The 230,686-nt window shown below is 51.8% G+C and carries 153 protein-coding genes, 5 tRNA genes, 4 rRNA genes, 87 pseudogenes, 1 riboswitch and 1 other annotated feature (2 of these 251 cut by a window edge); of the genes and pseudogenes, 138 read left to right on the plus strand and 111 right to left on the minus strand.

Going from position 1 to position 230,686, the window contains the following annotated elements; all coding sequences use genetic code 11:
• Together dnaG and rpsU are read right to left on the minus strand one after the other, a co-directional pair.
• On the minus strand, positions 1-1,447 hold the 5' portion of the coding sequence (gene dnaG / locus AACL06_RS02320; protein WP_339037669.1) for a DNA primase. 302 nt of this gene lie to the left of the window's left edge; 1,447 of the gene's 1,749 nt are visible here — the first part of the coding sequence; the start codon lies at positions 1,445-1,447; its stop codon lies beyond the left edge, outside the window.
• A gap of 141 nt (positions 1,448-1,588) precedes the next feature.
• Entirely contained in the window at positions 1,589-1,804 is a 216-nt protein-coding gene (rpsU, locus tag AACL06_RS02325; RefSeq protein WP_008103436.1) for a 30S ribosomal protein S21, read from the minus strand.
• Positions 1,805-2,135: 331 nt separating this feature from the next.
• Here rpsU and tsaD point away from each other — a divergent pair, with 331 nt between their 5' ends.
• On the plus strand, positions 2,136-3,149 hold the full coding sequence (tsaD, locus tag AACL06_RS02330; RefSeq protein WP_339037671.1) for a tRNA (adenosine(37)-N6)-threonylcarbamoyltransferase complex transferase subunit TsaD: 1,014 nt from the start codon (positions 2,136-2,138) through the stop codon (positions 3,147-3,149).
• Positions 3,150-3,179: 30 nt separating this feature from the next.
• Here tsaD and plsY read toward each other — a convergent pair whose 3' ends face one another.
• Positions 3,180-3,827: a glycerol-3-phosphate 1-O-acyltransferase PlsY gene (gene plsY, locus AACL06_RS02335; protein WP_339037673.1), complete on the minus strand. Its 648-nt coding sequence runs from the start codon at positions 3,825-3,827 to the stop codon at positions 3,180-3,182.
• Between the two features lie 107 nt (positions 3,828-3,934).
• Here plsY and folB point away from each other — a divergent pair, with 107 nt between their 5' ends.
• Positions 3,935-4,294 carry a bifunctional dihydroneopterin aldolase/7,8-dihydroneopterin epimerase gene (gene folB / locus AACL06_RS02340; RefSeq protein ID WP_339037675.1) on the plus strand — a complete coding sequence of 120 codons (360 nt, stop codon included), beginning with the start codon at positions 3,935-3,937 and terminating at the stop codon, positions 4,292-4,294.
• 416 nt (positions 4,295-4,710) lie between these two features.
• Here folB and AACL06_RS02345 read toward each other — a convergent pair whose 3' ends face one another.
• Entirely contained in the window at positions 4,711-5,955 is a 1,245-nt protein-coding gene (locus AACL06_RS02345; RefSeq protein WP_339037677.1) for a multifunctional CCA addition/repair protein, read from the minus strand.
• Positions 5,956-6,051: 96 nt separating this feature from the next.
• Positions 6,052-6,671: pseudogene (locus tag AACL06_RS02350) on the minus strand (TIGR04211 family SH3 domain-containing protein).
• 287 nt (positions 6,672-6,958) lie between these two features.
• Between AACL06_RS02350 and AACL06_RS02355 the strand changes: the two are divergent.
• The 3 genes and pseudogenes from AACL06_RS02355 (at position 6,959) to hldE (ending at position 12,688) form a co-directional block, all read left to right on the plus strand.
• Positions 6,959-8,263, plus strand: a pseudogene (locus tag AACL06_RS02355) (CYTH domain-containing protein).
• Positions 8,264-8,309: 46 nt separating this feature from the next.
• Positions 8,310-11,141, plus strand: a pseudogene (gene glnE, locus AACL06_RS02360) (bifunctional [glutamate--ammonia ligase]-adenylyl-L-tyrosine phosphorylase/[glutamate--ammonia-ligase] adenylyltransferase).
• A 92-nt stretch (positions 11,142-11,233) separates the two neighbouring features.
• On the plus strand, positions 11,234-12,688 hold the full coding sequence (hldE, locus tag AACL06_RS02365; RefSeq protein ID WP_339037679.1) for a bifunctional D-glycero-beta-D-manno-heptose-7-phosphate kinase/D-glycero-beta-D-manno-heptose 1-phosphate adenylyltransferase HldE: 1,455 nt from the start codon (positions 11,234-11,236) through the stop codon (positions 12,686-12,688).
• 115 nt (positions 12,689-12,803) lie between these two features.
• On the opposite strand, the gene ubiK is transcribed toward hldE, so the two are convergent.
• The gene (gene ubiK / locus AACL06_RS02370) at positions 12,804-13,076 is read right to left on the minus strand and encodes a ubiquinone biosynthesis accessory factor UbiK (protein WP_339037681.1); all 273 of its coding nucleotides are present in this window, start codon (positions 13,074-13,076) and stop codon (positions 12,804-12,806) included.
• A 144-nt stretch (positions 13,077-13,220) separates the two neighbouring features.
• Positions 13,221-13,382, plus strand: a riboswitch (FMN riboswitch).
• A 106-nt stretch (positions 13,383-13,488) separates the two neighbouring features.
• On the opposite strand from ubiK, the gene ribB reads away from it, so the two are divergent.
• On the plus strand, positions 13,489-14,142 hold the full coding sequence (gene ribB / locus AACL06_RS02375) for a 3,4-dihydroxy-2-butanone-4-phosphate synthase (protein ID WP_339037683.1): 654 nt from the start codon (positions 13,489-13,491) through the stop codon (positions 14,140-14,142).
• Between the two features lie 48 nt (positions 14,143-14,190).
• Here the strand turns inward: ribB and AACL06_RS02380 are convergent, their stop codons facing one another.
• From AACL06_RS02380 to tolC, 3 genes are all read right to left on the minus strand, one after another.
• The gene (locus tag AACL06_RS02380) at positions 14,191-15,351 is read right to left on the minus strand and encodes a glutathionylspermidine synthase family protein (protein ID WP_339037685.1); all 1,161 of its coding nucleotides are present in this window, start codon (positions 15,349-15,351) and stop codon (positions 14,191-14,193) included.
• 3 nt (positions 15,352-15,354) lie between these two features.
• Positions 15,355-16,011 carry a DUF1190 family protein gene (locus AACL06_RS02385; protein WP_339037687.1) on the minus strand — a complete coding sequence of 219 codons (657 nt, stop codon included), beginning with the start codon at positions 16,009-16,011 and terminating at the stop codon, positions 15,355-15,357.
• Positions 16,012-16,254: 243 nt separating this feature from the next.
• The gene (tolC, locus tag AACL06_RS02390; RefSeq protein ID WP_339037689.1) at positions 16,255-17,616 is read right to left on the minus strand and encodes an outer membrane channel protein TolC; all 1,362 of its coding nucleotides are present in this window, start codon (positions 17,614-17,616) and stop codon (positions 16,255-16,257) included.
• 267 nt (positions 17,617-17,883) lie between these two features.
• Between tolC and nudF the strand changes: the two genes are divergently transcribed.
• From nudF to AACL06_RS02425, 7 genes and pseudogenes are all read left to right on the plus strand, one after another.
• Positions 17,884-18,516, plus strand: coding sequence for an ADP-ribose diphosphatase (gene nudF, locus AACL06_RS02395; RefSeq protein ID WP_339037691.1), 633 nt, complete (start codon positions 17,884-17,886; stop codon positions 18,514-18,516).
• Between the two features lie 95 nt (positions 18,517-18,611).
• A complete protein-coding gene (locus AACL06_RS02400) occupies positions 18,612-18,812 on the plus strand; it encodes a hypothetical protein (protein ID WP_339037693.1) in 201 nt (66 codons plus the stop codon).
• Positions 18,724-19,523 (plus strand): annotated as a pseudogene (locus AACL06_RS02405) (IS5 family transposase). Before AACL06_RS02400 ends, AACL06_RS02405 begins: the two are co-directional and overlap by 89 nt.
• Before the next feature lie 155 nt (positions 19,524-19,678).
• Positions 19,679-20,779, plus strand: coding sequence for an AI-2E family transporter YdiK (gene ydiK / locus AACL06_RS02410; protein WP_339038242.1), 1,101 nt, complete (start codon positions 19,679-19,681; stop codon positions 20,777-20,779).
• Positions 20,780-20,953: 174 nt separating this feature from the next.
• Positions 20,954-21,226, plus strand: a pseudogene (gene tnpA / locus AACL06_RS02415) (IS200/IS605 family transposase); the annotation flags it as partial.
• Between the two features lie 370 nt (positions 21,227-21,596).
• The gene (gapA, locus tag AACL06_RS02420) at positions 21,597-22,592 is read left to right on the plus strand and encodes a glyceraldehyde-3-phosphate dehydrogenase (RefSeq protein ID WP_339037695.1); all 996 of its coding nucleotides are present in this window, start codon (positions 21,597-21,599) and stop codon (positions 22,590-22,592) included.
• Between the two features lie 82 nt (positions 22,593-22,674).
• Positions 22,675-23,539 (plus strand): annotated as a pseudogene (locus AACL06_RS02425) (D-hexose-6-phosphate mutarotase).
• A gap of 231 nt (positions 23,540-23,770) precedes the next feature.
• Here the strand turns inward: AACL06_RS02425 and AACL06_RS02430 are convergent.
• Positions 23,771-24,058 (minus strand): annotated as a pseudogene (locus AACL06_RS02430) (IS630 family transposase); the annotation flags it as partial.
• Positions 24,059-24,061: 3 nt separating this feature from the next.
• Here AACL06_RS02430 and AACL06_RS02435 point away from each other — a divergent pair.
• The 3 pseudogenes from AACL06_RS02435 to gstA form a co-directional block, all read left to right on the plus strand.
• A pseudogene (locus tag AACL06_RS02435) lies at positions 24,062-24,712 on the plus strand (conjugal transfer protein TraE); the annotation flags it as partial.
• 76 nt (positions 24,713-24,788) lie between these two features.
• Positions 24,789-25,712 (plus strand): annotated as a pseudogene (locus AACL06_RS02440) (IS5 family transposase).
• A gap of 257 nt (positions 25,713-25,969) precedes the next feature.
• A pseudogene (gstA, locus tag AACL06_RS02445) lies at positions 25,970-26,572 on the plus strand (glutathione transferase GstA); the annotation flags it as partial.
• A gap of 44 nt (positions 26,573-26,616) precedes the next feature.
• Here the strand turns inward: gstA and pdxY are convergent.
• From pdxY to AACL06_RS02470, 5 genes and pseudogenes are all read right to left on the minus strand, one after another.
• Positions 26,617-27,477 (minus strand): annotated as a pseudogene (gene pdxY / locus AACL06_RS02450) (pyridoxal kinase PdxY).
• 50 nt (positions 27,478-27,527) lie between these two features.
• A complete protein-coding gene (tyrS, locus tag AACL06_RS02455) occupies positions 27,528-28,802 on the minus strand; it encodes a tyrosine--tRNA ligase (RefSeq protein ID WP_339037697.1) in 1,275 nt (424 codons plus the stop codon).
• A gap of 138 nt (positions 28,803-28,940) precedes the next feature.
• On the minus strand, positions 28,941-29,594 hold the full coding sequence (gene pdxH, locus AACL06_RS02460; protein ID WP_339038244.1) for a pyridoxamine 5'-phosphate oxidase: 654 nt from the start codon (positions 29,592-29,594) through the stop codon (positions 28,941-28,943).
• A gap of 414 nt (positions 29,595-30,008) precedes the next feature.
• Positions 30,009-31,158 (minus strand): annotated as a pseudogene (locus AACL06_RS02465) (anhydro-N-acetylmuramic acid kinase).
• An 84-nt stretch (positions 31,159-31,242) separates the two neighbouring features.
• Positions 31,243-31,419: a hypothetical protein gene (locus AACL06_RS02470; protein ID WP_339037699.1), complete on the minus strand. Its 177-nt coding sequence runs from the start codon at positions 31,417-31,419 to the stop codon at positions 31,243-31,245.
• Between the two features lie 134 nt (positions 31,420-31,553).
• Between AACL06_RS02470 and AACL06_RS02475 the strand changes: the two genes are divergently transcribed.
• Entirely contained in the window at positions 31,554-32,018 is a 465-nt protein-coding gene (locus tag AACL06_RS02475; protein ID WP_339037701.1) for a glycine zipper 2TM domain-containing protein, read from the plus strand.
• Positions 32,019-32,232: 214 nt separating this feature from the next.
• Here AACL06_RS02475 and AACL06_RS02480 read toward each other — a convergent pair.
• Both AACL06_RS02480 and AACL06_RS02485 read right to left on the minus strand, forming a co-directional pair.
• Positions 32,233-33,134 (minus strand): annotated as a pseudogene (locus AACL06_RS02480) (IS5 family transposase).
• The gene (locus tag AACL06_RS02485; protein WP_339036736.1) at positions 33,067-33,228 is read right to left on the minus strand and encodes a hypothetical protein; all 162 of its coding nucleotides are present in this window, start codon (positions 33,226-33,228) and stop codon (positions 33,067-33,069) included. The pseudogene AACL06_RS02480 and the gene AACL06_RS02485 overlap by 68 nt, the downstream one beginning before the upstream one ends.
• Before the next feature lie 221 nt (positions 33,229-33,449).
• Between AACL06_RS02485 and ybeD the strand changes: the two genes are divergently transcribed.
• From ybeD to sixA, 3 genes are all read left to right on the plus strand, one after another.
• The gene (gene ybeD / locus AACL06_RS02490; RefSeq protein ID WP_339037703.1) at positions 33,450-33,716 is read left to right on the plus strand and encodes a DUF493 family protein YbeD; all 267 of its coding nucleotides are present in this window, start codon (positions 33,450-33,452) and stop codon (positions 33,714-33,716) included.
• A 132-nt stretch (positions 33,717-33,848) separates the two neighbouring features.
• Complete coding sequence (gene lipB / locus AACL06_RS02495; RefSeq protein WP_339037705.1) at positions 33,849-34,517, plus strand: lipoyl(octanoyl) transferase LipB; 669 nt, start codon at positions 33,849-33,851, stop codon at positions 34,515-34,517.
• Between the two features lie 978 nt (positions 34,518-35,495).
• Entirely contained in the window at positions 35,496-35,972 is a 477-nt protein-coding gene (gene sixA / locus AACL06_RS02500) for a phosphohistidine phosphatase SixA (RefSeq protein WP_339037707.1), read from the plus strand.
• A gap of 48 nt (positions 35,973-36,020) precedes the next feature.
• Here sixA and smrB read toward each other — a convergent pair whose 3' ends face one another.
• Positions 36,021-36,551 (minus strand): endonuclease SmrB, encoded by a 531-nt coding sequence (smrB, locus tag AACL06_RS02505; protein ID WP_339037709.1) that lies wholly within the window; start codon positions 36,549-36,551, stop codon positions 36,021-36,023.
• Positions 36,552-36,723: 172 nt separating this feature from the next.
• Between smrB and prmB the strand changes: the two genes are divergently transcribed.
• The 6 genes and pseudogenes from prmB to AACL06_RS02535 all read left to right on the plus strand — a co-directional run bounded on the left by prmB (position 36,724) and on the right by AACL06_RS02535 (position 41,291).
• Complete coding sequence (prmB, locus tag AACL06_RS02510) at positions 36,724-37,656, plus strand: 50S ribosomal protein L3 N(5)-glutamine methyltransferase (RefSeq protein ID WP_339038246.1); 933 nt, start codon at positions 36,724-36,726, stop codon at positions 37,654-37,656.
• Between the two features lie 43 nt (positions 37,657-37,699).
• Positions 37,700-38,785, plus strand: a complete 1,086-nt coding sequence (gene aroC / locus AACL06_RS02515) for a chorismate synthase (RefSeq protein WP_339037711.1) — start codon at positions 37,700-37,702, stop codon at positions 38,783-38,785.
• A 6-nt stretch (positions 38,786-38,791) separates the two neighbouring features.
• Positions 38,792-39,613, plus strand: a complete 822-nt coding sequence (mepA, locus tag AACL06_RS02520) for a penicillin-insensitive murein endopeptidase (RefSeq protein ID WP_339037713.1) — start codon at positions 38,792-38,794, stop codon at positions 39,611-39,613.
• Between the two features lie 24 nt (positions 39,614-39,637).
• Positions 39,638-40,125, plus strand: a pseudogene (locus AACL06_RS02525) (TSUP family transporter); the annotation flags it as partial.
• A gap of 100 nt (positions 40,126-40,225) precedes the next feature.
• On the plus strand, positions 40,226-40,786 hold the full coding sequence (locus AACL06_RS02530; protein WP_339037715.1) for an elongation factor P hydroxylase: 561 nt from the start codon (positions 40,226-40,228) through the stop codon (positions 40,784-40,786).
• A 225-nt stretch (positions 40,787-41,011) separates the two neighbouring features.
• Positions 41,012-41,291, plus strand: a pseudogene (locus AACL06_RS02535) (YfcL family protein).
• A gap of 41 nt (positions 41,292-41,332) precedes the next feature.
• Here the strand turns inward: AACL06_RS02535 and mnmC are convergent.
• The 4 genes and pseudogenes from mnmC to AACL06_RS02555 form a co-directional block, all read right to left on the minus strand.
• Positions 41,333-43,207, minus strand: a pseudogene (gene mnmC, locus AACL06_RS02540) (FAD-dependent 5-carboxymethylaminomethyl-2-thiouridine(34) oxidoreductase MnmC); the annotation flags it as partial.
• A 55-nt stretch (positions 43,208-43,262) separates the two neighbouring features.
• A pseudogene (locus AACL06_RS02545) lies at positions 43,263-44,174 on the minus strand (IS5 family transposase).
• Complete coding sequence (locus tag AACL06_RS02550) at positions 44,134-44,268, minus strand: hypothetical protein (RefSeq protein ID WP_339038495.1); 135 nt, start codon at positions 44,266-44,268, stop codon at positions 44,134-44,136. Before AACL06_RS02550 ends, AACL06_RS02545 begins: the two are co-directional and overlap by 41 nt.
• A 75-nt stretch (positions 44,269-44,343) precedes the next feature.
• A pseudogene (locus AACL06_RS02555) lies at positions 44,344-44,691 on the minus strand (TetR family transcriptional regulator); the annotation flags it as partial.
• 200 nt (positions 44,692-44,891) lie between these two features.
• Here AACL06_RS02555 and sdeX point away from each other — a divergent pair.
• Entirely contained in the window at positions 44,892-46,070 is a 1,179-nt protein-coding gene (gene sdeX / locus AACL06_RS02560) for a multidrug efflux RND transporter periplasmic adaptor subunit SdeX (protein ID WP_339037717.1), read from the plus strand.
• Positions 46,071-46,085: 15 nt separating this feature from the next.
• Positions 46,086-49,232, plus strand: coding sequence for an efflux RND transporter permease subunit (locus tag AACL06_RS02565; RefSeq protein ID WP_339037718.1), 3,147 nt, complete (start codon positions 46,086-46,088; stop codon positions 49,230-49,232).
• Between the two features lie 157 nt (positions 49,233-49,389).
• Here AACL06_RS02565 and AACL06_RS02570 read toward each other — a convergent pair.
• From AACL06_RS02570 to tnpB, 4 genes and pseudogenes are all read right to left on the minus strand, one after another.
• Positions 49,390-49,961: pseudogene (locus tag AACL06_RS02570) on the minus strand (IS66 family transposase); the annotation flags it as partial.
• A pseudogene (locus tag AACL06_RS10510) lies at positions 49,962-50,051 on the minus strand (hypothetical protein); the annotation flags it as partial. It abuts the pseudogene before it with no gap.
• Complete coding sequence (locus AACL06_RS02575) at positions 50,020-50,271, minus strand: transposase (protein ID WP_339036520.1); 252 nt, start codon at positions 50,269-50,271, stop codon at positions 50,020-50,022. The gene AACL06_RS02575 and the pseudogene AACL06_RS10510, both read right to left, overlap by 32 nt.
• Before the next feature lie 180 nt (positions 50,272-50,451).
• Positions 50,452-50,697, minus strand: a complete 246-nt coding sequence (gene tnpB / locus AACL06_RS02580) for an IS66 family insertion sequence element accessory protein TnpB (RefSeq protein ID WP_339038247.1) — start codon at positions 50,695-50,697, stop codon at positions 50,452-50,454.
• A 412-nt stretch (positions 50,698-51,109) separates the two neighbouring features.
• On the opposite strand from tnpB, the gene AACL06_RS02585 reads away from it, so the two are divergent.
• The 4 genes and pseudogenes from AACL06_RS02585 to nfo all read left to right on the plus strand — a co-directional run bounded on the left by AACL06_RS02585 (position 51,110) and on the right by nfo (position 54,200).
• Entirely contained in the window at positions 51,110-51,271 is a 162-nt protein-coding gene (locus tag AACL06_RS02585) for a hypothetical protein (RefSeq protein WP_339037719.1), read from the plus strand.
• Positions 51,204-52,105 (plus strand): annotated as a pseudogene (locus AACL06_RS02590) (IS5 family transposase). The gene AACL06_RS02585 and the pseudogene AACL06_RS02590 overlap by 68 nt, the downstream one beginning before the upstream one ends.
• A 138-nt stretch (positions 52,106-52,243) precedes the next feature.
• Positions 52,244-53,268 (plus strand): annotated as a pseudogene (locus tag AACL06_RS02595) (YeiH family putative sulfate export transporter).
• Positions 53,269-53,360: 92 nt separating this feature from the next.
• Positions 53,361-54,200: a deoxyribonuclease IV gene (gene nfo / locus AACL06_RS02600; RefSeq protein ID WP_339037720.1), complete on the plus strand. Its 840-nt coding sequence runs from the start codon at positions 53,361-53,363 to the stop codon at positions 54,198-54,200.
• A 127-nt stretch (positions 54,201-54,327) separates the two neighbouring features.
• On the opposite strand, the gene fruA is transcribed toward nfo, so the two are convergent.
• The 3 genes from fruA to fruB are packed head-to-tail and all read right to left on the minus strand — an operon-like array spanning position 54,328 to position 58,096.
• Positions 54,328-56,013: a PTS fructose transporter subunit IIBC gene (gene fruA / locus AACL06_RS02605; RefSeq protein WP_339037721.1), complete on the minus strand. Its 1,686-nt coding sequence runs from the start codon at positions 56,011-56,013 to the stop codon at positions 54,328-54,330.
• The gene (fruK, locus tag AACL06_RS02610) at positions 56,010-56,966 is read right to left on the minus strand and encodes a 1-phosphofructokinase (RefSeq protein ID WP_339037723.1); all 957 of its coding nucleotides are present in this window, start codon (positions 56,964-56,966) and stop codon (positions 56,010-56,012) included. The genes fruA and fruK overlap by 4 nt, the downstream gene beginning before the upstream one ends.
• Positions 56,963-58,096: a fused PTS fructose transporter subunit IIA/HPr protein gene (fruB, locus tag AACL06_RS02615; protein WP_339037725.1), complete on the minus strand. Its 1,134-nt coding sequence runs from the start codon at positions 58,094-58,096 to the stop codon at positions 56,963-56,965. Before fruB ends, fruK begins: the two co-directional genes overlap by 4 nt.
• Positions 58,097-58,290: 194 nt before the next feature.
• Between fruB and AACL06_RS02620 the strand changes: the two genes are divergently transcribed.
• The 7 genes and pseudogenes from AACL06_RS02620 (at position 58,291) to AACL06_RS02650 (ending at position 63,670) form a co-directional block, all read left to right on the plus strand.
• Positions 58,291-58,452, plus strand: coding sequence for a hypothetical protein (locus tag AACL06_RS02620; protein WP_339037727.1), 162 nt, complete (start codon positions 58,291-58,293; stop codon positions 58,450-58,452).
• Positions 58,385-59,224, plus strand: a pseudogene (locus AACL06_RS02625) (IS5 family transposase). Before AACL06_RS02620 ends, AACL06_RS02625 begins: the two are co-directional and overlap by 68 nt.
• Before the next feature lie 147 nt (positions 59,225-59,371).
• Positions 59,372-60,310: pseudogene (gene pstC, locus AACL06_RS02630) on the plus strand (phosphate ABC transporter permease PstC); the annotation flags it as partial.
• Positions 60,284-61,021 (plus strand): annotated as a pseudogene (gene pstA, locus AACL06_RS02635) (phosphate ABC transporter permease PstA); the annotation flags it as partial. The pseudogenes pstC and pstA, both read left to right, overlap by 27 nt.
• Positions 61,022-61,023: 2 nt before the next feature.
• Positions 61,024-61,441, plus strand: a pseudogene (locus AACL06_RS02640) (phosphate ABC transporter ATP-binding protein); the annotation flags it as partial.
• A gap of 11 nt (positions 61,442-61,452) precedes the next feature.
• Positions 61,453-62,191 (plus strand): annotated as a pseudogene (gene phoU, locus AACL06_RS02645) (phosphate signaling complex protein PhoU).
• Between the two features lie 232 nt (positions 62,192-62,423).
• Positions 62,424-63,670: pseudogene (locus AACL06_RS02650) on the plus strand (NCS2 family permease).
• A 98-nt stretch (positions 63,671-63,768) separates the two neighbouring features.
• Here AACL06_RS02650 and AACL06_RS02655 read toward each other — a convergent pair.
• From AACL06_RS02655 to AACL06_RS02685, 8 genes and pseudogenes are all read right to left on the minus strand, one after another.
• Positions 63,769-64,568, minus strand: a pseudogene (locus AACL06_RS02655) (hypothetical protein); the annotation flags it as partial.
• The gene (locus AACL06_RS02660; protein WP_339037729.1) at positions 64,526-64,654 is read right to left on the minus strand and encodes a hypothetical protein; all 129 of its coding nucleotides are present in this window, start codon (positions 64,652-64,654) and stop codon (positions 64,526-64,528) included. The gene AACL06_RS02660 and the pseudogene AACL06_RS02655, both read right to left, overlap by 43 nt.
• Positions 64,638-65,540, minus strand: a pseudogene (locus tag AACL06_RS02665) (IS5 family transposase). The gene AACL06_RS02660 and the pseudogene AACL06_RS02665 overlap by 17 nt, the downstream one beginning before the upstream one ends.
• On the minus strand, positions 65,473-65,634 hold the full coding sequence (locus AACL06_RS02670) for a hypothetical protein (protein ID WP_339037731.1): 162 nt from the start codon (positions 65,632-65,634) through the stop codon (positions 65,473-65,475). Before AACL06_RS02670 ends, AACL06_RS02665 begins: the two are co-directional and overlap by 68 nt.
• Positions 65,628-65,789, minus strand: a complete 162-nt coding sequence (locus AACL06_RS10515; protein WP_425336926.1) for a hypothetical protein — start codon at positions 65,787-65,789, stop codon at positions 65,628-65,630. The genes AACL06_RS02670 and AACL06_RS10515 overlap by 7 nt, the downstream gene beginning before the upstream one ends.
• Before the next feature lie 359 nt (positions 65,790-66,148).
• Positions 66,149-67,777, minus strand: a complete 1,629-nt coding sequence (groL, locus tag AACL06_RS02675) for a chaperonin GroEL (protein WP_339037733.1) — start codon at positions 67,775-67,777, stop codon at positions 66,149-66,151.
• A 44-nt stretch (positions 67,778-67,821) separates the two neighbouring features.
• Positions 67,822-68,115 carry a co-chaperone GroES gene (locus tag AACL06_RS02680; RefSeq protein ID WP_006708881.1) on the minus strand — a complete coding sequence of 98 codons (294 nt, stop codon included), beginning with the start codon at positions 68,113-68,115 and terminating at the stop codon, positions 67,822-67,824.
• A 193-nt stretch (positions 68,116-68,308) separates the two neighbouring features.
• Complete coding sequence (locus AACL06_RS02685; protein ID WP_339037738.1) at positions 68,309-68,800, minus strand: FxsA family protein; 492 nt, start codon at positions 68,798-68,800, stop codon at positions 68,309-68,311.
• Between the two features lie 262 nt (positions 68,801-69,062).
• Between AACL06_RS02685 and AACL06_RS02690 the strand changes: the two genes are divergently transcribed.
• Both AACL06_RS02690 and AACL06_RS02695 read left to right on the plus strand, forming a co-directional pair.
• Positions 69,063-69,224, plus strand: a complete 162-nt coding sequence (locus AACL06_RS02690) for a hypothetical protein (RefSeq protein ID WP_339037731.1) — start codon at positions 69,063-69,065, stop codon at positions 69,222-69,224.
• Positions 69,157-69,955, plus strand: a pseudogene (locus AACL06_RS02695) (IS5 family transposase). Before AACL06_RS02690 ends, AACL06_RS02695 begins: the two are co-directional and overlap by 68 nt.
• Positions 69,956-69,990: 35 nt before the next feature.
• Here the strand turns inward: AACL06_RS02695 and AACL06_RS10520 are convergent.
• The 3 genes and pseudogenes from AACL06_RS10520 to AACL06_RS02710 form a co-directional block, all read right to left on the minus strand.
• A pseudogene (locus AACL06_RS10520) lies at positions 69,991-70,113 on the minus strand (DUF4156 domain-containing protein); the annotation flags it as partial.
• A 326-nt stretch (positions 70,114-70,439) separates the two neighbouring features.
• Positions 70,440-72,068: a chaperonin GroEL gene (gene groL, locus AACL06_RS02705; protein WP_339037741.1), complete on the minus strand. Its 1,629-nt coding sequence runs from the start codon at positions 72,066-72,068 to the stop codon at positions 70,440-70,442.
• Positions 72,069-72,112: 44 nt separating this feature from the next.
• A complete protein-coding gene (locus tag AACL06_RS02710) occupies positions 72,113-72,406 on the minus strand; it encodes a co-chaperone GroES (RefSeq protein ID WP_006708881.1) in 294 nt (97 codons plus the stop codon).
• 204 nt (positions 72,407-72,610) lie between these two features.
• Here AACL06_RS02710 and AACL06_RS02715 point away from each other — a divergent pair.
• Positions 72,611-73,384: pseudogene (locus tag AACL06_RS02715) on the plus strand (IS5 family transposase); the annotation flags it as partial.
• A gap of 23 nt (positions 73,385-73,407) precedes the next feature.
• Here AACL06_RS02715 and AACL06_RS10525 read toward each other — a convergent pair.
• From AACL06_RS10525 to AACL06_RS02725, 3 genes and pseudogenes are all read right to left on the minus strand, one after another.
• Positions 73,408-73,605, minus strand: a pseudogene (locus AACL06_RS10525) (hypothetical protein); the annotation flags it as partial.
• Positions 73,606-73,702: 97 nt separating this feature from the next.
• Positions 73,703-74,341: pseudogene (locus tag AACL06_RS02720) on the minus strand (IS5 family transposase); the annotation flags it as partial.
• Complete coding sequence (locus AACL06_RS02725) at positions 74,274-74,435, minus strand: hypothetical protein (protein ID WP_339037176.1); 162 nt, start codon at positions 74,433-74,435, stop codon at positions 74,274-74,276. The gene AACL06_RS02725 and the pseudogene AACL06_RS02720, both read right to left, overlap by 68 nt.
• Positions 74,436-74,658: 223 nt before the next feature.
• Between AACL06_RS02725 and AACL06_RS02730 the strand changes: the two genes are divergently transcribed.
• Both AACL06_RS02730 and yigL read left to right on the plus strand, forming a co-directional pair.
• Complete coding sequence (locus AACL06_RS02730) at positions 74,659-74,934, plus strand: hypothetical protein (RefSeq protein WP_339037743.1); 276 nt, start codon at positions 74,659-74,661, stop codon at positions 74,932-74,934.
• Positions 74,935-75,016: 82 nt separating this feature from the next.
• Positions 75,017-75,817 (plus strand): annotated as a pseudogene (gene yigL, locus AACL06_RS02735) (sugar/pyridoxal phosphate phosphatase YigL).
• Between the two features lie 104 nt (positions 75,818-75,921).
• On the opposite strand, the pseudogene AACL06_RS02740 reads toward yigL, so the two are convergent.
• Positions 75,922-76,416 (minus strand): annotated as a pseudogene (locus AACL06_RS02740) (DcrB family lipoprotein).
• A 78-nt stretch (positions 76,417-76,494) separates the two neighbouring features.
• A pseudogene (locus AACL06_RS02745) lies at positions 76,495-77,175 on the minus strand (7-cyano-7-deazaguanine/7-aminomethyl-7-deazaguanine transporter).
• 221 nt (positions 77,176-77,396) lie between these two features.
• Here AACL06_RS02745 and tusA point away from each other — a divergent pair.
• Positions 77,397-77,642, plus strand: a complete 246-nt coding sequence (gene tusA, locus AACL06_RS02750) for a sulfurtransferase TusA (RefSeq protein ID WP_339037745.1) — start codon at positions 77,397-77,399, stop codon at positions 77,640-77,642.
• A gap of 16 nt (positions 77,643-77,658) precedes the next feature.
• On the opposite strand, the pseudogene AACL06_RS02755 reads toward tusA, so the two are convergent.
• From AACL06_RS02755 to rsmD, 3 genes and pseudogenes are all read right to left on the minus strand, one after another.
• Positions 77,659-79,851, minus strand: a pseudogene (locus AACL06_RS02755) (heavy metal translocating P-type ATPase); the annotation flags it as partial.
• Between the two features lie 174 nt (positions 79,852-80,025).
• Positions 80,026-80,286 carry a DUF1145 family protein gene (locus AACL06_RS02760; protein ID WP_339037747.1) on the minus strand — a complete coding sequence of 87 codons (261 nt, stop codon included), beginning with the start codon at positions 80,284-80,286 and terminating at the stop codon, positions 80,026-80,028.
• Entirely contained in the window at positions 80,276-80,896 is a 621-nt protein-coding gene (gene rsmD, locus AACL06_RS02765) for a 16S rRNA (guanine(966)-N(2))-methyltransferase (protein WP_339037749.1), read from the minus strand. Before rsmD ends, AACL06_RS02760 begins: the two co-directional genes overlap by 11 nt.
• Positions 80,897-81,314: 418 nt before the next feature.
• Between rsmD and ftsY the strand changes: the two genes are divergently transcribed.
• The 4 genes and pseudogenes from ftsY (at position 81,315) to rpoH (ending at position 84,685) form a co-directional block, all read left to right on the plus strand.
• Entirely contained in the window at positions 81,315-82,637 is a 1,323-nt protein-coding gene (ftsY, locus tag AACL06_RS02770; RefSeq protein ID WP_339037751.1) for a signal recognition particle-docking protein FtsY, read from the plus strand.
• Positions 82,638-82,642: 5 nt separating this feature from the next.
• A pseudogene (ftsE, locus tag AACL06_RS02775) lies at positions 82,643-83,293 on the plus strand (cell division ATP-binding protein FtsE); the annotation flags it as partial.
• Positions 83,270-83,507 (plus strand): annotated as a pseudogene (gene ftsX / locus AACL06_RS02780) (permease-like cell division protein FtsX); the annotation flags it as partial. The pseudogenes ftsE and ftsX, both read left to right, overlap by 24 nt.
• 320 nt (positions 83,508-83,827) lie before the next feature.
• Complete coding sequence (gene rpoH, locus AACL06_RS02785) at positions 83,828-84,685, plus strand: RNA polymerase sigma factor RpoH (RefSeq protein WP_339037753.1); 858 nt, start codon at positions 83,828-83,830, stop codon at positions 84,683-84,685.
• A 122-nt stretch (positions 84,686-84,807) separates the two neighbouring features.
• Here rpoH and panM read toward each other — a convergent pair whose 3' ends face one another.
• The gene (gene panM, locus AACL06_RS02790; RefSeq protein ID WP_339037755.1) at positions 84,808-85,218 is read right to left on the minus strand and encodes an aspartate 1-decarboxylase autocleavage activator PanM; all 411 of its coding nucleotides are present in this window, start codon (positions 85,216-85,218) and stop codon (positions 84,808-84,810) included.
• 582 nt (positions 85,219-85,800) lie between these two features.
• On the opposite strand from panM, the gene AACL06_RS02795 reads away from it, so the two are divergent.
• From AACL06_RS02795 to AACL06_RS02805, 3 genes and pseudogenes are all read left to right on the plus strand, one after another.
• Positions 85,801-86,661, plus strand: coding sequence for a carboxylate/amino acid/amine transporter (locus AACL06_RS02795; protein ID WP_339037757.1), 861 nt, complete (start codon positions 85,801-85,803; stop codon positions 86,659-86,661).
• Positions 86,662-86,675: 14 nt separating this feature from the next.
• Positions 86,676-86,837 (plus strand): hypothetical protein, encoded by a 162-nt coding sequence (locus tag AACL06_RS02800; protein ID WP_339037245.1) that lies wholly within the window; start codon positions 86,676-86,678, stop codon positions 86,835-86,837.
• Positions 86,770-87,668: pseudogene (locus AACL06_RS02805) on the plus strand (IS5 family transposase). The gene AACL06_RS02800 and the pseudogene AACL06_RS02805 overlap by 68 nt, the downstream one beginning before the upstream one ends.
• 340 nt (positions 87,669-88,008) lie before the next feature.
• Here AACL06_RS02805 and glmS read toward each other — a convergent pair.
• The 16 genes and pseudogenes from glmS to AACL06_RS02890 all read right to left on the minus strand — a co-directional run.
• Entirely contained in the window at positions 88,009-89,838 is a 1,830-nt protein-coding gene (gene glmS, locus AACL06_RS02810) for a glutamine--fructose-6-phosphate transaminase (isomerizing) (RefSeq protein ID WP_339037759.1), read from the minus strand.
• Positions 89,839-90,174: 336 nt separating this feature from the next.
• Entirely contained in the window at positions 90,175-91,554 is a 1,380-nt protein-coding gene (gene glmU / locus AACL06_RS02815) for a bifunctional UDP-N-acetylglucosamine diphosphorylase/glucosamine-1-phosphate N-acetyltransferase GlmU (RefSeq protein ID WP_339037761.1), read from the minus strand.
• 280 nt (positions 91,555-91,834) lie between these two features.
• Positions 91,835-91,924 (minus strand): annotated as a pseudogene (locus tag AACL06_RS02820) (ATP synthase delta/epsilon chain alpha-helix domain-containing protein); the annotation flags it as partial.
• 113 nt (positions 91,925-92,037) lie between these two features.
• Entirely contained in the window at positions 92,038-92,457 is a 420-nt protein-coding gene (locus tag AACL06_RS02825) for a F0F1 ATP synthase subunit epsilon (protein ID WP_339037763.1), read from the minus strand.
• A 20-nt stretch (positions 92,458-92,477) separates the two neighbouring features.
• Positions 92,478-93,860, minus strand: coding sequence for a F0F1 ATP synthase subunit beta (gene atpD / locus AACL06_RS02830; protein ID WP_339037765.1), 1,383 nt, complete (start codon positions 93,858-93,860; stop codon positions 92,478-92,480).
• A 98-nt stretch (positions 93,861-93,958) separates the two neighbouring features.
• Positions 93,959-94,822, minus strand: coding sequence for a F0F1 ATP synthase subunit gamma (atpG, locus tag AACL06_RS02835; protein WP_339037767.1), 864 nt, complete (start codon positions 94,820-94,822; stop codon positions 93,959-93,961).
• Between the two features lie 59 nt (positions 94,823-94,881).
• Entirely contained in the window at positions 94,882-96,423 is a 1,542-nt protein-coding gene (gene atpA, locus AACL06_RS02840) for a F0F1 ATP synthase subunit alpha (protein ID WP_339037769.1), read from the minus strand.
• A gap of 12 nt (positions 96,424-96,435) precedes the next feature.
• Positions 96,436-96,969, minus strand: coding sequence for a F0F1 ATP synthase subunit delta (gene atpH / locus AACL06_RS02845; protein ID WP_339037771.1), 534 nt, complete (start codon positions 96,967-96,969; stop codon positions 96,436-96,438).
• A 14-nt stretch (positions 96,970-96,983) separates the two neighbouring features.
• Positions 96,984-97,454 (minus strand): F0F1 ATP synthase subunit B, encoded by a 471-nt coding sequence (gene atpF / locus AACL06_RS02850; protein WP_339037773.1) that lies wholly within the window; start codon positions 97,452-97,454, stop codon positions 96,984-96,986.
• Positions 97,455-97,507: 53 nt separating this feature from the next.
• A complete protein-coding gene (atpE, locus tag AACL06_RS02855; RefSeq protein ID WP_339037775.1) occupies positions 97,508-97,750 on the minus strand; it encodes a F0F1 ATP synthase subunit C in 243 nt (80 codons plus the stop codon).
• Between the two features lie 49 nt (positions 97,751-97,799).
• The gene (gene atpB, locus AACL06_RS02860; protein ID WP_339037776.1) at positions 97,800-98,579 is read right to left on the minus strand and encodes a F0F1 ATP synthase subunit A; all 780 of its coding nucleotides are present in this window, start codon (positions 98,577-98,579) and stop codon (positions 97,800-97,802) included.
• Between the two features lie 22 nt (positions 98,580-98,601).
• Positions 98,602-98,984: pseudogene (gene atpI / locus AACL06_RS02865) on the minus strand (F0F1 ATP synthase subunit I).
• 605 nt (positions 98,985-99,589) lie between these two features.
• A pseudogene (rsmG, locus tag AACL06_RS10530) lies at positions 99,590-100,211 on the minus strand (16S rRNA (guanine(527)-N(7))-methyltransferase RsmG).
• Positions 100,212-100,350: 139 nt separating this feature from the next.
• Positions 100,351-102,240 (minus strand): tRNA uridine-5-carboxymethylaminomethyl(34) synthesis enzyme MnmG, encoded by a 1,890-nt coding sequence (gene mnmG, locus AACL06_RS02880; RefSeq protein ID WP_339037782.1) that lies wholly within the window; start codon positions 102,238-102,240, stop codon positions 100,351-100,353.
• A 378-nt stretch (positions 102,241-102,618) separates the two neighbouring features.
• Entirely contained in the window at positions 102,619-103,059 is a 441-nt protein-coding gene (gene mioC, locus AACL06_RS02885; protein WP_339037784.1) for an FMN-binding protein MioC, read from the minus strand.
• Between the two features lie 133 nt (positions 103,060-103,192).
• Positions 103,193-103,255: pseudogene (locus AACL06_RS02890) on the minus strand (transcriptional regulator AsnC); the annotation flags it as partial.
• 4 nt (positions 103,256-103,259) lie between these two features.
• On the opposite strand from AACL06_RS02890, the gene AACL06_RS02895 reads away from it, so the two are divergent.
• Both AACL06_RS02895 and AACL06_RS02900 read left to right on the plus strand, forming a co-directional pair.
• Positions 103,260-103,421: a hypothetical protein gene (locus tag AACL06_RS02895; protein WP_339037786.1), complete on the plus strand. Its 162-nt coding sequence runs from the start codon at positions 103,260-103,262 to the stop codon at positions 103,419-103,421.
• Positions 103,387-104,188: pseudogene (locus AACL06_RS02900) on the plus strand (IS5 family transposase). Before AACL06_RS02895 ends, AACL06_RS02900 begins: the two are co-directional and overlap by 35 nt.
• A gap of 150 nt (positions 104,189-104,338) precedes the next feature.
• Here AACL06_RS02900 and priA read toward each other — a convergent pair.
• Positions 104,339-106,534 (minus strand): primosomal protein N', encoded by a 2,196-nt coding sequence (gene priA / locus AACL06_RS02905; RefSeq protein ID WP_339037787.1) that lies wholly within the window; start codon positions 106,532-106,534, stop codon positions 104,339-104,341.
• A gap of 199 nt (positions 106,535-106,733) precedes the next feature.
• Between priA and rpmE the strand changes: the two genes are divergently transcribed.
• Positions 106,734-106,949: a 50S ribosomal protein L31 gene (gene rpmE, locus AACL06_RS02910; protein WP_006708713.1), complete on the plus strand. Its 216-nt coding sequence runs from the start codon at positions 106,734-106,736 to the stop codon at positions 106,947-106,949.
• A gap of 50 nt (positions 106,950-106,999) precedes the next feature.
• Here rpmE and metJ read toward each other — a convergent pair whose 3' ends face one another.
• Positions 107,000-107,317 (minus strand): met regulon transcriptional regulator MetJ, encoded by a 318-nt coding sequence (gene metJ / locus AACL06_RS02915; protein ID WP_339037790.1) that lies wholly within the window; start codon positions 107,315-107,317, stop codon positions 107,000-107,002.
• Positions 107,318-107,638: 321 nt separating this feature from the next.
• Here metJ and metB point away from each other — a divergent pair.
• From metB to oxyR, 4 pseudogenes are all read left to right on the plus strand, one after another.
• Positions 107,639-108,779, plus strand: a pseudogene (gene metB, locus AACL06_RS02920) (cystathionine gamma-synthase).
• A gap of 24 nt (positions 108,780-108,803) precedes the next feature.
• Positions 108,804-111,164 (plus strand): annotated as a pseudogene (locus tag AACL06_RS02925) (bifunctional aspartate kinase/homoserine dehydrogenase II).
• A gap of 238 nt (positions 111,165-111,402) precedes the next feature.
• Positions 111,403-111,645: pseudogene (locus AACL06_RS02930) on the plus strand (methylenetetrahydrofolate reductase); the annotation flags it as partial.
• 30 nt (positions 111,646-111,675) lie between these two features.
• A pseudogene (gene oxyR / locus AACL06_RS02935) lies at positions 111,676-112,438 on the plus strand (DNA-binding transcriptional regulator OxyR); the annotation flags it as partial.
• On the opposite strand, the pseudogene sthA reads toward oxyR, so the two are convergent.
• Positions 112,401-113,814, minus strand: a pseudogene (sthA, locus tag AACL06_RS02940) (Si-specific NAD(P)(+) transhydrogenase). The pseudogenes oxyR and sthA sit on opposite strands and share 38 nt — an antisense overlap.
• Before the next feature lie 223 nt (positions 113,815-114,037).
• Here sthA and fabR point away from each other — a divergent pair.
• Both fabR and AACL06_RS02950 read left to right on the plus strand, forming a co-directional pair.
• A pseudogene (gene fabR / locus AACL06_RS02945) lies at positions 114,038-114,672 on the plus strand (HTH-type transcriptional repressor FabR).
• A gap of 17 nt (positions 114,673-114,689) precedes the next feature.
• Positions 114,690-115,055: a YijD family membrane protein gene (locus AACL06_RS02950; RefSeq protein ID WP_339037792.1), complete on the plus strand. Its 366-nt coding sequence runs from the start codon at positions 114,690-114,692 to the stop codon at positions 115,053-115,055.
• A gap of 35 nt (positions 115,056-115,090) precedes the next feature.
• Here the strand turns inward: AACL06_RS02950 and trmA are convergent, their stop codons facing one another.
• The 3 genes and pseudogenes from trmA to AACL06_RS02965 form a co-directional block, all read right to left on the minus strand.
• Positions 115,091-116,194 (minus strand): tRNA (uridine(54)-C5)-methyltransferase TrmA, encoded by a 1,104-nt coding sequence (gene trmA, locus AACL06_RS02955; protein WP_339037794.1) that lies wholly within the window; start codon positions 116,192-116,194, stop codon positions 115,091-115,093.
• A gap of 292 nt (positions 116,195-116,486) precedes the next feature.
• A pseudogene (locus AACL06_RS02960) lies at positions 116,487-116,915 on the minus strand (IS5/IS1182 family transposase); the annotation flags it as partial.
• Positions 116,854-116,985 (minus strand): hypothetical protein, encoded by a 132-nt coding sequence (locus AACL06_RS02965; protein WP_339037796.1) that lies wholly within the window; start codon positions 116,983-116,985, stop codon positions 116,854-116,856. The pseudogene AACL06_RS02960 and the gene AACL06_RS02965, both read right to left, overlap by 62 nt.
• A 172-nt stretch (positions 116,986-117,157) precedes the next feature.
• On the opposite strand from AACL06_RS02965, the gene murI reads away from it, so the two are divergent.
• The 14 genes and pseudogenes from murI to fbaA all read left to right on the plus strand — a co-directional run bounded on the left by murI (position 117,158) and on the right by fbaA (position 130,407).
• Positions 117,158-117,976: a glutamate racemase gene (gene murI / locus AACL06_RS02970; RefSeq protein WP_425336935.1), complete on the plus strand. Its 819-nt coding sequence runs from the start codon at positions 117,158-117,160 to the stop codon at positions 117,974-117,976.
• A gap of 387 nt (positions 117,977-118,363) precedes the next feature.
• Positions 118,364-119,906: ribosomal RNA gene (locus tag AACL06_RS02975) — 16S ribosomal RNA — on the plus strand.
• 73 nt (positions 119,907-119,979) lie between these two features.
• Positions 119,980-120,056, plus strand: a tRNA-Ile gene (locus AACL06_RS02980).
• A 117-nt stretch (positions 120,057-120,173) separates the two neighbouring features.
• Positions 120,174-120,249, plus strand: a tRNA-Ala gene (locus tag AACL06_RS02985).
• 211 nt (positions 120,250-120,460) lie between these two features.
• A 23S ribosomal RNA gene (locus tag AACL06_RS02990) occupies positions 120,461-123,367 on the plus strand.
• A gap of 105 nt (positions 123,368-123,472) precedes the next feature.
• Positions 123,473-123,589: ribosomal RNA gene (gene rrf / locus AACL06_RS02995) — 5S ribosomal RNA — on the plus strand.
• Positions 123,590-123,613: 24 nt separating this feature from the next.
• Positions 123,614-123,689: transfer RNA gene (locus tag AACL06_RS03000), tRNA-Thr, on the plus strand.
• Positions 123,690-123,728: 39 nt separating this feature from the next.
• Positions 123,729-123,844 (plus strand): 5S ribosomal RNA (rrf, locus tag AACL06_RS03005).
• The 16S, 23S and 5S rRNA genes sit together here with 4 tRNA genes alongside, the layout of an rRNA operon.
• 99 nt (positions 123,845-123,943) lie before the next feature.
• Positions 123,944-124,017, plus strand: a tRNA-Asp gene (locus AACL06_RS03010).
• A gap of 255 nt (positions 124,018-124,272) precedes the next feature.
• Positions 124,273-124,425, plus strand: coding sequence for a hypothetical protein (locus AACL06_RS03015; RefSeq protein ID WP_339037800.1), 153 nt, complete (start codon positions 124,273-124,275; stop codon positions 124,423-124,425).
• A 56-nt stretch (positions 124,426-124,481) separates the two neighbouring features.
• Positions 124,482-124,994, plus strand: a pseudogene (locus AACL06_RS03020) (arginase family protein); the annotation flags it as partial.
• 61 nt (positions 124,995-125,055) lie between these two features.
• Positions 125,056-127,050 carry a transketolase gene (gene tkt / locus AACL06_RS03025; RefSeq protein ID WP_339037802.1) on the plus strand — a complete coding sequence of 665 codons (1,995 nt, stop codon included), beginning with the start codon at positions 125,056-125,058 and terminating at the stop codon, positions 127,048-127,050.
• Between the two features lie 969 nt (positions 127,051-128,019).
• On the plus strand, positions 128,020-129,183 hold the full coding sequence (gene pgk, locus AACL06_RS03035; RefSeq protein ID WP_339037804.1) for a phosphoglycerate kinase: 1,164 nt from the start codon (positions 128,020-128,022) through the stop codon (positions 129,181-129,183).
• Positions 129,184-129,327: 144 nt separating this feature from the next.
• Entirely contained in the window at positions 129,328-130,407 is a 1,080-nt protein-coding gene (gene fbaA / locus AACL06_RS03040; RefSeq protein WP_339037806.1) for a class II fructose-bisphosphate aldolase, read from the plus strand.
• 55 nt (positions 130,408-130,462) lie between these two features.
• Here the strand turns inward: fbaA and AACL06_RS03045 are convergent.
• Positions 130,463-131,052 (minus strand): annotated as a pseudogene (locus AACL06_RS03045) (DUF1345 domain-containing protein).
• A gap of 286 nt (positions 131,053-131,338) precedes the next feature.
• On the opposite strand from AACL06_RS03045, the pseudogene AACL06_RS03050 reads away from it, so the two are divergent.
• Both AACL06_RS03050 and AACL06_RS03055 read left to right on the plus strand, forming a co-directional pair.
• Positions 131,339-132,034 (plus strand): annotated as a pseudogene (locus AACL06_RS03050) (mechanosensitive ion channel family protein); the annotation flags it as partial.
• Between the two features lie 151 nt (positions 132,035-132,185).
• A pseudogene (locus AACL06_RS03055) lies at positions 132,186-132,867 on the plus strand (SIMPL domain-containing protein).
• 40 nt (positions 132,868-132,907) lie between these two features.
• Here AACL06_RS03055 and AACL06_RS03060 read toward each other — a convergent pair.
• The 4 genes and pseudogenes from AACL06_RS03060 to AACL06_RS03075 all read right to left on the minus strand — a co-directional run bounded on the left by AACL06_RS03060 (position 132,908) and on the right by AACL06_RS03075 (position 134,850).
• Positions 132,908-133,700 (minus strand): annotated as a pseudogene (locus AACL06_RS03060) (LysR family transcriptional regulator ArgP).
• Positions 133,701-133,720: 20 nt separating this feature from the next.
• Entirely contained in the window at positions 133,721-133,873 is a 153-nt protein-coding gene (locus AACL06_RS03065; RefSeq protein WP_339037808.1) for a hypothetical protein, read from the minus strand.
• Positions 133,857-134,756: pseudogene (locus AACL06_RS03070) on the minus strand (IS5 family transposase). The gene AACL06_RS03065 and the pseudogene AACL06_RS03070 overlap by 17 nt, the downstream one beginning before the upstream one ends.
• Positions 134,689-134,850 carry a hypothetical protein gene (locus AACL06_RS03075; protein WP_339037810.1) on the minus strand — a complete coding sequence of 54 codons (162 nt, stop codon included), beginning with the start codon at positions 134,848-134,850 and terminating at the stop codon, positions 134,689-134,691. The pseudogene AACL06_RS03070 and the gene AACL06_RS03075 overlap by 68 nt, the downstream one beginning before the upstream one ends.
• A 148-nt stretch (positions 134,851-134,998) precedes the next feature.
• Here AACL06_RS03075 and uvrA point away from each other — a divergent pair.
• A pseudogene (gene uvrA, locus AACL06_RS03080) lies at positions 134,999-137,530 on the plus strand (excinuclease ABC subunit UvrA); the annotation flags it as partial.
• Here uvrA and AACL06_RS03090 read toward each other — a convergent pair.
• A pseudogene (locus AACL06_RS03090) lies at positions 137,511-138,686 on the minus strand (amino acid aminotransferase). The pseudogenes uvrA and AACL06_RS03090 sit on opposite strands and share 20 nt — an antisense overlap.
• A 265-nt stretch (positions 138,687-138,951) precedes the next feature.
• Between AACL06_RS03090 and AACL06_RS03095 the strand changes: the two are divergent.
• From AACL06_RS03095 to tilS, 19 genes and pseudogenes are all read left to right on the plus strand, one after another.
• Positions 138,952-139,853: pseudogene (locus AACL06_RS03095) on the plus strand (IS5 family transposase).
• Between the two features lie 304 nt (positions 139,854-140,157).
• The gene (gene rpsB / locus AACL06_RS03100; RefSeq protein WP_339037816.1) at positions 140,158-140,883 is read left to right on the plus strand and encodes a 30S ribosomal protein S2; all 726 of its coding nucleotides are present in this window, start codon (positions 140,158-140,160) and stop codon (positions 140,881-140,883) included.
• A gap of 133 nt (positions 140,884-141,016) precedes the next feature.
• The gene (gene tsf / locus AACL06_RS03105) at positions 141,017-141,868 is read left to right on the plus strand and encodes a translation elongation factor Ts (protein ID WP_339037818.1); all 852 of its coding nucleotides are present in this window, start codon (positions 141,017-141,019) and stop codon (positions 141,866-141,868) included.
• A gap of 134 nt (positions 141,869-142,002) precedes the next feature.
• A complete protein-coding gene (gene pyrH / locus AACL06_RS03110) occupies positions 142,003-142,728 on the plus strand; it encodes a UMP kinase (RefSeq protein ID WP_339037820.1) in 726 nt (241 codons plus the stop codon).
• Positions 142,729-143,000: 272 nt separating this feature from the next.
• Positions 143,001-143,558, plus strand: a complete 558-nt coding sequence (gene frr / locus AACL06_RS03115) for a ribosome recycling factor (protein ID WP_339037822.1) — start codon at positions 143,001-143,003, stop codon at positions 143,556-143,558.
• A gap of 157 nt (positions 143,559-143,715) precedes the next feature.
• Entirely contained in the window at positions 143,716-144,912 is a 1,197-nt protein-coding gene (gene ispC, locus AACL06_RS03120) for a 1-deoxy-D-xylulose-5-phosphate reductoisomerase (protein WP_339037824.1), read from the plus strand.
• Between the two features lie 280 nt (positions 144,913-145,192).
• Complete coding sequence (gene ispU, locus AACL06_RS03125; RefSeq protein WP_339037826.1) at positions 145,193-145,972, plus strand: (2E,6E)-farnesyl-diphosphate-specific ditrans,polycis-undecaprenyl-diphosphate synthase; 780 nt, start codon at positions 145,193-145,195, stop codon at positions 145,970-145,972.
• Positions 145,966-146,814 carry a phosphatidate cytidylyltransferase gene (gene cdsA / locus AACL06_RS03130; protein ID WP_339037828.1) on the plus strand — a complete coding sequence of 283 codons (849 nt, stop codon included), beginning with the start codon at positions 145,966-145,968 and terminating at the stop codon, positions 146,812-146,814. Before ispU ends, cdsA begins: the two co-directional genes overlap by 7 nt.
• Before the next feature lie 28 nt (positions 146,815-146,842).
• Positions 146,843-148,198, plus strand: coding sequence for a sigma E protease regulator RseP (gene rseP / locus AACL06_RS03135; RefSeq protein WP_339037830.1), 1,356 nt, complete (start codon positions 146,843-146,845; stop codon positions 148,196-148,198).
• Positions 148,199-148,237: 39 nt separating this feature from the next.
• Entirely contained in the window at positions 148,238-150,643 is a 2,406-nt protein-coding gene (gene bamA / locus AACL06_RS03140; RefSeq protein ID WP_339037832.1) for an outer membrane protein assembly factor BamA, read from the plus strand.
• A 358-nt stretch (positions 150,644-151,001) separates the two neighbouring features.
• A complete protein-coding gene (gene skp, locus AACL06_RS03145) occupies positions 151,002-151,499 on the plus strand; it encodes a molecular chaperone Skp (RefSeq protein WP_339037834.1) in 498 nt (165 codons plus the stop codon).
• Positions 151,500-151,503: 4 nt separating this feature from the next.
• A complete protein-coding gene (lpxD, locus tag AACL06_RS03150) occupies positions 151,504-152,532 on the plus strand; it encodes a UDP-3-O-(3-hydroxymyristoyl)glucosamine N-acyltransferase (protein ID WP_339037836.1) in 1,029 nt (342 codons plus the stop codon).
• Between the two features lie 339 nt (positions 152,533-152,871).
• Positions 152,872-153,327, plus strand: a complete 456-nt coding sequence (fabZ, locus tag AACL06_RS03155; RefSeq protein ID WP_339037838.1) for a 3-hydroxyacyl-ACP dehydratase FabZ — start codon at positions 152,872-152,874, stop codon at positions 153,325-153,327.
• 3 nt (positions 153,328-153,330) lie between these two features.
• Positions 153,331-154,119, plus strand: a complete 789-nt coding sequence (lpxA, locus tag AACL06_RS03160; protein ID WP_339037841.1) for an acyl-ACP--UDP-N-acetylglucosamine O-acyltransferase — start codon at positions 153,331-153,333, stop codon at positions 154,117-154,119.
• A gap of 3 nt (positions 154,120-154,122) precedes the next feature.
• Positions 154,123-155,271, plus strand: coding sequence for a lipid-A-disaccharide synthase (gene lpxB, locus AACL06_RS03165; RefSeq protein ID WP_339037843.1), 1,149 nt, complete (start codon positions 154,123-154,125; stop codon positions 155,269-155,271).
• On the plus strand, positions 155,268-155,861 hold the full coding sequence (gene rnhB, locus AACL06_RS03170; RefSeq protein WP_339037845.1) for a ribonuclease HII: 594 nt from the start codon (positions 155,268-155,270) through the stop codon (positions 155,859-155,861). The genes lpxB and rnhB overlap by 4 nt, the downstream gene beginning before the upstream one ends.
• Before the next feature lie 64 nt (positions 155,862-155,925).
• Positions 155,926-159,414: a DNA polymerase III subunit alpha gene (gene dnaE, locus AACL06_RS03175; RefSeq protein WP_339037847.1), complete on the plus strand. Its 3,489-nt coding sequence runs from the start codon at positions 155,926-155,928 to the stop codon at positions 159,412-159,414.
• Positions 159,415-159,426: 12 nt separating this feature from the next.
• On the plus strand, positions 159,427-160,386 hold the full coding sequence (gene accA / locus AACL06_RS03180; protein ID WP_339037849.1) for an acetyl-CoA carboxylase carboxyl transferase subunit alpha: 960 nt from the start codon (positions 159,427-159,429) through the stop codon (positions 160,384-160,386).
• A gap of 491 nt (positions 160,387-160,877) precedes the next feature.
• Positions 160,878-162,206 carry a tRNA lysidine(34) synthetase TilS gene (gene tilS, locus AACL06_RS03185; protein WP_339037852.1) on the plus strand — a complete coding sequence of 443 codons (1,329 nt, stop codon included), beginning with the start codon at positions 160,878-160,880 and terminating at the stop codon, positions 162,204-162,206.
• A 22-nt stretch (positions 162,207-162,228) separates the two neighbouring features.
• Here tilS and rof read toward each other — a convergent pair whose 3' ends face one another.
• Together rof and AACL06_RS03195 are read right to left on the minus strand one after the other, a co-directional pair.
• Positions 162,229-162,492, minus strand: coding sequence for a Rho-binding antiterminator (gene rof / locus AACL06_RS03190; protein ID WP_339037853.1), 264 nt, complete (start codon positions 162,490-162,492; stop codon positions 162,229-162,231).
• Positions 162,479-162,677 (minus strand): annotated as a pseudogene (locus tag AACL06_RS03195) (YaeP family protein); the annotation flags it as partial. The pseudogene AACL06_RS03195 and the gene rof, both read right to left, overlap by 14 nt.
• A 180-nt stretch (positions 162,678-162,857) precedes the next feature.
• Here AACL06_RS03195 and AACL06_RS03200 point away from each other — a divergent pair.
• Both AACL06_RS03200 and arfB read left to right on the plus strand, forming a co-directional pair.
• A pseudogene (locus AACL06_RS03200) lies at positions 162,858-163,452 on the plus strand (YaeQ family protein).
• A complete protein-coding gene (arfB, locus tag AACL06_RS03205; RefSeq protein WP_339038249.1) occupies positions 163,453-163,815 on the plus strand; it encodes an alternative ribosome rescue aminoacyl-tRNA hydrolase ArfB in 363 nt (120 codons plus the stop codon).
• A 61-nt stretch (positions 163,816-163,876) separates the two neighbouring features.
• Here arfB and AACL06_RS03210 read toward each other — a convergent pair.
• From AACL06_RS03210 to AACL06_RS03220, 3 genes and pseudogenes are all read right to left on the minus strand, one after another.
• Positions 163,877-164,810 (minus strand): annotated as a pseudogene (locus AACL06_RS03210) (RNA-guided endonuclease InsQ/TnpB family protein); the annotation flags it as partial.
• 67 nt (positions 164,811-164,877) lie between these two features.
• A pseudogene (locus tag AACL06_RS03215) lies at positions 164,878-165,780 on the minus strand (IS5 family transposase).
• Positions 165,713-165,874 (minus strand): hypothetical protein, encoded by a 162-nt coding sequence (locus AACL06_RS03220; RefSeq protein WP_339037856.1) that lies wholly within the window; start codon positions 165,872-165,874, stop codon positions 165,713-165,715. Before AACL06_RS03220 ends, AACL06_RS03215 begins: the two are co-directional and overlap by 68 nt.
• Before the next feature lie 580 nt (positions 165,875-166,454).
• On the opposite strand from AACL06_RS03220, the pseudogene AACL06_RS03225 reads away from it, so the two are divergent.
• The 3 pseudogenes from AACL06_RS03225 to gpmA all read left to right on the plus strand — a co-directional run bounded on the left by AACL06_RS03225 (position 166,455) and on the right by gpmA (position 168,848).
• Positions 166,455-167,174, plus strand: a pseudogene (locus AACL06_RS03225) (CPBP family intramembrane glutamic endopeptidase).
• Between the two features lie 334 nt (positions 167,175-167,508).
• Positions 167,509-167,882, plus strand: a pseudogene (locus AACL06_RS03230) (PsiF family protein).
• Positions 167,883-168,094: 212 nt separating this feature from the next.
• Positions 168,095-168,848, plus strand: a pseudogene (gene gpmA / locus AACL06_RS03235) (2,3-diphosphoglycerate-dependent phosphoglycerate mutase).
• Between the two features lie 70 nt (positions 168,849-168,918).
• Here gpmA and AACL06_RS03240 read toward each other — a convergent pair.
• On the minus strand, positions 168,919-169,032 hold the full coding sequence (locus AACL06_RS03240; protein ID WP_425336927.1) for an IS3 family transposase: 114 nt from the start codon (positions 169,030-169,032) through the stop codon (positions 168,919-168,921).
• Positions 169,033-169,076: 44 nt separating this feature from the next.
• Here AACL06_RS03240 and AACL06_RS10535 point away from each other — a divergent pair.
• Positions 169,077-169,259, plus strand: a pseudogene (locus AACL06_RS10535) (IS1-like element transposase); the annotation flags it as partial.
• Between the two features lie 31 nt (positions 169,260-169,290).
• The gene (locus AACL06_RS10540; protein WP_425336928.1) at positions 169,291-169,380 is read left to right on the plus strand and encodes an IS1 family transposase; all 90 of its coding nucleotides are present in this window, start codon (positions 169,291-169,293) and stop codon (positions 169,378-169,380) included.
• 120 nt (positions 169,381-169,500) lie between these two features.
• Here the strand turns inward: AACL06_RS10540 and aroG are convergent.
• The 12 genes and pseudogenes from aroG to AACL06_RS03305 all read right to left on the minus strand — a co-directional run.
• Positions 169,501-170,529: pseudogene (gene aroG, locus AACL06_RS03250) on the minus strand (3-deoxy-7-phosphoheptulonate synthase AroG).
• A 216-nt stretch (positions 170,530-170,745) separates the two neighbouring features.
• A complete protein-coding gene (gene pnuC, locus AACL06_RS03255) occupies positions 170,746-171,471 on the minus strand; it encodes a nicotinamide riboside transporter PnuC (protein WP_339037860.1) in 726 nt (241 codons plus the stop codon).
• Positions 171,472-171,497: 26 nt separating this feature from the next.
• A pseudogene (gene nadA / locus AACL06_RS03260) lies at positions 171,498-172,562 on the minus strand (quinolinate synthase NadA).
• Positions 172,563-172,883: 321 nt separating this feature from the next.
• A tRNA-Lys gene (locus AACL06_RS03265) sits at positions 172,884-172,959 on the minus strand.
• A gap of 176 nt (positions 172,960-173,135) precedes the next feature.
• On the minus strand, positions 173,136-173,906 hold the full coding sequence (gene cpoB / locus AACL06_RS03270) for a cell division protein CpoB (RefSeq protein ID WP_339037862.1): 771 nt from the start codon (positions 173,904-173,906) through the stop codon (positions 173,136-173,138).
• A 9-nt stretch (positions 173,907-173,915) separates the two neighbouring features.
• On the minus strand, positions 173,916-174,425 hold the full coding sequence (pal, locus tag AACL06_RS03275) for a peptidoglycan-associated lipoprotein Pal (RefSeq protein ID WP_339038250.1): 510 nt from the start codon (positions 174,423-174,425) through the stop codon (positions 173,916-173,918).
• A 45-nt stretch (positions 174,426-174,470) separates the two neighbouring features.
• The gene (gene tolB, locus AACL06_RS03280; protein WP_339037865.1) at positions 174,471-175,763 is read right to left on the minus strand and encodes a Tol-Pal system beta propeller repeat protein TolB; all 1,293 of its coding nucleotides are present in this window, start codon (positions 175,761-175,763) and stop codon (positions 174,471-174,473) included.
• A gap of 404 nt (positions 175,764-176,167) precedes the next feature.
• Positions 176,168-177,124 carry a cell envelope integrity protein TolA gene (gene tolA / locus AACL06_RS03285; protein ID WP_339037867.1) on the minus strand — a complete coding sequence of 319 codons (957 nt, stop codon included), beginning with the start codon at positions 177,122-177,124 and terminating at the stop codon, positions 176,168-176,170.
• A gap of 77 nt (positions 177,125-177,201) precedes the next feature.
• Positions 177,202-177,630, minus strand: coding sequence for a colicin uptake protein TolR (tolR, locus tag AACL06_RS03290; protein ID WP_339037870.1), 429 nt, complete (start codon positions 177,628-177,630; stop codon positions 177,202-177,204).
• Between the two features lie 12 nt (positions 177,631-177,642).
• Positions 177,643-178,326, minus strand: coding sequence for a Tol-Pal system protein TolQ (gene tolQ / locus AACL06_RS03295; protein ID WP_339037872.1), 684 nt, complete (start codon positions 178,324-178,326; stop codon positions 177,643-177,645).
• The gene (gene ybgC, locus AACL06_RS03300) at positions 178,319-178,726 is read right to left on the minus strand and encodes a tol-pal system-associated acyl-CoA thioesterase (RefSeq protein ID WP_339037874.1); all 408 of its coding nucleotides are present in this window, start codon (positions 178,724-178,726) and stop codon (positions 178,319-178,321) included. The genes tolQ and ybgC overlap by 8 nt, the downstream gene beginning before the upstream one ends.
• Before the next feature lie 135 nt (positions 178,727-178,861).
• Positions 178,862-179,077 (minus strand): annotated as a pseudogene (locus AACL06_RS03305) (cyd operon YbgE family protein); the annotation flags it as partial.
• On the opposite strand from AACL06_RS03305, the pseudogene AACL06_RS03310 reads away from it, so the two are divergent.
• From AACL06_RS03310 to AACL06_RS03335, 6 genes and pseudogenes are all read left to right on the plus strand, one after another.
• Positions 179,051-179,535, plus strand: a pseudogene (locus tag AACL06_RS03310) (replication initiation negative regulator SeqA). The pseudogenes AACL06_RS03305 and AACL06_RS03310 overlap by 27 nt on opposite strands.
• A 32-nt stretch (positions 179,536-179,567) precedes the next feature.
• Positions 179,568-181,199, plus strand: a pseudogene (gene pgm / locus AACL06_RS03315) (phosphoglucomutase (alpha-D-glucose-1,6-bisphosphate-dependent)).
• 191 nt (positions 181,200-181,390) lie between these two features.
• Positions 181,391-182,330: pseudogene (locus AACL06_RS03320) on the plus strand (YbgA family protein).
• A pseudogene (locus AACL06_RS03325) lies at positions 182,331-182,852 on the plus strand (deoxyribodipyrimidine photo-lyase). It abuts the pseudogene before it with no gap.
• Positions 182,853-183,270: 418 nt separating this feature from the next.
• The gene (locus AACL06_RS03330; RefSeq protein WP_339038252.1) at positions 183,271-183,756 is read left to right on the plus strand and encodes an FAD-binding domain-containing protein; all 486 of its coding nucleotides are present in this window, start codon (positions 183,271-183,273) and stop codon (positions 183,754-183,756) included.
• Positions 183,757-183,935: 179 nt separating this feature from the next.
• Positions 183,936-184,679, plus strand: coding sequence for a type 2 GTP cyclohydrolase I (locus AACL06_RS03335; protein WP_339037876.1), 744 nt, complete (start codon positions 183,936-183,938; stop codon positions 184,677-184,679).
• Positions 184,680-184,955: 276 nt separating this feature from the next.
• Here the strand turns inward: AACL06_RS03335 and AACL06_RS03340 are convergent, their stop codons facing one another.
• Complete coding sequence (locus tag AACL06_RS03340; RefSeq protein ID WP_339037878.1) at positions 184,956-186,251, minus strand: citrate synthase; 1,296 nt, start codon at positions 186,249-186,251, stop codon at positions 184,956-184,958.
• 744 nt (positions 186,252-186,995) lie between these two features.
• Between AACL06_RS03340 and sdhC the strand changes: the two genes are divergently transcribed.
• From sdhC to crr, 12 genes are all read left to right on the plus strand, one after another.
• A complete protein-coding gene (gene sdhC / locus AACL06_RS03345) occupies positions 186,996-187,349 on the plus strand; it encodes a succinate dehydrogenase cytochrome b556 subunit (RefSeq protein ID WP_339038254.1) in 354 nt (117 codons plus the stop codon).
• The gene (gene sdhD, locus AACL06_RS03350; protein WP_339037880.1) at positions 187,343-187,690 is read left to right on the plus strand and encodes a succinate dehydrogenase membrane anchor subunit; all 348 of its coding nucleotides are present in this window, start codon (positions 187,343-187,345) and stop codon (positions 187,688-187,690) included. The genes sdhC and sdhD overlap by 7 nt, the downstream gene beginning before the upstream one ends.
• Positions 187,691-189,457, plus strand: coding sequence for a succinate dehydrogenase flavoprotein subunit (sdhA, locus tag AACL06_RS03355; protein WP_339037881.1), 1,767 nt, complete (start codon positions 187,691-187,693; stop codon positions 189,455-189,457).
• A gap of 16 nt (positions 189,458-189,473) precedes the next feature.
• Positions 189,474-190,190 carry a succinate dehydrogenase iron-sulfur subunit gene (locus AACL06_RS03360; RefSeq protein ID WP_339038256.1) on the plus strand — a complete coding sequence of 239 codons (717 nt, stop codon included), beginning with the start codon at positions 189,474-189,476 and terminating at the stop codon, positions 190,188-190,190.
• 278 nt (positions 190,191-190,468) lie between these two features.
• Positions 190,469-193,276: a 2-oxoglutarate dehydrogenase E1 component gene (gene sucA, locus AACL06_RS03365; protein WP_339038258.1), complete on the plus strand. Its 2,808-nt coding sequence runs from the start codon at positions 190,469-190,471 to the stop codon at positions 193,274-193,276.
• Positions 193,277-193,328: 52 nt separating this feature from the next.
• Positions 193,329-194,543 carry a 2-oxoglutarate dehydrogenase complex dihydrolipoyllysine-residue succinyltransferase gene (gene odhB / locus AACL06_RS03370; RefSeq protein ID WP_339037883.1) on the plus strand — a complete coding sequence of 405 codons (1,215 nt, stop codon included), beginning with the start codon at positions 193,329-193,331 and terminating at the stop codon, positions 194,541-194,543.
• Between the two features lie 244 nt (positions 194,544-194,787).
• On the plus strand, positions 194,788-195,954 hold the full coding sequence (gene sucC, locus AACL06_RS03375) for an ADP-forming succinate--CoA ligase subunit beta (RefSeq protein ID WP_339037886.1): 1,167 nt from the start codon (positions 194,788-194,790) through the stop codon (positions 195,952-195,954).
• On the plus strand, positions 195,954-196,826 hold the full coding sequence (gene sucD, locus AACL06_RS03380) for a succinate--CoA ligase subunit alpha (protein WP_339037888.1): 873 nt from the start codon (positions 195,954-195,956) through the stop codon (positions 196,824-196,826). Before sucC ends, sucD begins: the two co-directional genes overlap by 1 nt.
• 431 nt (positions 196,827-197,257) lie before the next feature.
• Positions 197,258-198,226 carry a cysteine synthase A gene (gene cysK / locus AACL06_RS03385; RefSeq protein WP_339037890.1) on the plus strand — a complete coding sequence of 323 codons (969 nt, stop codon included), beginning with the start codon at positions 197,258-197,260 and terminating at the stop codon, positions 198,224-198,226.
• Between the two features lie 353 nt (positions 198,227-198,579).
• A complete protein-coding gene (gene ptsH, locus AACL06_RS03390) occupies positions 198,580-198,837 on the plus strand; it encodes a phosphocarrier protein Hpr (RefSeq protein WP_339037892.1) in 258 nt (85 codons plus the stop codon).
• 47 nt (positions 198,838-198,884) lie between these two features.
• Positions 198,885-200,612: a phosphoenolpyruvate-protein phosphotransferase PtsI gene (gene ptsI, locus AACL06_RS03395; RefSeq protein WP_339037894.1), complete on the plus strand. Its 1,728-nt coding sequence runs from the start codon at positions 198,885-198,887 to the stop codon at positions 200,610-200,612.
• Between the two features lie 57 nt (positions 200,613-200,669).
• On the plus strand, positions 200,670-201,179 hold the full coding sequence (gene crr / locus AACL06_RS03400; RefSeq protein ID WP_339037896.1) for a PTS glucose transporter subunit IIA: 510 nt from the start codon (positions 200,670-200,672) through the stop codon (positions 201,177-201,179).
• Positions 201,180-201,320: 141 nt separating this feature from the next.
• Here the strand turns inward: crr and AACL06_RS03405 are convergent.
• Positions 201,321-201,920: pseudogene (locus AACL06_RS03405) on the minus strand (pyridoxal-phosphate dependent enzyme); the annotation flags it as partial.
• 63 nt (positions 201,921-201,983) lie between these two features.
• Positions 201,984-202,473, minus strand: a pseudogene (gene cysZ, locus AACL06_RS03410) (sulfate transporter CysZ); the annotation flags it as partial.
• Between the two features lie 220 nt (positions 202,474-202,693).
• On the opposite strand from cysZ, the gene zipA reads away from it, so the two are divergent.
• On the plus strand, positions 202,694-203,626 hold the full coding sequence (zipA, locus tag AACL06_RS03415; RefSeq protein ID WP_339038260.1) for a cell division protein ZipA: 933 nt from the start codon (positions 202,694-202,696) through the stop codon (positions 203,624-203,626).
• 79 nt (positions 203,627-203,705) lie between these two features.
• A pseudogene (ligA, locus tag AACL06_RS03420) lies at positions 203,706-205,718 on the plus strand (NAD-dependent DNA ligase LigA); the annotation flags it as partial.
• 458 nt (positions 205,719-206,176) lie between these two features.
• Here the strand turns inward: ligA and AACL06_RS03425 are convergent.
• The 3 genes and pseudogenes from AACL06_RS03425 to AACL06_RS03435 form a co-directional block, all read right to left on the minus strand.
• A pseudogene (locus AACL06_RS03425) lies at positions 206,177-206,980 on the minus strand (ABC transporter ATP-binding protein).
• 30 nt (positions 206,981-207,010) lie between these two features.
• Positions 207,011-207,706, minus strand: coding sequence for an iron chelate uptake ABC transporter family permease subunit (locus tag AACL06_RS03430; protein WP_339037898.1), 696 nt, complete (start codon positions 207,704-207,706; stop codon positions 207,011-207,013).
• 50 nt (positions 207,707-207,756) lie between these two features.
• Positions 207,757-208,092 (minus strand): annotated as a pseudogene (locus AACL06_RS03435) (Fe2+-enterobactin ABC transporter substrate-binding protein); the annotation flags it as partial.
• 2 nt (positions 208,093-208,094) lie between these two features.
• On the opposite strand from AACL06_RS03435, the gene AACL06_RS03440 reads away from it, so the two are divergent.
• From AACL06_RS03440 to AACL06_RS03455, 4 genes and pseudogenes are all read left to right on the plus strand, one after another.
• Complete coding sequence (locus tag AACL06_RS03440; protein ID WP_339037900.1) at positions 208,095-208,256, plus strand: hypothetical protein; 162 nt, start codon at positions 208,095-208,097, stop codon at positions 208,254-208,256.
• Positions 208,189-209,091: pseudogene (locus tag AACL06_RS03445) on the plus strand (IS5 family transposase). The gene AACL06_RS03440 and the pseudogene AACL06_RS03445 overlap by 68 nt, the downstream one beginning before the upstream one ends.
• A 249-nt stretch (positions 209,092-209,340) precedes the next feature.
• On the plus strand, positions 209,341-211,173 hold the full coding sequence (gene recQ / locus AACL06_RS03450; protein WP_339038262.1) for an ATP-dependent DNA helicase RecQ: 1,833 nt from the start codon (positions 209,341-209,343) through the stop codon (positions 211,171-211,173).
• Between the two features lie 365 nt (positions 211,174-211,538).
• Positions 211,539-213,131 (plus strand): ABC-F family ATPase, encoded by a 1,593-nt coding sequence (locus AACL06_RS03455; RefSeq protein ID WP_339037902.1) that lies wholly within the window; start codon positions 211,539-211,541, stop codon positions 213,129-213,131.
• Positions 213,132-213,181: 50 nt separating this feature from the next.
• Here AACL06_RS03455 and AACL06_RS03460 read toward each other — a convergent pair.
• The 5 genes and pseudogenes from AACL06_RS03460 to rfaQ all read right to left on the minus strand — a co-directional run bounded on the left by AACL06_RS03460 (position 213,182) and on the right by rfaQ (position 218,327).
• Positions 213,182-213,937, minus strand: a pseudogene (locus AACL06_RS03460) (molybdopterin-synthase adenylyltransferase MoeB).
• A 112-nt stretch (positions 213,938-214,049) separates the two neighbouring features.
• Positions 214,050-214,869 (minus strand): annotated as a pseudogene (locus AACL06_RS03465) (IS5 family transposase).
• A 151-nt stretch (positions 214,870-215,020) separates the two neighbouring features.
• Positions 215,021-216,118, minus strand: a complete 1,098-nt coding sequence (locus AACL06_RS03470) for a glycosyltransferase (RefSeq protein WP_339037904.1) — start codon at positions 216,116-216,118, stop codon at positions 215,021-215,023.
• A 2-nt stretch (positions 216,119-216,120) separates the two neighbouring features.
• The gene (locus tag AACL06_RS03475) at positions 216,121-217,248 is read right to left on the minus strand and encodes a glycosyltransferase family 4 protein (RefSeq protein ID WP_339037906.1); all 1,128 of its coding nucleotides are present in this window, start codon (positions 217,246-217,248) and stop codon (positions 216,121-216,123) included.
• Positions 217,245-218,327 (minus strand): putative lipopolysaccharide heptosyltransferase III, encoded by a 1,083-nt coding sequence (rfaQ, locus tag AACL06_RS03480; RefSeq protein WP_339038264.1) that lies wholly within the window; start codon positions 218,325-218,327, stop codon positions 217,245-217,247. Before rfaQ ends, AACL06_RS03475 begins: the two co-directional genes overlap by 4 nt.
• A 196-nt stretch (positions 218,328-218,523) precedes the next feature.
• On the opposite strand from rfaQ, the gene AACL06_RS03485 reads away from it, so the two are divergent.
• Positions 218,524-219,480 (plus strand): polysaccharide deacetylase family protein, encoded by a 957-nt coding sequence (locus AACL06_RS03485; RefSeq protein ID WP_339037908.1) that lies wholly within the window; start codon positions 218,524-218,526, stop codon positions 219,478-219,480.
• 176 nt (positions 219,481-219,656) lie between these two features.
• A complete protein-coding gene (locus tag AACL06_RS03490) occupies positions 219,657-220,106 on the plus strand; it encodes a hypothetical protein (RefSeq protein ID WP_339037910.1) in 450 nt (149 codons plus the stop codon).
• A 134-nt stretch (positions 220,107-220,240) separates the two neighbouring features.
• On the opposite strand, the gene AACL06_RS03495 is transcribed toward AACL06_RS03490, so the two are convergent.
• The 3 genes and pseudogenes from AACL06_RS03495 to AACL06_RS03505 form a co-directional block, all read right to left on the minus strand.
• Positions 220,241-220,672 (minus strand): DUF29 domain-containing protein, encoded by a 432-nt coding sequence (locus AACL06_RS03495; RefSeq protein ID WP_339037912.1) that lies wholly within the window; start codon positions 220,670-220,672, stop codon positions 220,241-220,243.
• A 180-nt stretch (positions 220,673-220,852) separates the two neighbouring features.
• The gene (locus tag AACL06_RS03500) at positions 220,853-221,086 is read right to left on the minus strand and encodes a DUF2442 domain-containing protein (RefSeq protein WP_339037915.1); all 234 of its coding nucleotides are present in this window, start codon (positions 221,084-221,086) and stop codon (positions 220,853-220,855) included.
• Positions 221,070-221,310, minus strand: a pseudogene (locus AACL06_RS03505) (DUF4160 domain-containing protein). The gene AACL06_RS03500 and the pseudogene AACL06_RS03505 overlap by 17 nt, the downstream one beginning before the upstream one ends.
• Positions 221,311-221,768: 458 nt before the next feature.
• Positions 221,769-221,891: a sequence feature (His leader region), on the plus strand.
• A gap of 71 nt (positions 221,892-221,962) precedes the next feature.
• Here AACL06_RS03505 and hisG point away from each other — a divergent pair.
• From hisG to hisIE, 8 genes are read left to right on the plus strand one after another with little or no spacing between them, the layout of a single operon-like run.
• Positions 221,963-222,862: an ATP phosphoribosyltransferase gene (hisG, locus tag AACL06_RS03510; protein ID WP_339037917.1), complete on the plus strand. Its 900-nt coding sequence runs from the start codon at positions 221,963-221,965 to the stop codon at positions 222,860-222,862.
• 4 nt (positions 222,863-222,866) lie between these two features.
• Positions 222,867-224,174 carry a histidinol dehydrogenase gene (gene hisD / locus AACL06_RS03515; RefSeq protein WP_339037918.1) on the plus strand — a complete coding sequence of 436 codons (1,308 nt, stop codon included), beginning with the start codon at positions 222,867-222,869 and terminating at the stop codon, positions 224,172-224,174.
• Positions 224,171-225,250, plus strand: coding sequence for a histidinol-phosphate transaminase (gene hisC / locus AACL06_RS03520; RefSeq protein ID WP_339037920.1), 1,080 nt, complete (start codon positions 224,171-224,173; stop codon positions 225,248-225,250). Before hisD ends, hisC begins: the two co-directional genes overlap by 4 nt.
• On the plus strand, positions 225,247-226,314 hold the full coding sequence (hisB, locus tag AACL06_RS03525; RefSeq protein WP_339037921.1) for a bifunctional histidinol-phosphatase/imidazoleglycerol-phosphate dehydratase HisB: 1,068 nt from the start codon (positions 225,247-225,249) through the stop codon (positions 226,312-226,314). The genes hisC and hisB overlap by 4 nt, the downstream gene beginning before the upstream one ends.
• The gene (gene hisH, locus AACL06_RS03530) at positions 226,314-226,904 is read left to right on the plus strand and encodes an imidazole glycerol phosphate synthase subunit HisH (protein ID WP_339037922.1); all 591 of its coding nucleotides are present in this window, start codon (positions 226,314-226,316) and stop codon (positions 226,902-226,904) included. Before hisB ends, hisH begins: the two co-directional genes overlap by 1 nt.
• Before the next feature lie 5 nt (positions 226,905-226,909).
• Positions 226,910-227,647: a 1-(5-phosphoribosyl)-5-[(5-phosphoribosylamino)methylideneamino]imidazole-4-carboxamide isomerase gene (hisA, locus tag AACL06_RS03535; RefSeq protein ID WP_339037924.1), complete on the plus strand. Its 738-nt coding sequence runs from the start codon at positions 226,910-226,912 to the stop codon at positions 227,645-227,647.
• The gene (hisF, locus tag AACL06_RS03540) at positions 227,629-228,405 is read left to right on the plus strand and encodes an imidazole glycerol phosphate synthase subunit HisF (protein WP_339037926.1); all 777 of its coding nucleotides are present in this window, start codon (positions 227,629-227,631) and stop codon (positions 228,403-228,405) included. Before hisA ends, hisF begins: the two co-directional genes overlap by 19 nt.
• Complete coding sequence (gene hisIE, locus AACL06_RS03545) at positions 228,399-229,013, plus strand: bifunctional phosphoribosyl-AMP cyclohydrolase/phosphoribosyl-ATP diphosphatase HisIE (protein ID WP_339037928.1); 615 nt, start codon at positions 228,399-228,401, stop codon at positions 229,011-229,013. Before hisF ends, hisIE begins: the two co-directional genes overlap by 7 nt.
• Before the next feature lie 82 nt (positions 229,014-229,095).
• Here the strand turns inward: hisIE and gndA are convergent, their stop codons facing one another.
• Both gndA and AACL06_RS03555 read right to left on the minus strand, forming a co-directional pair.
• On the minus strand, positions 229,096-230,502 hold the full coding sequence (gene gndA / locus AACL06_RS03550; RefSeq protein WP_339037930.1) for an NADP-dependent phosphogluconate dehydrogenase: 1,407 nt from the start codon (positions 230,500-230,502) through the stop codon (positions 229,096-229,098).
• Positions 230,503-230,669: 167 nt separating this feature from the next.
• Positions 230,670-230,686: the 3' end of a glycosyltransferase family 4 protein gene (locus AACL06_RS03555; RefSeq protein ID WP_339037931.1), read on the minus strand. 1,099 nt of this gene lie beyond the right edge of the window; only the last 17 of its 1,116 coding nucleotides appear in the window; its start codon lies beyond the right edge, outside the window — the gene reads right to left on this strand; the stop codon is at positions 230,670-230,672.

The following is a 230,686-nucleotide window of genomic DNA, read 5'->3' on the forward strand; positions in this document are numbered from 1 at the left end:
GCAACCCCGCCTGTTTAGTCTGCTCCAATCCTTCAAGCGAAGGGATAAGTGTAGCCAGCCGTGGGTTTTGCACCAGTAACCCTATCAGTATACGCATGGTTGTGCGTTTTAGTTGGGGTGCCTGGTAAGGGCTTGCATTTTCAACCTGCTTACTTAGCAACTTCTCCAGTTGGAATTCATCAGGCATACCTAATTTTTGACCCAGTTGTTGTCGCAAATACAGACGCAATGTTTCACTGGGTATTTGGCTTATCATCGGAATTGCCAACGAACTCAGCTTGGTTCGCCCGTCCGGGCTGCTCAGATCCACTTGTGGCATCAAAGTTTCAAACAAGAAAGTGGAAAGTGGCTGTGCCAGTTCCATCCGTTGTTCGAAAACTATCTTGCCCTCTTTGCGCACTAGCGTGTCCGGGTCTTCGCCATCGGGCAAAAACATGAAACGCAACTGCCGCCCATCGTTAAGGTAAGGCAGCGCGGTTTCCAGCGCACGCCAGGCAGCTTCACGGCCAGCTAGGTCGCCATCGTAGCAACAGATAACGTTATCGGTGGCACGGAACAGCAGTTGAATATGTTCAGCCGTCGTTGAGGTTCCAAGTAAGGCGACCGCATAATCGATATCGTACTGCGCCAACGCCACCACATCCATATAGCCTTCCACGACCAGCACCCGTTGCAGGGTAGGATGGCTCTGCTGCACTTCATACAGGCCGTACAATTGCCGACCCTTGTGAAATATTTCGGTTTCCGGAGAGTTCAAGTATTTCGGAATGCCACCACCCACCACGCGTCCGCCAAAGGCGATCACCCGCCCGCGTTTGTCACGGATAGGGAACATCACGCGCTCACGAAAACGATCATACCATCGCCCCTGATCGTTAGTCACCAACATGCCAGCATCGTTTAAAGCGCTGCGCGCATCGTTATCGCGACCAAAGCGCTTCAGTGTGATATCCCATCCTGCTGGGGAAAAGCCCATGGCGAAGTGGCGGATAACGTCATCACTCAACCCACGCTGTTGCAGGTAGTTGCGCGCCAACGTGCCAGCGGGCTGATGCAATGACTGCTGATAGAATGCGCTGAGTTGTTCCATCAGTTGATACAGGCTTTGCCGCTGATGGCGTTCGATTTGGGTCAGCCCGGTACCTGCCTCGTAGGGCACTTCCAGCCCGTGCATGGTCGCCAGTTCTTCAATGGTTTCGACAAACTCAAGCCTGTCGTAATTCATCAAGAAATCGACGGCGTTACCGTGCGCACCACACCCAAAACAGTAATAAAACTGCTTTTCGCCATTAACGGTAAAAGAAGGAGTCTTTTCATGGTGGAACGGACAGCACGCATGATAGTTTTTGCCTTGCTTTTTCAGCTTCACACGTGCGTCGATCAGATCGACGATGTCAGTGCGAGCCAGCAAGTCATTGATAAATACGCGCGGAATTCGTCCAGCCATAAGCCCTACTTCACTAGCCTATAAACGAGAGCAAGCCGCGCATTCCTTTCGGAAATGCACGGCCTTCGTATGCAACTACTCGGTCTGCGCGATGTTGAAAATCAGAAAATCACGCGGCGGGATAACGACATCCCCGAAGAATCAATACAGACGAGTGCGGCGTGCGTTTTCGCGAGCCAGTTTCTTCGCGTGACGTTTCACAGCAGAAGCTTTGGCGCGCTTACGTTCGGTAGTCGGTTTCTCATAGAACTCACGACTACGAACTTCAGCTAAAACACCCGCTTTCTCGCAAGAGCGTTTGAAACGACGCAGAGCAACATCAAATGGCTCGTTTTCACGTACTTTAATTACCGGCATGTGCCTTTCACCTCGATAAAATTCGGTTTGCTGCTGACCAAGCGCCAGCCTTTTTAAAATGGTGAGATATTCTACTTCAACGGATACTGCTTTGTAAAGCACCATAGAAAATTGAATAATGCGCCACTGTGTTAAAACACGCGCAATTTTGCATCGGGTGCTGATTATAGACCCATCATAAAAAATGCGCGTTTTTAATCAAACCGGCATGTATCTCATATCGCAGGGATCATCAACAAGAGTGTGTGCTGGCGACAGGATACACGGCGCTGGCGGTAAATGGCGACGTTTGTGGTAGACTGGCAGTTGCATGTTAATGGTGGAAAATGTAATGCGAGTACTGGGTATAGAAACATCCTGCGATGAAACCGGAATTGCAGTGTATGACCAACAAGCCGGTTTATTGGCTAACCAATTATACAGTCAGGTAAAGCTGCATGCCGACTATGGCGGCGTGGTGCCGGAACTGGCCTCACGCGACCATGTGCGCAAAACCGTGCCGCTAATCCAAGCTGCGCTAAGGGAAGCTAAGATGTCCGCAACCGATATCAACGGCGTTGCCTATACTGCCGGGCCAGGCCTGGTGGGGGCACTACTGGTTGGAGCCACCATAGGCCGCGCGTTGGCTTTCGCCTGGAATGTGCCAGCGGTGCCAGTACACCATATGGAAGGCCACCTGTTGGCACCGATGTTGGAAGACAACCCACCTGCCTTCCCTTTCGTCGCGCTGTTGGTCTCAGGGGGCCATACCCAATTGATCAGAGTCACTGACATAGGTAAATACGAACTGCTGGGCGAATCGATCGACGACGCTGCTGGCGAGGCATTCGATAAAACCGCCAAACTGCTTGGGTTGGATTATCCCGGTGGGCCGATGCTGTCAAAGATGGCACAGCAGGGGGTGGCAGATCGCTTTACCTTCCCACGGCCGATGACCGATCGTCCGGGGTTAGACTTCAGCTTCTCTGGGCTGAAAACATTCGCTGCCAATACCATTCGATCCAACGGTGGTGACGATCAGACTTGCGCCGACATCGCCCGTGCTTTTGAGGACGCAGTGGTGGATACGTTGGCAATCAAATGCGAACGCGCATTGGAGCAAACCGGTTTCAAAAACTTGGTAATGGCTGGCGGTGTCAGCGCCAACCGCACGTTGAGAACCAAACTGGCGGCGATGATGCACAAACGCGGTGCAGAGGTGTTCTATGCCCGCCTACAATTTTGTACCGACAACGGTGCGATGATCGCCTATGCCGGCATGGTGCGGTTGAAAAGCGGTGCTGACCAGGAACTGAGCGTTTCGGTACGGCCACGCTGGCCGTTGGCGGAACTACCCGCTGTGTAAAGCAGAGGGTCGGGTGATCCGATCCTTCTGTTATTTATCTTCGGTTTTTTCGCTGTCTGTCGCATCGCTCTTATTCTTGCTGAGCTTACCCCAAATTTTCCCTTCCTGGCCACGCCATAGGCGCTGGATATTATCGTGATGGCGTACCAAGATCAGGCAAGAGAGCATTGCCACTGGAAAGGTAAACTGTGGTTTGAGCCACCAGACGTAGAACGGCGCGATCAGCGCACTCAATACGGCACCCAACGAAGAGTAGCCACTGAGTAATACCGTTAGTAGCCAGGTACCGGTCATCAGACCATCCAGATCCCAGCCGATCGGCGCAATAGCACCAAAGGCTGTTGCTACGCCCTTGCCACCACGGAAGTGTAAGAGTACCGGGTAGATATGTCCCAGGCAGGTGGCGATCGCCGTCAGCCCCAGATACAGCGGAGGAACCTCCAGCTTGTACGCCAGCCAGACTGGCAACATGCCTTTCAGGATATCAAATGCCAGCACCAACGCTGCCCCAACTACCGCAAGGCGACAGCCAATGCGCAAGACGTTAGTCGCTCCTGGATTCCCTGAGCTAAATTCACGCGGATCGGGCAACCTAGCGATCCGGCACACCAGGATCGCACTGAAGACTGAGCCGCACAGATACGCAAAGATAATCATGCCAAGCGCGGTAGCACTCATAACGCGATTCCGTTTAATAATGGTCGTTTTACTCGCAACATCTATGGATAATACGCATATTCCGCTGGAAGTGGTATCCGGCAAGGCCAAAAACAGAGAATGACGTGATGGATATCGTTTTTATTGAAGAGCTTACCGTAATTACTACCATTGGTGTTTATAATTGGGAACAAAGCATCCGCCAGAAGCTGGTGTTCGATATCGAAATGGGCTGGGATAACCGTAAGGCCGCAGCCAGTGACAACATCAACGACTGCCTGAGCTATGCTGATATCAGCGAAGCTATTATTCAGCACGTCGAGCCAAATCGTTTTGCCCTGGTGGAGCGAGTAGCGGAGGAGATATCGGAGATTTTGCTTCAACGTTTCAATTCGCCCTGGGTTCGTATCAAGGTCAGCAAGCCGTGCGCTGTGGTATATGCCAGCCGGGTTGGTGTGATTATCGAACGTGGCACCCGTCCTGCGTAATATTTTGGCATCCTCTGCTCGGCTCGATCGGCATTCATTCTGACGGTACCGATGATAATCGTTACCCGCAGTTTGGATGGGTATAAGAGCCTATTCCAGTAGGTGTACATTGTTGTAGCCAGTTCGGACGCAGACAGTGCGCAACAACCGTCGCGTACAGGGGTAAGTGAGGAGGGTGAGCACTGCCCAGGGCCAAAATGACAAATAAAATAACCTTATGGGATAGGCTTTAAGCATCTGCACTTCCTTACGATGGATGATTTACCGATTTTTGCCGTCAGTTTCGTGACCGCTTTTGCAGTGGGTCAGACGCATCTCATTAGTGCCGTTTGCCCTATCTCTATTAGCGCGAGCGTAGCGCCCTGGCTTATAGGGTCTTCATGTAAGCCGCAATGCTACCCAGTGATGCGGCTTCCTCATTGCTGGTCGCGCATGATGTTTTGGATGAGCTTCCACTCAGCCAGCGCCTGTTGGCGGCGGCGTGTAAGCTCATCGCGGATCGCTATGCCCTGTAGCCCTCTGGCTACGACCTCTTTAATCGATACTGCATTTGCCACCTGATACGCCTGACGTAGATAGTCGCCCTGCGGATACAGATTATTCTCGAAGCCAGTGCGGCCACGGATGTCCGCCTCGCTGGTTAGAATCATCTTCTCTAGCCGCTGCGGATTACGCCACACGTCAATGGCGTCAAACAGCTTGAGTAGTGTTTGTGGCCGCAGCTTGTTCACCGTATGAATCAGGTCGTGATATTCTGCCACAAGTTTGGCCAGATCGCGCACTGGATTAGGTATCCGCAAACGCTGGCAAAGCTCTTCCACCAGCCGAACGCCAGCCAGCCCGTGGCCGTGATGGTGCGGCAAGCACTTCTGAGGCGTTAATCCCTTGCCGAGATCGTGGCACAGTGCGGAGAAACGCACCTCAACTGCCGGGCTGAGCTGAGCAGCGATGGCTAGCGTCATCATGGTGTGAACGCCGGTGTCGATCTCTGGATGCCACTTAGCAGGCGCTGGAACGCCGAACAACGCGTCGATCTCTGGGAATAACACCGCCAGCGCATCGCAGTCGCGCAGCACTTGGAAATAGACCTGTGGATGCTGGCTCTGTAGCGCCTTTTCGGTTTCCTGCCACACCCGCTCGGCTGTCAGCGCTACCAGTTCGCCGCTGTGCGCCATATGGCGCATCAATTCAAGGGTTTCCTCTGCAATGCTGAATCCCAGATGGGCGAAGCGAGCGGCGAAACGCGCCACGCGCAACACACGCAGGGGATCTTCAGCAAAAACATCGGAAACATGCCGCAGCACATGTGCCTGCAAATCGGCCACACCTCGATAAGGGTCGATCAGCACGCCCTCCGAAGAACGGGCAATGGCATTGATGGTCAGATCGCGCCGCAGCAGGTCTTCCTCCAGCGTGACATCCGGCGCGGCACAGCAAGTAAAACCAGTGTAACCGTGGCCAGATTTACGTTCGGTACGCGCCTGCGCGTATTCTTCATGGGTATCGGGATGGAGAAATACCGGGAAGTCTTTACCGACCTGCTGATAGCCGATTGCCAGCAGTTCCGCCGACGTGGCACCCACCACGACCCAATCGCGGTCAAACACCGGGATATCAAGCAGGCCATCGCGAACCGCACCGCCAACCAGGTAAATCTTCACAGTTAACTCCTGAATTTGTCTTGATGCTTTGTCTATCAGATAGCATAAATTGGCGACGAAATGTCCGCAGCAAATGCAAACGGAACAAGACTGAAATCAGTTCATCCAACGGTTGTTTTTTTGTGACGCGGGATCAAGTGCGACAACAACAGATCCAACAGCAGGCCAGCACCGGCAGCGCCGCCGCCATACATAAACCATTTCAGGATAATAGTGCGCTGCTTGTCGTCGAGTTGCAGATTGACGGCGTTAACTTTCTTTTTTGCGACCAACAGTTGGTTTTTCAGATCTTGGTTTTCTTACTGCAATCTACTGATAGTGCTGCCACTGACCGCCACCTTCTGCTGCATTTCTTCGGTGTGCTGGTTCCAACGGTTGTCGATGTTGGCCAGTTTGTCAGTTAGGGTTTTCACCTGCTGTTCCAACTCCTGCACGCGGGTGCGCAAGCTGTGCGTCTCGCTCAGATGCTCGAGAGGGATCCAGGTGATGCGGCCTTTATGATCGCGGATATGACCGTAGTCGGTGCTGTCATTCACGCTCAATAAGGTGACTGCTTCACCGGCATTCAAGGTGCCGGTAATACGGTACTGGTTGCCCGGACCGCTTTGGACATAAGTGCTCAATTCATCAGAAATATAGCGTTTATCTTCGGCATGTGCGCCAAAAGGGATGCTGAAGCTCAGCACGGTTAGGCATATTAGGCGTAATTTCTGCATGAGTTCTTCGTTTCTGTGTGAATTTATGGGGCATATGGGGCAATAGTAGAGCGTTAAGTCTGGCGAAGCAACGCAAAAACTGGATCGGATACACGTCATTACTGCTACTGATTCTGTGAGTTGCGAAGTGTTTCATTACATAACAAGTTTTTTCTGTAATTAGCAAGACTAAGCCGCTGGGGATCACGGTAAGATAATGGCAATGGGTGCCATCAGGCAAATGCGGCAGGCTAGGCTGTCGCTGTGAAAACAGACGTGAATGCTTAACTTATTGGTGTAAAAGACTTATGACTGTTGAAATAGAACTAAAACTTATTGCTACCCCGGCAGCGGTCACCGCATTGCCGCAACAACTGGTAGCCTGGCCAAACCAACATGCTACGCCACAAAAACTGACCAATATTTACTTTGAAACCGCTGATAATTTCCTACGCAGCCAGGATATGGGCCTGCGTATTCGCGGTTTTGACGACAGTTACGAAATGACCCTTAAAACTGCAGGCAAGGTGCTCGTCGGCCTGCATCAGCGGCCAGAATATAATATGTCCATTGCTACACCGGTGCTGGCGCTGGAACAGTTCCCGGTAGGTATCTGGCCGCAGGGCTGCGATCTCACCGCGCTGCAACAGGCGCTGCAACCGTTGTTCCGCACTGATTTCATGCGTGAGAAGTGGGTGGTGAATTACGGTATAAGCGAGATTGAAGTGGGTATCGATCAGGGTGAAATCAGCGCAGGTGAACTGAGCGAGGCCCTGTGTGAGATCGAATTGGAACTCAAACAGGGCAAAACCGCAGATCTGTTGGCATTGGCCAACGGGCTGGCGGAACACGGTGGTTTGCGCCAAGGTAGCCTGAGCAAGGCGGCGCGCGGTTATCACTTGGCGCAAGGTAATGTAACGCATGAGCGCCGTCAGCTGAGAGTACTGAAACCAGCAGCCAAATCCAGCGTTGAGCAAGGCATGATCGCCAGCGTTGAACTGGCGCTCAGCCACTGGCAGTACCACGAAGAACTATGGCTAGGCGGCGACTTTCAGGCTCGCCGTTCGGTGCTGGAAGCGATAGCGCTGATACGCCAGGCCCTAGTGATTTTCGGTGGTTTGGTGCCGCGTAAGGCCAGTGCCGATCTGCGCGCTCGTCTGACCACGCTGGAGCCGTTGCTGGTGGATAACACTGTTCAGCCGCAGGTATTGTGCTACAGCGCGCAGTACCTACAATGTAAGTTGGCGCTTACATCATGGTTAGTAACCCGCGACTGGCGATCGTTCGTCGGTGTTAAGGGACAGGCTAAGCTGGACGATTCCTTCAAGCGTTTCTGCGACATCATGTTGGGGCGTAGCGCTGCCGAGCTGAGAGCAGCCTTTAACCACACATTGAATGACGACGAATATCAAGAGCAATTACCGAGTCTAACGCGCAACCTGTCAGCGTTTACGCTGCTTTCGGGGATTTACCCCGACGAGCAAACCGATCCTTACCTCGCCAGTTGGCACGAGCTGTAACTCGCTGTGGCCGAACGCCGTCAAAGCGGGTATAAAGCCAGCCGTAAGCAGGCTTTATCGCATGCGCCATTTTGGTTAAACGGCGCACTTTGATAATGAAGCCGACCTGACAGGCTGCAAAACAAAATGGATTAACAATATGTTGCCACTCTCAGCAGAGTTGCAAGCTCAGGCAAAGCAGGTTGTGCAGCATTTTTGCGAAGTTCACGGCGCAAGCTATCTGTTTAGCCCCCAGGAACAGTGGGTGCTGGCGTCAAGTAACTTTTTCAGCGAGATGCTACTCGGCCAGCCAACGTGGCTGGAAAGGCTGCGTCAGCAGCCACGAACGCCGGATGAGTGGCAGCATTATACGGCCTGGCTACAGAAGGATCTGGAAAAGGTGCACGATGAGGCAGGGCTGATGCACGTGCTGCGCCTATTCCGCTGCGAAATGCTGGTGCGCATAGCCTGGGCGCAGGTGCTGCGCCAATGCACCACCGAAGAAACGCTACAGCAGCTCAGCGGGCTGGCGGAAACGCTGATTTTCAGCGCGCGCGACTGGCTGTACTGCAGTTGCTGCGATGAATGGGGTACGCCGTGCAATGATCAGGGCAAACCACAGCCGCTGTTGATCCTCGGCATGGGCAAACTGGGCGGTGGCGAACTGAACTTCTCTTCAGACATCGATCTGATTTTTGCCTACCCGGAAAACGGTCATACCCGAGGTGGCCGACTCGAACGGGATAACGCCCAATTTTTCACTCGCCTTGGCCAGCGACTGATCAAGGCGCTGGATCAGCAGACCATCGACGGTTTAGTCTATCGCCTGGATATGCGCATGCGGCCATTGGGAGACATCGGCCCACTGGTAATGAGTTTTGCTGCACTGGAGGATTATTATCAGGAGCAGGAGTGCGACTGGGAGCGCTACGCCATGGTGAAAGCACGGCTACTCGGCGGCTCGGAATATAGCTACAGCAAGGAATTACGCGAAACTCTGCGGCCATTTGTGTTTCGCCGCTATATTGATTTCAGCGTGATCCAATCGCTGCGTAATATGAAAGGGATGCTCGCACGCGAAGTGCGCCGCCGTGGTCTGAAAGACAACATCAAGCTGGGCGCGGGCGGCATTTGGGAAATCGAATTAATCACTCAGGTTTTCCAACTTATTCGGGGTGGGCGCGAACCGGCGTTGCAGGGTCGTTCGCTATTGCCGACGCTGCAAACCTTTGGCGAGTTAGGGCTGTTGGAAGCCAGGCAAGTACAGGCGCTGAGCGCCAGCTGTCTGTTCCTACGACGGCTGGAAAACCTGCTACAGGCGATCGCTGATCAGCAGACGCTGCCGCAAGATGAACTTGACCAGGCGCGGCTGGCGCACGGCATGAGGCTGAAAGATTGGCCAGCGTTACTGACGGTGCTGGATAGGAATATGCAGGCGGTCAGGGCGGTATTTAGTAACTTCATCGGCGACGATGGCGCTGATATAGAAGAAGATCTCCACTATCAGCAATACCACCGTTTATGGCAGGATAGGTTAGAAGAAAATGAGCTGGCCCCGCCGACGCTGCACCTGGGCGAACAAACGCGCCAGCAAATACTGTAAATTATCACCCACTTCCGCCATGACATCGATAAACGTACCATTGGCCAGCGTGGTCGCAACGTGCTCGATCAACTAATGCCGCGTCTACTTGCGGAGCTGTGTCCACGTCAGGACGCGCCAACAACACTACTGCACCTGACATAACTGCTGTTGAGCATCGTCACCAGCACCACCTACCTTGAGCTACTGGTGGAATACCCTGCGGCGTGCAACCATCTGATCCGCTTGTGCGCCGCCTCGCCGATGGTCACCAACCAGCTATCACGTTATACGCTGCTGCTGGACGAATTGTTGGAGCCAGCCACCCTGTATCAACCCGTTTCCCCGGATGCTTATCACAGCGAGCTGCGCCAATATCTGCTGCGAGTGGCTGAGGACGACGATGAGCAAAGATTGGAGGCGTTGCGTCAGTTCAAACAAGCGCAACTGCTGCACATTGCTGCCGCAGATATCGTTGGGGCGCTGCCAGTGATGAAAGTGAGCGATCACCTTACCTATCTGGCAACAGCAATTATCGACGCCGTGGTGCAACAAGCCTGGGGCAATATGGTGGCCCGCTTTGGTCAACCGAGCCATTTGCAGGATCGCGCCGGTAACGGCTTTGCGGTGATTGGCTACGGTAAACTGGGCGGCTGGGAGTTGGGCTACAGCTCCGATCTTGATCTGGTGTTTCTGGTGGATTGCCCGCCGGAGGTGACAACAGACGGCGAACGCAGCATTGATGGCCGCCAATTCTATCTGCGCCTGGCAAAGCGTGTGATGCACCTGTTCAGCACCCGTACTTCATCCGGCATTTTGTATGAAGTGGACACCCGCCTGCGGCCTTCCGGCGCAGCTGGCCTGCTGGTCAGCACCCTGGGGGCGTTTGCCGACTATCAGCAGCACGAAGCCTGGACTTGGGAGCATCAGGCTCTGGTACGGGCGCGCATCGTACACGGCGACCCGCTATTGCACCAGCAATTTGACCACCTACGCCGCGAAATCCTGTGTAAAGTGCGCGAACGGGGATTGCTTCGGCGTGAGGTGCGTGAAATGCGCGAAAAAATGCGCCGCCACCGGAGCAACCAGCAGCGCGATATGTTTGATATCAAAGCTAATGAAGGCGGTATCACCGATATCGAATTTATCGCCCAATATATCGTCTTAGGCTATGCAAGTACAGAACCACGACTGACACGTTGGCCTGATAACGTGCGCATCTTCGGGCTGATAGCCAATGAAGGCATTATGCCAGAGGAGGAAGCGTGTGCGCTGACCACAGCCTACGTCACCATGCGCGATACCATCCATCATCTAGCGTTGCAGGAACACTCTGGCAAGGTCAGCAGCGCACTGTTCGCCACCGAGCGCCAACAAGTACGCATCAGTTGGCTTAAATGGCTGAGCTGAGGCTGACCTTGCGCAATACGTTTTGCTGCTATTACAGACGTCTATGCTAATATCGGCGGCATAAAAATTTTGTGCTTCTTTGGAGTTATCGGATGAAAGTTACACTACCTGATTTTCGCCACGCTAGTGTACTGGTAGTAGGTGACGTCATGTTGGATCGCTATTGGTATGGCCCGACCAGTCGCATCTCACCGGAAGCCCCGGTGCCTGTGGTCAAGGTTGATACTATTGAAGAGCGTCCCGGCGGTGCGGCTAACGTGGCGATGAACATTGCTTCACTGGGTACCAATTCACGTCTGGTGGGGCTGACCGGCATCGACGATGCAGCGCGAGTGCTCAGCGCCAAGCTAAACACCGTGAACGTGTACTGCGATTTTGTCTCAGTGCCTACCCATCCGACCATCACCAAGCTGCGCGTACTATCGCGCAATCAGCAGTTGATCCGTCTCGACTTTGAAGAGGGCTTTTCCAACGTCGACGCGCAGCCAGTATTAACGCGCATCCAGCAGGCATTGCCGCAGATCGGTGTGCTGGTGCTGTCAGACTATGCCAAAGGCGCGATAAGCCAAGTGCAAAACATAATCAAACTGGCGCGTGCCGCCAAGGTGCCGGTATTGATCGATCCGAAAGGCTCTGATTTTGAACGCTATCGCGGCGCTACGCTGCTAACGCCGAATCTGTCCGAATTCGAAGCAATAGTAGGCCATTGCAAGGATGAAGCCGATCTGGTGGAACGCGGCATGAAGCTAATGGCTGACTTTGCGCTATCCGCGCTGCTGGTAACCCGTTCAGAGCACGGCATGACCTTGCTGCAACCGGGCGTTGCGCCACTGAATCTTCCCACCCAAGCTCAGGAGGTGTTCGACGTCACCGGTGCTGGCGATACCGTGATTGGCGTGTTGGCCGCCGCTTTAGCCGCCGGCAACTCGCTGGAAGAGTCCTGTTTCCTGGCCAACGCTGCCGCTGGCGTGGTGGTCGGCAAGCTGGGAACTTCCAGCGTTTCGCCGATCGAGCTGGAAAATGCTGTGCGTGGCCGCTCGGGAACCGGCTTTAGCATGATGACTGAAGCCCAGTTGAAAACCGCCATAGCGCAAGCACGTCAGCGTGGTGAGAAAGTAGTGATGACCAACGGTATTTTCGACATTCTGCACGCTGGCCACGTTTCCTATTTGGCCAATGCCCGCAAGTTGGGTGATCTGTTAATCGTAGCGGTGAACAGCGATGCTTCTACCAAGCGACTGAAGGGCGAAACTCGCCCAGTCAACGCGCTGGAAAACCGCATGATCGTGCTCGGCGCACTGGAGGCAGTAGACTGGGTAGTGCCGTTTGAGGAAGACACTCCGCAACGTTTGATCAGCGATATCTTGCCAGATTTGCTGGTGAAAGGCGGTGACTACAAGCCGGAAGATATCGCCGGTAGCACAGAGGTATGGGCCAATGGCGGCGATGTCAAAGTGCTGAACTTTGAACAGGGCTTATCAACAACCAATATCGTCACCGCCATCAAAGAGCGGCACGCTGGAAACGGTGGTGAGGATGAGCAGTAGCCCACTTTGCCGAACTAACGAGTATGATGTTCGGCCATTATTTGGCTAGGGTTGCGGAACCGCTCGCAGTCGGTCAGGCGGCAATAGGGGCGCGATGCTGCGCGCCCAACGAGAATTATTCTTCTTGCTTGGCGGTAGATGCCGCATTCAGCTTGTCTTCCAGACCGGTTATGCGCTGTTCCAGCAACGCTAGTTGCTCACGGGTACGTAGCAGCAGTTGAGTCTGCACGTCGAACGTTTCGCGATTGACCAAATCCAAACGAGCCAGTTGTGACTGTAGCACCTGGCAAATTTTCTTCTCAACGTCTTCCCCGAATTCATACACGCCTTTAGGCATGGATCCATGAACCTGGCGTGCGATCTGTTCAATTTTTTTCGGGTCAATCATGGCGTATCCCTTTCAGAGTTTAATAGCTACCCTACTAGTGTAATGCGAGTGGCCCGCCGAATAAACTCTAACTCCCCCGCCACCTGTGGCTGCATGATGTTTTTGCTAATTGCCCTGTTTAATCATTAGCGCTATAGTCAACCCGCTTATTCTCAGGGCGGGGTGAAAGTCCCCACCGGCGGTAAATCACCTGCTACGGTGAAAGCCCGCGAGCACTCAACAAGTCTGTTACAAGCGGGTTAGAGGTCAGCATATCCGGTGTAATTCCGGAGCCGACGGTGATAGTCCGGATGGGAGAGTAGCGATATCTGTTGGGCTTGTGACAGCTTACGTTGCTTTTAGCTATTGCTAGCTACCCCTCAAGATCGCCCTGATTCTGGTAATCCATAATTTTCTAATGAGGTTTTTTACCATGAATCAGACACTACTTTCAGATTTCGGCACACCGATAGAACGCGTTGAACGCGCTCTCGATGCATTGCGCAACGGGCGCAGTGTTATGGTGCTTGATGACGAAAACCGTGAAAATGAAGGTGATATGATTTTCGCCGCTGAAACCATGACGGTTGAACAAATGGCGCTGACCATTCGCCATGGCAGCGGTATCGTGTGCCTGTGCATCACCGAAGATCGCCGCCAGCAGCTCGATCTGCCGATGATGGTGACCAATAACTCCAGCCAGTTCCAGACCGCTTTCACCGTGAGCATTGAAGCGGCACTGGGCGTTACCACCGGGGTTTCCGCGACGGATCGCCTGATCACTATCCGTGCAGCCATTGCCGATAACGCCAAACCGGGCGATCTAAACCGCCCAGGCCATGTCTTCCCGCTGCGAGCGCAACCGGGTGGCGTACTGAGCCGCCGTGGTCATACCGAAGCGACTATCGATCTGGTGGCGATGGCCGGTTTCAAACCTGCCGGTGTGCTGTGTGAACTGACCAACGATGATGGCAGCATGGCGCGTGCGCCGGAAGTGATGGCATTCGCAAAGCAGCACGGCATGGTAATGCTGACTATCGAGGATCTGGTGGCTTATCGCCAGGCTCATAAGCAGAAAGCCAGTTGAGGTGAAAACGCCAGCCACTGACTGGTGTTTTCCGATTCAGAGCCTTCGTCAACCAAGAATGATATGCGGATAGAAGCGCGACATATCTTGGGTGATCAGTTGACGATCTTCACGTAGGCCGATGCCACAGGGCTGATCGTCAACCAACCAACTGCCGATAAGTGTGTAGCTGCCTTCAAACTGCGGCAGCGGATGGAACTGTTGAACAATTATACCTTCTTCACCATAGGGGCCTCCAACGCACGCGACTTGCTGGCCGTTTTCGACAATCTGGATATTGGCACCCTCGCGTGAGAACAGCGGTTTGGTGACATAATGCTCCAGCGGCGGATGTGCATCTTCAGCAAAGTAGGCTGGCAGTAGGTTCGGATGATTCGGGAACATTTCCCACAGCAGTGGCAGCAGCGCCTTATTTGAGATGATGCTTTTCCAAGCAGGCTCCAACCAGCGCACACCAGCGTCCTCCAACTTGGTGGTAAACATCTCGCGCAGCATAAACTCCCACGGGTAAAGCTTGAACAGGTTGCTGATCACCTGATCCTGTAGATCGGTAAACTGGCCTTTCTCGCCTAGGCCAATCTCTTCCATAAACAGGAACTCGGTCGCTAGGCCAGCTTCTGACGCACAGTCTTGCAGATATTGCACGGTGCCACGATCTTCCTCACTGTCTTGGCAGCAAGCCAAGTGCAACAAGTCGAAGCCATGATGCGCTTTCAGATCAGCGAAACGTTCAATCAGTTTTTCCTGTAGGCTGTTGAACTGATCCGCTTGTGGAACCAGCTTGCCAGCCTTGATCTGGTCTTCCAGCCACAGCCATTGGAAGAAGGCGGACTCATACGGCAAGGTTGGCGTATCAGCGTTGTTTTCCAACAATTTAGGCGGGTTGACGCCATCGTAGGACAAATCGAGACGCGAATACAGCGAAGGCTGACGGGTGTGCCAGGCTCTGCGTACAAAGCCCCAAGTGTGTTTCGGGATGCGGAATTTAGCCATCAGTGCATCGCTGGTAACTACTCTCTCCACCACTTTTAAGCACATCTGGTGCAGCTCAGCAGTGGTGCTTTCGATCTCTTCAATCTGCGCCAGTGTGAACTGATAATAGGCATCTTCACACCAGTACGGCTGGTCGTACATTGTATGGAAATGGAAGCCGAATTCAGTGGCTTTTTCGCGCCAGTCCGGGCGTTCGGTAATGGTAACGCGCTTCATGCTTTAGCCGCCCATACTGCGAGAGCCGGAGGTGGCGCTGCGGCGTTGCATACTGTTATATTTGGCGACGGTTTTGCCGAAGCCGCCACGGGTGATGGTATGGGTGACCGCAGGCTTCGTGGCCATGGCGGTTTTCGTCACAGTCGTAGTGCGCCCACCGGATGTCGCCGTGCCATAACTTTTGCCGGTAGCGTCAGCGAACTTGCCATTGGCCGGGCTGGCAGAGTTTTGGGAGGTGAACAGCGGCTGCTGAGCAAAGCCAGCCCCCCCCATCATGCGGCCCATCATGTAACCGGCCATCAGCTGCATCCAGACGCTGCCGCTGCTTTGAGATCCTGCCGCCACGCCAGCCTGCGCTGGTGCCTGGGTACACTGCGCGTCACCAAATTCGGCGACGCAGTCTTCACGGGTGGCGTATTTTGGCGCGGTTTTTTCGGCTTCTTTCAACGCGTTATGGTAGGTCGTGGTGCACTGCTCGCGCATGGAAGGATTCGAGCGCGAACAGTCGTCAGCATTTTGATACATGGCGACGGTTTCGTCGCTCTTCTCGCAGCCAGCCAGCATAAAGACTGCACTGATCGCCAGGGCCAAGGGTGCCACAGGGTAGCTGCGCCAAGATTTGCGGAACATTTCTTGGTTGATGCTTTTTGTCCGTTTCATCGTTATTAATCCCATCATTTGGGCTGTCTTTGCCCTTTCCGAGTAGTGAGGCTAAGGATAGGGGAAAAAGGGTTAAAATTAAAGCTTAAGTAGAGATGGAGGTAAAAAATGGGGCATAGCAGATGCCAGGTCCCATAGGCAGTAGCGCATGCGTCAGTGACGGAATGGATCACCGCTGTTGCGCGCTGGTTGAGTGGTATCGGTGGCTGGCCCGTCGCCGTTATAGCTATTGGCATAGGCGTTTTACTCGGTGGTGGGGAGAGCCAGTACCTCTGGAGAAGTGGAAACAGGTTTGCCCAGCGCACCATTGAGCACCAGCAAATCATTTTCATTCAGCGTCCCGAGTGAAGATTTGATGTTTAGCTGGTTGATCAGATAAGTATAACGTGCGCTTGCGAGTTGCTGCTTAGCGTTATACAGCGTGGTAGTGGCATTCAACACGTCAACGATGGTGCCAGTTCCCACCTGATAACTGGCTTCCATGGCGTCCATGGAACTTTGAGCGGAAACTACTGCCTGTTTGTAGGCGTTGATGCTGCTGATCGACGCGTTCACGTTATTAAATGATGAACGCACAGTTTGCACCAGGCTGCGGTGTGCGCTTTCCAGCGATTCACTGGCACCGACAAAATTATACTGTGCCTGCTGTACCTGAGAGTTAGTCGCACCGCCACTGTAAAGCGGCAGATTGATGATCAGGCCAATTTTATTCTGACCAGCGTTGCTGTCAGAGTCGCCGCTGCTACTAGAACCGCTATATTTGGTATTGGCAATACCGGTGGATGCACTCATATTAATGGTCGGCATGTAGCAGGTCTGCGCTAAACGGATCTGCTCACGGGCCAAATCCTGGCTTAAACGCGCGGAAAGCAGGCTCAGATTACGCGCTTCCGCCTCTTTCAGCAGGTTATTCACCGCTTCCGGGCGCTGGGTGCTGAATCGGTCAGTATCCAACGAGGCCAGCTCCGGGTAGAAGGTGCCGGTCATCTGGCGCAATTTTTCCAACGCATTATCTAACGTATTGCGCGCGGTGACTTCAGACGCCAGCACAGTGTCGTAGTTAGAGCGGGCGTTCTGTACGTCAGTGATCGCCACTAAGCCTACGTTGAAGCGTTGAGTAGTTTGATCCAGCGTGCGGTACACCGCTTGTTTTTTCGCCTGTGTATAGGACAGCGCATCGATAGCACTCAGCACACTGAAGTAAGCGGTGGCAGTATCAATAATCAAACGCTGCGAAGAGGTCTGAAAGGTGACGTCAGAGATACCCGCGGTTTTTTCCTGGAACATCAACACGCGCCATTTCGACATATCAAAAATGGTCTGTGTCAATGCGAGAGAACCGTTAGTCATAGTAGAGTTGATATTATTGGCATCGCGGTAGCCACGATCATAAGCATAACCCGCGGTCAGACTGAGCTGTGGTAAGAGCGGGCTGCGAGCTTCGTTGATTTTTTCGAATGCAGCGTCACGGTCAGCAGCAGTTTTGCGCAGTTCTGGGTTGCTTTCCCTGGCCTGTTTGTAGACCTGTAACAGGTTCACTGCCTGGCTCATTGCACTTAAGCAGCCCAGGCTTAGACCGATAAGAAAGGGGAACATTTTCTTCATTTGCATTCCTTTTTGTGCAGCAATATTTCTATGTTAACGCTGACGATAAACGAATTGAGTTGCTGATTCTAGCAGGGCCAGTTGTGCTCATCAGGTGGCTGAATGTGCCACCTGATATAACTTTTAGCTTTCAGCGTGCCTAGCCGCCTACGTTATACCTGATATCATGGCTGACGATTTGGCATAAAGCAGCGGCAAATTATCTCGTGGTTTTTTATCATCAAATCTGTTTATTTTATCGCCATATTAACGCAGGAGCATGAGCTTATGAACCGTTCGCAGCCGTCGCCCGTTACTTTCGACAAAAAAGATGTAGACATTATTGCCTGTGAAACGCTGTACCGTGGTTTTTTTTCACTCAATTTATACCGGTTTCGCCACCGCTTATTCAACGGCGAAATCAGCGCGGAGATTCAACGGGAGATTTTCGAGCGTGGGCACGCGGCGGTGTTGCTACCCTATGACCCAGTGCGCGACGAAGTAGTGCTGATTGAACAATTGCGCATCGCCGCTGTCGATACCAGCCATTCACCTTGGCTGCTGGAAATAGTAGCAGGAATGATCGAGACCGGCGAGAGCATCGAGGATGTATGCCGCCGCGAGGCGCTAGAAGAGGCTGGCGTGGATGTTGGGCGTTGCAAGCCGGTGCTGAGCTATCTGGCCAGCCCAGGGGGGACCAGCGAACGCTTGTCGATCATGGTCGGCGAGGTGGATGCCGCTACCGCCAAGGGTATCCATGGGTTGGAAGAAGAAAATGAAGACATCCGCGTCCATGTGGTCAGCCGTGAGCAGGCTTATTGCTGGGTTGAAGAAGGCATGATCTATAACGCCGCATCGGTGATTGCACTACAATGGCTGGCGTTGCACCATAAATCGTTAAGAAAAGAGTGGGTCAACTAATGGAACAGCACTATACCCCTGATTTCCGTGCAATGATGAAAGTGTACGCAACCAACTATGCGCAATGATGTCGTTTGCTGCCACACAACGACAAAGTGGGCGAAACAGTGACTTATCAGGTGAACGCAGCGGCGTTGTGGAATAAATCGAACTTTTGGCCGGGACGAGGATCAGATCACTCTCCTTCTGTCAAAATAGCGACATTCCGTGGCCCAGCAAAAGTTCAACATCACCAACTGGAAGGCTTACAACAACGCCCTTATCACTCGGGGTTCACTCACTTGCTGGGGGGATGAAACGGCACTTCACGCCTGGTACTGCGAGGCAAAACCTTCTCTGCGTGGTCGCCGACACCATTATTCCGATATGGCAATCACCAGCGTATTAATGCTGAAACGGATTTTCGGCCTGACACTTCGCGCCCTCCAGGGCTTCGTCGACTCCAGTGTCACACTGATCAAAGTGCCGTTGAACTGCCCGGACGACACCTGCATCAGTAAGCGGGCGAAGTCTGGCCATGTCCCGTTTAAAACCGCAACGCCGGGTGAAATTGCGCACCTCGTTATCGACTCTAGCGGGCTCAACGTGTTGGGTGAAGGGGAGTGGATGGCAAAAAAACACGGTCAGGAAAAATGGCGGATCTGGCGAAAACTGCATTTGTCCGTAGATACAGAAACACATCAGGTCATCTGTGCTGACCTTTCCTTGAGCAATGTCACCGACACCGAAGCCTTCCTAGGTCTCATCCGCCAGAGGTACCGTAAAATCAAAGTCGCCTTCAAGCGGTGGCGAACCAGCGCGTTACCAGAGACAACACACGGTGGAAAAGTATCACAGGCTACCACCGACGTTCGATAGCGGCAACAGCGAGATACAGAGTAAAATAGCTATTTGGTCACCTGTCGCTGCGAGATTATGATGGGCAAGTTGCAGAGGCGCTGGCCATGATCTGTGCATTAAACAAGATGCCGCTCACCGGTATGCCAGAAAGTGTACGCCTTGCCTGAAAGATGCCCATTCAGGGGAATCTTTTATTCTAAATCTGATTTATTCAACAAAGCCATTCCATCGTAAAAATGTATAGTGCGCTGTGAAAATTGGCGAAGATGAACCATAATAATGAAGTGCCACGAAATTAACTTACGAAAAAAGAGACCCATTGATGACACAACCTCAACATCGATACGATTTACCACGGATTATTTTTGGTGTGCTGTTTATCGCCACCATGATCATCGCCAGTTTTTGGATTATCCAGCCGTTTATTCTCGGCTTATCCTGGGCTGCGATGGTGGTGATCGCAACCTGGCCATTGCTGATCAAGTTGCAAAAGCTGCTGTGGGGGAGACGCTCGCTGGCAGTGATGGCCATGACGCTGCTACTGATCTTGCTGTTCATTCTGCCAATTTCTCTGATGATCGGGAGCCTGGTGGATAACAGTGGCCCGGTTATCGCTTGGGCCAGCACGCTCGGCAAGCTGCATATGCCTGATCTTGTCTGGCTGCAATCCCTACGGATGTTCGGTGACAAGATCTATAACAGTTATCATGCCTTGGTCAATGCTGGCGGTGCCGCGCTGCTGGCAAAAATGCAGCCGTATTTTGGCCAAACTGCCACCTGGTTTGTCGCGCAGGCGGCACATATCGGCCGTCTGCTACTGCACTGCACGCTGATGCTGTTGTTTAGCGTGATACTGTATGCGCGTGGTGAGCAGGTGGCGCTCGGTATCCGCCATTTTGCGGTGCGTTTAGGCGCTGAGCGCGGCGATGCAGCGGTATTGCTGGGCGGGCAAGCGATTCGTGCAGTGGCGCTGGGCGTGGTGGTGACAGCCCTGGTACAGTCAGTGTTGGGAGGGATCGGCTTGGCACTGAGTGGTATCCCCGCCACCACTTGGCTGACGGTGCTGATCTTTATCTGCTGCGTGGCACAATTGGGACCGCTGCTGGTGCTGGTGCCAGCCATCATCTGGCTGTACTGGAGCGGTGATACCACTTGGGCTACGGTACTTGTGATATGGAGTTGCGTAGTCGCCACGTTGGATAACGTACTGCGGCCAATGCTGATCCGCATGGGGGCTGATTTGCCAACGCTGCTGATCCTGTTAGGAGTAATCGGCGGCCTGCTGGCCTTCGGTTTGATCGGCCTATTTATCGGCCCGGTGGTACTCGCTGTGTCCTACCGCTTACTCACAGCCTGGATGGATGAAGCAGCTAAGCCGACCACCACGCTGCAAGATGTAGCGATCAATCTGGAAGAGAGCTAGCCCTCCTGCTACTGCTCAGTTCGCCGGGCAGTATCTCTATTATGTCTATCTTATTACTCCCCGTCGCTTTGAGTCGGCGTTGTTGAATAAATCGGATTTGGAATAAAGAGTCCCCTGAATGGGCATCTTTCAGGGGACTCTTTATTCCAAATCCGATTTATTCAACAACGCCACTTTTATAGCGTATGTACTGACTTTGATGTTGAGCTGGTCGAGCTGGATGGTGAATGCGATCACGTGCATTTGCTGATTAACTACCCGCCAAAGCTGGCAATATCAAACTTGGTCAACAGTCTTAAAGGCGTCTCTAGCAGACTGCTTCGCCGTGACCGCCCCGATATAGCCCAGCGCTATTACTGCAAAGGTGTTCTGTGGACACCGAGTTATTTTGCAAGTAGTTGCGGTGGGGCGCCGATATCGATCATACGGCAATACATTGAGCAATAGCAAACACCCAGTTAGTCGGAAAACCGCGCCTTATTATCCTCGCCATGAAGGACGGGGCTTTACGGAGCACCAGGTAACAAAAAATAAATACTTATGCAGAAATTTTTTGCCCAACTGATTAGCGTAAAAAGGTTAATCCAGAGTGATATGTGATCCTGATCACACAATTATAGACGATGAGTTTATATTTCTAAGTTTGCACCCATTATAGTACATTAGGCGACACGCAAACGGGACGAGCAATAAACGCGCAACCTTAACCTTTAGATTTAGTTTACCGCACGGATTGACACAATTCCGCTTGACGCTTGGTAAGGTTTTTGTAATTTTACAACGCATCCTTTATTCACTAACAATAGCTGGTGGAATTATGACTATCAAAGTAGGGATCAACGGTTTTGGCCGTATTGGTCGCATTGTTTTCCGTGCTGCTCAGGAACGTTCTGACATCGAAATCGTTGCAATCAACGATCTGTTGGACCCAGAGTACATGGCTTACATGCTGCAGTATGACTCTACTCACGGCCGTTTCAACGGTACTGTAGAAGTTAAAGATGGCCATCTGGTTGTTAACGGCAAGACTATCCGTGTTACCGTAGAAAAAGACCCTGCTAACCTCAAGTGGAACGAAGTGGGCGTTGATGTAGTAGCGGAAGCGACTGGTATCTTCCTCACTGACGAAACCGCACGTAAGCACATCGTGGCGGGCGCAAAGAAAGTTGTAATGACAGGCCCGTCCAAAGATGCGACCCCCATGTTCGTTCGTGGTGCTAACTTTGAAAAGTACGCTGGCCAGGATATCGTTTCTAACGCCTCTTGCACCACCAACTGCCTGGCTCCACTGGCTAAAGTTATCAACGATAACTTCGGCATCATTGAAGGTCTGATGACCACTGTTCATGCCACCACCGCAACTCAGAAAACTGTTGATAGCCCATCTCTGAAAGACTGGCGTGGTGGCCGTGGTGCCTCCCAGAATATTATCCCTTCTTCTACCGGTGCCGCTAAAGCGGTAGGCGTAGTTCTGCCTGAGCTGAAAGGCAAGCTGACCGGTATGTCATTCCGTGTTCCGACGCCAAACGTATCGGTAGTTGACCTGACCGTGCGTCTGGAAAAACCCGCTACCTATGAAGAAATTAAGAAATTCATCAAGGATGCTGCTGAAGGTTCGATGAAAGGCGTGCTGGGCTACATTGAAGATGATGTGGCTTCTACCGATTTCAACGGCGAAACCCTGACTTCCGTGTTCGATGCCAAAGCCGGTATCGCATTGAATGACAAATTTGTGAAACTGGTTTCCTGGTACGACAACGAAACAGGATACTCCCACAAGGTTCTGGATCTGATCGCTCACATCTCCAAATAATGGCATGATGGCAAGCGGGTGAAAGAGGGCGACATCAATGCCGCCCTCTTCGCTGCTGTTTAGCCGAACAAGAGGCCAAATAATGAACGAGAAAATTTTCAGCCTGCCCGTAACCACACAAATCTCTCCTTATATCAGCCAGCGCTAGCTCGATGAATTGGGTATAGTGGTTGTTTCACATCCCAAGGTTCGGGAGGCTGTTGCCCTAACAGGGCGCACAACTATTAGGCCTGGCAACCCAGTGGCACTAAGCCAATAATCTGGCTTAGCGCTAATACCCCTTTCAAAACAGGCCAAGCGCTCCATGGCGGCGTGCCAATCTGCTGGCCTTGGTTTGGAGCTGTAGCACAACCGTTCGCACCCAGCCCTTGTGCATGGCGGGCCACGATGAGGACGAGAACGGCGTTATTCTGACCTTCACGCTGAAAGACAATGAACAAACCTATAAGCGGTGGCCGCCCGCTTTTACGCTGATTGCCCGCTTCAAGTTGGGCGTGAAATGTGAGATCTAGCTGGAATCGTACAGCGACTATCAGGCGACTGCTGCGCTGCATACCTACTTCCAAATCGGCGATATCGCGCAGATACAAGTGGCGTCCCTTGGCGAAAACTATATCGATAAAGTGGCAGGTGGTCTCCCAGAATGTCAAACTGGCAACCTGCGGTTTATCGGCCAGACAGACCGTGTCTACAACCAACCAGAAGCTCTCAGCTTGATCACAGATCCAGCGCTACAACGCACCCTTGAAGTTTATCACCATCATATGAGTGATTTGATCGCCTGGAACTCTGGGGTTGAATTGTCATGCAGCATGCCGGATATGACCAATGACGGTTATAAAACAATGGGGTGCGTGGAAACCAGCCGCATCAGCAAGCCACTAGTCGCTGCTGGCGAACAACCCGCACGTCTAGCAGTCACCCTCTGCAGCAGGAAAAACACCTAAGCTTTTCAAGGTAGCAACATATTGCTATCTTGCCAGCCTACGTCCGGTAACCACCAATAACGTGCAAAATAGGCGCGCAAGCACCCTTCGAATTAACGTTAAATTAGATGGTATAGCTTGCAGAAGCAACCCGGCATAGGATTTATCCACCTGCTGTTATCCAACCTAAGCAAAACCTGCTCTCGTACCTGTACCATAAAGCCGAAAGGCAATCCGTTAGCTAACCCCATAGAGCCAGCGCCGGCTTGTTCCGGCATGCAACCAACATCCGGTTATCTCATTGATTCTTATTGCTATCAATTCAGTACTCCAGCTGGAACGCTGATAACCAAAGTCACCCGGTTAATGCTTTACGAACGCGCGCAGCAGTTCGCAAATGTGTTCAAACGGCCAGCGACGTCCACGTCCGGCAGAAAAAGACCTAAGGCCCTCCACACCATATAGCGCAAAGCGTCCAACGGACGAACGGGCGCAGCAGAGCTTTCTGGCGACGTCACTGACTCTGTCACCCCGATGCACAGTAAAAAGACTGGCGGCACGCCAATGGCCATTCGCTTTCGTCCCGCCGTACGGGAATTCACCACGCGGGTATAGCGCAATCTGGGGATTTCTGCCGCCGAGCTGGTCAACATGGTGGTCGAGGGAGTCATGCTCCATACACTGACCCCACGTCAAGCCACCGTTACGCATATGTATGACCGCTTATGGCAGTTGATGGACGCACACAGGCTGAGCCTGACAAACGTGGCTACGCTTCTGGCTGATATAAACATGGGGGTTAGCGTGCTGGAGAGCCGGGAGCGCAAGCTGGATTACCTGACCACGCCAGTTATCGGTCATATCGCAGCCTTGTTTTGCGTCTCCCCCGACTGGCTTGAAGGCACCGGTGACCATCCAGTAAGGCCGGTCATGCTGACCCATTGCTCCGAGGTGGCTGACCCACTTTTTTCGGCCAGCGAAGTAACCGCTCCCACCATTAACCTGGTGCGCTGGGAAAGCAACCCGCCAATGTACGGTACTATCAGCCACAAAGACGACATTATTTTCTGCATCAGCCGCCTGAATAAGATCAACGGAATTAACCTTCGGGTGATTGATTTCACCGGCGTCATGCGCAATACAAAGATAGAGAATAAAGGCACGGATGCGTTTCTGGCTTTCTGTGAAACAGTGGCGTTGTTGAATAAATCGAACATTTGGCCGGCACGCGGATCAGATCACTCTCCTTCTATCAAAATAGCGACATTCCGTGGCCCAGCAAAAGTTCAACATCACCAACTGGAAGGCTTACAACAACGCCCTTATCACTCGGGGTTCACTCACCTTCTCGGTGGATGAAACGGCACTTCACGCCTGGTACTGCGAGGCAAAACCTTCTCTGCGTGGTCGCCCACCACATTATTCCGATATGGCAATCACCAGCGTATTGATGCTGAAACGTATTTTCGGCCTGACACTTCGCGCCCTCCAGGGCTTCGTCGACTCCATTGTCACACTGATCAAAGTGCCGTTGAACTACCCGGACGACACCTGCATCAGTAAGCGGGCGAAGTCCGGCCATGTCCCGTTTAAAACCCCAACGCCGGGTGAAATTGCGCACCTCGTTATCGACTCTAGCGGGCTTAACGTGTTGGGTGAAGGCGAGTGGATGGCAAAAAAATACGGTCAGGAAAAACGGCGGATCTGGCGAAAACTGCATTTGGCCGTAGATACAGAAACACATGAGGTCATCTGTGCTGACCTTTCTTTGAGCAATGTCACCGATATGGAAGCCTTCCCAGGTCTCATCCGTCAGAGGTACCGTAAAATCAAAGTCGCCTCGGCGGATCGGGCTTAGGATACGCGAGTGTGTGATGATGAGTTAAGGCGCAAGAGGCTCAGGGCGTTAATACCGCCCAGCAGCGGAGCCCGTTATTGGTTGGCAGACTATGCAGAGCGAAATCAAGCGGTGGCGAACCAGCACGTTACCAGAGACAACACACGGTGGAAAAGTATCACAGGCTACCACCGACGTTCGATAGCGGCAACAGCGAGGTACAGAGTAAAACAGCTATTTGGTGGTCACCTGTCGCTGCGATATTATGATGGGCAAGTTGCAGAGGCGCTGGCCATGATCTGTTCACTAAACAAGATGACGCTCGCCGGTATGCCAGAAAGTGTACGCCTTGCCTGAAGGCTGCCCATTCATGGGACTCTTTATTCCAGATCCGATTTATTCAACAAAGCCGCAAAAGCATGCGGATGTGGGAAAACCATGATCTGGATGACAATAAGGATAAATCATGAACAAAACCGTGAATGTACCAAGCTATTTCCAACCAACCTACAAAGAAGTAACCGTCAAAGTACCCACCGGGAACACCAAACGATTTCTTGGACTCATTAAAAGGTTTACCCTATCTGTCACCGATCACTACCGAGGAGCTAGCGATGAAACTGTTCTATAAAGCGGCTGCCTGTTATCTGTCTGCGCATATCGTCTTGCGTGAGGCTGGCCTGGATTTTACGGCGGAAAAAGTTGATTTGGTGCAGAAGAAAACCGAGAGCAGCGCAGATTATCTGATCATCAACCCTAAAGGACAGGTGCCAGCAGTGCTGCTTGATGATGGCAGCCTGCTGACCGAGGGCGTGGCCATCGTACAATATTTGGCTGACTGCGTGCCGGATCGCGATCTGATGCCAGCAGCAGGCACCCTGTCGCGCTACCATGCGATTGAATAGCTGAATTACATTGCTACCGAGCTGCACACGGGATTCAGTCCACTGTTCAATCCTAAAACGCTAGATGAGTACAAGGCCATCGCCCGAGCCAAGCTTGAGCAACAGTTCAGCTATTTGGACTCGGTGCGGGCTAAACAGCACCAACTGCTAGGAAGCCGTTTCAGCTTGGCAGATACCTATCTGTTTACCGTGCTGCGCTGGGCGATGACCTTGCAGTTTAATACCAAACACTATGCCCATCTGATTGCTTGGTTTGATCGCATCGCCGCGCGGCCAGCAGTCATTGCGGCATTAAACGCCGAAGGGATGAAGTTAGCTGTGTCCGGTAAACATCACGGACCCGGTTCATGGGCTGTTTACAATTTCACCGCTTTAAATTCACAGCGCGGTTGTACGATCATATCCTGTGCGGCAACAACCTGCAGTTCATATTCCCCCATTTGCTGAGTTGTCAGTATCACCTCATACACTGAGGCAGCGGTGTGCTCTAATGCCTTGTCCAGCGTCTTTCCTTTTAACAAATTCACCAATAGCAGGCCGCTGGTCAGATCGCCCACGCCAACTGGCTGCCGCGTACCGAAGTCTACCAGCGGTCGGCTGATGTGCCAGGCTTCATCCGCCGTCACTAGCAGCATTTCGAAAAAATGATGACGATAACCGGCGCGGCTTAGATGCTTGACTAACACTCGCTTAGGCCCTTGGGCGATCAAAGCATGAGCAGCGCTTACCGCCTGGCCCACATTGCAGATCTTCCGCTGGCTCAACAGTTCCAGCGCCAGTAGATTTGGCGCGCTGATGTCGCTGCACGGCAGCGACTGCTCACAGTGGAACTTAGCCACACCCGGTGCCACGATACAGCCCTTTTCAGGGTGCCCCATGACCGGATCGCAGAAATACTAGGCGTTCGGATTAGCTAGCTTGACCTGACGCACAATCGCTAAAATATGGCTACCTTGTTCCGCCGAGCCCATATAGCCACTCAGTACCGCATCACAGTGCTTTAGTTGAACAATATCAGCGATCCCCTGAACGATTTCGCTGAGGTAGTTAGCTGACATCACGCAACCAGCCCATTTGCCGTACTGGGTATAATTGGAAAATTGCACGGTGTTTAGCGGCCAGACGTTAACACCCATGCGACGCATGGGAAAAACCGTTGCGCTGTTACCGGCATTACCAAACACCACATGTGACTGGATAGAAAGAATGTTTTTCATCTCACCGTGCCTTGCTTAAAATTAAGGGGCCGCCAACCCTCATGTTCTAATTATTTCCAGTCCACCAAGCAATAATGCTTTTTACCGCGACGCAGCAACGTGTAACGGCCAAACAGACGGTCTGCATCGCTGAAGGTGTATTCTGCATTGGATTGCTTCTCGCCGTTGATGCTCACCGCATTAGAAACGATCATGGTGCGCGCCTGGCCGCGCGACGGCACCAATTCAGCATTTACCAGCGCCTGTTGCAGATCAGCATCCCCTGAAAGCTTGATAGTTGGCATTCCGTCCTGCGCCAACTGGGCAAAGTCCGCCTCGGTCATGTCGTGTAACGCACCGGAAAATAGGCTTTGAGTGATACGCTTAGCAGCAGCTAAACCTTCGGCACCGTGCACCGTGCCAGTCGCTTCCTCCGCCAGCACGTACTGGGCGCGCGGGGCCTGATCGCTGTTCTTGTCTTCTTCTTCTAACGCATTGATGTCTGCCAGGTTCAGGAAGGTTAAAAACTTCAGGAAACGGTAAACATCGGCATCTGCCGTGTTGATCCAAAATTGGTAGAATTTGTAGGGGCTGGTTTTCTCCGCCGATAGCCAGACTGCGCCACCTTCGGTCTTGCCAAACTTGGTGCCGTCCGTTTTGGTGATCAGCGGCACAGTCAGGCCGAACACGGGTTTCTGATGCATCCGGCGGGTCAGATCGATTCCAGAGGTGATGTTGCCCCATTGATCAGAACCGCCGATCTGTAACTCTACTTGATGGCGGTGATACAACTCGCTGAAATCAAAACCCTGCATCAGGTTGTAGGAGAATTCAGCGAAGGAGATACCAGAGTCATCACGATCCAGACGCTGCTTGACCGCTTCCTTGTTAATCATCTGGTTCACAGAGAAATGTTTGCCGATATCGCGCAGGAAAGTCAGCACGTTCATGCCGCCGAACCAATCATAATTGTTGGCGGCGATGGCGCTGTTGCTGCCGCAGTCAAAATCAAGGAACGGAGAAACCTGCTGGCGGATTTTTTCCCCCCACTGGTTCACCGTCTCGCTGGTGTTTAGCTTACGTTCAGTTGCCTTAAAGCTGGGATCACCGATCAGGCCGGTGGCCCCCCCCACCAATGCGACCGGTTTATGACCAGCCAATTGGAAACGCTTCAGGCACAGAAGGGGAACCAGATGACCCAAATGCAAGCTGTCCGCAGTCGGATCGAAACCGCAATACAGTACAATTGGCCCTTGCGCCAGTCGCTCTATTAATGCATCCTCATCCGTTATCTGGGCAACGAGGCCCCGCTCTTGCAGTTGTTTAATCAAGTCGCTACTTGCCATCAATGACTCCATGTATAAACGAATGCACCTTTACCGGTACAAGCTCCTTCGCCCTGCGGCGAAAACAAAAATCAGGGTAGCGCATAGGATAAAGCGCTGCCGATGCCAGTGCCAGCACTCAACAGGGATTTTCTTTCTTCAGGGCGCTAGGCGATCAATTTTCCAGTCATTTTCGCTCCGCTGATACAGGAAACGGTCATGCAGACGGTGGGCACCGCCCTGCCAGAATTCGACTGAATCGACTTTTACACGAAATCCTCCCCAAAAACTCGGCAATGGTACCTCACCTTGTTGGAATTTATGCTTAAGTTCGAGGAATTTGCTTTCCAGCACGCCGCGTGTGGAGATGCGCGATGACTGTTGGGAAACCCAAGCACCAATCTGGCTGTCTTTTGGTCGGCTGTGAAAGTACTTCAGCACATCCAGCGTTTTCAGGCGTTCCACTTTGCCGAGGAAGATCACCTGGCGTTCAAGCATGTGCCACGGGAACAGCAGGCTGATATGCGGATTTTGCGCCAGTTGCTGCGCTTTGCGGCTACCTAGGTTGGTATAAAACACTAAACCTTTATCATCAAAATGTTTCAACAACACGATGCGCTGATAAGGTTGTCCATTTTCGTCTACGGTAGCAACGCACATGGCGGTAGGATCGGCCAGACGTGCATAGCAGGCTTGCTTCAACCAGCGTTCGAACAGGTCAAGCGGATTGACACTCAGATCGTTGCGACTCAGGCCGCCACTGGTGTATTCACGACGCAGGTTCGCAATATCAAACCCATTGTTTCCATTCATAAGCTTTACCAACCAGCCAAAAAATATGGTTACATGCTGAAGCGCTCTAACACCACCATAAGCCACTCAGCTAGCCTGTACACAGTCGCTTATCATTACCCTGCCATTACGCTCGACATGGGTGTTCCCCCTTACGATTAGAAAGTGTACTTGCCATCGTTATACTTAACGCCAGCCCCTCTTTCAGGTGCAATAACTAACCACCCAGTAAAAAGCTGACCTCGCTCGCTTTAGCGTCCAATGCTGCCGGCAGCGGCGTGGTACTGCACTGATAATATAACGTTTGATTATTTTATGGCATAAAAAACGGCAAGATGACAGCACTAACGCGCCGGTGACTAATATGACCTTTTGCATGTTATTGCTTCTTAGAAAAATCAATCCAGGCATGTCTATGCCTAACGGAGCTAACAGTCAGTTAAAGGCAAAACCGGATAAATTCCACACAGTAGAGTAGCGTTTCAGCGTTTCACGGCTGGCACCCGTTACCGACGGCAGGTTGCCGGATAGGCCGGCTAGCGTGCGGAACGCTAGCCAGGCAAACGCCAGCGCTTCCATACTCATCACCGCTGATGCCGAAATTGTCGGTCAAACTGACCTCGGTACCCGACAGCATCGCCGACAGCCGGGCCGTCAGCAATAGATTGCGCACCCCGCCACCGCATACTAGCAGACGCTCACATCCCCCGGCCAATTGCACTTGCTCGCAGAGGGTGATAGCCGTCAACTCAACCAGTGTGGCCAGTACGTCAAGCGGGCTAATCGCCGGTGATCCCGCCAGTTGTTGTTCCAACCAGGCGATATTGAAATATTCGCGACCCGTGCTTTTTGGCGCAGGCCGCGCAAAATAGGGGGCAGCCAGCATCTGCTGTAGCAACGGCAAATAAACGCGCCCCTGTATCGCCCACACCGCTTCCTTGTCATAAAGTTGTGAAAAGTGTCGCCAAACCCAGGCATCCATCAGCATATTGCCCGGATCGGTACCGAAACCACGCACCGGTATGCCGGGCAACAGTAAGGAGAGATTGGCAATACCGCCGATGTTCAACACTACGCGGCGCTCTGTCGGATGCGCCAACATCGCCTGATAAAACGCTTGCACCAGCGGTGCACCCTGGCCACCGTAAGCCATGTTAAGCCATGTCGCGCCTGCTGAAATCGCCAACGGTGGTGATATTGGGCACCGCAGCGATACGGTTGTTATCGCACAATTGCATCGAAAACCGCGTATTCCCTTCAGGTTCATGCCACACCGTCTGGCCGTGGCAGCCGATGGCCGTAATGTGTTGCGCCGGGATACCGGTTTGCTTTAGCAGGCCGAGCACCGCTTCACCAAATAGCGTTCCCAACTGAGCGTCCAACTGACCAACGGCGGCAAACGTGGTCTGCTATCCCTGGCACATGGCCAAAATATCTTGCTTCAATTGGATCGGCATTGGCCTGCTGTGCTACCCTGAGCCAGTCCAATACCAATAGCTACCAATCCAATACCAATACCATATTGATTCCGTCCAAGCTGGTGCCAGACATAACACCTAATGTAATGATAATGGCCTGACTTCATAGAAAAATCCTATAGCCCAGCATGGGGAAGGAAACAGTTGACTCGACAAATAAACCAGAATTAAAAGATTAACGCCATGAATTATTATGCCTTTTTTATCACTATGCGCCTGATATTGGTTTGCCAAGCTGGGTCAGCTTTGATTACCCATGGGCGTTGTTGAATAAATCGAACTTTTGCTTGGCCACGGAATGTCGCTATTTTGACAGAAGGAAAGTGATCTGATCCTCGTGGCGGCCAAAAGTTCGATTTATTCAACAACGCCGCTGTATGCAACAATGGAAAGTGAGGAATGGTGATATACGTTGCTTTAAACCATACTTTGTCTATCATTTTAACTGAATCTGGCTTGGAGATATTCCCCAGATTATGAGCTATTAAATGAGGAGTTTTATATGATCAAACGTCTTATCGTCGTTGCTATCGCCACTGTGACTCTGGCGGGCTGTGCCAATGATTCCATGTCCGGCGACGTTTACAGCGCCTCACAGGCCAAGCAGGTGCAAACTGTACGATACGGTACGCTGGTTTCTGTGCGTCCTGTCAAGATCCAAAACCAAGGCGGCTCCAACATGATTGGCACCCTTGGTGGAGCCGTACTGGGTGGTTTCCTCGGTAACACCATCGGCGGCGGTTCTGGTCGCAACCTCGCGACCGCAGCAAGCGTAGTCGCTGGTGGCGTAGCAGGTGATCAGGTTGGTGGAGCGGCAGGTCGTACTGATGGCCTTGAGCTGGAAATTAAAACCGATCAGAAAGACGACGTGGTGGTAGTCCAGAAGCCTGGCACGACTAAATTCACACCAGGGCAGCGCGTGCGTATGGCTCAGAGGGGAGATACGATCACCGTCTCGCCATTGTAAGCTGGCCACAAACGGAAAAACCGCGGGTTCAAACTGCTGACAAAGTGCTTTCAAATTCGGTGGCTGTTATTGAATCGCCTCACCCAAGTATTATAAATCAATAGGTTAAATATTATCAAAAAAAACCAGATAAACATCATCTGAGGTTTGTCATCAATCCGGCTTTGTTGAATAAATCGGATTTGGAATAAAGAGTCCCGTGAATTGGCAGCTTTCAGGCAAGGCGTACACTTTCAGCATACCGGCGAGCGGCATCTTGTTTAATGCACAGATCATGGCCAGCGCCTCTGCAACTTGCCCATCATAATCTCGCCGCGACAGGTGACCACCAAATAGCTGTTTTACTCTATACCTCGCTGTTGCCGCTATCGAACGTCGGTGGTAGCCTGTGATACTTTTCCACCGTGTGTTGTCTCTGGTAAGGCGCTGGTTCGCTACCGCTTGATTTCGCTCTGCATAGTCTGCCGACCAATAACGGGCTACGCTGCTGGGCGGTATTAACGCCCTGAGCCTCTTGCGCCTTAACTCATCATCACACACTCGCGTATCCTAAGCCCGATCCGCCGAGGCGACTTTGATTTTACGGTACCTCTGACGGATGAGACCTGGGAAGGCTTCCATATCGGTGACATTGCTCAAAGAAAGGTCAGCACAGATGACCTCATGTGTTTCTGTATCTACGGCCAAATGCAGTTTTCGCCAGATCCGCCGTTTTTCCTGACCGTATTTTTTTGCCATCCACTCGCCTTCACCCAACACGTTAAGCCCGCTAGAGTCGATAACGAGGTGCGCAATTTCACCCGGCGTTGGGGTTTTAAACGGGACATGGCCGGACTTTGCCCGCTTACTGATGCAGGTGTCGTCCGGGCAGTTCAACGGCACTTTGATCAGTGTGACAATGGAGTCGACAAAGCCCTGTAGGGCGCGAAGTGTCAGGCCGAAAATCCGTTTCAGCATCAATACGCTGGTGATTGCCATATCGGAATAATGTGGTGGGCGACCACGCAGAGAAGGTTTTGCCTCGCAGTACCAGGCGTGAAGTGCCGTTTCATCCACCGAGAAAGTGAGTAAACCCCGAGTGATAAGGGCGTTGTTGTAAGCCTTCCAGTTGGTGATGTTGAACTTTTGCTGGGCCACGGAATGTCGCTATGTTGACAGAAGGAGAGTGATCTGATCCGCGTGCCGGCCAAATGTTCGATTTATTCAACAACGCCACTAAAACCTGCTAAGTGACAACATTTTTGGTGATCCTCGCTGACAATTCCGATAACCGTTGAAACGAGTGAAATCGCCCCGATATACTTAATAATACGCACTCTTGCTCAAGCGGGCGCTACAATTTGTAGAGTTCTCAGCAGCAATGAAAAATGAGTGAAAACAGCTTGAATGACGCAAGCAATACCCTATAGCAGCACACTGGAGCGCAAACATATGCAAAAAACTAAATTGAACGAACTGCTTGAATTCCCCTGCCTGTTTACCTACAAAGTGATGGGGCTGGCACAACCGGAGTTGGTTGACCAAGTAGTTGAAGTGGTGCAGCGCCACGCCCCTGGGGATTATAAACCACAGGTAAAACCAAGCAGCAAAGGCAACTATCACTCTGTTTCTATCACCATCAACGCTACCCATATCGACCAAGTAGAAACATTGTACGAAGAGCTGGGCAACCTTGAAATTGTCCGCATGGTGCTGTAAATCTGACGTAAAGCCTGATTTATCAACCTGGAGCAGCCGATGGTGTGCCTAGGTTGCACATTTTGAACATCTAAATGCTGGTCGCAGGTCAGGGTGCCCGATATAATAGCTTTCTCCTTACGTAACCTGGCAATGACTCTTTTGCAACCAGACAAGCTCATTTTGCGTCAGTTGGGGCTGCAGCCCTATGAGCAGGTATCCCAAGCCATGCACACCTTTACTGACAGCCGCACCACAACCATGCCCGATGAACTTTGGCTGGTGCAGCACCAGCCCGTGTTTACCCAAGGCCAGGCCGGTAAGGCGGAACATCTGTTGATGCCAGGCGATATTCCAGTGATTCAAAGCGATCGCGGGGGTCAAGTGACCTACCACGGCCCAGGGCAGCAAGTCATGTACGTGATGGTCGATCTGAAACGCAGCAATGTTGGCGTGCGTCAATTGGTCACAGTCATAGAAGATACTGTGATCAATACCCTCGCCCATTTCCGCATCGTATCCTGCGCCCACCCGGATGCACCCGGTGTGTATGTCGGGGCGCAGAAAATCTGTTCATTGGGGCTGCGTATCCGTAAAGGCAGTTCATTCCACGGTCTGGCTCTGAATATAGCGATGGATCTTAGCCCCTTCCAACGAATCAACCCCTGCGGTTACGCTGGCATGCAGATGATACAAGTCAGTGCGCTGGCACCCCACGTTGGCATTGAAGACGTACGCCCAATCCTGGTACAGGAATTTGTTCATTTACTCGGCTACCAAACGGTCGAACTTCGTAACTGGAATGTCCACGAATACCTATAAAAAATATTTATTTTCATAAAGTTAAGCGCTATTTTTGCCTTTTCAATCATATCAAAAACCAATAGTTGTGATCTAACAAAATCAAATAGTTTCATGATGGTTTTTTTAACCAAATCAGACAGCTTGGTATCATGATGATCGAGGTAAAGGATGGACGACAATTGCAATTTCACACGGTGATGAAGGGAAGCTACATTGACTCTGCACCTGCAAAATCAGGGGCCGGGACTGTAAACCCGCCGGAGCTCACCGCGACATAATGACACGCCGCTAGTGTGTTTTTTTATGGCGCAATTCAGCTGCATCTCAATGATGGGCTGGATGGGGGAGCTGCAAGGCTCGCCGGGGGGTGAGTCCGGTTTTGCAGCCAAGTATTTACTCATCAGCAGGATGCCGAGAAAATGTTGGCCGTATTAAGCGAAATTGCCTGCACGGAGCAGGCCAATCCTTACGAACATTAACAGTCGCATTAAACCGATTGAGGGCAGCGTGTAACTGGCAGACGATTTTATCTTCGCCTGCCAGGCAGGAACATTGATTTTCCAGCTTGGCCTAGGTTAAGCTCTGTTTTAGACATTGGCGAGGGTCTCACCGAGGTGTTTCTTGCACGCAATGTTGATCTCTTGCGATCTGCCAAATATAATCATTTAAATAAGTAAGCGCTGCTAATGATGCCCGGGCAGGCTTATGCTGTGAACATTATCACTTCTTAACAATCTTACATACTGTACAAAGATGAGGGATAATCACCCCACATTAAATAAATTTTATCAGGGGCCGGTTGAAATTTAACCCATCGAATTGATTGTTATGCGAGCAACTCTGTCCGCGCACGGGCGCGGTTGCGGTTAATGTAAAAAAACAGCATCTTCTTTACCTTAAATTTCAGGCATAATGCCCGGTCGCGATAGAGACAGCGCGTTATAGCATGTAAGACGCTTGTGTATAGCGTTATTTTGTCAACAACAGCGGTGCAATATGCAAGTTTTTATTATGCGTCACGGAGAGGCGGTACTGGATGCGGCCAGCGATGCGGTAAGGCCACTTACCCTTTGTGGGCGCGATGAGTCTCGCCTGATGGCAGCCTGGCTAAATACTAAGTCTGTAGATATTGAACGGGTGCTGGTCAGCCCCTATCTGCGGGTCAAACAGACACTGGCAATGGTGCGAGAGGCCATGAGTCTGCCGGAGGAAGAAGTACTTCCTGAGCTGGCGCCGAACGGCAACACTGAATACGTCGGCAGCTATTTGCAGACGCTAGCGATGCAGGGGGTGAAATGTGTGCTGATCGTCTCCCATTTACCGTTGGTTGGGTATCTGGTGGCCAAGCTGTGTACGGGGGAAAGCCCACCGATGTTCGTCACTGCCTCCATCGCCAATGCCGAACTAGCGGGTAATGGCCACGGCAAATTTAAATGGCAGATGAGTCCATCGCAGGTAATAGCCAAAGTCTGAATGACCGAAGGGCGATGTCAAACATCGCCCTTCGTCGTTTCTTTCCCCTTATTCCGCCAGTTCGACCAGCAGCAGAATAGCTGCATTGCCGCCCCATTCCTTAGGTGCCTGGTAGAACGCCAGCACACCGGGGTGCTGCACCAACCACCGCGGTGTTTGCTGTTTGAGAATGTGTTTGCCATGGCCATGCATCACACAGGCACAATGTACATTCTCACGTTTGCAAGCGGCGATCATCGCCCCCAACTCCTGCTTCGCCTGCCTCTGAGTTAGGCCGTGCAGATCGAGAAACAGATCCGGTGAATAGTCGCCCCGGCGCAGCTTTCTCAGTTCGAACGGGTTGCAGCCGGGGCGGACATAGTGCGGTGGGCCCTCCTCTTCCAGTAACGGCTGATATTCATCTGAGAAGTAATAGCTAGCGTTAACCTGCTCTTGCAGCAGCCGCGACGGCGCGATCTGTTTAAACTTTGGCTTGGGCTGAGAGTGGGCGACAGCATCCTGTGGCAGTTTTTTCACGTCTGCAACCGACTCTCTGAAGAGTTGCTGTTCATCTTTGCTCAAAGGGAACTGATTCTTCATTCTCATTATTCATCGGAAATTATTTATCCTTTTATTTTACCTCGTGAATGAATGCTATCGAAGCAAAACCCAGACTAGAGTGAAAAGCACAAGGGGTTAGAGTGATTTGTCATGGGCTTCATGGCAAACTATGCAACTAAATCATGCATTGAAGTGCCTGCCGGAGGGAAAATTGGACGAAATTTTCGTCGATGAAGCCGTGAACGAGCTGCACACCATTCAGGATATGCTGCGCTGGGCAGTGAGCCGTTTCAACGCCGCCAATATCTACTATGGTCACGGAACCGATAATCCATGGGATGAAGCGGTGAAATTGGTGCTGACAAGCCTGTTCCTGCCGCTGGATATTCCAGATGATATGCACACTGCCCATTTGACTTCCAGCGAACGCCATAGAATCGTGGAACGCGTGATCCGCCGCGTCAATGAGCGCATCCCGATCGCTTACCTCACTAATAAAGCCTGGTTCTGTGGCATGGAGTTCTATGTGGATGAGCGTGTGCTGGTGCCGCGTTCACCGATTGGCGAACTGATCAACGATCGTTTCAATGCCCTGCTCCCACATGTGCCACAGCGTATTCTTGACATGTGTACTGGCAGTGGCTGCATTGCCATCGCCTGCGGGAATGCTTTCCCGGAAGCAGAAGTGGACGCCGTGGACATCTCCAACGAGGTTCTGGCAGTTACCGAGCGCAATATTCAGGCTCATGGTGTCGAATATCAGGTGATCCCTATCCGTTCCGATCTGTTTCGCGATCTTCCCGCGATCCAGTATGATCTGATCGTTACCAACCCACCGTATGTCGATGCGCAAGATATGTCCGATCTGCCGCAAGAGTTCCGCTTTGAGCCAAAACTGGGTCTAGCGGCGGGCGACGATGGCCTGAAGTTAGTGCGCCGCATCTTGGCCTGTGCGCCGGATTATCTGAGCGACGATGGTGTGCTGATTTGTGAAGTAGGCAACAGCATGGTACACCTGATAGAACAGTATCCAGATATTCCGTTTACCTGGCTGGCGTTCAAAAACGGCGGCGATAGCGTATTCATGTTGACTAAACAACAACTGATTGATTGCAAGGCGCACTTCAGCATCTACCGAAGCTAAGCAGCATGCCTGTAAAGATAATGACTAACGGTAAGGAGCCGTGATGGCAGGAAACACTATTGGGCAGATCTTCCGCGTCACCACCTTTGGTGAATCTCACGGGGTAGCGTTGGGTTGTATCGTCGATGGCGTGCCGCCCGGTATCCCGCTCACTGAGGCCGATTTACAACACGATCTGGATCGTCGGCGTCCGGGGACTTCTCGGTATACTACCCAGCGCCGTGAACCGGATCAGGTACGCATCCTCTCCGGTCTCTTTGAGGGAGTGACCACCGGCACTAGCATTGGGCTAATGATCGAGAATACTGACCAACGCTCCCAAGATTACAGTGCCATCAAGGACGTATTCCGTCCGGGGCATGCCGACTACACCTACGAACAGAAATATGGCCTACGCGACTATCGCGGTGGTGGCCGTTCTTCGGCACGTGAAACTGCAATGCGCGTGGCGGCTGGGGCGATCGCAAAGAAACACCTGTGGCAAGCATTCGGCGTGCGGGTGCGCGGCTATCTGGCGCAGATCGGCGATGTGACCTGTGAATTGCAAGACTGGGAACAAGTCGAACGGAATCCGTTTTTCTGCCCTGCCCCGGAAAAGCTGGGGCAGCTTGATGAACTGATGCGCATTTTAAAGAAAGAAGGCGACTCAATCGGCGCTAAAATCAGCGTGATCGCTGAAAATGTACCAGCTGGCTTGGGCGAGCCGGTATTTGACCGCCTAGATGCTGACCTAGCGCACGCTCTGATGAGCATCAATGCGGTAAAAGGCGTAGAAATCGGTGATGGTTTTGCCGTGGTGACCAAACGCGGCAGCGAAAACCGCGACGAAATCACCCCGGAGGGCTTCCAGAGCAATCACGCGGGCGGCATCCTCGGAGGCATCAGCAGCGGCCAGCCAGTGATCGCTTATCTGGCATTGAAACCAACTTCTAGCATTACGGTGCCGGGTCGCACTATTAATCGCCAGGGTGAGGCAGTGGAGATGGTCACCCGTGGTCGTCATGACCCCTGTGTGGGTATTCGTGCAGTGCCGATCGCCGAAGCGATGATGGCGATTGTGTTGATGGATCACCTGCTGCGCCAACGCGCGCAGAACGGTGATGTGGTTTCCGAGATCCCACGCTGGTAATAGACCATGAAAAACTGGATGTTAGCTCTCGCAACCCTGATGGCATCAGGTTCTGCCATGGCCTTGACGCCGTGGCAGAAGATCGAGCACCCGGTGGCTGGCGCGCCGCAGGCGGTGGGCAGCTTTGCCAATGGCTGCATTATCGGTGCCCAGCCACTGCCGCTAAACTCAACGGATTATCAAGTGATGCGCATCGACCAGCACCGCTATTTCGGTCACCCAGATCTGCTGGCATTTATTCAGCGCTTCAGCCGAAAAGCTCACCAGAAAGCGTTGGGTATGGTGTTGATCGGCGATATGGCGATGCCAGCCGGCGGGCGTTTCAACAGCGGTCATGCCAGCCATCAGTCGGGGCTGGATGTTGATATATGGCTACAACTGCCACCTCAGCGCTGGAGTGAGCAACAGTTGTTGCAACCGCAACCGTTGGATCTGGCTTCCAGCAATGGCAAACAGGTGGTGGCAGGCAAGTGGCAACCGCAAATTGGCTCCTTGATCAAATTGGCAGCACAGGACGCCACAGTAACGCGCATCTTCGTCAACCCGGCGATCAAACAGCGTCTGTGCCTGGACGCTGGCGCTGACCGCGCCTGGTTGCATAAGTTGCGGCCATGGTTCGGTCACCGTGCGCACATGCATGTACGCTTGCGTTGCCCAGCCAACAGCATGGAGTGCGAAGATCAGGATATGCCACCTCCGGGCGATGGCTGCGGTAGCGAACTGGCCAGCTGGTTTTTTCTGCATAAGCCGAGCGCCAAGCAGGGCTTGCTACCGCCGTTACCACCTAGCTGTCAAGCATTGCTGAGTAATCATTTCGCAGCGGAGTAATAAATAAATGGACTGCCCTTGATAGGCTCGAGCATCGGGGCGATTCTGGTGCAGTATATGCGCGCCGATCTGTTGCGGCAGATGCTTCCGTTGCTGGTGATCGGCATCAGTCTGTATTTTTAATGCCACGGTTAGGTGAAGAAGACCGTCAGCGTCGTCTGGGGGCTTTGCCGTTTGGGCTGGTGGCTGGGGGGAGGGTGTCGGTTTTTACGACGGTTTCCTTGGCCCCGGTGCTGGCTCCTTTTATGCTTTAGCCCATGTGATACTGTGCGGTTTTAACCTTGCCAAATCCACCGCACATACCAAGGTGCTGAACTTCACTTACAACGTTGGTGGGCTAGCACTGTTTATCATCGGCGGCAAAGTAGTAATGGAGCATTGGCTTGGTGATGCTGGTAGGCCAGGTGCTGGGGGCACGTTTGGGGGCGCACATGGTGATGACCCGTGGGCAAACACTGATCCGGCCGATGATCGTCATTGTCTCGCTGGTGATGAGTGGTAAGCTGCCATAAGACAACCACGGCGCAGAAATCCAGTAGTGGCTAACGCAGCACCTATAGCAGGTAACAAGAGTGGGATTACCACTTTTTAGTGTTATAGAGTTTTTTATTTATGTTAGACACACAGGTGAACCACCAATATGCGCAGTTAATCGCAATCTTCAAGTGCTTCAGCGAGGAATACAACATTCGGCTGGTCAAGGGCAACGATGAGCCTATTTATCTACCTGCCGATAGCCAATGGTCATATCACCGCATCGTATTCGCCCACGGCTTCTACGCCAGCTGCTTACATGAGATCTCGCACTGGTGTTGGTGTATCGCCGGCGAGGAACGCCGTAAATTGTTGGATTTCGGCTATTGGTACTGCCCGGATGGGCGTGACGCGCAAACGCAGAGCGAGTTTGAAGCGGTAGAGATCAAGCGACAAGCACTGGAGTGGATGTTCTGCGTGGCGGCAGGCTTCCCATTTAACGTCAGTTGCGACAACCTAAACGGTGATTGCGAGCCTGATCGCATCGCGTTCCAACGCAAGGTGCGTGAAAGGGTGTTACGATTGCTGGAGCAGAAAATACCTACAAGAGCCGCGCGCTTTATTAAGGCATTGCAAGCGTTTTACAATACGCCACCGTTGGTGGCAGAGCATTTTCCCTATCCAGAAAATCTCAACTGACTCTATGTTTAATTGAAAATATATCCCTAATAGCTTTCAAGCTGTCGCTAGGCGGCAGGCAAACTAATCCCCAGGTGCCTATTCAGGTCAGTGACTGGGGTGACAAATATGCCGGGGACTGATTTGAACGCTGCTCACAGCAGCCCCGAACAGGGATCAGCCGAGCCACTGAACACAGACAACCACGCTACGGTTTGAAAGATAAAGGGTATTAGACGAAAGGTGATGATCGTAGAATTCGAAGCGCGTATTTTGGCGCTGATTGATGACCAGGTAGAGTATGCCAGCGATGATGAATTGTTTGCCGCTGGCTACCTGCGGGGTCATCTGACGCTAGCGGTGGCCGAGGTAGAAGATCAGGGTGAGCACAGCCGAAGCGCTGAAAACACGGGTTGAGAGCAGCCTTAATAAGGCAATTACTGCCGGTGAGCTATCGCCGCCGGATCAGATGCTTGTACGCAGCATATGGGAAAATCTGTACCAGGCCGCATTGCCTCCCACCTGAGGAGGTATCAGGGAACTGATTAGCGCGCCCCAAACACCTTGCTACACAGCACGTCTTTTCAGCAGTTTTCTTATCCACATCCGATTAGGATGCAGCGCTGTCAGCATCTGCGCATCACTCGGCAACGGTTCGCCAAACAGTTGCGCTGCCAAAATTTCCGCCGCTAGCGGTGCCGAACACAGCCCACGCGATCCTAGCCCACCGAGCACAAACAGATTCCGATACACCGGCGCATTGGCGATGATGGCACCGCGCTGACGTTGCTGTTGCAAATTCTGATACTGCGCCAGCGTAGCCTGATAATCCGGCATGATACCGATCATCGGCAGATGATCGCGGGTGGCGCTGCGTATGCTACAGCGCGCTTGCCCACCGCTGACGTCTACCTATTGCGGCCAGACCTGCTCTGGCAGGCAGCGCAGCAAGCGTGTGCGGTTTTCCTGCTGCTCGTCTTCACGGTATGCGGTAGTGGTCACCGCGCTGGTAGCTGGCACCGATGCAATGCTCATGATAAGTAACGTTGACCGGGGTCAGATAGCTGTCATAGCACAGCACCTATTTTAACTGGCTAAGCGTCGCTGACGTGGGGATATGCGAAACCTGGCTGCGCACCGCATACAGCGGTAACGCCTCGCCCGGGTGCCATCGCGGTGAGTTGGTGACTATTGGCCAGGATCACCGTGGCATGCCGCTGTTTTTCGCCGTTGGCGAAGCCTATGCGCCAGCCTATTTCTTCACGAAACCGGGCATGAGTGCGATGCTGAAAGTGGCAAATCAGCCCTTGCCGCTGCGCCAGTTGTAGCGCGTTGCGGTTCAACTCAGCTGGGCACAGCCAGCCGCCAAGAGGATAGGTAATGCCGCCAAAGCTGCTATCGATACCGCACAAATCACTTAGTGCAGCGCTATCGACCGCCATCGCCAGGGCCGCTGGCCGCTCAAATGCCAGTATTATGTTGGCTATCTTGGCATCATAGGCCAGTTGGCTGACACCGCACCACTGATGATCTAAGCTAACGCCTTTATGCAGCAAGGCTGCGTATTGACGTCGGGCGAAGGTGAAGGCAGCACTGAAGAAGTTCTCCAGTGCATTGTTGCGTCCATTCAACAGCGGGTAAAGTTCCCCTTGACGATTGCCGGAAGCCCCTTCAGCTGGGCTGTGCATCCGCGCAGTACAGTGTGACCTTGGCATTGCGCCGCAGCAAGGCCAGCGCGCTAGCGATGCCGCCACCGATAATACCGATGATATCGCCATTATCCGATGCTGCCCGATGGAACCAAGGCACTGTAGGCTGGGCGTTGTGGGTATCGGCTGGCAGCTCACCGGCCAGCATTTCGCGTTTCTGACCGAAGCCTTTGCAACGGCTTACCAGAAAACCGGCCTGCTGCAACCCACGGCGCACAAAACCAGCAGTGGTAAAAGTAGCGAAGCTGCCTTCAGGGCGGGCAAAGCGAGCCATGGCGCTGAATAGTTGCTCAGTCCACATATCGGGATTTTTGGACGGCGCAAAACCGTCGAGGAACTAGGCATCGACCTGGTTGTCAATACTGGCATCGACATGCACTAGAAGCGTGTTGATGTCGCCGAACCAGAGATCGAGCGTAATACGTCAGGCGGCCAACAGCAGACGGTGGCAACCTCGCAGGGGCCATTGGGCGCGTAGCTCTTCGGCATAAGGGGTGAGTTGCGGCCAGCACCTGTACGCTGCTGCCAGATCAGCCTGCCGCAATGGGAATTTTTCAAAGCTGATAAAGTGCAGGCGCTGAAGCCGGGCATCCGGAAACGCCTTACGAAAATCGGCGAAAGCCAGACACAAGGCTAAAAAGTTAAGCCCTGTGCCAAAGCCGGTTTCCGCCACGATAAACAACGGGCGCGGGTGATTGGCAAAGCGCTGCGGTAGCAGATTGCCGTTAAGAAACCGCTTTGTTGAATAAATCGGATTTGGAATAAGGAGTCCCGTGAATGGGCATCTTTCAGGCAAGGCGTACACTTTCTGGCATACCGGCTAGCGTCATCTTGTTTAATACACAGATCATGGCCAGCGCCTCTGCAACTTACCCATCATAATCTCGCAGCAACAGGTGACTACCAAATAGCTGTTTTACTCTGTACCTCGCTGTTGCCGCTATCGAACGTCGGTGGTAGCCTGTGATACTTTTCCACCGTGTGTTGTCTCCGGTAAGGCGCTGGTTCGCCACCGCTTGATTTCGCTCTGCATAGTCTGCCGACCAATCACTGGCTCCGCTGCTGGGCGGTCTTAACGCCTTAAGCTTCTTACGCCTTAACTCATCATCACACACTCGCGTATCCTAAGCCCGATCCGCCGAGGCGACTTTGATTTTACGGTACCTCTGGCGGATGAGACCTGGGAAGGCTTCGGTATCGGTGACATTGCTCAAGGAAAGGTCAGCACAGATGACCTCATGTGTTTCTGTATCTACGGCCAAATGCAATTTTCGCCAGATCCGCCGTTTTTCCTGACCGTATTTTTTTACTTTCCACTCCCCTTCACCCAACACGTTGAGCCCGCTAGAGTCGATAACGAGGTGCGCAATTTCACCCGGCGTTGCGGTTTTAAACGGGACATGGCCGGACTTTGCCCGCTTACTGATGCAGGTGTCGTCCGGGCAGTTCAACGGCACTTTGATCAGTGTGACAATGGAGTCGCCGAAGCCCTGGAGGGCGCGAAGTGTCAGGCAGAAAATCCGTTTCAGCATCAATACGCTGGTGATTGCCATATCGGAATAATGTGGTGTGCGACCACGCAGACAAGGTTTTACCTCGCAGTACCAGGCGTGAAGTGCCGTTTCATCCACCGAGAAAGTGAGTGAACCCGGAGTGCCACTAGTGATAATGGCGTTGTTGTGAGCCTTCCAGTTGGTGATGTTGAACTTTTGCTGGGCTACGGAATGTCGCTATTTTGACAGAAGGAGAGTGATCTGATCCGCGTGCCGGCCAAATGTTCGATTTATTCAACAACGCCCGTCGCACGGCGCGTATGCAGGCACTGGCGGTGATAAACGCAATTATCCTCCATGTACTGATAGCCAGACAAGAAAGATTCAGCACTTTGCGTAAATCCAGCAGGGACGTCATTTCGCCGACAAATCCGCATTTGTAGAATATAATCCCCATTAATGCTCTTCGGTGACCATTTTCAGCCATGGATGTCAAGATGAAAATCAGAGTTTGTCGGATAACATGCAGTGGAATATCTGGATACTTTGCCTGATACTCTGTCTCAAGATCGTCTATTTTCGGCCTGATAGATCTCCAAACTTAATTAAACAGATCTATCTTATGTTTTAAATGCCAGTAAATTGCGCCATACGTAACTCCGGCAGGAGCGGCAATATCTGTAAGTGACGTTGCAAAAACGCCACGTTCAGAGAATTCTCTCATCGCAACGTCAAGGATATGCTGCCGGGTTGCCTGTGCTTAATATTTAGTATTTCTTGCTATCACGTTGTTATTTATGGTGATTATTTTTACATACATTTTCCAACGTATGTATTATGCCGCCCACATATCATTAATATTGCAATGGGTTTTAAGGTTTGTGATCCATTGATCATTTTGAAATCGGACACTTGAGGTTTTTTATGAACAAAAACAGAGGGTCAATGCCTCTGGCGGCAGTTCTGATGCTTTCAGGCAGCTTAGCGCTCACAGCATGTAATGATACGGAAACCCAACAGCAAGGTTTCCAACACCCAGTTCCCGAAGTAGGTGTCGTGACATTAAAAGCCGCACCTCTCAATATCACTAGCGATCTTACTGGCCGCACCGCTGCGTATCGTGTCGCTGAAGTTCGTCCTCAGGTCAGCGGCATCGTCCTGAAACGCAACTTTGTTGAAGGCAGCGATATCAAAGCGGGAACGTCCTTATATCAAATCGATCCCGCCACCTATCAAGCTGCTTACGATCGCGCCAAGGGCGATCTGGCTAAGGCACAATCCAGTGCTTCTATCGCCAGCGTGACGGTAAACCGCTATAAAACATTGTTGGGTACCCGCTACATCAGCAAGCAGGATTATGATACCGCTGTATCACACCTACAGCAGGCAGAAGCGGTAGTAGTCGCCGCGAAAGCCGCTGTAGAAACCGCGCGCATTAACTTGGCATACACCAAGGTGACCTCGCCGATCTCCGGTCGCATCGGCAAATCTGCCGTGACTGAAGGGGCGTTAGTAAGCAATGGTCAGACTGCTGCGCTTGCTACCGTGCAGCAGTTAGATCAGATGTACGTTGACGTTACTCAGTCGAGCAACGATTTTCTTCGTCTGAAACAGGAAATGGTCAGCGGCACTTTGAAGCAGAAAAACGGTAAGGCTAAAGTGAAACTGCTACTGGAAAACGGCACTGAATACGCACAGGAAGGCACGCTGGAATTCTCTGATATCACCGTTGATGAAACCACAGGTTCTATCACTCTTCGTGCCCTGTTTCCTAACCCAAACCAGATACTGATGCCAGGCATGTTCGTACGCGCCCGTTTGGACGAAGGCGTGCGTAGCAATACGCTGCTAGTACCGCAGCAGGGTGTGACGCGCAATCCGCGGGGTGATGCCACAGCGCTGGTGGTCGGTATGGACGATAAGGTCGAACTGCGTATGCTGAAAGCGGATAAAGCGATTGGCGACAAGTGGCTGGTTACCGATGGCCTGAAAGCGGGTGATCACGTGATCGTCAGTGGCCTGATGAAAGTGCGCCCTGGCGCGCAGGTAAAAGTGCAGGAAGAAGTTGACACCCAGCCGCAATCTGAAGCGCAGAAGTCATAAAAAAGGATCGGATACATGGCCAAGTTCTTTATAGATCGCCCGATTTTCGCTTGGGTAATCGCTATCATTATTATGTTGGCAGGGGTGCTTGCAATAATTAAACTGCCGATCGCGCAGTATCCCACTATTGCACCACCGGCGGTGAATATTTCCGCCAATTACCCAGGTGCAGACGCCAAAACGGTACAGGACACCCTAACACAGATTATCGAACAGAACATGAACGGTATCGATAACCTGATGTACATGTCCTCCACCAGTGATTCCTCTGGTAGCGTCACCGTTACGTTGACGTTCGATTCCGGTACCGATCCTGACATCGCACAGGTGCAGGTTCAGAACAAGCTGTCATTAGCCACGCCGCTATTACCGCAAAAAGTGCAGCAACGTGGGTTGAAAGTGGAAAAATCCAGCAGTAGCTTCCTGATGGTGGCCGGTTTCGTTTCCGACGATCCAAACATGACTCAGAACGATATTGCGGACTATGTGGCCTCCAACATTAAAGACTCGCTCAGCCGTTCATCTGGTGTGGGTGAAGTACAACTGTTCGGTGCTCAATACGCGATGCGTATCTGGCTGGATCCGAACAAGCTGAACAACTTCCAACTGACCACCTCGGACGTGACCTCGGCCATTACTGAGCAGAACAACCAGATCGCTGCTGGGCAACTGGGCGGCATGCCAACTGTGCCGGGTCAACAGCTTAACGCTTCGATCATTGCGCAAACCCGTCTGACTTCGCCGGAAGAGTTCGGCAAGATCTTGCTCAAGGTGAATATCGACGGTTCTCAAGTACGTCTAACAGACGTGGCGTATATCGAGCGTGGTGCCGAAGGCTATACAGTGACTGCACGCTATAACGGCATGCCGGCCGCAGGTTTGGGGATTAAACTGGCCACCGGTGCCAACGCCTTGAACACTGCAAAAGGTGTAAAAGACACATTGGCTAAAATGAAGACGTTCTTCCCGCAAGGGATGAAGGTGGTTTATCCGTACGACACCAGTCCGTTTATTAAGATCTCCATCAACGAAGTGGTGAAAACGCTGTTTGAAGCGATCGCACTGGTATTCTTGGTGATGTATCTGTTCCTACAAAACTTCCGCGCCGCGTTGATACCGACTATCGCAGTGCCGGTAGTTCTGCTGGGAACCTTTGCTATCCTCTTGGTATTTGGCTTTTCGATCAACACGTTAACGATGTTCGGTATGGTGATGGCGATCGGCCTGCTAGTGGATGATGCCATTGTGGTGGTGGAAAACGTCGAGCGCGTCATGTCTCAAGAGGGACTGCCGCCGAAAGAAGCCACGCGCAAATCAATGGGCCAGATCCAGGGCGCGCTGGTGGGTATCACTTTGGTGCTGTCGGCAGTCTTCGTACCGATGGCGTTCTTCGGCGGTTCAACGGGTGCCATCTACTGTCAGTTTTCAATCACCATCGTGGCCGCAATGGGATTGTCGGTGCTGGTCGCGCTGATCCTGACACCAGCGCTATGCGCTACCTTACTAAAGCCGATCCCCAAAGGCGATCATGGGGTTAAAACCGTTTTCTTCGGTTGGTTTAACAACATGTTCGAAAAGAGCACTAACCACTATAGCGACAGCGTAGGCCGCATTCTGCGCAATACTGGCCGCTATATGGCGATCTACCTGCTGATCGTAGTGGTCATGGGCCTACTGTTTCTGCGCTTGCCTTCTTCATTCCTGCCGGATGAAGATCAGGGCCTTCTGTTGACCATGGTGCAATTGCCTGCCGGTGCCACCGATGCACGTACCACCAAGGTATTGGAAAAAGTCACCGACTACTTCATGACCGAGGAAAAGGACAACGTGGAATCGGTATTTACCGTAGCAGGCTTCGGCTTCAACGGTAACGGCCAAAACACCGGTCTGTCATTTATCAGCCTGAAAAACTGGGATAAACGTCCAGGGACACATAATAGAGTCGAGGCGATTGCCAAACGCGCCAACGGCGCATTCTCTAAGATTAAAGAAGGTTTAGTGTTCCCGTTCAACCTGCCGGCGATTGTCGAACTTGGCACCGCAACCGGTTTTGATTTTGAGTTGATCGATCAGGGGGGCTTAGGCCACGAAAAACTGACCGCAGCGCGTAACCAACTACTGGGTATGGCCGCTAAATATCCCAATATACTAGTGGGCATGCGCCCTAACGGCCTGGAGGATACACCTCAGTTTAAATTGATCATCGATCAGGAGAAAGCCAAGGCGTTAGGCGTAAGCATCACCACGATTAACTACACAATGGCTACGGCCTTGGGCGGTTCGTACATTAACGACTTTATCGACCGTGGTCGTGTGAAGAAGGTGTACGTACAGGCTGAAGCGCCGTTCCGTATGTTGCCGGAAGACATTAATAAGTGGTTTGTTCGCGGCTCCAGCGGCCAGATGGTTCCGTTCTCTGCCTTCTCTACGGCGAAATGGGAACACGGCTCACCACGTTTGGAGCGTTATAATGGATTGCCATCAATCGAAATTCTAGGGCAGGCAGCACCGGGCAAGAGTACCGGTGAAGCGATGCACCTAATTGAAAATTTGGCAGCCAAACTACCAAACGGCATCGGCTACGACTGGACTGGCATGTCCTATCAGGAGCGTCTGTCCGGCAACCAGGCACCTGTGCTGTACGCCATCTCGATTCTGGTGGTGTTTCTGTGTCTGGCGGCGTTATATGAAAGCTGGTCGGTTCCTTTCTCGGTCATGTTGGTGCTGCCATTGGGGATTATCGGTGCGCTGCTGGCGGCCACTCTGCGCGGCATGAATAACGACGTCTACTTACAAGTGGGGCTGTTGACCACTATCGGCCTATCAGCGAAAAACGCCATCCTGATCGTTGAGTTCGCCAAAGATATGATGGAGAAAGAAGGTAAAGGTCTGATCGAGGCAACGTTGGAAGCTGTGCGTATGCGTTTGCGTCCGATCCTGATGACGTCCATGGCTTTCATCCTTGGGGTACTACCGTTGGTTATTAGCAGTGGTGCTGGCTCCTGTGCTCAGAATGCGGTAGGTACTGGCGTAATGGGTGGGATGATTACCGCCACCGTGTTGGCGATCTTCTTCGTACCGGTGTTCTTCGTAGTGATTCGTCGGCGCTTTAGCAAGAAAGCTGAAGATCAACCACACAACCCGCCAGTTGAGCATCACTGATCATTTAGTGAACCTTTAACACAAGAAGATAAAGGGTAACCGAACGGCAAAACTCGCGTTGTGTGATTAAAATCATGTAATAAGCTGGCGGATATTAACTGAAGCTGTTTTCGACTTAGGATAATAGCTCCTGGAGGCTATTGTGGGGTCAGTGGGAGCGGGTCAGCACATCACGCAACCAGATATACGGGGTGTGGCCGTTGAGTTTGACGGTTTCCAACAGATTCAGGATAGCTGCCATCCGTTTTCTGGCAAGCAAAGACCCGGCAAAGGGTCCGTTCTTCCGGCCTACGGCTACCGGACGGTGGCAGTTTTCCATGCGATTGTTATCTATGGGTTCGCGGCCATCGTCAAGATAATGCAGTAATGCTGACCAGCGTTTCATGGTATAGTCCAGCGCTTTGCATAACCCGGAGTTGGGGGCCGTCTGCGCTTGTTGCAACAACAGCCATTGATGAAATGCATCCAGCTAGGGTTTGGCATAGTGCTGCCGCAATTGACGTTTTTTATCCGCTGACCGATGTTTGATTTTGCGCTCAAGCCTGAACAACTCATGGATAGTATCTAGAGCTAGCTTCGCCACCAGGCTTGGGTTGGCAGTGAACAGCTCAAAGAACGTGCGCCGGGCGTGCGCACGACCCCCGGTTTCAACCACCTGGCCGCTTAGAACAATGCCTGGTAACTGGCATCACCGTCCACTACCAGGGTGGCGCGCCAGCCCTGAAGCACATCGCGGGCATACTGACTACTGCGCCCCGGTTGGCAATTATAAAGCACTATCGCCCACTCAGCACCTCGTGCGGCGATATAGGGCCACAGATAACCGCGTGGGGTTTTGCCCTTGCCCTGGTCGAAGATATTTTGGTGCTTTTGGCTCAGATAACAGCGTGACTAGTTGCTGCTTAATATCGGCGGCATCGGCCTCGATATCTTCATCGAACAGCCCGCGCTGTTCCCCCTGGAAGGCTTCGCTTTTACGCCATAAGCGCCACTGACGGGCATTTTTCATTGCCTCTTCCAGTTGCTGGATATAATACAACCTGTAAGTGTCTGGCTTTGCTGCGTCTGCGGCTCTTAGTCTACGAATAATATCAACACCAGAGCGCACAGTTCATCGGGGTTTTGTGAGGCCAGCACTACATCGATATTCGTGCCCTTTTTTTTATCAGTACAATAGCATATTATCATTATAAATAAATGTATTAATTAAGATTTTATGTTATTTATAGTTGGTTAAATCCAGGCCATCCACCCGCTGCCCGTCGATGCCTTTCATCAACCCGTAGGCCTGCTCGGTTGACAGCATCCATGCGACATCACCTTGCCTTGGCCAGATAAATTCGCCCTGATGAAGACAGCGAAGACACCACCAGCCCCCGTGTTTGTCCCAGCGCAGGGCTTTGATGCGTGAGCGTGCCTTCTTGCAAAAGACAAAAGCGGCTTCCCCTTGCCAGAGTTGGTGCAGGGGGTCGGTAACGTATTACGTCAGGGTCCCGATACCCTGGCGCATATCGACCGGCTCCCGCGCCAGCCATATGTGCTGCGGCGTTAACCTAGGGACAAGGCCTGCATCACGGCCGACAACTGAGCGGTAAGAGAGCTGACAGAACATCCGTTAAGGAGGTTTAGGGTCACCGTGTCGGCGTCGTTATTCCAAGGCATAACCCGGCGTGCAGTAATATAAGGCTGCGGGAATAGCCGCGGTAGCTTCATCGTGATGATGGTTAAGCCAGTAATAAAAGGTGGCCGGGTTGAAATCATGCTGCCGACAAGAGTGCTGTTTAGTTAATCTGCTGTGTTGCTAGGCGTAGAGAGGCTGTTGCCATTCACTGTGAGAATACCGTTCTACTATGCTTCACCTCAGGGTCGTTGCGCCGTTGTTGAATAAATCGAACATTTGGCCGGCACGCGGATCAGATCACTCTCCTTATGTCAAAATAGCGACATTCCGTGGCCCAGCAAAAGTTCAACATCACCAACTGGAAGGCTTACAACAACGCCCTTATCACTCGGGGTTCACTCACTTTATCGGTGGATGAAATGGCACTTCACGCCTGGTACTGCGAGGCAAAACTTTCTCTGCGTGGTCGCCCACCACATTATTCCGATATGGCAATCACCAGCGTATTGATGCTGAAACGGATTTTCGGCCTGACACTTCGCGCCATCCAGGGCTTCATCGACTCCATTGTCACACTGATTAAAGTGGCGTTGAACTGCCCGGACGACACCTGTATCAGTAAGCGGGCGAAGTCCGGCCATGTCCCGTTTAAAACCCCAACGCCGGGTGAAATTGCGCACCTCGTTATCGACTCTAGCGGGCTCAACGTGTTGGGTGAAGGCGAGTGGATGGCAAAAAAACACGGTCAGGAAAAACGGCGGATCTGGCGAAAACTGCATTTGGCCGTAGATACAGAAACACATGAGGTCATCTGTGCTGACCTTTCCTTGAGCAATGTCACCGATACCGAAGCCTTCCCAGGTCTCATCCGCCAGAGGTACCGTAAAATCAAAGTCGCCTCGGCGGATCGGGCTTAGGATACGCGAGTGAGTCATGATGAGTTAAGAGGCAAGAAGCTCAAGGCGTTAATACCGCCAAAAAGCGGAGCCCGTTATTGGTCGGCAGACTATGCAGAGCGAAATTAAGCGGTGGCGAACCAGCGCCTTACCGGAGACAACACACGGTGGAAAAGTATCACAAGCTACCACCGACGTTCGATAGCGGCAACAGCGAGGTACAGAGTAAAACAGCTATTTGGTGGTCACCTGTCGCTGCGAGATTATGATGGGCAAGTTGCAGAGGCGCTGGCCATGATCTATGCATTAAACAAGATGCTGCTCGCCGGTATGCTGAAAGTGTACGCCTTGCCTGAAAGATGCCCATTCAGGGGACTCTTTATTCCAAATCCGATTTATTCAACAACGCCGTTATAGATATTTAATCTATTTTTATTTTACTTAGCGGAAATGTATTTTAGTAAGTAAACAATTTGATATGAGGACTGATTTCCATGGCGACTAATACCCTACATTCCTTGTCAAAACGACGTTCCCCCTTGTCTGGCCTGCTGCTGATCAGCGCACTTAACACGTTGGCCATCTGGGCTAGCAGTATTCCTTGGTTGGCGGGATTCGGGCTGGGTGCGCTGACGCTGGCGATCCTATTCGGTATTCTGGGCGGCAACATATTCTATCCTTGGCTGCAACCTCGTTGACACAGTGGAGTCCAGTTGGTCAAGCAATACCTGCTGCGGTTAGGGATCATTCTTTACGGCTTCCGGATGACCTTTCAGCAGATCGTCGATTTCGCGGCGCTACTGGCATCATTATTGACGCGCTAATGCTGACCACCACCTTTCTATTGGCCTGCTGGCTAAGCAAAAATTCGGTATTGACAGCCAGACCACCATGTTGATCAGGACCGGTAGAAGCATCTGCAGCAGTGCTGGCTAACGAGCCTTTGCTAAAAGCCGACGCCAGTAAAGTGGCTGTGGCAGTGTCTACCGTAGTGGTATTCGGCACGCTGGCAATTTTCGCTTACCAATGGCTGTATCAATTGAATGCACATATGTAGTGGCTATCGTTCACCCAGTAAACCTTCGGCATCTAAACAGGTTCCACCCTTCACGAAGTGGCGCAGGTGGTGGCCACCTGGCTCGCCATCTGGCCGGATGCCGAGAATGCGGCGGTGATCACCAAAATGATCCGCGTGATGATGCTCGCGCCGTTTCTGCTGTTGCTTTTCGGCTATATCCGCCGTGGCAGTGCTGCAAATAAGGCAGACAGATCCGCCATCACTATTCCATGGTTTGCCGTGCTGTTTATCGCCGTTGCTAGGTTGAACTCCTGCCAGTTGATCTCTGTCGCACTGGTGCAGCATTTGATTACAATCGACACGTGGGTGTTGGCGATGGTCATGTCGGCGCTGGGGCTGACCACCCACATCAGCGCAGTAAATCAGGCTGGGATCAAACCGATTTTGCTCGCTACGCTGCTATTTATCTGGCTGCTGGGCGGCGGTGCTGCAATTAACTAACTGGTACAGCATCCGCATTAATCACTCTTTGCGGCCATTCAATCAGGCTGTTATCAATGCCATAATGGCGCCGATAACACAGGAGAATAAAGATGAAGTTTGTCGGTGCACATGTCAGTGCGTCAGGTGGGGTAGATCAAGCGGTTATCCGCGCGCACGAATTAGAGGCGACCGTATTCGCCCTGTTCACTAAAAACCAACGTCAATGGCGGGCCGCTCCGCTGCCTACCAAGGTGATTGAACAGTTCAAAAACGCCTGTGCCCAGTACGGCTATGGTTCTGGGCAGATCCTGCCGCACGACAGCTATCTGATCAACTTGGGTCACCCGGTGACTGAAGCGCTGAAAAAATCGCACGACGCCTTTTTCGATGAAATGCAGCGCTGCCAACAATTGGGGTTGACACTGATCAATTTCCATCCGGGCAGCCACTTATTACAGATCGATGCAGACAAATGTCTGGCACGCACCGCCGAATCAATTAACATCGTGCTGGATAAAACCCAAGGCGTAACGGCGGTGATCGAAAACACTGCCGGCCAAGGCAGCAATTTGGGGTTCAAATTCGAACATCTGGCGGCGATCATCAATGGCGTTGAAGACAAGAGCCAGGTTGGTGTTTGCATCGATACCTGCCACGCTTTTGCCGCCGGTTACGATCTGCGTACCGAAGAGAGCTGCGAACAGACCTTTCAGCAGTTCGGCGACATCGTCGGTTTTAACTATATGCGCGGTATGCATTTGAACGACGCCAAAGGCGGGTTCAACAGCCACGTTGACCACCACTATAGCCTGGGTGCAGGCAACATCGGCAAAACGGTGTTCAGCTACATCATGCGTGATCTACGTTTCGACAATATTCCGTTGATCCTAGAAACAGTGGATCCAGACATCTGGGCGCAAGAAATTGCTTGGCTAAAGGCACAGCAATGAGCCAGGCAGAGGCATATCCTTTGCTTAACGGCGGGCGGTGACAAGTAAGGCTACCAATCTGGTGTCTCCGGTGAAAACCAGACAAAACGCCGCAGCTCATGGCTGCGCGTTTTGGTGATCTCAATGCCTAAGCCACAGTGGTAACTGGCACTTCAGCACGTTTCAGCCAGGCATAAGCTACACCCGCCAACAGTATACCTGCGGCGATGGCTACAAGATACAACAGCACTGGGGTGATGGCACCAGGGATCAGCAGTACAAAAAAACCACCGTGCGGTGCCATCAACTTAGCACCGAACACCATTGACAATCCGCCAGTCAGCGCCCCACCCATGATGCAACAGGGCAATACGCGAATCGGATCGCGGGCGGCGAACGGAATAGCCCCTTCAGAGATAAAGCACAGACCCAGCACCAACGCTGCTTTACCGCCTTCCTGCTCGGACCTGTCGAACTTGCCGCGCGCCAGCAGCGTTGCCAACCCCATCGCCAACGGCGGAACCATGCCGGCGGCCATAACTGCCGCCATAGGCGCATACACCGACGAGCTTAGCAGCGCCACACCGAAGGCGTAAGCGGCCTTGTTTACCGGACCGCCCATGTCAGAACACATCATTGCGCCGAGGATCGTCCCCAGCAGCACGGCATTGGCCGTACCCAGTGACTGTAGCCAATAAGTCAGGACTTCCATGATTTTGGCTACTGGTGTACCGACCACATAAATCATGATCAGGCCGCAAATCACACTGGCCAACAGCGGAATGATCAATATTGGCTTCAGCGCCTCCATATTATGCGGTAGGCGCAGCTTGCTGCTGATCGCTTTGGCGATATAGCCCGCTAGAAAACCAGCAATGATACCACCGAGGAAACCTGCACCGGTACTCACAGCCAACATTCCTCCGATCAAGCCAGGCGTCAGGCCAGGGCGATCAGCGATGGAAAAGGCGATAAAACCAGCCAACACTGGCACCATTAGCGCAAAGGCCGCTCCGCTACCAATTTGCATCAGCGCCGCCGCCAGCGTACCTTTGACTTCAAACGCCTTGATGCCTAACATGAACGATAACGCGATGCACAACCCTCCCGCTACTACCATCGGTAGCATATAAGACACGCCGGTCAGCAGATGGCGGTAAGGGCCATTACCCTCTTTATTTTTAGTTACGCCGCCGCTTTTTTGCGTTTGCGTCTGGAGTACTTCAGCTTCTACTAGCGCTTTATCCAGCTCCTGCACCGTTTTCTTCAGCACCAACCCAGTAGAGGTACGGTACATCGGCTTACCAGCAAACTTGCCAAGATCCACTTCAATATCAGCCGCTACGATCACCAGATCAGCCGCCGCGACTTCTTCCGGCGTGATGACACTGCCAGCACCTACGGAACCGCGAGTTTCTACTTTCACCCCCCAGCCACGCTTCTTCGCCTCGTTTTCAATGGCTTCCGCCGCCATAAAGGTGTGTGCCACGCCAGTCGGACAAGCGGTGATCGCCACAATACGTTTTCGACCAGCAGCCTTTAACGGTGCCACTGAAACGGCGGGTGCCTGGTAAACTTTTGCTGCGGTTTTAGCCTGTTCCAGGAGGGCTTGCGGTTCACCCACGGCCTGTTCAAGTTCACCCACATAAACCAATTTGCCGTTCAGCGCGGCGTCAGCCAACGCAGGTTGCCCCACCACCACCACTAGTTCGGCATCAGCCAGCGATGCAGCCAGCATCAGACCAGTTTTGGCCAAGGCGGCTTCGAGCATGCGTTTCGCCAGGTGGCTGCGCGCCTGCCCTAACGAGCTGTCTATCATCAGCAGCGTTTTCATTCTTCCTCCTTCTTTTGATTGAAAGGTTTGAGATCGACACGCGCCATTACCGCACCCAACTGTGGGCGATTAGTCACGCCAACGTTGCTTTGACTCACTGCCAATGCGGCCACAGCAGTGGCTAGGCGAAAAGTATGTTCGCTGGATTGTCGCATCAGCAGGCCGTAAATCAGGCCACCGACCATCGAATCGCCAGCACCCACGGTACTGACCACCTCACAAGGCGGTGGCTTGGCGATCCAGGCACCGGATGCGTTGACCCACAACGCCCCCTCAGCACCAAGAGAGATAACCACATGAGCAATGCCTTGTTCGCGCAACGCTTGCGCGGCGGCCACCACATCTTCCAATACTGTCAGTGGACGCCCCGCCCAGATCTCTAGCTCACGGCGATTCGGCTTGACCAGCCATGGCGCAGCTTTCAGACCAGCGACTAGCGCCTCGCGGCTGCTGTCGAAAATGATGCATGGACACTGCGCACGCAGGCGGATCATCCAATCGGTAAAAGCATCGGGATCGACACCGGCGGGCAGGCTACCGCTGACCACCACCATATCAAACTGGCCCAGCCAACTCAGGGAGTCATTTACAAAACGCTCCCAGCCCTGTTGCGTTACCTCAAAACCGGAGAAATTGAAATCAGTGACTTCACCATTTTTCTCGGTCAACTTAACGTTGATACGAGTGCGACCCGGGACTACCTGGAAACGATCGGCAATGCCCAAATCGCTAAACAGCAACTGGAAGCCATCTTGGTTGTCTTTACCCAGGAAACCACCAACGGTAACGTCGATACCTAAATCCCTCAGTACTTTGGCAACGTTAATGCCTTTACCGGCGGCATGCAGACCAGCGGTTTTTACCCGATTGACGTCCCCGCGTTCGATCTCCGGGCACAAGCCCATCAGATCGTAAGCTGGGTTTAAGGTAATCGTTGCTACTTTTCTGCTCATGCTATGCCCTCGCCCAGTCCTTCAGTAATTGCTGTGCCGATCGCCTGTAGCGCAGCTTGTGCATCCGCTCCATTGGCGGTAAGACGCAGGTGGTGCCCTTTCTTCACACCTAGCGCCACCACCTTTATTAGGCTACGGCCGTTGGCCGACTTGCCGCTGCCGTCCAAATTGGTGACAGTAATTTCGCTCTTAAACTGCTTGATCACGTTAACCAGTGCGGTGCCTGGCCGGGCATGCAAGCCATGCTCGTTACGGATCACGTACTCGGCGCTCAGCACGGTGCTCTTTCCCGCCACTGTGCTGGTCAGTAAGGACAGCACAGTACCAGCATCAGCGTTCAGTAGTTGTTCAGCTTTATTAGCCAGCAGCAAATCACTGAGGTAATTCAACACCACTATCGATTGCGTGTCGGCCACAGATAGCGTCAGCAGCAGCGCCACTTTCTCGCCGTGTTCATCGAATATCTGCGCCGGGCGGCTAACGGTGGCCGCGCTGAATAGAGCGCCCTCGCTGCTGTCACTCAACCAAATCCCCTGCCCTAAATTCAGTGGATTACGGGTGATCACCTCGCTGACAAACTGTGCGTTGACTGCGCCGATCTTCTGCAAACGTCCTGCATTCAGTGCCTGCAACGTCATCAAGCTGTCGGCGGCGACATCAAGCGTAATCAGGGAAATGTCGAACAGAAATTCAGCCGCCTGTTTCTCCCCTATCAGTAGGCTACGCAGTTCGTCTACCGAAGCGGTTTTCACTAACTGTTGAGCGACGCTGTCATCGCTCAGCACATGGGTCAGTTGACGCAGCAGCGCCAGGTGCTCGTCGGAACGAGCGGCGATACCGATCACAACATAAGCCGTCTGGCCTGACCCCCACTCGATACCATGTGGGAACTGGAACACTTGAACGCCGGTGTTCAACACCAAATCACGGGTGTCAGTGGTGCCGTGCGGTATAGCGATTCCGTTACCCAAATAGGTGGAGATTTGCAACTCGCGTTGCAACATGCCATCCACGTAAGCAGCGCTGACGTAACCGGACTCGGTAAGCGCGGCAGCCACCTGGCGGATAGCACTCTGTTTGTCGGCGGCAGCAACGCCCAAGTGAATGTCTTGTTGTGACAACTGGAACATGACTTTCCTCTCCTGCTGAATTGAATCGTTTCAGTTTTATTGCGAAAAAAAATTGTTATCTGCGAGAATATGGCGGGCAATAACACCGAAACGTTTCAAACAGTGTGTAAGCACTACAAATTAGAAGCAACTTTTCTCTATTTTTTCGCCCTAGATTTTTGAGCTTACGCACACTTTTGCCAAAGAGCCAGGCGTTGTTGAATAAATCGAACTTTTGGCCGGCATGCGGATCAGATCACTCTCCTTCTGTCAAAATAGCGACATTCCGTGGCCCAGCAAAAGTTCAACATCACCAACTGGAAGGCTTACAACAACGCCCTTATCACTCGGGGTTCACTCACTTTATCGGTGGATGAAATGGCACTTCACGCCTGGTACTGCGAGGCAAAACTTTCTCTGCGTGGTCGCCCACCACATTATTCCGATATGGCAATCACCAGCGTATTGATGCTGAAACGGATTTTCGGCCTGACACTTCGCGCCATCCAGGGCTTCATCGACTCCATTGTCACACTGATTAAAGTGGCGTTGAACTGCCCGGACGACACCTGTATCAGTAAGCGGGCGAAGTCCGGCCATGTCCCGTTTAAAACCCCAACGCCGGGTGAAATTGCGCACCTCGTTATCGACTCTACCGGGCTCAACGTGTTGGGTAAAGGGGAGTGGATGGCAAAAAAATACGGTCAGGAAAAACGGCGGATCTGGCGAAAACTGCATTTGGCCGTAGATACAGCAACACATGAGGTCATCTGTGCTGACCTTTCCTTGAGCAAGGTCACCGATACCGAAGCCTTCCCAGGTCTCATCCGTCAGAGGTACCGTAAAATCAAAGTCGCCGCGGCGGATCGGGCTTAGGATACGCGAGTGTGTGATGATGAGTTAAGGGGCAAGAAGCTCAAGGTGTTAATACCGCCGAGAAGCGAGCTCGTTATTGGTCGGCAGTATGCAGAAAGAAATCAAGCGGTGGCGAACCAGCGCGTTACCGGAGACAACACACGGTGGAAAAGTATCACAGGCTACCACCGACGTTCGATAGCGGCAACAGCGAGGTACAGAGTAAAACAGCTATTTGGTGGTCACCTGTCGCTGCGAGATTATGATGGGCAAGTTGCAGAGGCGCTGCATTAAACAAGATGCCGCTCTCCGGTATGCTGAAAGTGTACGCCTTGCCTGAAAGATGCCCATTCACGGGACTCTGTATGCCAAATCCTATTTCCGATTTATTAAACAACGCCGGTTCAAAGAGAGTAATCTACGGCTGAGTACAAGCCGACCATTAAAGCACCAAGTAAAAAGGGTGACGTCATCTTCAGCGTGCTCGTTCGACTGGCGGTGCTGGTCACCTTATTGTTGCTGAGCGGCATTATTGTTTCGCTATTGTTTCGCTGATTTTTGCCTCATTGCCAAGCATGCAGAAATTCGGCTTCGCTTTCCTGTGGAGTAAGTGGGACGCGCCTGCTGAGCAGTTTGGTGCGCTGTTGCCGATCTACGGTACTCTGGTCACCTCGCTGATTGCGCTGATTATTGCAGTGCCAGTGAATTTTGGCATCGCGCTGTTCCTGACCGAACTGGCACCCAACTGGCTGAAACGCCCATTGGGCATCGCCATTGAGCTGCTGGCGGCGATCCCAAGCATCGTATACGGTATGTTGGGCTTGTTGGTGTTCGCCTCGCTGTTTGCCGAGTACTTCCAGATGCCGTTAGGTGCTATCTGACATCCCGTTCGTTGGTGAGCTGTTCTCGGGACCAGCATTTGGCATCGGCATTTTGGCTGCTAGCGTGATATTGGCCATCATGATTATTCCCTACATCGCTGCAGTTATGCGCGATGTATTCGAGCAGACCCCGGTGATGATGAAAGAGTCGGCCTATGGCATTGGCTGTACCACCTGGGAAGTGATTTGGCGCATCGTGCTGCCTTTTACCAAAAACGGCGTGATTGGCGGTGTGATGCTGGGCCTGGGGCGTGCGTTGGGGGAGACCATGGCGGTGACCTTCATCATCGGCAACACCTACCAACTCGATAGTGCCTCGCTGTATATGCCTGGTAACAGTATTATTTCGTCGTTAGCTAACGAATTCGCCGAAGCTGCTGCCGGTGTGCATACCGCCGCGCTGATGGAACTGGGTCTGATTCTGTTTGTGAGTACCTTTATTGTCTTGGCACTGGCGGAAAGCCGCCACAAAATACAGGCTTTACGCCGCCAAAAGAACCGTCTGGCGCTATTGCTGTCGATGGCGACCATGGTGTTTGGCCTGTTCTGTTTGGTGTGGATATTGTTCTCCACCTTCTCCAAGGGCGTCGACGGCATTTCGCTGGCGTTGTTCACCGAAATGACGCCGCCACCAAACGTTGCGGGCGGTGGCTTGGCTAATGCCATCGCTGGCAGTGGCCTGTTGATCCTGTGGGCGACGATATTAGGCATCATGGCTGGCATCTATATTGCGGAATATGGGCGGAAATCCTAGCTGGCGGAAATCATTCGTTTCATCAACGATATCCTGCTGTCTGCGCCATCGATCGTGGTGGGTCTGTTCGTTTATACCGTTATGGTGGTTAAAATGGAACACTTCTCAGGTTGGGCCAGTATTATCGCATTGGCGCTGTTATAGGTGCCGATCGTCATCCGCACCACCGAGAACATGCTGAAGCTGTTACCGGATACATTGCGTGAGGCTGCTTATGCACTGGGTACGCCGAAATGGCGCATGATTTCTGCCATTACGCTAAAAGCCTCTTTCTCCGGCATCATCACCGGTGTATTGCTGGCGATTGCGCGCATTGCCGGGGAAACCGCCCCGTTGCTGTTTACCTCGTTGTCGAACCAGTTCTGTAGTACCGACTTGATGCAGCCGATCGCCAACCTGCCGGTGACTATTTTCAAATTCGCCATGAGTCCGTTCGCTGAATGGCAACAACTGGCCTTGAAAAGCTTTCGCTCGCCGATATGGACGAGCGTGTGCAGTGGGCGCTGAGCAAAGCAGCGCTATGGGACGAAACCAAGGAAAAACTGCATCAGAGCGGTTACAGCTTGTCCGGCGGCCAGCAGGCGCCTGTGCATCTCCCGTGGCATCGCCATCCGGCCAGAGGTCTTATTGCTTGATAAGCCGTGTTCGGCGCTAGACCCGATTTCCACCGGCAAGATTGAAGAGCTGATCAGTGAACTGAAGTCTGACTATACATTGGTAATCATGACCCATAAAATGCAGCAGGCCGCGCTTTGTTCTGATGCCACCGCATTTATTTATCTGGGTGAACTGATCGAATTCAGTGTTACTGATAACCTGTTCACTGCGCCGCAGAAAAAGCAGACTGAAGATTACATCACTGGCCGTTATGGTTGATAGGAAAAATCATGGATAGCCTGAATTTAAATAAACATATTTCCGGCCAGTTCAACGCAGAGCTTGAGCATATCCGCACCCAGGTGCTGATCATGGGCGGGCTGGTGGAACAGCAACTCACCGATAGCATTACCGCCATGCACAATCAGGACGGTGAACTGGCCAAGCGCGTGATCGCGGGCTATGTCAGGGTTAATATGATGGAAGTGGCGATCGACGAAGCCTGCGTACGTATCATTGCTAAACGCCAACCCACCGCCAGTGACCTGCGTCTGGTGATGGTAATTATCAAGACCATTTCTGAGCTGGAGCGCATTGGTCACGTGGCGGATAAAATCTGCCGCACCGCGCTGGAGACGTTCTCGCACCGGCATCAGCCGCTGTTGGTCAGCTTGGAGTAGCTGGGCCAGCACACTGTGAAGATGCTGCATGATGTGCTGGATGCCTTCGCACGCATGGACCTGGATGAGGCGATCCGTATTTATCGTGAAGATAAAAAGGTCGATCAGCAATATGTATGAAAGCATCGTGCGCCAACTGATGACTTACATGATGGAAGATTCGCGCACCATTCAGAGCGTGTTGACTGCGCTGTTCTGCGCCCGTTCGATCGAGCGTATCGTCGACCGCTGCCAGCATATCTGCGAATCTATCTTCTATTTTGTGAAGGGGCAGGATTTTCGTCATATTGGCGGCGATGCACTGGAAAAGCTGCTATGCACTGGCAGCCAAGGCGAGAGAAAAAAGTAATTCTCCCCCAGGTACTATTTTCTAAATCGCGGCCGCATAGGAGGGTGGTGCCGTCGTTCACCCATCATTGGATTTCCTGGAGCAATAAGCTCTCGCGAACCTACCGTCAAACGGTATCATCAAGGATCCCTCCATTAAAGACAGCGAAAAAACCTGTGAGCGGCGTCCAAAGCCTGACTTTTTATTATAGAATAACCGGCGACTGTCCATTCCTCTCTGCGGAATTCTGATCATGACCAAACCAGTAGTATCTGGCCTTGACGCTGAGCAAGGTTTGCTTGGGCGCGTGTTTAAACTCTAGCAGCATGGAGCAACGGCGAGTACAGAAATGATTGCTGGTACAACTACCTTTCTGACCATGGTGTATATCGTGTTCGTGAACCCCCAAATTCTCGGCGCGGCAGGCATGGATACGCAGGCAGTGTTTGTGACAACCTGCCTGATCGCCGCATTTGGCAGTATCTTTATGGGGCTGGTGGCGAATTTGCCGGTGTCGCTGGCACCGGCGATGGGTCTGAATGCCTTCTTCGCCTTCGAGGTAGTCGGGGCGATGGGCATTTCATAGTACGTGGGGATGGGGGCTATTTTCTTGGCTGCCGTTGGTTTGTTGTTGCTGACCTTTTTCCGCGTCCGCTATTGGATGATCGCCAACATCCCGATCAGCCTGCGGGTGGGTATTACCAGTGGAATCGGTTTGTTTATCGGCATGATAGGGCTGAAAAACGCCGGTGTGGTGGTAGCAACCCCGGATACGCTAGTGACCATCGGTAGCCTGACCTCGCAAAGCGTTCTGTTGGGTACGCTCGGTTTCTTTATAATCGCTGTGCTGTCTGCACACAATTTCCATGCGGCGGTGCTGATTTTCATCGTGGTGACTACCCTGATCGTTTGGATGTTGGGCGATGTGAAATACGGCGGTGTATTCTCTATGCCACCGAACATTACCTCAGTGGTGGGCCAAACTGATCTGGCTGGTGTGATCTTTTCCTTTATGCTGGTTAACCTGTTCGATTATTCTGGCACGCTGATCGGCGTGGCCGACAAGGCCGGGTTGACCGACCACAAGGGTAAATGCCCCCGCATGAAGCAGGCGCTGTATGTTGATAGCATAAGTTCGGTGATGGGTTCTCTGACGCTACCGCTTATATCGAAAGTTCGTCGGGGGGCGCTGTTGGTGGACGTACTGGCCTGACCGCGATGGTGACCGGCGTTCTGTTCCTGCTAGTAATATTCCTGTCGCCACTGGCAGGTATGGTGCTAGTCTACGCTGCCGCTTGAGCACTGATTTACGTGGGTGTGCTGATGACCTCCAGCTTGGGACAGGTGAAATGGGATGACCTGACAGAAGCCGTGTCGGCGTTTGTCATCGCAGTGATGATGCAGTTTAGCTTCTCGATCACCGAGGGCATAGCACTTGGCTTTATTTCCTACTGCGTGATGAAGTTAGGCACTGGTCACTGGCGTGAGATCAGCCCATGAGTAAAGGTGGTAGCCCTGCTGTTTGTGCTGAAAATTGTCTGGGTAGATAGACATTATTGATGCGAGTAGGGCTGACAAGTGTCCCCAGCCCTGTTGTCTTATGATCTCGGTTTTGCCTCCGGTGTCTGATTCAATATCCACTGCAACAGTTGTTTGAAACGTGCCTGACGACTGTTGGTAGCATCTTCGGCCAGAGCCAAATGCAGCGTCTGTACTTGATTCCCTTCACTGAACATATTGGCGAAGTATAGCGCCAGTGCCTGACTGCTGAAGTGCTGCAGATCGTAATATACCAGCACTATTCGCTTATGTGCGGCCAACGAATGTTTCACCGTTTGGGTCACGCCTTTGGGGGCAATCAATAGCGCGCCGACGTAAAATTGCGGGTATTTTGCCATCAGATTGGCGGCGTACAACGCTCTCTGTCAACTGCTACTGAAGTAAACCTGCTTCACGTTGAGTTTTAATGCTGGGGCTAATCGCTGAATTACCCGCTGAATAGCACTCTGCTTGCTTTCATCATTGTAGTTAGACCAGCGAAAGCTGTTCTCCGATAGCATTTGCGTTCCGTTGATCTCAATATAAGCCACGCCCATTTCGCCAAACAGCAACTGTTTCTCTGGGCTAATGGTGGCGGCTTTGCAGTAGGTGTGCAGGAAAATAACCGTTGGCCAACCTTCTGGTGGCGGAGTACAGGTAGGCAGGGTGTAGCCTTACCTTCAAACTGATGCGCGTGTTGTAGATAACGAGCCTTGGTGGCTGCCAGGATCGACCTATAGGTGGCGCTGTGCTGGATATTGGTGAAGGAGTCGTCTTCCAACAGATTGTAGTAATACCATAGGCCGCGTTTGGCACTTAGTTGCAGATAGTGTTCCACCAATTCAGTTTGCCCTTTTTCCAGGCGTTGTTGAATAAATCGGATTTGGAATTCGGATTTGGAATAAAGAGTCCCCTGAATGGGCAGCTTTCAGGCAAGGCGTACACTTTCTGGCATACCAGCGAGCGGCATCTTGTTTAATGCACAGATCATGGCCAGCGCCTCTGCAACTTGCCCATCATAATCTCGCAGCGACAGGTGACTACCAAATAGCTGTTTTACTCTGTACCTCGCTGTTGCCGCTATCGAACGTCGGTGGTAGCCTGTGATACTTTTCCACCGTGTGTTGTCTCCGGTAACGCGCTGGTGCACCACCGCTTAATTTCGCTCTGCATAGTCTGCCGACCAATAACGGGCTCCGCTGCTGGGCGGTATTAACGCCTTGAGCTTCTTGCCCCTTAACTCATCATCACACACTCGCGTATCCTAAGCCCGATCTGCCGAGGCGACTTTGATTTTACGGTCCCTCTGACGGATGAGACCTGGGAAGGCTTCTATATCGGTGACATTGCTCAAGGAAAGGTCAGCACAGATGACCTCATGTGTTGCTGTATCTACGGCCAAATGCAGTTTTCGCCAGATCCGCCGTTTTTCCTGACCGTGTTTTTTTGCCATCCACTCGCCTTCACCCAACATGTTGAGCCCGCTAGAGTCGATAACGAGGTGCGCAATTTCACCCAGCGTTGGGGTTTTAAACGGGACATGGCCGGACTTTGCCCGCTTACTGATGCAGGTGTCGTCCGGGCAGTTCAACGGCACTTTGATCAGTGTGACAATGGAGTCGACAAAGCCCTGGAGGGCGCGAAGTGTCAGGCCGAAAATCCGTTTCAGCATCAATACGCTGGTGATTGCCATATCGGAATAATGTGGTGGGCGACCACGCAGAGAAGGTTTTGCCTCGCAGTACCAGGCGTGAAGTGCCGTTTCATCCCCACAGCAAGTGAGTGAATCCCGAGTGATAAGGGCGTTGTTGTAAGCCTTCCAGTTGGTGATGTTGAACTTTTGCTGGGCCACGGAATGTCGCTATGTTGACAGAAGGAGAGTGATCTGATCCTCGTCCCGGACAAATGTTCGATTTATTCAACAACACCGGGTGTAGTCTTGTTGTGCGGTCAAAGTGAGCGCTTGCAAGCCAAACAGGGTGCTGGCCTGGTTGTCCAGGGTACGAGTATGGAGTGTCAGTGCGTCAGCACTCTCCAGCCTGCCATTCTTATTGGCAACGTAGATCATATTGACCCCCATGGCCGCTGCCTTATTACGCAGATGGTTAGTGCCAGCAGTACAACAGTCAAGAGACCCAGCAAGGCTTTAATCCACATTCCACAATCCACATTCCACCCATATCATGTTGAAAATTAATAAAAAAATTTCTTTGAACGTTGCCATTACCTAAGCATCTGCTGCCTCAACTTTTGACCGACGCCTTAGTTGGTGGTTTTCCAGTTTACCAGCTAGTAAGCATAACATTTTGCATGATGCCTCGCAGAAATAAAAGCACCCTGTCAGCAGTATGCTCACAGGGTGAGGTGACCATTTTATTCAGCCCCGGCTAGTTTCACCGTTGACCAGGGTTGAATAGCATACGCAAGCGTGGGGGATAATTACATCATGCCGCCCATACCACCCATGCCGCCTAAATCAGGCGCATCACTTTTCGGTAGATCGGTAACCATGCATTCCGTGGTGATCATCAGACCAGCCACAGAAGCCGCATATTGCAGAGCAGAACGGGTTACTTTGGTTGGGTCCAGGATACCCATCGCGATCATGTCACCATATTCTTCAGAGTAAGCATTGTAACCATAGCTACCTTCGCCCGCTTTCACGTTGTTGGCGATCACAGAAGCTTCTTCACCGGCGTTAATCACTATCTGGCGCAGTGGAGATTCCATCGCACTCAGTGCAACTTTAATACCAACATTCTGATCTTCGTTGTCGCCTTTCAGGCGGCTAATTTTACCTGCCACGCGGATCAGCGCAACGCCACCACCAGCAACCACACCTTCTTCTACCGCAGCACGGGTTGCATTCAGGGCGTCTTCAACGCGGGTTTTCTTCTCTTTCATTTCAACTTCAGTTGCTGCACCAACTTTGATAACGGCAACGCCGCCAGCCAGTTTAGCTACGCGTTCCTGGAGTTTTTCACGATCATAATCAGAGGTCGCTTCTTCGATCTGTTGACGGATCTGGGCAACGCGGCCTTTGATGGTCGCCTCATCTCCCACGCCATCAATGACGATGGTGGTGTCTTTGTTGATCACCACGCGTTTAGCCTGGCCCAAGTCTTCCAGTGTAGTTTTTTCCAGTTCCAGACCGATCTCTTCAGAGATAACCGTACCGCCTGTCAGGGTTGCAATATCCTGCAACATGGCTTTACGACGATCGCCGAAGCCAGGTCCCTTAACCGCAGCCACTTTCACAACGCCACGCATCGTGTTAACTACCATGGTTGCCAGTGCTTCGCCTTCAACATCCTCAGCAATAATCAGCAGTGGTTTTCCAGCTTTCGCCAAGGCTTCCAGCACCGGCAACATTTCACGTATGTTGGAGATTTTTTTGTCCGCTAACAGAATGAACGGACTTTCCAACTCTACAGAACCGGTTTCTGGCTTGTTGATGAAGTAAGGAGACAGGTAACCACGGTCAAACTGCATACCCTCTACCACGTCCAGCTCATCTTGCAGACCGGTGCCTTCTTCAACAGTGATAACACCTTCTTTACCCACTTTTTCCATTGCTTCTGCAATCAATTTGCCCACGGTTTCGTCGGAGTTTGCAGAGATGGTGCCTACCTGAGCGATGGCTTTGGAGTCAGAGCAAGGTACGGACAGTTTTTTAAGCTCTTCAACCCCCGCAATAACTGCTTTGTCGATGCCACGCTTCAGATCCATCGGGTTCATGCCAGCGGCCACAGCCTTGAGGCCTTCGGTGATGATGGATTGCGCCAGTACGGTTGCTGTAGTGGTACCGTCGCCCGCAGCATCGTTCGCTTTGGAAGCTACTTCTTTCACCATCTGCGCGCCCATGTTCTCGAATTTGTCTTCCAATTCGATTTCGCGAGCAACAGACACCCCATCTTTAGTGATGGTAGGAGAGCCGAAGGATTTATCCAGCACTACGTTACGGCCTTTCGGGCCTAGGGTCACTTTTACTGCATCAGCGAGAACATTTACGCCGCAAAGCATTTTCACGCGAGCATCATTGCCAAATTTTACGTCTTTAGCTGCCATTGGTATTTCCCTTCAATTCGTTCAGTTCAGAAGATAAAGCGCAATTACGCTTCAACAATTGCCAGAATGTCGCTTTCGGACATGATCAACACGTCTTGATTGTCGATCTTTTCTACTTTCACGCCGTAGCCATCATTGAAAATCACAGTATCGCCAACTTTAACATCCAACGGTTGGACGTTACCACTTTCCAGCACACGTCCTTTCCCAACTGCAACCACTTCACCACGAGTAGATTTACCCGCTGCAGAGCCAGTCAGAACAATGCCACCAGCAGATTTTGACTCAACTTCTTTGCGCTTGACGATAACACGGTCATGCAATGGACGAATACTCATTGAACGCTCTCCTGTAAGTAAGAAGGTTTCTATCGGATCTAGAGTTGTTCACCGGATTTATTGTTATCACCGGCGACGTGGGATTTGATATGGGGGTATTCCATCCCCCTTCAAGGGGTCGATCAAAAAAATTTTCGCTTTTAAGGATCATCCTTAGCAACTGAAATAAAAAACGCGGTTTAAGCCGCATTTTTTAGCGCTCATTATGCTTGTCGTGATCATCTGGACGCTGCTCCAACATATAACGCTCGTCGTCTTTGCACTGGAATTCGCCGTCAAAGGTGTTGCCAGTGGCGGCGTTACTACCTGGCCCCAAACCGCAAAAACGGTAAACGAACAGATGTGGCATCAGCCTGAGCGTCAGCAATTTCTGTACCTGTGGCAGCAACAATAGCAGGCCGAGAAAATCGGTAAAAAAGCCTGGAATCATCAGCAAGAAGCCAGCGATCATCAGCGAGAAACTTCTCACCATTTCCACCTCTGGGCTTTCACCAGCAGACAACTTTTTCTGTATTTGTACGAAGGTTCTCATACCTTGGTTGCGCATCAGCGAAATGCCAACGCAAAAGGTGAAGATCACCAGCAACAAGGTAAAAGCCACACCAAGTACATCAGAAATTTTGATAAATAAGGATATTTCTATATAAGCCAGCAGAAATATTAGCAGTATTGGTAACCAGCGCACCTGGTTCTCCTATCGATAAATAGAGTACAGCCGCTTTGAGGTGCCTACGCGAAAAGGGCGGCTATACAAGACTGATTGATACAATTGGGATATCCGCTGCACATTTCAACTAACAACCTTTTTTTATTACTCAGGTTAGCAAACGTGAAAGGGATCACAGAACAAGAAAAGCATGATTTTATAAGTCTCATAAGGTGATCTGGATTTAGTCATTTATTCCTATCTAACATATGATGCTGGACTACGATGGGCGTAGTAGGCGTTGTTGAATAAATCGAACATTTGTCCGGGACGAGGATCAGATCACTCTCCTTCTGTCAACATAGCGACATTCCGTGGCCCAGCAAAAGTTCAACATCACCAACTGGAAGGCTTACAACAACGCCCTTATCACTCGGGATTCACTCACTTGCTGTGGGGATGAAATGGCACTTCACGCCTGGTACTGCGAGGCAAAACCTTCTCTGCGTGGTCGCCCACCACATTATTCCGATATGGCAATCACCAGCGTATTGATGCTGAAACGGATTTTCGGCCTGACACTTCGCGCCCTCCAGGGCTTTGTCGACTCCATTGTCACACTGATCAAAGTGCCGTTGAACTGCCCGGACGACACCTGCATCAGTAAGCGGGCAAAGTCCGGCCATGTCCCGTTTAAAACCCCAACGCTGGGTGAAATTGCGCACCTCGTTATCGACTCTAGCGGGCTCAACATGTTGGGTGAAGGCGAGTGGATGGCAAAAAAACACGGTCAGGAAAAACGGCGGATCTGGCGAAAACTGCATTTGGCCGTAGATACAGCAACACATGAGGTCATCTGTGCTGACCTTTCCTTGAGCAATGTCACCGATATAGAAGCCTTCCCAGGTCTCATCCGTCAGAGGGACCGTAAAATCAAAGTCGCCTCGGCAGATCGGGCTTAGGATACGCGAGTGTGTGATGATGAGTTAAGGGGCAAGAAGCTCAAGGCGTTAATACCGCCCAGCAGCGGAGCCCATTATTGGTCGGCAGACTATGCAGAGCGAAATTAAGCGGTGGCGAACCGGCGCGTTACTGGAGACAACACACGGTGGAGTTGCAGAGACGATGGCCATGATCTGTGCATTAAACAAGATGACGCTCGCCGGTATGCCAGAAAGTGTACGCCTTGCCTAAAAGATGCCCATTCACGGGACTCTTTATTCCAAATCCTATTTATTCAACAAAGCCTCCAGTGGAACGAAACTCGCCAGCAGGTTCTGGCTCGGGCTATTGGCAACGTAGATCATATTGACCCCCATGGCCGCTGCCTTATTACGCAGATGGTTAGTGCTAGCAGTACAACAGTCAAGAGACCCAGCAAGGCTTTAATCCACATTCCACAATCCACATTCCACCCATATCATGTTGAAAATTAATAAAAAAATTTCTTTGAACGTTGCCATTACCTAAGCATCTGCTGCCTCAACTTTTGACCGACGCCTTAGTTGGTGGTTTTCCAGTTTACCAGCTAGTAAGCATAACATTTTGCATGATGCCTCGCAGAAATAAAAGCACCCTGTCAGCAGTATGCTCACAGGGTGAGGTGACCATTTTATTCAGCCCCGGCTAGTTTCACCGTTGACCAGGGTTGAATAGCATACGCAAGCGTGGGGGATAATTACATCATGCCGCCCATACCACCCATGCCGCCTAAATCAGGCGCATCACTTTTCGGTAGATCGGTAACCATGCATTCCGTGGTGATCATCAGACCAGCCACAGAAGCCGCATATTGCAGAGCAGAACGGGTTACTTTGGTTGGGTCCAGGATACCCATCGCGATCATGTCACCATATTCTTCAGAGTAAGCATTGTAACCATAGCTACCTTCGCCCGCTTTCACGTTGTTGGCGATCACAGAAGCTTCTTCACCGGCGTTAATCACTATCTGGCGCAGTGGAGATTCCATCGCACTCAGTGCAACTTTAATACCAACATTCTGATCTTCGTTGTCGCCTTTCAGGCGGCTAATTTTACCTGCCACGCGGATCAGCGCAACGCCACCACCAGCAACCACACCTTCTTCTACCGCAGCACGGGTTGCATTCAGGGCGTCTGCAACGCGGGTTTTCTTCTCTTTCATTTCAACTTCAGTTGCTGCACCAACTTTGATAACGGCAACGCCGCCAGCCAGTTTAGCTACGCGTTCCTGGAGTTTTTCACGATCATAATCAGAGGTCGCTTCTTCGATCTGTTGACGGATCTGGGCAACGCGGCCTTTGATGGTCGCCTCATCTCCCACGCCATCAATGACGATGGTGGTGTCTTTGTTGATCACCACGCGTTTAGCCTGGCCCAAGTCTTCCAGTGTAGTTTTTTCCAGTTCCAGACCGATCTCTTCAGAGATAACCGTACCGCCTGTCAGGGTTGCAATATCCTGCAACATGGCTTTACGACGATCGCCGAAGCCAGGTCCCTTAACCGCAGCCACTTTCACAACGCCACGCATCGTGTTAACTACCATGGTTGCCAGTGCTTCGCCTTCAACATCCTCAGCAATAATCAGCAGTGGTTTTCCAGCTTTCGCCACGGCTTCCAGCACCGGCAACATTTCACGTATGTTGGAGATTTTTTTGTCCGCCAACAGAATGAACGGACTTTCCAACTCTACAGAACCGGTTTCTGGCTTGTTGATGAAGTAAGGAGACAGGTAACCACGGTCAAACTGCATACCCTCTACCACGTCCAGCTCATCTTGCAGACCGGTGCCTTCTTCAACAGTGATAACACCTTCTTTACCCACTTTTTCCATTGCTTCTGCAATCAATTTGCCCACGGTTTCGTCGGAGTTTGCAGAGATGGTGCCTACCTGAGCGATGGCTTTGGAGTCAGAGCAAGGTACGGACAGTTTTTTAAGCTCTTCAACCCCCGCAATAACTGCTTTGTCGATGCCACGCTTCAGATCCATCGGGTTCATGCCAGCGGCCACAGCCTTGAGGCCTTCGGTGATGATGGATTGCGCCAGTACGGTTGCTGTAGTGGTACCGTCGCCCGCAGCATCGTTCGCTTTGGAAGCTACTTCTTTCACCATCTGCGCGCCCATGTTCTCGAATTTGTCTTCCAATTCGATTTCGCGAGCAACAGACACCCCATCTTTAGTGATGGTAGGAGAGCCGAAGGATTTATCCAGCACTACGTTACGGCCTTTCGGGCCTAGGGTCACTTTTACTGCATCAGCGAGAACATTTACGCCGCAAAGCATTTTCACGCGAGCATCATTGCCAAATTTTACGTCTTTAGCTGCCATTGGTATTTCCCTTCAATTCGTTCAGTTCAGAAGATAAAGCGCAATTACGCTTCAACAATTGCCAGAATGTCGCTTTCGGACATGATCAACACGTCTTGATTGTCGATCTTTTCTACTTTCACGCCGTAGCCATCATTGAAAATCACAGTATCGCCAACTTTAACATCCAACGGTTGGACGTTACCACTTTCCAGCACACGTCCTTTCCCAACTGCAACCACTTCACCACGAGTAGATTTACCCGCTGCAGAGCCAGTCAGAACAATGCCACCAGCAGATTTTGACTCAACTTCTTTGCGCTTGACGATAACACGGTCATGCAATGGACGAATACTCATTGAACGCTCTCCTGTAAGTAAGAAGGTTTCTATCGGATCTAGAGTTGTTCACCGGATTTATTGTTATCACCGGCGACGTGGGATTTGATATGGGGGTATTCCATCCCCCTTCAAGGGGTCGATCAAAAAAATTTTCGCTTTTAAGGATCATCCTTAGCAACTGAAATAAAAAACGCGGTTTAAGCCGCATTTTTTAGCGCTCATTATTCCGATATGGCAATCACCAGCGTATTGATGCTGAAACGGATTTTCGGCCTGACACTTCGCGCCCTCCAGGGCTTCGTCGACTCCATTGTCACACTGATCAAAGTGCCGTTGAACTGCCCGGAAGACACCTGCATCAGTAAGCGGGCGAAGTCCGGCCATGTCCCGTTTAAAACCGTAACGCCGGGTGAAATTGCGCACCTCGTTATCGACTCTAGCGGGCTCAACGTATTGGGTGAAGGGGAGTGGAAGGTAAAAAAACACGGTCAGGAAAAACGGCGGATCTGGCGAAAACTGCATTTGGCCGTAGATACAGCAACACATGAGGTCATCTGTGCTGACCTTTCCTTGAGCAATGTCACCGATATGGAAGCCTTCCTAGGTCTCATCCGTCAGAGGTACCGTAAAATCAAAGTCGCCTCGGCGGATCGGGCTTAGGATACGCGAGTGTGTGATGATAAGTTAAGGGGCAAGAAGCTCAAGGCGTTAATACCGCCCAGCAGCGGAGCCCGTTATTGGTCGGCAGACTATGCAGAGCGAAATCAAGCGGTGGTGAACCAGCGCGTTACCGGAGACAACACACGGTGGAAAAGTATCACAGGCTACCACCGACGTTCGATAGCGGCAACAGCGAGGTACAGAGTAAAACAGCTATTTGGTGGTCACCTGTCGCTGCGAGATTATGATGGGCAAGTTGCAGAGGCGCTGGCCATGATCTGTACATTAAACAAGATGACGCTCGCCGGTATGCCAGAAAGTGTACGCCTTGCCTGAAAGATGCCCATTCACGGGACTCTTTATTCCAAATCCGATTTATTCAACAAAGCCGCTGGGTGCATCAAGTTCTCCACAGAGAAGATGTCATCTAGCTCTGCTTCGGTCTCTGCTTCGGTCAGCAGGCCACGTTCCAGTAACACCTCGCGCACGCTTTTGCCGGTTTCGGCGCAGATTTTCCCAACGATGTCACCGTTGTGGTGGCCGATGAATGGATTCAGAATTGACCACTTCCGGCATGACCGGGTTGACCTTGTTGACCTTGGTCGGCATGATGGAGAAGCTTGCCTGAAATTCTGGCAGGTTGATTTCGGTCTGCATACCGCTGCTGGGCGGTATTAACGCCCTGAGCTTCTTGCCCCTTAACTTATCATCACACACTCGCGTATCCTAAGCCCGATCCGCCGAGGCGACTTTGATTTTACGGTACCTCTGACAGATGAGACCTGGGAAGGCTTCGGTATCGGTGACATTGCTCAAGGAAAGGTCAGCACAGATGACCTCATGTGTTGCTGTATCTACGGCCAAATGCAGTTTTCGCCAGATCCGCCGTTTTTCCTGACCATATTTTTTTGCCATCCACTCGCCTTCACCCAACACGTTGAGCCCGCTAGAGTCGATAACGAGGTACGCAATTTCACCCGGCGTTGGGGTTTTAAACGGGACATGGCCGGACTTTTCCCGCTTACTTATGCAGGTGTCTTCCGGGCAGTTCAACGGCACTTTGATCAGTGTGACAATGGAGTCGACGAAGCGCTGGAGGGCGCGAAGTGTCAGGCCGAAAATCCGTTTCAGCATCAATACGCTGGTGATTGCCATATCGGAATAATGTGGTGGGCGACCACGCAGAGAAAGTTTTGCCTCGCAGTACCAGGTGTGAAGTGCCGTTTCATCCCCCCAGCAAGTGAGTGAACCCCGAGTGATAAGGGCGTTGTTGTAAGCCTTCCAGTTGGTGATGTTGAACTTTTGCTGGGCCACGGAATGTCGCTATGTTGACAGAAGGAGAGTGATCTGATCCGCGTGCCGGCCAAAAGTTCGATTTATTCAACAACGCCACTCGGACTCCTTGACATCGTCCACTCCCAGCGCAAAGGATTGGTTAACGCGTAAAACTCAGTTCGCTGCTTCCAACCACCGTTCTGCTGCTGAATTTTGGCAGCAGCGTGAGGGGTACGAGTTTAGAGGGGTAGCCAATGTGCTGATCCGCTTCGTGTGCCTCCGTTCGCCGCATCACCGGCGGGTGGTGGTGATCAGCCCTGGTACCATTGAGAACTATGTTAAATATCCTGAGAATGAGTGAGCCACCCTACCACGGGGTGCGAGAAAGCTTTCAAGCTGGGCGATGGATCGTCGCTCAGGCTGCCAACATCACCACCCCACTGCTATTATTACAGTTTAGTGAGGATCTGGGGTCGATAACCGTTCACATCAGATCTTCTGTCGAGCAATGTCAGACTCTTGCCACCTGTGCAGAGGAACAACCGCAAGTTATCAAAGGTACATACAATGAGATCATGTTTGAGCAGGGCGCGATGCATGCCAAGCACTGAACGCAATCTCGTGCTTCTTTTCTTAGTACTTAGGTGGTAAACCTACCGCCGACAACACCATCAGAGGTTAGAATACAACGCGATGTATCACGTCGTCGCTTCCGATTTAGATGGCACACTGCTGTCTCCTGAACACACTTTATCGCCGTACGCCAAAGAAACGCTGAAGCTATTGACCCCGCGTGACGTGCATTTTGTCTTTGCCATCGACCGCTATCACATCGACGTATCGCAGATCCGCGACAACCTAGATATTAATGCCTTCATGATCACCTCCAATGGTACCCGGGTGCACAAAACCGCTGGCGAGTTGATCTTCAGGCATAACCTGGACGAAGAGATCGCTCGTGATCTGTACGGCATGATGCACGATGATGTGGACATCATCACCAATTTCTACCGCAATTATGATTGGTTCATCAACCGCGAAAGCCCGGAGCAGAAGGCGTTCTTTCAATAGTGTATCTTCCAGTATCAGTTGTTTGAGCAGAGCCTGTTGGAAACCTCAGGCGTCTGCAAGGTGTACTTCACTTGTGACGATCATGAGCTGTTGTCGCTGGAAAACGCCATCAACGCACGTTGGGGCGACCGGGTTAACGTAAGTTTTTCACTCCCGACCTGTTTGGAAGTGATGGCCGACACGGTATCTAAGGGGTATGCGCTGGAAAAGAAGTAGCCAAGATCATCGGCTATACACTGAAAGATTGCATTGCTTTTGGTGATGGCATGAACGATCTGGAAATGCTGTCGATGGCTGACCAGGGCTGCATCATGCACAATGCCAACCAACGCCTGAAGGACAAGCTGCCAAATATGTAAGTGATCGATTCCAACATTAAATGACGCAGTACCACATTACCTGAGCAAAATGTTTCTGACCTAATATCCTGCGTCTTTCATGCCGTAGCACAGTTTGTAGCTGCGCTACGGTAGGGATTATTTTTTCAATTTCAGCGTACTGATGATACCTGCTGCTTTGCTCTGTGTCTACTGTAGGTTATCTGCTGGCAGTGTCACCTGAATGGTCAGCATGTCATTGTCGAGCCTGCCGATCAGGATCGAGGAGTAGGCTTTTTCGCCAGCGCTGGTGATGATGCTGTCCAACTGATGCAGTGGCACACCGTTGACCTCGATGGCTTTATTGGTGATTACCTGTAAGTTGGTGTCACGAGCGCGCTGGTTATCTTCCAGACGCTTAGCCAGCATTTACAGGCTATCAGCTGCCTTGTCGGCGCGGATCACCAGCACCGCGCGTCGATCGGTGCTGTCCGCATACACATGCACGTTGTTCGCCTGATTGCCCAGTTCACCACTTTTATCCGCCATGCCAGCCGGCAGGGTGAACATCAGCCTGCTGCCCAGTAAACTGACCTGTTGCCCCGTTTGGCCGCTGGTCACCGTGCGGTCTTTGGTACCACCATCGCAGGCTGCCAGGCCAAAGACTAGCAGGCTGATACCCATCAATTTCGCTACTTTATGCATTGGGTATTTCTTCCTTTTCGGTAGGGTTTCGCTGCCGTATCGCCACCTATTAAAGGTTAAAATGCAAGGCAGATGCTGTCACAGGTTTTCTTCAAGTTTTAGATTCCGTTGCAGGCCATCCCCATGCACCGCGATACGTTTAAGCAACACATTTAGCAGCATGCCGTACATCGGTAATAAGAATAGCATTTAGATCAGCACCTTGAAGATATAATCCACCAGCGCGATCTCCACCCAGTTAGCCGCCATAAAGACATCGTTGCTGTGGTAAAACGCGATGAAAAAGAACGATAGCGTATCGCTGATATTCCCGAGAAACATCGCCGCCGCGGGTGCCACCCACCAGGTGCTGCATTGTCGCAGGCGGTTAAACACATGCATATCGAGGATCTGGCTGAGCACGTAAGCCATAAAGCTAGCGATGGAGATGCGTGCCACAAACAGGTTAAAGCTGCCCAATGCGCTGAAACCCTGCCATTTGCCCTGATAGGTGTTGGTAGAGATCACATAGGAGATGAACAGCGCTGGCACCATCACTGACAAGATGATGCGTCGCGCTAGCGACGCGCCGAAAATGCGTACTGTCAGATCGGTTGCCAGAAAGATAAACGGGAAAGTAAAGGCACCCCAAGTGGTATGACAGCCGAAAATGGTGATCGGCAGTTGTACCAAGTAGTTGCTGGACGTAATGATGGCGATATGAAACAGCGATAGCCATAACAACGCGGTCAAGCGCTGCTGAGCAGCAAACGAATACATAGTTGTGACCCTTTTAGCCGTGGGGTGAGGGAACCCAATATGTCCTGTCGGAACAGCAAATTGTGCCGCGCGGCGGCATGATACGCGTTTGCGCAACCAATGCAAGGTTAAATTTAATACAAAATTTAACGTATCTTGCACAGAAAAACGACCAGCGTAAACTAGGCTCTTAGTAAGAGGCGGCGAACGTTTGCCGATCGTTTTTGAATGAGATAAATTGCATGACTGACTTATCTGCCCAAGCAGACCAGACGCTTGACGCGCTGGGGCTGCGTTGCCCAGAACCGGTGATGATGGTGCGTAAAGCCGTACGCCATATGGATAACGGCGAAACGCTGCTGATCATCGCTGATGATCTAGCTACCACCCGCGATATTCCAAGTTTTTGCCGTTTTATGGATCACACGCTAGTAGCGCAGGAAACCGATAAGGCACCTTACCGTTACCTACTGCGCAAGGGCATATAACCGGCATATTTTGCATCAAGCCTGTCAACCCCAGCAGACTGTTGATCAGGAATACCCCTTTCAGCCCCAACGCAATGGTGATGTTCTGCCGGATATTGGCGTGAGTGGCGCGCGCGATGCGGATCATCTCCGCCACGGCCAGAAACCGGCTGTGGGTAAGTGCCACATTGGCGGTGTCCAACGCCACATCGCTGCCGCTGCCCATAGCGATGCCAATGCTCGCGGCCTTCATGGCCGGGGCATCGTTGATGCCATCACCAATCATCGCTGTCGCGCGCTGCCTGCTCAACTCGGCGACTACCCTCACTTTGTCTTCGGGTAACTGTCCTGCGCGATAGTCCAGCGACAGTTCGCTGGCGATCACCGCCGCCGCGCGCGGGTTATCACCGGTCAGTATCACACCGTGAATCCCCAACACATTCAGCTCGGCGATCGCCTGTTTGGCATCGCTGCGCAGCGTATTGCGTAACGCCAGCAGGCCGATTTGCACACCATCCTCCGCAACCACTATCACCGTTTTGCCAGCGCTTTTCAGGTTCTACACCTTGCTCTGCCATTTGCCGCCCAGCAGCCCTGGTTTGCCCTGCGCACTGATCAGCACGGTTTTGCCACCAACTACGCCTTCAACGCCAACGCCAGCCAGAGCGCGACGTGCCTGCGCCAGTGGATGGTGTGAGCCAGCCTCAACTGCGGCCGCGAGCATCAGGAGCTGCCGTTCGCTGAGAGCGCCAATCGGCAGTATGTAGTTCACCGTTGGGTTACCTTCCGTCAGAGTGCCAATTTTATCGAAGGCAATGGTCTGCACCTGGCACAGTTGCTCCAGCGCTGCGCCGCCTTTAATCAGCACACCATGGCGATTGGCCACCGCCAGCCAGGAAGTAATAGTTGCAGGGGTGGAGATCACTAGTGCACACGGGCAGCCGAGTAGCAGCAGGGTCAGACCGAGATAGATCCATACATGCCAAGGCTGTGAGAACAGCAGAGGCTGTATCAAGATCACCACGACGGCCAGCAGCATAATGGCCGGAGTATAGTAGTGGCTGAAGCGGTCAAGGAAACGTTCAATCGGTGCGCGGCGCTCTTCGGCTTCTTCTATCAACTGCAAAATGCGGTCGATAGCATTTTTTCCGGGTTCGGAAATCACCTTCATCTGCACCAACTGATCGACAGATAGGCTACCGGCGACTACTTTTTCACCTTGCTGGCGTTCAACGGGAACCGATTCGCCAGTCAGGGCGCTTTCATCGAAGTTGGCGAATCGGTTGAGCAGTTCGGCATCGGTCGGCAAACAGCTACCAGGAGCTATTTCAATTACATCACCGGGGCGAAGGTTGGCGACTGGCACGCGTTTACGTACCGTTCCTTGCAGTAGCAGTGCCTCTTCCGCCACTAGCGCCATCAGCGTCGTCACACCGTGCCTTGCCCAGTTGGCGGCGTAAGATTTAAGCAGTTCGCCAATCATAAACAACAGCAACACCATCGCTGCTTCAGCGGCCGCGCCGCTGAGCAGCGCACCGATGGCTGCCACGCTCATCAGCGTTTCAATGGCGAATGGGGTGCCTGAAAGGATTAAACGCAGCGCCTTGATGACGACCGGCCCCAACCCGACCAAGGTGGTGGCGATGAAGGCACTGCGGCTCAGCGTGGGGCTAATTTGATCGAGCAAGCTACTGACCACCATCAACGAAGTCAGCAGCAACATCGGGCCGAATTCGTCAAAGCGTGCAGCCTGTGGCGCTGTGGTCGCGGTAGCCTGCGCGACGGGCAAGGTAAAGCCGAGCCGTTTTACTACATCCTGTATGTGCAGGCTAGTATCGAGCGGTGCATCCACCACCAGCCTTTCGGTGGCGAATATCACGCGTACGCTGTCGACACCGGGAATAGCAGCCACAGCATTCTCAATTTTCTTTGCGCAACTGGGGCAATCCATACCAGTGACTCGCCAACTGAAACGCTCGTTACCAGTAACAGGGACAGCGGCGAGCTGGGCGTTTTCTTCATCAAGACCGTTAGCATCGACGGCGCTGCAACAACTGCCGCTATGATCCTGCGAGTAAGTCTATTTGCGTGAACCTCTATCTCTGACTGTTAACTGTAGGCAGCCGGATAGTTTTTTGCTGTGATGGTCGCTGAAACCGATTTCCAGGGGGCTATGTTCTTGCTGATGATTTTGATGGTTATGCGTGACGTCCTTATCTAGGCAGCTAATGAGAATTACTGAGTCAACTCTACACCTTGGAGTCAACTCTAACTCTAGAGTCAAGAAGAAAATGGGAACTAATGCTAACGGAAAAAGGGAATGAGGCGTGGATTTTCACGGTCATGGTGATACAAGGATACACGAGAAGAACTTGGCGGCAGTTAGTCCATACCGCCCAATACCCTATTTATTTTTGTGCGGCGGCTGCTTTTTCTGCCAGGCTAGCAGCTCAAAAAGACCAAAAATGAAGATCTTGGTTTCCTGCCAGTAGCTGATCGGCTGGGTGGCTTTTAGCAACACCAATTGCAAGCCATGCATCACCACCATAAAGAATAGCGCCACGTCGATGAAATACTTCAGGGGCTTGGGAAAGGGGTGGAACAAATTGGAGAGCAGAAAGCCCCACACGCACAGTATCAGCAGGCGGCCTAAATTAATCAGCATGATTGGTTTTTTCTCGCGAACGAATATAAAGACGGTATGCCACCTGACCGGCGACTTTCTCGCGGTGCAGCCGCCAGTTGGCTGGCACCTGCGCCTCCAGGCTTTCTGCTTCGGCTTCCAGGTAAATCCAGGCTTCGTCAGCCAGCCAACCCTGTTGCTCCAGCAATGTGACCGTTCCAGCCAGCAGCCCCTGGCGAAATGGCGGATCGAGGAACACCACATCGAACGATTGGCCATTACCAGCCAACCAACTCAGTGCGTTGGTATTGATCACCTCCCCGTGGCCTTGCAGCAACGCCAAGTTTTTTTCCAACTGTTGCGCTACCGGGCGTTCATATTCCAGTAGGGTGGCGCTGCTGGCGTAACGCGATAACGCCTCCAACCCCAGTGCGCCACTGCCAGCAAAACAGTCTAGACAGCGCGCGCCCTGGATCATCTGTGCCAGCCAGTTGAACAGGGTTTCACGCACCCGATCGGTGGTCGGGCGCAGCCCTGGGCTATTTGGCACTGGCAGCTTGCGACCGCGCCATTGGCCACCAATGATACGGATCTGCCTAGATGCGGCTTGGAATGTTTTTTTTACCCGCGCCTGTGGTGCTAGTTTTGTCATAAGCTTTACTTGATTTTTGCGGTGCCGTAGCCGTACACGTTAATGAAACATTTCCCGTATTCTACCGATGATAGGCATCGGGGGGAACGATAAAACGTTGTTGCCCAATCTTAAATTGGAAAGCTTATCCGATGCGTGTTGCTACGCACAGGAAAGTGATAAACTCGGCGGTTGTTGTTATATACCCCAAATAACTGGAAGTTTTATTCAAACGGCAAGAGCTTGCATCCTCAAGCGCTTAATCCAGTGACAGGGGTGAAGGTTCGGCGGGGATCAGATTTGAGCATTGCATGCAGCAGCTCTGGCAGGGAAAGGTTCACAGGTGGGTTAAATAACCGCCCCCAAATTCAGATATAAAGTTTCAGAGCCTAGTAGGATAGGTTCTAAGTCAGCCTTTGCTACGGAGTAGAGTCATAACATGGCAAAAGATAAGCAACGTGGTTTTTTCTCCTTGTTGGGTTTCGGCCAAAAGGACGAAGAACAGCAGCACCCTGAACCGTCAGTAGAACCGACGGAAAACCAGGCAGTGAAGACACCGGAAGAATCGTCGGCTAACCCCGGATCTGACCCTGTACCCTGCGTGAATACATCAAGGGAGTGGGATAACAGCCAAATCGGCGAACCGATTGTGCCAAGTGTGCCAGCAGTGGGTCAACCGCCAGCGCGGCCAGAACAGGTAGCTGAACCTGAGCCAAAGGCCGCTGCAACCCAGCCAGAAGATGTGGTGGCGGTTGCCACAGAGCCAGTGAGCGTCGTGCCGATGACAGCACCGGTCGAAATGGCAGCACCCGCCATCATTCAGGAGCAGGAACGCTCAACCAAAGAAGGCTTCTTTACCCGTCTAAAGCACAGCTTGCTGAAAACCAAACAAAACCTTGGCTCTGGTTTCATCAGCCTGTTCCGTGGCAAGAGAATCGACGACGATCTGTTTGATGAGCTGGAAGAACAACTGTTGATCGCCGATGTTGGCGTGGAAACCACACGTAAAATTATTACCACCCTCACCCAGCACGCTAGCCGCAAACAGTTGAAAGACGCCGAAGCACTGTACGGCAAGCTGAAGGCGGAAATGTCTGAGATCCTGGCTAACGTTGATCGGCCGCTGGATGTCAGTGGCAAAGCTCCGTATGTCATTCTGATGGTTGGTGTCAACGGCGTGGGCAAAACCACCACTATCGGCAAACTAGCGCGTCAGTTTCAGGCTGAAGGTAAGTCGGTGATACTGGCAGCAGGAGATACCTTCCGCGCGGCGGCGGTTGAGCAATTGCAGGTGTGGGGCGAACGAAACTGCATCCCAGTGATGGCGCAGCATACCGGCGCTGACTCCGCCTCGGTGATTTTCGACGCGGTACAGGCCGCCAAGGCGCGTGGCGTTGACGTGTTAATCGCCGATACTGCAGGCCGTTTGCAGAACAAAGCGCACCTGATGGAAGAGCTGAAGAAGATCGTCCGCGTTATGAAAAAACTGGACGCTCAGGCTCCCCATGAAGTTATGCTGACGCTTGATGCCAGCACCGGTCAGAACGCTGTCAGTCAGGCGAAATTATTTAATGAAGCTGTAGGCTTAACCGGCATCACACTGACTAAACTGGATGGTACTGCCAAGGGCGGAGTGATCTTCGCCATCGCTGATCAGTTCAGTATTCCGATTCGCTATATCGGCGTTGGGGAAGGCATAGAAGATTTGCGGCCGTTTAAGGCTGACGATTTTATTGAGGCACTTTTTGCCCAAGAGGATTAGTACGGATGATTCGCATTGAACAGGTCAGTAAAGCTTATCTGGGTGGAAGGCAGGCGCTGAAAGGGGTGTAATTCCATCTGCGTCCGGCGCAAATGGCGTTTCTGACTGGCCACTCCAGTGCGGGAAAGAGTACCCTACTGCAGCTGATTTGTGGCATCGAACGACCCAGCGCTGGCCATATCTGGTTTGATGGTCACGACATCAGCCGGTTGAAAAATCGCGAGGTGCTGTTCCTGCGTCGGCAGATCGGTATGGTTTTTCAGGATCACCATCTGCTGCTGGATCGGACGGTGTATGACAATGTGGCAATGCCACTTATCATCGCCGGTGCCAGCATCGAAGACATCCGGCGTCGCGTTTCTGCCACGTTGGACAAGGTCGTGCTGCTGGATAAAGCGAAAAACTTCCCGGTTCAGCTTTCCGGTGGGGAGCAGCAGCGCGTGGGCATCGCCCGTGCGGTGGTAAACAAGCCGACAGTGTTGCTCGCGGATGAACCGACCGGTAACCTAGACGATGTACTGTCTGCAAGCATTCTGCGCCTGTTTGAAGAGTTTAACCGCGTTGGCGTCAGTGTGCTGATGGCTACCCACAACACCACGCTGATCGCCCGCCGTAATTACCCTATCCTGACGCTTAACCAGGGACGCATGCTGGGCTTTGCTGGCGCATTGCTATCACTGGTGCTGTCCGGGGTGCTGATTTGTAGGCTGGAGTCGGTAGTAAGCGACATGGCCAAGATTTTTAGCACCACCTTCACGCTGCATGGGCTGGGATGAGGCGCTACTCTTGCTGAGTATCTCAGCGATGATCGGCTGGTTCGCTGCCTGGCTGGCGACGGTGAAACATTTACGCCGATTTACCCCACAGTAAGATTTTTTGGTATACTCTTCTTTCGCTGCTCTGAACGTGTTGCGGGAGAAGGGTATCACTTAAGCACAGTCAGCATCATTCCTTTCTTTTAGCGCACAAATTCCCTATCAGCCTGAATTTTCATTCCGTATTGTTAGATGCAATTTGGTGGCAAAACAGTGAACTTATCGGGCAGAGTAGGGTCATAAGACTGCAGCGACGTATGAAAGTGTCCCGCGTGTGGAAGCGCTTTGGCAAGCAACAATCTCTGCCATAAAATCGATCATTTCCCCGCTGTGATTGTCACCTGCATGATCTGTTTCTCATAAGAGAGGGTTTAAATGACCAAAGAAATGCAAACTTTAGCTTTAGTACCCCAAGGTAGTTTGGAAGCATACATCCGGGCAGCCAACACCTACCCGATGCTGACGGCAGAGGAAGAGCGGGATCTAGCTGAACGGCTGCATTATCAAGGCGATCTGGGAGCAGCTAAGCTGCTTATCCTTGCTCACCTGCGCTTTGTCGCTCATATTGCTCGTAACTATTCAGGCTATGGTCTGCCGCAGGCTGATCTGATCCAAGAAGGCAATATCGGCCTGATGAAAGCTGTTCGTCGCTTCAACCCGGAGGTCGGCGTACGTCTGGTGTCCTTTGCTGTGCATTGGATTAAGGCGGAAATCCACGAGTACGTGCTGCGCAACTGGCGCATTGTCAAGGTTGCTACCACCAAGGCGCAGCGCAAACTGTTCTTTAACCTGCGTAAAACCAAGCAGCGCCTGGGCTGGTTCAATCAGAACGAGGTAGAGCTGGTGGCGCGCGAACTGGGCGTGACCAGCAAAGACGTGCGAGAGATGGAATCCCGCATGGCGGCACAAGATATGACATTCGATCCGGCCCCAGATGACGAAACCCGCTACGGCCAGTCACTAGCGCCCGTGCTCTATCTACAGGATAAAAGCTCCGATTTCGCTGAAGATATTGAAGAAGATAACTGGGAAAGCAACGCAGCTGACAAACTAGCTTATGCGCTGGAAGGTCTAGATGAGCGCAGCCAGCATATCATTCGCGCCCGTTGGTTAGACAATGACAACAAGTCTACGCTGCAAGAGCTGGCCGATCAGTACGGCGTTTCCGCCGAACGTGTACGTCAACTTGAAAAAAATGCCATGAAGAAACTAAAAATGGCGATCGAAGCCTAAGTTTATTCCACGACAAAAGGGCCCTTTGTAGGCTGCCTCTAAAACCTTAGATATCGCCTGTCCTCATGCAAAGACTGTTCAAAGGCCGCCACCCAACACCAGGGCGATCAGCCACCCTGCAGTCAGTCAAGGCATAACTTCTGCCAAAGTTCTCCCTGTGGGACGAAACCGCAAGCGTGCATAAAATTGCCGACTGCCCCGCGCTCGCAGGGAACCAGGCGGGCGGTTGACAGACGCCAGTAAGCGGCCTGCGGCAACTGACGCTGTGTGTCCTGCACCAGATACAACCCCACGCCACGGCGGCGTGCCACTTCACGCACCCGCAGATCTTGCAGCTCGGCGTGGTCATCCCGCAGCACGATTTTCACCGCACCCAGCAGTCGTTCGTTGAAGCGGGCTGCAAACAGGGCTTTACCATCACCGCCGTTCAGCCAGCGTTGCCACTGTTCCGGCTGCTGATGCGGCCAAATTTTGCCGAGGTCGATGAGATCTTGCGTAGACAACGCGATCAAACGCTCAATAGTCAATTTCATGCAGAATTCCCGCGCAGCTAAATAATGCCGACAGTGTAATAGATCTTTCGCAGAGCCTGATGCCAGTTTTTATTAGAAATACTGCTTGCATATGCGTCCCTTTTTTTGATCAGCCTATGATCCGTTGCACCGTCAAGCCTCATCCTTCTGAGCTGCCCCCATAAAGAATTGACCGCCAAACGCGTAGCGGCGCTGTAAGGAGCCGGGTTGCGCATTCTCGTGTATACCGGCAACCAACCACAGCATGCGCCTGTTGCGAGATTTGCGCTGACCGGAGTGATTGATCGGCGCAGATTTCTGACCTGCAGGCTATCATAGGGGTTACCACTCTTTGCCAAAAGCTTGCATTTTATACAGATGTCAACCGTCTTTTCGTCACTATTTGTCGCTATTTCCGTTACAATCGCTCTTTAGACTTTGAACCTATCCCATTAGGCTATTTTATTTGCCATTTTGGCCCTGGACAGTGCTCGCCCCCCTCACGGACTCCTTGTAGGCTGCGGTTATTGCGCGCTGTTGGTGTCTAAACTGGCTGCAACAATATGCGCCGATGGGGATAGGTACTTTATAGGGTGAACCATAGTGCTACTTCTGGTAATAACTACCATTTTTTGGGCGTTATCTTTTAGCTTGATTGGTGAGTACTTAGCGGGCCATGTCGACAGTGGATTCTCGGTGCTGATGCGCATTGGGCTGGCAGCGCTAGTATTCCTACCGTTCCTGCGCTGGCGCAATATCAGGCCACAGGTGATCCTGCTGTATATGCTGGCGGGAGCCTGCCAACTCGGCATAATGTACTTATTCAGCTTCCGCGCTTACCTGTATTTGACCGTGCCGGAGTTCCTGCTGTTCACCGTACTGACACCGCTGTATGTCACGCTGATCTATGACCTGATCAGCGGCCAACGCCTGCGCTGTGGCTATATATTCAGCGCACTGCTGGCAGTACTAGGCGCGGCGATCATCCATTACCATCAACTGAGTGAACATTTTGTATGGGGGTTGCTGCTGGTTCAAGCAGCGAATATCAGCTTCGCCATCGGCATGGTCGGCTATAAGCATCTAATGGAAGTACATCCGCTGCCACAGCACACTGCGTTTTCCTGGTTCTATCTGGGTGCATTAGGGATAGCGGTGGTGGCCTGGTGCTTGTGGGGAAACCCGCAGCAACTACCGACCACCAAACTACAATGGGGCGTGTTGATCTGGCTGGGCGTGGTGGCCTCCGGATTGGGCTACTTCATGTGGAACTATGGCGCTACCCAGGTAGACGCCGGGACACTGGGCATTATGAATAACATGCATGTGCCAGCGGGTCTGTTGGTGAATTTCGCCATCTGGCAGCAGCAACCGCATTGGGCAAGCTTTATCATCGGCTCAGCGGTGATTGCCGCTTCGCTATGGGTGCACCGAAGCTGGGTGGTGCCGAAGCAGGCAGGTTGAAAGGCGGTGCGGCGTTGTTGAATAAATCGAACATTTGGCCAGCACGAGGATCAGATCACTCTCCTTCTGTCAAAATAGCGACATTCCGTGGCCCAGCAAAAGTTCAACATCACCAACTGGAAGGCTTACAACAACGCCCTTATCACTCGGGGTTTACTCACTTGCTGGGGGGATGAAACGGTACTTCACGCCTGGTACTGCGAGGCAAAACCTTCTCTGCGTGTTCGCCCACCACATTATTCCGATATGGCAATCACCAGCGTATTGATGCTGAAACGGATTTTCGGCCTGACACTTCGCACCCTCCAGGGCTTCATCGACTCCAGTGTCACACTGATCAAAGTGCCGTTGAATTGCCCGGACGACACCTGCATCAGTAAGCGGGCAAAGTCCGGCCATGTCCCGTTTAAAACCCCAACGCTGGGTGAAATTGCGCACCTCGTTATCGACTCTAGCGGGCTCAACATGTTGGGTGAAGGCGAGTGGATGGCAAAAAAACACGGTCAGGAAAAACGGCGGATCTGGCGAAAACTGCATTTGGCCGTAGATACAGCAACACATGAGGTCATCTGTGCTGACCTTTCCTTGAGCAATGTCACCGATATAGAAGCCTTCCCAGGTCTCATCCGTCAGAGGTACCGTAAAATCAAAGTCGCCTCAGCGGATCGGGCTTAGGATACGCGAGTGTGTGATGATGAGTTAAGGGGCAAGAAGCTCAAGGCGTTAATACCGCCCAGCAGCGGAGCCGGTTATTGGTCGGCAGACTATGCAGAGCAAAATCAAGCGGTGGTGAACTAGCGCGTTACCGGAGACAACACACGGTGGATATGATAGGCTACCACCGACGTTCGATAGCGGCAACAGCGAGGTACAGAGTAAAGCAGCTATTTGTTGGTCACCTGTCGCTGCGAGATTGTTATGGGCAAGTTGCAGAGGCGCTGGCCATGATCTGTGCATTAAACAAGATGACGCTCGCCGGTATGCCAGAAAGTGTACGCCTTGCCTGAAAGATGCCCATTCACGGGACTCTTTATTCCAAATCCGATTTATTCAACAAAGCCGAGTGCTGTTTAGTTAATCCCCTGTGTTGTCAGGCGTAGAAATGCTGTTGCCGTTCACTGTGAGAATACCGTTTCACCATGCTGCAACTCAGGGTCATTGTATTGAATGAAGGTAGAATGTGGCAGCAGAATTTTGTTAACAATGTGAGTTCGCCGGACGCTTACAGTGATTGCTTTGACTTAACCATAAAAAAATCAGGCATACTTTTTTAAACAGTATAACCGGACTTTTCTAGTTAACGACTATTTTTTCCGCCCATAATTATCGCTAATCTGCCTGCTTCAGTTATTCAACCGTAACTGACTTCGCCAAATTACGCGGCTGATCAACGTCAGTGCCTTTAATTAGTGCTACATGATAAGACAACAATTGCAGCGGTACGGTATAAAAGATTGGTGCTACGATTTCTTCAACGTGCGGCAATGGAATGATGGTCATTCCTTCACTGCTGACAAAGCCAGCATCCTGGTCAGCGAATACATACAACCGCCCACCGCGCGTGCGCACTTCTTCAATATTAGATTTCAACTTTTCCAATAGCTCGTTATTCGGTGCCACCACAATCACCGGCATATCAGCATCAATCAAGGCCAACGGCCCATGCTTTAATTCACCTGCTGCATAGGCTTCGGCATGGATATAGGAGATCTCTTTCAGCTTCAATGCACCCTCCATAGCGATCGGGTACTGATCGCCACGTCCGAGGAATAACGCGTGATGCTTGTCGGAGAAATCTTCCGCCAGCGCTTCGATAATTTTGTCCATTGACAACATTTTCTCGATACGTGTCGGCAGCGCCTGCAAAGCGTGCACGATGTCATGTTCCACGCTTTCCTCCATGCCATTCAGGCGACCCAAACGCACCACCAGCATCAACAACACCGCAAGCTGAGTAGTGAAAGCCTTGGTGGAGGCTACGCCGATTTCAGTGCCAGCCTTGGTCATCAACGCCAGATCGGATTCACGCACCAAAGAAGAACCAGCCACGTTGCACACCGCCAGCGAACCGAGGTAGCCCAGCTCTTTGGACAGGCGCAACGCCGCCAGAGTATCGGCGGTTTCACCAGACTGTGACAGCGTGATAATCAAGCTACCTGGTCGTACTGCCGATTTGCGATAGCGGAATTCGGAGGCGATCTCGACATCGCAAGGTACAGTTGCCAGCGCTTCAAGCCAGTAACGCGCCACCATGCCAGAGTGATAGGAGGTGCCGCAAGCGATAATCTGCACATGCTGTACCTTTGCCAACAGTTCATCAGCGCGTGAGCCAAACTCGCTCAGGTTAATTTGGCCTTGGCTGAAACGCCCTTCCAGGGTGTTTTTCAACGCCAGCGGCTGTTCGTAGATCTCTTTCTGCATGTAGTGGCTGTGCGTACCCTTGTCACCGGCGTCATACTGCACCTGGGATTCTATTTCAGGACGTTCAACCGGGTTGCCTTGCTTGTCGAAAATGTTGATGGTGCGGCGAGTCATCTCAACCAGATCGCCTTCTTCCAGAAAGATAAAGCGGCAGGTTACCGGTAATAGCGCCCGTTGATCGGAAGCGATAAAGTTTTCACCGACACCAAGCCCAATCACCAAAGGGCTGCCGGAGCGTGCACCCACCAGTACGTTTGGATAGCGGTTATCCATCACGACGGTGCCATAGGTACCGCGCAGTTGAGGGATCACTCGTTGAACCACTTCCAGCAGTGTGCCGCCCTGCTTGTGCTCCCAATGCACCAGATGAGCAATCACTTCAGTATCAGTTTCTGAACTGAAGCAATAGCCACGTTCGATCAGCAACTCACGCAGCGGTTCGTGGTTTTCGATGATACCGTTATGCACCACAGTAATGTAATCAGAAACATGTGGGTGCGCATTCGCTTCAGTCGATTCACCGTGCGTCGCCCAACGGGTGTGGGCAATACCGGTGCCGCCGTGCAGTTCATGTTGTTCTGCGACTTCAGCCAGTTTTTGCACTTTGCCTACTCGGCGCAGGCGGCTGATGTTGCCTGCAGTATCTACCACGACCAAACCAGCGGAGTCATAACCACGGTACTCAAGACGGCGTAAACCTTCCAACAGGATTTCTGCAATATCTCGTTGCGCTACTGCACCTACAATTCCACACATCAGCTATATTCCTAATTTAAACGCCCTCAGGGACGTACTTTCATGATCTCAAACTGATTTGACCATGCATCCGCGCTGCGCTAGACATTGGGGATTTAGTATGTTTTGAGTTGGGTTCATTACCGGAACCCAACTCACAACATACTACTTATACCCGCCATACTTCAAGTTTCCTGTGCGTGAGCTTTTCTCGCTTACCCCAGTCACTGACGGGTGTCAGCGCCTGGGGATTAATCAACCTCATCCCTGAAGTTTAGCCTGCGATCCAACACCAGCGCGGTTCAAATCGGTTCCCGACCGATTTTTCGCTGCGTTGCCGCCTTCCGGCAACTCAAATTATTTAGGGCATACTTTTTTAACCGGGCGCGGCCAACCCTGGATATGCTTCTGATTAATGCGACTCAGCACCAGTTCTTTTTCGTCAATATCACGGGTGACCGTGGTGCCAGCGGCAATAGTGGAACCTTTACCGACAGAAACCGGTGCCACCAGTTGGCTATCAGAGCCGATAAATACGCCGTCACCGATAATGGTTTTATGTTTATTAGCGCCATCGTAATTGCAGGTGATGGTGCCAGCACCAATATTTACACCATCGCCAATCTCGGCATCACCTAGATAACTCAGATGACCCGCTTTGGAACCTTTACCCAAGTGCGCCTTTTTCATTTCTACGAAATTGCCAACGTGAGCACCAGCAGCCAGTTTAGTGCCAGGGCGTAGGCGAGCAAAAGGCCCCACGGTGCAATTAGCTTCCAGCACCGTATCTTCCAGTAAGCTATATGGGCTGATCTTGCAATCGTTACCAATCTCGCAGTTTTTTAATACGCAGCCGATACCGATTTTTACCCGATTGCCCAGCTTGACAGTGCCTTCAATAATCACATTAGCATCAATAGATATATCGCGACCATAGACGAGTTCACCACGTAGATCAAAACGTGCTGGATCCAGCAGCATAACGCCAGCTAGCAGCAGCTTTTCAGATTGTTTTGACTGGAATACCCGCTCTAGTGCCGCTAGCTTCAAGCAGTTGTTAACACCTTCGACTTCGCTTGGGTTCGTTGGATGTACCGCCTCTATTTTTTTGCCGTCCGCATGGGCCAATGCGATGATATCTGTGATGTAATATTCACCCTGCGCATTATCGTTGTTGAGCATATCCAGCCAGCACTTAAGATCGCGCCCGTTGGCCACTAGAATGCCGGTATTTATTTCGTTGTTCTGGCGTTGCGTCTCACTGGCGTCTTTATGTTCAACAATGCCCACCACCTCGCCATTCTCGCGCACAATACGTCCGTAGCCGCTTGGGTCGTCCAGTCTCACTGTCAGCAGACCTATGCCGCCCTGCGGCTTTGCCGCCAGCAGCCGGGCGAGAGTCTCGACAGAGATCAACGGCACGTCGCCGTACAGCATCAGCACGTCTTCATTATCGGAAAAATATGGCGCAGCCTGTTGCATCGCGTGCCCAGTACCTAACTGTTCAACCTGTAGTACCCAGTTCAGCGCGCCATCAGACAAGGTGCTTTTCAACTGATCGCCACCATTGCCGTAAACTAGATGGACATTTTGTGCACCCAACTTCATCGCGGCATCAATGACGTGTTGCACCATTGGCTTGCCCGCCAACGGATGTAACACCTTGGGAATATCGGAATACATGCGTATTCCTTTGCCTGCGGCGAGGATCACTACACTCATTACACTGTTCGACATAAGTAACCTGATAACTCTATTTTGATAGGCAAAAGTAAAACCGTTTAGTGACGAGATTACTACATATTTCTTTACACGAATCTGACGCAAGCATTGGCTTACTACAAGCGCTACCCATTTTTTGCGGCGGTGAAATTACTGCCGATCATCGATCATATTCTTACCGATATAAAGGGTAATACGCGACAATAATAGCCGGTCTGAAATGGTTATTTTAAAGCAAGCGACCCGAATAGGTCGCTTGCTTTCTTAAGTTTTGGTGCATATTACGCCCCGAAAATTACATCGCTTCTCTGGTTAACTCGATAACACGCAGTTTTGCGATCGCTCTCGCCAGTTCAGCGGATGCCTGAGCATAATCTACGTCACCTATAAAGGGTAATACGCGACAATAATAGCCGGTCTGAAATGGTTATTTTAAAGCAAGCGACCCGAATAGGTCGCTTGCTTTCTTAAGTTTTGGTGCATATTACGCCCCGAAAATTACATCGCTTCTCTGGTTAACTCGATAACACGCAGTTTTGCGATCGCTCTCGCCAGTTCAGCGGATGCCTGAGCATAATCTACGTCACCGTGAGAGTTACGAATGTGATCTTCAGCTTTATACTTAGCCTCTAGCGATCTCGCTTCGTCTAGATCAGTTCCACGGATAGCCGTGTCAGCTAACACGGCAACCACACTCGGCTGTACCTCAAGTATACCACCTGACAGGTAAATGAACTCTTCTTCACCGTGTTGGTTAACAATATGCACCATGCCAGGTTTGATTGCAGTCAGCAGCGGCGCATGGCCAGGAAAGATCCCTAGTTCACCTTCGCTGCCTGTCACCTGAATCTTTTGCACCAAGCCGGAAAAAATCTGCTTTTCCGCGCTTACGACATCCAGCTGGTAAGTCATAGCCATATCACCCTCCTCTCAAGGCGTTACAGTTTATTGGCTTTTTCCACTGCTTCTTCAATGGTGCCAACCATATAGAACGCCTGTTCTGGCAGGTGGTCATAATCGCCATCCATAATGCCTTTGAAACCACGGATGGTGTCTTTCAACGATACGAATTTTCCCGGAGAACCGGTGAAAACCTCTGCCACGAAGAACGGCTGAGACAGGAAACGCTGGATTTTACGTGCACGGGATACCACCAGCTTATCTTCTTCAGACAACTCGTCCATACCTAAGATGGCAATGATATCTTTCAGTTCCTGATAACGTTGCAAAATGGACTGCACGCCACGCGCCACATCGTAGTGCTCCTGACCAACAACCAGCGGATCTAACTGACGGCTGGTGGAGTCCAGTGGGTCAACAGCCGGGTAAATGCCCAGAGAAGCAATGTTACGACTCAGAACCACGGTTGCATCCAAGTGCGCAAAAGTGGTGGCTGGTGATGGGTCAGTCAAATCATCCGCTGGAACGTAAACAGCCTGTACGGAGGTGATAGAACCGGTCTTGGTAGAGGTGATACGCTCTTGCAGAACCCCCATTTCTTCCGCCAACGTTGGCTGATAACCTACCGCAGATGGCATACGGCCCAAAAGTGCGGAAACTTCGGTACCGGCCAGGGTATAACGGTAGATATTGTCGACGAACAACAGAACGTCGCGGCCTTCGTCACGGAATTTCTCTGCCATGGTCAAACCAGTCAGTGCCACGCGCAGGCGGTTACCCGGAGGCTCATTCATCTGACCGTAAACCAGCGATACTTTGTCCAGTACGTTGGAATCCTTCATTTCGTGGTAGAAGTCATTACCCTCGCGCGTACGCTCTCCCACGCCCGCAAACACGGAATAACCGGAATGTTCAATCGCGATGTTACGTATCAGTTCCATCATGTTTACGGTTTTACCCACACCCGCACCGCCGAATAGACCGACTTTACCGCCCTTAGCAAACGGACAAATCAGATCCATTACTTTTATACCGGTTTCCAGTAGCTCCCGAGAGCTGGACAACTCTTCGTAGCTTGGCGCAGGACGGTGAATCGCCCAACGCTCTTCTTCGCCAATCTCGCCTTTCATGTCGATGGGCTCGCCCAATACGTTCATGATACGGCCCAAGGTGGCTTTACCCACCGGCACTTCAATCCGGTGTTCCAGGTTGTTCACTTTCAGGCCGCGACGCAGACCGTCAGAGGTCCCCATTGCGATACAGCGAACCACACCACCACCTAGCTGGTTCTGAACTTCCAGCACCAGTTTTTCGGTATCGTTATCAACCTCAAGGGCATCGTACACTTTTGGTACGGCATCCTGAGGGAACTCGACGTCTACTACTGCGCCGATTACCTGGATAATCTTTCCAGTAACCATCTTGAATCCTCTACGTAATTCGTTTACCTGCCAGAGTTCAAATTGTCGGCGTGGTGGCTGCTTTCCCGTAATCTGAGCTATCTAGGGTAATAACCTGGTTAAACCGCGGAGGCTCCCGAAACGATCTCGGTGAGTTCCTGAGTGATACTGGCCTGACGAGCCTTGTTGTATACCGACTGCAGCTCTTTGATCAGGCTGCCGCCGTTATCAGTTGCGGCTTTCATTGCGACCATTCTCGCAGCCTGCTCGCTGGCCAGGTTTTCCACGACGCCCTGATAAGCCTGCGATTCCACATAACGGCGCAGCAAGGTGTCAAGCAGCACTTTTGGATCAGATTCATACAGGTAATCCCAAGGTATTTTTTTCAGTTCTTCATGATCGGCAGGCGGCAACGGTAACAACTGAACGACTTGCGGCTCTTGGGACATCGCATTGACAAATTTGTTGCTGACAATATACAGCTTGTCCAAACGACCTGCGTCATAGGCTTGTAGCATCACTTTTACCGGCCCAATAAGATCCAACAGGGAAGGTTTATCCCCCATACCGGTGACTTTGGCAACGGTGTTGCCGCCCACGGAACAAAAAAAAGAGGCCGCTTTAGAGCCAATCAGCGCCAAATCGGTTTCAACGCCTTTTTCAGACCAACCTTTCATCTCCATCAGCAGCTTTTTGAACAGGTTTATGTTCAAGCCGCCACAGAGACCTCGGTCAGTAGACACCACCAGATATCCGACGCGCTTAACGTCACGCTCGTTCAGATATGCGTGCTGGTACTCCAGATTCCCTGATGCAAGGTGACAAATCACTTTGCGTATGGTCTCTGCATAAGGACGGCTGGCCGCCATGCGTTCCTGCGATTTACGCATTTTGGAGGCTGCGACCATTTCCATCGCTTTAGTGATCTTTTGCGTTTTTTTCACGCTCCCGATCTTACTACGTATCTCTTTTGCGCTGGCCATATCTGCTTCTCCTCACTACCAGACGGCCTGCTGCCTTTCAACAGCAAGACCGTTCGACGTTACCAGAACTGGGTTTTCTTGAAGGTATCGAGGATGACTTTCAGCTTGCCCTCGATCTCATCATTAAAGTTGCCAGTTTGGTTGATGTGCTCAAGCAGTTCAGCGTACTCGCAGTCAGCGTAAGCAACCAACGCGGCTTCAAAGCTCACAACCTTCGCGACTTCGACGTCGTTTAGGTAGCCATGTTCTGCGGCAAATAGCACCAGAGACTGTTGTGCAACCGACATCGGCGCATACTGTTTCTGTTTGAGCAGTTCGGTCACTTTCTGTCCGTGGCTCAGTTGGTTGCGAGTTGCATCATCCAGATCGGAAGCAAACTGCGAGAACGCTGCCAATTCACGATACTGTGCCAGAGCAGTACGGATACCCCCGGACAGCTTTTTCATTATCTTGGTCTGTGCTGCACCCCCCACACGGGATACAGATATACCTGGGTTGACTGCTGGACGAATGCCAGAGTTAAATAGGTTGGATTCTAGGAATATCTGACCATCGGTGATCGAAATTACGTTGGTTGGAACAAATGCAGAAACGTCACCCGCCTGAGTTTCGATGATCGGTAAAGCGGTCAGTGAACCGGTTTTGCCTTTGACTGCACCTTTCGTGAAGGCTTCAACATATTCAGCGTTAACGCGTGCAGCACGCTCCAGCAAACGCGAGTGGAGATAGAATACATCGCCTGGGTAAGCTTCACGACCTGGTGGGCGACGAAGCAACAGGGATATCTGACGGTAAGCAACGGCCTGTTTGGACAGATCATCGTATACGATCAGCGCATCTTCACCGCGATCACGGAAATATTCACCCATCGCGCAACCAGCATAGGGTGCCAGATATTGCAGTGCAGCAGATTCAGACGCGGTAGCAACCACAACGATAGTGTTGGCCAGTGCGCCGTGCTCTTCCAGTTTGCGCACCACGTTAGCGATGGTAGACGCTTTCTGACCGATAGCTACGTAAACACATTTGATACTAGAGTCACGTTGATTGATTATCGTATCGACCACCAATGCAGTTTTACCGGTCTGGCGGTCACCGATCACCAGTTCACGCTGGCCACGGCCAACGGGGATCATGGCATCGACAGATTTGTAGCCAGTCTGAACCGGCTGGTCAACGGATTGACGCTCAATAACGCCAGGGGCGATGGCTTCAACCGGTGAGAAGCCGTCGTTTTCAACTGGGCCTTTAACGTCAATAGGTACGCCCAAGGTGTTAACAACGCGACCCAGCAGGCCACGGCCAACCGGAACCTCCAAAATACGACCAGTGCATTTTACCTTCATGCCTTCGGACAGATCCGCATACGGTCCCATAACCACGGCACCGACGGAGTCGCGCTCCAGGTTCAATGCTATTGCGTAACGGCTACCTGGCAGTGCGATCATTTCGCCCTGCATAACTTTTGCCAGACCCTGTACGCGGATAATCCCGTCGCTGACGGAAACGATAGTACCTTCATTGTGAGCTTCGCTCACTACATTGAACTGAGCAATGCGTTGCTTGATCAGTTCGCTGATTTCGGTGGAATTCAGTTGCATGCTCCATTCCCCTTAAGACTGCAAGACGTCTGCCAGGCGTTCAAGACGGCCGCGTACGCTACCATCAATCACCATATCTCCAGCATGGATAATAATGCCAGCTAGTACAGACTTATCAATTTTGAAATTCAGCTTAACTTTGCGTGTTAGACGTTTTTCCATCGCAGCGACAATTTTAGCCAGCTGTTCGTCGCTCAGTGCACTCGCAGAGAGCACATCCACTTCGACAATAGATTCGAGCGAGGCGCGCAGTTCGATGAACTGCTGCAACACTGCAGGAAGAACCTGTAAACGTCCATTTTCGGCCATTATATGGATAAAGTTCTGGCCATATTCGTCGAGTTGGTCGCCACAAACAGCGATGAGCATCTTGGACAGCGTCTCCGGTGGAACCGCGCCAGACAGCAGTTCAGAAATCTGTTCATTACGAGTGACAAGAGCCGAAAATGCCAGCATTTCCTGCCAGCGCTTTAGGCTTTGGTGCTCAACGGCAAAGTCGAAAGCTGCTTTGGCGTAGGGGCGAGCTACAGTGACAAATTCAGACATCAGACCCTACCTCCTTAGAGTTCAGCGACCAGTTTATCAACGATGTCGCTATTAGCAGCTTCATCCAAGGAACGTTCGATGATCTTTTCGGCACCAGCGATTGCTAGCATTGCGACTTGCTTACGCAACTCTTCACGAGCGCGCTTACATTCGGCTTCAATTTCAGCCTGCGCTTGCGCCACAATTTTGTTACGTTCCTGCTCAGCTTCGGCTTTTGCTTCATCCATGATCTGAGCTTTGCGTTTGTTTGCTTGCTCAATGAGCGCCTGAGCTTCTGCTTTAGCAGTTTTCAGATGATCAGCCGCATTGGCTTGCGCTAAGTCCAGATCTTTTTTCGCACGCTCTGCTGAAGCGAGACCATCAGCAATTTCTTTCTGACGCTTCTCAATGGCGGCCATAATCGGCGGCCATACATACTTCATACAGAACCAAACAAACAGAACAAACGCAATGGCCTGGCCGAGGATTGTTGCGTTAAGATTCACAGCACAATGCCTCTTTAAAAGTTAATAGTGTGGTTTCAGTGTAGATAACGTCTCTAGTTCGCGACGGCAAACATCACGTAAAGACCCAGACCAACAGCAATCATTGGGATAGCATCAACCAGACCCATAACGATAAAGAACTGTGTACGCAGCAGAGGTATCAAATCAGGCTGACGAGCCGCACCTTCCAAGAATTTCCCCCCCAGGATGCCGATACCGATCGCAGCACCGATTGCCGCTAACCCCATCATCACAGCGGCAGCCATGTACAGCAGGTCCATACTCAGGTTTTCCATAACATTCTCCAGTTTATTTCAGTTAAAAAAGTGCAGGTGTTTTAAAAAATCAGTGTTCTTCGGATGCCATCGACAGATAGACGATCGTCAAAACCATGAAAATAAAAGATTGAAGCGTAATAATCAGTATGTGGAATATAGCCCAAGGCAAGCTTAAAGCCCACTGTGACCACCACGGCAGCAGACCGGCAATCAGGATGAAGATCAGCTCACCCGCATACATGTTGCCGAAGAGTCGCAGCCCCAGTGAAACAGGCTTGGACAGTAGGCTGACACATTCAAGAATCAGGTTGATAGGAATGAATATAGGGTGGTTAAACGGCTGCATGGTCAATTCTTTAACAAATTTACCAACGCCTTTTATGTTGATGCTATAAAACAGAATTAGGATAAACACGCCCAATGCCATCGATAGGGTCACGTTCACATCAGCAGTAGGCACTACGCGCAGCGCAGGCAAACCGAGATAACGCTCACCAATGGTTGGCAGCAGATCTATCGGCAACAAGTCCATCAGGTTCATCAGGAACACCCAAACGAACACGGCCAACGCCAACGGCGCAATAACCTTGCTTTTTCCATTGTACATATCGCGAACGCTGCTATCGACAAATCCGATCACCAATTCCACAGCTGTTTGCAGTTTACCCGGTATACCGCTAGTAGCATTTTTTGCCACTTTGCGGAATATCACCAGGAAGAGAACCCCGAGGACAAAGGAGAAAAACATCGAATCGATATTAATTGACCAGAACCCTGTACCGACCCGAAGTTGCTTCAGGTGGTGACCGATATACTCCTGTGGAGTCAAGACTTCTCCTACAGACATGATGCCTCTTACCCTTGTTTAGTTAAGTTCGGTAACTGTTAATCGTGGCAGGTACCACTATCTGCACCACTAACATAGCTAAATAGGCCAAGCCAAGCGGTATAAACGCTACCTTGAACACCCCAGGCGCAACGATCAAAAAATGATAGTGCTTGCGACCTTTAGCCCCTCACTGATGGCGAATGACCAAGCAATCCTACCAGACACCGGCATCTGCACCTGATAGCACAAGGCAAACAGCATAAACATTACGCTCGGTAGCCAGGCAGCAAGGCCACCAACCAGTGCCGACACGCTTCATTCCAGGCTTTTCAGCAAGAAAACAGTACTGATCAGAACAAACGTTATCAACTGAAAAAAAAGCAGGTTGAGTGCGATTTTCCCGTTGTAAACGGACACAGACATGATGTTTGTTCTTTCCGTAGCTGAGTGGCGTATACAACTTTTTTTATTGTTCTGAGTCAAGCAGCAAAAAACGTGCAAATTATACGGCGGACACACACGAATTCAATAGATATGTAGAGAAATATTTACCGTACTGCTATTTCAGACTATTTTTACAAAAAAATGGACGGAAAAATAGGGCTCGTTTGTTTATCTGATTATTCCTACATTGAACTATGAAATGAGAAACCGATCACAATAATGCCCTTTTATGACTTATGTATGGTAGTCAATCAAACAGCTTATAGCAACTTAATTGGTAAAAATAATATAAATCAAAATATTATAAATTAACTATTTTAAAAAACCATATACTCAATAAAAACGTTTTTATTGATAACCAGGAAGATAATATCCCAACATATAATTGGCATAATAGCAAGGTGAAATATTTATCATACAGTTACTAGCGTGACTATTATCATAAAAATGATTTTATTATAGCTAATTATTCCTATTTTTAGTATTAAAAAAGTAAAATAACTAAAAATTCCTATTATCTGACCTATTTCAGGCTTATCTTGGCCTTTAAATTCCTAATTCCGTTGGTTTAATCAAAAGAAACATCAGTTTTCCTTAAGAATAACCAAATGGCGAACGCCAGCTAGTTCGGGTACTTGTAACCGCACTACGGATTCAAGGTTGATGTAGTCCAGCAACTGTGCCAGTTCTGCATCTGGATATACACCTTTCAGTGCATAGAAACGCCCTTGCCCTTTGACCAGAAGGTGATGGCACGAAGACAGCATGTCTTTAAGCGAGGCGAAAGCACGGCTGATGACGCCGTCGAACGGTGGTTCAGCCATGAATTCCTCAACGCGGCTCTGCACCTGCTCAATATTATACAGCCCTAGCTCATGCTACACCTGTCGCAGGAAGCGCACACGCTTACCCAGGCTGTCCAGTAACGTGAAATGCGCGTCCGGGCGAAAAATCGCCAGTGGAATACCCGGAAAGGCCAGGGCCAGTGCCTACATCGATAAAGCGTGAACCTTGCAGATGCGAGTTGACAACGATGCTGTCGAGGATATGGCGCATCAGCATTTGCTGCGCATCGCGCACCGAAGTGAGGTTGTAAACTTTGTTCCATTTTTCCAGCATGACAATATAGCCCAATAACTGCTTTTTTTGCTGTTCGGACAATTTAATGCCTGCTGCTAAAAGCAACGAGTATAAATTTTTTTGCACGACGTTTACCTCTGCTTGTCGTTGCACTGCCAGCGACTCTGAGTTTGGCATGACGAAACGATAATGATAATTCTGGCTAGGAATAATGTCAGTGGTCGTTTGCTCGTCCAATAAAAAAACGGCCATTCAAATACGAATTTTATGCGCTTCGGCGCAGCAAACCTTGTTTCTTTAACCAAATCAGCAAAATTGATATCGCCGCTGGGGTGATCCCAGAGATACGCGAAGCTTGGCCAATGGAGTTCGGTTTGTGATCATTTAGCTTGGCGATAACTTCGTTTGATAGGCCGGACACTTGACAGTAATCGAGATCCAATGGCAGAACAGTATTTTCATTGCGCTGTTGTTTCTCTATCTCTTCCTGCTGACGAGCGATATAGCCTTGGTATTTGACCTGGATCTCAACTTGCTCGGCAGCCTGGGTATCTTCCAGTACTGGCGCAAAAGCAGCCACACTAGTCAGCAACGAGTAATCCATTTCAGGACGACGCAACAGTTCTTCGCCGTTTGCTTCACGTGATAATGGTGTCTTCAACAACAGGTTGACCTGCTCGACATTCTCGGCATGCGGATGCATCCAGATGTCACGTAGACGCTGACGTTCCTGTTCAATGTGTTCCACCTTCTCGCAGTATCGCGCCCAGCGCACATTGTCCACTAGGCCCAATTCGCGGCCTTTCTCGGTTAGGCGCAAATCGGCGTTATCTTCGCGTAGCATAAGGCGATATTCGGCGCGTGATGTGAACATGCGGTAGGGTTCTTTGGTACCCAGGGTGCTGAGATCGTCCACAAGTACGCCAAGGTAGGACTGATCACGGCGCGGTGCCCAACCTTCATCTTGATTGGCGTAGCGTCCAGCGTTGAGACCGGCCAACAACCCTTGAGCTGCGGCTTCTTCATAACCAGTAGTGCCGTTGATCTGGCCTGCGAAAAACAGCCCCTGGATAAATTTGCTCTCTAATGTTGGTTTTAGATCGCGGGGATCAAAGAAATCGTACTCGATAGCATAGCCTGGGCGAACGATGCGGGCATTCTGCATCCCTTCAATCGAACGGACTATCTGCATCTGCACGTCAAATGGCAGGCTGGTGGAAATGCCGTTTGGATAAATCTCATTGCTGGTTAAACCTTCCAGCTCAAGGAAAATCTGGTGTGTGTTACGATCGGCGAAGCGCATCACTTTGTCTTCAATCGACGGGCAGTAACGTGGGCCAATCCCTTCGATCATCCCGGAGTACACCGGGCTGCGATCGAAATTGTTGCGGATAACCTCATGGGTTTTTTCATTAGTATGAGTGATGTAGCACGTCCTCTGCTCTGGATGCTGGCTGGAGTTACCCATAAACGAGAATACCGGCACCGGCGTATCACCCTGCTGTGGCATCAAGACACTGAAGTCAATAGTGCGTAAATCAATACGCGGCGGTGTGCCAGTTTTTAGCCGATTGACGCGTAGCGGCAGTTCCCGCAGGCGTTGCGACAACGAAATCGCCGGAGGATCTCCAGCGCGCCCGCCTTTATAATTCTTCAAGCCGATATGTATCTTACCGTCAAGGAAGGTGCCTACAGTCAGCACTACCGCTTTGGCACGGAATTTCAGCCCCATCTGGGTTACTGCACCCACAGCATGATCGTTTTCCACGATAAGATCGTCGACCGGTTGTTGGAAGATCATCAAGCTAGGCTGGTTCTCTAACGCGGTGCGTATGGCTTGACGGTACAACATACGATCAGCCTGAGCGCGGGTAGCTCGTACTGCTGGGCCTTTACTCGCGTTTAGTATCCTAAACTGAATACCAGCATGATCGATCGCAGTGGCCATCAATCCGCCGAGTGCGTCAATTTCCTTTACCAAATGCCCTTTACCAATACCGCCAATCGCAGGGTTACAGGACATTTGCCCCAGCGTATCGATGTTGTGTGTCAGTAATAGAGTTTGACGTCCCATGCGTGCTGCAGCCATGGCGGCTTCGGTACCTGCATGGCCACCACCGATGATGATGACGTCAAATTGATCGGGATAAAACATGGAACTGCACCTCGGTGTATTGCGAAAGATCGTGTTTGTCCTGAGGTGGGAGATTCTACTCAAGTTTGGACGATTGACCAAGTGCCCAGGATCATCGGTAATTAAAACAAGATATTTTTATTTAAAGATCTTTTATTATATTTCTTATTAGGATCGTGATCTTCTGTGAGTAAGTGATTATTCTTTTTTTATATCAGTAAATTAAAGGTGATAATTAACTGTGGATGATCAGTAATCCTGACAAAGATAAGCGGGGATCTAAATAGCATTTTATGCACAGCCAACTAAGGAATACACGGTAGTTATTTGGATAACTACTGCTTTTACCCTGATCTTAAGCTTATTTATCCACAATTTTTTGCGTGATATTTGAGCAAACTAGAGTAAATTAATCCAGTTTTTTACCCATTCCTCTGCTAAATCTTCTGGCATTTCGTGTTCAGTCACGTCGATCTCAAATCGGCTGCCGATCCTTGTTGCCCCTCTGGCGATCAGAATATTGTCGATCTGTTTGATCGCCCCACAAAAGGTATCGTATTCAGAGCTGCCTAAGCCGACTGCGCCAAACTGCATGTTACAAAGATCTGGCTGCTGGTTAGCGATCTGTTCTAATAGTGGCTGTAAGTTATTCGGCAGTTCCCCGGCACCGTGGGTGGAAGAAACCACCAGCCAGCGGCCGAACAGAGGCAATTCATCTAGCTCTGGGCCGTGCAAGGTCTCAGTAGAAAAACCTGCTTTTTCCAGCTTCTCAGCCAAATGTTCAGCAACGTATTCGGCACTGCCAAGCGTACTACCACTGATTAGAGTAATGTCTGCCATTAATGAATCATCCCGCCCTTTTTAAAAGTGGCCGCATTGTACGTTGTTAAATGACTGGGATCTACCTGTGGATAATACGGGTATAATGATTGACCACTTAGGGTGTAATGGTACGTGTAATGGGTTTCTGCAACTAGATCAGCGTTTCAGTAGACTGGATCTCATCAATCTTCTGGATCTTGTTGATAAGTAACTGGGCGTTGTTGAATAAATCGAACTTTTGGCCGGGACGCGGATCAGATCACTATCCTTCTGTCAAAATAGCGACATTCCGTGGCCCAGTAAAAGTTCAACATCACCAACTAGAAGGCTTACAACAACGCCCGTATCACTCGGGGTTTACTCACTTGCTGGGGGGATGAAACGGCACTTCACGCCTGGTACTGCGAGGCAAAACCTTCTCTGCGTGGTCGCCCACCACATTATTCCGATATGGCAATCACCAGCGTATTGATGCTGAAACGGATTTTCGGCCTGACACTTCGCGCCATCCAGGGCTTCATCGACTCCATTGTCACACTGATTAAAGTGGCGTTGAACTGCCCGGACGACACCTGTATCAGTAAGCGGGCGAAGTCCGGCCATGTCCCGTTTAAAACCCCAACGCCGGGTGAAATTGCGCACCTCGTTATCAACTCTAGCGGGCTCAACGTGTTGGGTGAAGGGGAGTGGAAGGTAAAAAAATACGGTCAGGAAAAACGGCGTATCTGGCGAAGACTGCATTTGGCCGTAGATACAGCAACACATGAGGTCATCTGTGCTGACCTTTCCTTGAGCAATGTCACCGATATAGAAGCCTTCCCAGGTCTCATCCGTCAGAGGTACCGTAAAATCAAAGTCGCCTCGGCGGATCGGGCTTAGGATACGCGAGTGTGTGATGATGAGTTAAGGGGCAAGAAGCTCAAGGCGTTAATACCGCCCAGCAGCGGAGCCCGTTATTGGTCGGCAGACTATGCAGAGCGAAATCAATCGGTGGTGAACCAGCGCGTTACCGGAGACAACACACGGTGGAAAAGTATCACAGGCTACCACCGACGTTCGATAGCGGCAACAGCGAGGTACAGAGTAAATCTGTGCATTAAACAAGATGCCGCTCGCCGGTATGCCAGAAAGTGTACGCCTTGCCTGAAAGATGCCAATTCACGGGACTCTTTATTCTAAATCCGATTTATTCAACAAAGCCATAAAAAGTGTGAATAGAAAACGCTTTTTAGCGTTCGTCCGCAATTTCGAGGGTAAACGTTTGTATTAGAACCACTAAATCAGACTTTGATTGGCATCAGCTATCTATTGGATCGACGTCTAGCGTCCATTTCACCTTGCGGGCTTGTGGCAGGGTGCTGACCAGTGGCAGCAAGTTCTTAATCAATTGTTGTAATACCTGCCGTGATGGATGCTGCAACAGCAGTTGCCAGCGGAAGCGGCCGCCGCGTTTGGCATGCAGTGCTGGCACTGGGCCTAATACCCATAGCGAATCATCCTTTAGCGGGCTAGTCTCTAACCAATTGCGCTGTTGCTGGAGAAAGTGCGGAGCCTGCTGATTATCGTGGTCTTCTGCGCGCACGATAATATGATGGGTGTACGGCGGAAGGAACACACTGTTGCGTTCCGCCAACGCCTGTTTGGCAAAAGCATCGTAACCCTGTTGTAGCAAAATTTGCAGCAACGGATGGTCTGGATAGTGAGTTTGCAACAGCACTTTCCCCTGCTTACCTGCTCGGCCGGCTCGCCCAGAAACTTGGGTATACAGTTGGGCAAAATGTTCAGCGGAGCGGAAATCGGCGGAAAACAGCGCGCCATCGACATCCAGCAACGCCACCAGGGTGACGTTGGGGAAGTGATGCCCCTTTGCCAGCATCTGGGTGCCGATCAGAATGCGCGATTCACCACGGTGAATATCCGCCAAATACTGTTCCAACGAACCCTTGCGGCTGGTGGTGTCGCGATCGATGCGGGTGATGGGCGTGTCGGGAAACAGCGGCGTCAGCCCATTTTCCAGTTGTTCGGTGCCGATGCCGACTGACACCAAGTGGGTAGAGCTGCATTGCGGGCATTGGTGCGGCACTGGCCGCTGGCTGTCGCAGTGGTGGCAACGCAACTGGTGCTGATTCTGATGGAAAGTGTAGTAGTAGTCGCAGCGCTGGCATTCGGCGATCCAACCACATTCATGGCACAGTAGCGCTGGGGCGTAACCACGGCGGTTCAGGAACAGCATCACCTGATTGCCGGCCTTAAGATGGTATTGCATGCTTTTCAGCAGCGGTGGCGACAGGCCAACCTTAAGCGGCAGACCTTTGAGATCGATCAGATGCTGTGCTGCCGGTTTGGCGTTGCCTGCACGCAGGCTGAGTGTCAACTGGCGGTATTTACCCCGTTGCACATTGTGCAGTGTTTCCAGTGCCGGGGTGGCTGAACCCATCACCATCGGGATGTTTTCCTCCTTGGCGCGCAATACCGCCAGGTCACGGGCATTGTAGCGCCAGCCTTCCTGTTGTTTATATGAGCTATCGTGTTCTTCATCGATAATGATCAGCCCCAGCCGCTGGAATGGGCTGAATAGCGCAGAACGTGTGCCGATAATAATAGCAACTTCGCCGCTGCGGGCCCGCAGCCATACTGCTAGCCGCTTGCTGTCGTTCAGCCCGGAGTGTAGCACATCTACCGGCGCATTGAAACGCTTGCGGAAGCGGGCGATAGTTTGCGGCGTCAGGCCGATTTCCGGCACCAGCACCAGCGCCTGCCTACCCTTGGCTAGGATATTCTCCAGCACGCTAAGATAGACCTCGGTCTTACCGGAGCCAGTGACCCCGGCCAGTAGCCAAGCGGCGAACTGTTCGTCTTCACTGCGGATAGCCCACACTGCGGTGGCTTGTTCGGTGTTCAGTGACAGCCGTTCGCCCAGCACGGCAAAGCTGGGACGCCAGTCCTGTGAAGTGGAGAGTTGGTAACGCAGATCGATCAGCCCCTTGGTACGTAGCGCCTGTAAAGCGCTTTCCGTCAGTTCCAGCAGGCTGACCTGGTGGCGATAGACCGGGCGATGCTTGAGCAGCGCCAGCGCTTGTTGCTGCTTGGGCGCGCGTTTCAAGCTCTCCTGCAGGGTGGCATGCCCTAGATCAGTGGCAAACCATTGTCCCAGCGGCGTGGCTTCGGCCGGTTTGCCTTGCCGCAGCAAAATAGGCAGCGCGTGGAACAGCACCTCACCGATCGGATAATGATAGTAATCGCTAGCCCAGCGCAGGATGCGCCACAGACTAGGGGAGAATAGCGAGGCATTGTCGAGCGTGCTGTCGATGAGTTTCAGCTTCTCTAGCGGCAGCTCGCTGGTTTCGCTGTAATCAGTGACAATGCCTATCGCCTGCTGCTTGCCCCAAGGCACACAAACGCGCGCGCCAGCCACCGGCTGTGAACCTGGCGGCAACAGATAGTCAAAGGTGCGGGCGAGGGGAACGGGCAAAGCAACGTGCACAACGGGCATGGGGTGATCCAGAGTGAACAAAACAGTCTGTCAGTTTACACGGCGCACGGGAAAATGCGCGGTTCCGATTGCGTAGTACTTTTAATTCTGTACAATTTAGCGCCTTTGGTGTAATTCGATACTAAATTCTATTATCAACCACGTGTGGTGTCTGGCAAAACAGGGCTGGATAGCGACACGGCCTTAACGGAGGTTTCCCATGCAGCAAAGTATCCACCCAAAATACGAAGAAGTTACTGCTAACTGTTCTTGCGGTAACGTGATCAAAATTCGCTCTACTGTGGGGCACGATCTGAACCTGGACGTTTGTGGCGCATGCCATCCGTTCTACACTGGCAAGCAGCGTGATGTTGCTACCGGTGGCCGTGTAGACCGCTTCAACAAGCGTTTCAGCGTACTCGGCGCTAAGAAATAAGATTCTCCTCCTACTGTCAGATGAAAAGGGCACCTTAGGTGCCCTTTTCGTTAATATTCCCAGGCATTGGGATCGAAACCCAGTTCACGCATCAGCACTTTTGCGGCTTCTGGTATCTCATCGCTGCGTTCTTTGCACAGGTCTTCATCATTCGGTAGCGGTTGGCCGGTAAAGGCATGCAGAAACGCTTCGCACAGCAATTCGCTGTTGGTAGCGTGGCGCAGGTTGTTCACTTGGCGACGGGTTCGTTCGTCGGTGAGAATTTTCAGCACCTTCAGCGGGATGGACACCGTGATTTTTTTTACTTGCTCGCTTTTTTTACCGTGTTCAGCGTAAGGGCAGACATACTCGCCGTTCCACTTAGCCATAGGACACCTTAGATTTATCAGAAAAATTACAAAATTGGTCAATTATGCCCGATTTTCACTGTTCTCACTAAATAAATATCCCTTCTGGTGAGACTCAATTTATTGAGTACTGACGATCAATAGGCTCCATCTATGAGTTCCAATTAACATTCTATCGTCATATCAAACTGACTTAATTTTAGCGGGTATTAGGGGGTTTCTCAATTTACACGCAAAGATGTTCAGACGGCTAGATGTGTTAATGTCCATATTTATTTTGACTAATCTTTGAAGCTTCTTCTTTACCGGTATCCAGAGAGCTGAGTATGACGTGTAAATGCCGTGGGCAGCGGCCTGAATGACGACAAACAGCACGGCTGCGTTGTTCCACCGATCCATCTGTCTAGCACTTATAACTTTATCGGTTTCAACCAACCACGCGCTCATGACTATTCGCGCAGCAGCAACCCCAAGCGTGACGTGGTACAACGTGCGTTGGCATTTCTAGAAGGTGGAAGCGGTGCGGTAATGACCGCTAGCAGGATGTCGGCGCTCCACCTGGCGACGACCTTGTTGCTGAAGCCTGGTGAACTGCTAGTGGCACCGCATGACTGCTATGGCGGCAGCTACCGTTTGTTCAATAGCCTGAACAAACCTCGGTGCCTACCGGGTGCTGTTTGTCGATCAGGGGAATGAAAAAGCGCTACAGCAGGCGTTAGCGCAAAAGCCGAAGTTGGTGCTGATCGAATGCTCCAGCAACCCGTTGCTGCGGGTGGTGTATATTGCGGCGATTTGTGACGCTGCGCATGCGGCGGGTGCGCAGGTGATGGTGGATAACACCTTTCTCAGCCCGGCGTTGCAGCAGCCGATCAAACTGGGTGCCGATCTAGTGGTTCATTCCTGCACCAAATACCTCAACTGCCACTCTGACGTGGTAGCTGGTGCGGTGATCGCCAAAGACCCGAATCTGGCGGATGAACTGGCTTGATGGGCCAATAATATCGGGGTGACCGGCGGCGTCTTCGATAGCTACCTGCTACTACGCGGCATGCGCCCATTGTCGCTACGCATCAAGGCGGCGCAACAAAACACCGAAGCAATTGTCAGCTATTTACAGCAACAACCACTGGTGAAAAGGCTGTATCATCCCTCTCTGCCTGAAACCCCATGGCATGAAATTGCCCGTCGCCAGCAACGCGATTTTGGTGCGATGTTGAGCTTTGAACTGGACGGTGACGAAGCACTACTGCGTCGCTTTCTCTCTGCCCTAACGCTGTTTACGTTGGCAGAATAGTTGGGTGGCGTAGAGAGCCTGATCTCGCATGCCGCAACCATGACCCACACCGGTATGATGGCGGAAGCACGGGCGGCGGCAGGCATCTCCGATAGCCTGCTGCGCATTTCATTTGGTATTGAATACAGTGAAGACTTGATTGCCGATCTGGAACGTGCTTTCCAGACGGCTGCAACGAGGTCAGCATGAATGGAATAAGAGGTAGCAGAGTCGGTGAATGGATGTCAATTGCATAAGTTTGGCGGCAGCAGCTTGGTGGATGTGAAGTGTTATCTGCGTGTGGCTGGCATCATGGCCGAATATAGTCAACTGGACGACATGATGGTGGTGTCGTCCGCTGGCAGCACCACCAACCAATTGATTGAGTGGATAAAATTTAGCCAAAATGACCGCCTCTCTGCGCATCAGATACAGCAAGCGCTGCGCCATTATCACAGCGAGTTGATCAGTAGTTTGTTGCCGCTGGAGAACGCAGAGCCGTTGATCACTGAATTTACTCAGGATTTGGAGCGTCTGTCGGCGTTGCTGGACGGTAAGATCACTGACGCCTGCTATGCCAAAGTGGTTGGCCACGGTGAAATTTGGTCAGCGCTTCTGATGGCAGCAGTGCTCAATCAGCGGGACATGCAGCCAGGCAGTATGGCTCGATGCGCGTGAATTCCTTTGTGCGGAGCGCGCTGCACAACAACAGGTGGATAAGGGCCGTTCTTATCCATTGCTACAACAGTTACTGGCGCAGCATCCGGGCAAACGTCTTGTAGTGACTGTCTTTATTGCACCTAACCACGCCGGTGAAACGGTCTTATTGGGGCGTAACGGCAGAGACTATTCCGCGACCCAAATTGGTGAATTGGCTAGTGTGGTGCGTGTGACCATCTGGGGCGATGTGGCCGGGGTATACAGCGCCGATCCACGTAAGGTGAAAGATGCCTGCCTGCGGCCATTGTTGCGGTTGGACGAGGCCAGCGAGTTGGCGCGTCTGGCAGCGCCGGTACTGCACACCCGCACCTTGCAGGCGGTTTTTGGTAGTAATATCGATCTCCAACTACGTTGCAGCTATCAACCTGAGCAAGGTTCGACGCGTATTGAGCGCGTGCTGGCTTCTGGCACGTGTGCCAAGATTATTACCAGTCACGATGATGTCTGCATGATCGAGCTGTGTTGCCAGCCAACATGATTTCAAGCTGGTGCAACAAGAGCTGGATTTGGTGTTTAAGCGCTCGCAGATCAAACCGCTGGCGATAGGTATCCATCCAGACCGCAATCTAGTGTAGTTGTGTTACACCTCTGAAGTGGCTAGCAGCGTCCTTGCATTTTGCAGGACGTTGCGCTACAGGGCGAGCGGCAATTGCGCGAAGGTTTGGCACTGATGGCGATGGTAGGGGCGGGCGTGAGTAAAAACCCACTGCACAGCCATCGCTTCTATCAGCAGTTGAAAGACCAGCCAGTCGAGTTTTTCTGGCAAGCGGCAGACGGCATCAGCCTAGTGGCTGTATTACGCCAGGGGCCGACCGGGCTACTGATTCAGGGCTTTCACCAGAGTTTGTTCCGTGCTAAAAAACGCATCGGTCTTGTGTTATTCGGCAAAGGCAATATCGGTTCACGCTGGTTAGAACTGCTTGCCCGTGAACAGAAGAACATTTCTGCCCGCAGTGGCTTTGAGTTCAGTCTAGCGGGGGTGGTGGATAGCCAACGTAGCCTACTGAACTACAGTGGGCTAGAAGCTAGCCGCGCGCTGGCGTTCTTCGAAGAAGAAGCGCAGGCGCTGGATGAAGAGTCGCTGTTCTTGTGGATGCGCGCATCCCCGTTTGATGATCTGGTGGTGCTTGACCTCACCGCCAGCAAGCACTTGGTTAAGCAATATCTGGATTTCGCCAGCTATGGTTTTCATGTGATTAGTGCCAACAAGCTGGCCGGGGCGTCGGACGGTGGCACTTATCGCCAAATCCGCGATGCTTTCGCTAAGACTGGTCGCCATTGGTTGTATAACGCTACCGTGGGTGCTGCCTGCTGGTCAACCATACAGTGCGCGATCTGCGCGACAGCGGTGACAGCATGCTGGCGATCAGCGGCATTTTTTCCGGCACTCTGTCTTGGCTATTTCTACAGTACAATGGCACCGTGCCGTTCACCGAATTGGTCGATCAAGCCTGGCAGCAAGGGCTGACTGAACCAGATCCACGGGTCGATCTATCCGGTCAGGACGTCATGCGCAAATTGGTGATATTGGCGCGCGAAGCGGGCTATGGCATTGAGCCTAATCAGGTACGGGTCGAGTCGCTAGTGCCAGCGGGCTGTGAGCAGGGTTCCATTGACCAGTTTTTTGAGAACGGTGATGCACTGAATCAGCAGATGCAGCAGCATTTTGACGCTAACGGTAAGGCGCGGGTCGGTGTGGAAGCAGTGCCTCCTGAACACCAACTGGCTTGGCTGCCGCCGTGCGACAACGTGTTCGCTATCGAAAGCCGCTGGTATCGCGACAATCCGTTGGTTATCCGTGGGCCGGGTGCTGGCCGCGATGTGACTGCGGGCGCGATCCAGTCAGACCTAAACCGTCTGACGCAACTACTGTAATTCTCTAGGGACGGTTCACCGCGCCCCCGCACTTTTCCTGCCAAATTAATGACGGCTGTTTTCATCATGAAATTCTTTCGCTTAGTGGGTGAAGATTAATCATCTTATTACTCCCACTTTCCTGTTGACTCTTTAGCCGACCTGCGGCAATTTCTCTATAAACGTCTAAACTTCTAAATGTCTAAACGTCTAGATGTTTATTGTGGCAATGCAATGATCGATAAGAGGCGGACAGGGTATGAGTTTTTATCACGCAAACCAGCGGGAAGCGCTGAATCAGAGTCTGGCGGAGTTAAACGGTCAGATTAACGTATCATTCGAGTTCTTCCCACCGCGTACCAGCGAGATAGAAGACACCCTATGGCAATCGATCCATCGGCTAAGCAGCCTCAAACCTAAATTTGTTTCAGTGACCTACGGTGCTAACTCCGGCGAGCGTGAACGCACCCACAGCATCATTAAGGGGATCAGGGATCGCACCAAGACATTGCTGACTTTGATATCTCCGTCGCTGCTTAACGAAGCAGGCTTTTTGCTAGTGGAATAGGCGCGTACCGTGCTACGTGAAGTCAAAGTCTTGAAAGAGATGGCCAGCCAGCAAGGCGAAGCTGTGTCTGGGCCGCTGCATATCGGCCTGATCCCGACCGTGGGGCCTTATCTGCTGCCGCAAATCATCCCAATGTTACATAACACTTTTCGCAAGCTGGAAATGTATCTGCACGAAGTAAAAACTCAGTTGCTGCTGTCTCAACTCGATAGCGGCAAGCTGGACTGTGCCATTCTGGTGCAGGTGAAGGAAACGGAAGCCTTTATCGAAGTACCGCTGTTTGATGAACCGATGAAGCTGGCGATATATTCTGACCACCCCTGGTCGCAGCGTGAGCGTGTGGCGATGCCAGATTTGGCGGGAGAGAAATTACTGATGTTAGAAGATGGCCACTGTATACGCGATCAGGCAATGGGCTTTTGTTTTCAGGCAGGTGCGGATGAGGATACCCACTGTCGCGCCACCAGCCTGGAAACGCTGCGCAATATGGTAGCTGCTTGCAGAGGCATCACATTGCTGCCTTTGCTGGCCGTGCCGCCGCAGCGGGAGCGTGATGGTATCTGCTATCTGGACTGCTACAAACCTGAACCGAAGCGCACCATTTGCCTTGGTGTACCGCCCAGGTTACCAGTTGCGCAGCCGTTATGAACAATTGGTTGAGGCGATCCGCGAACACATGCAGAACTACATCAGCAACGGGTCAAAACTAGGCGGTTTAAGCCGTTGAGCGCGGCAACTCGGTAGGCTTCGGCCATGGTTGGATAGTTGAAGGTAGTATTAACGAAATATTCGAGAGTATTGCATTCACCTTTCTGTTCCATGATCGCCTGGTCGATGCCGATGATCTCTGCCGCACGTTCGCCAAAGCAGTGGATCCCCAGGATTTCCAGGGTGTCACGATGGAACAGGATCTTCAGGCAGCCAACGTTCATCCCCGCGATTTGTACGCGTGCCAGATGTTTAAACTGGGCACGGCCCACTTTGTATGGCATCTTCATTGCCGTTAGTTCTTGTTCTGTTTTGCCGACGGAGCTAATTTTCGGAATGGTATAGATACCGGTTAAAATGTCTTCGATCAAATGTCCTTTGGTTTCGCTGGCAGTGATGGCCCGCGCGGCAATACGACCCTGATAGTAGGCTGCTCATGCCAGACTTGGGTAGCCGATCACATCACCTACCGCATAAACATGCGGCAGTGTGGTTTGGGACATGATGTTCACTTTCAGCAGGCCGGGGCTGTCAGGCTCCAAGCCGATGTTTTCCAACTCTAATTAGTCGGTATTTCCAGTACGTCCGTTGGTATACAGCAAGCAGTATGCCTTCACTTTCTTGCCTGATTTCAGGTGAATAATCACGCTGTTTTCAGTGCCTTAGATCTGCTCGAACTCTTCGTTGTGGCGGATAACGACACCATTGTTCCAGAGGTTATAAGACAGCGAATCCGACATTTCCTGATCGAGGAACGCCAGCAGGCGATCACGGGTGTTGATCAGATCCACCTTGACATTCAAGCCCCGGAAAATCGAAGCGTACTCGCAACCGATGACCCCGGCACCGTAAATAATCACATGGCGCGGTTCGTGGTGCAGCTGAAGGATCGAGTCGCTGTCGTAAATGCGCAGGTGGTTAAAATTGACGTTCGCCGGATGGTAAGGGCGCGAGCCGCGAGCGAGCACGATATGATCGGCACGGATGGTGTCTTGGGAGCCGTCTATATAACTGACGCTGACAGTGTTAGCATCGATAAAGCGTGCCTCGTCGGCGAACAGCTTACATTGATTGCGGTCATAGAAGCCCTGGCGCATAAGGGTATGCTGGTTAATGACGTTATCGGCTTGGCGTAGGTATAATGTCAGGGAATGTCACGCTGAGCGTGCGTGAGTTGTTGTAAAGCGGGTTATGGTTGAACTCGATAATGCGGCTGACGGCGTGGCGGAGGGCTTTGGATGGGATAGTGCCCCAATGGGTACATCCACCGTCAACGTTATTGTAGTGTTCGATAACAGCCACACAGGTGCCCTGTTTCACTAGCCCCAGAGCTGCACCTTAACCACCAGGGCCAGAACCAATTACAATGGCATCAAATTGATAGTGTTGTTGCATGCAGGAAAGCCCTATTTTTATACAAAATTATAACGATATCCTAACATCATAGCGTTCTACGACCCAAGCACCATAAGGCTTTTTGGGGCAGAACATAGTCCGTTTAGGCTGTAACTGTGATTAAGCGCATCAGTCTAACGCCTTAAACCCGGCAATAAAATTTGCTTTATTGCCGGGTTTAAGGCGTTAGACTGATGGAATGTAACTTACTCTGGATATGCATATGGGCGTCAGAGCACAACAAAAAGAGCGGACGCGTCGATCTCTGATCGAAGCCGCATTCAGCCAACTGAGCGCCGAACGTAGCTTTGCCAGCCTAAGCCTGCGGGAAGTATCACGCGAAGCGGGGATCGCGCCTACCTCGTTCTATCGCCACTTCCGTGATGTGGATGAGTTAGGAATGACCATGGTCGATGAGAGTGGCCTGATGTTGCGTCAGTTGATGCGCCAGGCGCGCCAGCGTATCGCCAAGGGCGGTAGCGTGATCCGTACTTCCGTCTCCACCTTTATGGAGTTTATCGGCGACAATCCTAATGCATTCCGCTTGCTGCTGCGTGAACGTTCTGGCACCTCCTCTGCATTTCGTGCGGCAGTAGCGCGAGAGATCCAGCATTTTATCGCCGAACTGGCGGATTATCTTGAGCTGGAAAACCACATGCCGCGCAGCTTTACCGAAGCGCAGGCGGAAGCCATGGTGACTATAGTGTTCAGTGCTGGCGCAGAAGCGCTGGATATTGATCTTGAACAACGGCGACAATTGGAAGAACGGTTAGTGCTGCAATTGCGGATGATTTACAAAGGTGCTTAATTTACTGTTATCGCCGTGAGCAAGAAAAAGCTCCTGTGTTCCACGTGTAAATAAAAAGGTAAAAGTGATGGAAAAACCCGGCCGTGAGAATGGCACCTTACTGCTAATGTTGATTGTCGGCTTTTCGATCAATGGTTCGTTCGCCGCCTTGTTCAACTCGGTGGTGCCGTTTTCAGTCTTCCCGATAATCGCACTGTTGCTGGCAGTTTACTACCTGCATCAACGTTATCTGAATCGCGCCATGCTAAATGGCATGCCGAAGCTGGCCGCTGGTTTCCTGCTGGGGTTGCTGCTGTACAGTGCCATCATGCGTGTGGAGCACCCGCAAATTGGCTCCAATTTCTTGCCCTCTATCCTCTGCGTGGCGCTGGTGTTTTTGATAGGGTTCAAACTTAAGGTGCGCAAGGCACTGAATGAAAATGCCCAAGAGTGATAAATCAGGGCTGCCGCATTGGCGCCTTGGTTATATTAGCTACGTATTTCCAGCAGTACGCCGCATTCCATATGGTGGGTATACGGGAATTGGTCGAACAGCGCCAGGCGGCTGATCTGGTGTGTTTCCTGCAACGTTGCTAGATTGGCGCACAGTGTTTTCGGATTGCATGAGATATACAAAATGTGTGGATAAGCTTGTACCATTTTTATTGTATCGTCATCCAGCCCGCTGCGCGGCGGATCGACAAAAATCGTCTCGCAGTTGTAGCCGCTCAGATCGATGCCCTTTAGCCGGTTAAACTCGCGCACTCCATTCATCGCCTGCGTAAAGTCTTCCGCCGCCATACGGATAATTTGCACGTTTTCAATGTGGTTAGCCGCGATGTTGTACTGCGCCGCTGCAACGGAAGGCTTGGCTATCTCTGTAGCCAATACCCGTTCGAAGTTGCGTGCCAACGCAAGCGAGAAGTTACCGTTGCCGCAGTACAGTTCCAGCAGATCCCCTTTTGAATCTGCGGTCACCTTCAACGCCCACTCCAGCATTTGCACGTTTATTGCCGCATTGGACTGGGTGAAGCTATTTTCCACCTGGCGGTAGATTATATCGCGGCCAGCGATCGGCAGAATTTCGTCCACAACATCTTGATCTAGCATGATTTTCATCTTCGATGCACGGCCAATCAGTTGCAGGTCAATACCCTGAGCTCGCAGATCGTCGCGCAGCTGTTCGGCGTTCCGCTGCCAGGCTTTGTCCAGCTTGCGGTGATACAATAGAGAAGCGATGATTTTGCCGCTTTGTGTCGACAGATAATCGATCTGGAACAGCTTATGGCGCAGCACCGGGTTCGGCTTGATGGCAGCAATCAGTGCGCCCATCAGGCGGTTGATTAACTTGCTGGCAGCTGGGAACTGATCGACGCGCAAGCGATGCTTAGTGTGCTGATCGAACATGATGTGGTATATCTCACCTGCATCATGCCAGATACGGAATTCGGCGCGCATGCGGTAATGGTTCACTGGTGAGTGGAATACCTCTGGTTCGGGTGCTGTGAACGGTGCCAGCAATGTCTTTAGCCGGGTGGTTTTCTCGGCCAGTTGATCATTGTAACGTTCAATCGGCAAATTATCGGGCGCCATGATTTTCTTCTCGTCGAGCAAAGTTGATCAGCGGGGATTGTAGGGAATCAACCAATGAAGTCCAGTTTTGTTCCGTTTATTCTGTATGAGACTGTGCGGAGTCATCGCCCCGGGCAGGTTGCTTCCGTGCTGGCACCAACTTCCGGCGTCAATCATCACGATTGAGAACTCGGCGGCGTTAGCCTCTATAGGATGTCGCAATTTGATATCTGGTCACATCTCATCTGATAGTTCGTGGGGCTTTGTTGAATAAATCGGATTGGGAATAAAGAGTCCCCTGAATGGGCATTTTTCAGCCAAGGCGTACACTTTCTGGCATACCGGCGAGCGTCATCTTGTTTAATGCACAGATCATGGCCATCGCCTCTGCAATTTGCGCATCATAATCTCGCAACGACAGGTGACCACCAAATAGCTGTTTTACTCTGTACCTCGCTGTTGCCGCTATCGAACATCAGTGGTAGCCTGTCATACTTTTCTACCGTGTGTTGTCTCCGGTAAGGCGCTGGTTCGCCACCGCTTGATTTCGCTCTGCATAGTCTGCCGACCAATAACGGGCTCCGCTTCTGGGCGGTATTAACGCCTTGAGCTTCTTGCCCCTTAACTCATCATGACTCACTCGCGTATCCTAAGCTCCATCCGCAGAGGCGACTTTGATTTTACGGTACGTCTGGCGGATAGTACCAAGCGTGAAGTGCAGTTTCATCCACCCAGAAAGTGAGTGAACCCCGAGTGATAAGGGCGTTGTTGTAAGCCTTACAGTTGGTGATATTGAACTTTTGCTGGGCCACGGAATGTCGCTATTTTGACAGAAGGAGAGTGATCTGATCCTCGTGCCGGCCAAAAGTTCGATTTATTCAATAAAGCCAGTTCGTGGTAGAATTGCTAACCTGTTTGATAAAAATCATGAGACGGCTTATGGCTACGTTACGCCAGGCAAGAAATACTACCTCACAGGAAGCGATACTTGCTAACAGTACCGCAACTCCCCGCCCGACTGTGCTGGTATTTGACTCTGGCGTTGGCGGGTTGTCGGTGTATCAGGAGGTTCGGAAACTGCTGCCTGAGCTCCACTATATATACACCTTTGATAATGTGGCTTTCCCTTATGGCGAGAAATCTGAAGAGTTTATTGTTGAACGTGTGCTGGAGATTACCAGCGCAGTGCAACAACGCCATCCTATTTTCATGGTGATTATCGCCTGTAATACCGCTAGTACCATTTCCCTATCGGCATTGCGCGAACGCTTCAGTTTCCCGGTTGTGGGTGTTGTACCTGCCATCAAACCCGCCGCCTGTCTTACAGCCAACGGTATCGTTGGCTTGCTGGCCACGCTAGGCACTGTTCAACGCAGTTATACCCACGAATTGATCGCCCGCTTCGCTACTGACTGCAAAATCGAACTGCTGGGTTCTTCTGAATTGGTGGAATTGGCGGAAGCTAAGCTGCATGGTGAAACCGTACCGCTGGTAACGTTGAAGAAGATCCTGCATCGGTGGCTGAAGATGAGCGAGCCGCCCGATACCGTAGTGCTGGGTTGTACCCATTTCCCATTATTAGCAGAAGAACTGACACTTATACTGCCTGAAGGTACCCAGCTGGTGGATTCCAGTGCCGCTATTGCCCGTCGAACTGCCTGGCTTATTTCGACGCAGGAAAATTTATTATCAACTCAAGAAGACAATCTGGCGTATTGCATGGCACTAGATGAAAATACTGATGCTTTATTGCCCATTTTACATAGATATGGTTTCAAAAAATTGGAGGCACTGCCGCTTTAGCGGGTTTTTGGTTAAACATTAAACGGTTGATAAAATTTTAAAAAATACCTGTTGCGGCCTGCCGAGAACGCCCTATAATGCGCCCCCACTGACCCGGTATTTCGGCAGCTACGCCGCCGGATCAGCAAGGGAAAAGCCAAAATAATGGCTTGACTCTTCAGAGGGAAAGCGTAGTGTACGCCACCCCAAGCTTGCCGCTGTGCTGCGGCTGACCCACCGCTCTTTAACAATTTATCAGACAATCTGTGTGGGCACTCCACAAGACAATATCCCGTCCTTCCTTTCTGGGACGAAAAAATATCAAGTCTTGAAGAGTGACTAACTGAAGTAAAATTCATGCAGTAAATCTTTGAGCAGCGCTTCACACGTTGAAGCATATCAAGCTTTCAATTGAAGAGTTTGATCATGGCTCAGATTAAACGCTGGCGGCAGGCCTAACACATGCAAGTCGAGCGGTAGCACAAGAGAGCTTGCTCTCTGGGTGACGAGCGGCGGACGGGTGAGTAATGTTTGGGAAACTGCCTGATGGTGGGGGATAACTAGTGGAAACGGTAGCTAATACCGCATAATGTCGCAAGACCAAAGTGGGGGACCTTCGGGCCTCACGCCATCAGATGTGCCCAGATGGGATTAGCTGTTAGGTGGGGTAATGGCTCACCTAGGCGACGATCCCTAGCTGGTCTGAGAGGATGACCAGCCACACTGGAACTGAGACACGGTCCAGACTCCTACGGGAGGCAGCAGTGGGGAATATTGCACAATGGGCGCAAGCCTGATGCAGCCATGCCGCGTGTGTGAAGAAGGCCTTCGGGTTGTAAAGCACTTTCAGCGAGGAGGAAGGGTAATGTGTTAATAAGACATTGCATTGACGTTACTCGCAGAAGAAGCACCGGCTAACTCCGTGCCAGCAGCCGCGGTAATACGGAGGGTGCAAGCGTTAATCGGAATTACTGGGCGTAAAGCGCACGCAGGCGGTTTGTTAAGTCAGATGTGAAATCCCCGCGCTCAACGTGGGAACGGCATTTGAGACTGGCAAGCTAGAGTCTTGTAGAGGGGGGTAGAATTCCAGGTGTAGCGGTGAAATGCGTAGATATCTGGAGGAATACCGGTGGCGAAAGCGGCCCCCTGGACAAAGACTGACGCTCAGGTGCGAAAGCGTGGGGAGCAAACAGGATTAGATACCCTGGTAGTCCACGCCGTAAACGATGTCGATTTGGAGGTTGCGCCCTGGAGGGGTAACTTCCGTAGCTAACGCGTTAAATCGACCGCCTGGGGAGTACGGCCGCAAGGTTAAAACTCAAATGAATTGACGGGGGCCCGCACAAGCGGTGGAGCATGTGGTTTAATTCGATGCAACGCGAAGAACCTTACCTACTCTTGACATCCAGAGAACTCTCCAGAGATGGAGGGGCGCCTTCGGGAGCTCTGAGACAGGTGCTGCATGGCTGTCGTCAGCTCGTGTTGTGAAATGTTGGGTTAAGTCCCGCAACGAGCGCAACCCTTATCCTTTGTTGCCAGCGATTAAAGTCGGGAACTCAAAGGAGACTGCCGGTGATAAACCGGAGGAAGGCGGGGATGACGTCAAGTCATCATGGCCCTTACGAGTAGGGCTACACACGTGCTACAATGGCGTATACAAAGAGAAGCGACCTCGCGAGAGCAAGCGGACCTCACAAAGTACGTCGTAGTCCGGATTGGAGTCTGCAACTCGACTCCATGAAGTCGGAATCGCTAGTAATCGTAGATCAGAATGCTGCGGTGAATACGTTCCCGGGCCTTGTACACACCGCCCGTCACACCATGGGAGTGGGTTGCAAAAGAAGTAGGTAGCTTAACCTTCGGGAGGGCGCTTACCACTTTGTGATTCATAACTGGGGTGAAGTCGTAACAAGGTAACCGTAGGGGAACCTGCGGTTGGATCACCTCCTTACCGAAAGATATTGACTTGTGTGGCGTGCTCACACAGATTGTCTGATGAAAGTAGCGAGCAGAAATACCTTAATAGGCTTGTAGCTCAGGTGGTTAGAGCGCACCCCTGATAAGGGTGAGGTCGGTGGTTCAAGTCCACTCAGGCCTACCACTTCTCTTCTATGCTGCGTCATGGTAGCGCTCACATATTTAAATATGCGTCGCAACACCATACCTTGCCTAGAAAAAAAGAAGCTTTGATCTCAAAAGTCTCTACAAGTTACTGTACGGGGCTATAGCTCAGCTGGGAGAGCGCCTGCCTTGCACGCAGGAGGTCAGCGGTTCGATCCCGCTTAGCTCCACCATAAAGTCCGAGTGTGGTGCTTCACTACTTCAGAGCGTACTGGCAACAGTATGCTCTGAAGTACTTTGCTCTTTAACAATCTGGAACAAGCTGAAAATTGAAAAATGACGGCTGAAACTTATCCCCTGCATAGATGTATTGGGGTAAGGGTCAAGTTGTCATAGTGATACTCACCTGTTTGCAATGCGAAGTGAGACACCTTCGGGTTGTAAGGTTAAGTGACTAAGCGTACACGGTGGATGCCTAGGCAGTCAGAGGCGATGAAGGGCGTGCTAATCTGCGAAAAGCGTCGGTAAGGTGATATAAACCGTTATAGTCGGCGATACCCGAATGGGGAAACCCAGTGTGATACGTCACACTATCGTTAAGTGAATACATAGCTTGACGAGGCGAACCGGGGGAACTGAAACATCTAAGTACCCCGAGGAAAAGAAATCAACCGAGATCCCCCCAGTAGCGGCGAGCGAACGGGGGCCAGCCCAGAACCTGAATCAGTGGGTGTGTTAGTGGAAGCAGCTGGAAAGTCGCGCAGTAAAGGGTGATAGCCCCGTACACTAAAATGCACTGGCTGTGAGTTCGATAAGTAGGGCGGGACACGTGACATCCTGTCTGAATATGGGGGGACCATCCTCCAAGGCTAAATACTCCTGACTGACCGATAGTGAACCAGTACCGTGAGGGAAAGGCGAAAAGAACCCCAGTGAGGGGAGTGAAAGAGAACCTGAAACCGTGTACGTACAAGCAGTAGGAGCACCGTTAAGGTGTGACTGCGTACCTTTTGTATAATGGGTCAGCGACTTATATTTTGTAGCAAGGTTAACCGCATAGGGGAGCCGTAGGGAAACCGAGTCTTAACTGGGCGAAAAGTTGCAAGGTATAGACCCGAAACCCGGTGATCTAGCCATGGGCAGGTTGAAGGTTGGGTAACACCACCTGGAGGACCGAACCGACTAATGTTGAAAAATTAGCGGATGACCTGTGGCTGGGGGTGAAAGGCCAATCAAACCGGGAGATAGCTGGTTCTCCCCGAAAGCTATTTAGGTAGCGCCTCATGAATTCATCTTCGGGGGTAGAGCACTGTTTCGGCTAGGGGGCCATCCCGGCTTACCAACCCGATGCAAACTGCGAATACCGAAGCATGTTATCATGGGAGACACACGGCGGGTGCTAACGTCCGTCGTGAAGAGGGAAACAACCCAGACCGCCAGCTAAGGTCCCAAAGTCATGGTTAAGTGGGAAACGATGTGGGAAGGCCCAGACAGCCAGGATGTTGGCTTAGAAGCAGCCATCATTGAAAGAAAGCGTAGTAGCTCACTGGTCGAGTCGGCCTGCGCGGAAGATGTAACGGGGCTAAACCATGCACCGAAGCTGCGGCAGTGGCGCTGATGCGCTGTTGGGTAGGGGAGCGTTCTGTAAGCCGTTGAAGGTGTCCTGTAAGGGGTGCTGGAGGTATCAGAAGTGCGAATGCTGACATAAGTAACGATAAAGCGGGTGAAAAACCCGCTCGCCGGAAGACCAAGGGTTCCTGTCCAACGTTAATCAGGGCAGGGTGAGTCGACCCCTAAGGCGAGGCTGAAAAGCGTAGTCGATGGGTAACAGGTTAATATTCCTGTACTGAGAGTGACTGCGAAGGGGGGACGGAGAAGGCTAGGCAGGCCGGGCGACGGTTGTCCCGGTTTAAGCGTGTAGGGGGAGTTCTGGGTAAATCCAGAATGCCATAAAACCTGAGGCGCGATGACGATGCACCTCGGTGCAGAAGCTGTTGATGCCCTGCTTCCAGGAAAAGCCTCTAAGCATCAGGTCACTTTTAATCGTACCCCAAACCGACACAGGTGGTCAGGTAGAGAATACCAAGGCGCTTGAGAGAACTCGGGTGAAGGAACTAGGCAAAATAGTGCCGTAACTTCGGGAGAAGGCACGCTGGCATGTAGGTGAATTCCGTATCGGAGGGAGCTGAAGCCAGTCGCAGAGACCAGCTGGCTGCAACTGTTTAATAAAAACACAGCACTGTGCCAACACGAAAGTAGACGTATACGGTGTGACGCCTGCCCGGTGCTGGAAGGTTAATTGATGGGGTTAGCCGCAAGGCGAAGCTCTTGAACGAAGCCCCAGTAAACGGCGGCCGTAACTATAACGGTCCTAAGGTAGCGAAATTCCTTGTCGGGTAAGTTCCGACCTGCACGAATGGCGTAATGATGGCCAGGCTGTCTCCACCCGAGACTCAGTGAAATTGAACTCGCTGTGAAGATGCAGTGTACCCGCGGCAAGACGGAAAGACCCCGTGAACCTTTACTATAGCTTGACACTGAACATGAAGCCTTGATGTGTAGGATAGGTGGGAGGCAGTGAATCGTAGACGCCAGTCTGCGAGGAGCCACCCTTGAAATACCACCCTTTAATGTTTGATGTTCTAACTTTGCCCCGTGACCCGGGGTGAGGACAGTGTCTGGTGGGTAGTTTGACTGGGGCGGTCTCCTCCCAAAGAGTAACGGAGGAGCACGAAGGTCAGCTAATCACGGTCGGACATCGTGAGGTTAGTGCAAAGGCATAAGCTGGCTTGACTGCGAGAGTGACGGCTCGAGCAGGTACGAAAGTAGGTCTTAGTGATCCGGTGGTTCTGAATGGAAGGGCCATCGCTCAACGGATAAAAGGTACTCCGGGGATAACAGGCTGATACCGCCCAAGAGTTCATATCGACGGCGGTGTTTGGCACCTCGATGTCGGCTCATCACATCCTGGGGCTGAAGTAGGTCCCAAGGGTATGGCTGTTCGCCATTTAAAGTGGTACGCGAGCTGGGTTTAGAACGTCGTGAGACAGTTCGGTCCCTATCTGCCGTGGGCGTTGGAAGATTGAGAGGGTTTGCTCCTAGTACGAGAGGACCGGAGTGAACGCACCGCTGGTGTTCGGGTTGTTATGCCAATGGCATTGCCCGGTAGCTAAGTGCGGAACAGATAAGCGCTGAAAGCATCTAAGCGCGAAACTGGCCTCGAGATGAGTCTTCCCTGGGTCTGAGAGGTCCCTGAAGGCACGTTTAAGACGAAGACGTGGATAGGCTGGGTGTGTAAGAGCAGCGATGCTTTGAGCTAACCAGTACTAATGAGCCGTGAGGCTTAACCTTACAACACCGAAGGTGTGTTAGAGGCAGGGGTAGGTTATTTTCAGCAAGTTCCGAGATTGGTTCTGGTGGTTACGTCAGTAACGGCCGAGAATAAAACAGACTTTGCCTGGCGGCGATAGCGCGGTGGCCCCACCTGAATACCATGCCGAACTCAGCAGTGAAACGCCGTAGCGCCGATGGTAGTGTGGGGCCTCCCCATGTGAGAGTAGGACACTGCCAAGCATCAAATAAGGTAGAGTGTAGTGTGCTGATATGGCTCAGTTGGTAGAGCGCACCCTTGGTAAGGGTGAGGTCCCCAGTTCGACTCTGGGTATCAGCACCACTTTATTTAAGATAGATAGTAATTCGGTAAAAAAATGTGCATGGTGGCGATAGCGCGGTGGTCCCAGCTGACTCCATACCAAACTCAGCAGTGAAACGCCGTAGCGCCGATGGTAGTGTGGGGCCTCCCCATGCGAGAGTAGGACACTGCTAGGCACCAAATAAACGTTATCAGTATCACCAATTATGCAAGCAAAATAGGCCAAGTCGATTTTGCTTGCATCACGATATGCAACGAAACGAAAAGAATCGGCAGAGCGGCAGTTTAGTTAGCCAGAATACTTGCCTGTCAAGCAGGGGGGTCGCGGGTTTGAGTCCCGTCCGTTCCGCCTTACCTATTCCGGGATGTTCCTACACATCATATGGATGAATGAAAACCGTAGTGCTGTCATAGGCATACGGCTTTTTTTTGTCTCTATGATACATCCCGGAATAGAGGAGTATCCGGCGAAAAATAGCCTACGCGGCGCTGGAAAGAGAAATTTAGTAGGCTATTTTGGTTTTGTGGCTGAGAAAGGGTTGCGGATACGGGTTATTACACCATTCCCGTCGTTTAGCTTTTAACGACAACCAAGGAGTGGACGATGACCGCAACACACCACATGCTTTCTACCGTCGCAGTACAAACAGTAAAACCCGCCGACAAAGATTATGAACTTCCTGATGGACACAGCCTGATGTTTTCCATCATGTCAACGCCAATTATTGCGGGTATAAATCTCTTTCCGTCTGGCTAACGAAGTGTGAGGATTTTGTAACTGCTTGCTAAAATTGAGGGTTTACTATGAGCACCTTGAGCACCTTAGGTTATGAGTTCGATAATTCTTTAGTGTCCAACGCCTTTGGTTTCTTGTGCTTTCCGCTGAATTTCATGCCTTACGACTGTAATGCAGAGTGGGTCATCACCGGTATTTCATTTGACATGGCTATTTCTGGCCGTACCGGTGGTCGCCATGGCCCAGTGGCGATCCGTCAGGTCTCCACCAACCTTGCCCGGTAAGGTAACCGCTGGCCGTGGCATTTCGATCTGCGTGATTGTCTGAATGTGGTTGACTGTGGCGATATCGTGTTCAACTTCGGTGACGCTCAGGATATGAGCGACAAATTACAAGCACACGCAGAAAAACTGCTGATGTCCGGCAAGCACATGCTTTCTTTCGGCGGCGATCATTTCGTCACGCTGCCGTTGCTGAGCGCTCACGCTAAGCATGTCGGAAAGCTGGCGTTGGTACATTTTGACGCCCACACTGACACTTACGCCAATGGCAGCAAATATGACCACGGCACCATGTTCTTCCATGCGCCGAATGCAGAGTCTGAGAAAATAGGAAACTTGACTGCTTTTTTAATCCGATTTGGAGTAAAACATGTCCTCTCGTAAAGAGCTTGCCAACGCCATCCGCGCACTCAGCATGGACGCCGTACAAAAAGCAAATTCCGGCCATCCGGGGGCACCTATGGGGATGGCGGATATCGCTGAAGTGCTGTGGCTTGACTACCTAAACCACAACCCGACTAACCCGCTCTGGGCTGATCGCGATCGTTTTGTGTTGTCCAACGGTCACGGCTCCATGTTGATTTACAGCCTGCTGCACCTTACTGGCTATGACCTGCCGATGAGCGAGCTGAAAAACTTTCGCCAACTTCACTCCAAAACACCAGGCCACCCGGAATACGGCTATACTCCTGGCGTCGAAACCACCACCGGCCCACTCGGCCAAGGTATCGCCAACGCCGTGGGTTTTGCCATTGCCGAACGCACGTTGGGCGCGCAGTTCAATCGCCCAGGTCAGAACATCGTTGACCACCGCACTTACGCTTTTATGGGCGACGGCTGCATGATGGAAGGTATCTCACACGAAGTTTGTTCGCTGGCCGGTACGTTGAAGCTTGGCAAGTTGACTGCCTTTTACGATGATAATGGCATATCCATTGATGGCCACGTCGATGGCTGGTTCACTGAGAATACTGCCGAGCGCTTTGAAGCTTATGGCTGGCATGTAGTGAGTAACGTCGACGGCCACAACCCGGACGCCATCAAGGCGGCGATTGAAGAAGCTCGCAGGTTCACCGACAAACCATCACTGCTGATGTGCAAAACCATCATCGGTTTCGGTTCACCGAACAAAGCGGGTAGCCATGACGTGCATGGTGCTGCGCTAGGTGCTGCTGAAGTGGCTGCGACCCGCGAACAGCTTGGCTGGAAATATGCCGCCTTCGAAATTCCGCAGGATATCTACGCCCAATGGGATGCGAAAGACGCTGGTCAGGCCAAAGAAGCTGCCTGGAATGATCGCTTCGCCGCTTACGCTAAAGCTTTCCCTGAGTTGGCTACTGAGTTCAAGCGCCGCATAAACGGCGAACTACCGGCTCACTGGCACGCCAAGGCGAAGGCATTCGTAGAAGGGTTACAAGCCAACCCGGCCAACATCGCCAGCCGCAAGGCGTCACAGAACGCGCTGGAAACCTACGGCAAGCTGCTACCGGAATTCCTCGGCGGTTCCGCTGATCTGGCACCGAGCAACCTAACCATGTGGTCCGGTTCTAAACCGCTGAACGTTGACCCTGCGGGCAACTACATTCACTACGGCGTGCGCGAATTCGGCATGACTGCCATCACCAACGGCATCGCGCTGCACGGTGGCTTCCTGCCGTACTCAGCGACCTTCCTGATGTTTGTTGAATATGCCCGCAACGCGGTGCGCATGGCGGCGCTGATGAAATTGCACAACCTATTCGTATACACCCATGACTCAATCGGCCTGGGGGAAGACGGCCCGACTCACCAGCCGGTAGAGCAGTTGGCCAGCTTACGTGTGACTCCAAACATGAGCACCTGGCGTCCATGTGATCAGGTGGAATCAGCGATTGCCTGGCAGTACGGCATCGAGCGCAACGATGGTCCGACAACGCTGGTGTTCTCGCGCCAGAATTTGGCCCAGCAGCCGCGTACCGCAGAGCAGTTGGCGAACGTGTACCGTGGCGGCTACGTGCTGAAGGATTGCACTGGCACGCCGGAAGTTATCTTGATTGCCACCGGCTCGGAAGTAGGCATCACGGTGGAAGCGGCGGACAAACTGACAGCAGCTGGCCACAAAGTGCGCGTGGTGTCAATGCCCTCGACCGATGTGTTCGACAAGCAGAATGCCGCCTACCGTGAATCGGTACTGCCAGCGGCGGCGAAGGCTCGCGTGGCGGTGGAGGCGGGTATTGCGGATTACTGGTACAAGTACGTGGGTCTGAATGGTGTCATCGTCGGTATGACCACCTTCGGTGAGTCAGCGCAAGCAGAGCAGCTATTTAAAGAGTTCGGCTTCACCGTGGATAACGTGGTGGCTAAGGCGCAGGCACTGCTGAAGTAAAGTGCCATCGCATTACCCATGACAACGCCTGGCAATGCCGTTGAGTTAAGGCGCCCCTTAATCTACGCCACTATAACGGCTTCCATATTAAGGGAGCCGTTTTTTTATCCGCACCGCTAATCTTTCCCACCACCGCCTTGAGCCAAAATCTGAGCCAGATCATCTTAGAGCCTATCCCATTAGGCTGTTTTATTTGCCATTTATGGCCCTGGGCAGTGCTTACCATCCTCACGAACTCCTTGTATGATGCGGTTGTTGCGTGCTGTCCGTGTGCCGACTGGTTGAAACAATGCATGCCTACTGGGATAGGCTATTATTCTGGTAAAACGCAGCTTCGGCTGCTCAGCGTATTTGCTGCGTCTGTTCCTTTTACAAACACTTTGGTTTATGCTCGGCTGAAGCGTTTCAGTTCGTGTGCTATACAGCAGAAGCGCCAGGGTGGCGGCGGTGATATCCTGACGAACAGAATAAATCAGGCAGGTACCGTTTGCCCATGCGGGTAGCAACGACTGCACACCACTTTCGTGTTTGGTGCCAACTAGCAGGCAGCGCATAATGCACCCCCATTGTATTATTCCCTTGATCAAACTCTCAGTGGGTTAGTGGGGGCCTACAGTATCGAGGCGGGTACCGTGACTATCGAACACTCCGCCATGAACGATCAGCAGGCGGTATAAGTCTATCACCGGAACTTGTGGCGTAACAGCAGGCGGATCTTTTCCTGATATAGTTGATTAGACGCAATGGCTAAGACCAATGAGTCCTGATTGGTTTTAACCTTGACCCGCACTGCGCAGTACGGTTGTCGATGGTATAAGCCCCGGTTAAGGTTTGGGCTAAGTGTGATAAGGAATAGGGCTTTGCCAAAGGGTGCTGGATAAAACACGGGCAATGGCCGCTTGCATCAGCACTAGCTGGTGCGCTACTCAGGCAACGTTATAGAGAATCAACAAAAATAGAGGTTTCACTATGTCTATAATTAAGATGTCCGATTTGGATCTGGCGGGTAAACGCATTCTGATCCGTTCCGATCTCAACGTACCAGTGAAAGACGGTAAAGTGACTTCCGATGCACGTATTCGTGCCTCCTTGCCTACTATTGAAGCTGCGCTGAAACAAGGCGCTCGCGTAATGGTAACTTCCCACTTGGGGCGTCCTAATGAAGGTGAATACAACGAAGAACTCTCCCTGCTGCCAGTGGTCAATTACCTGAAATGGCATCTGAAATCGCCGGTACGTCTGACGAAGGATTATCTGGATGGCGTGGACGTCGCAGAAGGCGAGTTGGTGGTATTGGAAAACGTCCGTTTCAACAAGGGTGAGAAAAAAGACGACGAAACCCTGTCGAAGAAATATGCGGCACTGTGTGACGTGTATGTGATGGACGCTTTCGGCACTGCACATCGCGCACAGGCCTCTACCCACGGAGTGGGCAAATTCGCCCCGGTAGCCTGTGCTGGCCCGCTGCTATCTGCCGAGTTGGAAGCGCTGGGCAAGGCGCTGGGCAACCCGACTCGACCGATGGTCGCTATCGCTGGCGGCTCTAAAGTCTCCACCAAACTGACGGTGCTGGACTCGCTGTCCAAAATCGCCGATCAGTTGATCGTCGGTGGCGGCATCGCCAACACCTTCGTGGCGGCACAGGGTAACAATGTAGGCCAGTCCCTGTATGAGCCGGATCTAATCCCAAATGCGCAGAACCTTCTGAAAACCTGTGATATTCCGGTACCAACCGATATACGCGTAGCGACTGAGTTCTCTGAAACTGCCGCAGCCACCGTGAAGCAAGCCAACGAGATCAAGGATAATGAGCAAATTCTGGATATGGGTGATGTCTCTGCTGAGCGCCTAGCCGTTATCCTGAAGAACGCCAAAACCATTCTTTGGAATGGCCCAGTCGGCGTATTCGAGTTCCCTAATTTCCGTAAGGGAACCGAGATCGTCGCCCGTGCAATTGCTGATAGCGCAGCCTTTTCTATCGCGGGTGGCGGCGACACTTTGGCAGCAATTGATCTGTTCGGTATCGCTGACAAAATTTCCTATATTTCCACTGGCGGTGGCGCTTTCCTCGAATTTGTTGAAGGGAAGCCATTGCCAGCGGTTGTGATGCTGGAAGAACGTGCTAAGCAGTAATTCAGGCAATGGGAGGCGGAATGCCCGTTGGTATTATAATGCGCGGTAACGGCAGCACGGCGTGAAAAAAATCGATTTACCTCTACCTTATGTCTATAGCGGATAAAACTTATGTCTATAGCCGATAAAACAGGGCAAAGTCACATGTCTAGAATTTTTGATTTCGTAAAACCAGGTGTCATCACCGGCGATGACGTTCAGAAAGTATTCGCAGTAGCCAAAGAGAATAACTTTGCGCTGCCAGCAGTGAATTGCGTGGGTACTGACTCCATCAACGCGGTATTGGAAACAGCAGCGAAAGTGTGTGCACCGGTGATCGTGCAGTTTTCTAACGGCGGTGCCGCGTTTATCGCTGGCAAAGGCGTTAAGACGGATGTTCCACAGGTGGCCGCGATCCTGGGGGCAATCTCCGGGGCGCATCATGTCCACCTAATGGCTGAGCATTACGGCGTGCCGGTTATTCTGCACACCGACCATTGTGCCAAGAAACTACTGCCATGGTTGGATGGCCTACTTGACGCTGGCGAGAAAAATTTCGCCGCGACTGGCAAACCGTTGTTCTCTTCCCACATGATCGACTTGTCTGAAAAATCCCTAGAAGAAAACATCGCGATTTGCAGCCAGTATCTGGCTCGCATGGCGAAGATCGGCATGACATTGGAAATCGAACTGGGCTGTACCGGCGGTGAAGAAGATGGCGTCGATAACAGCCATATGGATGCATCCGCGCTATACACCCAGCCGGAAGACGTGGCTTATGCCTACGAAAAAATGCACGCAATCAGTCCACGTTTCACCATCGCCGCTTCGTTCGGCAACGTGCATGGCGTGTACAAGTTAGGTAACGTCAAACTGACTCCGACTATCCTGCGTGATTCTCAGGACTACGTATCCAAGAAATACCACCTGCCGCACAACAGCTTGAACTTTGTGTTCCACGGCGGTTCCGGCTCTACCAACGCAGAAATCAAAGAGTCCGTCAGCTACGGTGTGATCAAGATGAATATTGATACCGACACCCAATGGGCGACTTGGGATGGCATCTTACAGTATTACAAAGCCAACGAAGCTTACCTACAAAGTCAACTGGGCAACCCCGAAGGTGCTGATCAGCCGAACAAAAAATATTATGATCCACGTGTATGGCTGCATGCAGCACAGACCAACATGGTGGCTCGTTTGGAGCAGGCTTTCAAAGATTTGAATGCGGTAGACGTTCTTTGAGTTTCGGCTAACTGTTTCAAAACATACCAGGCTCCCTAATGGGAGCCTGTTTTTTTCAGCCCAATAGACCGGCACCAACGTTAATTGATAGCCCCAGAATCGCCATATTGAACACGAAGGAGATCACCGAATTCAGCAGAGTGATCTTCCGTACCTCTACCTTGCCGAATGCCACATCGGCTGTTTGTAACGCCACCGCGATGGTGAACGAGAAATAGGCGAAGTCTAGATAGGTCGGTTCGGTAAGGTTGCCGGGAAACAGCAGTGGCAATGGGGCTTGTGACGCACTCCGGCAGTAAAATTGATGGGCGTAATGAATGGTAAAGGCGGTTGGCAGCAGTAGCCAAGATACCGACAATGTGGTGCCGGTCAACGCTAGATGCAGGGTTTTCAGCGAGTTGCTGGCTTGTTTGGCGATGCTCTGTTCAAACAGAATCGCTAGTGTGCTGACCAGACAACTAATGCTGACCAGCGCCAACACTATGCTGGCGCTTTCATCCTGCGTGCGGGCGTGCTTTCGCCAGAGAAACAGCAAGTCAAGCCAAGCGAGCACGTTCCAACCGATCATCTCATCAGCCTTTGCAGCAGCGAAAACTGTAAAGGTAGTAGCAGTGCGCACAGCAGTCCTGCGACAACAGAGAACAGTAGTCTAGGCCTAACCTGCCATTAGTGCCGAAATGAGGAACGGATATGCATGGTGGATGAGTTCCTAGTCTTAAAAAAATGCGAGTGCTGTTTTAGCATAGAAGAAACAAGCCATAGTTACGGTTATTTTTAACGCTTACGGTTGGCCTTAGTTAACCTTAGAGGGTGGTTTCCGGCTGGCATCCTAGACTCGTTGTCTTTCAAGCTGCAATTTGAAATCCTTTGGGTCGGTGTCGGCATACTTTTGCGCATTTATCCCTACAGGGACAGAGATAGGACGACACGAATGAAAGATTTGAATGTATTAGACGGCCTGCACGGTGCGGGAGATTGGTTGGTGAATAACCAGGACTTGTTGATCCAGTACGCGGTGAACATTGTCGCCGCTATTGCTATCCTGGTCATAGGTTCGATCGCCGCACGCGTGGCCAGCAATATGGTAAACCGCGTGTGAAGTTCGTGGCATTGATACCACGATCGCGGGCTTCCTGTCGGCGCTGGTGCGCTACGGTGTGCTGTCATTCACCTTTCGCGGTGTTGGGGCGTGTAGGCGTGTAGACCACATCGATGATCGCTTTGCTGGTTGCCGCTGGTTTGGCTGTTGGTTTGGCGCTGCCAGGTTTGCTGTCCAACTTTGCTGCTGGCGTGTTGCTGGTGATCTTCCGTCCACTGCGTGTAGGTGAATACGTTGATCTGGGCGGCGTGGCCGGCACCGGCGATAACAAAATCACTGTAGTGCCCAACGGTAAAGTCATCGCTGGCAATATTATTAACTACTCACGTGAGCCGAACCGCCGTGTAGATATCGTAGTGGGTGTAGGCTACCACGCCGATATCGACTTGGTGAAGAAAGTACTGGGCGATGTGATTGCTGCCGACAAGCGCATATCTGCATGCCAAGGGCGTGATTGTGCGTCTGAACTAAATGGCACCATCCTCGCTGAACTCTATCACCCGTTCATGGACTACCACCGCAGAGTATTAGAACGTGTACTTCGATCTGATGGAAAATTTCAAGCGCGCGCTGGATGCCAACAACATCAATTGTATCTTAACGCAGACGCGAAAGTGGAGTAAGCAGCAGGGGGCCTCAGTTCCATTTTTGTTGGTACAGCTTGTTATAAGGAGACAATGTGAAGCTTACAACATTGACTATGGCCGAATTGGTTGGATGGGGAACCTTGCCGCTGGCATTGTCGGCAGCTGAAGTGCCAGAAGGCTCACTTCTGGCACCGCCAACGTGGAGGCGATACCTGATTGGCGATCGAAGTCAGCGCATCCTCCAAAGACGCAGTACAGGCCAAGTAGCAGGTGGGTGAGCGCGTAGCGTAATACGTCGATTTCTTACAGAAAAATAACATCAAGAAGCAAGATATCAGTGCTGCCAATCTGTGTACCCAACTGGAATACGATTACCTGAAAACCTGCGAGTCGGTGTTGAAAGGTTACCGTGCCGTGCGCCAGGTTCAGGTTACATTGCGTCAATTAGATAAGCTGAATGCGCTACTGGATGGTGCACTGAAAGCAGGCCTGAATGAGATCCGCGCGGTTGAATTGGGTGTTGCCCAGCCGGGTGTCTATCGTGAGCAAGCAGGCCAGCAGGCCGCCTCGCTGTTGAAGGGCTTTAACGCTAAATTGTGGCCGGTTTACAGCAATCGCTATCATGTGGTTAACGACCAGCCGATGCCGATGATACGCATGTACAAAGCAGATGAGGGAAGCGACGTAGCTCACACCTATGAACAGCAAAGCATTCACTTTGACCATCAGGCAGTTGTGGTATTCAAATTGCAGCGTAACGCCGCCGCGCAGTAGCAGTAAAGGCAAAAAGGCTCGCCGCAGAGAACCTTGTCGTCTAATCCTGGCGCAGCACTCGGCTCCCGTGATCTACCAGTGCATCGGTCACTTTGCGCATCATGCGACTTTCCGGCGCAAAGCGATGCCAAAACAGCATGCGGCGCTGGTACAGTCCCGGAGTTAGATCGATCAACTCGCCTGACTCAAGTTTTTTCTCAAAGTTCGAAGTTCTGCTGTAGGAAAACCTGATGCATATCGTCGAGATGGTCGAATGCCACTACCGGTGATTTCAGTAAGTCGGAGCGGGTGACGCCGTTAGGGAAATAACGTTCGGCGAAGCCCTTTGAGGCGACAAAAAAATAGTCTAACGCGCCGAAGCGATCCACCAGGCAGCTTGGTAGTGGCTGCGGTTGAATACTTACCGCCCCCACCACTTCGCCTCGGCGTAGCCGCTCTTGGGTGCGTGTTTCATCTTCCACTTGCAGGTTCAGGCGGATGGGCGAAGTCGCGAGTACCGGTTTCAATGCTGGTAGCAGCCAAGTAGCCAGACTGTCGGCGTTGACCGCCAACGACAGCAGCAGGGGGGCATCGATGCCAGTGTCGTTGCCCAGCCACTCCTCTTCCAACAGTTCTACCTGATGCAACAGTGCCAGCAGCTTTTGCCCCTGTTCGGTAGAGCGTGGCGGCACAGTACGCACCAACAGCGGCTGGCCGAACAGATTTTCCAGTTGTTTAATGCGTTGGGATACCGCTGATTGCGTGATACAAATCTTTTGTGCGGTGCGCTCAAAGCCGCGCTCACGGATCACCGCGTCCAGCGCTTGCAGCGTTCGATAGTCTGGGCGTTTCATCGGAAAAGATATCTCTTAAATTAAATCGATATCGGCACACTATGCCACATTTTGCGCGTTGCGTAGGGGTAAAAATCGTAGGAGTAGTTTGCCGTTGGGTGGGCGTTGTTGAATAAATCGGATTTGGAATAAAAGAGTCCCGTGAATGGGCAACTTTCAGGCAAGGCGTACACTTTCAGGCATACCGGCGAGCGTCATCTTGTTTAATGCACAGATCATGGCCAGCGCCTCTGCAACTTGCCCATCATAATATCGCAGCGACAGGTGACCACCAAATAGCTGTTTTACTCTGTACCTCGCTGTTGCCGCTATCGAACGTCGGTGGTAGCCTGTGATACTTTTCCACCGTGTGTTGTCTCCGGTAACGCGCTGGTTCGCCACCGCTTGATTTCGTTCTGCATACTGCCGACCAATAACGGGCTCGCTTCTCGGCGGTATTAACACCTTGAGCTTCTTGCCCCTTAACTCATCATCACACACTCGCGTATCCTAAGCCCGATCCGCCGAGGCGACTTTGATTTTACGGTACCTCTGACGGATGAGACCTGGGAAGGCTTCGGTATCGGTGACATTGCTCAAGGAAAGGTCAGCACAGATGACCTCATGTGTTTCTGTATCTACGGCCAAATGTAGTTTTCGCCAGATCCGCCGTTTTTCCTGACCGTGTTTTTTTACCTTCCACTCCCCTTAACCCAACACGTTGAGCCCGCTAGAGTCGATAACGAGGTGCGCAATTTCACCCGGCGTTGCGGTTTTAAACGGGACATGGCCGGACTTCGCCCGCTTACTGATGCAGGTGTCGTCCGGGCAGTTCAACGGCACTTTGATCAGTGTGACAATGGAGTCGACAAAGCCCTGTAGGGCGCGAAGTGTCAGGCCTAAAATCCGTTTCAGCATCAATACGCTGGTGATTGCCATATCGGAATAATGTGGTGGGCGACCACGCAGAGAAGGTTTTGCCTCGCAGTACCAGGCGTGAAGTGCCGTTTCATCCCCCCAGCAAGTGAGTGAATCCCGAGTGATAAGGGCGTTGTTGTAAGCCTTCCAGTTGGTGATGTTGAACTTTTGCTGGGCCACGGAATGTCGCTATGTTGACAGAAGGAGAGTGATCTGATCCTCGTCCCGGACAAATGTTCGATTTATTCAACAACGCCTCGTATACTGGATATTAACTCAGTTTTTTGTGTCATAATTATGCGTTGCGTAATGGTGCTGTGCTGTTTTTTGCGAGTTTGATCACTAAACCGCTGACAAGAATTGCTGGCAGGTACGGTATATCATCAAGACGGGAAGTGTATATGGAAAATATCGAAGTTCGTGGTGCTCGAACGCATAATCTCAAAAACATCAACCTGATTATCCCACGTGACAAGCTGATCGTCGTCACCGGTTTATCTGGTTCCGGCAAATCCTCGCTGGCTTTTGATACGCTGTATGCCGAAGGGCAGCGCCGCTACGTTGAGTCGCTTTCCGCCTATGCACGCCAGTTCCTTTCGCTCATGGAAAAACCGGACGTCGACCACATTAAAGGTTTATCACCAGCGATCTCCATTGAGCAGAAATCCACCTTGCATAACCCAAGATCCACCGTCGGCACCATTACCGAGATTCATGACTACTTGCGCCTACTGTTCGCTCGTGTTGGTGAACCACGCTGCCCGGAACACCACACGCCACTGGCAGCGCAATCCGTCAGCCAAATGGTCGATAACGTGCTCAACCAACCGGAAGGCACGCGTCTGATGCTGTTGGCCCCGGTGGTGAAAGACCGCAAGGGCGAGCACACCAAAACGCTGGAAACCCTCGCCACTCAGGGCTATATCCGCGCCCTCATCGATGGCGAGGTGTGCGAACTTTCCGATCCACTGAAGCTGGAGTTGCAAAAGAAGCACACTATCGAAGTGGTAGTTGATCGCTTCAAGGTGCGTGAAGACCTGGCGCAGCGCCTGGCGGAATCGTTCGAGACCGCGCTGGAGCTGTCCGGCGGCACTGCACTGGTGGCTAATATGGACAGTGAAAAGGCCGAAGAGCTGCTATTCTCCGCCAATTTTGCCTGCCAGATATGTGGCTATAGCATGCGCGAGCTGGAACCACGCCTGTTCTCGTTCAACAACCCAGCCGGTGCCTGCCCGACCTGCGATGGCCTGGGCGTGCAGCAGTTCTTTGATCCAGAGCGCGTGGTGCAGAACCCAGAGCTTTCTTTAGCTGGCGGTGCGATCCGTGGTTGGGATCGCCGTAATTTCTACTACTTCCAGATATTGCGATCGTTAGCGGAACACTATGAATTCGACGTCGAAGCACCGTTCAACAGCCTGAGCAATAAGGTGCAGAAAGCAGTGCTGAGCGGCTCCGGCAAAGATTCAATCGAATTCAAATACATCAACGATCGCGGTGATACCACCGTACGCTGCCATTCGTTTGAAGGCGTGCTGAACAACATGGATCGCCGCTACAAAGAGACTGAATCCAGCGCGGTACGAGAAGAGCTAGCCAAGTTTATCAGCAACCGCCCGTGCACCTCGTGCCATGGCACCCGTCTGCGAGAAGAAGCGCGCAACGTATTCGTCGAAGATACCACGCTACCAGAAATCTCCGAGCTGAGCATCGGCCATGCGCTAACCTTCTTCCGGGATATGAAGCTCATCGGCCAACCCGCCAAGATCGCTGAGAACGTGCTGAAAGAGATCGGCGATCGCCTGAAATTCTTGGTCAACATGGGGCTAAACTATCTGTCGCTGTCACGCTCGGCGGAAACGCTGTCCGGTGGCGAGGCACAGCGTATCCGCTTGGCAAGCCAGATCGGCGCTGGCCTGGTGGGCGTGATGTACGTGCTGGATGAACCGTCGATCGGCCTGCATCAGCGCGACAACGAACGCCTGCTGTAAACCCTGATCCACCTTCGCAACCTGGGCAATACAGTGATCGTAGTAGAGCACGACGAAGACGCCATTCGCGCCGCCGACCATGTGATCGACATCGGCCCCGGCGCTGGCGTGCACGGTGGTCAGATCGTGGCGGAAGGCAGCGTGGAAGCGATCATGGCACAGCCGTACTCACTAACTGGCCAGTTCCTCAGCGGCAAGCGCGAAATCACCATACCGCAGCAGCGCGTACCGGCCGACCCGACTAAAGTATTAAAGCTGAGCAGCGCGTGTGGTAACAACCTGAAGGGGGTAACGCTGACGCTGCCAGTCGGCCTGTTTATCTGCATTACCGGGGTTTCCGGCTCAGGTAAATCAACGTTGATCAACGATACGCTGTTCCCGATCGTCCAACGCCAGCTCAACGGTGCCACCATCATCGAATCTGCGCCATTTCGCGAAGTAACCGGCCTGGAGCATTTCGATAAGGTGATCGATATCGATCAAAGCCCGATCGGCCGTACCCCGCGCTCTAACCCAGCCACCTACACCGGCATCTTCACGCCGGTGCGCGAGCTGCTCGCTGGTGTACCTGAGTCACGCAGCCGTGGCTACAACCCTGGCCGCTTCAGCTTTAACGTCAAAGGTGGCCGCTGCGAAGCCTGCCAGGGTGATGGCGTGATCAAAGTGGAGATGCACTTTCTGCCAGATATCTACGTGCCGTGCGACCAGTGTAAAGGCAAGCGCTATAACCGCGAGACGCTGGAAGTAAAGTACAAGGGCAAGAATATCCACGAAGTGCTGGAGATGACTATCGAGGAAGCGCACAATTTCTTCGATGCCGTACCAGCGCTAGCGCGCAAGTTGCAAACCCTGATCAATGTTGGCCTGTCGTATATCCGTCTCGGCCAGTCGGCCACCACCTTGTCCGGAGGTGAGGCGCAGCGCGTCAAGCTGGCACGCGAGCTGTGGCTATAAAATGCACGTTGTTATGGTTCAAGCCAGCCACGCACATGCGACCATTGTGGATCAGGTAAACTCAGAACTCTTCGCGCAGGCGATCAACCTGCGCTGCGCTGAGGCCTGTGTAGCTAAACATACCGCACTGCTCCAGCAGATAATCGAAATTGTGCTGCGGGAGTACGCCTTTCAGTGCTTCCGCCAGCGTTTTACGCATATCAAGGATGCGGATGCACATGCTTGCCACTTCATTCTGCCACTAAGCTTTCAGTGGCGCGTCGTTCAACACTTTGGCCACCACCTGTGCACCAAAACTCGGCGGACTGGAGTAGTTACGGCGCACGGTAGCCTTAAGCTGGCCCAGCACACGGCTGGCAGCCTCTCGGCTTTCGTACACCACTGAAAGCCCACCGACGCGTTTGCCATACAGCGAGAAGATTTTCGAGAACGAATTGCTTACCAAGCACGGCAGACCGGCGGTGGCGATGGCACGGCAGGCGTAGGCATCTTGATCCATGCCAACGCCAAAGTCCAGGAACGGGATCAGTGCGCGGTCAGCGATCACCTTGATTACATCATCCCATTGGACGGTGGTCAGATCAGAGAAGGTCGGGTTGTGGCAACAAGGGTGCAGTAGCACAATGCGGTGTCTTGGCAACTGTTTCAATGCGCCCAGCATGGCGTCGAACTTTACGCCCAGGCTACCAGTGTTGAAGTACGGGTAAGTGTTCACCTTGAAGCCAGCACCGCTGAAGATAGCGACATGGTTTTCCCATGTCGGATCGCTGACACACACTTGTGAATTAGGGAAATAGCTTTTCAAGAAATCTGCCCCTACCTTCAACGCACCGGAACCGCCAACGGTCTGAATGGTTGCGATTCGCTCCTGATGCAACATTGGGTGCTGCAAGCCAAACAGCAACTGCTGGACAGCTGTGCGATATGGCTGTAGACCTTCCATCGGTAAATATAATGATGCGTAGTGTTCGACACGGCTCAACTGCGCTTGCGCTGCGGCGACTACCTGTATCTGCGGAATAATGCCTTGCTTATTGTGGTATAGGACGATGCTCAGGTTCACCTTGTGCGCACGGTGATCTTATTTAAACTTTTCCATTAGCGACAAGATAGGGTCACCATCATAAACCTCAACGTTATGGAACACAGATTATTTTCCTAGATTATCGCGGTTTAGGTACAGCGTAACGCCGCAAAATCGCGTTCGATTTTAGCTTAATCCGCGCATATGGCAAAGGCGCTTCTCTCAATCTGATTGTGCGCGTGATGAGGTAAGAGGGAGGCGCATCAGTGGCTGCACTTAGCAAAGCGACAAGCAAAAGTGATGCAGTGATGATTAACGCTGGCAGGCGGATCAGATCACTCTCCTTCTGTCAAAATAGCGACATTCCGTGGCCTAGCAAAAGTTCAACATCATCAACTGGAAGGCTTACAATAATGCCCTTATCACTCGGGGTTCACTCACTTTCTCGGTGGATGAAACGGCACGTCACGCCTGGTACTGCGAGGCAAAACCTTCTCTGCGTGGTCGCCCACCACATTATTCCGATATGGCAATCACCAGCGTATTGATGCTGAAACGGATTTTCGGCCTGACACTTCGCGCCCTCCAGCGCTTCGTCTACTCCATTGTCACACTGATCAAAGTGCCGTTGAACTGCCCGGACGACACCTGCATCAGTAAGCGGGCAAAGTCCGGCCATGTCCCGTTTAAAACCCCAACGCCAGGTGAAATTGCGCACCTCATTATCGACTTTAGCGGGCTCAACGTGTTGGGTGAAGGTGAGTGGATGGCAAAAAATACGGTCAGGAAAAACGGCGGATCTGGCAAAAACTGCATTTGGCCGTAGATACAGAAACACATGAGGTCATCTGTGCTGACCTTTCTTTGAGCAATGTCACCGATACCGAAGCCTTCCCAGGTCTCATCCGTCAGAGGTACCGTAACATCAAAGTCGCCTCGGCGGATCGGGCTTAGGATACGCGAGTGTGTGATGATGAGTTAAGGGGCAAGAAGCTCAAGGCGGTTAATACCGCCCAGCAGCGGAGCCCGTTATTGGTCGGCAGACTATGCAGAGCGAAATCAAGCGGTGGCGAACCAGCGCCTTACCGAGATAACACACGGTGGAAAAGTATCACAGGCTACCACCGACGTTCGATAGCGGCAACAGCGAGGTACAGAGTAAAACAGCTATTTGGTGGTCACCTGTCGCTGCGATATTATGATGGGCAAGTTGCAGAGGCGCTGGCCATGATCTGTGCATTAAACAAGATGCCGATCGCCGGTATGCCAGAAAGTGTACGCCTTGCCTGAAAGATGCCAATTCACGGGACTCTTTATTCCAAATCCGATTTATTCAACAACGCCGCCAAATGCAACAAAATTTGGTGTCTATAGTGAGTTTGTGGTATAAAGCGCATCGGCAGATCCCCTGTTCTGTGTCCTAGTGACGATGGCGAAAATGGCCGAACATACTTTAACTGCACTCATAATTGTGTAAATAACACACACGTATCGGCACATTCGCCGGGGTGCTTTGCGGTGACCCGTCACCCCAAAGTCGGCGTTATGGGATACGTGGAGGTATAACCCCAACTAACTCTCTAGAGGTTTAATCATGGCAACTGTTTCCATGCGCGATATGCTCAAGGCGGGCGTGCACTTCGGTCACCAAACCCGTTACTGGAACCCGAAAATGAAGCCTTTCATCTTCGGTGCGCGTAACAAGGTTCACATCATCAACCTTGAGCAGACTGTACCCATTTTCAACGCCGCTCTGGCTGAACTGACCAAGATCGCTTCTCATAAAGGCAAGATCCTGTTCGTTGGTACCAAGCGCGCAGCAAGCGAAGCGGTAAAAGACGCTGCACATAACTGTGACCAGTATTTCGTCAACCATCGCTGGTTGGGCGGTATGCTGACTAACTGGAAGACGGTTCGTCAGTCGATCAAGCGTTTGAAAGATCTAGAAATCCAGTCTCAAGACGGCACCTTCGACAAGCTGACCAAGAAAGAGGCGCTGATGCGTACTCGCGAACTGGCCAAGCTGGAAAATTCTCTGGGTGGTATCAAGGATATGGGCGGGCTGCCTGACGCTCTGTTCGTTATCGATGCCGATCACGAACACATTGCGATTAAAGAAGCCAACAACCTGGGTATCCCGGTATTCTCCATCGTTGATACCAACTCTGATCCAGATGGCGTTGACTTCATTATCCCAGGTAATGACGATGCAATCCGTGCAGTTAATCTGTACCTGACTGCTGTTGCTACTGCGGTCCGTGAAGGTCGTTCTCAAGATCTGACCGTTCAGGCGGAAGAAAGCTTCGTAGAAGCTGAATAATAAGGCAAGCTCATCACCACTGAGCCCTTATTAACCAGTTATTGACATATGTTGGTTAGGGGGGCCTTGAGAGGCCCCCCTTTGCTTATCTGAATGAGACCTGTCTCTGTGCGAGATAACCTAGGAAAAAGAAATGGCTGATATTACCGCTGCTCTGGTAAAAGAACTGCGCGAGCGTACCAGCGCTGGCATGATGGATTGTAAGAAAGCGTTGGTCGAAGCCAATGGCGACATTGAGCTAGCGATCGAAAATATGCGTAAATCTGGTGCGATTAAAGCGGCGAAAAAAGCAGGTAACGTTGCTGCTGACGGCGTGATCAAAACCAAGATCGAGGGCAACTATGGCATCATTCTGGAAGTTAACTGCCAGACTGACTTTGTCGCTAAAGATACTGGCTTCCAAGCGTTCGCTGACAAAGTGCTGGATGCTGCTATGGCAGGTAAAATCAATGATGTTGACGTGCTAAAAGCACAGTTCGAAGAAGAACGCGTTGCGCTGGTGGCAAAAATCGGTGAGAACATCAATATTCGTCGCGTTGCTTCCTTGGAAGGCGACGTGCTGGGGAGTTATCTGCACGGTGCACGCATCGGTGTTCTTATCGCCGCTAAAGGCGCTTATGAAGAACTGGTTAAGCAAATTGCCATGCATGTTGCGGCAAGCAAACCTGAGTTCGTCAAGCCTGAAGACGTCTCTGCTGACGTGGTAGAAAAAGAGTATCAGGTTCAGTTGGACATCGCCATGCAGTCTGGCAAGCCGAAAGAAATTGCAGAGAAAATGGTTGAAGGCCGTATGAAGAAATTCACTGGCGAAGTTTCTCTGACTGGTCAGCCTTTCGTTATCGATCCGAGCAAGACCGTTGGTCATGTACTGAAAGAGTATCGTGCTGATGTTACTCAATTCATCCGTTTCGAAGTGGGCGAAGGTATCGAAAAAGCGGAAGCTGACTTTGCTGCTGAAGTGGCAGCAATTTACAAACAGTCTTAATTTTTGTAAATGGAACCGCCGTCTGGCGGCTCTCTACCATCTAGCCAAGTATTCACCAGTGACAAGCCCGATAGAGTAGTACTCAGCTCCGGCGTGTCTTATCGCCCTACCTATTGCCTTTTAGGAAGAACACCATGGCAACCAATGCAAAACCCGTATATCAACGTATCTTGCTCAAACTGAGTGGTGAAGCCCTGCAGGGTGCAGAAGGTTTTGGTATCGACGCTAGTGTTTTGGATCGCATGGCTCAGGAAGTGAACGAGTTGGTCGAACTGGGAATTCAGGTCGGTGTAGTGATTGGCGGCGGCAACCTGTTCCGTGGCGCGGGTTTGGCACAGGCCGGTATGAACCGCGTAGTGGGCGATCACATGGGAATGTTGGCTACCGTGATGAACGGTTTGGCTATGCGTGATGCATTACACCGTGCTTATGTGAACGCCCGCCTGATGTCAGCAATTCCGCTGAACGGCGTGTGCGACAACTACAGTTGGGCGGAGGCGATCAGCCTGCTGCGCAATAACCGCGTGGTGATCTTCTCTGCCGGTACGGGCAACCCGTTTTTCACCACAGATTCCGCCGCCTGCCTACGTGGCATCGAGATCGAAGCAGACGTGGTGTTGAAAGCCACCAAAGTGGATGGTGTATACTCCGCTGATCCGGTTAAAAACTCCGATGCGACGATGTATGAGCAATTAACCTATCAGGACGTGCTGGAGCGCGAACTGAAAGTAATGGATTTGGCGGCCTTTACGCTGGCGCGTGATCATAGCCTGCCGATCCGCGTGTTTAACATAAACAAGCCCGGTGCGCTGCGCCGTGTGGTGATGGGTGAAAATGAAGGTACCTTGATCTGCAAATAAGCCGACTAAGAGTCTATCCTAGTAGGCGTACATTGTTGTAGCAATGTTTGGACACCGACAGCGCGCCTCAACCGCAGCGTACATGGTGTACGTGAGGATGGTGAGCACTGCCTAAGGCCATAAGGGCAAAAATATAGCCTAATAGGCTAGGCTCTTATACCCATTCTCGGGCACAGATAAATGCCGAGCTGCTATCCGCGTCGCTTGAGTAGAATTCACGGGCGATATTAATGTATCGCCTGCCCAGTAACCAGCTTCCTAGGGTTAGAAACGTGATTAATGAAATCAGAAAAGATGCAGATATGCGCATGGAAAAAAGCTTAGAAGCATTCAAAAACCAAATCAGTAAAATTCGTACTGGCCGTGCTTCTCCAAGCATCTTGGATGGCATCATAGTGGAATACTATGGTGCAGCAACCCCACTGCGTCAGTTGGCCAGCGTTACCGTTGAAGATTCTCGCACATTGGCGATCAACCTGTTTGATCGTTCTTTGTGTTCGGTAGTTGAAAAGGCTATCATGTCTTCCGACTTGGGTCTGAACCCAAACTCAGCGGGTAGCGTGATTCGCGTTCCGCTTCCTCCTTTGACCGAAGAGCGCCGTAAGGATCTGATCAAAGTAGTGCGCGCTGAAACCGAGCAAGGGCGCGTGGCGGTACGTAACGTACGCCGTGATGCTAACGACAAAGTGAAAGCCTTGCTGAAAGACAAAGAAATCAGTGAAGATGCTGATCGCCGTTCTCAGGATGAAATTCAGAAAATGACCGATGCTTATATCAAGCTGATTGATGCCGCGTTGGTAGACAAAGAAAAAGAGCTATTGGATTTCTAATCAATATTGCGTAGAAAAAAGGCGTCGCTTGGGCGGCGCTTTGTTTATTGTCATGTAGATCCCGTTTCATAGTACTGAAAGATCATTAACAAATGGTGGCTAAGGTTACACACTGAAACACCTTCGGTCTCATCAGAGCGTTATTCAGAGTGGGTTCATGAAGCAAATGACTATTCTTGGCTCGACCGGCTCGGTAGGGATCAGCACCCTGGCCGTGGTCAGCGAAAATCCTGAGCGTTTTGCAATTAAAGCGTTGGTAGCTGGCCGTAATGTGGCGGTGATGGCGCAGCAGTGTATGGCGTTCCGCCCAGCTTATGCGGCGATGGCGGATGAAAGTGCTGCGCGCGAGCTACGCGTTATTCTCGCGGAAAACGGCCTAGCCACCGAGGTGCTGGCAGGTGAACAGGCTGCCTGTGAATTGGCGGCGTTAGGGGATGTCGATCAAGTGACAGCGGCGATCGTCGGTGCTGCTGGGCTACTGCCGACATTGGCAGCGATCCGCGCTGGCAAACAGGTGCTGCTGGCGAACAAAGAGTCGTTGGTAACCTGTGGTCGCCTATTTATGGAGGCGGTGCAAAAGAGTCAGGCACAGCTCCTGCCACTGGACAGCGAGCATAATGCAATTTTTCAGAGTTTGCCGGAGAGCATTCAGCGCCAGTTGGGATATGCATCACTGGACAAGCATGGTGTCTCGCGCATCGTGCTTACCGGTTCTGGTGGCCCGTTCCGCACTATGCCGCTAGATCAGTTCGCCACAATAACGCCGGATCAAGCCTGCGCTCACCCTAACTGGTCGATGGGGCGCAAAATCTCGGTGGATTCCGCCACCATGATGAATAAAGGTCTGGAATATATTGAGGCACGCTGGTTGTTCAACGCCTCTGCCAAACAAATGGAAGTGATATTGCATCCGCAGTCGGTGATCCATTCTATGGTGCGCTACGCCGATGGCAGCGTGCTGGCTCAGTTGGGTACGCCAGACATGCGTACCCCGATTGCCCGTGTGATAGCTTATCCGCAGCGGGTAAATTCCGGCGTGGAGGCGCTGGATTTCTGCCGTATTGGTTCGTTAACTTTTGCTGAACCGGAGCGCGAGCGTTATCCCTGCCTGTATCTAGCGATCGAAGCTTTCGATACCGGTCAAGCGGCTACCACTGTGCTGAATGCCACCAACGAGATCGCCGTGGCTGCGTTCTTGCACGAACAGATCCGCTTTACCGATATCGCCAAGGTTAACCGCAAAGTGCTAGAATGCCTGTCGTTGCAGGAGCCATCCTGCATTGATGCGGTCTTAAAAATAGATTGTCAGGCGCGTGCGGTTGCCAGTGAAGTGGTCAAGTCAATGCGAGTTTGATAACAGGTATTACTCGATTTTATTGATGATTCGCACATGCTGCAGTGGGTCTGTTTGTTCATACCCTGCCGAGCTGTTATAGTCTACACTAGTTTATTCGCGGTTATACAATTGAATATGTCCTGTATTGGCATTTGCCAATGCAGATAGCGGTTCAGAAATTTCTGGTATCGGAGGGAGATATTACAGAGCTGTATCGGACACATGGATTTTTTATAATAAAAACATTATATTAAAGAAAATCAGCTATATATTTCTATTGAGGAAATAAGTACCAGTTATGGTGTCCGCAAATCCACAAGAGGCTAATCCGTTCCACTTAGGGGCACGCCACGTTGCCATCATTATGGATGGTAATGGACGTTGGGCTAAACGTCAGGGCAAATTACGTGTCTTCGGTCATAAAGCAGGGGTGAAATCGGTACGCCGTGCAGTGAGCTTTGCCACTAGCAACCGTTTAGAAGCGCTGACGCTTTATGCTTTCAGTAGCGAAAACTGGAACCGATCGATACAGGAAGTTTCCGCGTTGATGGCGCTGTTTGTTCATGCCCTGGATAGTGAATTAAAAGGTCTGCATAAGCATAATGTCAGGCTGCGAGTGATCGGTGATATCAGCCGTTTCAGCAAGCGTCTGCAGGAGCGCATTCATCGCTCTGAGCAAATGACGAAAAATAACAATGGCTTGACGCTTAACATTGCTGCTAATTACGGTGGCCGTTGGGATATCATTCAGGGAATAAAGAAACTGGCTGAACAGATACAAGGCGGAATGTTGCGCTCGGAACAGATCAGCGAAGAATTATTGAGCCAGTGTGTCTGTATGAGCGATTTGGCACCGGTAGATTTAGTTATTCGCACCGGCGGTGAACATCGCATCAGCAACTTCCTGCTGTGGCAAATTGCTTATACCGAGCTTTACTTTACCGATGTTCTCTGGCCTGATTTTGATGAACATGTCTTTGAAGATGCGCTGAATGCATTTTCACAACGTGAGCGTCGCTTCGGGGGAAAAACACCTATCGTATCGGCACCTATGCCTCCCGGGGGAAACATTTGCTGAAGTATCGCCTCATAACTGCTGTGATTTTAATTCCGCTGGTTATCGCAGTTCTGTTTTTGCTGCCGCCGTTGATTTTTGTCTTGATAACTCTGGTGGTGTGCATGTTAGCTGCTTGGGAATGGGGTCAATTGGCCGGTTTTACTTCCCGCCCGAAACGCATTTTGTTGGCGATAATGTGCGGCTTTGTGTTGGCGCTGATGATGCTCAGCGTTCCCGCATATTCCCGTGCCGTTGACCTTTCGCTGATGGACGGCTCGCTATGGTTGTCGTTGGCCTGGTGGCTGACTGCACTACTGCTAGTGCTGTTTTATCCCCAGTCGGCAGAAGTCTGGCGTCATTCGCGTTCACTGCGCTTGCTTTTCGGCCTGCTGACCATCGTGCCTTTCTTCTGGAGTATGCTGGCGCTACGTCAGTGTGGCTATGTAGAGAACCATTTTGCCGGTGCTTGGTGGCTATTGTATGTGATGTTGCTGGTATGGGGCGTGGATTCCGGTGCTTACATATTCGGTAAACTGTTCGGCAAGCATAAACTGGCACCGAAGGTTTCTCCGGGCAAGACTTGGGAAGGGCTGATTGGCGGGCTAATGACTTCAGCGTTGATTGCATGGCTGTTTGGCCGCTATGCACCACTGAATATAGTGCCGGTCACCCTGTTGGTCTGTTCGGTGATCGCCGCGTTAGCTTCGGTACTAGGTGATCTGGTCGAAAGCATGTTCAAACGTGAAGCAGGTATTAAAGACAGTGGGCGTCTGATACCGGGCCATGGCGGTATACTGGATCGTATCGACAGCCTGACCGCAGCCGTGCCTGTATTTGCCTGGATGATGCTGTTAGTGTTTTAATCCGTCAATGGCGGGGAGTGAAGGGATAATGTTTAGTATACTCCGGAACCTGTTGGCGTTTTTGGTGGCGCTTGGTGCATTAGTCACCGTCCACGAGTTCGGGCATTTTTGGGTTGCCCGCCTATGTGGTGTGCGTGTAGAACGCTTCTGTATCGGATTTGGCCGTGCCCTGTGGTGCCGCACTGACCGTCAGGGTACGGAGTATGTTATCGCTCTTATCCCGCTGGGTGGCTATGTGAAGATGCTGGATGAGCGGGTGGAGGCAGTTGCGCCTGCACGCCGCCACAAGGCTTTCAACAATAAACCCATCTGGCAGCGCGCAGCGATCGTCAGTGCTGGTCCCATCGCCAACTTCTTGTTTGCTATTCTGGCTTATTGGCTGGTGTTCATCATCGGTGTTCCAGCCTTCCGTCCAGTCGTCGGTGAAATCTCGCCGCAGTCCATCGCCGCAAAGGCCGAAATTTCGCCCGGAATGGAACTTAAGTCGGTTGATGGTATCGAAACGCCTGATTGGGAATCCGTTCGTCTGGCGTTAGTGGCGAAGATTGGTGACAGGCAAACCGAGGTGGGTATGGCACTGTTCTGTTCTTCGCAACAGGTGATCAAGACTCTGGATCTACGCCAGTGGAACTTTGAACCAGATAAACAGGACCCCGTGGTGGCGCTGGGTATTATTCCACGCGGCCCACAGATAGAATCAGTGCTTGCCGAAGTGCAGCCGGATTCAGCGGCGCAAAAGGCAGGGTTACACGTAGGAGATAGGATAGTCAAAATCGATGATCAACGGCTGGATGGTTGGCAAACGTTGGTTAAGCGAATTCACTATAGCCCAGGCAAGCCGCTGGCTTTGGAGATCGAAAGAAACGGCCTCCTCTTGTTTTTGACGCTGATACCAGATACAAAAGCGATGGGAAAAGGCAAATCGGTAGGGTTTGCTGGCATCATTCCGAAAGTGCTGCCTCTGTCGGAAGAGTATAAGACAATTCATCAATATGGATTTCTCCCTGCGCTGTATCAAGCCAGTGACAAAACATGGTATCTGATGCGGCTTACGTTCAGCATGCTAGGTAAATTGATAAGCGGTGATGTAAAGCTGAGTAACCTGAGTGGCCCGATTTCAATTGCGCAGGGAGCGGGGGCGTCAGCCGGGAGCGGATTGGTGTATTATCTGATGTTCCTGGCTTTAATTAGTGTCAACCTAGGGATCATCAATCTGTTCCCTTTACCGGTGTTAGATGGTGGGCATCTCCTCTTCCTGGCGATGGAAAAGTTGAAGGGGAGGCCGGTTTCTGAGCGAGTACTGGATTACAGCTACCGCATGGGTTCGATCATGCTGGTATTGCTTATGGGTCTTGCACTTTTCAATGATTTTTCTCGCCTTTAGGGGCGGGGATAGGTTGGTTAGGAAGAACGCATAACAACGATGGCGATAAAAAAGTTGCTCATAGCGTCGCTGCTGTTTAGCAGCGCCACCGTATATGGTGCGGACGGGTTCGTAGTGAAGGACATTCATTTCGAAGGGCTGCAACGGGTCGCTGTCGGTGCGGCGCTGCTTAACATGCCGGTTCGCGTAGGCGATACCATCACTGACGATGATATCGGTAATACCATCCGTGCTTTGTTTGCCACCAGCAATTTCGAGGACGTTCGCGTGCTACGTGATGGTAATACGCTGATTGTTCAGGTTAAGGAACGTCCTACCATCGCCCGCATTACTTTCTCCGGCAACAAGTCGGTAAAAGATGACATGCTCAGGCAGAACCTGGAAGTCTCTGGCGTTCGGGTTGGCGAGGCCCTTGACCGCACCACGATTTCCAGCATTGAAAAAGGGTTGGAAGATTTCTACTACAGCGTCGGTAAATATAGTGCATCGGTGAAAGCCGTAGTGACACCGTTGCCGCGCAACCGTGTCGATCTGAAATTGGTGTTCACGGAAGGGGTCTCTGCCAAGATCCAACAAATCAATATCGTTGGTAACCATGCTTTCACCAATGATGAACTGATCTCACGTTTCCAACTGCGTGACGAAGTGCTGTGGTGGAACTTGGTCGGCGATCGCAAATATCAGAAACAGAAACTGTCGGGCGATCTCGAAAATCTGCGCAGCTTCTATCTGGATCGCGGTTACGCGCGCTTCAACATCGATTCTACCCAAGTTAGTTTGACGCCAGATAAAAAAGGCATCTACATTACCATCAACATGACTGAAGGCGGACAGTACAAACTATCTAAGGTGGTAGTGAATGGCAACTTGGCGGGGCACTCGCAGGAAGTTGCCCAGTTGACTAAAATCGAACCGGGCGAACTGTATAACGGCGGTAAATTGACCAAAATGGAAGACAACATCAAGACGATGTTTGGCCGTTACGGTTACGCCTACCCGCGTGTCGCCACCCAGCTAGAAACTAGCGACCAGGATAAAACCGTCACACTCCATGTAAATGTTGATGCGAGTAATCGCTTCTACGTGCGTCGTATTAAGTTTGAAGGTAACGATACCAGTAAAGATTCCGTATTGCGCCGTGAAATGCGTCAGATGGAAGGAGCTTGGTTGGGAAACGTTCAGGTCGAACAGGGTAAAGAGCGTCTGAATCGTCTGGGTTATTTCGAGACAGTTGATGTGGAAACCCAGCGTGTGCCGAGTAGCGCCGATCAGGTTGACGTCATCTACAAAGTGAAAGAGCGTAACACCGGTAGTTTCAACTTCAGCATTGGCTATGGCACAGAAAGCGGTGTCAGCTTCAAAATGGGCATGCAGCAGGACAATTGGCTGGGTACCGGTTATTCCGTCGGCATCAATGGATCTAAGAACAATTACCAGACTTATACTGAACTGTCGGTCACTGACCCGTACTTCACTATGGATGGCGTGAGCTTGGGTGGCCGGGTTTTCTATAACAACTTTAAAGCGGATAACGCCGATCTTTCTGATTATACCAATAAGAGTTATGGGTTTGATGGCACTCTGGGTTTCCCGATCAGCGAAAACAACTCGTTGCGTAGCGGTCTGTTCTATGTGCATAACGCTCTGTCGAACATGCAGCCTCAAATCGCCATGTGGCGCTACTTGAAGTCAGTGGTGATGGAGCCGAACACTGCCGATCGCGCCATCTACTCAACCGACGACTTTACCTTAAATCTGGGCTGGACTCACAATGATCTGGATCGCGGCTACTTCCCGACTTCGGGTAACCGCACCACGTTGAACGGCAAGGTCACCATTCCTGGCTCGGACAACAAATACTATAAAGTAACCTTGGATAGCGTGCAGTATGTGCCTATCAACAATGATCACACCTGGGTGTTGTTGGGGCGTGGCCGTCTGGGTTACGCCGATGGTCTGGGCGGCAAGGAAACACCGTTCTATGAAAATTTCTATGCAGGCGGTTCGAGCACCTTGCGCGGTTTCCAGTCCAACACCATTGGCCCTAAGGCGGTATACTATAATACCCACTCGCATAGCTGTGCCGACAAGACAAAGATTTATAATTCAGATGATGCCGTAGGCGGTAATGCCATGGCGGTCGCTAGCCTGGAATTGATTACCCCAACACCATTTATTAGTGAGAAATATGCCAAATCGGTGCGTACCTCTCTGTTCTTGGATACGGGTACGGTGTGGGATACCAAATGGCAGAATACCGCTGATACTCTCAAGTACGATGTGCCTTATTACAACAAGGTAAGCAATATTCGTGCTTCTTTCGGTGTCGCGTTACAATGGATGTCACCGCTGGGGCCGTTGGTATTTTCCTATGCTAAACCGCTAAAAAAACACTATGGCGACAAGTCTGAACAGTTCCAGTTTAACATTGGTAAAACCTGGTAAAGGGTTTCGCCTCAGGCCAAAAAAGAAGTTATACCCTAAATAATGCGAGTTGCAGGAGGCAGCAACGCAGTGACAGGTCAGTCGGGAACCGATTTAAGCAGTGCTTGTGCTGGTCCGCAGGCTGAACCTAAGGAATGAGGTTCATTAATCCACCGGAGTTTACCCCAGTCACTGACTGGGGTGAGCGAGGAAGGCTAACGCACAGGCAACGCGAAGTATGATAGGTATTTCAAGAATCGCAAATGCCAGGCATCCGTGAGCGGGGAGTTGCATCTCATCGTGTTTAGCAGGATAAGTCTGGCAGATTGTGTACTTCGGTGTCATTTGATACAAATGTGTAGATGGTAAGGAGTCTATAGTGAAAAAGTGGTTTTGTGCCTCAGGCCTCGGTTTAGTAATGGCTGCTTCAGCGGGTGTTCAGGCAGCAGATAAAATCGCTGCCGTTAACGTCTCCAGCATCTTCCAACAGTTGCCAGCACGTGAGACCGTGGATAAACAACTGGAAAATGAGTTTAAAGGCCGTGCGGTCGAACTCCAGAACATGGAGCATAGCCTTCAGACCAAAATGCAGCGTCTACAGCGGGATGGTGCTACCATGAAAGCCAGCGAGCGCAGCAAGTTGGAAAAAGAAGTGATGACGCAGCGCGAGCAGTTCTCTCGGAAAGCACAGGCTTTCGAGCAGGATAACCGCCACCGTCAGATGGAAGAGCGTAACAAAATCCTTAGCCGTATTCAGGATGTGGTGAAATCTGTTGCCAGCAAAGAGGGCTATGACGTAGTGATCGACGCTAATGCTGTTGCCTACGTAAGTTCTTCTAAAGACATCACGGCTGAAGTGCTGAAACAGGTTAAATAACAACATGTTTTCAATTCGACTGGCTGATTTAGCGCAGCAGTTGAATGCACAATTGCACGGTGATGGCGAACTCGTCATCATCGGCATTGCCTCAATGCATTCGGCACAGGCTGGCCAAATCACGTTTTTGTCAAACAGTCGCTATCAAGAGAAACTGGCCTCCTGCCATGCGAGCGCTGTGGTGCTCACCGAGGCAGATTTACCCCACTGCCGTTCTGCGGCGCTGGTGGTTAAAAACCCTTACCTAACTTATGCGTACATGGCGCAGTTAATGGATACTACCCCACTTCCCGCACAGGAAATCTCGCCAAGCGCGGTGATTTCGCCTACAGCAACGCTGGGGCAGCATGTCGCCATTGGGGCGAATGCGGTGATCGAGCCAGGTGCAGTACTTGGCGATCACATGGTCATCGGCCCAGGCTGCTTTATCGGTAAATGTGCACGTATCGGCGCGGGTACGCGTCTATGGGCTAACGTCACTATTTATCATGAGGTCGAGATCGGCCAGCATTGTTTGATCCAGTCCGGTACAGTGATCGGTGCTGATGGCTTTGGCTATGCCAACGAACGCGGTAACTGGATAAAGATCCCGCAGTTGGGTACGGTGATTATTGGTGATCGTGTAGAGATTGGCGCTTGCACCACCATTGACCGAGGCGCGTTGGATAACACCCTGATTGGGAACGGTGTTATCATCGACAACCAATGCCAGATTGCACACAATGTGGTGATTGGCGACAATACTGCCGTTGCTGGCGGTGTGATCATGGCAGGCAGCTTGAAAATGGGCCGTTATTGCCAGATCGGCGGTGCCAGCGTGCTCAATGGCCATATGGCCATTGCTGATAAGGTAGTGGTCACCGGAATGGGAATGGTCATGCGACCTATCACTGAACCTGGGGTATACTCATCGGGCATTCCGTTACAACCCAACAAGGTTTGGCGTAAAACCGCTGCGTTGGTGATGAATATCGATGAGATTAGCAAGCGCTTGAAAGCTGTAGAACGAAAAGTTGGAAAAGACGATACCTGATAAATGGTACGCTGCATTATAGCGCGGTAACTGAGCGACAAATAAGTCATAAAACGGTTTAAATAGCGCAGGGGGGAGCCTCAGAAAAGGCTCATAATCCCTTGGAGCATAGACTGTTATGTGACTGAGGTGAGCGAAGGCAGCTAACAAAAATGCAGTTTGTCAGATGAAGGGTCTAATCACCTACTCGCCCACCATACTGAGTACTATACAAAACGCGTTTGTCATGAGACCAAAAGTATAAAGAGTTGCTAATTTGCGTCCCGTACGATGATCTCTTCTGGGGTCAGCGCAGGCCGTGTTGTTAATGTCATCAGTTTTAAAGACAGGAAGAGTATTTTGATTACTGACACTCATACTCTGGATATTGCAGAAATTTTGGAACTGCTTCCTCACCGTTACCCGTTCTTACTGGTTGATCGCGTCCTCGATTTTGAGGAGCACAAGTTCCTCCGTGCGGTGAAGAACGTATCTGTTAATGAGCCGTTTTTCCAAGGACATTTCCCTGGAAAACCGATTTTCCCAGGTGTATTGATTTTGGAAGCCATGGCACAAGCCACCGGCATATTGGCGTTTAAAAGCGTCGGTAAACTGGAGCTGACCGAGCTGTACTATTTCGCCGGTATTGACGAAGCTCGCTTCAAGCATCCGGTAGTGCCTGGCGATCAGATGATCATGGAAGTCACCTTTGAGAAAACCCGTCGTGGTTTGACGCGTTTTAAGGGCGTGGCGATAGTTGATGGTAAAATTGTCTGCGAAGCAACCATGATGTGTGCCCGCAGCAGGGAGGCTTAATCCGTGATTGACGAAACTGCCTTTATCCACCCCAGTGCGATAGTCGAGGAAGGCGCTGTTATTGGTGCCGGTGTATATATTGGTGCCTGCTGCTATGTCGGCTCTCAGGTGGAAATCGGCATTGGCACGGTACTGAAATCTCATGTTGTGGTGAACGGCATAACCAACATTGGCCGCGATAACCAGATCTATCAGTTCGCCTCCATTGGTGAAGTGAATCAAGATTTGAAATACGCAGGCGAGCCAACGCGCGTTGAAGTGGGTGACCGCAATCGCATCCGCGAAAGTGTCACCATCCATCGCGGTACTGCGCAGGGAACTGGCCTGACTAAAGTAGGTAATGACAACCTGCTGATGGTTAACGTGCACATTGCACATGATTGTGTGGTCTGTAACGCCTGTGTGCTGGCTAACAACGCTACGTTGGCGGGGCATGTTGAGGTCGATGACTATGCCATTATAGGCGGTATGACGGCGATCCATCAATTCTGCATTATTGGCGCGCATGTGATAGTGGGGGGATGCTCCGGCGTTGCTCAGGATGTGCCTCCTTTCGTCATCGCCCAGGGTAACCGTGCTATGCCGATCGGCGTTAACGCTATTGGCCTGAAACGCCGAGGTTTTGATAAGGATGAGATCCAGACGATCCGTAACGCTTACAAGATCCTTTATCGCCGTGAAAAAACGCTGGATCAAGCGAAGGCAGAAATCGAAGCTCTAGCCAAAGAGCAGCCAGTGGTACAGCAGTTCCTCGATTTTTTCACCCGTTCAACCCGTGGTATAATTCGCTGACTTATGCCAAAGCGCCCACTGACTATTGGATTAGTCGTCGGAGAAACCTCCGGTGATATTCTAGGCACCGGATTAATCCGCGCGCTCAAGGCACGGGTACCCAACGCGCGTTTTGTTGGCGTCGCTGGCCCACTTATGCAGGCTGAAGGCTGTGAAGCCTGGTACGAAATGGAAGAACTGGCGGTAATGGGCGTGGTGGAAGTGATGGAGTGTTTGCCACGCCTACTAAAGCTCCGCAAGGATTTGACCCGCCGCTTCAGCGACCTAAAGCCGGATGTGTTTGTCGGTATCGATGCGCCGGACTTTAACATCACGCTGGAAGGCCGTCTTAAGCAGCGCGGCATTCGCACTATCCACTATGTCAGCCCATCGGTCTGGGCTTGGCGTCAGAAGCGCGTTTTCAAAATTGGCAAAGCCACTGATTTGGTGCTGGCCATTCTCCCTTTCGAAAAAGCGTTTTATGACCTTTTCAACGTTCCGTGCCGGTTTATCGGCCACACCATGGCGGATGCTATGCCACTACAGCCGGATCGACTGGCAGCACGTGTTGCGTTGGATATTGACCCACAGGTTAGTTGTCTGGCGCTGTTGCCCGGCAGCCGCAGCGCAGAAGTCGAGATACTGAGTGCTGATTTCCTGAAAACCGCGCAACAGTTGCGTAGCCATTATCCAGATCTGGAAGTGGTGGTGCCGTTGCTCAACGCCAAGCGGCGCGAGCAGTTCGAACGCATCAAGGCTGAGGTGGCTCCGGAGCTGACTGTACATCTGCTGAACGGGCAGGGGCGCAAAGCGATGATAGCCAGCAACGCGGCGTTGTTGGCATCGGGCACTGCTGCGCTGGAGTGCATGCTGGCCAAGTGTCCGATGGTGGTGGGTTACCGCATGAAGTCGTTTACCTTTTGGCTGGCGCAACGGCTGGTGAAGACTCCTTATGTATCACTACCCAACCTGCTGGCGGGACGAGAAATTGTTACCGAGCTACTGCAAAATGATTGCGTGCCGGACAAGCTAGCAGCGGCGTTGATGCCGTTGCTGGAAGACAGCTCGCAGAGTGAAAAACTGAAGCAGGCCTTCCTGACCTTGCACCAAAGCATCCGCTGTGGTGCCGATGAACAGGCCGCTCAGGCGGTGTTGGAAGGGGCGTTAGCATGATTAAACCTTTTATCTATCCCGCTGCACTGCTGATTGCCGGTGTAGATGAGGTGGGTCGTGGCCCGCTGGTTGGTGCCGTGGTGACCGCCGCGGTGATCCTCGATCAAGCGCAGCCGATCGTCGGCTTGGCGGACTCGAAAAAGCTCAGTGAAAAGCGCCGCCTGGCACTGTATGAGGAAATTATCGCCAAGGCATTGTCCTGGAGCCAGGGGCGTGCTGAGCCGGAAGAGATTGACAGGTTGAATATTCTGCACGCTACTATGCTGGCGATGCAGAGGGCGGTTGCTGGGTTGTCTATTGTACCGGATATGGTGCTGATCGACGGTAACCGCTGCCCAACGTTACCGATGCGCTCGCAGGCGGTGGTGAAGGGCGACAGCCGCGTGGCGGAAATCAGCGCGGCGTCGATTCTTGCTAAGGTCACACGCGATCTGGAAATGATTGAGTTAGATCGTGTGTTCCCTGGCTACGGCTTCGCGCAGCACAAGGGCTACCCGACCGCCTTCCATATGGAGCAACTGGCTGTGCTGGGGGCGACCGAACACCACCGCCGCAGTTTTGCCCCGGTGAGAAGGGCGCTGGAGCTATAAGCTGCAATGCGTAAGCGTTAACCTTAGCTCGGTATGCCGAGCCACTTCATTCAGGTATCTGGATATGGCCGAACCCCATTTCATTCACTTGCGTGTTCACAGTGACTACTCGATGATTGATGGATTAGCAAAGATTGTGCCTTTGGTGAAGAGAGCTGCTGCCTTAGCCATGCCTGCTTTGGCAATCACCGACTTTACCAACTTGTGCGGTCTGGTGAAGTTCTACGGTAGTGCGCATGGCGCGGGGATTAAACCGATCATCGGCGCGGATCTCCATGTGCAAAGCGACGTGCTGGGCGATGAGTTGGCGCAGCTCACGGTATTGGCCACCAACAGCGCAGGCTACCAGAATTTGACACTGCTTATTTCCCGCACCTATCAGCGCGGCTATGGTTATGCTGGGCCGATTATCGATCGCGACTGGCTGATCGAACACCGTGAAGGGCTGCTGTTGCTGTCAGGCGCGCGGCACGGCGACGTCGGCAAATTTCTGCTGCGCGGCAACCAGCCGCAGGTTGAGCAGTGTCTGGATTTCTACCAGCAGTATTTCCCTGATTGTTACTACCTGGAACTGATCCGCACCGGCCGTCCAGACGAAGAAAACTATCTGCACGCTGCTGTGGCGTTAGCCACTGAGCGTGGTTTGCCGGTGGTGGCCACCAATGACGTGCGTTTTCTGGAAGAAGACGACTTCGATGCCCATGAAATTCGCGTAGCCATCCACGAAGGCTTTACGTTGGATGATCCCAAGCGCCCGCGCAACTATAGCCCACAGCAATATATGCGCAGTGAAGACGACATGTGCGAACTGTTCGCCGATATCCCGGAAGCGCTGCTTAACAGCGTCGAGATCGCCAAACGTTGTAACGTGACCATTCGCTTGGGTGAATACTTTCTGCCACAGTTCCCGACTGGCGACATGACCACAGAGGATTTTCTGGTGCTCAAGTCGAAGGAAGGGCTGGAAGAGCGCCTCACGTTCCTGTTCCCAGATCATGAAGTGCGCGCCCAGCGTCGCCAGGAATATGACGAGCGTCTGGATGTTGAGTTGAAAGTGATCAGCCAGATGGGATTCCCTGGTTACTTTTTGATCGTCATGGAGTTCATCCAGTGGTCGAAGGACAACCACGTCCCGGTAGGGCCAGGACGTGGTTCTGGTGCTGGTTCACTGGTGGCCTACGCGCTGAAAATCACCGACCTTGATCCGCTGGAATTTGACCTACTGTTCGAACGTTTCCTCAACCCGGAACGCGTTTCGATGCCAGACTTTGACGTCGATTTCTGCATGGAAAAGCGCGATCTGGTGATCGATCATGTGTCGGAAATGTATGGCCGTGAAGCAGTATCGCAGATTATCACTTTTGGCACCATGGCGGCGAAAGCGGTGATCCGCGATGTGGGCCGCGTGCTGGGTTATCCGTATGGCTTCGTTGATCGCATTGCCAAATTGGTGCCGCCTGATCCGGGCATGACGCTGGAGAAGGCGTTTGTCGCCGAACCGCAACTACCTGAAATTTATGAAGCCGATGAAGAAGTCAAAGCGCTGATCGACATGGCGCGCAAGCTGGAAGGGGTGACGCGCAACGCCGGCAAACACGCTGGCGGCGTGGTGATCGCACCGACCAAAATCACCGACTTTGCGCCGCTTTACTGCGATGCCGAAGGCCACCACCCGGTGACCCAGTTTGACAAAAACGACGTAGAATATGCCGGGCTGGTGAAGTTTGACTTCCTTGGCCTGCGTACTTTGAGCATTATCGACTGGGCGCTGGAGATGATCAACGCACGGCGTGCCAAAAGCGGTGAGCCGCCGATCGATATCGCTGCCATCCCGCTGAATGATAAGAAAAGCTTTGACATGTTGCAGCGCTCGGAAACCACTGCGGTGTTCCAGCTTGAATCGCGCGGAATGAAAGACCTGATTAAACGCCTGAAACCCGACTGTTTCGAAGACATGATCGCATTGGTGGCACTATTCCGCCCTGGTCCGCTGCAATCGGGTATGGTCGATAACTTCATTGACCGTAAACACGGGCGTGAAGAGATCTCCTACCCGGATATCCAGTGGCAGCATGAGTCGCTCAAGCCAGTGTTGGAACCGACCTACGGTATCATTCTGTATCAAGAACAAGTGATGCAGATAGCTCAGGTACTGGCTGGTTATACACTGGGTGGCGCGGACATGCTGCGCCGTGCGATGGGTAAGAAGAACCCGGTCGAAATGGCCAAGCAGCGTGGTGGTTTTGAAGATGGTGCGAAATTACGTGGCATCGACGGTGAATTGTCGGTCAGGATTTTCGATCTGGTGGAAAAATTCGCCGGTTACGGTTTCAATAAATCTCACTCTGCCGCCTACGCATTGGTGTCTTACCAAACGCTATGGCTGAAAGCACACTATCCGGCCGCGTTTATGGCGGCAGTAATGACCGCAGATATGGACAATACCGATAAGGTGGTGGGGCTGGTGGATGAATGTTGGCGCATGGGGCTGAAGATCCTGCCGCCGGACATCAACAGCGGGCAGTACCGTTTCCACGTCAACAATGAGGGTGAAATCGTCTATGGCATTGGCGCGATTAAAGGTGTGGGTGAGGGGCCGATCGAAGCTATTATTGAAGCGCGTAACAGTGGCGGGCAGGGCTACTTTAAAGATTTGTTTGATCTTTGCGCACGTTCCGACATTAAGAAGCTGAACCGTCGCATTCTGGAAAAGTTGATCATGTCTGGGGCGTTCGATCGCTTGGGGCCGCACCGTGCTGCGCTGATGAACTCATTAGGCGATGCGTTGAAGGCAGCCGATCAGCATGCCAAAGCCGAAGCCATAGGCCAGGTAGACATGTTTGGTGTGCTGTCGGAAGCACCGGAGCAAGTGGAGCAATCCTACGCTAATGTGCCCCGCTGGCAGGAGCAGGTGGTGCTGGCCGGTGAGCGGGAGACGTTGGGGCTATACCTCACCGGCCACCCGATCACTCAGTATCTGAAGGAAATCGAACGCTATGCCGGTGGTCAGCGTTTGAAAGACATGCATCCGACGGATCGGGGCAAGATGACTACCGCTGTTGGTCTGGTGGTTGCCGCGCGAGTGATGGTCACCAAGCGCGGCAACCGCATCGGTATTTGTACGCTGGATGACCGCTCAGGCCGTCTGGAGGTAATGCTATTCACCGAGGCGCTAGAAAAATACCAGCATTTGCTGGAAAAAGACCGTATCCTGATCGCCACTGGGCAGGTTAGCTTTGATGACTTTAGCGGCGGGCTTAAAATGATGGCTCGCGAGGTAATGGATATCAGTGAAGCTCGTGAAAAATACGCGCGTGGGCTTGCTGTCTCGCTGATGGACAGGCAAATTAATGACCAGCTTTTGAACCGTCTCCGCCAGTCGTTGGAACCCCATCGTTCGGGGACGATCCCAGTGTACCTCTACTATCAGCGGGAAGATGCTCAGGCCAGGCTGCGTTTTGGCGCAACCTGGCGCGTGACGCCCACTGACCGCTTGTTGATAGATTTGCGGACTTTGGTAGGCAATGAGCAGGTGGAACTGGAATTTGACTAAAATAGGAATGTTATGAGTCTGAATTTTCTTGATTTTGAACAGCCGATTGCAGAGCTGGAAGCGAAAATTGACTCGCTGACAGCCGTCAGCCGTCAAGACGAAAAATTAGATATTAATCTGGACGAAGAGGTTCAACGCCTGCGTGAAAAGAGCGTTGAACTGACGCGCAAGATTTTTGCCAATCTTGGTGCTTGGCAGATCGCCCTACTGGCACGCCACCCGCGCCGTCCTTATACCCTGGATTATATCAAACACATCTTTAGCGACTTCGAGGAGTTGGCAGGCGACCGCGCCTATGCTGATGATAAAGCGATCGTTGGTGGCATTGCGCGCCTGGATGGACGCCCGGTGATGATTATTGGTCATCAGAAAGGTCGCGAAACCAAAGAGAAAATCCGCCGTAATTTCGGCATGTCGGCACCCGAAGGCTACCGTAAGGCGCTGCGTCTGATGGAAATGGCTTCCCGCTTCAAGCTGCCGATCATTACCTTTATCGACACACCGGGTGCTTATCCGGGTGTGGGTGCGGAAGAGCGCGGACAGTCTGAAGCTATCGCGCGCAACCTGCGTGAGATGTCGCGTTTGAATGTGCCGGTGATTTGTACGGTGATCGGTGAAGGCGGTTCCGGCGGCGCGCTGGCGATCGGTGTGGGCGATAAAGTGAATATGTTGCAATACAGCACCTACTCGGTGATCTCGCCGGAAGGTTGCGCATCGATCCTGTGGAAGAGCGCCGACAAGGCACCATTGGCCGCAGAAGCAATGGGTATCACTGCAGCGCGTCTAAAAAAGCTGAAGCTAATCGACTCGGTGATCCCCGAACCGCTAGGTTCCGCTCACCGCGACGTGTCGGCGATGGCTGCTTCGCTGAAAGCGCAGTTTTTGGCTGACCTGAAAGATCTCGATGGTCTGAGCAACGAAGAACTGCTGAGCCGTCGCTACCAGCGCCTGATGAGTTACGGCTACTGCTGAGTTTATTCTAGGGCGGCGTTTTGATAGGATGCGCTGTGCTAAGCTACCCTTGAGCTTGTTGCTGGTGGACGTGGTACATCTGCACAGGCACTTAGGGCCTATCCCATTAGGCTATTTTATTTGCCATTTTGGCCCTGGGCAGTGCTCACAATGCTCACGTACTCCATGTAAACTCCGGCTATTCCGCGCTGTCCGTGTACAAACTGGCTGCAACAATGTACGCTTAGGGGTAGGTGCTTAGCCAACAATGAACAGGGCAAAGCGTTCTGACATAGAAGGATGTTGGCACTATGTCAGGTGTGTCCTGCTTCCATCATTGGCTAGGAATACACGGCTAGCCAGCATGTTTACGGTGATATTCTGGCTTCAGTGGGGAGTGAAGTATCGAACTGTTTTGACTTATCCACGTTGCCGGTTTGCATCAGCCAACCCAGGAGCCAACGGTTCTTAAGTACTGACGCTTTTGGGTATAGAAGTGATAAATCTTATCAATGGAAACCAATCAATTAGCGGCTCAGGTCGCGCACCAACTGGGTGAGCATCGGCAATTGCTGGTGACGTTCAGCGGCGGGCTGGATTCCACGGTGTTGTTGCACTTGCTGGCGCAGTTGCGCCAGCAGCATCCAGAATTTCAGCTACGAGCAGTGCATGTGCATCATGGCTTGAGTGCGTTTGCTGATACCTGGGCAGATCACTGTGGGCGGCAATGCGCAGCCTGGCGGGTGCCGCTGACGGTGCAACGGGTTCAAGTGGATGACCGTGCGGGTGGCATCGAAGCAGCAGCGCGCACAGCACGTTATGACGCCTTTAACGCAACGCTGAAAGCCGATGAGATCCTGATTACCGCCCAGCATCTTGACGATCAAAGCGAAACCTTTCTGTTGGCGCTCAAACGCGGTAGCGGCCCAGCCGGGCTATCGGCGATGGCGGCGTGTGGCAGGCTGGCTAACCATGTGTTATTACGGCCACTGCTTGGCTGTTCTCGCCTGCGGCTCGAGGCTTATGCACAGCAGCACCAGTTATCCTGGATATACGACGACAGCAATCAAAATCCGCGTTTTGACCGCAATTTTCTGCGGTTGCAAGTGCTGCCGCTACTGAACCAGCGCTGGTCTCACTTTACATCGGCGGTCGCCCGCAGCGCTAGCCTGTGTGCCGAACAAGAACAATTGTTGGACGAGCTGTTGGCTGACCAGTTGCGTACTTTATTGGCGGAAGACAACTCACTGGTGATCGAGGGTCTACTGGGATGTTCACCGGCATGTCGTTTTGCCCTGTTGCGCCGTTGGATTGCACGCCAAGATGTCACCCTGCCTTCGCGTGAGCAATTGCAGCACCTGTGGGATGAAGTAGCGCTCAGTCGTGTGGACGCTTCACCCCGGTTGCAACTGGGAACCTATCAAATTCGCCGCTTCCATGGTCGGTTATATTTACTGCCGCTGATGGCGAACCTACGCGATATTCGTCTAAATTGGTCACGAACCGCGCCATTGACGTTGCCCGATGGGTTAGGCCACTTAATCAGTGGCAAAGGGAAAATGCATCTGCGCTCCCCACAGCCCGCAAAGCAGGTCAGCGTCCGTTTTAGCGCACAGGGTAGCGTCCGCATCGTCGGGCGCGCCCGTTCGCTACCGATTAAAAAGCTGTGGCAGGAGTTGGGTGTTCCCCCTTGGCTGCGTGAACGCATCCCCCTGATCTATTATGATGAGCAGCTTATCGCTGCGCTGGGCGCATTTGTCTGCGAAGAGGGTAGGGTGCCAGAGAAGGAACAACCGTGGCGGCTGCATTGGGATAAGAATCATAACGTTAAGGCGCAATGATGACATGAAGTTACTGTCGTTATCAGTCGGAGAGGCTGACGACAACAGTACCGATTTTCGGGTGAGTGAAACTGAGGATGTGATCCAGACTTAAACTGAAATCATTGCCAGCCTGATCGATAATCAGGTAATCGATACCCTTGGTAAATTTCAGTTTGTTGGCTTTGCCTTCGAGTTTTTCTCCGTCGCGTAACTCTAGCTTCAGAATGTAGTTATGCTGGCAGGTGAGTTCCAGGCTTTGATAGTCATCGCAATTGATGGATTGGTACTCATCATTCATCAACATAGTCGCTCACCAATAAGTTAGCGGTGGCAAAGGCCGCCTGTTCCCTAATGGAGGACGATAACGCGTTATTCGCAGCGACATCGTCCAATACCTTTAACACACATATGCGAGCATATCAGGCATGTAGCCGAGATTTCCATTGCCAATCTCGGCGTAAAACGGCGTACTAGCTCACAGTAATGTTGTTGTACAGTTTCTTTCCCTTAAGAACGTCTGTTTCACCGCAGGCTAATATAGCGATGAAGCGTAGGTTCGCAGAATTTTCCCCTATCTAGACGACTGTAGCACAGCCATTGTGGAGTTATTAGCCCCTACACGCTGACAGATCAAGTACACTGCTACCTGATAAAATGATGAGGTTCCATATAGCGCTGAAAGCAACCATTTATAAAGCAACAGTCAATATCGCTGATATGGATCGCCACTTCTACTACGATGCCGCGTTAACTTTGGCACAGCATCCTTCGGAAACACCACAGCGCATGATGTTGCGCCTGCTAGCTTGGATTTGTCACGCTGACGAACGGCTGGTGTTTACCAAGGGCCTGAGCGTTGAAGACGAACCAGATATTTGGCAGCGTAACGACCACAATGGGCTGTAAATGTGTATCGAAATGAGCCTGCCGGATGAGAAACGCATCAAAAAAGCCTGCAACCAGTCACCACGAGTGTTGGTATTATGCCTATGGCGAGCGTGCCTGACACATTTGGTGGCGAAGCATGCAGGGCAAGCTGGCTCGCTATAAAAACTTGAGCGTGCGTTTTCTGGATGATGAGCAGTTGGCGCGGCTGACGGCGTTAGCTAACCGCAATCTGCAACTGCAAGCCTCGCTACAAGAGGCAACTATCTGGCTATCTGACGCCCAGAATAGTCTTGAAATCCAGTTTGCTGAGTGGCAACAGGCGCAGGGTTTATCCGTGCTGGAACTGTCAAGAAATGTCGCCATTCCAGATAATTAACTGGAGTTGACGGTGATCCGTGCGCAGGGCGTGGGTGGCCAACATATGAACAAAACTTCAACGGCAATCCACTTGCGCTTTGACATCCGCGCCTCCAGCCTGCCAGAGCATTATAAGGAAAAGCTGCTAGCCTTTAATCATCATTTGATAAGTGCTGCGGGCGTAGTGATTATTAAAGCGCAGGAATATCGCAGTCAGGAATTAAACCGCGATGCGGCGCTTGCCCGCTTGGCGGCGGTGATCCAGCAGGCGATGGTGGTGGAAAACACACGCAAAGCGACCAGGCCCAGCAGAAGGGCTAAATTACGTCGCTTGGAAGGTAAAGTGCGTAAAGGTGCCATCAAAGCGCTGCGTAGCAAGTAGGAATATTAGGATAATCGCTTTGAAATCCTCCCGGCCTAAAGGACGGGGATTCCTACAGCGTTCAGACCGAAAGCTGACTCACCTGGGTGGGTTCCTGCTTTAACGGGCGGGGTCTGACTGCACTATCCCTCCATTGGCGTTCGTGGTGTATCCACATATCTGACACACAAATTTACTTTGCGACAGGCGGTTTTCTTTCGCTGTATGACCGCAGCATGCACCCCGCTGGCTGGTATATGCCGCAGATACTGCTAGTACCTGTGCTCTTCGCCAGAGCTGCTTGTACTCAAGTTGACGACGCATTTCATACCATCCCTGACCAGTATCGAGCGGTTTAAGCCTGATCTAGCTCTGACGTTTCGCCCGTGCTGCTCTGCCGTGCCTGTTGCCGACTTTGACATGTTACTGACCTTCAAGTCTTCAATGACGATCATTGCGTGGTTTTTGCAGATTTCACTGGTGATTTTATGAAGGTAGTCGCGCCGAATATTGGCAATGTGCGAGTGTAGATGCTGGATTTTTCGCTTATGTTTCTGCCAGTTGGCGCTGAATTTTACCTTTCTGCTTAACTGACGCTGAAGTATTGCCAGCTTGTGCTGGCTTGTTTTGAAGCTGTTGACGGGCGGGTATACCGTGCCATCTGAAAGCGTAGCGAGTTTGGTGACTCCGGCATCCACTCCGACCATTGACGCTGAGTTATGAACGGGTTCAGTAACTTCGTATGCTGTCTGGATGCTGACGTACCATTTGCTGCATGACTGGCTGATGGTGACATTTTTCACTTCACCTATAATTTCGCGGCTGTTGCGGTAGCGTATCCATCCCAACTTTGGCAACGATATACGACTATTGGCTTGATTGAGCTTCACACCTTGTGGGTAGCGCAATGCACCATTCTGCACGCGTTTTTTTAAACGGGGGAATGCTGCACGCTTCTGGAAGAAATTATTGTAGCCGCGCTCTAAATCTTTCAGTGACTGCTGCAACGTCTGCGAGGCGTTGTTGAATAAATCAGATTTGGAATAAAAAGTCCCCTGAAAGAGTCCCATGAATGGGCATCTTTCAGGCAACGCGTACACTTTCTGGCATACCGGCAAGCGTCATCTTGTTTAATGCACAGATCATGGCCATCGCCTCTGCAACTTGCACATTATAATCTCGCAGCGACAGGTGACCACCAAATAGCTTTTTTACTCTGTACCTCGCTGTTGCCGCTATCCAACGTCGGTGGTAGCCTGTGATATTTTTCCACCGTGTGTTTTCTCCGGTAAGGCGCTGGTTCGCCACCGCTTGATTGCGCTCTGCATAGTCTGCCGACCAATAACGGGCTCCGCTTCTAGGCGGTATTAACGCCCTGAGCTTCTTGCGCCTTAACTCATGATCACAAACTCGCGTATCCTAAGCCCGATCCGCCGAGGCGACTTTGATTTTACGGTACCTCTGGCGGATGAGACCTGGGAAGGCTTCGGTATCGGTGACATTGCTCAAGGAAAGGTCAGCACAGATGACCTCATGTGTTTCTGTATCTACGGCCAAATGCAGTTTTCGCCAGATCCGCCGTTTTTCCTGACCGTATTTTTTTACTTTCCACTCCCCTTCACCCAACACGTTGAGCCCGCTAGAGTCGATAACGAGGTGCGCAATTTCACCCGGCGTTGCGGTTTTAAACGGGACATGGCCGGACTTTGCCCGCTTACTGATGCAGGTGTCGTCCGGGCAGTTCAACGGCACTTTGATCAGTGTGACAATGGAGTTGACGAAGCCCTGGAGAGCGCGAAGTGTCAGGCATAAAATTTGTTTCAGCATCAATACGCTGGTGATTGTCATATCGGAATAATGTTGTCGGCGACCACGCAGAGAAGGTTTTGCCTCGCAATACCAGGAGTGAAGTGCCGTTTCATCCACCGAGAAATTGAGTGAACCCCGAGTGGTAAGGGCATTGTTGTAAGCCTTCCAGTTGGTGATGTTGAACTTTTGCTGGGCCACGGAATATCGCTATTTTGACAGAAGGAGAGTGATCGGATCCTCGTCCCGGCCAAATGTTCGATTTATTCAACAACGCCGTTCTTTTCGCTCCGTGATCGCTGTTCATATAGTGATGAACAACCTGCTGCTTGAATGCAATAGAGTATTTTTTTCTGCACATTGAAATGCAAAACACCTAATCGTTGGATGTCCAACTTTCGGGGTTCACTTCACAAACGTGGCTTTTTGCGCTTTAATGACCTAATCGGCAACAATAAGAACCTATCCCAGTATGTGTATATTGTTGCCGCCAGTTTATACACCGACAGCGCGCAACCACCTCAGCGTACAGGGAAGTACTGCTAAGGGCCAATATGGCAAATAAAATAGCCTAATGGGATAGGTACTAAAACTTTTACAGCCGACAGGGCGCGTTATACAGGCCAAAATTCTTCTTACCTGAAACTCTAGCAAAAGCGGATCGCCAATCCGCGTCACACCGTTGGAATACGGGCAACAGCATCTGGAGATATGATTGAACTATGGCAAAAACCCGTACACCCTGGATATGCTCCCTTGCTGTGCTACTATCCAACCTGGTACTCAACTTCACTTCGCCATATTTGCGCGGCACTTTGACACTCAGCGCCGTAGACATTTAAAGAGATATCTTTATGTGGGGCGTACTTGCTGCTTCGTTATTTTTCTTGCTGTTTAACCGACTGTTAACCTGGCTAATTTTGGCTGCGTCTGCGGCTATGGGGCTTTATCATGGCGTGTTGACGCCACTCAGCCTAGGATACCTGCTGGTTATCGCCACGCTGGTATGGCTGAGATATCACTTTCACGCCATACGTCACCTGGCGATAACTGTTGAAACATTGCTGGTCGCGAGTTGCCTGGCGCTATTCTTGCACCTGGTGCCAGGCATTCATAACCCCTTCATGATAAACGGTGAAAAAACCGTCCAACTCAGCACACCTTTCACCTTATATTACCACTTCGATAAAGCGCTAGTACCGTTCCTGCTGTTGGCCGTCACGCTAGGTAGGCTGAAGATAGAGTTGCATACCCCATCCTGGCTCTTACAGTATGCCATGGCCAATCTATTCTTCACCTAAATGGCTGAAGAGGCACTGTTTCGCGGTTACCTGCAACAACGTCTCAGCCAGTGGCTAAGTGCCTGGCCAGCGTTGATTATCACAGCGCTAATATTCGGCGCAGGGCACCTAGCTGGCGGCATGTGGATGGTGATGTTCGCCACGCTGGCCGGTTTGATTTATGGCCTGGCCTGGATGTGGAGTGGTCGGCTGTGGGTGCCGCCCCTGTTCCATTTCGGGCTTAACTTGGCTCACCTGTTGTTCTTCACCTTTCCATGGTATCAACAGCCATAAACTTCAGCCCTGAGAAGAAGTATCAATGCCCCTGTAGCATGAGATTTTTTATAAATGCTTACCTTTGTACCCATTTTGTCTGTTGGTGTTTACCTTTCCTTATTTCAAAGTGCGCATTAAAATCAGTGCTATACCCTAAATAATTCGAGTTGTAAGAAGGCGGCAAGGCAGCAGATCTCCATGCGTTTACCCCCATAAGTGACTGGGGTGATTTAGGAAAGCGAACGCCCAGGAAACGTAAAGTATGACGGGTATACCGTGATAAGTACAACGTCTCGTATGACGACACAATTTTCGGCCAATGCTGGCCCTATCAATAGCTTAAGGAATATTTATGCGTCTGATTACTGCATTTCCATTATTGGTTCTGGGAAGCTTCATGCTGAGTACTAACCTGGTGGCAGCCGATATGGCTGTGAAAACGCCTTCTCCGGCGCAGGCGGCCCAGCAAAAACGTATGGACCAATTGCAACCATCAAGCTTCCACCAAATCGCTGAAAGGCGAAAACCGCTCTACCTTTATGAGCACCTGTCTGAAGGCTAAAAGCTCCTCCACTGTCGGCAAATCCTTGACCCCTTCCAGTCCTTCCCACCTGATCGATGCAGCAGCAAAAGATGAAAGACTGTAATGCTGATGCCAAAGCCAAAAGCCTGAAAGGCAATGAGCGTAAAACCTTTATGAGCGCCTGCCTGAAGAAATCAGCCTGATTTTTTCCATACCAGGGCGCGGCGAGATAAAGCTTCGCCGTGCCTCTTCTTCCAGTCCTTCCCACCTGATCGATTCAGCTTTTCCTCGGCCCCCCTTACTTTGCAGCGATAAATTGGCTATGGTGAGACGCTATCGATTGCCGAGGCCCAGGCAGCGGCAATATAATGATTTTCATTATCATTGAACTATCAGATTATTGAGGAGTTAAGCTATGCCTGTAACTAAGCTGGTTATTGTGCGTCACGGTGAAAGCCAGTGGAACAATGAAAATCGCTTCACCGGTTGGTATGATGTTGATTTGTCGGATAAAGGCCGTGCTGAAGCGAAAGCAGCAGGCAATTTGTTGAAAGACGAAGGTTTTTCTTTCGATTTCGCCTATACCTCCGTACTAAAGCGTGCTATCCACACTCTGTGGCATATCCTCGACGAGCTGAACCAAGCCTGGCTACCCAGTAAAAAATCCTGGAAGCTGAACGAGCGTCACTATGGCGCTCTACAAGGCCTGAACAAGGCAGAAACCGCTGAGAAATATGGCGATGAACAGGTCAAACAATGGCGTCGTGGTTTCGCTGTGACCCCGCCAGAACTGACTAAAGAAGATGAACGCTACCCAGGCTACGATCCGCGCTACAGCGCGCTCACTGAGCAAGAGCTGCCGCTAACCGAAAGCTTGGCGCTGACCATCGATCGCGTTATCACATATTGGAACGAAGAGATCTTGCCACGCATCAAGAGCGGTGAGCGCGTTATCGTAGCGGCTCACGGCAACTCGCTGCGCGCAATGGTGAAATACCTGGATAACCTGAGCGAGGATGAGATCCTTGAGCTGAACATCCCAACCGGAGTGCCATTGGTGTATGATTTCGATGACAACTTTAAGCCGATCAAGCGCTACTATTTGGGCAATGCAGACGAAATCGCCGCTAAAGCGGCTGCCGTGGCAAAACCAGGGTGAGGCGAAGTAATTTTTATCCGTTTATGTGACAAAATGTCTGGTGAAAATGAACTGCACCCCATTCAGTTGGACAGTTCAGATTAAGCGGATTTCAAGGGCTGGGTTCGGTATGATAGCGAACTCAGGCCTTTGGCTTTCCGACTGATTCTTTCGTTGTTGTAGTAATGGAGGTATTCCGCTATCGCTTGCTTCAATTCATCGATACTGCCGAACTCGTTGAGATGATTTCAGCGTACCAAACCCTAAAGGGCCAGGAGCGCCTCCCTATCGTGATGGCCGGTGTATATTCCAACTCACCTACACTTATCAGGCAGAAAGCCAGGCGTTAAAGAGCCAATCGTTGATATGGCGCTGGGTTGGCGATACAGCAACAACGCTTAATATCGGTATCAACAGGGTTATCCGCACTTTAAAAAACTTGCGCTGAAGCGAATAGTACACGCCTCAAAAGAGTGGTTCGCAAAACTCTCTGCTTCTCACGTTCTATTGCTCTACATGAAAAATCCATCGATCCCTTTACTGAAAAGCACAGCTTCTACTAATTAGATGCCTCCCCCTCTGCCGCTAAAATACAAAACGCCCGATGAGTCTCATCGGGCGTTATAAGGCTGAAAAGTGTCAACCTATAGTAGGACTAGTCAGGCAAAAAATAGGTAGAAACATTAGCCACGGCGGCGCACTTTCACCGCCGCCTCCAGTTCCCGCAGCACGGTTTCAGTATCTTGCCAACCGATGCGGAATCGGTCACGCTTTTGCCGTAAACCAATGATTCGCCACTTTCCAAACTCTGATTGCCTTCTACCAGATGGCTTTAAATCATCACACCGATAATCGCTTTTTCACCACCAGCGATCTGGCCGCAAATATCAGCATTCACGTCAAGCTGCTTCTTAAACTGCTTGCTGCTGTTGGCGTGGCTTAAATCGAGCATCACCTGCGCCTTCAACCCTGCTTTGGTCAGGCCATCTTTGACCTCTTTGACATGCGCTGCACTGTAGTTCGGTTCTTTACTGCCGCGCAGAATGATATGACAGTCGCCGTTACCAGCTGGTATTGACGATCGCCGAATAACCCCACTTGGTCACTGACAGGAAGCAATGCGGGGCGCTGGCCGCGTTGATGGCGTCAATCGCCACCTTGATAGTGCCATCGGTGCCATTTTTGAAGCCGACTGGGCAAGACATGCCGGAAGCCAGCTCACGGTGCACCTGAGATTCGGTCGTACGTGCGCCGATGGCCCCTCAACTCATCAGATCTGCCAGGTACTGCGGGGTGATCATATCAATGAACTAGCCAGCAGTTGGCAAGCCGCTATCGTTGATTCCCAGCAGCAATTTACGCGCAAAACGCAGGCCATCGTTGATATGGAAGCTGTTATCCATCTGCGGATCGTTAATTAGTCCTTTCCAACCCACGGTAGTGCGCGGCTTTTCAAAGTAAACGCGCATCACCACTTCCAACTCGCCGTTTAGCTCTTCGCGCAGAGTCAGCAGGCGCACCGCATATTCCCTGGCCGCTTGAGTATCATGAATAGAGCATGGACCGATCACCACTAGCAGGCGATCATCGCTGCCGCGGAGGATATTATGAATGGCGCAGCGCGCTTGCGATAACTTCTCTACCGCGCGTTCAGTGGCTTGAGACTTCTCTAAAAAAGCAACCGGTGGCAGGAGTTCCTTGATTTCGTTAATGCGTAAGTCGTCGTTTTGCTAATTCATTGCTTTTCCATTGGTATAGAAGGGTATTTCATAGTGCATAGATCCCACCAATCTTGCCTAAGTGAACGGCACCTATAAATCACCTTTGCCGAACGGCCAAATTAACCTGTTTTATCGGCATCGGCTTATCCATCACGCACGCATCATCACTGGATATCAGCAGGGGGCAAAATGCCCCATTTGCATAAATTATTGTGCAGAAGATAACGGGCAGGAATCATTCTGGCGGGCACTTTTGATCCACAGCCAAGAGCCGTTGAGGGCGATCAGGGTCAGGATGATGTATTCCAGTGCCATTGTGTAGACGCCCTTATAGGCGAAAATAGCTACGCTGACCACGTCGATCACTACCCATAGCAGCCAGTTCTCGACATATTTGCGCGTCATGAGGATCATCGCCACGATAGACAACACCGTCATTGCTGAATCCCAAAATGGGAAAGCATCCGGTTGCAAGGCCGGTATCTGCACACTGATCTTTAGCGCCTGCATCATCGCTACCGCAATCTGCGCAAGCCAAGCGAACACGCGGTCGATATTAACCGCCATCAGGGCAATGCCGCTGGCACCCACTGCTGCCCATACTAGCGCCTTCGGCAGCGACAACCAGCGGATCCGCAGCAAAGCCTGATGGTTGTGCGTCTGACGGCTCCAAGCATACCAGCCATAGATATTGGCACCAAAGAAAAATAGTTGCAGCAACAGGCTGGCATAGAGCTGGATTTGGAAGAAAATCACCGCGAACAACGTGACGTTAATCAGACCGAAGAGGTAATTGATGATCTTTTCTTTGCTGGCGCACCAAGTGCATAACAGACCAAACAGCGTGCCGACGGCTTCAATCCACGATAAATCGTAACAGCCCACACCAAGGGGGATATGCACCAATATATTGCCGGTACTAAAGAAAATCATACAGTGTTCCTCATTAAATGAGACGGTTAAGCGTTCCCTTTGGCCTGTATGCTTAACTGTGCGGCAAAATCCAGCATACTATTCAGGGGGAATAGCGCCTTTTTGCGTAGCGTAGCGTCTATCTGTATCTGATGCTTAATACAAATACCACCCTGATCGAGGATTTCGGCGATATCCCTCAGGCCGTTCATCGCCATCTACGGGCAATGCGCACAACTGAGGCAGCTCGCTCCTTCACCGACTGTCGGTGCCTCAAACAACTCTTTGTCCGAGCAAGCCTGCTGCCTCTTGTAAAAAATACCGCGATCTGTAGCCACAATCAGCCGTTTATTCGGCAACGTTTTCGCTGCTTGGATCAGTTGACTGGTTGATCCTAGGGCATCGGCTAGTTCGACCACCGCCTGTGGCGACTCTGGATGCACCAATATCGCCGCGTTCGGGTACAGCGCCTATATTCTCCTCAGTGCCTGAGTTTTACACTCATCATGAACAATACAGGAGCTTTTGCCAACATAGTACATCGGCCCCGGTGTGCTTCTGCACATAGCCGCCGAGATTGCAATCCGGTGCTAAGATGATTCTCTCACCCAGGCTGTAGAGATGTTCAATAAGCTCAATGTCAATGCTGGAGGTCACAACCCAGTCGACGCACGCTTTGACCGCCGCCGAAGTATTAGCGTAGACCACGACTGTGCGATCGGGATGACTATCATCGCAAAATGCGCGAAACTCTTCTTCCGGGCAGCCAAGATCCAGCGAGCATTCGGCGTACAATGTCGGCATCAGAACTTTTTTCCCGGGCTGAAGATCCTGGCGGTTCCCCCCATAAAACGCACCCCAGCGACGAACAGCGTTGAAGCAGGATGCGCGCTGCCAATGCGTGCCATCTCCAGCGAATCCGCCACACAGCCGCCATTTTCTTCCACCAGTGCCTGAATTTACGGGTCGGTATAATAGCGTGAAACCATCACCGCATTATGCTCCTTGAGCAAGGTTTTAATCCGCTCACGGTAGTACAGCGTAGCCGCAACGTCCAATGGAACCGGTTTGGGTGGGAAGGGATATCCATTAGCATCAAACATTTCACTCATTACTACAGTATCATTCTAGGCTGGGCGCTTTCGGCTGTACTCCCCCGCACAATACCCATTTGTTTTATATATTAAACAAATGGGTATTGTGCGATAAGTACGCAGATATTTTCATATATGCGCAAGAATATTTAATTTATTAAATGCTAATAAGCGGCAGTATACCAGGAGAGGTGTTTGATGCAGAGATAGCAGTAAGCGTGGATTTCACGTTCAATCACTTTTTAGCGTGGTGGACTATGCCAGATAGCTCTGCCTTCAGCGCCAGCACTGGGGGGGATGCTGTCCTTGCCGATTTCACGTCTTTTCTCGCTTTGGAAGTGGTGGGTCGTGCAGGATTCGAACCTGCGACCAATTGATTAAAAGTCAACTGCTCTACCAACTGAGCTAACGACCCAATTTCTTTGCTGCTTTAACACCGGGCAAGATGTCTTGGCAACGGCGGCATATATTACTAATATATCTTTGTAGTGCAACCTTAATTTTTGATTAATAGGCTCAACTGCTTATTCTTCAGACGACCAGCCCAAAAATCGGTCAGCCTGGCTGATTTCCTGGCACCTTTTACACTTGTTAACCGGCTACGCGACTTTTCGCCAGTGCGGCCGCCGCGCTGGTTGGATACTGTTTAATTACCTGCTGGAACACGGCGTTAGCTTTATCAGCCTGCCCTTTTTCCTGCATGATGATACCTACTTTGTACATGGCATCCGGCGCTTTAGGTGACTTTACGTAATTCTTCACCACCACCGCAAAATAGTAGGCCGCATCATCTTTTTTACCTTTGTTGTAAAGCAGCTGACCCAGCCAATAATTGGCATTAGGCTGGTAGGTAGATTTTGGGTGCTGTTTTACGAAGGACTGAAAAGCAGAGATCGCTGGGTCATACTGTTTTTTTTCCAGTGCCAAAGAAACAGCGGTATTGTAGTCGCTGTTTTCATCCCCTTGGTTGGAGGGTACCACAGACGTGCGGGTGCTGCCGTTAGAGGTACCAGCTACTGCTGCCCCGGCTGTAACTCCCCCCACCTGAGCACTGCCCTGGCTGAGATTATCCATCTGTTGATAGCTTTTCCTCTGGCGCTCGACTTGGTTTAATTGATATTGATTTTCCTGAGTCTGCCCGCGCAAGGCGTCAATATCATGCTGATTTTCAGAGAGTTGTTGCTGGAGTTGGTTTAAAAGCTGGCCCTGAGCATTGCTGATGCGTTCAAGCAAGGTGACGCGCTCTTCAAGCGAACCAGAACCCACATGACTGATTGGCACTTGGGCAGTAGCGGCCCATGGAGCCGCTAAGCCAATCAGCAACGATAGACTGAACACATGGCATCTGAAGTCACTATTCATACGATTTTCTTAGTAAACCAGAACGGCACGGCGGTTTTTAGCATAAGCATCTGCGTCGTGACCCAGTACAGCTGGTTTTTCTTTGCCGTAGGAAACGATAGATATCTGGTCAGCTAAAACGCCTTTTCCCTGCAAGTACATTTTAACTGAGTTAGCACGATGCTCGCCCAGAGCGATGTTGTATTCCGGCGTACCACGTTCGTCCGCATGGCCTTCAACAGTCACTTTGTAAGAAGCGTTATTACGTAAGAACGTCGCATGTGAGTCCAACATCTGAGCAAAATCAGCGCTTACGTCATACTTATCGAGGCCGAAGTATATCGTGTTTTCCTTTTGCATTTCTTGAATCTGCAAACGCGCTTGCTCTTCAGAAGATAGATTGCTGCTGCCGTTTTCTATGCCAGTGCCAGCCCCCATCCCAGATTGATCGTCGTTTGCGCTTTTTTTAGAACTACAAGCTGCTACAGCCAGTACGGGCAATGCCAGCAGAAGCGCTTTCAGCACTTTATTCAATTGCATTTCTTTGATCCTCTTATAGTTTGACATATATAATTGGCACATGCATCACAGATGCGGCGACCAGGCAGGGGATTTGACCTGTCCATCAGTTGCCGGAAGACGCGCTTTAAAACGCCCATCAGTTGATACCAGTTGCAACACGGAACCCATACCTTGCATGGAACTATAGATAACCATAGTGCCATTTGGCGCAATACTAGGCGTTTCGTCAAGGAGAGTGCCGGTTAATACTTGAACGGCTCCCGAACCAAGATCTTGTTTGGCGATATGCTGAACCCCATTATTGGAACTCACCATCACTAGAAATTTACCATCGGAACTGACCTTAGCGTTCTGATTCTGAGAACCTTCCCATGTCAGACGCTGCGATGCTCCGCCGCTAGCACTGATCTTGTAAACTTGCGGACGGCCCCCCTGATCGGAGGTATAGGCCAGCGTCTGACCATCCGGGAACCAGGCTGGCTCAGTGTCGTTGCTACGACTATCGGTGATCTGCGTCATTTGGCCAGAATCGAGGTTCATCACGTACAGGTTCAGGCTACCACTCTTGGACAGCGCAAACGCCAGGCGGCTGCCATCTGGGGAGAACGCCGGTGCACCGTTGTGACGCGGGAACGCGGCGATCTGGCTGATTGCCCCGTTAGCTAAAGTTTGCACCACCAGCGCCGAGCGGCCGCTTTCGAAGGTCACATAGGCCAGCTTGCTACCATCCGGTGACCACGCTGGTGACATCAGCGGCTCAGGAGAGCGGTGCACCACAAACTGGTTGTAGCCATCATAGTCTGCTACACGCAGTTCGTAGGAAAATTTACCGCCGTTGGTCTGCGCTATGTAGGCGATACGGGTGCGGAAAGCCCCCTTAGTGCCAATCAGCTTTTCAAATACTTCGTCGCTAGCAGTATGTGCAGAATAACGCAACCATTGTTGGGTCACTTTAAACTGGTTCTGTGCCATTACGCTGCCTGGGGAACCTGAGGTATCCACCAATTGATAAGAGATCAGGTAACTACCGTCTGCGCCAGGTTGCACCTGGCCGACAACTACAGCATCAATGCCCAGTGCAGTCCAGGCCGCTGGCGTCACTTCAGATGCGGTGGTGGGTTGCTGAGGAATGCGTGCCACATCAATCGGGTTGAATTTGCCGCTATTGCGCAAGTCTGCGCCGACAATCTTGCCAATATCTTCTGGAGGCGTGCCAGAACCAGTCCATTTAAACGGCACCACAGCAATCGGACGAGCAGAATCGATCCCTTGGGTGATTTCAATGCGAACTTCTGCGTGAAGAACGGACGCCCACAGTATTAAAAAGCCTAGCGCTACTCGAAATGCTTGCTTCATCTCATCTCCCTTATCCAAGCAGAATGCCTACGATAAATTAGCAGAATTTTAATAATCCAACACAAACAAAGCTGCATAATCTCTATTGGTTACCTTATTGGTTACCTTTAGTCAGTGTTCCGTCATTGACTCTGGGCACAATAGCAAACCCAAAAGCTAGTAATCAAGGCAAAAGGGCGGGCCTATGTCCAAAAGCGATAACACCGAGTACTGGATTTTAGGACGAGACCAGAACGGCTTAGAGCCATTGTGGGCGCGTTTCTAAGTGACGATTCGCTGATTTGGCCCACCAACCTTCCTGGCCCGCGCCTTGCTGCGCGTGAAAATGACCACCAGCGGCGCTCAAGGGCGATTGAGGGACACAGCCTAGTATATCCCTATAGCATCGCTGTGTTAATCGAGCGTTATTGCGGCTTAAATCCCAGTGTAAAATTTTTAAAATGCTGATAAACGGCATCGCTTGGCGGTTTAGGCATCTGTGCCAGCTTAGCAGCATAGACTGCCGCCTGACAAAGCGCTGGATCGCCGCCTACCTCCTGCACGCTGATCAGCAAGCCATCCAGTGCCAGCTTGATGCGCAGATCACAGGTTTTGCCGGTGAATGAACCGGGGTCATAAAACTTGCTTTGGATCGCACCCTGAATCTGCCTCATATAACTGTTGATATACGCACGGCTGGCCCCTGCGGCCTTGGCATTACCCTGCCCCGCAGGCTTGCCTTCCCCCTTCTGTTTGCCCCCACCTTCAGGCGCGTTTTTACCGTCCAACAGGCCATCAAACAGATCATCGACTTCCGCGGACTGCTTTGCGGCAGCAGCTTTCTTCTTGGCTTGCGCTGCGGCTTTTTGTTCCGCGGCGTTCTTGGCTTCTTCCGCCCGTTTCCTGGCTTCGGCTTTCTTCTGCGCCTCGGCCTGCGCTATGGCAAGTTTATCAGCCTCTGCTTTGGCTTTCGCCGCTGCGGCTTCCGCTGATTTCTGCTGTTCCGCCAGCATTTTGGCCTGCTGCGCGGTTTTTTCTTGCATCGTCAGACGTTCTTTTTCTAGCGCTTTCAGGCGTTGCTGCTCCCCCGCCTGCTTCTGTTTAAGTTCTTCGGCCTGCTGCTGCGCTTTTTTCTGACGCAGTTTCTCGGCACGCTGTGCGTCATTGCTCTGCTGCTGCTGGCGGTTGTATTGCTCCAACACGGCACTAGGAACGACCATTACCGCGCCGACAACGGAACCATCAACGCCACCGCCGCCAGCACTCATGATGGTTTCCTGCAACGATCCCCAAATCAGAAGGGCAATCAGTATCAAATGCAGCACGACCGAAACAATAACGGCACGATTAAGCTTATCGTTTTGTTCAGTTGCCTTTACCAAAATAAGTTCCTAAAACGGCTGTTGCTTATACGGGGTTCCTGAGCCACAGCACAGGAACCAGGTGCCATACGTTACGATCAAATTGGCTGAGTCATCAGCCCAACGGACGTTACACCCGCCTGATGGAGAATATTCAATGCCTTAATAATTTCATCATAAGGAACATCCTGCGCACCGCCGATTAAAAAGACCGTTTTCGGATTGGCTACCAAGCGTGATTTGGCTTTGGCTGCCACCTGCTCTGGTGGCAGCAATGCCATACGCTGGTGATCCATCACCAGGGTGTATTGACCCACACCGGAAACTTCAAGGATCACCGGCAGATTATCAGCGCTGGACACGGTTTTGGAATCAGCGGCATCCGGTAGTTCAACTTCCACGCTCTGCGTGATAATTGGCGCGGTTGCCATAAAGATCAGCAGCAGCACCAACAGCACATCAAGCAGAGGAACGATGTTAATTTCGGACTTCAGTTCACGCCGATGGCGTCCAGGTATTCTCGCCATGCTGCCCCCTACTTATTTGCTGTCGCTGGAGAAGGCATGACGGTGGAGAATAGCGGTAAACTCTTCCATAAAGTTGCCGTAATTTTGCTCAAGTTTGTTGACAAGTTGATTGAGGCGGTTATAGGCCATCACAGCTGGGATCGCAGCGAAAAGTCCGATTGCGGTGGAGATCAACGCTTCGGCAATACCCGGTGCCACCATCTGCAACGTAGCCTGCTTCACCGCACCCAGTACGATAAAGGCGTGCATGATCCCCCACACGGTGCCAAACAGACCAATATACGGGCTGATCGAACCAACGGTGCCGAGGAACGAAATATGGTTTTCCAACGCTTCCAGCTCGCGGTTCATTGAGATGTGCATCGCTCGCGATGCCCCTTCAATAACCGACTCCGGCTCATGATTATTGGCACGGTGCAAACGGGCGAACTCTTTAAAACCCGCATAGAAGATCTGTTCTGAGCCAGTCAAGCTATCGCGACGCGCCTGGCTCTCATGGTATAGACGGGAAAGCTCGACACCAGACCAGAATTTGTCTTCAAAGGCCTCGGCGTCGCGCGTTGCCACATTGAGGATGCGCGTGCGCTGGATGATGATCGCCCAAGAGGCTACCGATAAGCATATTAAAATCAGCATGATAAGCTTAACCAGTAGGCTCGCTTTCAAGAATAAATCTAGGATGTTCATGTCAGTCACTGCTTAACTCCGCGACAATAGACTTAGGAAGCGCTATTGGCTTCATTAGGTGTAGATCAAAACATGCAATCAATAAATTGGCTTGGCTCAGCAGAGTTCCGTCTGAGTTGACAATGCATTGAGCAAACATGAGAGCAGCCGCGCGGATAACAGTGATTTCACTCTGCACTTCCAGTTGTTCGTCGAGACGAGCCGGAGCCAGGTAATCCACCGCCATACGCTGGACAACGATAGCGACATGTTGATTGAGCAGTTGCTGTTGATGAAATTTATGCTGACGCAGCATCTCAGTGCGCGCTCTTTCAAAAAAAGCGACATAACGGGCGTGATAGACCACACCACTGACATCGGTATCCTCGTAGTAAACACGAACCGGCCATCGAAACAACTTATTACTCACTCTGACTCTATTTCCCGATAATGCGATTTAACGCTATTACTATACGCAAGTCGGATCGGGTTGGAAATGGGGGTGAGTTATAATGAAAATAATTATGGGCTGCATTAGCCCCATCACATAGTGATATCACGGAGATTATAAAGAAACGTAAAGTAATCCTGCGTCCAAAACCACAATGGCAGGAAGTGGCGCGAAAAGAGCGCGCCAGAAATTACGCTGCGGCCGAAAGCCGAAGCCATGGATCACGCCGGTATACACTGCCCAAATAAGCAGCAGCCCTTGCCAAATCTCCAGCGAGCTGGTTTTAGCGTCAAAACGCGTTGGTTGCCAAAAGATGCAACCCGCCAAAATATAGGTGAAAGCGCGTCCGATATTTTACGCCGCATGCTGAAATTTACCGCCATGTAACCGTTGGCGACTGTCAGCCCGCGAAAAAAAGTGTTGCCTGCGCCACTTGCGTCTGATCGCGTGCGTGCCATCCGTGAACTGCTACTTTTGGATGAGTATGCCAACAGAGTAAGGCCATTGAGCGTTTTATTTTGGTGCTCTCCACGCTTTATAACCTTGATGCCGCGAGTTTTTCCGCCGCCACCGATGCGTTGCATGCCCGTACCCGTCTTTATTTCGCCAGCGAGCAGCATACCCTGCTTGCTAACGGCAGGCATACCAAGCCGAAACACGTTCCAGGCACCCCTTATTGGGTGATCACCAATACCAATACTGGTCGCCAGCGCAGTATGATCGAAAACATTATGCGCGCCATGCAGTTCTCGGCAGAACTGACGGAGAAGGTTTGCGGAACCATCTGACACTAGCCAACAGTGATAGGAAGGATATGTCGATGGCAAATAATCCACGTGCCGGGCAACCCGCCCAGCAAAACGATTTGATCAACGTAGCTCAGTTGATATCGCAGTACTACGTGCTGCTGCCAGAGGTAGGCAACGTTGCCCATGCGGTGAAATTCGGTACATCCGGCCACCGGAGTAGTGTGCAATGCGCCACAGCTTTAACGAAGCGCACATCCTCGCCATTGCTCAGGCGATCGCTGAAGTCCGCCATCAGCAGGGGGTGACTTGCCCTTGCTACGTAGGCAAGGATATCCATGCGCTGTCAGAATCGACCGTTATTTCGGTGCTGGAAGTCCTCACTGCCAACGGTATTGATGTGATCGTGCAGGAAAATAACGGTTTTACGCCTACGCGGTCAGTATCGCACGCTATCCTATGCCATAACCGTCAGGGTGGGGCGCAGGTGGATAGTATCGTCATCACACGCTCCTATAATCCACCGGAAGCCGACGGAATCAAGTACAACCCGCCGAATGGCGGCCCGGCCGACACCTACCTGACCGAGCTGATCGAAAAACGCGCAAATAAACTGTGGGCGCAGTGCTTGAAGGGCATGCAGCGTCAGTCTTTGGATAAGGCTTGGCATAGCGGTCATTTGCATACTAAAGATCTGGTGCAGCCATACATTACAGGGCTGGTGGATGTGGTTGACATGGCGGCCATTTAAGTTGGGGGTTGAGCCACTCAGCGATTCAGGCATTGCCGACTGGCAGCGCATGGCCGAGCATTACAAGCTGGATCTGACGTTGGTGAATGACTCTATCGATCAGACTTTCCGTTTTATGCATCTGGATCATGATGGCATCATCCGCATGGACTGCTCGTCCGAGTCAGCGATGGCCGGTCTGCTCGCACTGCTCGGCAAATTCGATCTGGCGTTCGCCAACGATCCAGATTACGACCGCCACGGCATAGTGACGCCACAAGGTTTAATGAACCCTAACCATTATCTTGCGGTGGCCATCAACTATTTACTCCAGCATCGTCCGCAATGGGGCGCTGATGTGGCGGTAGGCAAAACGTTGGTTTCCAGTGTGATGATTGACCGCGTAGTCGCCGATCTGGGCCGAAAAATGATGGAAGTGCAGGTCGGATTTAAATGGTTTGTTGATGGTTTTTTCGACGGTAGCCTGGGATTTGGCGGAGAAGAAAGTGCCGGGTCCTCGTTTCTGCGCTTTGACGGCATGCCATGGTCGACTGAAAAAGACGGTATTATCATGTGCCTGCTGGCGGTGGAAATCACGGCGGTGACCGGCAAAAATCCTCAGCAGCATTACGATGGTCTGGTCAAGCGCTTTGGTGCATGAAGCTACAACCGTATTCAGGCTCAGGCTAGCGATGCTCAGAAAGCCGCGTTATCCAAGCTGGCGCCGGACAGGGTTAAGGCCAGCATGCTGGGGGGAGATCCGATCACTGATCACTTGACTATCGCACCAGGTAACGGGGCACCGATCGGTGCCCCGAAAGTGATGACCGACAACGGTTGGTTCGCCGTTCGCCCTTCAGGTACTGAAGAAGCCTACAAGATCTATTGCGAAAGCATCCTGGGTGCTGAACACCGTGAGAAGATCGAGCATGAAGCGGTAGAAATCTTCGCTGAAGTGCTAGCATCTGCCAAATAATCTCCTTCTATTGATGTGATAAAAGACGCTGTTTTCTCAGCGCTTTCTTATGCCTACCACCATGCAATGAGACTCAGGTTGCCACTTATGAATACCTCAAAGCTATGGTTTTTGTCTTATAGAGGCAAGGTAGTATTCTGCAAGCCCCTCTTCTACACTTCTACCATCATCCAGCACAGTAGGAGAGCACGATGAGCGATAAGATCCCACTAGGCATCAGCGCCTGCATACTCGGCGATGCGGTGCGTTTTAATGGCGGCCACAAGCGCTTGGCTTTTGCGGTAGAGGAACTGGCCCCTTATGTGCGTTTTGAGGCTATCTGCCCGGAAACGGCGATTGGCCTGCCGACGTAGCGGACATCGCTGCGTTACAGCAACGATGCCAGCGTCGATCTGGCCGATAATATGCAGCAATTCGCCGGACGGTAAGTAGCAGCATTGCAGCATTTGTGCGGCTATATCGTTTGTGCCAAATCCCCCAGTTGCGGCATGGCGCGGGTTCGGGTTTACAGAGAGGACGGTAAAGACTCGCGCAAAAAATGGCATTGGGCTATTCACCGCTGAACTTCTGAGTCAAATGCCATGGCTGCCAGTGGAAGAAAATGGTCGACTGAATGATGTAACGCTGCGGAAAAACTTTATCGAACGAGTCTATGCACTGTATGACCTGAATATGCTATGGCACAAAGGGCTGACCCGTGGCGGTTTGATCGCCTTCCATAGCCGCTACAAGCTGTCGCTGTTGGCGCATTCGCAGTCCCAGTATCGCCAGCTTGGACGCTTTGTCGCTGGTATTGGTGAATGGGATTCGCTGGAGGCGTTCGCGGTTGAATACCGCCGTCGCCTGCGGGCGTTGCTGGCACTCAAGGCGACACGGCGTAATCACACCAACGTGTTGATACATGTACAGGGTTATTTTCGCCAGCAACTGAATGCCGCTCAACGGTGCGAACTGGCGCAATTAATCGACCGCTATCGGCAGGGCATGCAGCCATTGCTAGCACCGATCGCGCTGCTCAAACATTATATGGCTGAATACCCAGATAGCTATCTGGCGGATCAACGCTATTTCGACCCTTACCCTGAGGCGTTGCGTCTGCGTTACGGCCATGATTCACAAGTAGCTTTATGAATGATCACACACTTGGTATGGTTGCGTAATGATCTACGTATCACTGATAACAAAGCACTGCATGCTGCCTACAACGAGCCTGATGCTAGGGTTTTGGCGGTGTTTATTACCACCCCGCAACAATGGCATCGGCATGGCACCTCGCCAGGCGGCACTGATCCACGCTAGCCTGAAGCAGTTGCAACAGGCACTGGCGCAAAAAGGCATTCCGCTGTATTGCCATCAGTGCGATGACTTTGCGGCTTCGATTGACTGGCTGACGGACTACTGCGCGCAAAGCAGCAGGTAGCGGTGTTGTTTTACAATCGGCAGTATGAGCTAAATGAATGGCGGCGCGATCAACAAGTGGAACAGCGCCTGGCTGGCCGGGTGCGCTGCCAGCATTTCGATGAAAGTCTGCTGTTACCACCTGGGAGCGTGAAAACCAGCAGTGGCGAAATGTATAAAGTTTACACGCCGTTCCGTAACGCTTTTATCCGTCGCTTGACCGAATCTGACGTGCGTTGCCTGCCGACACTATAACCACGCGCTGGTGCTTTGCCAATACCGGATGCGCCTCCAGCGTTTAAGTACCGGTCTGCCGAGCCAGGGGAGGATTTCCCTGCTGGCGAACAGGCGGCGCTACAGCGGCTGCGGGCTTTCTGCAGCCAGCAGGTGCAGGATTATTTTACCCAGCGCGACCTGCCGGCTATTGCGGGCACCAGTAGCCTATCGCCCTATCTGGCGATTGGCACACTATGTCCTTGACAATGCTTCAATCGGCTGTGTGCTGAGCATCCTTCGGTATTGGAAGAACGTGAAAGCAGCGCTTTCGGCTGGCTCAATGAGCTGATCTGGCGTGAGTTTTATCGGCATCTGATGGCGGCTTATCCGGCATTATGCAGATATCGGCCCTTATATCGCGTGGACAGATAATGTACGCTGGCGGAACGATGAATCACTGCTTAAAGCTTGGCAACGGGGGGGAACGGGCTATCCGATCGTCGATGCAGCCATGCGCCAACTGAATAATACCGGTTGGATGCACAATAGGTTGCGGATGATAAGCGCCAGTTTTTTGGTGAAGGATTTGCTGATCGACTGGCGCGCCGGTGAGCGTTATTTTATATGGCAATTGATGGACGGCGATTTGGCGGCCAATAACGGCGGCTGGCAATGGGTGGCTTCTACCGGCACCGATGCTGCCCCCTATTTCCGCATTTTTAATTCGACCAGCCAGAGTGAACGATTTGATACACAAGGCAAATTTATCCGTAAATGGTTGCCTGAACTGGCAGATGTGCCGGACAATGACATTCATCAACCCCACCTTTGGGCACAGAAGCAGCAGCTTGTGCTGAATTATCCACTGCCAGTGGTCGATCATCGGCAGGCTCGCCTGGAGACTCTGGCGGCTTTTGAGGCGGTGAAACAGGGAGGATCTTAGGGTAATGGCAAGGCGCGCTGAAAGATTCTCCGGTATTTATCGGTTATATCAAGCTCAGTTTGGAACAAGGTGAAGGTATGCGCTGCACTATTAAAGCAAGGCAACGATCTGGGGGATAGGGACGTTGTCTTGATTGCGTAAGGTGGCCATCAGACATTTACCTATGAAGAGAGAAGATTATGCGTAACCTCGATCTGGAAAATCTGATCAACAGCGAGCTAAATACGGCGGCGTTTCAGGACGATGGGCCTAATGGACTGCAAGTGGAAGGGCGTGCGCATGTACAACGTATCGTCACGGGGGTCACTGCCTGCCAGGCGTTGTTGGACGCGGCGCTGGAACAGCAGGCTGACGCTATTATTGTACATCATGGTTATTTCTGGAAAAACGAAGCGCCAGTGGTGTGTGGCATGAAGCGCAATCGGCTGAAAACGTTGCTAACCAATGACATTAATCTGTATGGTTACCATCTGCCGCTCGACGCGCATTCGGTGCTGGGAAACAACTCACAGTTAGCGCAAGCGCTCGGCATCCGGGTGATTGGCGAGGTGGAACCGCTGGTGCCGCACGGCGAGTTTGACCAGCCACTGACTGGCACTGAATTGCAACAGCGCATCGAAAACTGTCTGGGTCGTAGCGTGCTGTATTGTGGCGATAATGCGCCAGAGCATATCCGCCGCGTGGCCTGGTGTACCGGCGGTGGCCAGGGTTTTATCGACAGCGCGGCACGTTTTGGCGTCGACGCCTTTATCAGTGGTGAAGTATCGGAGCAGACCATTCACAGCGCACGGGAAATGGGGGTTAACTTCTTCGCCGCTGGCCACCATGCTACCGAACGCGGCGGTGTTAAAGCGTTGGGCGAATGGTTGGCGCAGCAGCACGGCTTTAGCGTGACCTTCATCGATATCCCTAATCCCGCCTGATGTCTCTTCTCATGACGCCGCCCGGTTTCACCGCCGGTTGTTGCGCGCTGTCCGTGTGCAAACTGGCGGTAACAATGTACGCCTACTGGGATAGGCTCTTAGCGCGACCTGCGGGTGTGGCTGGAAACCGCCCAGAGTGCCATTTTGCTCTATAGTACCTCGGATATCACCCTGGTGCCGAGTTTACTGGCCCCCTTGCCTTGCTTGTCAGACATATGCAAAAGAATGCCGTCCAATCGGGCGGCGCTGTGCGGCATTAGCCAGGGTAAAGCCGCATTATGTGTTCTTTAGCTGGGGTTTGAAATCACGCTCAGTATAGCCGGTGTACAACTGGCGAGGGCGGGCAATTTTTATGCCTTCATCGTGCATTTCGTTCCAATGCGCGATCCAGCCCATGGTGCGGGCGATGGCGAAAATAACCGTAAACATAGAAGAAGGAATGCCCATCGCCTTCAGTATGATGCCTGAATAGAAATCGACATTCGGGTACAGTTTTTTCTCGATAAAGTATGGATCATTCAGCGCAATGTGTTCTAGCTCCATCGCTACCTGTAGCAAGTTGTCGTCCTTTTTGTTCAGTTCTTTCAGAACTTGGTGACAGGTTTCACGCATCACGGTGGCACGCGGGTCATGGTTCTTATACACGCGGTGGCCGAACCCCATCAAACGGAACGAGTCGTTCTTATCTTTGGCACGCTTGATGAATTTTGGAATGTGATCGACGGTATTGATCTCTTCTAGCATTTTTAGTGCAGCTTCGTTGGCACCGCCGTGCGCCGGGCCCCATAGAGAAGCGATACCAGCTGCAATGCAGGCAAACGGATTGGCACCGGAGGAGCCTGCGGTACGTACGGTAGACGTGGAGGCATTCTGTTCATGGTCAGCATGCAGGATCAAGATGCGATCCATGGAGCGTTCCAACACCGGGTTCACTACGTATTCTTCGCATGGGGTAGCAAACATCATGTGTAGGAAGTTGCCAGCGTAAGAGAGATCATTGCGCGGATAAATAAACGGCTGGCCTAGAGAATATTTGTAACACATCGCCGCCACGGTCGGCATTTTTGACAGCAGGCGGAAAGCGGTGATCTCGCGGTGACGTTCGTTGTTGATGTTCAGCGCATCGTGGTAGAATGCGGCTAACGCGCTGATCACGCCGCATAGCACTGCCATCGGGTGCGAGTCGCGGCGGAATCCACGGAGCAAATGGCTGATCTCGTCATGGATCATGGTGTGGCGGGTCACGGTGGTTTTAAAGGTATCGAATTCTTCTGCGGTTGGTGCCTCGCCGTATAACAGGATGTAGCACACTTCCAGATAGCAAGACTCTTTCGCCAACTGCTCGATCGGGAAACCACGATGCAGCAGAATGCCCTTGTCGCCATCGATGAAGGTGATTTTTGATTCGCATGAGGCGGTAGAAGTAAAGCCGGGATCAAATGTGAAATAACCTTTGGAACCGAGAGTGCGGACATCAAGGACATCACGACCCAGTGTTGGGGTTAATAAACTCAATTCGATCGGGGGTTCACCATCATTACTAAACGTTAGCGTCGCTTTCTTATCAGTCATTTATGTCTCCTTAGCGCCTTAGAATCTATCCCACTAGGCTATTTTATTTGCCATTTTGGCCCTGGGGCAATGCTAACCATCCTCACGTACGTCATGTACACTGCGGTTGTTACGCGCTGTCCTGATCCAAACTGGCTACAACAATGAACGCCCACTGGAATAGGCTCTTAATTTTAAAAACGTCTAAAACCTGAAATACCTTAAATCTTATCAGGTTGCCCGCACAAAATGGAGCGGACGTTAATCCTATGAGCGACATTTGCTTTTTGCGGTAAAGCTGGGTGGGAAACCACAGCTATCGGGATAGGCTTGGTAGGTACACCGTTACATATCTTGGATAATGGAGAAGGTGTAGCTGCTGACCTAGAGAGCATCATAAAACTTTTTGCAATCAATATGTAATTCAAATACTTACTTATTGTAAATTTAAGCGATTAGTATCGTAATAATTGTGAGATGTGTGATCTAAATCACTGTTCGGTAGAAATGTTATCAAAGTGATTGTATGTTAATTGTAATAATAATGTACCCCTTCTATACTGCCGCGAGGTCTCCGGATTACCCGAAGTTGGGACTCCCAGCGTTATAAATGCGCGCCGTTTGAGCACAGAGGATATTGATGTTTAAGCGCGTGACGCGTAAGGGTTTTGGCTCTTAACGCTGTTTGATTCTTACCCAGACCCGGAGGAAGGAAAATCATAAGAGCTGCGTGGAATAGATGTGAAAAAAAAACGACCTGTCAATATGGATCTGCAAACGATCCGCTTTCCCGTAACTGCAATAGCCTCTATCTTACATCGAATCTCTGGCGTAATTACCTTTATTGCTGTGGGCATTCTCCTTTGGCTACTGGGCCTGTCTCTCTCTTCCGCTGAAGGTTTCATGCAGGCAGCCGCCATCATGAATAGCTTCATTGTCAAATTCATATTATGGGGCATCCTCACGGCGCTGGCCTATCACATTTGCGGTGGCGTGCGTCACTTGCTGATGGATTTTGGCTGTATCGTAGAGAGTCTGGCCGCTGGTAACCGCTCAGCCCAGGTGGCGATCTGTCTGACCATTGTGCTATCAGTTTTGGCTGGAGTTTGGGTATGGTAAACAATGTTTCTGCATTAGGGCACAACGGCGTGCACGATTGGTTGTTGCTACGAGCTTCCTCCATCATCATTATTCTGTATGTCCTGTATCTCCTTGGTTTTTTTATCTTGGCCCCAGACCTCACCTATGAAATCTGGCACGGTTTCTTCGCTACCTCTATGACAAAAGTATTCACCTTGCTGACCTTGCTGTCGATTCTGGTCCACGCTTGGATCGGCTTGTGGCAGGTACTGACGGATTATGTCAAACCGCTGGCGGTTCGCTTAGTGTCGCAACTAGCGATCGTTGTCGTATTGCTGGTCTATTTATTGTATGGAACTATCGTCGTGTGGGGTGTTTAAATGAAACTGCCGGTCAGAGAGTTTGATGCAGTGGTTATCGGTGCCGGTGGCGCAGGTATGCGTGCTGCGTTACAGATTTCCCAAGCGGGTTTAACTTGCGCCCTGCTGTCCAAAGTATTCCCGACCCGTTCCCATACTGTCTCTGCGCAGGGTGGTATCACTGTTGCGCTCGGCAATAGCCATGAAGACAACTGGGAATGGCATATGTATGACACGGTGAAAGGTTCCGACTATATCGGTGATCAGGACGCCATTGAGTATATGTGTAAAACCGGCCCGGAAGCCATTTTGGAACTGGAACATATGGGGTTGCCGTTCTCCCGTCTGGACGATGGCCGAATCTATCAACGCCCATTCGGTGGCCAATCGCTGAACTTCGGCGGTGGGCAGGCAGCACGGACCGCTGCGGCTGCTGACCGTACCGGTCACGCACTGCTGCACAGCTTGTACCAACAGAACCTGAAGAACCACACTACCATCTTCTCCGAGTGGTATGCGCTGGATCTGGTGAAAAACTCGGAGGGTGCCGTAGTGGGTACTACCGCTATCTGCATAGAAACCGGTGAAGTGGCTTACTTCAAAGCCAAGGCTACGGTGCTGGCGACTGGTGGTGCAGGCCGTATTTATCAGTCTACCACCAACGCCCACATCAACACCGGTGACGGTGTCGGCATGTCGCTGCGTGCTGGTGTGCCGGTGCAGGACATGGAAATGTGGCAGTTCCATCCGACCGGCATCGCTGGTGCTGGGGTACTGGTGACTGAAGGCTGCCGTGGTGAAGGCGGCTATCTGCTGAACAAACACGGCGAGCGCTTCATGGAGCGTTATGCGCCGAACGCCAAAGACTTGGCAGGGCGCGATGTGGTTGCCCGTTCCATCATGATTGAAATCCGTGAAGGCCGTGGTTGTGATGGCCCTTGGGGGCCACACGCCAAGTTGAAGTTGGATCATTTGGGCAAAGATGTGCTGGAATCCCGTTTACCGGGCATTCTGGAACTGTCACGCACTTTCGCGCATGTCGATCCGGTGAAAGAACCCATCCCGGTTATCCCGACCTGCCACTACATGATGGGCGGTATTCCGACCAAAGTGTCTGGTCAAGTGCTGACGGTAAACGATCAAGGTGAAGATGTGGTCATTCAGGGGCTGTTCGCTGTGGGTGAAATTGCCTGCGTATCGGTGCATGGTGCTAACCGTCTGGGGGGCAACTCGCTACTGGATCTGGTGGTATTCGGCCGTTCTGCTGGCTTGCACCTACAAGCATCGCTTGAAGGGCAGGGAGAGAACCGTGACGCCAGTGAGTCTGATGTAGCAGCCTCGCTGGAGCGTTTGAACCGCTGGAATAATACCCGCTCAGGTGAAGACCCGGTTGAAATTCGTAAGGCACTTCAATCCTGTATGCAGCACAATTTCTCAGTATTCCGTGAAGGTGATGCGATGGCCAAAGGGCTGGAAGAACTGAAAGTGATCCGTGAACGTCTGAAGCATGCCAGGCTGGACGATACCTCCAGCGAGTTCAACACCCAGCGTATCGAATGCCTGGAGTTGGATAACCTGATGGAGACCGCATATTCCACTGCGGTGTCGGCCAACTTTCGTACTGAGAGCCGGGGTGCACATAGCCGTTTCGATTATCCGGAACGTGATGACGCCAACTGGCTATGCCATTCGCTATATCTGCCGCAATCGGAAAGCATGACGTGCCGTCAGGTTAATATGCAACCGAAGTTGCGTCCGGCATTCCCGCCGAAAGTGCGTTCTTACTAATTGCGGAGATTGATTGATGAAACTCGAATTTTCGGTTTATCGCTACAACCCGGATGCCGACGATGCACCATACATGCAGGATTACAACCTGGAAGCGGAAGAAGGGCGTGACATGATGCTGCTGGATGCATTAATCCAACTGAAGGAGCAAGACCCGACTCTGTCATTCCGCCGTTCATGCCGTGAGGGCGTGTGCGGTTCCGATGGGATCAATATAAACGGCAAAAACGGCTTGGCGTGCATCACTCCAATCTCTTCGCTGCGTAAAGGTCACGAAAAAATTGTGATCCGCCCGCTGCCGGGGTTACCGGTGGTACGCGATCTGGTGGTAGATATGGGCCAGTTCTACGCTCAATATGAAAAGATAAAACCTTATCTGCTAAACGATGGCAAGTATCCCCCGGCGCGCGAACATCTACAGTCACCGGAGCAACGGGCTAAACTGGATGGTCTGTACGAGTGCATTCTGTGTGCTTGCTGCTCAACGTCTTGCCCATCGTTCTGGTGGAACCCTGACAAGTTCATAGGCCCGGCTGGGCTGCTGGCAGCGTATCGCTTCCTGATCGACAGCCGTGATACGGAAAAACAAGAACGTTTAGATGATCTAGACGACGCTTTTAGTGTTTTCCGCTGCCATAGCATAATGAACTGTGTCAGTGTATGTCCTAAAGGTTTGAATCCGACGCGTGCTATTGGGCATATCAAGTCCATGCTGCTGCAACGCAGCGCATAAAGGGAATGAGAGGCTGCGCCGGGCAGTATTCCGGCGCATATCGCACGGAAGGTAACCGCTAAAAACTGACCCATGGTTGTGGTGTTCCATGCAGCCTGATTTGTTCGCCGGTTTTTAGAGGTTCCTTCTATAAGGAACCCAAGGTTCATAACAGCGTATATCAGTTATTTTAGTGGCTATAAGATACGCCGAGTGAATCGTTTACGGATAACCGTATTTATCACGGTAATTATGCTAACTACGGCGAAAACTAAAGCTTCCAAGCTTAAGGAATCATGATGCAGAACGGCGCAATGAAGGCCTGGCTGGATTCCTCCTATCTGACAGGCGCGAACCAGTCTTACATAGAGCAACTCTATGAAGATTTTTTAACTGATCCTAGCTCCGTTGAAGATAGCTGGCGTTCCATTTTTCAGCAAGTTACCTCTGGGGGGATAAAATCCAATCATCTTCACTCTAAAATACGCGATTACTTCCGCCGCCTGGCGAAAGACACCACAGGGTACAACACTACCAACACTGATCCAGAAACCGATGCCAAACAAGTCAAGGTATTGCAACTAATCAATGCCTTCCGTTTCCGTGGGCATCAGCATGCTAACCTCGATCCGCTTGGCCTGTGGCAGCAGGAGAAAGTGTCTGACCTTGATCCCGCTTACCACAATCTGACTGAAGTCGATTTCCATGAAACCTTTAACGTGGGTTCTTTCGCCATCGGCAAAGAAACCATGAAACTGGGTGACCTGTACGCTGCGCTGAAGAAGACCTACTGTGGTTCGATTGGTGCAGAGTACATGCACATCACCTATACTGAAGAGAAAGGCTGGCTCCAGCAACGCATCGAATCGGTGGGGGGGAACGCTAGCTTTACCCGCGATGAGAAACGCCGTTTCTTGAATGAGTTGACCGCAGCGGAAGGTCTGGAACGTTATCTGGGTGCCAAGTTTCCTGGCGCGAAGCGCTTCTCGCTAGAAGGTGGTGACGCGTTGGTGCCCATGCTGAAAGAAATGGTGCGTCACGCGGGCAATAATGGTATGCGTGAAGTGGTACTGGGCATGGCTCACCGTGGCCGCCTGAATGTGTTGATCAATGTGCTGGGCAAAAAGCCGTCCGACCTGTTTGACGAGTTCGCTGGCAAGCATAAGGAACACCTCGGCACTGGTGACGTGAAATACCACGAGGGCTTTTCCTCCGATGTAGAAACTGAAGGTGGCATGGTTCACCTGGCACTGACGTTCAATCCATCGCACCTGGAGATCGTCAGCCCAGTTGTGATGGGCTCGGTACGCGCCCGCCGCGATCGTCTGGACGAAACGCGCAGTAATAGGGTGCTGCCAATTACTATCCATGGTGACGCGGCTATTACTGGTCAGGGTGTAGTGCAGGAAACCCTGAATATGTCGCAGGCGCGCGGTTACGAAGTGGGTGGCACGGTGCGCATCGTCATCAACAACCAGGTGGGTTTCACCACCTCCAACCCGCTAGATACCCGCTCAACCCGGTATTGTACCGACATCGCCAAAATGGTTCAAGCACCGATCTTCCACGTCAACGCAGACGATCCAGAAGCGGTGGCGTTCGTCACCCGCCTGGCATTGGATTTCCGTAACACCTTTAAACGTGATGTGATGATCGATTTGGTCTGCTACCGTCGTCATGGGCATAACGAGGCCGATGAGCCAAGCGCCACCCAGCCGGTTATGTACCAGAAGATCAAAAAACACCCAACGCCACGCGAAATCTACACTGATATTCTGACCGAACAAAAAGTAGCTAGCCTGGAAGATGCCACAGAAATGGTGAATTTGTACCGTGACGCGCTCGACCGTGGCGACTGTGTCGTTGAAGAGTGGCGTCCGATGAACCTGCATTCCTTCACCTGGTCGCCATACCTGAACCATGAGTGGGACGAGGAGTACCCAAGCAAAGTCGAGATGAAACGCTTGCAGGAGCTGGCTCGCTGCATCAGCAGTGTGCCGGAAGCAATCGAAATGCAATCACGCGTAGCGAAAATCTACCGCGACTGTGCAGAGATGGCCGCAGGTAACAAACCGTTCGACTGGGGTGCGGCTGAAACGCTGGCCTATGCCACCCTGGTGGATGAAGGCATCCCTATCCGCATCTCTGGTGAAGATGTCAGCCGTGGCACCTTCTTCCATCGCCATGCGGTGGTGCACAACCAGAAAAACAGCTCGGTCTATGTTCCGCTAGCGAATATCCACAGTGGCCAGGGCGAATTCAACGTCTGGGACTCGGTACTGTCTGAGGAAGCCGTGCTGGCGTTCGAATATGGTTACGCTACCGCTGAACCACGCACACTGACCATTTGGGAGGCGCAATTCGGTGACTTTGCCAACGGTGCGCAAGTTGTTATCGATCAGTTCATCAGCTCCGGCGAGCAGAAATGGGGGCGCATGTGTGGCCTGGTGATGTTGCTGCCACACGGTTACGAAGGCCAGGGGCCAGAGCACTCTTCAGCGCGTCTGGAACGATACCTGCAGCTTTGTGCAGAGCAGAATATGCAAGTATGCATCCCATCTACTCCGGCGCAGGTTTACCATATGCTACGCCGACAGGCACTACGCGGAATGCGCCGCCCGCTGGTGGTGATGTCGCCTAAGTCACTGCTGCGTCACCCGCAGGCGGTTTCTTCCCTGGAAGAGTTGGCCAATGGCACTTTCTTGTCGGCTATCGGCGAGATCGACGATCTGGAGCCGAAAGCGGTCAAACGCATGGTGCTGTGCGCTGGCAAAGTGTACTACGACCTGCTGGAGCAGCGCCGCAAGAATGAGCAGAAAGACGTCGCCATCATCCGTATCGAGCAGTTATATCCGTTCCCGCATCAGGCGGTTCAGGCGGTGCTGGAGAAATATGCACATGTGCATGATTTCGTTTGGTGTCAAGAAGAGCCGTTAAACCAGGGGGCCTGGTATTGCAGCCAACACAACTTACGAGAAGTGGTGCCATTCGGCGCTTCTTTACGTTACGCCGGACGTCCTGCCTCTGCCTCTCCGGCGGTGGGTTATATGTCGGTACACCAGAAGCAACAGCAGGCTCTGGTGAACGACGCGCTGAATATTGATTAGTGCTTGTTCTTTTGCTAGCAAATGAAGGGTAAAAAATTTAAGGGGAAGCTAAATGAGTAGCGTAGATATTCTGGTTCCTGACCTTCCTGAATCGGTTGCCGATGCAACGGTAGCCGCCTGGCACAGGAAACCGGGTGACAACGTTCAGCGTGATGAAGTCCTGGTGGAAATCGAAACCGACAAGGTAGTGTTTGAAGTGCCGGCCAGTGAAGCTGGTATTCTTGATGCGATCGTGGAAGAAGTGGGTGCTACTGTGCTGTCTCGCCAGATCCTTGGCCGCATCCATTCGGGCGACCGCTCTGGCAAACCGACCAGCGAGAAAAGCCTCACACCTAAAGACGCTACCTCTGTTCAGTGCGCTACCGCCAGCCTGGAAGCAGCAAGCAATGACGCGCTCAGCCCGGCAATTCGTCGGCTGATCGCTGAACACGATCTCGACGCCAGTTCCATCAAAGGCAGCGGTGTGGGCGGCCGTATCACTCGTGAAGACGTGGAAGTGCATCTGGCTAACAGCAAGCAAACTGATAAACTGACCGCTGAAGCGGCACCACAACCTACCCTGAGAAATCGCTACGAAAAACGCGTGCCGATGACCCGCCTACGTAAACGCGTGGCTGAACGCCTGTTAGAAGCGAATAATAGTACTGCCATGCTGACCACCTTCAACGAAATCAACATGCAGCCGATCATGGATCTGCGTAATCAGTACGGTGAAGCCTTCGAGAAGCGCCACGGTGTGCGTCTAGGCTTTCTGTCCTTCTACATCAAGGCGGTGGTTGAAGCGCTGAAGCGTTATCCAGAAGTGAACGCGTCGATCGACGGTTCTGATGTGGTTTATCACAATTACTTTGATGTCAGTATCGCGGTATCTACCCCACATGGCCTGGTGACGCCAGTGCTACGTGATGTAGACACCATGAGTATGGCAGATATAGAATTTAAAATCAAAGCGTTAGCTGTTAAAGGCCGCGACAAAAAATTGACTGTAGAAGAACTGACCGGCGGTAATTTCACCATTACCAATGGCGGCGTATTCGGCTCATTGATGTCCACTCCAATCATCAACCCACCCCAGAGCGCTATTTTGGGTATGCATGCCATCAAAGATCGCCCCATGGCGGTTAATGGTCAGGTGGTGATCCAATCGATGATGTATCTGGCGCTGTCTTATGACCACCGCTTGATCGACGGCAAAGAGTCCGTCGGTTACTTGATGACAGTTAAAGATATGTTGGAAGATCCGGTTCGTCTGCTGCTGGACGTCTAGTAACCCTGGTCGGCGCAATACCTTAGCTGCATCAGCTGCATCGCGATGGCAACGGAGCTAATCCCCAGGAGAATAGCGAACTATGTGATTGGGGGGGAGAGAAAGCAACCAACAAAGATGCAGCTTTAAGTATGATGGGTATAACGCCGCGCCCATATTCTGTACTACGTGGCTGGAAAGTCATGCCCATTATCGTGCATCCCTGACCCGGATAAAACCTTCAGAACTGAATGGATAAAACACCATGAATTTACACGAATATCAGGCAAAACAGTTATTTGCTCGGTATGGTATGCCAGCACCTACCGGCTACACTTGTACCACGCCGGATGAAGCAGAAGAAGCCGCATCAAAAATCTGCTGTGGCCCGTGGGTGGTTAAATGTCAGGTTCATGCTGGCGGACGAGGTAAAGCTGGCGGCGTTAAAGTGATTAACAGTAAAGAAGATATCCGTGCTTTTGCGGAAGCCTGGTTGGGCAAACGTCTGGTGACCTACCAAACTGACGCGCTGGGCCAGCCAGTAAACCAAATACTGGTAGAAGCAGCGATCGACATCGATAAAGAACTGTACTTGGGCGCAGTAGTTGACCGCAGCTCCCGTCGCGTGGTGTTTATGGCATCCATTGAAGGCGGTGTTGAGATCGAAAAAGTGGCGCAAGATTCCCCGGAACTGATCCACAAAATGACCATCGATCCGTTGGTCGGGCCACAGCCTTACCAGGGCCGTGAGCTGGCCTTCAAGTTGGGGCTGACCGGCAAGCAAGTCAGTCTGTTCGCCAAGATCTTTATGGGGTTGGCAACGCTGTTCCTGGAGCGTGACCTGGCGATGGTTGAGATCAACCCGCTGGTGATCACCAAACAGGGCTACATGGTGTGCCTGGACGGCAAACTGGGTGCCGATGGTCACGCCTTGTTCCGACAGCCTGAACTGCGCGAAATGCGCGATCTTTCTCAAGAAGACGAGCGTGAATCCCGTGCGTCAAAGTGGGAGTTGAACTACGTAGCGCTTGACGGCAACATCGGCTGCATGGTTAACGGTGCTGGATTGGCAATGGGTACCATGGACATCGTTAAACTGCATGGTGGTGAACCGGCTAACTTCCTGGACGTAGGTGGTGGTGCAACGAGAGAGCGTGTCGCTGAAGCATTTAAAATCATCCTGTCCGATGATAAAGTGCAAGCGGTGCTAGTTAACATCTTCGGTGGTATCGTGCGTTGTGATCTGATCGCTGACGGCATCATCGGCGCAGTGGCTGAAGTGGGCGTGAACATTCCAGTGGTGGTGCGTCTGGAAGGGAATAACGCCGAACTGGGTACCAAAAAATTGGCGGACAGTGGTCTGAATATCATTGCTGCGAACAGCCTGACTGATGCGGCTTGGCAAGTTGTTGCGGCAGTGGAGGGTAAATAATGTCCATTTTAATCGATAAGAACACAAAAGTAATTTGCCAGGGTTTCACCGGTAGCCAGGGGACTTTCCACTCCGAACAAGCTATCGCTTACGGCACCAAAATGGTTGGTGGTGTGACTCCAGGCAAAGGTGGCACCCAGCATCTGGGGCTGCCGGTGTTTAGCACCGTGCGTGAAGCGGTTGAAGCCATGGGGGCGGATGCATCGGTGATTTATGTTCCTGCACCGTTCTGCAAAGACTCTATTCTGGAAGCAATTGATGCTGGCATTAAATTGATCATCACCATCACCGAAGGCATCCCAACGCTGGATATGCTGACGGTAAAAGTGAAGTTAGATGAAGCTGGCGTGCGTATGATTGGCCCGAATTGCCCAGGAGTTATCACCCCAGATGAATGCAAAATCGGCATTATGCCAGGCCACATCCACCAGCCAGGTAAAGTAGGTATCGTTTCCCGTTCCGGCACCCTGACCTATGAAGCGGTGAAACAAACCACCGATGCCGGTCTAGGCCAATCCACCTGTGTGGGTATCGGTGGCGACCCCATCCCCGGATCCAACTTTATTGATATCCTGAAGCTGTTCCAGCAAGATCCACAGACTGAAGCAATCGTGATGATCGGCGAAATCGGCGGCAGCGCTGAAGAAGAAGCGGCAGCCTACATCAAAGAATACGTTACCAAGCCGGTGGTCGGCTACATTGCCGGTGTCACCGCGCCTAAAGGCAAGCGTATGGGTCACGCTGGTGCGATCATTGCTGGCGGTAAAGGCACAGCAGACGAGAAGTTTGCGGCGCTGGAGGCGGCGGGGGTGAAAACCGTGCGCAGCCTGGCTGATATTGGTGATGCAGTGAAAGCGGTGTTGAATCGTTAATACGACAATACTATGCCCTGTGGATTTCAAGTGATAGCCAGGCGGCGTTCGCTCATCATCGGGAACTTACGTTATCGGGAACTTACGTTAGTTAGTGACTGGGTTGGGCGAGTGCATCCACATATCTTGATCTTTTTGGGGCTTTGTTGAATAAATCGGATTTGGAATAAAGAGTCCCCTGAATGGGCATGTTTCAGGGGACTCTTTATTCCAAATCCGATTTATTCAACAAAGCCCGTTATCGCGCGCAATACGTCCGTTCCTGACCCAATGACTTCAGTATGGTGTGCACTTTCTTTCGTCCTTATAATTGTGCTTAAAACTTATTTCCTAATAACATATAGATATACTAATTCTTTACTTCCATGCTGGTGTTGTTAGCGTATACTTCAGATATTCCTTACATTTTCATAGAGTTAAAGAACAAACTTATGAGCAAAATATATGAAGACAACTCTTTAACCATCGGACATACACCGCTAGTTCGTTTAAACCGTATCGGCAACGGGCGCATTTTAGCCAAGATTGAATCACGCAACCCAAGCTTCAGTGTCAAATGCCGCATTGGTGCCAATATGATTTGGGACGCTGAGCAACGCAGTATCCTGACCACTGGCAAAGAGCTGGTAGAGCCAACCAGCGGAAACACAGGCATCGCACTGGCCTTCGTTGCTGCGGCACGCGGCTATAAGCTGACGTTAACTATGCCGGAAACCATGAGCATTGAGCGCCGCAAACTACTCAAAGCACTGGGAGCTAACCTGGTGCTAACCGAAGGCGCAAAAGGCATGAAAGGTGCCATCACCAAAGCTGAAGAAATCGTTACCACTGATCCAGACCGTTATATTATCCTACAGCAATTCAGCAACCCGGCTAACCCGGAGATACATGAGAAAACGACTGGCCCAGAAATCTGGGAAGATACCGCCGGTACGGTAGACGTATTTATCTCCGGTGTAGGCACTGGCGGTACCCTGACTGGTGTCAGCCGGTACATCAAGCACACTAAAGGCAAGGCAATCACCACGGTAGCGGTGGAACCAAGCGACTCTCCGGTGATCAGCCAGGCGCTAGCTGGCGAAGAGCTGAAACCAGGCCCACACCAGATCCAGGGTATTGGTGCAGGCTTTATTCCAGGCAACCTGGATCTGGCTCTGGTGGATCGTGTCGAGCAAATCAGTAACGATGAGGCAATCAACATGGCGCGCCGCCTGATGAACGAAGAAGGTATTCTGGCAGGGATTTCCTCCGGTGCGGCAGTGGTGGTAGCGGTAAAATTGGCAGAAGAAACCGAATTCGCCGACAAAACCATGGTGGTGATCCTGCCGTCTTCCGGCGAGCGCTATCTCAGTGCCGCCTTGTTCGCTGGTTTATTCACCAAACAAGAATTGCAGCAATGAGGCTCACAAAGAACAAAAAGTTAAAAAAAGCGCCTTGAAAGGTGCTTTTTTGTGGGCTGGCTTTAGTATTTAACGGTGCATTATTTCGATGTGCAAAATTAATCGCCCTTTTTTTTGGCTTAGGGCCGAATCGTTTTCCTTGTTTGTCGCCGAGGCACTAGAACAGGCATAATAGGGGTTGGTTGAAACGACGTCAAAAATCAAATTTTCTGGTTTACAGTGCCTAAAGTATCGTTTTCTGTTGCATCAACACTTGCCGTAGTCAGGCGCTAAAACCAGAGAAACTAAACTCATGCTAGTGGGCTAAATTTTAGTACCACAACAATTACTTCTAATAAGTTGGGGAAATATCAATGTTTCAGCAAGAAATTACTATTACTGCTCCGAATGGTCTTCACACCCGCCCTGCCGCTAAGTTCGTAAAAGAAGCCAAAGGCTTCACCTCTGACATCACCGTGACTTCTAACGGTAAAAGCGCCAGCGCCAAAAGCCTGTTTAAACTGCAAACTCTGGGCCTGACTCAAGGCACCGTAGTTACCATCGAAGCTACTGGTGAAGATGAGCAGAAAGCCGTTGAGCACTTAGTAAAACTGATGGCAGAGCTTGAGTAATTGGCCCGTCTTTGTTAGTTAACACCAGTCAAGAGTAAGGTAGGGTTATGATTTCAGGCATTTTAGTATCACCGGGTATCGCTTTTGGTAAGGCTCTCCTACTGAAAGAAGATGAAATTGTCATCAACCGAAAGAAAATCGCTACAGATCATGTAGAGCAGGAAGTCTCACGTTTTCTGTCTGGCCGCGCCAAAGCATCTGAACAGTTGGCAGTTATCAAGGCCAAAGCAGGCGAAACCTTCGGCGAAGAGAAAGAAGCAATCTTCGAAGGCCACATCATGTTGCTGGAAGACGAAGAGCTTGAGCAGGAAATCATAGCCCTAATCAAAGATGAACATGTCACTGCCGATGCAGCGGCCCACACCGTGATCGAAAGCCAAGCGCATGCGTTGGAAGAGTTGGACGACGAATATCTGAAAGAGCGTGCAGCCGATGTACGCGACATCGGCAAGCGCTTACTGCGCAACATGCTCGGCATGCCTATCGTCGATCTGAGTACTATTCAAGACGAAGTGATCCTAGTGGCCACCGATTTGACCCCGTCTGAAACCGCACAGTTAAACCTGAAAAAAGTGTTGGGCCTCATCACTGATCTGGGTGGACGCACTTCGCACACCTCCATCATGGCACGCTCTCTAGAACTGCCAGCCATTGTGGGCACCAGCTATGTGACCAAGCAGGTGAAAACCGGTGATTACCTGATCCTGGATGCGATTAACAACAAGATTTACGTTAACCCCACTGCTGAAGTTATCGATCAGTTAAAAACCGCTCAGAGTCAGTACATCACTGAGAAAAACGATCTGGCTAAGCTGAAAGATCTACCCGCGATTACGCTAGATGGTCATCAGGTTGAAGTTTGCGCCAATATCGGCACCGTGCGCGATGTTGCTAGTGCCGAGCGCAACGGCGCTAAAGGCATCGGACTGTATCGTACTGAATTCCTGTTCATGAATCGTGATGCGCTACCGACTGAAGACGATCAGTTCCAGGTTTACAAAGCCGTTGCGGAAGCCATGGGTTTGCAGGTAGTGATCATCCGTACCATGGACATCGGCGGCGACAAAGACCTACCGTACATGAACCTGCCGAAGGAAGAGAACCCGTTCCTTGGCTGGCGCGCCATCCGCATCGCGATGGATCGTAGAGAGATCTTGCACGCCCAGCTACGCGCCATCCTGCGCGCTTCAGCGTTCGGTAAATTGCGTATCATGTTCCCGATGATTATTTCCGTGGAAGAAGTGCGCGATCTAAAAGACGAAATCGATAAGTTGAAAGCACAATTACGCGAAGAAGGTAAAGCGTTCGATGAAGCCATCGAAGTGGGTGTGATGGTAGAGACACCTGCTGCTGCGTCCATTGCCCACCACTTGGCAAAAGAGGTTGATTTCTTTAGTATTGGAACAAATGATCTCACCCAATATACTCTGGCAGTCGATCGTGGCAATGAGATGATTTCTCATCTTTATAATCCGTTATCCCCGTCAGTGCTCGGCTTGATCAAACAAGTTATTGATGCATCGCACGCAGAGGGTAAATGGACCGGCATGTGCGGTGAACTGGCTGGCGATGAACGTGCTACACTACTGTTATTAGGCATGGGGCTGGATGAGTTCAGTATGAGTGCGATCTCAATCCCACGCATCAAGAAAATCATTCGGAATACCAATTTTACAGATGTGCAAGCGTTGGCAGCGCAGGTCTTGGCACAGCCAACAGCACAAGACCTAATGAATTGCGTGAATAAATTCATCGAAGAAAAAACGCTCTGCTAAACTGCCACAGTACTGGAACGTGGGAGCGCAGCCCAATTTAATGCTTAGGAGAAGATCATGGGGTTGCTCGTTAAACTGAAATCACTGGTTTCTGATGACAAGAAAGATACGAGTACTATCGAAATTATCGCCCCCCTTTCTGGCGAAATCGTCAATATTGAGGATGTGCCGGATGTCGTGTTCGCTGAAAAGATCGTTGGTGATGGTATTGCCATTAAACCTTCCGGCGATAAAATGGTTGCCCCTGTTGACGGCACTATCGGCAAAATTTTCGAAACCAACCATGCTTTCTCTATCGCATCCGACAACGGTATCGAGCTGTTCGTGCATTTTGGTATCGATACCGTTGAGTTGAAAGGCGAAGGCTTTAAGCGTATTGCTGAAGAAGGCCAGCATGTCAAAAAAGGTGATGTCATTATCGAGTTCAACCTGCCCATGCTGGAAGAGAAAGCCAAGTCAATCTTGACTCCAGTTGTCATCTCCAACATAAACGAACTCAAAAAACTGATCAAACTTTCTGGCAATGTTATTGCCGGCGAAACCCCGATCATCCGCATCAGAAAGTAATCGTCAATCAGCATAAAAAAGGGCGCTTAAAAACGCCGTTTTTTATGCCTGCAATTATGCCTACAATGTAGGGGGTATAAACTCAATGCCCTTGCCGATGATTATCAGCTCTCCAGTTAGGCTACAGACCACATGCCGCGCTCAGTTAAACACCCCAGTGGAGAGATAGCGATCGCCACGATCACAGATAATCGCCACAACCAAGCTACCAGCGTTGTTTGCCGCAACACGCAACGCGCCGACCACCGCGCCGCCAGAACTAACACCACAAAAGATACCTTCCAGTTGCGCTAGCTGGCGCATCTTTTGCTTGGCATCACATTGTTCAATATTAAACACCTGATCCACCAGGTCTGGTCGGAAGATGCCCGGTCGGTAGTCCCGTGTCCAGTGGCGAATACCGGGAATGTTACTGCCCTGTGCTGGCTGCAAGCCGATAATCTGCACCTGCGGATCTTGGCTTTTCAAGTAACCGCCCACCCCGTTAACTGTGCCGGTAGTACCCATGCTGGAAACGAAATGCGTTATACGGCCTGCGGTCTGGTGCCAAATTTCCGGGCCGGTGGTGGAAAAATAGGCATACGGGTTGTCCGGGTTATTGAATTGATCCAACACTTTGCCTTGCCCCTGCTGCTGCATTTCCAACGCAAGATCGCGCGCGCCCTCCATGCCTTGCTCGCAACTAACCAGAATCAGTTCGGCACCGTAAGCGCGCATCGCCACCTGACGCTCCAGGCCCATTTTTGCACAGCGCATATCAGCAAAGCTGACCTTATGGTTGTCGAAAGGATAGTCGCAATATTAAATCGCTAGCATCTAGGCGCTGAACAAAAAACACAGTATTAGCGCTACCGTTTAACCTAGACCTGGGATGAAATAAAGCACTAAAAGCAACAGGGCGCGTGTCAGATCCTTCACGATGCTGAAGATACCTGTGTCCGGTGGTCAGGTGGCCTTCAAGTTGTTCTGCTAGCAGACCGCAGAACGGCGCAGCGATCAGGTTGGTGATGGTACTAAACAGGTAGCCGAACACCAGCAGCAACGAAATGACCATCATCGGCCACAGTAGATAGCTTAGCCACTGCAACCAGTGGGGAACGTGGCTCATCATTGCGGGGAGCCAGTCGCCGAGTTGGCTGAATAGCCACCAAAAGGTGGACCCCATCAGCAGCATGTTGACCAGCAACGTCAGGAAGACATAGCGTTTGATCCCTGGTCGTGAAACCAGACGCCAGCCTTCGGCGAAATAGTGAATGCCGTTGGTGGATTTTGCAGGAAACGGGGTATAAGACATATCTTAAGTTATCTCGTCATCTGAACAGGCAGCATTATCATATCGGGATTATTTTCTACTGGCTAGGGTGTGGTTGGCGGAAAAAACAGCAAAAAAAGCAGTGTAGTCATCTTTATTAGCATAAAATTCAGCACAGACTTGCACTTGTGTGTGCAGGCAAATAGAGTTAATAAGTAAATGTTTGCCGCAGTGGCAATGTATTCGAATAACAGAGATAGCAATGATGCAAGATTTGCGTCTGATATTAATCGTTGTTGGTGCGATCGCTATAATAGCGTTGTTATTGCACGGTCTATGGACCAGCCGCAAGGAACGCTCATCGCTTTTCCGCGATCGTCCAGCTAAACGTTCCAATAAGGAAAGGAAACAAACCCTAAGCAACGATCTCAATGAAGGCGTGGGGGAGGCGCGTATACGCGCTGCTCACCCGCAGGATAAAGCATTTTTGGGGCATTTTGGTACCGTGAAAAAAGAGCCCGTAGTTACGCGCAAGCTTGATCAATCGGTTGCCTATCAAGCTCTGGCCCCGGGTGATATACCACGAGATAGCAGCATGCAACAGGATCAAGGCGGCGAACCGCAGCCTGCACTGCGTCGTGAACCTTGCCTCGATGATCTACCGCCAGCGGCAGAGCCTGAAGCGGTGCCCGTGTTTCACGACACATATGGGCATCAGCACCAGCCGGAAGCGAAACCGCAGCCGCTTCCCGCCGAGCCGATCGCGGCAAAGCCAAAAGAAACCGTACTGGTATTGCATGTGGCAGCTCATCAAGGGGTAATGATCGGCGGCGAAGTCTTACTACAGAGCGTGCTACAGGCGGGTTTTCAGTTTGGTGAAATGGGTATTTTCCATCGCCATATTAGCCCGGCGGGCAGCGGTTCGGTACTGTTCAGCTTGGCGAACATGGTTAAACCGGGTTCTTTTGAGCCTGATATGATGTCTGATTTTATTACGCCGGGCGTATCATTGTTCATGATGGTGCCCTCTTACGGCGATGCCAATCAGAACTTTAAGCTGATGTTGCAGTCGGCACAGCGTATTGCTGATGATGTTGGGGGCGTGGTACTTGATGACGAACGCCGCATGATGACGCCGCAAAAGCTGGAAACCTATAAAGCGCGCCTCCGTGCTGTGCTGGAAAACAACGCCTGACCCGTTGCCAGGCACACTGGATCTCCATAATAACCTACCCCCCGTTTTGACGGGGGGTTTTTATCTTTGATGATGAGCTATGAAATCGATAACCCAACAAATCAATCAACTACGAGCCTCATTGCGCCATCATGAATACCAGTATCATGTGCTTGATGCGCCGGAAGTACCGGATGCGGAATATGATTGCTTGATGTGCGAACTACGCGAGCTGGAAAGCGCATATCCTGAACTGATCACTGCCGATTCGCCGACTCAACGTGTTGGCGCTGCGCCCCTGGCGGCCTTCGATCAGGTGCGCCATGAACTGCTGATGTTGTCGCTGGATAATGTGTTCGATGAAGAAAGCTTCCTGGCATTTTATAAGCGCGTGCAAGAGCGGCTGAAAATCAGCGATCCGCTGACCTTCTGCTGCGAGTTGAAGCTAGACGGGCTGGCGGTCAGTCTATTGTATGAAGATGGCGAACTGGTGCGTGCTGCCACGCGCGGTGATGGCACTACCGGTGAAAATATTACGTCTAATGTGCGCACCATCCGCGCTATCCCGCTGCGCTTGACCGGTGCCAATATCCCACGTCGGCTAGAAGTACGCGGCGAAGTGTTTATGCCGCAGGCTGGTTTTGAACAAATGAATACAGAGGCACGGCGCAAGAACGGCAAGATTTTCGCCAATCCACGCAACGCTGCCGCTGGCTCGATTCGCCAACTTGATCCACGCATCACTACCAACCGCCCGTTGACTTTCTTCTGCTACGGCGTAGGTCTGCTGGAGGGCGGCGAACTACCGCGTAGCCATTTTGAGAGGCTGATGCAGTTCAGGGCATGGGGCTTACCGGTCAATAATGGTGCTCGGTGCTGCACTGGCAGCGATGAGGTGCTAGCCTTCTACAACCAGGTTGAGCAAGATCGCGCGCAGCTTGGTTTTGATATCGATGGTGTGGTGGTAAAGATTGATGATATCGATATACAAGAAAAGCTGGGTTTCGTAGCGCGCGCGCCACGCTGGGCTACGGCGTTCAAATTCCCGGCTCAAGAGCAGATCACTTTGGTACGCGAAATTGAATTTCAGGTGGGGCGCACCGGTGCTATCACCCCGGTAGCGCGGCTGGAGCCGGTGCTGGTGGCGGGCGTCACTGTCAGTAATGCTACATTGCACAATGCCGATGAGATCGAACGCTTAGGCTTGCGTATCGGCGATACAGTGATCGTGCGCCGCGCTGGGGACGTGATCCCGAAAGTGGTAGGTGTGCTGGAAGATCGTCGCCCACAGGACACGCGCGCGGTGGTGTTCCCGCAGCATTGCCCGGTGTGTGGTTCTGATGTTGAGCGTCTGGAAGGTGAAGCGGTGGCGCGCTGTACCAGTAGGTTGATCTGCGCTGGACAACGCAAAGAGGCGCTTAAGCATTTCGTCTCGCGTCGGGCGATGGATGTGGACAGCATGGGCGACAAAATCATCGAACAGTTGGTGGAAAAAGAGTATGTAAAAAATCCAGCTGACCTGTTCCGCCTGTCCGCCAACATGCTATCCGGGCTGGATCGTATTGGGCCGAAATCGGCGCAGAAACTGGTCAACGCGCTGGAGAAATCTAGGCAGACCACCTTCGCTCGCTTCCTGTATGCCTTAGGCATCCGTGAGGTGGGTGAAGCGACCGCCGCTAATCTGGCGGCACATTTCGGCTCATTGGAGAAACTGTACGCTGCCGATATCGCGGCGTTGAAAGAGGTGCCGGATGTTGGTGAGGTGGTAGCGCAGCACACGCGTCATTTCCTCGATGAAGCACTCAATCAAAAGGTTATCGCTGAGCTGGTTAGCGTCGAGATAGGCATCAACTGGCCGGTGCCAGTCGTGGTGGCAACGGAAGAGATCGACAGCCTATTCGCTGGCAAAACTGTGGTGCTGACTGGCTCGTTCAGTCAACTGTCACGTAATGACGCTAAAGACCGCCTGAAGGTATTGGGTGCCAAGATCAGTGGCAGCGTGTCGAAAAAAACCGATCTGGTGATCGCGGGTGAGGCGGCTGGTTCCAAACTGGTGAAGGCGCAGGAGTTGGGCGTGGAGGTGATTGACGAAGCGGAATTGCTCCGCCTGATAAAATCGTCCACAGCGAGATGTCACCCGCAAATTCCCCGTAGTAGCACACCCAGATGTGGTAAAGCCCTGCTGTTTCACAGCCAACTAGGGGCTGACTGAAGCTTTGTTGCAGTAGGTTGCTGAAGGCTGGCCGTTGGGCGGACACTTTTGCCACCGGCACAGTAGATAAATACTCTGCTGTTCATCGTGTGGCTTTTCAAGCCACCTAATATCCAACCCTACGGCAGAAAGGAGCTACCCAGTGCTGCTTGGCCGTAAAAGTCGTCTCAGCCTGGCACCTGAAGATTTGCGCACAGCGATGGAGATGCAAGGGGCGGTGGAAGTGAACATTCCTGTCAGCTTTACGGACAGCGCTACTCACTGGTGGCACAGATGATTTAAATCCACCGGGGTGTCGCTACTGTGGCCCCCCGTCTCAACGGCTGTGCTATCGCAATCAACCGTGGATACACGGTTGTTTATTGCGTAGAACCGCAGTGAAAGCGGCCACGCGCGATCACCAGTGGGCTATGGGACAGGGGATCGTCGATGATCATGCAGGGCATGCCGAAAACCTGCCCTACTAGCTCAGCGCTGATGAGCTCGGCCGGTTTGCCCTGCGCGACGATCTGCCCATCGCGCAGGGCGATGCTATGGTCGGCATAACGGCAGGCGTGGTTTAGATCGTGCAGCATAGCGATCATGGTTTGACCGCGCTCCTGATTCAGTTGGCGTAACAGATCCAACAGATCAATCTGGTCGGCGATGTCCAGATAGGTGGTCGGCTCATCCAGCAATAGCAGCGGGGTTTGCTGTGCCAGCACCATCGCCACCCACACCCGCTGTCGCTGACCGCTAGAAAGCTCGTCGACGCTACAACTGGCAAGTTGGCTGACGTTGATTGCCACTATCGCTTCCTCAACTGCTTACTAGTCGGCACGAATCCATTGTTTCAACAGGCTTTGGTGTGGGTAACGCCCACGGTAAACCAACGCCGCCACGGTAATACTGTCCGGCGCAATTGAGGTTTGCAGCAGTAGGCCTAGCTCGCGTGCCAGCGCCTTAGTAGCAAAACGGCAGATGCTTTTGCCACCAAGAAATACCTTGCCAGCGCTGGGTTTCAGCAGGCGACAAAGTGCGCACAGTAGCGTGGATTTGCCGCAGGCATTCGGCCCGACAATCACGGTGAATGCACCATCAAGGATCGCCACACTCAGGTCATCGGCGATGATTTTATGGTCGTAGCCCAGTTTCATAAGCGAGGCGTGCAGGCGGTGGTTCATAGTATTTTTACTCTTCATTATTATCTGCGATTATCTGCGAGATTCACGGATTAACAGCCAGATCAAATACAGGCCACCGATTCTGACAGTCACTACGCCAACCGATAACTGGATTGGCGCGAAAAGCGGCTGGGAAATGGTGTCAACGCCCAGTAGCAACGTTGCCCCTACCAGCGCGGACAAGGTCAAAGTGACTGAAGACTTGCCAGTCAGGCAGCGCGCGATCTGTCGCGCAGCCAGGGCGATAAACGAAATTGGCCCGGCGGCGGCGGTGGCGGCAGCAGTCAGGGGCACGCCGAATAGCATCAACCACATTCGGCTGCTTTCTGCATTTACCCCCAGCGCCTGCGCCGCATCGTCGCCTATCTCTAGCTGTTGTAGACGCTTGCTCATCAGCAGTGCGGCGCTGGCCGACAGGCCGATACGATTACTGGCTGGTATTTTTGCTAGGTTAATCCATTGAGAGAACCAGCCTGCCATATGGCGGCATCCATGGCACGTTACACAGAAGCGGTGATGATCAGCCAAGTGTTTGGTAGACACCAGCACCACGCTGATAGCGATGCCGACAATAATCAGCTGGAAATCGACAATGCCTTTTCGCCAGGCAAGCAGATAGATCACCACAGCGGAAAGGAGACTGCCAGCTAACGCGCCAATTGCGATGTGGTAATAACCACCGCTGAACAGAATAATGGTGATCAGAGCCCCGGTGTAAGCACCCATATGGCCTGTTTCATTTGGTTCACCCGTAGTTCAAAGCGGGCTTTGGCCTACTGTGCTCCTTGATAATGGCCAGTGATATCACGCAACTCGCTAGCCAGTTGCTGCCAGCTTTTATCGCCATAATTGAGTACCAGAGTTGGCGCTAGGGTTGATAGCTGGTCGTACAACTTCAGCGCAGAGTCTCCACCGGTAAATGCGATAAGAATTAATCTAGCTGGTACAACAACGGCTTGAAATTGCGCTACGGGGGCATCAATGGCCAGCAGGCTGCCGGTAAGGGTAACGCTAGTTGAGACGATACGCTGTGGCGGTTTTTCCAGAGTAAAAGGGCCTATAACGCTGTTAATAGTACGCGGCCAGCCATGATGTTCAGTACTGAAAGGCAGGGTTGTTTAATAAATCGAACATTTGGCCGCCACGAGGATCAGATCACTCTCCTTCTGTCAAAATAGCGATATTCCGTGGCCCAGCAAAAGTTCAACATCACCAACTGGAAGGCTTACAACAACGCCCTTATCACTCGGGGTTCACTCACTTGCTGGGGGGATGAAACGGCACTTCACGCCTGGTACTGCGAGGCAAAACCTTCTCTGCGTGGTCGCCCACCACATTATTCCGATATGGCAATCACCAGCGTATTGATGCTGAAACGGATTTTCGGCCTGACACTTCGCGCCATCCAGGGCTTCGTCGACTCCATTATCACACTGATTAAAGTGCCGTTGAACTGCCTGGACGACACCTGCATCAGTAAGCGGGCGAAGTCCGGCCATGTCCCGTTTAAAACCCCAACGCCGGGTGAAATTGCGCACCGCGTTATCGACTCTAGCGGGCTCAACGTGTTGGGTGAAGGGGAGTAGAAGGTAAAAAAACACGGTCAGGAAAAACGGCGTATCTGGCGAAAACTGCATTTGGCCGTAGATACAGAAACACATGAGGTCATCTGTGCTGACCTTTCCTTGAGCAATGTCACCGATACCGAAGCTTTCCCAGGTCTTATCCGCCAGAGGTACCGTAAAATCAAAGTCACCTCGGCGGATCGGGCTTAGGATACGCGAGTGTGTGATGATGAGTTAAGGGGCAAGAAGCTCAAGGCGTTAATACCGCCCAGCAGCGGAGCCCGTTATTGGTCGGCAGACTATGCAGAGCGAAATCAAGCGGTGGCGAACCAGCGCCTTACCGGAGACAACACACGGTGGAAAAGTATCACAGGCTACCACCGACGTTCGATAGCGGCAACAGCGAGGTACAGAGTAAAACAGCGATTCAGTGGTCACCTGTCGCTGCGAGATTATGATGCCCAAGTTGCAGAGGCGCTGGCCATGATCTGTGCGTTAAACAAGATGACGCTCGCCGGTATGCCAGAAAGTATACGCCTTGCCTGAAAGATGCACATTCAGGGGAATCTTTATTCCAAGTCCGATTTATTCAACAAAGCCAGATTTTGGGTGTAAAATGGCCTGCTTTTTTGCAGATTGAGTAAAAACCTCTCCCGTTAGGCTCTTAGCCAAAGAGGGGAGGCTGTTGGTGTCATGCTTAACAATATTATGTAATCATACCCTTGGGTGTTTTTCAGCAGTGGCCGTGCTAGTCGCCGCCCTGAGGGTTTATGCCGATAAAAAATGGGGATGTGTGTGTCAGCCACAGCAGTAATAAACCGAGCATTGCGGGTAACGCAAGTGTTACGCAATACCTTCGGCTACCAGCAATTCCGTCCGGGTCAACAAGCGATTATCAACGCCGCGATCGAGGGGCAAGATTGCCTAGTGGTAATGCCGACCGGCGGCGGTAAATCGTTGTGTTACCAAATCCCTGCGCTGGTCATGGATGGCCTGACGCTGGTGGTCTCCCCACTGATCTCGCTGATGAAGGATCAAGTCGATCAACTGTTTGCCTACGGTGTTTCCGCTGCCTGCTACAACTCAACGCAGACTCGAGAGCAGCAGCTAGAGGCGATGGCGGGTTGCCGCAGTGGCCAAATCAAACTGCTGTACATTGCCCCAGAACGGCTAATGATGGACAGCTTCCTCGATTCGCTCGGCCGTTGCCCACCGGTGATACTGGCGGTCGATGAGGCACACTGTATTTCTCAATGGGGTCACGATTTCCGCCCGGAATACCGCGCGCTGGGTCAACTGAAGCAGCGTTTCCCGGCAATGCCCGTGATCGCATTGACCGCCACTGCTGACAAATCTACACGCGGCGATATCGTACGCCTGCTGGCGTTGCACAACCCGCTGGTGCAAGTCAGCAGTTTCGATCGCCCGAATATTCGCTATACATTGGTAGAGAAATTCAAACCGCTCGACCAACTCTGGCATTTTGTGCAGGGACAACGGGGTAAGAGCGGCATCATTTACTGCAATAGCCGCGCCAAGGTGGAAGACACCACTGCACGCTTGCAAAGTCGTGGGTTGAGCGTGGGTGCCTATCATGCCGGGCTAGATAACGACCGCCGTGCGCAAGTGCAGGAAGCGTTCCAGCGCGATGATTTGCAAGTGGTAGTGGCGACAGTCGCCTTTGGCATGGGCATCAATAAACCCAACGTGCGTTTTGTGCTGCATTTTGACATCCCACGCAATATCGAATCCTACTATCAGGAAACCGGCCGTGCCGGGCGCGATGGCCTGCTGGCTGAAGCCCTCCTGCTGTACGATCCGTCCGATATTGCCTGGCTACGCCGTTGCCTGGAGGAGAAGCCCGCTGGGCAGCAACGGGATATTGAACGGCACAAGTTGAAAGCGATGGGGGCTTTCGCCGAGGCGCAAACCTGTCGCCGTCTGGTGTTACTTAACTACTTTGGTGAGGGCAAGCACCAGGACTGCGGTAACTGCGACATCTGCCTGGATCCTCCCAAGCGATATGATGGATTAGAGGACTCACGCAAGGCGCTGTCCTGCGTATACCGCGTCGGCCAGCGTTTTGGTCTGGGTTATATCGTTGAAGTACTGCGCGGCTCTAACAACCAGCGCATCCGTGAGTATGGCCACAACCAGCTACCGGTGTACGGCATCGGCCATGATCGGTCTACAGAACACTGGATCAGCGTGCTGCGTCAGTTGATCCATCTGGGTTTTATCACCCAGAACATCACTATGCACTCGGCATTGCAACTGACCGAGGCCGCGCGTCCGGTATTACGTGGTGAAGTCGCGCTCCAATTAGCCGTGCCGCGTATTCAGAGCTTGCGGCCACGCAGCAGCACCAACCAAAAATCCTACGGCGGCAATTATGATCGCAAGTTGTTTGCCAAATTGCGCAAGCTGCGCAAATCGATCGCCGACGAAGAAAATATTCCACCTTACGTGGTATTCAACGATGCTACGTTGCTGGAGATGGTCGAACAGATGCCGATCACGACTGGCGACTTGTTGAGCATTAACGGGGTTGGCCAACGCAAGTTGGTGCGTTTCGGTACCTCCTTTATGGCAATGATCCGCGATCACCTGAACAATGATGAAGATTAGGCTGTGCTGGGCTTTGTTGAATAAATCCCTGTTTAGGGCAATAAGACGGGGCTAAGGATGCTCACGATGTTAGGCCAGGAAGCGACAAATGAGTGGTGCAAGCCTTTCCCTGCATATGCAAGCGTGATATAAGAATTTATCCCATTAGGCTATTTTATTTGCCATTTTGTACCTGGGCAGTGCTCACCCTCCTCACGGACTTCCTGTACGCGGTACGCCTACTGGGATAGGTTCTAAGTGACTGGGGTGAGCGAAGAAGGCTAACGCACAGGAAGCTTGAAGTATGATGGGATAACTGTAGACGATCCTGCTGTCACATTGTGGCATAATGTGTCCAAAATCACGTTTCTAGAAGGGTAAATCCTTTGCTATTAAGTAACAACATCACGATGCAGTTTGGCAGTAAGCCATTGTTTGAAAATATCACCGTCAAATTCGGTGGTGGTAACCGTTACGGTTTGATCGGCGCTAATGGGTGTGGCAAGTCCACCTTTATGAAAATCCTCGGCGGTGACTTGGTGCCAAGCGGCGGCAACGTGTTCCTCGATCCCAATGAACGTCTGGGGAAACTGCGTCAGGATCAGTTTGCCTTTGAGCAGTATAGCGTGCTGGATACGGTGATCATGGGGCACAATGCGTTATGGGCGGTGAAGGAAGAGCGTGACCGCATCTACGGCTTGGCCGAAATGAGCGAAGAAGACGGCTATAAAGTCGCCGATCTGGAAGTAGCTTACGGTGAGATGGACGGTTATACCGCTGAAGCGCGCGCCGGTGAATTGCTGCTCGGCTTGGGGATCCCGGTTGAACAGCACTACGGCCCGATGAGCGAAATCGCGCCAGGCTTCAAGCTGCGCGTATTGCTGGCGCAAGCGTTGTTCTCTGATCCGGAAATCCTGCTGCTCGACGAACCGACCAACAACCTGGATATCGATACCATTCGCTGGTTAGAGCAGGTGCTAAACGAGCGTAACAGCACCATAATCATTATTTCGCACGATCGCCACTTCCTGAACATGGTGTGTACCCACATGGCGGATTTGGACTACGGCGAGCTGCGTGTGTATCCGGGCAACTATGACGAGTACATGACCGCCGCCACCCAGGCGCGTGAGCGTCTGATGGCCAATAACGCCAAGAAAAGAGCGCAGATTAACGAATTGCAATCGTTCGTGAGCCGCTTTAGCGCTAACGCCTCCAAGTCTAAGCAGGCAACCTCGCGCGCCCGTCAGATCGACAAGATCCAACTGGCAGAGGTGAAGTTTTCCAGCCGTCAGAACCCGTTCATCCGTTTCGAACAGGAAAAAAAATTGTTCCGTAATGCGTTGGAAGTGGAAGCGCTGAGCAAGGGCTTTGATAACGGCCCGCTGTTTAGCAAGCTCAATCTGATGGTTGAAGTGGGTGAAAAAGTAGCGGTGCTAGGCCAGAACGGTATTGGTAAATCCACTCTGTTGAAAACATTGGTGGGCGACGCGCAGCCAGACAGCGGCACGGTGAAATGGTCTGAAAATGCTAACATCAGTTACTATGCGCAGGATCACGAATACGAGTTCGATGACACCCTGACGGTGTTCGAATGGATGAGCCAGTGGAAGCAGGAAAAGGACGACGAGCAGGCGGTACGCAGCGTGCTTGGGCGTTTACTGTTCAGCCAAGACGATATCAAGAAGAAAGTAAAGGTGCTATCCGGTGGTGAAAAGGGGCGGATGCTGTTCGGTAAGCTGATGATGCAGCGTCCTAACATTTTGGTTATGGATGAACCAACCAACCATCTGGATATGGAATCCATTGAATCGTTGAACATGGCGCTGGAAATGTACAAAGGTACGCTGATCTTCGTTTCCCACGACCGTGAGTTCGTCAGTTCGCTGGCCACGCGCATACTAGAAATGACACCGAACAAGGTGATCTACTTTACTGGAAACTATGAAGATTATCTACGCAGCCAAGGCATCCATTAGCCTGTGCGATAAAATAACAGAGCGGGAATGCCCCGCTCTGCCTGACTCCATTAATTCCTACTACATACCTCATATTGCGGGTGTTTTGGCAGTGTCATTTCGCAAAATTTCATGGTCATGGCGTCGAGTATCAGCAGCTTACCGGACATCGTATGGCCGTAGTTTGTCAGCAGCTTGATGGCCTCCATCGCTTGCAAACTGCCGATAGTGCCGACCAGCGGTGCTATGACGCCGGACTAGACGCAGGTCAGGGCATTTTCACTGAACATGCCGGCTCAGGCAACGATAACATGGCTACCCCGGCTGATAAGTGAACACGCTGAGCAGGCCTTCCAGGCGGATCGCCGCATCGGAGACCAGCGCTTTGCGCTGTGCATGACAAAAAAGGTTCAGTCGGTCACTCGTTGACACGTTGTCGGAGCAGTCCAGCAGCAGATCGCAGGCAGCGATGTGCGCCGCCATGTGTTTATCGTCCAGTTGGTCATTGATGGCATCGATGCGAATATTTGGGTTGACGGCGCTCAGCTCTAGCTGCGCCCATTCAATCTTGGGCATACCGATGCGCTCGTCACGGTGCAGGATTTGACGTTGTAAATTAGAGAGCGTAATATTGTCAAAATCGACCAGAACCAGATGGCCTACCCCGCTGCAGCCAGGTAGAGCGCGGTAGTACAGCCTAGGCCATACAGCCAGACGATCAGCACCCGCGAGGCTTTAAGCTTCTGCTGACCCTCTAAGCCAAAGCCGCGCAGCACAATTTGAAGATTATAACGCAAGGTTTCAGCATCGGTTAATTCCGCCGACATACTTAACTCCTCAGCAGGGCATTGCATTGTTCAATCTTGCCCCTTTCACCCACGGCGAGGCTTTATTGAATAAATCGGATTTGGAATAAAGAGTCCCCTGAATGTGCATCTTTCAGGCAAGGCGTACACTTTCTGGCATACCGGCGAGCGTCATCTTGTTTAATGCACAGATCATGGCCATCGTCTCTGCAACTCCACCGTGTATTGTCTCCAGTAACGCGCCGGTTCGCCACCGCTTAATTTCGCTCTGCATAGTCTGCCGACCAATAACGTGCTCCGCTGCTGGGCGGTATTAACGCCTTGAGCTTCTTGCCCCTTAACTCATCATCACACACTCGCGTATCCTAAGCCCGATCTGCCGAGGCGACTTTGATTTTACGGTACCTCTGGCGGATGAGACCTGGGAAGGCTTCGGTATCGGTGACATTGCTCAAGGAAAGGTCAGCACAGATGACCTCATGTGTTTCTGTATCTACGGCCCAATGCAGTTTTCGCCAGATACGCCGTTTTTCCTGACCGTGTTTTTTGCCATCCACTCCGCTTCACCCAACACGTTGAGCCCGCTAGAGTTCGATAACGAGGTGCGCAATTTCACCCGGCGTTGGGGTTTTAAACGGGACATGGCCGGACTTTGCCCGCTTACTGATGCAGGTGTCGTCCGGGCAGTTCAACGGCACTTTGATCAGTGTGACAATGGAGTCGACAAAGCCCTGGAGGGCGCGAAGTGTCAGGCCGAAAATCCGTTTCAGCATCAATACGCTGGTGATTGTCATATCGGAATAATGTGGTGTGCGACCACGCAGAGAAGGTTTTGCCTCGCAGTACCAGGCGTGAAGTGCCGTTTCATCCCCCCAGCAAGTGAGTGAACCCCGAGTGATAAGGGCGTTGTTGTAAGCCTTCCAGTTGGTGATGTTGAACTTTTGCTGGGCCACGGAATGTCGCTATGTTGACAGAAGGAGAGTGATCTCATCCTCGTGCCGGCCAAATGTTCGATTTATTCAACAACGCCCAGCGGTACGCAGCAATGATCCTGGTGTACTGAGAGATTTATGGGGATACCTCAGGGGCAGTCCCTGCCTTATTTTATTTCTTTAGCGCCAGATATTGTCGGCAAATAGGTTCAAGGCCGTAGCTCAGCAATTGCTGATGATTGATTTCCGGTGGATTGGCATAAATTTGCGCTATTTTATCCGCCAGAGAACATTCATTTAATTCCGCCAGCGCGTGGGCCATGTCGGCCTTCTCCAGGATCTCTGCCGGCCCTCCTGGGCAACGGGTGCTGACCACCGGCGTATCGCACAGCAAAGCCTCGACCAGCACGTTACCAAAGCCTTCGCTGTCGGAGCTGAGCACCAACAAAGACGCATGACGAATAAACTTATAGGGGTTGGCCTGGAAACCTAGGAGTCGCACGCGTTCCGCAATGCCCAACTCTGCTGCCAGCCGTTTGGCTTCAGCAATGCTGGCTGTGCTGCCGACACCAATCAACACCAGCGGCACCTGAATGCAGGATTGCGCATAGGCTTTCAGCAGGCGATCGTGCCGTTTGTGTGGGTGGAAGCGGCCGACGTGGACCAGATAATCCTGGCCCGCTAGCTCGCAAGGCTCGGCCGCCTGCTGTTGTATGGCGGCAATATCAAACGGATTATTGATCACTGCCAAGCTATGGGGGCGAATTGGCAGATTTTGCTGCAAATCGTCACCAACCGCCGGTGAAACGGCGACGATGTTGCGCCCCTGGTAGACGCCGGCGATTTTGCGCTGCTTCAGCCAGCGATCCAGCCCCTCGCGGTGGCCAAGGTAGGAAGTGGATAAAATGCCGTGAATGCAGAACCACAGGCGATCTGAAGCGAGCAGCTTGCTGCGGCTGACGATGCGATCGGTCTTGTGCAAGTTGGAGAAAGCCAGGTCAAAGGCACCATTTTTGCGCTCCATTTCGGCGATCGCTCGATCCAGAGCTGCGGCACGGCGTGACAACTCGGTCAGCTTGCGCCACGGTGTACGGCTGTTATCTGCCACTACGTAGTAGTTAATCCCCTGGGGAATGGGGTATTTGCAGACGTCGCGTAATGAGACCAGGCTAACGTCATGGCACATGTGCTTTATGCCATGACACAGGGTCAGCACCACTTTTTCCGCGCCGCCTCCGGGCAGGCCGTCGATAACCATCAGTATACGCATAGCTAATCCAGTAGTCGGTTATAGAGCGAAATGAGCTGTTTGGAGAGATGCGCCGGCGTGGCCGACATGATGCGCAGCCTGGCCGCTTCGCCCATGGCAGAACCCAGTGCCTGACGAGGCAATGCCTGAATTGTTGCACTGATAGCTGTAATGTCGAGGGCATCGGTAACGAAGCCATTCTGGCCTGGCGTAATAAACTCGGCACCGCCGCAGGTGGTGCTGGTGATCACCGGCAGGCCGCAAGACATCGCTTCTAGGATCACATTAGGTAACGGGTCATACAGCGTCGGTAACAGCAGCGCGTCTGCCGCTTGGTAAAACGGCAGCGTCTGCTTTTGCACACCCATAAAGTGAACACGGTGTCTACAGCCGAGCGACTGCGCCAACGCCCGATAACGCTTCTTTGCCTTATCCTTACCGACCACCAGAAGGTGGCTGTCCGTTGCTGCTAACGCGCGGATGGCAGTAGCCAATCCTTTGCGTTCAAAGCCGGAACCGACAAAGATCAGGCAGTGCACCTTCTGGGGGATTCGATATTTGTCGCGCGGCAGTTGCCGCTGTCTTGCATCGGCGGGCATGAACTTTTGATTATTGATGGCGTTATAGATCACCGTAATTTTGTCGGCTGGCACGCCAAAATCGTCGATGATTTCCTGCTTGATCATCTCGGCGTTGCAAATAACGGCTTTCAGCTCAGGCGCGGCGTACATCGCGCGTTCGGCGCACATCACATAGCGGTGATAGCTGTTGGAGAACAACCACTTGCGTCGCAATTCTGGCAGCAGGCGCGCCCGTTGCAACAGCCAGCGATGGTGCACACCATCGCCAGCGCGGTAAATATCACAGCCAGGAATACGTTCATGGCTTTGCACCAGATCAAATGGCTCTTTCTGCCATAGCGCTCTGGCTGCTTCGGCAAAACCCCGTTCACGGCTTATGCGACCAAGTTTCAATGGATTGCACAGATGAATATGCCAGTTGGGATTGGTGTCGCCCTGCCATTCGCGGGTGATGACATTCAGATCGAGCTTATGCTGTTCCAATGCTTCCAGAGCGCGTGAGACAAAACGCTCAGCTCCGCCATCCGGGCGGTATTTTTGGCGAACAATCGCCAAACGGCATGCTTTCATACTAGCTGACTCCGCGCGGCTGCAATCACCGTGTCTATAGGAATAAGGTCAAGATAACGTTTTTTGGTGTTGGTGTTGATGGTGTCTGGATCGGGCAACTCGCCAAATTCTCCAGCCCAAATCACATGGCCGATAACTTGCCATGGCCTCCAGAAGATCAGTTTGGATGGGCCGAACAGCGCGATGCACGGCGTTTTTAACGCAGCAGCCATGTGGATTGGCACTGAGTCCACGCCGACAAACAGTTTTGCATGGTCGATCAGAGCAGCCAATTGGCGCAGCGTCAACTGCCCGGCCAGTGAAACCACACTCTGCGGCAAGCAAAGTGCCAGAATGCGCTCCACCATGGCTTTTTCCCGGGAGTCTGGGCCGGAGGTGATCACCAATTGGTGACCATTGGCCTGCAATGCGCAAAGGGTGGCTGCCATCTTTTCTTCACTCCAGCATTTGAAGAACCAGCGCGAGGTAGGTTGCACCACGATGTAACCACCGGTCACGCCCTGCTGCTGCAACAGCCGCTCACTGGCTTGCCAGTCCTGCGCTTCATAGCTCATCGTTACCCGTTGGCTGAGTGCCGGTAGGTTTAGGGGAGCCAACAACGATAAATTCTGTTCAACGGTATGCTGGTGAGCGTGATTGCTCACCGGCACTAGCCGTGTGTGGCAGTGGTGCCAAACAAAGCCACGACGTTTAGGAAAGTCGAAGGCCAGCCGGATACGTGCGCATGTCAAGCGCGTGAGGATAGCGCTGCGCCACTGATCGGCCAGATTGACCACCATATCGTAGCGCTGTGCTTTAAGCTTGCGGAACAGGCTCAGTTCATGACGCAGATGCGCCAAGGTTCCTTGTTTTTTCCACTGACGGTCAATGGCGAAAATATTTGATAGTGCTGGATTACTCGCCAGCATCTCATGGGTTTCCTGATACAGCAGTACATCGATCTGTGCCTGCGGGTAGTTTTGTAGCAGGCTGCTGATGACTGGCGTGATCAGCAGCATATCGCCATGGTGGCGTAGTTTAACGATCAGAATACGCTGTACGGGTAGGTCAGAAATTAAGGCCGGCGCGTCGTTCATTATGAGTCGCTTTCAGGGAAACCAGTCTATGATTCTAAATGACCTGATCGCCTGTGGCTACTGTTGCTCCGCTTTGCTTTCTTATCGGGAACGGGGACGAATGCCCCTCAACGTTGTTCCAATCCGGTAATAAAGTCATTTGCCCTGGCGCAACGGCCTACGTAATATGATGCATTCTGTTGATCTCAGGTCGATATTCATGACTAAACCGGCGTTTCTCATTACTATTGATACCGAAGGCGATAATCTGTGGCAAAACCACGATCGTATTTCCACCGGAAATACGCGTTTCTTGCCACGTTTTCAGTCACTTTGTGAGAAATACGCCTTCAAGCCAGTTTATCTAACCAACTATGAAATGGCGTTGGATCCGGCCTATATTGAGTTCGCCCGCGATATGATCGCGCGCGGTGCTGGCGAGATAGGGATGCACCTACATGCTTGGAATAGCCCGCCACTGGCTCCGCTGACTGACGATGATTGGCGTCATAAGCCGTATCTGATCGAATATCCTGCCGATCAGGTTCGTGCCAAAGTCGATCATATGACCAAGCTACTGGAGGATACTTTCCAAACAAAGATGCTCAGCCACCGCGCTGGCCGCTGGGCCTTCAACGAATACTATGCATCGCTGCTGCTGGAATACGGCTATCAGTTAGACTGTTCAGTTACACCACGGGTTAACTGGCAGTTCTCGCCGGGCAACCCGCAGGGGGATGGCGGCACGGACTACCGCCATTTTCCATCGCAGGCTTACTTTATCGATCCGCAAAATATCGCCAAGCCGGGTACTTCGACATTATTAGAGGTGCCAATGAGTATTCAGTACAAGCATTCGGCACTGATGAACATCTTTAAACAAGGCTATGATAGGCTGCGGGGTAAGCAGCGTTCACCACCGGTGCACTGGCTGCGGCCAAGTGGCAAAAACCTGCACAAGATGAAAAAGGTCGTTGAGGTATCATTGGCACAGGGGCATGATTACCTGGAGTTTATGCTGCATTCCTCCGAGTTTATGCCCGGCGGTAGCCCGATATTTAAAACCGAACAGGATATTGAAGGGCTGTACCGCGATCTGGAACAGCTTTTTGACTGGTTGCGCCAGCGTACAGTTGGCATGACGCTGGCTGAGTATTATCAGAGAAAAAAGATCTGAGCATCGATGAAAAAAAGTAAGATTGATACCGTCAATCGTTTCCTGCATTTCTACACAAGATTTTTTGGGAGCTTAAAAGATGTAAATAGCCTGAATGCTGAGCGGGACTTTGGCAGAATTGTTATTTACTCGAGCGCGTCGCTTCGCGACCTGATGTTTAATACGCCGACTGGCGTTTGTTGAATAAATCGAACATTTTGCCGGGACGAGGATCAGATCACTCTCCTTCTGTCAACATAGCGACATTCCGTGGCCCAGCAAAAGTTAGATTTATTCAACAACGCCCACCCATATGTAAATTTAAATGTACATATGGGTTGCGCATCATGCAAATATTGTTGGTGACGAGCATTGTCGGCCCAATGCTGATTTCGCTCATTGGCAGGTGGTGCGGCTATTCGCTGGCGGTGCTAATGTTACATTGGTGCGAATATTGTTCAGGGAGGCAGTGGCTTAGGTATCGCGGTGTAGGCCGTATTGGTGCCGCCTGCCAATATTTACAGAGCAGGCGAACAGGCCTGCGCCTGTCGCGGCGCGTCTGGAAGGTACTGCCATCAGGATTCGCCCCAGTCATAGTCTTAGTCAGGAGTGTTATTCTTGCGGTGAAGAAAAAGCAGACAATGTGAAACTCTTACTGCAAACTGAAGAAAAAAGTGGAGATTTCAATAATATGGACGGGTCGAAAGCCTTGTCTTGCTCCGACTCGAACCGAAAAAAAAAGCCATAACGGCACTTTTATCGTCAGATATGCTGACAGAGGTTATTCCGGGTAAAATTCCTGAGACAGGATTTGTCCCATTTCCCAAATGCAGTCCTCAGGAAACACATCAAGCTGTGTTTCCTGGGCCGCAGAAGAAACCGCATCAGCCCACACAACTGCAATCCAGTCACTGTCGGAAAGCGTAGTTTTGAGGCTGGGTGTTCCTTTAATATGTAATGCCAATGCTTTTCTTTGTTCTTTGATGGTTCGCTGCCAGCTGGAACCAAGACGGCCAGGCTGAAACTTCCACTTGAGAAGATGTGCTAGCAAAACGGCCATACGACTGGCGAGTTCACGCTTTTCGCTTTTGCCCACGTCCTCGATCTCCTCGGCGATATTAGCAATATCAATCTCAGAGAATCGACCGGCACGCAGTAAAGATGCCTGCTCCTGAGCCCAGACAACAATATCAGCTTCGTATCGTGTGTTCATGGTAGATCTCCAGTGACATTCCTGATTATTGAACCCCATTATAATAGAAGAAAGAAGCGCCAGACTAAAACAGCACATAAGAGAGTATAATTAATTAAATATGCTAATAAATTTAGCACATGGCCTTTTCTGAAGATGCCATAACCGTATCTAGGTAGAGTCAATAAGGCCTTTATTGTATCATGCAACGTTATGCGGAACATCGGTCACATCACCGCGGCGTGCCAGCAAACCGTCCACTGAGATATCCTCATCCAGATCATCCCAGTGGATACTGCGTTTACTGAGTTCATATGCAGAGGCGTTGAGCAGTCGTGGGAACCAAGCCAGCGGAACCCCCATGACTATGCCATCACTCAATTCGACCCACATGGTGGTTTCATCAAAGCGCAGATTATTAGCTGAAATAGTCATTCCAGGCCTCCACAAAGAGCATTTGGTTCTGTTTAACCATTTTTGTTAACTCCCTGAGCGTGCTGGCATTGAAGCTATCATTTTTGCTCAGTTTAACCCCATCGTCTGTCCAGAACTTTGCTTCACCTTCGGCATTGCGGACATGAATATAGGCTGGCTCACGAGGGTTACCCTCATTTGAGTAAAAAAAATTTCAATCCATTAAGTCTGAGTATAACCGACATTAATGAGATACCTCGCTTCTGACTCAATTATTTTGAATAAAAAATCGCCAGTCAAACTGGCGTAGTTATCATTAGGAAATCGCATAGATAGCTTTGCGACAGGCACCTTAACCGTGGCCGAGTAGAGTAGGCATCTGGTTTAAAGTCATCTACCGGCTTTGTTGAATAAATCGGATTTGGAATAAAGAGTCCCCTGAAAGATGCCCATTCAGGGGACTCTTTATTCCAAATCCGATTTATTCAACAAAGCCTCAAAGAGGCTGCAACAATGTACGCCTACTGGGATAGGCTCTTAGCCTAAATATGTTTAGCTAATAATCCAATCGGTTTCAATAAATTAAATTTATGCCGGTAAAAAAGGGTTGCATGTTAGCTGGCGAATAGTTTAGCTTGTTCAGCAATTCAGCTTATTGCGATCTATACAGAGAAAACATCATGACACGCGTTCATTTCAACCACCTTCATCACCATTACCCTGACTAGTCTTTCAGGCGATGCGTGCTGGAAGATAGCTTTTTAATCTTCCAGCACGCAGAACGCAAGAGAAGCCCCCGGAAGAAATCTTCGGGCGGCTTTTTTTTGGCTTATGATAGACAGAAAATAAAAATTTTTATTTAAATTTTATGAAATTACAACTTAGACAGAGGTTACCATGCTGGACAAAACACGGTTACGCCTAGCGATGCAGAAATCGGGCCGCCTAAGCGAAGGATCTCAAGAACTACTGGCGCGCTGCGGTATCAAAATCAATCTGCAACAGCAACGCCTGATCGCCTTTGCGGAAAATATGCCGATCGATATCCTGCGTGTACGCGATGACGATATCCCTGGCCTGGTGATGGACGGCGTGGTCGATCTGGGCATCATTGGTGAAAACGTGCTGGAAGAAGAGCTGCTCAATTGCCGCGCGCAAGGCGAAGATCCGCGCTATCTCACCTTGCGCCGCCTGGACTTCGGCGCTTGCCGTTTGTCGCTTGCTACCCCGCTCGACAGGGAATATATCAACCCACAAAGCTTACAAGATGCTCGCATCGCTACCTCTTATCCTCACCTGCTAAAGCAGTACCTCGACAAGCAAGGCGTGCGCTTCAAATCCTGCCTGCTAAACGGTTCAGTCGAGGTTGCACCCCGCGCGGGCCTGGCAGACGCCATCTGTGATCTGGTCTCCACCGGTGCCACATTGGAAGCCAACGGCATGCGTGAAGTAGAAGTGATCTACCGCTCCAAAGCCTGCTTAATCCAACGGGATGGCGCAATGCCAGAAAATAAACAGCAACTTATCGACCGTCTGATGACGCGTATTCAAGGGGTGATCCAAGCACGTGGATCCAAGTACATCATGTTGCATGCGCCCAGTGAACACCTGGACAACATCGTCGCACTGCTGCCGGGTGCCGAACGCCCGACCGTTCTGCCGTTGGCCGACGCGCAGAACCACGTGGCGATGCACATGGTCAGCAGCGAAACCCTGTTCTGGGAAACCATGGAAAAACTGAAAGCGCTCGGTGCCAGCTCCATTCTGGTATTGCCCATTGAGAAGATGATGGAATAAAGCCATGTCGAACTTCAATACCCTGATCAATTGGGTGCAGTGTAGCGACGACCAGCGTAGCGCACTGCTGATGCGCCCAGCGATCTCCGCCTCCGACAGCATCACCCGCACAGTGCGCGAGATCCTCGACAACGTGCAGGCCAACGGCGACCAAGCGTTACGCGAATACAGCGTCAGATTTGATAAAACCGAGGTCGATGCACTGCGCGTCAGCTCCGCACAGATCGCCGCCGCCAGCACGCGGCCGGGCAAGGATATCAAGCAAGCGATAGCGGTGGCTATTGCCAATGTAGAAACCTTTCACCATGCGCAACAACTACCAAGGGTCGATATTGAAACCCAGCCCGGTGTGCGTTGCCAGCAGGTAACCCGGCCGATCGATTCGGTCGGGCTGTATATTCCCGGCGGCTCAGCCCCGCTACTCTCCACCGTATTGATGCTGGCGATACCGGCGCGGATCGCTGGCTGCCACAGGGTAGTGCTGTGCTCGCCGCCGCCGATTGCCGATGTGATCCTCTATGCCGCGCAACTGTGCGGCGTGCAGGAGGTATTTCAGATCGGTGGCGCACAGGCGATCGCCGCCATGGCTTTCGGCACCGATTCCGTGCCACGGGTGGCGAAGATCTTTGGACCGGGTAATGCCTTCGTCACCGAGGCTAAACGCCAGATCAGCCAGCGGCTGGACGGTGCGGCGATCGATATGCCGGCTGGTCCTTCCGAAGTGCTAGTGATCGCCGATGCCGGTGCAACCCCAGCGTTTGTTGCTGGCGATCTGCTGTCACAGGCCGAGCATGGCGCGGACTCACAAGTGCTCCTGCTGACACCCGATGCCGCGATGGCGCAGGCAGTAGCCGATGCAGTAACACACCAGTTGGTCGGGTTGCCGCGTGCGGAAACCACCCGCCAGGCATTAGCCCACAGCCGTTTGATCGTGGCACAAGATTTGGCACAATGTGTGGCGATCAGTAACCAGTACGGCCCTGAGCACCTGATAATTCAGACCCGTAACGCCGGTGATCTCGTGGAAAGCATCACCAATGCCGGCTCGGTATTTCTCGGCGACTGGTCGCCGGAATCCGCTGGCGATTATGCTTCCGGTACCAACCACGTATTGCCGACCTACGGCTACACCGCGACCTGCTCTAGTCTGGGGCTGGCGGACTTTCATAAACGCATGACGGTGCAGGAGCTTACCCCACAGGGCTTGATGGGTCTGGCCACCACGATTGAAACGCTGGCGAGCGCCGAGCAGTTGATCGCCCACAAAAACGCGGTAACTCTGCGTGTCGCTGCCCTGAAGGAGCAAGCATGAGCATTGAAAACCTGGCGCGTACCAACGTTCGCGAGCTGACGCCTTATCAATCGGCGCGCCGCCTCGGCGGTAGCGGTGATGTGTGGCTGAATGCCAATGAATACCCCATTGCCCCAGCGTTCCAACTGACAGCACCGACCTTCAACCGCTACCCGGAGTGCCAGCCAGCACAAGTGATTGAGCGCTACGCCGCTTATGCCGCGGTGAAAAAGGAGCAGGTGCTGGTCAGCCGTGGTGCCGATGAAGGCATCGAGCTGCTGATCCGCACCTTCTGCCAGCCCGGCAAGGACGCGATGCTGTTCTGCCCGCCGACCTACGGCATGTATGCCGTTAGCGCTAAGACCTGCGGCGTGGAGCAGCGCATGGTGGCGGCAAAACAGGACTGGCAGTTAGATTTGCCAACCATCGCCGACAACCTGGACAACGTGAAGCTGGTCTACGTCTGCAACCCAAACAACCCGACCGGCAACCTGATCGACCCCAACGATCTGCGCCGCCTGCTGGATATGACCAAAGGCAAGGCAATCGTTGCCGTTGACGAGGCTTATATTGAGTTTTGTCCACAGGCCAGCCTGGCTAGCTGGCTGAGCGACTATCCGCACCTGGCTTGCCTGCGCACCTTATCGAAAGCCTTTGCGCTGGCCGGTCTGCGCTGCGGTTTTGTCCTGGGGAACGAAACGTTGATCGCCCTGTTGCTGAAGGTGATCGCACCTTATCCACTACCGACACCAGTGGCTGATATCGCCACTCAAGCACTGAGCAGCGAGGGGATCGTTTTGATGCATCAGCGGGTTAGCGAGATTGCAACCCACCGCCGCTGGCTGCAACAGGCAATGCAAAACTGCTCTGGTATAGAACAGGTTTTCACCAGCGACAGTAATTATTTGCTGGTGCGTTTCACCGCTGCACGTCAGGTATTTAACCACCTGTCGGCTCAAGGCATTATCGTAAGAAACCAACATCAACAGCCTGGATTGTCCGGCTGCCTGCGCATCACCATAGGCACCCGTGACGAATGCCAACGCCTGGTTGATGCGCTGACCACCGCCAATGAGACTTGCCAGGAGCGAATTTGAGCCAAAAAATCCTCTTTATTGACCGTGATGGCACGCTGATTGCAGAGCCACCGGAAGACTTCCAGGTCGACTGCCTAGACAAGCTGGCGTTGGAGCCGGAGGTGATCCCTGCGCTACTGGCGTTGCAACAGGCGGGCTATCAGTTGGTAATGATCACCAACCAGGATGGGCTGGGTAGCTCCCGTTTCCCACAGGAATCCTTTGATCCGCCACACCATTTGATGATGCAGATCTTCTGTTCGCAGGGTATCCACTTCGCTGATATCCTGATCTGTCCGCACTTACCAACAGACAACTGTGGCTGCCGTAAGCCAAAAACTACGCTGGTGAGGGGCTATCTCGAAGCGGGCGTGATGGATAGCACCCACAGCTACGTAATTGGCGATCGGCTAACCGATATGCAGTTGGCGGAAAATATGGGTATCCAGAGTCTACGCTACCAGCGTGAAACGCTGGGCTGGAAAGCAATCATTCGCCAGTTGACCCAGCGTGACCGCTATGCCCAGGTGAACCGAGTCACCAAAGAGACGCATATCGAGGTCGATGTCTGGCTGGATCGTGAAGGTGGCAGCAAGATCAAAACTGGCGTCGGCTTCTTCGACCACATGCTAGACCAGATTGCGACCCACGGTGGCTTACGTATGGATATCGACGTCAAAGGTGACCTGTATATCGACGATCACCACACGGTGGAAGATACCGGTCTAGCGATCGGCGAGGCGTTGAACAAGGCACTGGGTAATAAACGTGGCATCGCGCGCTTCGGCTTTATGCTGCCGATGGATGAATGCCTGGCGCGCTGCGCGCTGGATATTTCCGGCCGCCCGCACCTGGAGTATAAGGCTGAGTTCAGCTACCAGCGTGTCGGCGATCTCAGTACCGAAATGGTCGAGCATTTCTTCCGTTCGCTGTCCTACACCATGGGCTGCACGCTGCACCTGAAAACTAAAGGTAAGAACGACCACCACCGGGTGGAAAGTCTGTTCAAGGTGTTTGGCCGCACGCTGCGCCAGGCGATCCGCGTTGATGGTGAGACCTTGCCAAGCTCAAAAGGAGTGCTGTGATGAAGGTGGTGATCCTAGATACCGGCTGTGCCAACCTGTCTTCTGTCATCTATGCAGTACAGCGCTTGGGTTACCAGCCGAAAGTCAGCCGCGTTCAAGAGATCGTGCGGCACGCCGACAAGCTATTGCTGCCCGGCGTTGGCACTGCACAGGCGGCGATGAACCAATTGCAACAGCTCGCGCTGATTGACTTGATCAAAGCCTGCACCCAGCCGGTGCTGGGTATCTGCCTCGGTATGCAACTACTGGCGGCAAGCAGTGAAGAGAACCGCGGCATCAGCACACTGGGCATCATCTACACCCCGGTAAAGCAAATGCCTGACTGCGGTCTGCCATTGCCGCATATGGGCTGGAATCGGATCTATGTGCAGGCGGGAAACCCGTTGTTCCGTGGCATCAAGGACGGGGCCTATTGCTACTTTGTTCACAGCTATGCGATGCCGATATGCCCAAGCACCATCGCCCAAGCCAACTACGGCGCACTTTTCAGCGCCGCCGTGCAAAAAGACAACTTCTTTGGCGTGCAGTTTCATCCAGAGCGTTCTGGAAAAACCGGCGCACAATTGTTGAAAAACTTTCTGGAGATGTAAGCAGCATGATTATTCCCGCTTTAGATTTGATCGACGGCAAAGTGGTGCGTTTGCATCAGGGCGATTACCGCCAGCAACGTGACTACGGCAAGGATCCGCTGCTGTGCTTACAGGATTATCAACAGCAAGGTGCACAATTGCTGCACTTGGTTGACCTGACCGGTGCCAAGACGCCAACGGCACGCCAAATCCCACTGCTGCGCAAGCTGCTGGCAGGGGTTGATCTGCCGGTACAGGTTGGCGGCGGTATCCGCAACGAGCAGGATGTAGCCACCTTACTAGAGGCCGGTGCCACCCGTGTGGTGATTGGCTCCACCGCAGTGAAGCAACCCCGCTGGGTGCAGAGCTGGCTAACCGGCTACGGCAGCGACGCCGTAGTGCTGGCGCTGGATGTGCGTATTGACGCGCAAGGCAGCAAGCTCGTGGCCATCAGCGGCTGGCAGGAGAACTCCAGCGCCACGCTGGAGCAGGTGATTGAGCAGTTCCTGCCCTACGGCCTGAAGCATGTGCTGTGCACCGACATTTTGCGCGATGGCACCCTAGCTGGCTGTAACGTGGCACTGTATCAGGAAATCACCCACCGTTACCCACAGGTCGCCTTTCAAGCCTCTGGTGGCATCGGTAGCCAGGAGGACCTCGCCCAACTATGTGGCAGTGGCGTTGCCGGAGTGATCGTTGGGCGCGCTCTGTTGGAAGGGAAATTTAGCGTTGAGGAGGCGATCGCATGCTGGCAAAACGGATAATCCCCTGTCTGGATGTCAAAGATGGGCAAGTAGTGAAAGGCGTACAGTTCCGTAACCACGAGATCATCGGTGATATCGTGCCACTGGCACAACGCTATGCGCAGGAAGGGGCTGATGAATTGGTGTTTTACGATATCACCGCCTCCTCCGCTAGCCGGATGGTGGATAAAAGCTGGGTATCACGGGTAGCAGAAGTGATCGATATTCCCTTCTGCGTTGCCGGAGGCATCAAAAGCGCTGAGGACGCCAGTCAGATCCTCTCCTTCGGTGCCGACAAGATCTCCATTAATTCACCGGCACTGGCCGATCCTGAGTTGATTAGCCGCCTGTCGGATCGCTTCGGCGTGCAGTGCATCGTAGTAGGCATCGATACCTGGTTCGACATTGAAACCGGCAAATATCACGTCAACCAATATACCGGTGACGAGCGCCGTATCCGCGTCACCCAGTGGGAAACCCTGGACTGGGTGCAGGAAGTACAGCTCCACGGGGCTGGCGAAATTGTGCTAAACATGATGAACCAAGATGGCATGCGCAACGGCTACGATCTGCAACAACTGCGCTGGGTGCGTGATGTGTGCAAAGTGCCATTGATCGCCTCTGGCGGTGCTGGCACCCTGGAGCACTTCCTGGTAGCCTTCCGTGATGCGGACATCGACGGCGCTCTGGCAGCTTCAGTGTTCCACAAACAAATCATTAATATCGGCGAACTAAAAAAGTTCCTGGCCGAACAAGGCGTGGAGATTCGCGTGTGTTAACTGACCCACAGAACAACCCGCTAGACTGGGAAAAAACCGCTGGCTTGATACCAGCTATCGTACAACATGCTGTCTCTGGCGAAGTGCTGATGCTGGGCTATATGAATCAGGCCGCGCTGGCGATAACCGAGCAGAGTGGTAAAGTCACCTTTTTTTCACGCACTAAACAGCGGCTGTGGACCAAAGGCGAAATCTCTGGCCACTTTCTCAACGTCGTCAGCATCACCCCGGATTGCGACAAAGATACGCTGCTGATTTTGGTCAATCCCATTGGCGCAACCTGCCATCTGGGCAAAGTTAGTTGTTTCTACCAGGCCACAAGCGACTGGAGCTTTTTGTATAAGTTGGAACAACTGCTAGCGAAGCGCAAAACCGCCAGCCCAGGCAGCTCTTACACCGCTAGCCTGTACGCCAGCGGCACAAAGCGCATCGCACAAAAAGTCGGAGAGGAAGGTGTGGAAACCGCGCTGGCTGCCATGGTCAATGACCGCGAGGAGCTGACTAACGAAGCCTCGGATCTGATTTACCACTTAATGGTGTTGTTGCAAGACCAGGAACTGGAGTTGAGCAAGGTTATTGGCCGGCTTCGTGAGCGGCATCAAAGATAGTTTGAAAGACATCGGTGATATAGGCAATAAAAAAGCCGCCGAGGCTAAACCCGGCGGCTTTTTTATTGTTCAACGGCAGGGATTATGACATCCATTCGGTATGGAACACACCTTCTTTATCGATGCGTTGGTAAGTATGAGCACCGAAGTAGTCACGCTGTGCCTGGATCAGGTTGGCAGGCAGCACCGCTGAACGGTAGCTGTCGTAGTAAGCGATCGCCGCAGAAAAGGTGGGGGTAGGGATGCCATTTTGCACCGCATAAGATACCACGTCACGCAGTGACTGTTGGTATTCATCAGCGATCTGCTTGAAGTAAGGTGCCAGTAGCAGGTTGGCGATATCAGCATCGGCGGCGCAAGCATCGGTAATTTTTTGCAGGAACTTTGCGCGAATGATGCAACCAGCGCGGAAGATCTTGGCAATCTCACCGTAGTGCAGCTCCCAGTTATTTTCCTTAGATGCGGCTTTCAACTGAGAGAAGCCCTGCGCATAAGAAACGATTTTGCCAAAATACAGCGCACGACGTACTTTCTCGATAAATTCGGCTTTATCACCGCTAAACGGCGTGACTTTAGGGCCGCTCAGCACCTTAGCAGCTGCAACACGCTGGTCTTTTAGTGAGGACAGGTAACGTGCGAACACGGATTCGGTGATCAGTGACAAAGGTTCGCCCAGATCCAGAGCGCTCTGGCTGGTCCATTTGCCAGTACCTTTGTTGGCCGCTTCGTCCAGGATCACATCTATCAGATAGTGACCCTCTGCGTCTTTCTTGGTGAATATATCTTTGGTGATATCGATCAGGTAACTATTCAGTTCACCTTGGTTCCATTCGGCAAAAGTCTCTGCCAACTGTTCGTTGCTGAGGTTCAACGCTTGCTTCAATAGCGAGTAGGCTTCTGCGATTAGTTGCATGTCGCCATACTCGATGCCGTTATGCACCATCTTGACATAGTGGCCGGCACCGTCAGCGCCAATATAGGTCACACAAGGCTCTCCTTCCGCTACTGCGGCGATTTTCTTCAGGATCGGTGCCACCAGTTCGTAGGCTTCTTTCTGGCCACCAGGCATAATGGAAGGCCCTTTTAGCGCACCCTCTTCTCCCCCGGAAACGCCAGTGCCAATAAAGTTGAAGCCCTGATCAGATAGTTCTTTGTTACGGCGCAGGGTATCCTGGTAGGAGGTATTGCCACCATCGATCAAGATATCGCCTTTATCCAGGTGCGGCGTCAAGGAAGCAATGGTTTTGTCCGTGGCTTCGCCCGCTTTAACCATCAGAAAAATACGGCGCGGTTTTTCCAGCGATTCGACAAACGCTTCGACGCTATAGTATGGAACCAGGTTCTTGCCTGGGTTCTCAGCAATAACTTCATCCGTCTTGTCGCCTGAACGGTTAAAGATGGAAACGGTATAACCACGGCTTTCAATGTTCAGTGCCAAATTACGGCCCATCACCGCCATGCCGACAGCACCGATTTGTTGTTTGGACATTTAGGAACTCCTGTCTGAGGATGATACCTGTTAACGACCCACGGCCAACAGGTTTCGACGCGGCGAATATGTTAACTCAGGATTGCAGTGCGCGGGTAGTGATTGGTGCTATAGGTCACATTTTTGTGATGCATAAACCTTGAAAAAACAGTTTGTTTATTTTATAATCAATTATTGATCAGTT

The sequence above is a fragment of the Serratia symbiotica (Periphyllus acericola) genome (assembly GCF_964019515.1).
Classification (GTDB): Bacteria; Pseudomonadota; Gammaproteobacteria; order Enterobacterales; family Enterobacteriaceae; genus Serratia; species Serratia symbiotica_D.

What these genes read in the sequence shown, in the direction of transcription:
- rpsU (WP_008103436.1), bottom strand. Translation starts at nt 1,804, where the DNA reads ATGCCGGTAATTAAAGTACGTGAAAACGAGCCATTTGATGTTGCTCTG.
- tsaD (WP_339037671.1), top strand. Translation starts at nt 2,136, where the DNA reads ATGCGAGTACTGGGTATAGAAACATCCTGCGATGAAACCGGAATTGCA.
- plsY (WP_339037673.1), bottom strand. Translation starts at nt 3,827, where the DNA reads ATGAGTGCTACCGCGCTTGGCATGATTATCTTTGCGTATCTGTGCGGC.
- folB (WP_339037675.1), top strand. Translation starts at nt 3,935, where the DNA reads ATGGATATCGTTTTTATTGAAGAGCTTACCGTAATTACTACCATTGGT.
- hldE (WP_339037679.1), top strand. Translation starts at nt 11,234, where the DNA reads ATGAAAGTTACACTACCTGATTTTCGCCACGCTAGTGTACTGGTAGTA.
- ubiK (WP_339037681.1), bottom strand. Translation starts at nt 13,076, where the DNA reads ATGATTGACCCGAAAAAAATTGAACAGATCGCACGCCAGGTTCATGGA.
- ribB (WP_339037683.1), top strand. Translation starts at nt 13,489, where the DNA reads ATGAATCAGACACTACTTTCAGATTTCGGCACACCGATAGAACGCGTT.
- AACL06_RS02380 (WP_339037685.1), bottom strand. Translation starts at nt 15,351, where the DNA reads ATGAAGCGCGTTACCATTACCGAACGCCCGGACTGGCGCGAAAAAGCC.
- AACL06_RS02385 (WP_339037687.1), bottom strand. Translation starts at nt 16,011, where the DNA reads ATGAAACGGACAAAAAGCATCAACCAAGAAATGTTCCGCAAATCTTGG.
- tolC (WP_339037689.1), bottom strand. Translation starts at nt 17,616, where the DNA reads ATGAAGAAAATGTTCCCCTTTCTTATCGGTCTAAGCCTGGGCTGCTTA.
- nudF (WP_339037691.1), top strand. Translation starts at nt 17,884, where the DNA reads ATGAACCGTTCGCAGCCGTCGCCCGTTACTTTCGACAAAAAAGATGTA.
- ydiK (WP_339038242.1), top strand. Translation starts at nt 19,679, where the DNA reads ATGACACAACCTCAACATCGATACGATTTACCACGGATTATTTTTGGT.
- gapA (WP_339037695.1), top strand. Translation starts at nt 21,597, where the DNA reads ATGACTATCAAAGTAGGGATCAACGGTTTTGGCCGTATTGGTCGCATT.
- tyrS (WP_339037697.1), bottom strand. Translation starts at nt 28,802, where the DNA reads ATGGCAAGTAGCGACTTGATTAAACAACTGCAAGAGCGGGGCCTCGTT.
- pdxH (WP_339038244.1), bottom strand. Translation starts at nt 29,594, where the DNA reads ATGAATGGAAACAATGGGTTTGATATTGCGAACCTGCGTCGTGAATAC.
- AACL06_RS02475 (WP_339037701.1), top strand. Translation starts at nt 31,554, where the DNA reads ATGATCAAACGTCTTATCGTCGTTGCTATCGCCACTGTGACTCTGGCG.
- ybeD (WP_339037703.1), top strand. Translation starts at nt 33,450, where the DNA reads ATGCAAAAAACTAAATTGAACGAACTGCTTGAATTCCCCTGCCTGTTT.
- lipB (WP_339037705.1), top strand. Translation starts at nt 33,849, where the DNA reads ATGACTCTTTTGCAACCAGACAAGCTCATTTTGCGTCAGTTGGGGCTG.
- sixA (WP_339037707.1), top strand. Translation starts at nt 35,496, where the DNA reads ATGCAAGTTTTTATTATGCGTCACGGAGAGGCGGTACTGGATGCGGCC.
- smrB (WP_339037709.1), bottom strand. Translation starts at nt 36,551, where the DNA reads ATGAAGAATCAGTTCCCTTTGAGCAAAGATGAACAGCAACTCTTCAGA.
- aroC (WP_339037711.1), top strand. Translation starts at nt 37,700, where the DNA reads ATGGCAGGAAACACTATTGGGCAGATCTTCCGCGTCACCACCTTTGGT.
- mepA (WP_339037713.1), top strand. Translation starts at nt 38,792, where the DNA reads ATGAAAAACTGGATGTTAGCTCTCGCAACCCTGATGGCATCAGGTTCT.
- AACL06_RS02530 (WP_339037715.1), top strand. Translation starts at nt 40,226, where the DNA reads ATGTTAGACACACAGGTGAACCACCAATATGCGCAGTTAATCGCAATC.
- sdeX (WP_339037717.1), top strand. Translation starts at nt 44,892, where the DNA reads ATGAACAAAAACAGAGGGTCAATGCCTCTGGCGGCAGTTCTGATGCTT.
- AACL06_RS02565 (WP_339037718.1), top strand. Translation starts at nt 46,086, where the DNA reads ATGGCCAAGTTCTTTATAGATCGCCCGATTTTCGCTTGGGTAATCGCT.
- nfo (WP_339037720.1), top strand. Translation starts at nt 53,361, where the DNA reads ATGAAGTTTGTCGGTGCACATGTCAGTGCGTCAGGTGGGGTAGATCAA.
- fruA (WP_339037721.1), bottom strand. Translation starts at nt 56,013, where the DNA reads ATGAAAACGCTGCTGATGATAGACAGCTCGTTAGGGCAGGCGCGCAGC.
- fruK (WP_339037723.1), bottom strand. Translation starts at nt 56,966, where the DNA reads ATGAGCAGAAAAGTAGCAACGATTACCTTAAACCCAGCTTACGATCTG.
- fruB (WP_339037725.1), bottom strand. Translation starts at nt 58,096, where the DNA reads ATGTTCCAGTTGTCACAACAAGACATTCACTTGGGCGTTGCTGCCGCC.
- AACL06_RS10515 (WP_425336926.1), bottom strand. Translation starts at nt 65,789, where the DNA reads ATGGGGGTCAATATGATCTACGTTGCCAATAAGAATGGCAGGCTGGAG.
- groL (WP_339037733.1), bottom strand. Translation starts at nt 67,777, where the DNA reads ATGGCAGCTAAAGACGTAAAATTTGGCAATGATGCTCGCGTGAAAATG.
- AACL06_RS02680 (WP_006708881.1), bottom strand. Translation starts at nt 68,115, where the DNA reads ATGAGTATTCGTCCATTGCATGACCGTGTTATCGTCAAGCGCAAAGAA.
- groL (WP_339037741.1), bottom strand. Translation starts at nt 72,068, where the DNA reads ATGGCAGCTAAAGACGTAAAATTTGGCAATGATGCTCGCGTGAAAATG.
- AACL06_RS02710 (WP_006708881.1), bottom strand. Translation starts at nt 72,406, where the DNA reads ATGAGTATTCGTCCATTGCATGACCGTGTTATCGTCAAGCGCAAAGAA.
- AACL06_RS02730 (WP_339037743.1), top strand. Translation starts at nt 74,659, where the DNA reads ATGTTAAATATCCTGAGAATGAGTGAGCCACCCTACCACGGGGTGCGA.
- tusA (WP_339037745.1), top strand. Translation starts at nt 77,397, where the DNA reads ATGACTGACTTATCTGCCCAAGCAGACCAGACGCTTGACGCGCTGGGG.
- AACL06_RS02760 (WP_339037747.1), bottom strand. Translation starts at nt 80,286, where the DNA reads ATGCTGATTAATTTAGGCCGCCTGCTGATACTGTGCGTGTGGGGCTTT.
- rsmD (WP_339037749.1), bottom strand. Translation starts at nt 80,896, where the DNA reads ATGACAAAACTAGCACCACAGGCGCGGGTAAAAAAAACATTCCAAGCC.
- ftsY (WP_339037751.1), top strand. Translation starts at nt 81,315, where the DNA reads ATGGCAAAAGATAAGCAACGTGGTTTTTTCTCCTTGTTGGGTTTCGGC.
- rpoH (WP_339037753.1), top strand. Translation starts at nt 83,828, where the DNA reads ATGACCAAAGAAATGCAAACTTTAGCTTTAGTACCCCAAGGTAGTTTG.
- panM (WP_339037755.1), bottom strand. Translation starts at nt 85,218, where the DNA reads ATGAAATTGACTATTGAGCGTTTGATCGCGTTGTCTACGCAAGATCTC.
- glmS (WP_339037759.1), bottom strand. Translation starts at nt 89,838, where the DNA reads ATGTGTGGAATTGTAGGTGCAGTAGCGCAACGAGATATTGCAGAAATC.
- glmU (WP_339037761.1), bottom strand. Translation starts at nt 91,554, where the DNA reads ATGTCGAACAGTGTAATGAGTGTAGTGATCCTCGCCGCAGGCAAAGGA.
- AACL06_RS02825 (WP_339037763.1), bottom strand. Translation starts at nt 92,457, where the DNA reads ATGGCTATGACTTACCAGCTGGATGTCGTAAGCGCGGAAAAGCAGATT.
- atpD (WP_339037765.1), bottom strand. Translation starts at nt 93,860, where the DNA reads ATGGTTACTGGAAAGATTATCCAGGTAATCGGCGCAGTAGTAGACGTC.
- atpG (WP_339037767.1), bottom strand. Translation starts at nt 94,822, where the DNA reads ATGGCCAGCGCAAAAGAGATACGTAGTAAGATCGGGAGCGTGAAAAAA.
- atpA (WP_339037769.1), bottom strand. Translation starts at nt 96,423, where the DNA reads ATGCAACTGAATTCCACCGAAATCAGCGAACTGATCAAGCAACGCATT.
- atpH (WP_339037771.1), bottom strand. Translation starts at nt 96,969, where the DNA reads ATGTCTGAATTTGTCACTGTAGCTCGCCCCTACGCCAAAGCAGCTTTC.
- atpE (WP_339037775.1), bottom strand. Translation starts at nt 97,750, where the DNA reads ATGGAAAACCTGAGTATGGACCTGCTGTACATGGCTGCCGCTGTGATG.
- atpB (WP_339037776.1), bottom strand. Translation starts at nt 98,579, where the DNA reads ATGTCTGTAGGAGAAGTCTTGACTCCACAGGAGTATATCGGTCACCAC.
- mnmG (WP_339037782.1), bottom strand. Translation starts at nt 102,240, where the DNA reads ATGTTTTATCCCGATCAATTTGACGTCATCATCATCGGTGGTGGCCAT.
- mioC (WP_339037784.1), bottom strand. Translation starts at nt 103,059, where the DNA reads ATGGCAGACATTACTCTAATCAGTGGTAGTACGCTTGGCAGTGCCGAA.
- priA (WP_339037787.1), bottom strand. Translation starts at nt 106,534, where the DNA reads ATGCCCGTTGTGCACGTTGCTTTGCCCGTTCCCCTCGCCCGCACCTTT.
- rpmE (WP_006708713.1), top strand. Translation starts at nt 106,734, where the DNA reads ATGCAGCAAAGTATCCACCCAAAATACGAAGAAGTTACTGCTAACTGT.
- metJ (WP_339037790.1), bottom strand. Translation starts at nt 107,317, where the DNA reads ATGGCTAAGTGGAACGGCGAGTATGTCTGCCCTTACGCTGAACACGGT.
- AACL06_RS02950 (WP_339037792.1), top strand. Translation starts at nt 114,690, where the DNA reads ATGGAAAAACCCGGCCGTGAGAATGGCACCTTACTGCTAATGTTGATT.
- trmA (WP_339037794.1), bottom strand. Translation starts at nt 116,194, where the DNA reads ATGGCGCCCGATAATTTGCCGATTGAACGTTACAATGATCAACTGGCC.
- AACL06_RS03015 (WP_339037800.1), top strand. Translation starts at nt 124,273, where the DNA reads ATGACCGCAACACACCACATGCTTTCTACCGTCGCAGTACAAACAGTA.
- tkt (WP_339037802.1), top strand. Translation starts at nt 125,056, where the DNA reads ATGTCCTCTCGTAAAGAGCTTGCCAACGCCATCCGCGCACTCAGCATG.
- pgk (WP_339037804.1), top strand. Translation starts at nt 128,020, where the DNA reads ATGTCTATAATTAAGATGTCCGATTTGGATCTGGCGGGTAAACGCATT.
- fbaA (WP_339037806.1), top strand. Translation starts at nt 129,328, where the DNA reads ATGTCTAGAATTTTTGATTTCGTAAAACCAGGTGTCATCACCGGCGAT.
- rpsB (WP_339037816.1), top strand. Translation starts at nt 140,158, where the DNA reads ATGGCAACTGTTTCCATGCGCGATATGCTCAAGGCGGGCGTGCACTTC.
- tsf (WP_339037818.1), top strand. Translation starts at nt 141,017, where the DNA reads ATGGCTGATATTACCGCTGCTCTGGTAAAAGAACTGCGCGAGCGTACC.
- pyrH (WP_339037820.1), top strand. Translation starts at nt 142,003, where the DNA reads ATGGCAACCAATGCAAAACCCGTATATCAACGTATCTTGCTCAAACTG.
- ispC (WP_339037824.1), top strand. Translation starts at nt 143,716, where the DNA reads ATGAAGCAAATGACTATTCTTGGCTCGACCGGCTCGGTAGGGATCAGC.
- ispU (WP_339037826.1), top strand. Translation starts at nt 145,193, where the DNA reads ATGGTGTCCGCAAATCCACAAGAGGCTAATCCGTTCCACTTAGGGGCA.
- rseP (WP_339037830.1), top strand. Translation starts at nt 146,843, where the DNA reads ATGTTTAGTATACTCCGGAACCTGTTGGCGTTTTTGGTGGCGCTTGGT.
- bamA (WP_339037832.1), top strand. Translation starts at nt 148,238, where the DNA reads ATGGCGATAAAAAAGTTGCTCATAGCGTCGCTGCTGTTTAGCAGCGCC.
- lpxD (WP_339037836.1), top strand. Translation starts at nt 151,504, where the DNA reads ATGTTTTCAATTCGACTGGCTGATTTAGCGCAGCAGTTGAATGCACAA.
- lpxB (WP_339037843.1), top strand. Translation starts at nt 154,123, where the DNA reads ATGCCAAAGCGCCCACTGACTATTGGATTAGTCGTCGGAGAAACCTCC.
- rnhB (WP_339037845.1), top strand. Translation starts at nt 155,268, where the DNA reads ATGATTAAACCTTTTATCTATCCCGCTGCACTGCTGATTGCCGGTGTA.
- dnaE (WP_339037847.1), top strand. Translation starts at nt 155,926, where the DNA reads ATGGCCGAACCCCATTTCATTCACTTGCGTGTTCACAGTGACTACTCG.
- accA (WP_339037849.1), top strand. Translation starts at nt 159,427, where the DNA reads ATGAGTCTGAATTTTCTTGATTTTGAACAGCCGATTGCAGAGCTGGAA.
- tilS (WP_339037852.1), top strand. Translation starts at nt 160,878, where the DNA reads ATGGAAACCAATCAATTAGCGGCTCAGGTCGCGCACCAACTGGGTGAG.
- rof (WP_339037853.1), bottom strand. Translation starts at nt 162,492, where the DNA reads ATGTTGATGAATGATGAGTACCAATCCATCAATTGCGATGACTATCAA.
- pnuC (WP_339037860.1), bottom strand. Translation starts at nt 171,471, where the DNA reads ATGATTTTCTTTAGTACCGGCAATATATTGGTGCATATCCCCCTTGGT.
- cpoB (WP_339037862.1), bottom strand. Translation starts at nt 173,906, where the DNA reads ATGAATAGTGACTTCAGATGCCATGTGTTCAGTCTATCGTTGCTGATT.
- pal (WP_339038250.1), bottom strand. Translation starts at nt 174,425, where the DNA reads ATGCAATTGAATAAAGTGCTGAAAGCGCTTCTGCTGGCATTGCCCGTA.
- tolB (WP_339037865.1), bottom strand. Translation starts at nt 175,763, where the DNA reads ATGAAGCAAGCATTTCGAGTAGCGCTAGGCTTTTTAATACTGTGGGCG.
- tolR (WP_339037870.1), bottom strand. Translation starts at nt 177,630, where the DNA reads ATGGCGAGAATACCTGGACGCCATCGGCGTGAACTGAAGTCCGAAATT.
- AACL06_RS03335 (WP_339037876.1), top strand. Translation starts at nt 183,936, where the DNA reads ATGCGTAACCTCGATCTGGAAAATCTGATCAACAGCGAGCTAAATACG.
- AACL06_RS03340 (WP_339037878.1), bottom strand. Translation starts at nt 186,251, where the DNA reads ATGACTGATAAGAAAGCGACGCTAACGTTTAGTAATGATGGTGAACCC.
- sdhC (WP_339038254.1), top strand. Translation starts at nt 186,996, where the DNA reads ATGGATCTGCAAACGATCCGCTTTCCCGTAACTGCAATAGCCTCTATC.
- sdhD (WP_339037880.1), top strand. Translation starts at nt 187,343, where the DNA reads ATGGTAAACAATGTTTCTGCATTAGGGCACAACGGCGTGCACGATTGG.
- sdhA (WP_339037881.1), top strand. Translation starts at nt 187,691, where the DNA reads ATGAAACTGCCGGTCAGAGAGTTTGATGCAGTGGTTATCGGTGCCGGT.
- AACL06_RS03360 (WP_339038256.1), top strand. Translation starts at nt 189,474, where the DNA reads ATGAAACTCGAATTTTCGGTTTATCGCTACAACCCGGATGCCGACGAT.
- sucA (WP_339038258.1), top strand. Translation starts at nt 190,469, where the DNA reads ATGCAGAACGGCGCAATGAAGGCCTGGCTGGATTCCTCCTATCTGACA.
- odhB (WP_339037883.1), top strand. Translation starts at nt 193,329, where the DNA reads ATGAGTAGCGTAGATATTCTGGTTCCTGACCTTCCTGAATCGGTTGCC.
- sucC (WP_339037886.1), top strand. Translation starts at nt 194,788, where the DNA reads ATGAATTTACACGAATATCAGGCAAAACAGTTATTTGCTCGGTATGGT.
- sucD (WP_339037888.1), top strand. Translation starts at nt 195,954, where the DNA reads ATGTCCATTTTAATCGATAAGAACACAAAAGTAATTTGCCAGGGTTTC.
- cysK (WP_339037890.1), top strand. Translation starts at nt 197,258, where the DNA reads ATGAGCAAAATATATGAAGACAACTCTTTAACCATCGGACATACACCG.
- ptsH (WP_339037892.1), top strand. Translation starts at nt 198,580, where the DNA reads ATGTTTCAGCAAGAAATTACTATTACTGCTCCGAATGGTCTTCACACC.
- ptsI (WP_339037894.1), top strand. Translation starts at nt 198,885, where the DNA reads ATGATTTCAGGCATTTTAGTATCACCGGGTATCGCTTTTGGTAAGGCT.
- crr (WP_339037896.1), top strand. Translation starts at nt 200,670, where the DNA reads ATGGGGTTGCTCGTTAAACTGAAATCACTGGTTTCTGATGACAAGAAA.
- zipA (WP_339038260.1), top strand. Translation starts at nt 202,694, where the DNA reads ATGATGCAAGATTTGCGTCTGATATTAATCGTTGTTGGTGCGATCGCT.
- AACL06_RS03430 (WP_339037898.1), bottom strand. Translation starts at nt 207,706, where the DNA reads ATGGGTGCTTACACCGGGGCTCTGATCACCATTATTCTGTTCAGCGGT.
- AACL06_RS03470 (WP_339037904.1), bottom strand. Translation starts at nt 216,118, where the DNA reads ATGCGTATACTGATGGTTATCGACGGCCTGCCCGGAGGCGGCGCGGAA.
- AACL06_RS03475 (WP_339037906.1), bottom strand. Translation starts at nt 217,248, where the DNA reads ATGAAAGCATGCCGTTTGGCGATTGTTCGCCAAAAATACCGCCCGGAT.
- AACL06_RS03485 (WP_339037908.1), top strand. Translation starts at nt 218,524, where the DNA reads ATGACTAAACCGGCGTTTCTCATTACTATTGATACCGAAGGCGATAAT.
- AACL06_RS03495 (WP_339037912.1), bottom strand. Translation starts at nt 220,672, where the DNA reads ATGAACACACGATACGAAGCTGATATTGTTGTCTGGGCTCAGGAGCAG.
- AACL06_RS03500 (WP_339037915.1), bottom strand. Translation starts at nt 221,086, where the DNA reads ATGACTATTTCAGCTAATAATCTGCGCTTTGATGAAACCACCATGTGG.
- hisG (WP_339037917.1), top strand. Translation starts at nt 221,963, where the DNA reads ATGCTGGACAAAACACGGTTACGCCTAGCGATGCAGAAATCGGGCCGC.
- hisD (WP_339037918.1), top strand. Translation starts at nt 222,867, where the DNA reads ATGTCGAACTTCAATACCCTGATCAATTGGGTGCAGTGTAGCGACGAC.
- hisC (WP_339037920.1), top strand. Translation starts at nt 224,171, where the DNA reads ATGAGCATTGAAAACCTGGCGCGTACCAACGTTCGCGAGCTGACGCCT.
- hisH (WP_339037922.1), top strand. Translation starts at nt 226,314, where the DNA reads ATGAAGGTGGTGATCCTAGATACCGGCTGTGCCAACCTGTCTTCTGTC.
- hisA (WP_339037924.1), top strand. Translation starts at nt 226,910, where the DNA reads ATGATTATTCCCGCTTTAGATTTGATCGACGGCAAAGTGGTGCGTTTG.
- hisF (WP_339037926.1), top strand. Translation starts at nt 227,629, where the DNA reads ATGCTGGCAAAACGGATAATCCCCTGTCTGGATGTCAAAGATGGGCAA.
- gndA (WP_339037930.1), bottom strand. Translation starts at nt 230,502, where the DNA reads ATGTCCAAACAACAAATCGGTGCTGTCGGCATGGCGGTGATGGGCCGT.